Raw genomic sequence first — 230686 nt, forward strand, 5'->3', positions numbered from 1 at the left:
TGGATCCGCCGTTCGACGCGAATGTTGCCGCAGGCATCTGTGATGTGATCGCGGAACTGGCCGAGATCGCGGTGCTGCCGACGATCGAGTTCAACCGGACCCTCCCGGACCGCTCCACCTGGTGGCAGCCGGTCAGTGACGAGCTCAGCACCGTCATCGGGTACGACGATCGCACGCCGGCCTTGGTGCGGTTGCGCAGCGGCAACCCGGCGCTGCCGCACGTCCTGGTCGGTGGAGCGGTCGGTCAGGGCAAGTCGAATCTGCTGCTCGTGCTCATCCACGGTCTCGCCGCGCGGTATGCCCCGGCGGATCTGGAGATGTACCTGCTGGACTTCAAGCACGGTGTCGAGTTCTCCGCGCTCGGTCCGGCGGGGGAGCGGGAGCACTGGCTTCCGCATGTGCGCGTGCTCGGCATCCACAGCGACCGGGCGTTCGGCCTGGCCGTACTGCGGCATCTCTCCGACGAGTTGGCCCGGCGCAGCGAGATCTTCAAGTCGCACGGCAACGTCGCGGACATCGCCGAGTTGCCGGCCGGACCGGATCGCCCGCCGCGCATCCTCGCCGTACTCGACGAGTTCCAGGTGCTGCTCGAAGACGATGACGAACTGGCCGACGAGGCCGCGCGACTGCTGGAGCGACTGGTGCGCCTCGGCCGCGCGTACGGCGTACACGTGGTGCTCGCGACCCAGACGATCGAGGGGGTCAAGCGGTTGTCGACACGGCGCGACTCGATCTTCGGGCAGGTGCCGTACCGGATCGCGCTGAAGACGACTCCGGCCGACTCACAGGCGATCCTGCGGACGGGGAACACGGCGGCGGCCGAGTTGCAGTTCCGAGGCGAGGCCGTGCTGAACGCGAACTTCGGCTCGCCCGACGACAACCAGCACGTGCTGGTCAGCTTCGCCGACAAGGCGGTGCTCGACGACCTCCGCCGCGAACTTTGGCTGAGATCCGGTACCACGCATCCGCCGCGCGTCTTCCATCTGGCAGAGCCGGCCAGGTTGGCCGACACCGCTGCCTCGGTGAAACCCGAACTCGGCCGGCCCTGGACCGGTTTGCCGATCGCGGTGACCGAGGCCCCGGTGGCTGTCGAAGTGCGGCCCGAGCCGGGCGCCGGCGTACTGGTGCTGGGTGATGGTCCGGCGGATGCGCTCGGGGTGTTGTCGGGGCTGGCGGTGTCCGCGGCCGCGGCAGCCGTGGTACCGCCGCGGTTCATCTTCGTCGACGGGACCGACTCGTCGCCGGCTGTTGCCGAGGGCAAGGGTGCTTTGGTGCAGGCGCTGCGGCAGCTCGGGTCGGAGGTCGAGACCGTCGACAAGCACGAGGACATCGCGCCGCGGTTGTTCTCGCTGCGCAATGCCGTGCGGGACGGGCAGGTCGGCGGGGAGACCTACCTGCTCGGGTTCGGCTTCCACGGCGTACCGAAGATGCAGACCCACGCCGACGGGTACTTCGAGAGTCCGGCCAACGCGTTGCAGGACATCGTGCGGGACGGGCCGACTCAGGGGCTGGTCACCTTCGGCTGGTGGAACCGTCTGCACGTGTGCACCGAGCAATTGGGCTACGGGCGGGCCAATGTGGCGACCCACTTGTTCCTGCGGCACCCGCAGGACGGCGTACGCGCAGTGTGTGGGCCGCTCGTGCGATGGGCGTCGGAGCCACACCGCGGGCTGTTGTGGGACGGGCTGCACCCGGAGGCACAGGTCGTCGTACCGTTCGCGCCGCTGCGCGTGGACGAGGTCGACCGCTATGTAGAGCTGGTGCGCCGATGAAGACCGAAGAGCAGGTGTGGTCCGAGTACGCCCGGGCGGTGCGGCAGGTCGCTGGAGCGCGTGCTGACGCGCAGCAGGCGCAGGACCGGTTGACTGCGAACAGGTCGAAGGCGGAGGCCACAGCGATGGCCGAGGCCGACGCCATGGCCGAACGCGGGCGCAAGCTCGAGTTGCGGCTCAACGCACTGGCAGAGAAGGCCGCTGCTTCGCTGCAGCGAGCCGGGCTGCCTGCGGACGGCAAGCGGACCGCTGTGACGATGCCTGCGATCAGGGGACTCACCGACATCGAAGCGGCCGCGGCGAAGCTCACGAAGCAGCTGGCGGACACAGTGGACAAGCTGGAGGAGGTACGTGCGAAGGCCCGGGCAGAGCAGGAGCGCCGCAAGCGCCGTACCATCAGCGCCGCACTGGTCGTCGTCGGCTTCGTACTGATCTGGGTGATCTCCGGGTCCTTCCTGGCCGGACTGGAAGGCGCCGCGATCGAGGCCGTCACCATGCTGGCCGCATCCCGCGTCCTGGGCCTGCCACGCCTGCCCGGCGCGCGCTGGTGGGGCTGGGGCGGTGCAGTGCTGGTCGTCGTCGCGATGGCGGCCGGACTGCCGTGGTGGATCGCGATCGCCGTACCGGTGATCATCTCCGGAACGGCGATCGTGTTGCCGAAGAAGCGCAATCCCTAGGAAGAAGAGGCAGTCAGTGTCCGACGTACAGCGGCTCAAGGAACAGCTGCAACAGGTCTCGATGGAGGCCAAGCAGGCTGCTGGTGGCCTGGCCGGGTTCAAGCTCCGCTTCACCCAGCACAGCGCCCAGGTGGAGAGTCTGATCGCCGGTACGGCGACCGGCGTGGACCGCGACATCGCAGAGATCCTCGACGCGGCCGGCAAGGCGGTCGAACAAGCAGCCGAGGCACTGGAGATCGCGTCCGCCGGCTGCAAGAGCTACGCCGACCAGATCTGATCCGTCGATGCCGTCCGACCTGCAGCGAGTCGCGCAAGGTCTGGTCGAGTGCCTCGACGAGGTACCGCAGGTGGTCCTCCACCTGCAACGTACGGCGGAACGCTGCCGGGAGAACGCCGCGCTCGCCATCGCCGCGTCGCAAGGCCGGGCGACTGTGGCTGCTCAACAACTGGACGCAGCCGCCCGTGCCTGCGAGGAAGCCGCCCACTACCTGTCGATAGCTCCTCCGAAAGCCAAGGCTTGGGCCCAACGTCTTGTGGGCGGCGGCTCCGGTGCCCGCCCTGATGCGAGCTCGGCGGATCGCGACCGCACCACCGGCGGAACAGGCGACGTCGCCGAACGCGACCTCTTCGGCCGCACCAAACGCCTCTCCGTCCCTTTCAAACCGTCTTCGGACGCGCCGGAGACCCCCGAGCCACCCCTCATCAAGGTCGCCCGGAAGGCACTGGAGAAACTCCGCAAGAAACAACAGAAGGACGAAGAAGACCGCGAGGAGTTCGAAGAACTCGAGGTGGACTTGACGGTCACCCCCGACGGCCGCGCGGTTGTCGTCGAGGACCAGGACCCTTTCGAGGAACGCGACTACGAAATCGCCGTAGACCTCAACGAGGCCGCCACCGACCTCCTCCAGGCAATGTCCGCCACCTCCGACCAGACCTGGCAAGCCGCCACCATCACCATCACCCCCACCCACGTCTCCGCCACCTTCGACTACCCCGACCTCCCCTCCCAACCCCCACCACCGGTCATCGACGTCGAACTTCCAGCACCTACCGGATCGAACCCTGACGAACCGCCTCAAGCAGAACTGGAAGTGGGGGAGCTGAGTGTCGATCTCGAAGGTCGAAGACCACACCAGGAAGCACCAGAAGAACCCTGACGTCACGGGTCGTAGGAATGGATGGTTGCGGTGAGCCAGGCGCGTTCATCTCGGCGTAGAGGGAGCCACAGGTTCGCGTCAGCGGTGCGTCCGGCGTCAGCTGGCAGCCCGAGCTATCCGGTGCTGCCGGGCGGGGGCCTCTACGCAGCGCCAGCGGCAGGTCTGCGGTAGGGGGAGCCTCCGGAGTAAGCCGGTAGCCCGCGTAGGGGATGTAGGCCGCGCCAGCGGGCGGTTGAGGCGCGGTAGCGCCGGCTAGGCGTAAGGCGGGGTGGGTGGGAGCGGGCGACCGGGGAGCGCGCGTGGGCGGTCTCGGCGTACGAGGAGCGCGGGGTTCGGCGTACGAAAAAGAGTTCTGGATCTGCGTCATGACTCTGGGTGGCGGTCGTCTCTGAAGTGAACCCATCCCCACAGGGAAGTGGAAGTGATCGAAGTGAACCGATGGTCCTCGATGCCGCTGATGGGAACACCGACACGCGGCCGCAAGACGCCGATCAGGCCGACCGGGCGCAGGGTGCACTGATGTCCGGCGACGATGCCAGTACCGACCCCGTTCCCATAGCCGGGGCGGGAGTCCAGCGACGCCGCGTACGAGTGTGGTTCGGGGACCACGTCGTCGCGGACTACCAGGCGGAGGCCGAACTGGCCGACCGCTATGCAGCCGCCATGTCGCGCCGGTTCGCCGGGTTGCGCGTGACGAGCGAGCCGATCCTGCCGAGCGAGTCGTCGCCGGGGCGCAAGCTGCCGGGTGAGCGGCTGTGGGAGGTCGCACCGAAATGAGTTCTCGTCGTTTCCGGCTGATCCGCCATCACGACGTCTCCGGTGTCAGCGGCACCGGGCCGGTCGCCGAGGGCGTCCAGTTCACCGACGGGGCGGTCGCGCTCCGCTGGTACGGCGACTATCCGACCACGACCGTCTGGGACGCCATCGAGTCGGTGATCGCGATCCACGGTCACCAGGGGGCCACCGAGGTCGAGTGGCTCGACCCCGATCCCGGACCGGACCCGGCGCTCAAACTGAAGCCGCGCTCCGACCTGCCGCCCCGCCCGTGGCCCGACCTTCACCCGGCACCGGAGCCCGCACCCGAGCCCGAGTTCGAACCCAGGCACGAGTCCGACTCCCAACCCAGGCACGAGTCGGAGTTCGGCGCCGCAGCCGAGCCCGAGTTCGGACCGGAGCGCGCGCCGGGATCCGAGTTCAGACCCAGGCGCGAGCCCGAGTTCGGACTCAGGCACGAGTCCGAGTTCGGCGCCGCGGGCGAGCCCGGGTTCGAACCGGAGCGCGGGCCCGGGTCCGGGTTCAAGTCCGAGGGCTACTTCGACACCAGCGCCGATTTCGCCTCCGACCCCGGGCCGCAGGGACAAGCCGGGTTCGGGCGACGGCGTAGTACGGGCAGCACGCGGCTGCGGACCACGTAGTACCGGACCACGTAGTACCAAACCCACGTAGTACCAAACCCACGTAGTACCGAACCAGGACCATGACCGGGTCCGGCGCCGCGGATCCGGTCCGACCCCGAGCGGGCCGCTACCTTCTCCTCCCTCCGGTAGCGGTCCGCTCGAAATCCCTACATCTCCTGCAGCAGATCGAGGTTGTAGAACGTCGGCGGCCCGTCGCAGAGCTCCATCATCTTCGCGGCGAAATCGTTCGTGTCGGTCCGCGACGAGTTCTCCATCGCGGCTTCGGCCGAGTCGAACTCCACGATCGAGAAGTAGCGCCCCGGGTGGTCGCGGTCGGCACAGGCCATCACGCGGGCGGGCGCCGGGCTGCCGTCGTCCTCGGTCTCGCGCGCCTTGCGGTAGTCCTCGCTGAGCGCTTGCACCTCGTCCGGTTTCGAAGTCCGGTACTCGATGATCTGAACAAAACCGGTCATGTCGCCCCCTAAGTTTTCTTGCCTACTACAACCGACAGTGCGCCTCGCCCGGCCGTGTCGCAAGGGGCGGCGACCAGGGATGACGCCGCGCTGGCGGCGGGCCACGAAGCGTGTCCGTTCTGCTGTCCGCAGAGGTGATGGGTTTTGTCCCCGGCGCCTGCTTGGCTGTCCTGGTGGAGATTCTGATTCTCGGCGGGACAGCATTCCTGGGGCGCGAGCTCGCGACCCAGGCCCTGGCTCGCGGACATGCCGTCACCTGCCTCGCCCGCGGAGAGAGCGGGGCGGTGGCAGAGGGCGCGACCTTGATCGCGGCCGACCGCAGCAGCCCGGATGCGTACGCCGCGATCCCGGACCGGCAATGGGACGCGGTGTTCGAGGTGTCGTGGCAGCCAGGGTTCGTGAGGGGTGCGCTGGATGCCCTGGCAGACAAGGCGAAACACTGGACCTACGTCTCGACGGGCAACGTCTACGAGAAGTTCGATACGCCGGGCGCGGACGAGTCGGCGCCGCTGCGGGCTGCCACGGACCAGGACGTCGCCGACCGCGAGCTGTACGGCGAGGCGAAGGTGGCCTGTGAGCTCGCCTCGATCGACGCCGTCGGGGATCGGCTGGTGATCGCACGGGCCGGGCTGATCGGTGGGCCGGGGGATGCCAGCGACCGGGGTGGCGCCTGGGTTGCCCGGGCGGCGCGTGCGCCGGAGGAGCCGATGCTGGTGCCCGACACTCCCGACCTGGCGACCTCGATCATCGACGTACGGGATCTCGCTTCCTGGTTGCTGGACTGCGCGGAGCGCGGTCGCACGGGGACGTTCGACGCCGTTGGGCCGGTGGTGCCGTTCGGGGAGTGGATCGCGTTGGTGCGGGAAGTCGGTGGGCACACCGGGCCGGTCGTGCTCGCGCCACGGGAGTGGCTGGAGGCGCAGGAGGTCGGGCACTACATGGGTCCCGAGTCGCTCGCGATGTGGCTGACCGAGCCGGGGTACGAAGGCTGGTCGAGTCGCAGCGGGCAGGCGGCGCTGGCTGCGGGGCTGACCCATCGGCCGCGGGAGGAGTTCCTGCGCGACACGCTCGCCTGGGAGCGCGAGCTCGGCCTCGACCGTGACCGCAAGGCCGGCCTCAGCCCGGAGCGCGAGAGGGAGCTGATCGGACGGCGGACCGTGGGAGAGTAGCGGCATGCGTTTGGTACTGATCTCGGACACGCATCTGCCCGTTCGTGCGAAGCGGCTGCCGGATCGTGTCTGGGACGCGATCGACCAGGCCGATGTGGTGATCCACGCGGGCGACTGGGTGAGCGTCGAACTACTCGACGAACTCGAGTCCCGGTCGCGCCGGCTGATCGGCTGCTGGGGCAACAACGACGGCCCCGTACTACGAGCCAGGTTGCCCGAGGTCGCTCGGGCCTCGCTCGACGGGCTGGAAGTCGCCGTCGTGCACGAGACGGGCGCCAGCCGCGGTCGCGAAGAACGGTGTGAGAGCGCGTTCCCGGGAGTGGAGCTCCTGGTCTTCGGGCACAGTCACATTCCGTGGGACAGCACGACGCCGAAGGGGTTGCGGCTGCTCAATCCAGGGTCGCCGACGGATCGGCGACGGCAGCCGTTCTGCACCTACCAGACCGCCGAGATCAGCGCGGGCCGGCTGGAGAAGGTTGCCCTGCACAACCTTTGAGCCGACGGACCTGGGCCGCCGGCTTCGCAGTACGGGCTGATCTCCGGCGCCCTTGCGGGGCGCCGGGCTGGATCAAGCGGTGGCTGCTTCTTTGACGCGGGTCTTGAGCCGGTCCCGGACTTCCTCGGGGGTGTAGGCGCGACGCTTGCGCTCGCCCCTAGCGATCACCACTCCGGTTGCCGCGACGCCGACAATCCCCGCCAGTCCTACGACCTTCCATGCCTTCATGCGCATTAATCTAGCGACGTGGACACGCGGATTTCGCTGGATGACGCTACGGAACTGACACGAACAGGTGACATTTGGCTCTTCCGGGGTGACAGTGCGGCGGACCGGGCGATCCAGCTGACCACCAACAGCCCGGTCAATCATGTCGGCATGGCGATCGTGCTCGAGGACATGCCGCCACTGATGTGGCACGCCGAGCTCGGCCGGTCGCTGCCGGACGTATGGACCGGCAACCACCAGCGCGGCGTGCAGCTCCACGATCTCCGCGACGCTGTGGTCACCTGGGCGAACCGCTACGGGCAGCACGCGTGGCTGCGCCAGCTCGACCACACGGTCACCCGCGAGATGGAAGACGCCGTACTGCGTACTGTCGCGCGGCTCGACGGGACGCCGTTCCCCTCCACTGCGCGGCTGGCGTCGCGCTGGGTGCGGGGGAGGATCCCCAAGTTCCGGCGCGGCGAGCGCGAGCTGGAACTGGAGACCGCGTACTGCGCCGAGGTGGTCGCCATGACGTACGAGGAGATGGGGTTGCTCGCCAGTGGGCGACGGCTCAACTGGTACGACCCGGGACGCTTCTGGAGTGGCGACGACCTGGATCTTGCCGGTGGGGCGAAGCTGGGGGAGGAGATCGCCGTCGACGTACCGCCGGCCTGATCTCACGCCGCCGGCGCTCGGGCCGCGATCGGAAACTGTCGGTGGGGTCTGGTTGGCTTGAAGTAAGCCGGATCGGCTTGCCGGGGTGGGATTCCGGCTGTTCTCGTCTGCTGGGCTCGCGTTGGAGGAGGCGCTGGGGATGTATGCCGTCATCGACACCGAGACCACCGGCCTGCTGCCAGGACACCGGCACCGGGTGATCGAGATCGCCGTCGTCCTGCTCGATGAGCGAGGCAGGCTGGAGCACGAGTGGGTCACCTTGCTGAATCCACAGCGCGACCTGGGGCCACAGCACATCCACGGGATTCTGACCGCTGACGTGCTGGCGGCGCCGGAGTTCAGGGATGTCGCCGCGCACCTGGCGGGTTTGCTCGCGGGGCGGATGGTGGTGGGTCACAACGTGGAGTTCGATCTGGGCTTCCTGCGGGCCGAGTTCGCGCGGAGCGGTCACGCGGTGCCGCTGGTCACCGAGCGGGCGATGTGCACGATGGCGCTGGCCGGCTACTTGTATCCGGGGGCTAAGCGAACGCTGGGTGCCTGTTGCTCGGCGGCCGGAATTCCCTTGGAGGGTTGGCATTCGGCGCTGGCCGACACCCGGGCGACCGCCCTGCTCTTCGAGCGCTATCTGCAAGCGTTTCCCAGCCCACCGCCTTGGCAGTGGGCCTACGAGGAAGTGCGAAGGTTGCCTTGGCCAACGATTCCGGCCGGCGCCTTCACCCCGAGGGTCCGTCCTGTGCACGCGGGCGGCCGGCACGGCTGGATGAGCCGGTTGGTCGATCAGTTGCCGCGAGTGCCCGATCCGCCCCAGGCCAACTCGTATCTGGCCGTGCTGGACACCGTGCTCGCCGATCGCGAAATCACCCAGGCCGATGCCGATCAGCTGGTCCACGTGGCGACCGAGTTGGGCCTCACCCGACCACAGGTCGACGAGCTTCATGGGTACTACGTCGCCGGGCTGGCGTCGGCTTTGTGGGGCGACGGCTCCGGCGAGATGAGTGCCGAGCAGCGAAGTGACCTCGACAAGGTGGCGGTGATGCTCGGGCACCGTGCGTCGGATGTGGATGCGGCATTGGTCGCTGCCAGCCGAGGTGCGTACTCGGTGCCGCTGCGGCCGGGTGCGCGTGGGTTCCCGCCGGGCAGCACGATGGTGTTCACGGGAGACATGATCGACCCACGCGAGACCTGGTGGGACCGGGCCGTCGCGGCCGGCTTCGTGCCGCAGGAGGCGGTCCGGCCGGACACCGATTTCGTGGTGGCGGCCGACGTGGACAGCTTGTCGGTCAAAGCCCGGGCCGCCCGCGCGTACGGCGTACCGATCATCCCTGTCGAGGATTTCCGTCGCCTGTTGCCGGCCGACCCTGGCGCTCAGCGGGCGAGCTGAGGCTGGATAGGGTGCGGGCGTGGATCTCGCTGAGCTGGGTGAACGGATTTACCGGACGGCACATCTGACCGGAGAGTTCGTCCTCCGGTCGGGCGTGACGACCGATCACTACTTCGACAAGTACTCCTTCGAGGGCGATCCGGTGCTGCTCGACGCGATCGCCGAAGCCATGGCGCCACTGGTGCCTGCGGACACCGAGGTCCTGGCCGGGCTGGAGATGGGTGGGATCCCGGTCGTCACCGCGCTGAGCCGGCACACGGGGCTGCCGTGCGCCTTCGTCCGCAAGAAGGCCAAGCCGTACGGCACCCGCCGGCTGGCCGAAGGCGCCGACATCGTCGGACGGCGCGTCCTGGTCGTCGAAGACGTCGTCACCAGCGGCGGCCAGATCATCCTCTCCACCAACGAACTCCGCGGTCTAGGAGCCGACATCCACGAAGCCCTCTGCGTCATCGACCGCGAACAAGGCGGCGCCGAATCGCTGGCAGCCGCCGACATCACCTTGCACTCGCTGCTGACGGCCAGTGCCCTAACCCCGCAGGTCTGATCGACCGTTCCGCCAGTCCAGATAGGCAACCAGGGCGGCGTCGGCGCGCAGCCGGCGAAGGCTGCGTTCGTCCAGCTGGAGATCGCGGCGACTGAGTTCGGCGCCGACCCGCTCCGGACGGCCGTCCGCCGAGGAGTGCATCTCGGTCAGTGCGGCACGGATGATCGCCGTCGGGAAGTTGCCCTCGCGAAGGAGGCGCACGAGGTGAGCATCGCGGGCGGACGCGCGGTCGTAGACGCGGTAGCCGGTCGCTCGGTCGCGGGTCGGCCGGACAAGGCCGGCGCTTTCCCAGAAACGCAAGGTCGAGGTGCGAACGCCGAGGAGGTCAGCGAGTTGACCGACGCGTAGTGAGGCGCCCTGCCGATCCATCTGGTCGAGTGCGGCCTTCATCCGTGGATCGGCGTCGAGGGGGTGGGTGACGACCACCTCGAAGGCATGCAGCGCCTGCTGGATGCGCCGGCGTTCGCTGTCGAGTTCGGCATGAGCGTGATCGACGCGCGCCACGGCGGTCTTCAGATCATCGCGGTGCACGGCCGCCATGATCGTCACGGCGTCCTCCCAGCCGTACGCCGCGACCAGCGCGCGCGCCGCCACCAAGGCCTGACGGTGTTGCTCATCGAACTCGCGATAGCCCGCCGCGGAACGGGTAGTGGCCGGCAGCAATCCCGCCTGCTCGTAGTTGCGCACCTGCTGAACTGAGATCCCCGCTTCCCTGGCCAGCATGACGCCGCGGATCGTGCTTGAGGTGCCACTTGAGGGTTTTGCCACTGTCAATCCTCATCGTCCGCGAAGCGCTCCAGGAGAACTCTCAAACTGTAGTTCAAAGATACACTTTAATCATGCTGACCTCCGAACCAGCCGTTGCCGTGACCGACCTGTCGATGACGTACCGCGTACCGGTGCGCGACGCCGGGCTGGTCGCGGCGGCCCGCTCGCTGGTCCACCGGCGATTTCGTGATGTCCACGCCGTCCAGAACCTCAGCTTCGAGATCGCACCCGGGCAGATCGTCGGCTTCCTCGGGCGGAACGGTGCCGGAAAGACGACCACGATGAAGATCCTGGCGGGAATACTTCATCCCACCAGCGGGCGGGTCCGGGTGCTCGGGGAGGTGCCTTGGCGGCGGTCCAGTCCGTACCTGCGCAAGATCGCGCTGATCCGCGGAAGTCAGCCGATCGGGGACGCGCCCGAACTCACCGTGCTGGATTCGTTCCGGTACCAGCAGGTTCTCTACGACGTCGAGGAGCCGCAGTTCCGGCGGAATCTGGCAGAGCTCAGCTCGTTGCTCGACCTCGACAACATCCTGCAGCGCCAGATTCGGGCCCTCAGTCTCGGTGAGCGGATGCGCGCAGGTCTGGCTCTCGCGCTGCTGTACCGGCCGAAGGTGCTGTTCCTGGACGAGCCGACCATCGGCCTGGACGTGTCGGCGGCCAGGATGATCAGAACCTTCATCGCCCAGTACTCCGCGCAGACCGGCGCCACAGTGCTGCTCACCAGCCATTCGATGGTCGACGTCGAAACGCTGTGTCCACGGATGATCCTGGTCGACGAGGGATCGATCGCCTTTGACGGTGATCGCGACGAGCTCAGCTCGGCCTTCGTCCCGATGAAGCTGATCCGGGTGGCCATCACCGACGACGAGCCGGACCTGTCGGCGTACGGCGATGTTCTGCACCACAGCGGCAACCAGGTCTTGCTGCGGGTGCCGCGGCATGCGGTGCCGGCAACGACGGCCAGGCTGCTCTCCCACTTCGCCATCGCCGACCTCTCGGTCGAGGAGCCGTCGCTCGAGAACGTGATGGACCAGGTTTACCAGGGCCTGCGGGGCATCGAGGGCGCCGCGTGATGAGCAAGGTACGGCGATTGCTCCGCTTGCTACGGCTCGAGATCTGGCGGCAGTTCATCGGTTGGTCGGGTGCCTGGTGGTTCCTCGTCACCCTGGTCGTCGGGCAATCGGTGGCTCCGCTGCTCGGGCTTCTGATCTGGCTCGAAGTCCCCAGCGCAGGTCCTCGGATCGGTAGCTACTACCTCGCTGTGATCTGTGTCGGGCTGGTGACCGCGTCCTTCGAGAATCACACCTTCGCGCAATCGATCTACAGCGGTGGCCTGGCCACCGCGCTGCTCAGACCGCAGCCTCCCGTCCTCGGTCCACTCGGGGAGAACCTGGCGATCCGGCTCTGGATGCTGCTGCTCGGAATGCCGCTGATTGCGGCCGTCGGGTTGTCGGTCGGCGCCAGTTTCTCGGTGCCTGCGGTGCTGGCCGCAGTACCGGCTCTGGTTCTCGCAGCAGTCCTGCGGTTCCTGTGGGTCTGGACTCTCGCCATGGCGGCGTTCTGGACCGAGCGCGTTCATGGAGTGGTCGCTTTCGGCGGTGTCTTGATCCTCCTGATCGGAGGCTCGGCAGCCCCCATCGCGTTGCTCCCCGAGCCCCTCCGGAGCATCGCCCAGCTCCTGCCGTTCCGCTCGATGCTCGGATTTCCTGCCGAGTTGGCAACCGGCACGCTGACAGCCGCCGAGGCCGCAACCGGCTACCTGGTCGCGTTGTTCTGGGTCGGCGCGCTGGCGTGCAGCGCGGTGGGCGCCTGGCGGCTCGGCATCCGTCGCTACAGCACAGTGGGGGCCTGATGAGAACCGTTCGACTGTTCGGTACGGCGTTTTCGCTGGCGCTGCGGGGTGCCTTGGCCTATCGCACCAACCTGTTCTTCGACGCGCTGCTGGCCCTTGTGCAACTGGCTGCCTCGATCGCAACCATCGGCATCGTCTTCACCCGGACCGGGCTGCTAGCCGGCTGGTCCGCGGGTCAGATGCTCGTCCTGGTCGGCACGTACTCGCTGATCACCGGGCTCCGGGCGACCTTCCTCGATCCGAGTCTTGCCGACTTCTCCGAACAGATCAGGGACGGTCGGCTCGACGCCTACCTGTTGCGGCCGGCCAACAGCGTATTGCTCGCAACCACCACCAGACACGCACCCGTTGCTGTCGTGCAATGCATCCTCGGTGTCGGTGTCATCATCTCGGGGCTGCGCGAGCTGGAGACGATCCCGTCGCCGGCCGCGCTGGCTGCCTGGTTCCTCCTGACGTGTGCGGGGTTACTGATCGGCTGGGCGACTTCGGTGGGACTCGCATCGCTGGCCTTCTGGGCGCCTCGCCTCAACCTCGGCGTGCTCCATGGCGCTGCCTGGGAGTTCGGTCGCTACCCGATCGACATCTACGGCCGCTGCATCCGGCAGCTCCTCACGTTCGCCTTCCCGGTCGCCGTCGTCACGACCTGGCCGGCCCGAATCCTTGTTCACGGACCCGATCTCGGCACCCTGCTGATGGCTGTCCTGCTGGCGGCCGGATTCACGGCTGGGACGCTGCTTCTGTGGCGACTGGGACTACGGCGCTACACCGGGGCCACTTCTTAGGATGAATGGAGTGACGGGGGTGAGGATCGTGCCGGTGGCGGGGTCGCCGAAGGTGCGGGTTCGGGTGGGGTGCGTGGTGGCATACCAGGCGATGTAGGCACAGACGACTCCGTCGATGGCGTCTTCGAGGCGTTTGAGATCGACCTTGCGGGTCGCCGCATCGAGGTTCTTGCGGATCAACTGCCATTCGGCGTTGTCGACGAGGTGGAGCGGTGGCGAGGCGTCGGCGAGGGCCTCCAGATAGCCGGCCAGCCGGAGCATCTCGGCGTACAGGTGATCGAAGTCGCGTCCGGGCTTCGCCTTGTACTGCAGGATTCGCGGCAGGTCGAACAGTGCGACCAACGCGGGATGCGGGTAGACCTCGGCGGCTCGTCGTACGGAGGTGCTCGTCGGGTCGACCTCGAGCCCGAGCGCCTCGGTGAGCCGCAGCGCTCGCGATTCGTCGGCGAAGCTCGGGTTGGCGGTGTTGGCCGAATGGCAGTGCGCGCCGTACCGGCCGAAGTACTGACCGATCAGCCGCTCGCACAAGCGTTTGCCTGACGGGTTCACCACGATCAGCGGCGCGTCGAACGCGACGAAGCACGGCCCGTCGGTCCAAGGGCGCAACCAGGCGAGGATCTCCTCGTCGGTCTGCCGGGTCGCGACGTCACGCAGTACGCCGCTGTCGTCGATCACCGCCAGGCCGGTGCTGCCCCGCTGGCCCCAAGCGAGGTCGACGCCGACGAAGTACCTACTCGTCGTCGCCTTCTTCGTCACCATCGCGGCGCTCGATCTCGAAGCGCAGCGTCTTGCCGGAGCGGATCCGCTCGACTGCTGCCAGGCACGCCGCATCGCTCATGTGGACGCCGATCTCGCCGAGCTTGTGCCGCAGCACCAGCGCCGCGTCCTCGGCCGACCGTGAGCTGGACTCGTTGATCGCCTCGATCGTCGTCGCGGTGAGCTTCTCGCGGATGTCCGGGTGGACCTCGTGGATCTCGTGCGTGATTCTGAACTCCGTCATTCGCGTCTCACTCCCGGTTCGGCGGCCTGCCCCAGACCCTTGGCCAAGCGTAGTCATCGCCAGCGGTTATGCGAGTACCCGGCCGACGAAACTATCAAGCCTCTGACCTAACCGATCGACCCGCACCTCGGCGGCGACCGTCTCGCCTTGCGGCACCTCGGGGTCGCGCAAGCCGCGGACGTAGAGCGAACAGGCCAGGTCTGCGCAGATGTAGGTGCCGACGGTGTTCCCCGCGCGCCCGGCCGAACCGGCCCGCCGAGCCGCGAACAACGCGACGTCGGTGACCTGGTGAGCGGTATGGCAGAGGTCGCACAACCCCGTACCCCGCCTGGGCTTCCCGGACGCCGCAGTACCGAGCGCGATGGCGGCCACCCCACCATCCCGCGGTACGACGAGGTAGGCGCGCGCGGGTGCCTTCGGATCCCGCCAGCCGAGGTAGTCCAGTGACTCCCACGGCAACTCGTCGAAGTCGCGCGGCAGCGTCATCGCCTTCACCAGACTCTTCGTCGAGTTGACGAACGCACCCCGAATCTCCGCGGCACTCACCGGTTCCACAACCGTTCCTTTCCTAGATCAACCCCACTACCCAACCTGCCAGGCTTCGCCGGCCGCAACCGAATAAACCTTTGCCCTCAGCAACAAATACGCGCCGACGGGTGGTGGTCGGTCAAACGCCGTCGGCGTAGTGGGTGGTGCGGGTGTTGTCGTGGTTGCGGAGGTCGACGCCGAAGTCGACGGAGGCTTTGAGGCGGAGGAGAAGCGAGACCCAGGTGGCGGCGTCCGCCTCGATGGCCGCGGGGTCTTGAATGTCGGGTGCCTCGTAGGCCAGCGTCAGGTCGGTGCCGTTGGATTCCTCGTCGAGGGTGATGAAGAAGGTGAGCAGCCGGCCGAAGTACCGGACGGCGTACACCCGGTCCTTGACGGCCTTCTCGATCGGACTGTCGTCGGTGCGTTCTCCTGGCAGGACGAAGTGGATCACCCCGTCGGTCTCCTTCGCGGACTCCGCCCAGAACCGCGAGCGGCCGAGCGGCGTACTGAGCGCCCGGTACACCTCACTCGGTGCCGACTTGAAGTGGACCTTCCACTGCTTAGAACTCACAAGCCCTCCTCGACAAACGGCAGCCCCCATTGTCAGCCCCACCCGGTCCACCCCCGCCCCACCCGACCGCACCTGGTCCATCGCCGCCCCACCTGGTCACCCGGCGGCACCTGGTCCGCCCCGCGCCACTTGGTTCACTCGGCCAGCTGGCTGGGGCGTGCTGGTCGGCGGGCTTTCATCGGTTGGGCGGTGCGTGCTGCGGGTTTGTTGGGGGTTCGTCGCGGTGGGGTCACGATCTGGGGTGGCGTCAGCGCTGGAGTGGCTAGTCACCTTGGGTGCTGAGAGAATTTCGGTGAGTGCCGGGCTAGGTCCAGGGGGTCCGCCGATGATTGACACCAGGTTCCGCCGCTGGTTCCTGCCGCTGCTGGGACGCCGACGCCGAGGTCGGCGTGCGCCTGAGGAGCTTCGGCCTCGCGGGACGAGTTCGCGCGTGAGCCGGCTGTCGGCGCGGTACGACGCCGACGTCGATCTGGCGTTGAAACGGCTGTGGCCGAAGGCGCGGGTGTACCACGATCGCGAGTTCACGCGGGACCGCGCGGACTTTCTGCTCGTGGTGCGCGGGCGCGGGGTGATGATCGAGACGAAGGTGAAGAGCGATCCCGGGTTGTTCCACGGGTCGACGTTGCCGCCGCTGCTCGACCGTCTCCAGCGCGACGGCCGGCGCCTCGTCGTACTCCTCAATCAAGGCGATCCGACCCCCGCCCGCGAACTGGTCGCCGCCAAGCTCGGCGCGAAGGCCCGCGTGATCGTGTGGTCCGGCCCCGCCGACGACGCCGAACTCCACGCCGCAGTAGAAGCCCTGATCCGCATCGAAAGCCGCCACTCCTAGGTTGTCGGGCCGGAACCCTCCACGCCTAATTCGCCGGCCTCCGGAATCGCCATGGAGAAAGCTGGTCGATCGCCGTCCGCCCGATCGCTCGCCCACTCGCCCGTCCGTCCGCTCGCCCGCTCGCCTGTCCGCCTGTCCGCTCGCCCGCCCGTCCGTCCGCTCGCCTGTCCGTCCGCTCGCCGGCAGCGCACTTGTGACCAGCATCCTCGTCACGAGCGTCGTTGCTCTACGACCGCCCACGAGGTTGGGTTCGTGGAGCTGGAGTTGGCCTGTGGAGTGTGGCGGGAAACAGACAGCGCGGAGAGCGAGGGGTGTGCTCTCCGCGCTGCGAGTTGGCTCCGAGCCGCGAGGTGTGCCCTAGGTAGGCAGCGGACCGGAGTCGTCTGTAGCCCCGTCGCCGGGGTTGGTGGAGGGGACGGCGGTTGCGCTCGCCGGAGGGCAAGTGCGGTTGGTACCCGCCAAGGTCTGACGGTCGGTGAGCGTGTCGGCGCCCAGCCGTGCTGGCGGCCGACTGCGCGAGGTGGAGTCCACTGTGCGGAGGCGGTGGGTGATGAGAGTCAGCACTTCACGGGGGTGGTGCGACCGCCGTCGACGATCCATCGGCCCTGGACCTGTTCGACTCGCATCTCGTCCAGCCAGCGGGTCGGGGTCTTCGGGGGCAGCGCGCTCTTGCCCTTGGCGTCGACAGTGGTGGCCTTCTTCGTGTCGTAGCAGGCCCGGACGATCACGCCATCGGCCAGCAAGGTGCGCTTGGCCCAGACGACCGTGGTGACTCCGGTGTTGTGGAGGCGCTTGGTGCGGTAGTACTTCGCTTGCGCGCTGATCGCCCGGTACAGGCTGTTCGTCATCACCGGAACCAGTTGCTTGGTGGCCTTGCCGCCGCTGCGCATCATCACGTCCAAGGCGACGCGGTAGTCGTAGTACGCGTTGACGACCGGGTCGTCCGATACGGGCGAACCCTCGACCTGGGCGGAGCCGTCGGCGACCGTGTCCAGGCCGTGCTTGGCCGCCTTTTGTGCGCCGGGCGATTCCGCCGCGACGTCGGACGAACCGTTGCCACAACCTGCGAGCATCAGGACCGGGACTAGCGTGGCGGTCACTGCCAGGTTCCGAATGCGCATTTGTCCGAACCTCCCTGTCGGGCGCGGCATCGCCGCTGACGCCTACGGCGTGAGTTGGCCGCTGACACCAATCGGCACTGACCGTGTAACGCGTTGACACAGACCGTGGTCACTGTGACGTAGATCACAGATCGCCCGCTACCGGGGTAGGGGGTCCGAATTGGCTCCCTGGCCGGACGCCCGGAATCACGCTGATTCCTAGGCTCGATCTCGATAGCTGAGACCAAGGAGAAGCCATGACGGACACCGTTCAGCCCCGCCCAGGCAACGCCGACGGACCGCAATCCGGTCAGGACCACCAGAGTGCCGTCGACCAGGCAAGCGACGGAGCCGGAATCGCCGAACAGGCGAGATATGGAGCTGGAGGCGACCGACGTGCGAGCGATGAAGCTGAGGTGGACGGGTGGATGAGCGATGAAGTTGGGGAGGACGGGCGGATGAGCGATGAAGTTGGGGTGGACGGGCGGGTGGGCGACCGAGCTGGGGTGGACGGGGGGATGAGCGATGAAGTTGGGGTGGACCGGCGGGTCAGCGACCGAGCTGGGGTGGACGGGCGGGTCAGCAACGGAGCTGGAGTCGACGGGCGGGTGAGGTACGGAGCTGGGGTGGACGGGCGGGTGAGTGACCGAGCTCGAGTGGACGGGCGGGTGGGAGGCGGGGGTGGCGGTCGGATCGGTGGGGGGAACGGGATTGGTGCCGGGGGTGGTGCGGGGAGGGGTGGGGGAGTGCGGCGGGGCCGGGTGGGGCGGTTGGTGCGGGGTGGGGGCTACGGGGTGGTGCTGGTGGGAGTGGGCCTCGTGGTGATGGGGGAGTCGGTGGTGGGGCGGCTGGATTCGGTCTATCGGCGGTGGCGGGGGATGGCTGGGTATCTGGGGGCTCCGGAACTGGTGTGTCTGCGGCGTCCGGGAGCCGTGAAGTCCTTTGTTCATGGGGTTCTGAGCGTCGTGTTCGGGTTCCTGAGTCTGTTCCTGCTGATGCTTTTCGTACTGTCGGTCGTCCGAGGTCCGTTCTACGGGTTCGTGGAGGACGGGCCGTTCGGGCCGGGAACGTGGGGCGGGCCGACCAAGGCCGGCGCATGGCTGGTGCATGCCGGGGTCGCGGTACCGATCATCGTGCTGATTCCGTTCGTACTTCGTGGTCTGGCGCTCGTGCATGCCGCGGCGATCCGGCGGTTGTACGGGTCGGCGGTCGGGTGGTGGGTGCTCCCGGCAACCACTTTGATCGCTGTCGGTGGAATGCTGTTCTTCTACTCCTGGACCCGGCAGATCTGATCTCGATGCGCGCCGAACGCACCCTAGGCTCGCACTGTGACCAGTGATAGGCACTCCTCGGACGGCCCGGTCCAGCGGATCGATGCTGGGATCGGGCCGGTCGACGGGTGGCCTGAAGGACGTGGCGGTTGGTGGGCCGCGCTGGCGACTGTGGGGTTGCTGGTTCTGACGACGGCTGATCTCGGGCAGCACTACCGGATTCCGTTGGGGGCGGCGCTGGCATTGGGGGTTGCTCGAGGCGTCGGGCTGGCGCTGGCCTGGTTGCGGCCGGTGGCGAGTGTTCCGGTCTCCTTGCTCGTGGCGTCGCTGATCGCGGCCGTGAGTGTTCCGGTCTCGTCGGAGGAGGCGTGGCCGTGGCCGGTGACGAGCGTCTTCGGACATGCGGCCGTCTTGGCGATCGTCGGTGCCCGCAGTGCGTCGCGGCGGGAGATGGCCGGCTGGTGGGTCGTTACGCAGGCGGTCGGAGTCGTTGCCATGCTCGTAGCGCCGGATCGCGGTAGCTGGCCGGGGCTGGTGACCATGGCGGTCTTCTCCGCGGTCGCGGTGGTGGTGGGGGACCTGCTGCGATCGCGGTCCGAGACCAGACGGCAGTTGGCTGCGCAGGAAGGGATCAGTGCGGAGGAGCGGGCGGAGCGGGCACGATGGCAGGAACGGGCTCGGATTGCGCGGGAGCTTCATGATGTCGTTGCCCATCACCTTTCGGTTGTCGTGGTCCGTGCCGACAGTGCGCCGCATCGGCTTGCTGGGCTGCCGGATGACGCGCGCGAGGAGTTCGCCGGCATCGCGGAGGACGCTCGGTCCTCGCTGACAGAAATGCGACGAGTACTACGCCTGCTGCGCGAAGACCCGGCGAAACCCGCTCACCAAGGCCAGGTGCAGAGCAGCTCAGCTGACCCTCGCAACCCAACAGCTGCATCCGCCTCAACTGGAGCAGACAGCTCAGCGGGGGCAAGCAGGTCAGGGGAAGCGGGCAGGTCGGGGGGAGCAGGTAGGTCAGAAGGAGTGGCCAGGTCAGCCGGAGCGGGTGGGTCGGGGGAGTTGGCGCCTCAGCCTGGGTTGGGGGAGTTGGGGGAGTTGGTGGCGAGTACTCGGCGGGCTGGAGCTGATGTTCGGTTGGAGGCTGAGGTGCCGTCAGGGCTGGATCCGGCGGTGGAGTTGAACGCCTATCGGGTTGTGCAGGAGGCGGTCAGCAACGCGGTGAGGCATGCGCCGAAGGCCGTAGTACAGGTGGCTGTTCGGGTGATTGGTGCTGAGCTGCGGTTGACGGTGGTGAACGGGCCTGCTCGTGCCGAAGTACCGACGGCGCCCGGGAGTGGGCACGGGATGATCGGGATGCGTGAGCGGATGGCATTGGTGGACGGAACCCTGCACGCCGGGCCGACTGCTGATGGTGGCTACCTGGTCGAGGCAGCCATCCCCTTGAGCGAGGAGGCGGGCCGGTGACGGTCAGGGTGCTGGTGGTCGATGACCAGGAGATCGTCCGGGCCGGGTTCAGCGCGCTGCTGGATGGGCAGCCGGATCTCGAAGTGGTCGGCCAGGCGTCGAACGGAGCCGAGGCCGTCGAGTTGGCCGACCGGCTCGTGCCCGACGTGATCTTGATGGACGTCCGGATGCCCGTGCTCGACGGACTCGCCGCCACGCGGCAGATCCTCGCCGGCGTGGCACCCGGGGAAACGCCTCGGGTCATCATGCTCACCACCTTTGATCTGGACGAATACGTGTACGACGCGCTGCGGGCGGGCGCGAGCGGATTTCTGCTGAAGCACTCTTCTCCCGATGAATTGACTGCCGCGGTTCGGGTCGTGGCCGCCGGCGACGCATTGCTTGCTCCTTCGATCACGCGGCGGCTGGTCGAGGACTTCGCAAAGGTGCAGCCTGTTCTGCCGGCGACCGCGGGTGGACTGACTCCCCGCGAGACCGACGTACTGCGGTTGATCGCGCGTGGGCAGTCCAATCGGGAGATCGCAGCGACGCTGGTGCTCGCCGAGCAGACCGTGAAGACTCACGTCAGCCGGATCTTGACCAAGTTGGATCTGAGGGATCGGGCGCAGGCCGTGGTCTATGCGTACGAGGCAGGGGTGGTCGCCCCGGGGCCGCGTCGCTGAGACCGGAGCCGCCGTTGGTGGCGAGGGTCGGACTGGACGGTAGTGCGAGGGTCGGAATGGACGGTTAGAAGGAGTGAGGGAGGTCTGCGATGGATGGGCTGGAGCGGTTGCGGGAAATCTGCCTGCGGTTGCCGGAGACGACCGAGCGGTTGAGCCACGGCGAGCCGACCTGGTTCGTCCGGGACAAGAAGACGTTCGTGATGTTCGCCGATCAGCACCATGACGATCGGACCGGTTTCTGGTGTGCGGCACCCGAGGGTGCGCAGGAGGCATTGATCGCGGCGGATCCCGAGCACTTCTTCCGGCCGCCGTACGTCGGGCATCGCGGCTGGCTCGGGGTGTATCTCGACGTGGAGGGCGTGAACTGGGAGCAGCTCGAGGACATCGTCGAGGACGCGTACCGCCGGGTCGCACCGAAGACGCTGATCGCTCAGCTCGACCAGAACTGACCGGCCGCGAACTCGCCTGCTCATTCGGGCGGGCGTCTCAGGGCGAGTACGGCGTCCGGGAGGTCGTCTATCCAGACCTCCTCGAAGTCGTCCGAGGCTTCGCAGTCGTCGTCGGGTCTCTCCCCATCCTCGGTTTCGTTGGGATCCGCAGGCGGATTGAGGTAGGCGGCTTGGGCATCGTGGCGACAGGGCAACGCTGTCCGATAGGTCGCGGCCGACAACAGCAGCACGGTCAGCTCGCCGGTGGTGACGCCCAGGCGGTCGGCGTCGCGGCGTAGGGCTGCCACCAGTGCGCTCGGTACGTCGTCGAGCAGAACCCGCTGGCCGTCGGGAATGCCCTCGACGGATTCGACCGGCCAGTCTCTGGCCCAGCGCTCGTTGCCCAGCCGGAGGATCTCGTCCAGAGGTGGCAAGGGTTCCCGGAGCAGGTCCGGGACCTCCGCCAGGGCGCGGAGCATGACTTTGCCCAGCGTGTGATGGCTTTTCCAAGGATCCAGATCGTCCGAGGTCATCAGGAATCTTCTGAGCACGACGCGGAGGCGCTCCACCTCGGCGCTCTTGAAGGACGGCTCCTGGGCCACGGGCTCCACGGCGAGCCGTCCGTTGCGGAACCGGAAGGCCAGGAGGGAGTCGGCGGGCACGTCCGGCAGCCAGTCCGGTGGGCCGCACCAGCCACCGAACTCGCCGAGCGACGACGTGATGGCACCGCCCGAGGTCAGCGCCAGGGATCCTTCGTGCACGAGGATCTGATCGAGGACGGCCAGCTCGGGACCGGCGTACAGGACCTGTCTTCCCTTGGTGGCGAAGCGGACCCGGTGGGTGAGAGCGACGCCGTCGAGCATCCGGCGGGCGGAGTCGAAGCGGCCGTCGGGGAGTTGCACCATCACCGGTGACTGGCGCAGGGCAGTGCGGATGGCATTGGCCGGGTGCACCGATTTGGTCAGGCCGGCGGCGAGGACCTGCTGGCCGAGGTCGTCAGGAGTCAGTGGGCCGGCGGCGTTGATGAGGTCGGAACAGAAGATGACGATTCGTTTGCTCATGCCAGGGAAAGTACGAGTGTTCTGCCCTTCGATCGCCGTTGTCCACAAGGGAATTCGAGCAAACTGGCCCGGTCTGCCGATTCGGAGGAGGTGTGGGGAGCAGCTCCGAAGAGGTTGTCCACAGCAGGCGGCGAGGGCCGAGCGAGCAACGGTCTTGCCTGGATAGGGTGGCGCAATGAGTGAGACGACGGCAGCCGCGGCTGAGGGCGTGGCGAGAGGGATCGGCGACAGGCTGGCGATCGCCTTGTCGTTGCTCAGCTCTGCGTCGGTGATGGTGCTCGAACTGGTGTCGCTGCGACTGATCGCGCCCTACCTGGGGCTGACGCTGGAGACCAACACTGCCGTCATCGGGGTCGCGTTGGCCGCGATCGCGACGGGGGCGGCGTTCGGCGGGAAGTTCGCGGATGCCGTGCCGCCGACCCGATCGCTGGGTCCGCTGATTCTCTTCGGCGGCGCGATGGTGCTGCTGATCCTGCCGATCGTGCGCTGGACCGGCGAGGCCGTCCGCGGTGGCGACAGCAATGTGGTGTTCCTGGCGGTGACGGTCGCGCTGTTCATCCCGGCGGCGCTGCTGGCCGCCGTGACACCGATGGTGACCAAACTCAGGCTGCAGACGCTCACCCAGACCGGCACAGTGGTCGGCCGGCTGTCGGCGTACGCGACGGTCGGCGCGATCGCGGGCACTGTGTTGACCGGGTTCGTGTTCGTGGCGAAGGTGCCGACGAGCGTGATCGTGCTCTGCCTCGGCGGCTTCCTGGTTGCGGGCGGCGCGGCGCTCACGATCTACTTCCGCGGATTGAAGGCCGCCGCACGACCACTCGCGCTCGCGCTGATCGGCACCGGTCTGACCCTGGTCGCGCCGCGGCCGTGCGAGGTCGAGACGGCGTACCACTGCGCCCGCGTCGTCGCCGATCCGGATCGGGCCAGCGGACGCACGCTGTATCTGGACCAGTTGAGGCACTCGTACGTCGACCTCGCGGACCCGACGTACCTGGAGTTCCTCTACATCAAGAACTTCGCCGACGTCATCGAGAGCAAGTGGCCGGCCCGGCAACCGGTCGACGCGCTGCACGTCGGTGGCGGTGGTCTCACCATGCCGCGGTACCTGACGGCCACCCGGCCGGGCAGCCGGAACAAGGTGTACGAGATCGATCCGGGCGTGATCGAGGTCGACAAGTCGGAGCTGGGCGCCAGGACCGGCCCCGAACTCGACGTGCGGATCCGCGACGGCCGGCTCGGCGTACGGTCCGAGCCGGACAGCAGTCGCGACCTGGTGATCATGGACGCGTTCGGCGGGATCGCGGTGCCGTGGCATCTGACCACCCGCGAGATCGTGGCCGACATCCGCCGGGTGCTCAGGCCGGACGGGATCTACCTGGCGAACATCATCGACTTCGGTCCCCAGGCCTTTCTCAAGGCGGAGATCCGGACGGTGGCCGCCGAGTTCGCGCACGTCGCCGTGATCGCGGACCCGGACGAGTTCACGGGCCAGGCGGGCGGCAACTTCGTGCTGGTGGCATCCCAGCAGTCGTTGCCGTCGGCGGCGATCCGGTCGCGGCTGGGACAGCGGGCCGAGTTGCTGGACGATCCGGCCGCAGTACGGGCGTTCGTCGGTGACGCGCCGCTGCTGACCGACGACTATGCGCCGGTCGACCAGCTCCTCACGCCGTACCCGAGCTGAAAACGCGCGCCGAACCGCGGAGAAGTTGTGCACGCCACCCGGATGGAGTTGTGATCATGGCCGAAGGCTTGTTGCATGAGCACATGCACCCACGCGCAGGCCAGCCCGCTCAGCCCGAGGATCTCGTCGACGTCGACGCGCTGCTCGCCGCCTACGACGGGATCACGCCGGACGTCGAGAACCCCGCTCAGAAGGTCGTCTTCGGTACGTCGGGCCACCGCGGCTCGAGTCTCGACGGAGCCTTCAACGAGGCGCACATCCTGGCGATCACCCAGGCAGTCTGTGAGTACAGGGCCGGCGAGGGGACGTCCGGGCCGCTGCTGGTCGGCCGGGACAGCCATGGCTTGTCCGAGCCCGCCTGGCGGACCGTGCTCGAGGTGCTGGCAGGCAACAACGTCCAGACACTGGTGGACAGCGCCGACGGGCTGACCCCGACGCCCGCCGTGTCGCACGCGATCCTGCGGCTCAACCGCGGCGCAGGCGCCGGCGCGGACGGCATCGTCATCACGCCGAGCCACAACCCGCCGCGCGACGGCGGCATCAAGTACAACCCGCCGCACGGAGGTCCGGCCGATTCGGACGCGACCGGCTGGATCGCGAACCGGGCCAACGAGCTGATCGCGGGCGGCAACCGCGAAGTACGCCGTACGCCGTTCGAGACGGCCCGGGCGCAGGCAGGGGAGTACGACTTCCTCGGTCACTATGTCGATGATCTGCCATCCGTGCTCAACCTCGACGCGATCCGGAGCGCTGGAGTCCGGATCGGCGCCGACCCGCTGGGAGGCGCGAGTGTCGACTACTGGGCGGCGATCGCCGAGCGGCACCGCCTCGACCTGACCGTGGTGAACCCGCGGGTCGACCCGGCCTGGTCGTTCATGACGCTCGATCACGACGGCAAGATCCGGATGGACTGCTCGTCGCCGTACGCGATGGCGTCGCTGGTCGCGCAGAAGGACCGGTTCGACGTGGCCACGGGCAACGACGCCGACTCGGACCGGCACGGCATCGTGACGCCGGATGCGGGCCTGATGAACCCGAACCACTACCTGGCCGCCGCGATCTCCTACCTGTTCGGGAACCGGCAGTGGGGTCCGGAGGTGGCGGTCGGCAAGACGCTCGTGTCGTCCTCGCTGATCGACCGGGTCGTCGGCGATCTCGGCCGTCGGCTGTGGGAGGTGCCGGTCGGGTTCAAGTGGTTCGTGCCAGGGCTCATCGACGGGTCGGTCGGCTTCGGCGGCGAGGAGTCGGCCGGGGCGAGCTTCCTGCGCTTCGACGGCACGGTGTGGACCACGGACAAGGACGGCATCCTGCTCGCGCTGCTGGCCAGCGAGATCACCGCGGTGACCGGCGAGACCCCGTCGCAGGCGCACGCGAAACTGGTGGAGAAGTTCGGCGCCTCGGCGTACTCGCGGGTCGATGCGCCCGCCACGCGCGACCAGAAAGCCAAGCTTTCGGCGCTCTCCGCGGATACGGTCACGGCGACCGAACTGGCCGGCGAGCCGATCCTGGACCGGATGACGAGCGCTCCCGGCAACGGCGCGCCTATCGGTGGGCTGAAGGTGACGACCGAGTCGGCGTGGTTCGCCGCCCGGCCGTCCGGCACCGAGGATCTCTACAAGATCTACGGCGAGTCGTTCAAGGGTGAGGACCACCTCGCCGAGGTCTTCGCCGAAGCCCGCGAGGTCGTCTCCCAAGCACTGTCCTGACCCGTACGACGTAAGCCCCGGTCGGCCGAATCGCCAGCCGGCCGGTCCGGATCGCCAGCCGACCCGGCCGCGATGCGTCAGCCGACCCGGCCGCGATGCGTCAGGCGACCCGGCCGCGCTGCGTCAGCCGACCCGGCCGCGAGTCGTCAGCCGGTCGCGGGGGCGATCGAGTTCCGGTCAGCCGGCGCGGCCAGGGGTGATGCCGTCGAGGAGTTGGTTCAGGCCTTCGTCGAAGGCGCTGTCCGGTGTCTCCCGACTGGCGTCGTGGACGAACTTGGCGACGGTCGGGAAGTCGCCTGACGCCAGGGTGCGGGTCAGGTACGGCCCCGCCTTGCGTCGCCAGGAGTCCTTGTCGAGACCGGTCGACCGCTCCGCTCGCCGCTCGGCGACCTCGGCCCTGAGCGCTCCGATCAGATACGCGTTCAAAGTACGGACCGCGCGGCTGACGGCGTCGATGTTCTCGAATTCGTCAGCTCGGTCAAGCGCGGCCAAAGACGCTTCCAGGTACGCGAGAGCGTGCGGCCCCAGGTGCGGCCGGCGGCCCAGGAGATCGGCGAACCATTCGTGCCGCAGCGCGACCTGCCTGATGCCGTGCGCGAGTGCTCGCAAGGTCGAGCGCCAGTCCTGGCCGCTCGATTCCGGCAGCAAGATCTCGCCGTACGCCGTGTCGACCATCAGGTCGAGCAGGTCGTCCTTGGTCGACAGGTAGCCGTAGAGCCGCATCGGGCCGGCATCCAGTTCCGCGGCGACCTTGCGCACGGACACCGCTTCGAGTCCTTCGGCGTCGGCCAGCCGGATCGCCGCCTGCACGATCGACTCCCTGCTCAACGGGCTCGGCGCCGGCCGCTTGGCGGGCTCGGGCCGGTCCCAGATCACCGCGGACATGCTGCTCCTCACTCTCGATGCAGACATCGTATCGTCCGATACACTGTATCGAAACAGTACGCCGTACAGAATGAGGTGCACTCATGAAGATCGCCATCGTCGGTGGGGGAGTCGGCGGTTTGACGCTGGCCCGCGTCCTCGCCGTGCACGGGATCGAAGTAGTCGTCTACGAGCGTGAAGCCTCTCGCTCGGCCCGCGCCCAGGGAGGCATGCTCGATCTCCACGTCGAAACCGGCCAGCGGGCGCTGAGGATCGCCGGTTTGGAGAGCGAGTTCCTGGCGATCGCCCGCCGGGAAGGCCAGGACATGCGCCTGCTCGATCCGGCCGGCAAGATCCTGCACCAGGAAGACACTCCGGACGATGCGCCGATGGCTCGTCCCGAGCTGGATCGCAGTGATCTGCGAGCCATCCTCCTGGACTCGCTCCCCGAGGAGACCATCCAGTGGGGCCACGCCCTGAGCAACGCCGAGCCGGCCGAGCGCGCCGAGCGGGCCGAGCGGGCCGAGGCGGGTGAGCGGGGCGAGGCGGGTGAGCGGGGCGAGCGGGCCGAGCGGGGCGAGCAAGGCGGCTACCGACTGCGGTTCACCAATGGCGCCACTGCCGAGTGTGACCTGCTGGTTGGCGCTGACGGCGCGAATTCAGTCGTTCGGCCTCTTCTGACCGACGCCCGCCCCGCGCATATGGGCGTCAATTCCGTGGAGCTCGGCATCCCTGACGCCGACAACACGCATCCGGAACTGGCGGCCATGGTCGGCCGCGGTAACTACTGGGCGCTCGGCGACGGGCAGCATCTGGCGGCACAGCGCAACGGCGACGGGCGGATCCGGGTTTACCTGTCGTTCCACGGTCCAGAGGACTGGCTTGAGACCTGCGGGATCCCGTTCGGCGAGCCGGAAAAGGCTCGGGCGGCCCTCGCGGACCTCTTCCGCGACTGGCATCCGCAGTACAGGGAGCTGATCGAGGCCTGCGATGACACGGTTGTCCCGAGGGCGCTCAGCGCCTTGCCGATCGGCCTGAGCTGGTCGGCCGTGCCGGGCGTCACCCTGATCGGGGATGCCGCTCACCTGATGCCGCCGGCGGGAGAAGGCGCGAACCTGGCGATGCTCGACGCCGCCGAACTGGCCTTGGGGCTGGCGGCGGATCCGGCAAACGCCGTACGGACTTATGAGCTGGAGATGTTCGAGCGGAGTGCTGCCGCGGCGAAGCAGTCCGCTGAGGTTCACAAACTCGTGATGGCCGGCGCTGACGCTCTGCTGAAGTTCTTCACCCGGACTACCTGACGAAGGCGTCGACCAAGCGGTCGAGGTCGGCGGTGGGGTCGCTGGTGAGGCCGCTGTGGATGGGGCTGGGGTGCACGACCGTACTGCGGGGTGCCGCAAGCCAGCGGAATCGCTCGCCGATCCGCGTGGTCGCCGCCGGCCCGCCGTCGGGATCGCCGGCGCAGATCGCGCGGATGTGCTCCAGCGACGCGCACACCACGTCGACATCGACCGCGGGGTCCAACGCCTTCAGCCGTGCGGGTTCCACGTCCCAGGCGGCGCCGAGGAAGTCCAATGCCCGGCAGTAGAGCACCGCGCCGACGTTGACGAACTCGCCTCGCTGGATCCGCGGGGCGGCCCGGAGGATGACGTAGTCGAAGGGGACGAGGTTCATCGCGCACCACCCGGCAGCCACGCGGACCGGTCGGCCAGCCGCGCGGTCAGATGGTCGAGGTACCGCTCCCGGTCACCAGGTGCGATCCACTCGTCGGGCACGAGACCGATCACCTCGGTCAACAACTCCGGGGTGATCTCAGCGGCCAGTTGCGAGTCGATGTCCGGCACGGCCGGGGCGACGTCGCGGAAGACATGGTCGGTGGCGTCGTACGGAAGCCCGGTGAACTTCTCCGCGGACATCCAGGAGTGGTGGAAGTACAACGCGGCTCCGTGGTCGATCAGCCAGAGGTTCTTGTGCCAGACGAGCAGGTTCGTGTTGCGCCAGGACCGGTCGACGTTCGCCACGAACGCGTCCAGCCACAGGATCCGCGCCTGGGTGGCGTCGTCCGGCTTGCCACTGGAACCGTCGTACCCGAACGAGCCGGGCAGGAAGTCGACGGCGAGGTTGAGCCCGGCGCTGCGGATCAGCAGGTCCTGGATCTCCTCGTCGGGCTCGGACTTGCCGATCGCCGGGTCGAGTTCCATCAGCTTCAGCTCGGGCACCCGCAGGCCGAGCCGGCGGAACAATTCACCGACCACAACCTCGGCGACCAGCGCCTTCGGACCCTGGCCCGCGCCGTGGAACTTGAGTACGTACGTGCCGAGATCGTTGCCTTCGACAACACCAGGCAGTGAACCGCCTTCGCGCAGCGGCAACACGTACCGGGTGGCGGTGATGATCGGCAGACTCACGCCGCAGAGCATATGCGTCCGGCACACCCGGCCGGCGGCCCGGGGCACGGTTTCCGCGCGGATCGCGCCGGGTACCGGGGAGCCTCACCTGACCGAGGAGAAGAGTCACTTGAGCCTTCCGTCCATGGGCGTAGAGGAAGAGTTGCTGCTGGTGTCCGCCGACGGCGAGCCGCTGCCGCAGAGCAAGGCGGTCGCCGCCGAGGCCGGCGACATCGACGTGGAACTCGAACTGACCAGGGCCCAGGTCGAGATCAACGCTCCGGTCTGCGAGACCGCGGACGAGCTGCACGAGCAACTGGTGCGGATGCGCTCGAAGCTGGCGGCGGCCGCGGCTGAGCAGGGCGGTCGGCTGTGCGCCATCGCGGTGCCGCCGAGTGGCCGTGCCGCGCAGTTGGTGACGAAGAAGGCGCGGTACCAGCAGATGGAGGCGCGGTACGGGCTGCTCGCCAGGGAGCAAGCGGTCTGCGGCTGCCACGTGCACATCGACGTACCCGACAAGGAAGCCGCGATCCGGGTCAGCAACCACTTTCGCCCTTGGCTGCCCGTGCTGCTCGCGCTGACGGCCAACTCGCCGATCTACCTGGGGTCGGACACCGGGTTCTCGAGCTGGCGATCCATCATGTGGTCGCGCTGGCCCTGCTCCGGCCAACCGCCGTACTTCGAGTCAGCGGATCACTACGACGCGCTGGTCGCGATGCAGCTCGCCTCAGGCAGCATCATGGACGAGCGGATGGTCTATTGGGATGTCCGTCCTTCCACTCACCTCCCGACCGTGGAGGTGCGCGTCAGCGACGTACCGCTGTCTGTCGACGAGACAGTGCTGCTGGCGACTCTGATCCGCGCGCTGGTGATGACAGCGACAGCCGACGGTGGGCTGGGACCGAAGCTCGAGCCGGAGGTACTACGGGCCGCGTACTGGCTTGCTGCCCGCGACGGCCTCGAGGGCAACGGCCTTGACGTGCTGCACGCCGAGTCGCTCCCGATGTCGCAGCTCGTCGGCCTGCTGATCGACCACGTCGGCGACGCCCTGCAAGAGCTCGGCGAACTCGACCGGGTGCGGGAAACCGTCCAGCGACTGATCACCGAAGGCAATGGTGCAATCAGACAGCGCAAAGCCTTCCGTGAGGGCGACGACGTCGTCGCCCTCACGGAAATCAAGCCCTAGCCGCGCAGGAAGTCTTCCAGGCCGTGCAGGTCGTCGGTGTTGAGGTTGTCGACGCCTGCGGCGGTCAGCTCGGTCCAGACGGCATCTCGGGCGGCGCCGCGGACGTCTGGCGTCTCCCAGAACCGCACCTTGTAGCCGGCGTGATGAGCCGTCGTCACGATGTCCTGCAGCTTGGCGCGTTCGGCGGCCGGGAACTCGCCGATACCTCGCCAGGTGAAGTTCTTCGACCAGTTGTCGCTCACCAACGGCATCACCGACGCCGGCAACCCGGAGTTCAGGTCGGACAGTCGGCCGTCGTACCCGGCGTACCGGATCTTCTGTGCCTGCAGGATGTCCAGCGGGCGGTTGCCGCTGATCACCGACGTCACGGCGCCCCGGTGCACGCGGCCGTTCGCGTAGATTGTGCTGATGCCGCGGTACTTCTGCAGTGCCTTGTCGACCGCCGCGTACGTCGTGGGCCCGTCGCTCTTGATGTCGATGAGCAGCTGGAAGTCGCGACCGTGACGGTAGACCTGGCCGCCGTTCGCCCGGACCCGCTGGGCGAGCGGTTCGAGGTACAGGTTCTCCAGGTTCCGGCCAGGGACGGCATCCGTCAGCTCATGGGCGACGCGCAGCTCGCCGTCGACCAGCCAGACGTCGGCCTCGACGCTGTTGAAGCCGCGGTCGAGTGCGTCCAGTAGCGGTCGCCGGTGCTCGTAGTCGTTGTGTGCGTGAGCCGTAGGCAGCGCCTGGACCGCAGGAGCGTCGTACGCACGCGGTAGCCGGAAGCCCGCCTCTGCAGCGACCATACGGACCCGGTCCGGGTAGTCGGAGATGAGACCGTCGACGCCCAGGCCGATCAGCCACTGCATGGTCGCGGGGTCGTCCACCGTCCACGGCACGACCTTCATGCCGGCCTGGTGGGCCGAGCGCACCATGTCGGCGGTGACGTACGGCCGGTACCCCGGGTCGGTCACCTTGCCGCCCTGCGGGAATCCGTGCACCGGGGAGATCGCGGCAGCGCCGAACGACTTCGCCGCCTTCACCAGGTCGCCGCCGAAGTCGTCGATGTCGATCCCGCCGAGCCAGGGCGACCTGCCCGGCTTGCCGGTCTCCAGGAAGTCGTAGTTCGTCAGCGCGACCAGCGGCAGTTCCGGGGCGACCTGACGCATCCGCATCAGCGAACCCCAGTCGAAGCTCTGGATCGTCACCTGGCGGGCGATGTGCGCCTTGCGGATCTCGGCCGCCACGACCTGGACGAACTGTTCGCGCGGCGCGGTCTCGCTCGGCGCGCCGGCCTCGACCTTGGTCTCGACGTTGAGCTTCACACCGTTTGCGTGGAAGCGGTGGACGAGGTCGAACACGTCGCGCAGTTCCGGCATCCGGGCACCCGGGTCGGGGGTCTGGCCGGGGAACTCCGGTTGCGGCAGCGAGCCGCAGTCGAGTTGCCGCACCTGGGCGAGCGTGAGGGTGTTGATGAACTTACCGACGTACGGGTATTCGGGGTCGTCCGGCGTGTACGGCGCGGTGTCCTTGCACTTGGCGCCGCTGACCTTGCGGTCGTGGGTGACCACGGCCCGGCCGTCCTGGGTGATCTGGACGTCGAGCTCGAGCGTGCTCACGCCGAGTTCGAGGCCGCGGCTGAACGACGCGATCGTGCTCTCGACCGTCAGGCCGAGGCCGCCGCGATGTCCTTGGATGTCGAAGTCACGGCGACCGGCAGAGCCCGAGGCGGAGGCCGGCACGGCGACCAGACCCTGGGCGAACAGGCCGGCCGCGAGGGCGAGTGGAAGCAGCGCGCGGGGGAGGCGGCGCATGAGGATGGTCCCTTCGTCGGAGGCGGGGCGTGCGATCCGAGGCCGATCGTGACCCGTTCACGGGACACCCGGCAATCAAGAAGGTAACCAACATAAGGCCAACTGGTAAGCGCCAGGCGCCGACTCAGGGCATCGAAACCACCTGGCGGACCGACTGGGCCTCGGCGACGACCGTCCCGTTCTTGAACGCTCCGTCGAGCTTCCCCGTCGTACGCCGGGTCAGCGTGAGCGTCAAATGGCAGGTACCGCTGTCCCCGGATCGCGGGCTGGCCGAGGCCGTCGGGACAGCTCGGATCAGCCCGACGGCGATCGTCGCGAAGGACCGCCCTGACTCGATCTCCAGGTTGCCGGTCTGGACACACGGCCCTGACCAGGTGAGCAGTTGCGAAGGACCGCCGGCGACCCTGACCTGGACGGCCGTACGCCGGGACAGCTTGGCGCCGGCGACCGGCGCTGCGAGGTGCACCGGCTCAGGGAGCGCCACCGTCGAGCTGGGCGCGGACGTGTTGTCGCCGTCGCGTTCGAGGGTGAAGGTGAACTCTGTACCAGGCGCTGTTGCCTCCAGTTGCCCGGTGTACCTGGTAGCCCCCGCGAATTTGGCGCGGCGCAACTCCTCCGTCAGACCCTGCGCCGAGGCCGTGACCTTCTCCCCGCTGCTCAGCTCGACGTAGGTCAGCGTCCCGACACGGAAGGACGCGGTGAGCTCGGCGGCGTGACCGTTCTCGGGCAGTTGGACCAGCAGGTCGGCAGTCATGCCACTGGTCCGGATGTCAGCGGAGTCCACAGTGGAGCAGCCCGTCACGACCAGGGCAGTGACGAGCAGTACTGCGAGCAGGCGCATCGGACCTCCAACAACGGCAGGGCCGGAAAACTAGCACCGTGGCGGCTCACTCGTACTGCAGGGCCTCCAGGGGGTCGAGGCGGGCGGCGTGACGGGCCGGCCAGATGGCGGCGAAGATGCCGACGACGACCGAGACGACGGCGAAGAGAAGCAGTTGACCGGTCGGTACGGCGAAGCTGATCTCGTCCAGGCGGGCGGCGAGGAGCAGGGCAAGGCCGAGGCCGAGCAAGATCCCGATCACCGCGCCGATGAGTGCGGTGATCACGCTTTCGTGCCGGATCATCCGCTTCACCTGGCGCCGGGTCAGGCCGATCGCCCGCAGCATGCCGAGTTCGCGGGTCCGTTCGAACACGGTCAGGACCAAGGTGTTCACGATGCCGAACAGGCTCACCAGCACCGAGAGCGCGAGCAGCACGTACAAGACGTTGAGCAGGCTCTTGATGCTGTCGGACTGGACCTTCTTGAACTGCTCGCGGGTCAGTGCCTTCGCGTTCGGGAAGGTGCTCAACGCCTGTTGCAGCGCCGCAGTGTTCGCAGCGTTGACGCCGCCGCGGAGGCTGACGAAGGTGTAGAGGTCGAGCGGCTGCGGGTTGGTCGCGTCGAAGGCGCTGGTCGAGATCGTCACGCTGCCGAACGGCGAACCACCGGCCGGTGGCTTGAAGATCCCGCGCACCTGCAACGGAAGGGTCTTGCCGGCCACGGTCTCCAGCGGCAGCGTCGAGCCGACGGCCAGCCCGTGCTTGTCGGCATAGTCGGCGTCGACGACAGCGCCGTCGGCTCCGAGCTCACCGAGAGTCGCCTGCGAACCGGACTTCCAGTCGAATCTGAGCACGTCCGGCGCTTGCTTGTCGACACCGGTGATCTGGATCGTCTCGCCGAACGCCCGGCCCTGACCGCCGCGCACACTCGAGAGCGCGTCGACCCCGGGCACCGTCGCGACGGCCGCGGCCACGGTCGGCGGCAACGGGCTGAAGTTGTTCTGCGCGGTGATCGCGTAGTCCCCACTGAAGATCTTGTCGACAGCTTCCTCGAACGGCCTGATGATCCCGGCGCCGAGCGTTGCCACCAACGTGACCAACGCCAGCCCGATCATCAGCGCGGCCGCGGTCGAAGCGGTCCGATGCGGGTCGCGCCGGCTGTTCTGGCCGCCGATCCCGACGGCCGGCCGGTCACTCAGTACGCCGGGGAACTCCGCGGGCCACTCCGGCTGCCAGGAGGTGACCGCACGGCGTACGGCCATCAGGGCCACGATCACCAACAGGACGGGGTTCAGCAGAGCACCCAACAGCAACCCGCCGAGGCGGCTCGCCATCGATCCGGGACCCCAGAAACCTCGCCTGAGAAGCCAGTACGGCAGCGAGAACAGCGGCCAGGCAACGATCGACAAGATGAGCACCGACCACCGTGCGACCGGATCCGACGCCGCAGCGAGCGGACGCACCAACCTCGCCGAGAACAAGGCGATACCGATGAAGATCAGCAGTACGCCGATGGCCAGTAGCCCCAGCAACGCTCCGGTGGACAGACCGTCGACGAACAACCCGCTCACCACCAGCGCGACCCCGAGCACGGCGAGCAGCGCGGCACCCAACGGACGGAAGCGGTGGAACCTCCCCGGCGGCAGCTTGGCGCCCTCGCGGACGGCCGCGATCGGCGGGACCCGGGTCGCACGCCAGGCGGGCCGCAGGCTGGCCAGCAGCGTGACCAGGACACCGACCGCCAAGGCGACGACGACGGTCCTGGTGCGGAACACGAGTCCGTTGTTGGGCAGGGTCAACCCGGCGGCGTCGAAGATCTTGAACAATCCGGTGGCGATCCCGAGCCCGAGGAACAAGCCGGCCACCGCGGACACCAGTCCGGTCACCAGCGCCTCGAGGACCACCGAGTTGAGGACCTGGCGACGGGACGCGCCCAACGTCCGCAGCGTGGCGAACTCGCGGGTCCGCTGGGCGATCGTGATCGACAGCGAGTTCGCGATCACGAACGAGCCGACGAACAACGCGATCCCGCCGAACACGAGCAGGAACGTCCGGAAGAAGGTCAGGAAGCTCGAGGTGCCCTTGGCATCCTCGGCCGCCTGGTCGTCGGCGCTGCGCACCTGGGTACCGGCGGGCAGGATCTTCTGCACCGCGTCGACGAGTTGCTGGGTGGAGACGCCGTCCTTGGCCGCGAGCAGGATCTGGTCGAGCTTGCCGGGTTTGTCGAAGAGTTGCTGCGCGGTCGCCAGATCGAAGCCAGCCAGCGTCGCCCCGCCGATGGACGAGACCGCCCCGAACTCGACCAGCCCCGAGATCTGCATCCGCTGCACGGCGCCCCGAGCCTGTACGCCGATCGTGTCGCCGGTCGCGAACTTCTTCGCCTCCGCCGTCTTCGTGTCGATCACCACCTGGCCCGCGGTCGGCCAGGCACCTTTGACCAGCGTCAGCGTATTGAACTCGGGCCGGGCCGGGTCGACGCTGAAGCCGAGGTTGGGCGCGCCGCCGAAGACGACCGCCTTGCCGTCACGGCCGATCAGCTGCGCCTGTCCACCGACCGCCCCGCCGGCCGCACCGACCTCGGGAAGTTCGGCGACCTTGGCGAGCAGTCCCTGGTCGAACGGCGGGGCCGTGCCGGCGTTGTCCTGCGACAGTTCGAACGCGGCCTTGCCGGTGATCGCGGCGTCGGTGTTCTTGTAGTTCTCCGTGAAGATCGAGTCGAAGGCCGACGAGATCGAGTCGGTCAGCACGAAGGTGCCCGACACCAGTGCCACGCCGAGAATGACCCCGATCGCGGTCAGCGCGGTCCGCAGTTTCCGGCCGAGCAGCCCGCGCAACGCGAACCGGATCATTGCAGGTCCAGCGAGTCGATGATCTGCAGGATCTCGCCCTGGCTGGTCCGGCCGGTCTCCTTCACGATCTCCCCGTCGGCCAGGAAGAGCACCCGGTCGGCCATCGCGGCCGCGCGGGCGTCGTGGGTGACCATCACCGTGGTCTGGCCGTAGTCGTCGACCGAGCTGCGCATCAGGTGCAGGATCTCGCTACTGGTCCGGGAATCCAGGTTGCCGGTCGGCTCGTCCGCGAAGATCACCGTCGGCCGCGAGACCAGGGCGCGGGCGATCGCGACGCGTTGCTGCTGCCCGCCGGACAGCTCCGCCGGGCGGTGGGTGAGCCGGTCCGTGAGGCCGACCCGGGCGATCAGCTCGTCGAAGTACGCCGGGTCCGGCTTCTCGCCGGCGATGGTCAGCGGCAGGACGACGTTCTCGCGTGCGGTCAGCATCGGCAGCAGGTTGAAGAACTGGAAGATGAAGCCGATGTGCTTGCGGCGCAGCTTCGTCAACGCGTCGTCGCCGAGCGTGGTGATCTCGGTGCCGTCGATCCGCACCGATCCCGAGGTCGGCTTGTCCAGGCCGGCCAGGATGTGCATCAGGGTCGACTTGCCCGAACCCGACGGACCCATCACCGCGGTCAACCGGCCGGCCGCGACCTGCACGCTGACTCCCCGGAGTGCGTGAACCGCCGTGTCGCCCTCGCCGTACGTTCGCTCCAGGCCGGTCGCGACGACCACCGAAGCTTGTTCGTCCGTGTTCCCCACCATGCCGATCATCGCCCTCCCCGGCCGATCAGATGTGCTGAGTCTCCTCGGGTTCACGGGCCGGCGAAAGGGTATTTAGCCCTGACTGGACCCTGATCGGTTCGACCGGACCTCGGGCCCGATCCGGGCCGAGGTCTTGCACTCGTCAGACGGTGGCTTTACCTTCAGCTAATCGTTAGGAAAGTTTCCTAACAGCAAGAGGCAGCTGCAGCGCCTTTCCCGCCCCACCGCCCGGAGGATCCGCTGATGTCGTACCTACTTCGAGGGCTGACCGCTGCCGCGGTCGTCACCGCAGCCCTGTTCGCCCAACCCGTCCTGGCCCCTTCGGCCTCGCAGGCCGCCGACACCCTGCTCTCGCAGGGAAAGCCCGCCACGGCATCATCGATCGAGGGTAGCGTCTTCGAGGCCGGCAAGGCCGTCGACGGCAACTCCGCCACCCGCTGGGCCAGCGTCGAAGGCCATGACCCGGAGTGGATCAGGGTCGACCTCGGCGCCACCGCGAGCATCACCCGGGTCAAGCTCAACTGGGAGGCCGCTTACGCGAAGTCCTACAAGATCCAGACCTCCGCCGACGGATCGGTCTGGACCGACGCCTTCTCCACCACGACCGGCAACGGTGCGCTCGACGACCTGACTCTGTCGGGCAGCGGCCGCTACGTTCGCGTCTACGGCACCGCCCGCGGTACGGCGTACGGCTACTCGCTCTGGGATCTCGAGGTCTACGGCACGACCGGTGGCGGCACGGGCGACACCACACCGCCCAGTACGCCGGGGAACCTCGCGGCAACCGCCACTACCTCAAGCAGCGTGTCTCTGGCCTGGAACGCGTCCACGGACAACGTCGGGGTCACCGGATACGTCATCTCTCGCAACGGCACCGAGGTCGCGACTACGAGCGGCATTGGCACGACGTACACCGACACCGGCCGCACTGCCTCGACCAGCTACACCTACACGGTCAAGGCGCGCGACGCCGCCGGCAACGTGTCCGGCGCGAGCAATGCGGTCACTGCGACCACGCAGGCCGGCGGTAGCGGACCGGCCGTCCCCTTCGGTAGCCACCAGTTCCAGTACGCGGCCGGCATGCTCACGCCGTCGGGGAGCCAGGCAACGCTCGACCAGAAGGTGGTCGACTATTACCAGCAATGGAAGGCGGCGTTCGTCAAGCAGAGCTGCGGCAACGGCTGGTACCAGATCATCTCGCCGGACGCCGATCACCCGTACGTCGCTGAGGCTCAGGGCTACGGCATGGTCGTCACAGCGACCATGGCAGGCGCCGACCCCGCCGCCAAGACGATCTTCGACGGCTTGGTGAAGTACATGCTTGCCCACCCCTCGGTGAACAACGCCGACCTGCTGGCTGCCGAGCAGGACACCTCCTGCAAGAGCGTGAACGGCTCCGACAGCGCGACCGACGGCGACATGGACGTTGCCTACGGCCTCTTGCTGGCCGACAAGCAGTGGGGGAGCGCCGGCACCTACAACTACAAGCAGCTGGCGATCAAGCACATCAACGCGATCAAGGCGGGCGAGATCAACCCGAACACCAACCTGCTCACCTTCGGCGACTGGAGCACCTCCGGTGACGCCACCTACAACATGTCCCGTACGTCGGACTGGATGATCGACCACTTCCGGGCCTTCAAGGCGGCCACCGGCAACTCCGCCTGGGACACCATCCGTGCCAAGCACCAGACCGTGATCACCTCGCTGCAGGCGAACTACGCGTCCAGCACCGGCCTGCTGCCCGACTTCGTGATCAACACCAACACCGCCCCGAAGCCCGCGACCGGACAGGTCCTGGAGGACCCGAACGACGGCGCCTACTGGTGGAACGCCTGTCGCGACCCGTGGCGGATCGGAGCCGACGCGGTCACCAGCGGCGACAGCGCCTCACTCGCTGCGGCCCGCAAACTGAACAGCTGGATCAAGTCCAAGACCGGCGGCAACGCGAGCAGCATCGCCACCGGTTACAAGCTGAACGGAACGGCGATCGACTCCAGTAGCGACGCCGCCTTCTTCGCGCCGTTCGCCGTCACCGCCATGACGGACTCGGGCAGCCAGGCCTGGCTCGACGCGATCTGGACCAAGATGCTGAACACCCCGGTCGACACGAGCAGCTACTACGCCGCGAGCATCCAGCTCCAGGTGATGATCACCGCCACCCACAACCACTGGGTGCCCTAGTCGCCGATCCCGCGCGGCCGGCCTCGGTCGGCCGCGCGGGTGCGAGGTCAGCCCTCGCAGGAGTCGACGTGACTCTTCACGGTCGAGCTGAAGTGACTGCTGTAGACGTAGGTGTTGCTGTTCGTCTTGTACCAGAGGTTGTTGTAGTCGTTGTAGAGCCAGCAGGCGATGCCGACGGTCGTGCCGGCCGAATATGTCCGGGTCTTGGAGCAGGCCTCGTACGGCCCGGTGCGGGCCGGCGTCGAGTTCAGCGTCTTCGCGTTGTAGATGAAGCCACCGCCGGGCATCGCGCCGCAGGTCACCGAGACGGAATCGGCGCCGGCCTCCGCGGCCTGGGCGGTCTGGACGGCCGGGAGGAAGGCGAGGGCGGTCACGGCGCTGGCCGCGGCGAGAGTGACGAGGCGATTCATGGATTCCTGTCCTGTGACTGATGAGGCGGAAGGGACAGAAAGTAACTTACAAGTATCCCCCGGTCACGGGCACCGAAGTACCGGCCGGGGGAGAGGATTTGGGGCGTCGGACCGGGAAGCGCCTCACGGCGCGTGGCCGCTCGAAGCGGCTTAATTTGGGACCCGGGGCTACCGCGGCCCGACACCTCAGACAGTATAACGGGTCCGCAAACGCCTTGTCCTGTTGGGTTTTCTCCTCATAGCACCCTGGCTTGCCAGATGCAAGACAGCGCGCCCGATCACCAGAGCTGGCCCGCTCGTTCGGTCCGTGCGGCGGTCTGCAACTGGTCGGCCATCTCGAGCAGTTTCGACGCCGAGAGCACCTGCCCGTGGCCGTCGCCGGCGAGATGGGCCCGGCCGGTCGCCACGATCCGGGCGAACGCCGCGGCCCGGTCCAGGGTGGTCGCGAAATCGCCGGCCGCGACACCCCGCAGTACGGCGTCGACCATCTGCCGTACTTCGGTCGGGCCGGGCGGGTCGGCGACACCGGCGACCACCGCGTGCACTTCGGCGTACTCGCGACCCGTGGCGTACTCGCGGGACACCTCTTCGGCATGCGAGTGCACCCAGGAACGCAGCAAGTACAGGCGCCACAGTGCTCCTGGCAACGAGTCGGACGGGCTGTCGGACCACAGGTCGGCCAGTTCGTCGAGACCGTAGTCGTCGGCGAGCTTCACCACGCGTGCGATCACATCCGCGTCCTCGGAGGACCGCGCACCACGGACCAGCAGTTCCGCGGTGCGGTGCGCGACCTCGGCGACCGCCGCCGGGTCGGAGGCGCCCGGCAGCGAGTCGAACAGCTTGTTACCCGGCAGGATCGGCCGGCGCGGAGTAGGTACCGTCACCTGCTCAATGGTGCCCGACGCCTCGCGAGCCCGCATGCCGACCGCTGTGTTAGCCCATCGGCTCGGTCAGCTCAGCTGCGTTTCGCGGCCCGCCGCCCCGGTCGGTCAGTACAGTCGAGGTATGGCAGGTGGGCGGAGTCGGCTGGCGAAGAGCATGGTCAAGTACGGCGTGCGGTACGGGCCGATGGCGTTCGAGGCCGTCAAGCACGGCCGTGAACCTGCACAGCAGGCACTCCAGGCCGCGTTGGCGAAACGCTCCGCCCGGAAGAAGGCGCTCGAGCATGCTCTGACCGTTCGCGACGGCTCTCTGCTCAAGGTGATCAAGGAGGGGCAGGCGGTCTTCTTCGTCTTCAGTGGCGACGCGATCGTCACGACCTATCCGCCGGTGCCGCAGTCGTCGTACCCGGAACTGCTCCGCCATGCGGACCTGGACCGGCGCGAGAGCGCCGCCGAGCTGGCCGCCCGGCGGCCGAAACTCGCCGACCGGTTGCCCCGGGTTCCCGGCCGGGCGCGCAAGGGTTGACGCGGGCGTAACATCCCGGACCCGGTGAGGCAACACCTCCCGCGCACAGTGGACTGATCCCCGTCTCCGTTTCGGACGGGTGTTCCACGAGGGAGGGCGTACCCATGCTCTGGAAGATCAGGACCGAACTCGCCGACCGGCCGGGCGCACTGGCCGAACTCGCAGCACGGTGTGGTGCCGACGAGATCAACATCCTCAGCCTGGAGGTCTTCACCGCCGAGTCCGGCGCTGTGGACGAGCTAGTGGTGTCCACTGGTGTCGGCTGGACCGCAGAGACGCTCACTGCTCTGGTCGCAGAGGCAGGCTGCGTCCGTACGACGGTTCGCCCCTGCCAGGCCGATGTCCTGAACGACGCCCCGACCAGATACCTCCGTGCCGTACTGCGGCTGCTCGACGACCCCATGTCGGTCGACGAGGAACTGGAGAACCTGCAGGGCTTCGACGAGTACACCCCGGCCGAGTGGGCCAGGGCGGACGTACTGGTGGAGATCGCCGGCCGACTGGTCGAGCGTGACCAGGGCGTCGTACAGGAGGGCCCGCGACCAGGCACCGGCGTACCGGAGTTGCGTCGGGCCACTGTCGAGGACGCCGAGGCCGTAGTGGCGATGCACGAGCGCTGTTCGTACGAGAGCCGCACACGCCGCTACCACGTGCCCATGGCGAAGCTCACCACCCGTACTGCGCGGCACCTGTCCGCGCCCGCCGGTGGCATCTCCGTGGTCGCCTCTGTCGGTGACGCGATCGTAGGCATGGCCACTGCTGCTCCCTGGGACGAACTGGGCAGCACCGCGATGGAGATGGCCGTGCTGGTCGAGGACGGCTGGCAGAACCAGGGCCTGGGGAGTCAGCTGCTGCGGCGAGTGATCCAGGAGGCCCGGGAGCTGGGAGCGGACCGGGCCGTGTGCATGGTGCAACCCGAGAACGTCGCCATGCTGCGCACTGTCGAGGGACTGCGGATGCGGACCAGGGTGGTGCAGGATAGCGGTCATCTGATGGTGACCGTCGCACTGTCCGATCAGAGCCTGTCGCATGCGGTGGATCGGCCACCGGTGCCCTATCGTCAGACGCGTGCCATCCCTGCCCACCGGTCGCAATCCGCACGGTCTCTTGGTCAACCTGCCCGCGAGCACTCGCTCGCCGGTGGTGGAGCTGTCGCGGCGACTGCTGATCGCGCTGGGGCTGTTGATCCTGATGGTGCTCATCGTTCTGGTCGACCGTGACGGCTACAAGGACACCTACGACGGCCGCGTCGGCTTCATCGACAGCATCTACTACGCGACCGTCACGCTGACCACGACCGGGTACGGCGACATCACGCCGGTGACGCCCACTGCCCGGCTGGTCAACGCCTTCATCGTCACGCCACTGCGGATCTCCTTCCTGGTGGTACTGGTCGGCACCACCCTGGAAGTCTTGGCGAACGAAGGTCGCCGCGTCATGCGCGACACACGATGGAGGAAGCGCATGAAGGACCATGTGGTCGTCGTCGGCTACGGCACCAAGGGCCGTTCGGCCGTGCAGACCCTGCTCAGCAACGGCGTCAAGCGCGAGAAGATCGTGGTGATCGACCCGCGCGCCACCGCGATCGGTGACGCGGGCAACGATCAGATCGCCGCCTTCCACGGCGACGCGACCAACCGGACCGTACTGCGCCGGGCCGAGGTCGTCGCCGCCCGCGAGGTCATCGTCACAACGGATCGTGACGACTCCGCGGTGCTCGTCACCCTGGCCGTCCGACAGTTGAACCCGAAGGCGCACATCGTCGTCGCCGTCCGCGAAGAGGACAACGTCCCGCTACTCCGCCAGAGCGGCGCGGACGCCGTCGTCACCTCGTCGGAGGCCGTCGGCCGGCTCCTCGGTCTGTCGGCGGTCAGCCCGAACCTGGGTGAGGTGATGGAAGACCTCCTCACGTACGGCGAAGGCCTCGAGGTCGCCGAACGCCCGGTCCTCGGCCGCGAGGTCGGCAAGGCGCCGTCCTCGGTGCCGGACCGAGTCGTCTCCGTCGTCCGCGACGGCAAGGTCCACCGGTACTACGACTCGTCCGTCTCGGTGCTGGCCGCCGGCGACAAACTCATCGTCGTCCGGCCGGCCAAGGAAACGCCCTGGGCCGAACGCCCGGGCGCGGACGACCAGGAAGAGTAGTTCACCCCTCGCCGCCGCCTACGGCAGGTTGGCTCCCACCCACCCGAGACGCCGGCTCCTACGTCGCCTGCTGAAGCAGGTGCGTCGCTTGGGCCGCAGTGACGGCATCCGGGGTTGGTGGGATTGGAATGCGCTGAAAGCGCGCCACGATCTCGACCCTCCGCTGGAGGAGTTGGCTACCGTCGCTGAGCGGCACCCGAGGGTGCGGCCGGTGGAGGGCAGACGACGAGGGCAGCCCGGATTGCATCTGAGAGCCCGACTGCTCGGGTCGAGGGTGATCGCGCGGGACTCAGCTGATCGGGATGGCAGGTGCTGACCCGCAACTCGCCTTGACGGATCGGCAGAAGGCAACCCGCACCCAGCCGGGAGGCGCGACGGAGGAGCGCCGGATGGGGTGGGTGGGAGCCAGACGCCGGAGGACGCGACGAAGGAGCGCCCGTAGGTGGCGGCGTGGGTTGAACACGCTCGGCAACCTTCGGACCACACCGTTGACTGGTCTTGCGAGGGCGTCCTATGGTGTGATCTGTAAACGATTACAAGAACGATTACAGGAGGCCGCGTGAGTCGTCCGACGGTTGCCGGTGTGGCCCGGGCTGCTGGGGTTTCGGTGGCTTCGGTGTCGCGCGTGCTGAACGGGTTGCCGGCCACCGAGGAGATGGTCGGGCGGGTTCAGCGGGCCGTCGAGGAGCTCGGGTACGTGCCGGACGCACGGGCGCGGTCGCTGAAGGTGGGGCGGACGTTTCAGCTCACGCTCGCTGTCGCCGATGTCGGTAACCCGGTCTACGTGACGATGATGCGCGCCGTGGAGGAGGTCGTGTCAGCCGCCGGTTATCGGCTCGTCGTGACCACCACCGGGCCGGATGTCGCGGACGAGGTTGCGCTGGTGCGGGGGATGGCTCGCGGGTACGCCGACGGCCTGGTGATCAGCCCGCTGCGGGTCGACGACGACCTGATCAAGTCGATCCGCGAGTGCGACGTGCCGGTGGTTGTCGCAGGCAACGTGCCGGCCAGCGCCGGTGTCGACACGATCCGCGCGAACTCGCCGAAGGGGATGCTGCTCGCGGTCGAACACCTGCTGCAGAAGGGCCGCCGCCGGATCGCCTTCCTGAACGGACCGCGCGACACGGTTCCCGGTACGGCGCGCGCGAAGGGCTTCGCCGAGGCGATGAAGGCGAACGGGCTGCGACCGGTGGCCGAGGTCGAGGCGGCCGACTTCACCTTCGCCGCGGGCCGCGAGGCCGGCCGCGAGTTGCTGTCCGGGCTGGGTGCCGGCTCGAATCGCGCCGATGCTCGAGGCGTGGCCCCGGGCGACCGCGGCAGGGCTGGTGTCGCTGGTGGCCCCGCTGCCAAGCGCCGCAGATCGGCCCCCGACGCGGTGATCGCGGCGAACGATCTGCTCGCGGTCGGGTTGATGCACGAGCTCGCGGCCGTAGGGCTCGAAGTACCGAGGGATGTTGCTGTGGTCGGGATGGACGACAGCGAGCTGGCCGAGCAGTCGTTCCCCCCGCTGACGAGTGTGAACCTCGGTTCCGCCGAACGGGGGCGGCGGGCCGCTGAGTTGCTGCTGGCAAGGATCGACGACGACACCCGTACGCCGCGGCGCATCGTCGTGCAGCCGACCCTCAGTGTCCGGAGGTCGACCCCATGAGCGCCGTCACCACAGGCAGGCCGAAGCAGAACAGGGAAGCGATCTACCTGTTCCTGCCCGCGCTGCTTCCGATCCTGCTGTTCAGCGTCTACCCGTTGCTGCGCGGCCTCGCGCTCGGTTTCACCGACGCGAAGGCGGGCCTGCACGTTCAGACCAACTTCATCGGCTTCGGCAACTTCAGCAAGTTGCTGCACAACGATCTGTTCTGGTCGTCGTTCAAGATCGGCTTGATCTGGACGTTGTCCGTGACGATTCTTCAGTTCGTGGCGGCGCTCGGCCTCGCCTTGTTGCTGAACACGAACCTCCGCTTCCGTGGCGTCGCCCGTACGCTCGCGCTGATCCCGTGGGCGATGCCCCCGGTGGTGGTCGCGATCATGTGGCGGTTGCTGCTGCACCCGACCAACGGACCGGTCAACGAGATCCTGCAGAACCTGCATCTGACCGACCATCCGATCAACTTCCTCGGCAACTTCAGTACTGCGTTGCCGGCGGTGATCGTGGTCGGGATCTGGGTCGGCATGCCGATGACCACGGTGACCCTGCTCGCCGGTCTGCAAGGCATCGACAGGTCCCTGTACGAAGCGGCGGCCGTGGACGGCGCGGGCGGGTGGCACCAGTTCTGGAACATCACCCTGCCGCAACTGCGGACCGTGATCGTGGCGATCACCAGTCTGGACATGATCTGGAACTTCAATTCGTTCGGCCTGGTCTACGTGCTGACCGCGGGCGGTCCGGGTGGCAAGACGATGCTGCCGATGCTGTTCGCCTACAACGAGGCGTTCCGGTACGGGAACTTCGGGATGGCGGCCGCGATGGGTGACGTGATGGTCGTGATCATCATCGTGTTCCTGGCCTTCTATCTGCGCAACCGGCTGAGGAGCCAGGCATGAGCCGGCAACGTTTGGGGACGGCGCCCGCCACCCGCGCCGCGCAGTACGTCGCGGTCGTCTGCTACCTGATCTTCCTAGGGTTCCCGCTGCTCTGGCTGATCTCCACCTCGCTGAAGTCGCCGCAGGAGTTCGCGAGCATCGATCCCTCCTTTCTGCCCAAGCATCCGGACTTCTCGAACTTCACGGATGCGCTGGAGGAGCAAGGGCTGGTCCGGTCGATGCTGAACTCCTTGCAGGTCTCGGTCGCGTCGACCGTGCTCGTGCTGATCGTCTCGTTGCCGGTGGCGTACGCGCTGGCCAGGTTCCGCAGCCGGCTGCGGCCGATCACCAACGGGTGGATCCTGGTCAGCCAGGTGTTCCCGGTGATCCTGATCGTGATCCCGCTGTTCATGATCCTGCGGCCGCTGCACCTGACCAACACGATCCCGGGCGTGGTGATCGTCTACACGGTCTGGTCGATGCCGTTCGCCCTGTGGATGCTGCAGGGGTACGTCGCCGCCGTACCGCGAGAGCTCGAAGAGGCCGCGTCCGTCGACGGCGCCAGCCGGGTCCGCACCATCGTGTCGATCGTGATGCCACTGCTCAGGCCGGGGCTGATCGCGACCGCCATGTTCACCTTCATCTCGGCGTGGAACGAGTTCTTCTTCGCCCTGGTCCTGCTGCAGGACCCACAACTGAAGACGTTGCCGCTGGTACTCGCCCGCTTCGTCGGTGCGGAGGGCCAGGTCCAGTTCGGACCCCTCGCGGCGGCGTCCGTCCTTGCCACTGTTCCCAGCCTTGTTTTCTTCGCCTTCCTGCAGCGCCGGTTGACCTCCGGCTTGCTCAGTGGCGCTGTCAAGGGTTAGAGAATCCCCTGAGGAGATGCAATGAAAAAGGTACTGATCTCGTTGCTGGCGGCAAGCGCCTTGGTGACGCTCGCGGCCTGCGGCGACGACAAGGGGTCCGGTTCGGGCTCCGGTGACTCGAACGAGAAGGTGACGCTGAAGTTCCAGAGTCTCGCCTTCCAGAAGACCACGGTCGCCGCGACCAAGAAGATCGTCGCGGACTGGAACGCGGCCAACCCGAACACCCAGGTCGAATACGTCCAGGGCAGCTGGGACTCGGTGCACGACCAGTTGGTCACGCAGTTCCAGGGCGGCACCGCGCCCGACGTCATCCAGGACGAGTCGGCCGACATCACCGGCTTCGCGAACCAGGGGTACCTCGCCGACCTCTCGCCGTACCTGAGTCAGGAGACGAAGGACGCCGTGTCGAAGGGTGTCTGGGACACCGTGTCGAGCGACGGCAAGGTGTTCGCCGCGCCGACCCTGCTGCAGTCGTACGTCGTGTTCGGCAACACCAAGCTGCTCAAGCAGGCCGGGATCTCCACCACCGGCGATTCGCTCAGCTGGGACGACCTGCAGGCGAACGCCAAGAAGCTCACGGCCGGCGGCAAGTACGGACTCGGCTGGGGCCTGAAGAGCCCGACCGCGACCGTGCTGAACCTCGGGATGAACTTCGACGGCACGTTCTTCGAGGGCACCGGCCGCGACGCCAAGGCGAAGATCGGCGACCCGGAACTCGAGGTGCCGAAGCGGATCCACGCGATGGCCTACACCGACAAGTCGATCGACCCGACGTCGCTGACCCAGAGCGGTTCCGACGTACTGCCAGGGTTCTTCGGTGGCAAGTACGCGATGATTGTCGGCGGCAACTATGCGGCGCAGCAGATCGTCGAGCAGGGGCCGAAGGGCTTCGAGTGGGAGGTACTGCCGCCGCTGAAGGGGACGTCGGAGAAGCAGGCGGCGAACCCGCAGACCCTGTCGGTACCGGCCGAGGGCAAGCACGTGAAGCAGGCGGCGCAGTTCATCGACTACTTCATGAAGGCCGACAACCTCGCCGCGGTCGGCCAGGGCGACTGGCTGATCCCGACCACGCAGGCGGCGCGCGACGCGATCGCCAAGGCCACCGGTGGCAAGAACGGCTGGACCCAGACGCTGGCCAGTGGTGCCGAACTGACCAAGGCGCCGTTCCAGAGCGTGGAGAACTACCCGAAGTGGAAGGACCAGATCGCCACTCCGGCGCTGCAGGAGTTCCTGGCGAACAAGATCGATCTCGCCACGCTGGGCAAGAAGCTGAGCGACGGGTGGGGACAGGTCAACGGCTGATGCCTGAGAATGCCAGTACTTCCCTGCTCGAAGACAAGTCGGTGGGTGCCCTCGTCGGCTCGGCGGTCGGTGACGCGATCGGTGGTGCCGTCGAGGGCTGGAGCCCCGAGGCGATCCGGGAGCGGCACGGCGGCTGGGTGACCGGCATCGTCGGTCCGTGGTACGACGACTGGCGCAACGCGCGGCCGATCGCGCCGTACCACAAGGGCGACGGGCACATCACCGACGACACCTTGATGACACACGCGCTGGTCGAGGTGTACGACGAACGCCGCCAGCACCTCGATGCCTATGCGATCGCCGAGTCGCTGGTGCCGAAGCTGCTGATCGGGAAGCGCTGGGTTCCGGAGTTGGAGACCGACGCTCTCTTGTTGCAGCGGGTGTTTCTGGCCGAGAAGTGGTTGGTGGCGCGGTTGCACTACGGGCACAACGATCCGCGCGAGGCCGGCGTCGGCAACATCGTGAACTGTGGCGCGGCGATGTACGTGGCGCCGGTCGGGATCGCCAACGCCGGTGATCCCGCCGGGGCCTATGCCGAGGCGATCGATCTGGCCGGCGCGCATCAGTCGAGCTACGGACGAGAGGCGGCCGGAGTGTTTGCGGCCGCGGTCGCGGCGGCGATGATGCCTGAGGCAACGGCTTCGTCGGCGGTGGCGGAGGCGCTCTCCCTGGCGAAGGACGGGACGCGGGCGGCGGTCGAGGCCGTCGCGGCAGCCGCGGACGGGCTCGACGACTGGGAGCAGGCGATTCCTGTCCTGCGGCGCGCGGTCGAGCCGTTCGACACGGTCGGACCGGACTATCGCGACCAGTCGCTCGATGCCCGGCGACCGAGCCGGACGAAGGCGATCGAGGAGTTGCCGGTCGCGCTCGGGTTCGTGCTCGTGTCGGGTGGCGATGTGCGGCAGGCGGTGCTCGGCGGGACCAACTACGGGCGCGACGCCGACTCGATCGCGTCGATGGCGGGCGCGATCACGGGTGCGCTGAGCGGAGCCTCCGGCGTACCGGGGGACTGGGCGGCGGACATCGCTGAGGCGAGCCGGACGGATCTGGAGCTGCCGGGGCGGGTGATGGCGTCGGTCGCGGCGGAACTGCACGAGTCCGACGCGCGCCGCTGGTCGCGTCGGAGTGAATCGTTGGAGAGACTGAGGCGATGAGACTGACCTGGGTGCAGCCGGAGGATTTGCTGCCACACCAGCTGGTCCAATCCCGCGCGGAGGGCGTCGACGTCACCGACATCGAGTCCCGCTGGCGAGACGCAGGCGGTACGACGGAAGCCCCTGTCTCCGGCGCCTCGGACAAACCGGCCCCGCCCGTACTACGAACCCTCGCCCGAGAACTCCTCGACGAGCTCGACACCCGCACTCCCGAGTGGACCCCACCCCAGATCCCACAGCTACCACTGCTCGGCGACGCCGCCTCCGCTACGCGGGCCGGCTGGGCGGGGGGCAAAGCGCTGGGCCGCGGTGCGGACTCGCCGGGCTCGGCTTCGCTTCGCTCGCCTGGGTTGGACGGGCGGGTGTTGGGCGCCTGGGTGGGGCGGGCGGCGGGAAACCTGTTGGGGAAGCCGGTGGAGAAGATTCCTCGGGAGGGGATCAGGGAGATTCTTCAGAGTTCGGGGCAGTGGCCGTTGGGGCGGTATGTGACTGCGGTGGGGGTACCGGACGAGGTGCAGCAGAGGTGGCCGTGGAATCGGCGGTCGAAGCCGATCAGTTTGCGTGAGGTGATCGATGGGATGCCGGAGGATGACGATCTCAACTTCGCGATCCTTGCCTTGCAGTTGGTAGAGCGGCACGGGGACGGGCTGACCACGGAAGATGTCGCCACGGCTTGGTTGAACGATTTGCCGGCCGGGCGGGTGTTCACGGCTGAGCGGGTGGCCTACCGCAACCTGCTCGAGGGTGTGGAGCCGGAGCGAGCTGCCGTGATCAGGAACCCGTTCCGAGAGTGGATCGGTGCGCAGATCCGCACCGACGTCTACGGGTGGGTGCACCCCGGTGATCGGACCGCCGCGGCGCGGTTGGCGCTGACCGACGCGCGGTTGAGCCACACGGGCGCAGGGGTCGACGGCGCCATCTGGGTAGCCGCGATGTCAGCTGCCGCGCTGGTGCTCGACGATCCGCGCGAGGTGGCGCTTGCCGGGCTGGAGGCGATCGCTCCGGATGGTGAGATCGCCCGAGCGGTGCGCTTCGGCTTGGCCCTCGCCGATGATCCACTGGACGACGCGCTGGACCGGCTGCACGCGGAGTACGGGCACCTGCACTGGGTGCACTCGGTCAACAACAGTGCGCTCACGGCGTACGCGCTGACGGCCCCGGATTTCGCCACCGGGATCGGTCGCGCGGTGATGGGAGGGTGGGACACGGACTCGGCCGGTGCGACGACCGGTGCGGTGCTTGGCGCGGTGCTCGGGGTTCCGGCAGAGTGGGCCGGACCGTTGGACGACCGGCTGGCCACGAGCCTGCCGGGGATGAACCAGGTCGCGATCAGCGAACTGGCAGCACGGACTGTGGAGGCGGCATCGATGGTGGGCGAGCGTGGCTGACGTCGTCGTCGTGGGAAGCGCGAACGTGGACCTGGTGTTGCCGGTGCAGCGGATCCCGCGACCGGGCGAGACCGTTCTCGCGAGCGGCTTGTCCCGCGGCCCCGGCGGCAAGGGCGCGAACCAGGCCGTGGCCGCGGCCCGGGCCGGAGCGTCGACCGCTTTCGTCGCCTCGCTCGGAGCGGACGAGTCCGGCGAGTTGTTGCGGACGGCCCTGACCGAGTCGGGCGTCGACCTGTCGCTGGTGTCGACAACCAGTACGCCGACCGGTACGGCGATCATCACCGTCGCGGCCGATGGCGAGAACTCGATCGTCGTCGCGCCGTCCGCGAACGCCGAGCTCGCGCTCTCCGCCGAAGCTCTCAGCGCGATCCGGTCGGCGAAGGTCGTGCTCGCCCAGCTGGAGATCCCGTTCCCGACCGTCCAGGCCGCGGCCGAGGCGAGTTCGTACTTCGTCCTCAACGCGGCGCCGGCGGCCGAGCTGTCCGACGAGCTGCTCGCCCAGGTCGATCTGCTGGTGGTGAACGAGACCGAGGCGGAGGCGGTCGGCGGATTGTTGCTCGATCGCGTCCCCGCCGCGGTGATCACACTCGGGGCCGAGGGCGCGGTGATCCTGACCCGCGGTGCGGCGGAGGTCCGGGTGCCCGGCGTACCGGTCGAGGTGGTCGACACGACGGCTGCGGGAGACACCTTTTGCGGGGTTCTCGCGGCGACATTGGCTGCCGCGTCAACTAGTTCGGCAAATACCGGTTCAGTTACGGTGGGCGACCTGACGAATGCGGTCCGACGCGCTAACGTTGCTGCTTCATTGAGCGTTAAAACGGCGGGAGCGATCCCTTCGGTGCCACACGGGGAAAACATCGACGCGCGTGCTGCGGAGGTATACCTGTGAACCCCCTCGTGCCCCGGCCGATCGACCTGCCGGCCAAGGTCGATCTCGGCCTGCGAGCGGATCTCGCCCTACTCGACGATGCCAAGATCCTCGGCGCACCCGAGGACCCGACGGACCTGCCCCGCTGGCGCGGCAAGCTGGCCGAGTGGCTGATCGGGGCCTACGACCGGACCCCGTACGACGGGTCGCACTACGAGGTCCCCGGCCGGGAATGGACCCAGACGGCGTACTCCGTCGCGCTGGTCTGGCTCTGGGACGAGCAGTTGTACGACGTCCGCACGGGTCGGTTCACCCCGGAGAAGTTCGTGCAGTGCGGCGTCGACGACTTCGGCGGCTACGACGCGGTGGTGCTCTGGCACGCGTATCCGGTGATCGGGATCGACTCGCGCAACCAGTTCGACTTCTACCGGGATGCTCCGGGGCTGGCGGACCTGGTGGCCGACCTGCACCGGCTGGGGCTGAAGGTCTTCCTCGACTACAACCCGTGGGATGTCGGGACGCGGCGGATGACGAGGTCCGACGCGGACGAATTCGCTGCCCTGGTAGCCGAACTCGATGCCGACGGCGTCTTTCTGGACACCTTGAAGGAAGGCGATCCGGCCTTCACCCGGGCGCTGCAGAAGGTGAAGCCGGCGATCGCCTTCGAGGGCGAGTCACGGTTGCCGATGGCAAGGATCGGTGACCACGCGCTGTCCTGGGCGCAGTGGTTCGCCGACACCCGGGCGCCCGGCGTCCTGCGGGCGCACCTGTTCGAGCGCCGGCACATGATGCACCACACCCGCCGGTGGAACCGCGATCACAGTGACGAGTTGCAGTCGGCCTGGGTGAACGGCGTCGGCATGCTGGTCTGGGAGTCGGTGTTCTCGGCCTGGGTCGGCTGGAACGCGCGCGACCGGGCCACCCTGCGCCGGATGGTGGCCGCACAGAGAGCGTTCTCTCCGATCCTGATCAACGGCGACTGGATCCCGTTGACGCCGGAGATCCCGGACAAGGCCCGTGAGCACGGCGTGTTCGGCTCCCGGTTCGAACTGGCCGACGTCACCTTCTGGACCTTGATCAACCGCGACGAGGAGGACTTCGAGGGCATCGTCCTGCGGTCCGAGGATCAGGTCGGCGACTGGTACGACGTGACGTCGGGCGTGCCGATCACTGCTGACGACGACGGTGTACACCTCGTCGTACCCGGTCGCGGCGTGACCGGCATCGTCCGGATCGGTGCGACCGCCGGAGCCACCTGCCGCGCGACCGCCAGGCGGCTGGGCACGATGGAGCGGCCGCATGTCAAGGACTCGGCGTTCCCGATGGCTCCTGCGGTGCGGTCCGCCGTTCCGGAGGTGTCCGGCGAGGCCGAGATCGGTCCGGTCGTCGAGGTGCCGGCGGGGGAGCGCTCTCTGCCGATCCGGTACCGCCGCCGCGAGACGGGGATCTACGACCAGGCGCCGTACGTGGAGGAGTGGAAGCCGCTGCCGCCCAGACTGCACGACCAACGCACCGAGACGCGCGAGATCGCGCTCTCCGGGATCTCTGTGGCGATCCGGGAGGTGACCAACGCGCAGTACCGGGAATTCCTGGCTGCGACCGGGTATCGACCGTTGGTGGCCAACCGGTTCCTGGCGCATTGGGTGGACGGTGCGCCCGCGCCGGGGACCGAAGACCAGCCGGTGACGTACGTCGATCTGCCGGATGCGCGGGCGTACGCCGAGTGGCGCGGTGGGCGGTTGCCGACCGAGGACGAGTGGCAGGTGGCCGCCGGGCTGGACGGGTTCACCCGGGCGGAGCCGCTGGTCTGGAACCTGACCGAGAGCGAGCACAGTGACGGGCGCAGCCGGTTCTGCATCCTCAAGGGTGGTTCCTGGTTCGTTGCCGAGGGCTCCGACTGGTACGCCGACGGCGGGCCGCAGGAACCGGAAGTGAGCTTCAAGCTGGTACTCACCGGTGGCGGGCTGGACCGTTCGGAGACGATCGGCTTCCGCTGCGCCGGTTGAGCAGCCCGGACGGCAAGGCAGGAACGAGAAATCGGGGATGAGAAGACGGGGATGAGGATGTGCGGGATGAGCCGGTTGCGATGAGACCTGCGCCTTTGCAAGGGGTCAAGGTGCTGGAGGCCGCGACCCTGTTCGCGGGTCCGCTGGCGGCGACCTTCCTCGGCGACTTCGGTGCGGACGTGACGAAGATCGAGCACCCGGCCAAGCCGGACGCCGCGCGCGGTCACGGCACCAGCAAGAACGGGGTCGGCCTGTGGTTCAAGACGCTGGGCCGGAACAAGCGGCTGGCGACGCTGGACCTCTCCCAGGGCCGTGAGGTCTTCCTCGACCTGGTCCGCGCGAACGACGTGCTGGTGGAGAACTTCCGCCCCGGCACGCTCGAGCGCTGGGGCCTCGGTCCCGACGTCCTGCTCGAAGCCAACCCGCGGCTGGTGATCGCGCGCGTGACCGCGTTCGGTCAGGTCGGTCCTTGGTCGAGGCGGCCGGGCTTCGGTTCGCTGGCCGAGGCGATGAGCGGCTTCGCCGCCGTCACCGGTGAGCCCGACGGACCGCCGACGCTGCCACCGTTCGGCCTCGCCGACGGGATCACCGCCCTGGCCACCGCGTACGCCGTACTGGTGGCGCTCCGCGAGCGGGATCGGTCGGGGGCCGGTCAGGTGATCGACATGGCGATCATCGAGCCGATCCTGATGATGCTGGGCGGCGGCATCACGGCGTACCAGCAGACCGGGTACGTCCAGCCCCGGCTGGGGAACCGCTCGTCGAACAACGCACCCCGCAACGTCTACCGGACCGGCGACGGCCGGTGGGTCGCCGTCTCGACGAGTTCGCAGAGCATCGCCGAGCGGGTGGTCACGCTGGTCGGGCGGCCCGATCTGGTCGCCGAGCCGTGGTTCGGCACCGGCCGGGAACGCGCCGAGCATGCCGACGAGTTGGACGAGGCCGTCGGCTCCTGGATCGGGGAGCGCTCTCTGGACGAGGTCATGCTCGCGTTCGAGAAGGCGGAGGCGGCTGTTGGGCCGGTACACGACATCCGCGGGATCGTGACCGACCCGCAGTACGCCGCGCTGAACACGATCGTCGAGGTCGACGATCCCGAGCTGGGCGGTCCGGTGCAGATGCAGAACGTGCTCTTCCGGCTCTCCGAATCACCCGGCTCGATCCGCTGGGCCGGCCGCCCGCACGGCGCCGACACCGACGACGTCCTGGCCGAGATCGGCGTCACCCCGGACCAACTCGCGGCGCTGCGAGAACGCGGCGTGATCTGAATGCTCACCGCTCTCTACGTTCCCGCGAACAGGCCCGACCGGTTCGCGAAAGCTGTTGCCGCGGGCCCCGATCTCGTGGTGTTCGACCTGGAGGACGCCGTACCGGTCGACGACAAGGCCGATGCCCGGAGCTGGGCTGTCGCCTGGGTGGCGGCGCGTTCGGGCGGGTCGTTCGAAGTCCGGGTGAACGCGGCGGGGACGCCGTGGATCGAGGACGACCTGGCGGCGCTGGCCGCAGTACCGGCGGTGCGGATCCGATTGCCGAAGGTGGAGAGCGCGACCGACGTACGCCGGGTGCTGGATCAGGTGCCGACGGCAAGGATCACCGCGCTGATCGAGTCGCCGCTCGGGCTGGAACGCGCCTTCGAGATCGCGATGGCGGATCCACGCGTGGTCGCGGTCGCGCTGGGAGAGGCCGATCTGATGAGTTCGCTCGGCGTCGACGGCCCCGAAGGACTCGCCTGGGCCCGCGGCCGGCTGGTGTCGGCGTCGCGCGCCGCGGGGCTGGGCGCGCCGATGCTGTCGGTGTATCCGCACGTAAACGACGAGGACGGCCTTCGTCGGACCTGTCTCGAGGGCCGGGCGCTTGGCTTCGTCGGGCGGACGGCGATCCATCCGCGGCAGTTGGCGCCGATCATCGAGAGCTTCACCCCGTCGGCGACCCAGGTGGCCGACGCGGCCGCGTTACTGGCCGCGGTGGAGAAGGCAGGGGTCGCGGAGGGCGGCGTGATCGTGCTGCCCGACGGACGGATGGTCGATCCGGCGATGCTCGGCCGCGCGCGTGAGATCGTCGACCTGATGAACCAACTCGAACACTGATCACCTGCAGGCACGCAGTGTGATCAGCATCGGCGGTGGGGTGAAAGAGACGTAAATCAGACCGACCTCCGCGCCCACCGGGCGAGAAACCGTGAGCAGACCAGCTAGGGTCGATTTCATGCTGCCGCGTGTTGTTGATGCTGTGGTGATCGGCTCGGGCCCGAACGGGCTGGTGAGCGCGATCACGCTCGCCGACAGAGGCTGGGACGTGCTGGTGCTGGAGGCGGCCGACCGGTTCGGCGGCGCCGTGCGTTCGGTCGAGCAGGACGGCTGGATCAGCGACCGGTTCAGCTCCAGCTATCCACTCGGTGTGGCGTCACCGGTACTGCGAGCGCTCGAACTCGACAAGTTCGGGCTGCAGTGGGGACACGCGCCGTCGCCGTTGACCCACCTGCTGGATCCCGAGACGGCGGCCACGATCCACGAGGACCCGAACGACACGGCTTCGTCCCTCGCGGTGGAGCACCCGGCGGACGGAGAAGCCTGGCTTCGGCTCTACTCGCAGTACGTGAAGATCCGCGAGCCGTTCCTGGATGCCCTGCTGACGTCGTGGCCGCCGGTGACGGCCGGCCTGCGACTGACCCGGCGGCTCGGGTCGGCCGGCGAGCTGGCCAGGTTCGCGCGCTTCATGGCGATGCCGATGCACCGGATGGGCCAGGAGCTGTTCGCAGGTCCGCGAGGTCGCGCTCTCCTCGCCGGGAACGCGTTTCACGCGGACGCACCGTTGACCGGCAGCGTCAGTGGCACGATGGGCTGGTTGCTCGCGATGCTGGCCCAGGATGTCGGATTCCCTGTTGCCGTCGGCGGTTCCAGCTCGCTGTCGACCGCGCTGGTACGCCGTGGCGAGCGGGCCGGGGTGCTGCTGGCGTCCGGTTCGCCGGTCGAGGGTCTCGAGGTCTCGATGGGGAAGGTCACCGGCGTACGGACGGCCTCGGGCGAGCGCGTGGCCGTACGCCGTGCCGTGATCGCCGACGTGTCCGCACCGATGCTGTACGGCGAGTTGTTGCCGGAGGCAAGTGTTCCCGCGGGATTGCGGCGGGACCTGGAGAACTTCGAGTGGGACTACCCGACGGTGAAGCTGAACTACCGGCTGAGCGGGCCGATCCCGTGGCAGGCGGAGGCGGCGCGATCGGCCGGCGTCGTCCATCTCGGTGGCACCGCGGACGACCTGGTGCACACCTCGGCGGACCTCGAGACCGGTCGCGTGCCGACCGAGCCGTTCCTGCTCATCGGCCAGACGACCAAGGCGGATCCGTCGCGGTCTCCGGCCGGGAGCGAGGCGGTGTGGGCGTACTCGCATCTCCCGCGCGGTCTCGCCGACGACGCTGCGGCCGAGAAGCTCGCCGGACGGATGGATCGGGCGATCGAGCGGTACGCGCCGGGGTTCCTCGACCTGGTGGTGGATCGCGATCTGCAGCGGCCGAGCGATCTGGCGGCTGCCAACGCGTCGCTGGCGCTCGGCGCGCTCGGTGGCGGGACCACGCAGCTTCACCAGCAGCTCATCTTCCGCCCGACGATCGGGCTCGGCAGTCCACGAACGGTCGTCTCAGGCCTGTACCTCGGCAGTTCCGCCATCCATCCGGGTCCCGGCGTCCACGGCGCCTGCGGCCACTTGGCCGCCCGCACAGCCCTCCGCGACGCTTCTGCTTTAGGAGCCCTCACCCGTACGCCGGCTACCGCCGCCCTCCGGCATCTCCAGCGCTGACTCAGGTCGCGAGCCTGGAGGGAAGTAGGCTCGCGAGGGCTGGTGGTCAGTGGGAGGAGTGGGTGTGGGCGAGCGGGTAGAGGACCTCTTGCGGGAACTGGCACCGCAGGTGCTTGGTTTTCTGGCGCGACGGCACGGGCAGTTCGACCTCTGCGAGGACGCGGTCCAGGAGGCTTTGCTCGCGGCTGCGACGCAGTGGCCGGCCGACGGCGTACCGGCGAACCCGCGGGGCTGGCTGATCACGGTCGCGACCCGCAAGCTGACCGACCAGTTCCGCAGTGAGAGCGCTCGCCGCAAACGCGAGGACAATCTCGCGGCGATGGCCGGCCCGGAAGAGCTCGTTGCCCCGGGCGCCGATGCCGACCAGCCGCCGGAGTCCGACGACACCCTCACGCTGCTCTTCCTCTGCTGCCACCCAGCGGTGACGCCGGCGTCGCAGGTCGCGCTGACCCTGCGTGCGGTCGGCGGTCTCACCACGGCCGAGATCGCCAAGGCGTTCATGGTGCCGGAGGCAACGATGGCGCCGCGGATCAGCCGGGCGAAGAAGAGCATCAAACAAGCCGGCAGCCGATTCGTGCTGCCGCCGGCAGAGGAGCGCGCGGAGCGACTGCGCGTAGTACTGCAGGTGTTGTATCTGATCTTCAACGAGGGATACACGGCGAGTTCGGGGCCGGAGTTGCAACGGGTCGAGCTGACGGCCGAGGCGATCCGGTTGACCCGGCTGCTCTACCAGTTGCTGCCGGACGACGGTGAGGTCGCCGGCCTGCTGGCGTTGATGTTGCTGACCGACGCCCGTCGCGCGGCGCGTACCCGTGTCGACGGAAGTATGGTTCCGATCGACGAGCAGGACCGGAGCCTCTGGCTGCGGGAGCCGATCGACGAAGGCGCTGCGCTGATCCTGCGGACGCTCGCGCACGGCGAGGTCGGCCCGTACCAACTGCAGGCCGCGATCGCTGCTGTGCATGCCGAAGCGCCGAGTGCCGAAGAGACCGACTGGCCGCAGATCCTGGCCCTTTACCAGTTGCTGGAAAAGATCGCGCCGAATCCGATGGTCACCCTGAACCGCGCGATCGCGCTCTCCCAGGTGGAAGGCCCCGACGCCGGTCTCGCGCTGCTGACCACCATCGAGGACGACCGGCTCATCACCGAGAGCCATCGCCTCGACGCCGTTCGCGCGCATCTGCTCGAGCGAGCCGGCCGCCCAGTGGAGGCCCGAGAGCACTACCTCGCGGCAGCCCGCCGTACGACCAGCCTTCCGGAGCAGCGCTACCTGACCGCCAAGGCCACCGCCATCGCGGACGTGACCTGACGGTCAGGCGCTACTTGTCGAGATCGTCAGCTGACCGCCGCCAACTCCTCCGTGGCCGGTGCCGGTTCGGCCTTGGTGCGCAGGAGAACCGCGGTGATGAGCGCACAGATGAAGAATGCAGCCGCTCCGACACCAGCGACGACGTGCAGGCCGGCCGTGAACGCGCCGTTCGGACCGGCATCCACGTGGTGGCGGGCAACGATCGTGCCGAGACTGCCGAGCATCGCAACGCCGAGGGCGATGCCTGCCTCGGTACCGGTCTCGGACAGGGAGGCGACGGAACCGGCTCGTTCCGCCGGAGCGGCTGCCAGCAGCAGGTTCATTGCCAGCGCCATCGGTACTCCGAGTCCGAGGCAGGTCACGGTGAGCCCGGCCGCGAGTGACGCGACGCTGTCGGTCTGGGTCAACAGGGCCAGTCCGATGCCCCCGACGCCGAAGCCGATCGCCATCGCGGTGGAGGTTCCCAGCCGACGGGCCGCTCGCGGTGCGACGTTGAGGCCGATGATCATCGCGAGGTTCTGGGGAACCAGCCAGAACCCGGCATGCAATGGGTCCAGCCCTTCCACGACCTGCAGGTAGAGCGCGGCCTCGAAGGAGATCCCGGCCATCACGACGCCCGCCAGCAACTGGATGGTGAGGGCCGGAGTGAACCTCGGCAGCCGGAACAGACCCAGTTCCAGCAGCGGATGGGTCAGTCGCCGCTGCCTGCGGACGAACGCGACCCCGACGGCCAGTCCCACCACGACAGCGATGCCAGGGCCGAGCGCCCAGCCGGACCGCGCCAGTTCCTTCAGGCCCCAGACCACTGGCAGGATCGTTGCTAGCGACAACAAAACGCTGGCCAGGTCGACCCGGCCGGCGGAACTGTCGCGGTACTCCGGCAGCAGGATCGGTCCGACGACCAGCAGCAGGGCCATCACCGGTACGCCGACCAGGAAGACCGAGCCCCACCAGAAGTGGTCCAGCAGCAGGCCGCCGATCACCGGGCCGAGGAGCACGCCGCCGAGGAAACAGCTGAACCACACGCCGATCGCCCGGCCCAGCTCGGCGGGATCGGGGAACAAGTTGCGGATCAGCGCCATCGTCGAAGGCATCAAGGTCGCACCGGCGATGCCGAGGAGGGCGCGGCTCGCGATCAGCAGACCGGGTGAGGTCGAGAAGGCAGCGGCCACCGACGCAAGGCCGAAGGCTGCCGCTCCGATGAGCAGCAACCGGCGCCTGCCGATCCGGTCGCCGAGCGTGCCCATCGTGACCAGGAAACCGGCCAGCAGGAACGAATAGATGTCGACGATCCACAGCCGCTCGGTGCTGCTCGCGCCGAGATCGGCACTGAGCCGGGGCAGCGCCAGGTAGAGCACACCGACATCGAGGGAGAGCAGCAGAGTCGGCAAGGCGAGGACGCCGAGCGCGATCCACTCGCGGCGGGTCGCCTTCGCGGCGACCGGAGTCTCTGTCATCGGGGAGTTCCTTCCAGGAGGTCGTACAGGGTGAGGTCCGGCCAGCCCTCGTCTGCGGCCAGTCGGGCGATCTCGACGGCGACAGCAGCGGCCGTACCGCTACCTGCCAGGTAGAGCCGGGCCGGATCCGCTTCGAGTTCGCCTGCGTGGTCCGCTGCCCAGCCGACAACCGCCCTGGCCGCGGCCACTGCGCCGTCGTACGGCGGGACTGCCACGGTGACGTCGTACGGCGGGACTGCCACGGTGCCGTCGTACGGCGGGTCTGCCGGCGGCCTGTCCGGAGTCGGGGTTTCGGGGATCGGGGGAATCGGGCAGGTGAGGACTACCAGCCGACCGCGCAGGCAGAGCTGTTCGCAGCGACGGGCCAGTTCCTCGGGTTCGGAGTCGTCGGAGAGCACGACCAGCAGCGGTGGCTGAAGGTCTTCGCCGGGCGGCGGCCGGTACAACCGCGCCCAGATCGGACCGGACGGTCCGCGCAGTTGAACAGCCGCGGTTCTGGGGGTGGAGTTCATGACCGAAACGCTGGCAGCCGGACGGGGGTGAAGGGAAAGGCCGACTGGACATGGCCGTCGTACGCCCTTTGCATCACCATTGGGCCCCATCGGGAACCGGTCACGTCCACAATGGTCGGCATGAGCGACGACAGCGGTACCGCCGACATCCTGGCGCTGCGGCAGACGCCGGACGCGATCGAGTTGCGCCACCTGCGCGCGTTCATCGCCGTCGCTGAGGAGCTCAACTTCGGCCGCGCGGCCGGTCGGCTCTACCTGTCCCAGCCCGCTCTGAGCCGTCAGATCCGCGCGCTGGAACGACTGGTGGGTTGCGACCTGCTGCGCCGTTCTACTCACCGCGTGGAGCTGACACTTGCCGGCGAGGCGCTGCTGGACCGAGCCAGGGCCTTGCTCGCCGACCTCGACGCGGCCCTTGCCACCACCCGATCGGTCGGCGGCGAACTGATAGGCCGGGTCAATCGGCTGTGGGCGCCGCTGATCGAGGAGGTTCTGGAGGGGGCCGGCGAGCTGGGTGCGATGCGAGCGGCGTACGAGCGAATGCTCGCGCAGGCGGTGATACCCGACGAGTTGGCCGTGCTGCCCCTGACGGCTGGGGGCGTTCCTGCCTTGCAGGTGTCAGCTGACGCGAGTGCGGTGCCCAGCGTCCTGCATCTGCATGGTGGTGGGCTGGTGCTGGGGTCGGCGTACGGGTATCGAGCTCTGGCTGGAGCGGTGGCCGACAGTGTCGGCTCCGGCGTACTCGTGCCGGACTACCGCCTGGCGCCGGAGCATCCTTTCCCGGCGGCGCTCGACGATGCGCGAAATGCCTACCTCTGGCTGCTCGACCAGGGTGTTCCGCCGTCGGACCTGATCGTCAGCGGCGACTCCGGTGGTGGTGGCCTGGTCGTTTCACTGATGCTCCAGCTTCGTGAGCTCGGCATTCCACTGCCGGCGGGCGTGGCGCTGCTCTGTCCGGGTCTCGATCTCGCCGGCCTGCTCGACGGTTCGTCGCCACTTCTCGCGTCGGGCAACGGCGAGACCCTGGCGAAGGTCGCGGGGTGGTATGTCGGCGATCATCGGGTCGACGACCCGCTGATCAGTCCGCTCCAGGCCGACCTGCGTGGCCTGCCGCCGATCCTGATCCAGGCAGGGACCGGGGACCCGATCGCCCACGACGCCGGGCTGCTGGCCGCACGAGCCGAGGAGTACGGCGTCGAGGTGACGATGGAGCTGTACCCGGTCGACACGCACATCTTCCAGTTGTTCTGGTCGTTCCTGCCCGAAGCCCGGCAGGCGCTGGCCAAGGTCGGGGAGTTCACCGCTCGGGTGCGGGGCGACGAAGCACGTCGTACCGCCGGCAGCTGACTGGACATTTGCGGTTGCTTCGTCCGGTGTGAGCTGGGTCGCGTGACTTGGGTTGTAACTTCGGTTTACAGTTACTGCATGGTCAACTTGCGCACGGCACCCCGAAGGACGGCGCCTCATCCGGTCGGCCCCGCGCCGAGCCGGGTCAAGCGGGACCCGATCGGGGTCGGCGTTGCGCTGCTGAACCGGCTGGCGAAGTCGCGGGCGATCGACAAGCTGGGGTTGCGCAGGCAGACCGAGCGGGTGGTGTTCGAGGCGACCAAGACGGGTTTCCGGACAGCGGGAGCGCTCTCCCGGACCTTCACCGCGGCGACGAAGCTGGCGAAACCGTCCCGGCTGCCGAGCGCCAAGGCGACCGGCCGCTTCGACCTGACGCCGACCGAGGACCAGCAGATGGTGGTCGCGGTGGTCACCGAGTTCGCCGCCGAAGTGCTGCGTCCCGCCGCGCCCGACGCCGACGTGGCCGGTACGACGGATGCCAAGGTGCTCCAGCAGAGTTCCGAGCTCGGCCTGAGCCTGATCGAGGTGCCCGAGGAACTCGGCGGGATCGTCAGAGAGCGCTCTACGATGACCGGCGTTCTGGTCGCCGAGGCGATGGCCTACGGAGACATGGGTCATGCCGTCGCCTGTCTCGCGCCGGCCGCGGTGAGTACGGCGATCTCGCTCTGGGGCGACGAGGACCAGCAGGCGACGTACCTGCCGTCTTTCACCGGCGACTCCGTCCCGGCCGCCGCGCTCGCGATCGTCGAGCCGCGTCCGCTCTTCGACCCGTTCGCGCTGAAAACTCGCGCGACCAGGCAACGAACCGGGTATCTGCTCAACGGAGTGAAATCTTTGGTGCCGCGAGGTGCCGAGGCGGAGGTCTTCGTCATCGCGGCGCAGTTGGAGGATCACGGACCGGCGTTGTTCCTGATCGAGTCGGGTCACCCGGGCGTCACGATCGAGGCCGAGCCGTCGATGGGGCTGCGAGCCGCTTCGCTCAGCCGGGTGATCCTGCAGGACGTCCCTGCTGTGCAACTCGGCACGCTCGACGACTACGCCGACTGCGTGCGCCTGTCACGACTCGGCTGGTGCGCGCTGTCCCTCGGTACTGCGAAATCGGTGCTCGACTACGTCACGCCGTACGTGAACGAGCGGACCGCCTTCGGTGAGCCGATCAGCCACCGGCAGTCGGTCGCCTTCATGGTGGCCAACATCGGGATCGAACTGGAGGGCATGCGACTCGTGACGTACCGGGCCGGATCCCGTGCTGAACAAGGGCTTTCGTTCGCCCGAGAGGTGGCGCTGGCTCGTCGCCTTTGCACGGAGAAGGGCATGCAGATCGGCACCGACGGCGTGCAGTTGCTGGGTGGGCACGGCTTCGTCAAGGAACATCCGGTGGAGCGGTGGTACCGCGATCTGCGGGCTGTCGGCGTGATGGAAGGTGCGGTGCTGGTCTGATGATCAACCTCGAGACCCCGCGGAAGTTCCGCGCGTTCGTCAACCAGGCCCACCAGGTCGCGGCGGAGATGTTGCGGCCGAACTCCCGGCAGTACGACCTCGCCGAACACGCCTATCCGAAAGAACTCGACATGCTGGCGGCGATGGTCGACGGGCTCGGCGCGTCCGGGACCGGCTCGGGCGCCGGAGCGAGCGGCGTACGGCGTACTGAAGCCGCTGACGACGACGGCAAGGTGAAGAACGGGTCGAACCTGTCGTCGGTGCTGTCGATCATGGAGATGTGCTGGGGCGATGTCGGCCTGCTGTTGTCGATGCCGCGGCAGGGGCTGGGCAACTCGGCGATCGCCTCGGTGGCGTCCGACGAGCAGTTGAGGCGGTTCGAGGGATTCTGGGCCGGGATGGCGATCACCGAACCGGGTTGCGGTTCGGACTCGGCCGGCATCCGGACCACGGCGCGACTGGATGGTGACCACTACGTCATCGACGGGGAGAAGATCTTCGTGACGGCCGGTGGTCGCTGTGATGCCGTCGTGGTCTGGGCGACGCTGGACAGGTCGCTCGGCCGGGCCGCGATCAAGTCGTTCGTGGTCTTCAAGGACACGCCGGGGATGACGGTCGAGCGGCTCGAGCACAAGCTCGGGATCCGTTCGTCGGACACCGCGACGATCCGCTTCGAGAACTGCCGGGTACCCGCGGAGAATCTGCTCGGTTCGGCTGAGATCGACGCTGACAAAGGGTTTGCGGGGGTGATGCAGACCTTCGACAACACCCGGCCCCTGGTGGCCGCGATGGCCGTCGGCTGCGCCCGCGCCTCCCTGGAGGTCACCCGGGAACTGCTCGCCGACGCGGGTGTCGAGATCGACTACGACCGGCCGGTCCACCTGCAGACCGCGGCGGCTGCCTCCTACCTGCAGATGGAGGCGGACTGGGAGGCGGCGTACCTGCTGACCCTGCAGGCCGCCTGGCTGGCCGACAACTCCCAGCCCAATTCCCTGCAGGCCTCGATGGCCAAGGCCAAAGCCGGCCGCGTCGGCAACGACATCACCCTGCGCTGCGTAGAACTAGCCGGCAGCCTCGGCTACAGCGAACACCACCTCCTCGAAAAATGGGCCCGAGACTCCAAAATCCTCGACATCTTCGAAGGCACCCAACAAATCCAACAACTAATCGTCGCCCGCCGCCTCCTCGGAAAGACCTCAGCCGAGCTCAAATAACCTTGCCGACAAATTGGACTGCCGGGCCCGGCCTGCGTCCAGGTCTCAGCGTCTGACAGCTGTTCGCGACAGGTACTGGAATGGTTCCACCGACCGGGAGCCAGCACCAGCGTGTTGGTTGCCGTAAGCGCCCAATATCTCTTGTCAGCAAGGGACTCTGATCTCTCCGGCTGCTGCATAGGTGCTCAGAAGTCGCCATCCTCTTCGGTTGATTGAGGTGCGTCTCTGCGTGTCCGCGGGACTTGCCTTACCGTGTCCGGGGTGTGCGGGCCTCCTTGACCGTACGGCCACCGACGCGGCGCAGGCTTGTCGCGTCCGGACTCGCTGCGGCGGCTGGGCCGCCGACGAAGTAGTCGTAGTCGTAGTAGCCGACGATGTCTACGAAGAAGTGGGTCCTGGCGGTCGAGGCGGCCGAGTAGCAGGCGACCGACAGCCGGCCGAAGTTCGCACCTTCAGGGTCGCCCAGCTTGCTGGTGAAGGAGGTGACGCCGGAGAAGCCGGGCGCGCTCCACACCGTGGTGGAGTACCCGCTGGGCTGGATGTCACCCGACCCGAGCGCGAGGTAGCCGGTGTTGGTCTCCGTCGCGTACAGCTGGACCGTGCCGAGTACCGAGTCGGCCCACGGCGGTACGCCGGAGTCCGCACCTGTGGGCGTCCGGGTGGTGTCGATCTTCCGCAGTTGTCCGGCACGGATCTTCGCGTTACTGGAGGCGGGGTCGTTCGTCGAGGCGTAGACGCGGATCGGGTGCGGCAGCAGGTTGAGTACCGGCCCTGTGTTGGTCAGTCGTGACCAACGCGTGTTCGAGTTGGCCGCGCCGTCGCTCTCGATGCACTGGAACAACTGGCCCTGCCAGTTCACGATCGCCCCTGGGTAGTACTGACCGGTCGTCGGCGGAAACTCCGGCGCCTGGTTCACGCCCAGCAACAGCTGCGCTCCGATGGCGTTGTTCGCCTCGATCGCCGCCTGCTGACCGTTGAGCGTGACGCGGAACTGTGACCCGGTCAGTGACGTGAGGCCGCTGCCCTCGTTGGGCGCGTCGATCCGGACCGGATCGCCGGGCGCGGCCTGCGCCGGCGTCGCGACCGCTGCCGCAGCCGTCCCGGCGACGGTGGCTGCCGCCGCCGTCCGCATCATCCGCCGGCGGCTGACCCGGCGGTCCTCTTGGTCGTCGGTCGACTGGACGGGTGTCTCCTGTGACATGCCGCTGCACCTTTCGGGGCCGTGAAGGCGAACCTTCCGGATATTTTGACCAGTAAGCGCCGGACTGTTATGCGCTGAGCTCGGCGCGCTACAAACGGTGTCGATGCCCGTCGCCTGATCTTCGCGAGGGGTGGCGGTTTGCCTGTAGCAGAACGCGATTGAACCATGGTACGAGCCGTCCGTCGACACCGAGGCAAGAGCGCCAGCGCTCGAATGAACCTGGCACGTCGGGCGATCCAGTCAGCTCTTGAGTTCGTTCCCGAAGTCGATTCGCACCAGGGGAAGCCTGGTGGCGATGTCTTCGGGGAGCGGGCCGTCCTCGATGAGTTCGGGGATGTCCAGGGTTCGGCCGAGTGCCTTGGCCGCGCGCCGATGCCGGCCGCGGTAGCTCTCCAACAGCGACGGTGTCTCGGACGAGGGAACCGGCGTCGCGCGGGCGAGGACGTCCTTCGTGGCTCCGGTCCAGATCCGTACGTCCGGGGTGGCGAGGATGTTGCGGTACCACTGCGAGGAGGGACCGTAGCCGGACACGATGATCAGCGATTCCGGTTCGCGGTCGACCACCTCGAGGACGACGTACCGGCGCTGACCGGTCGTGCGGCCACGGTGCTCGAGCATCATCAGTCGGGAGCCGAACAACCGGCCGAATCCCCAGCGATACAGCGGGATAGGCGATCGTGCCAGCCATCGAGGCATCTGTCTGGTCACTTGGTGAGCCTCCACGCTGCCATCTCTGAGTTCCGGACGAATTGGCCGACTGCCGACTATAGGGAGTGGCCGAGCCAGGGAGCGTCGATCGGCCGTCGGGCGGGACAAAGTCATGAAGTCTCAAACTGCGCTCAAAGTGGCCGCAGCATCCGCCGTCGATGCCGCCCGGCTCACGGGCATCCGCGAGATCCCGGAGACGGTCGAGATGTCGCCTTGATGACAAGTGGGATCAAGCCGCGTGCGCGGCCTGCGAACTGGGCACCGAGGCAGTACGACGTCCGCGGCCCGGACCGCCGGGACGATCAGGGGAGTTCCGTGCGATTCGAAGGGAAGTCGTTGTGGTCATCGAGACATCGGAGCAGCGCGGTCGCACCTTCTTCGGGCAGCCGCCAGTGCTGGCGAACCTCTTCGGCGTCGAGCTGTGGGAGAGGTTCTCCTTCTACGGCATGCAGGGCATCCTGCTGATCTACCTGTACTACTCCGCGGGCGATGGCGGTCTGGGGATCAGCGAGGGGACCGCGACCAGCATCGTCGGCGCGTACGGCGGTTTGGTCTACCTGTCGACGATCGTCGGCGGATGGTTGGCCGATCGACTGCTCAGTGCAGAACGCACGCTGTTCTACAGTGCCGTCGTCGTGATGTTTGGACACATCGGACTCGCCTTGATCCCAGGACTGGCCGGTGTCGCGGTAGGACTCGTCTTGATCGGATTCGGCAGCGGTGGGGTGAAGGCCAACGCCACCTCCTTGGTAGGCACGCTGTACGCCGAAAACGACGAGCGCCGTGACGCAGGTTTCTCCCTGTTCTACCTGGGCATCAATCTGGGCGCGTTGGCCGGCCCGCTACTCACCGGCCTGCTGCAGAAGAACGTCGGCTTCCACTACGGCTTCGGACTCGCGGCCGTCGGTATGGCTCTCGGCTTGACGCAGTACAGCATCGGGCGTCGTCGACTCACCGGCTCTGCCCGGGAGGTGCCGGATCCGATTCCGGCCGCGGCTCTGCGGCGCGTCGGTGTCGGTGTGGCCGCCGGGATTCTCGTCATCGGCATCGTCTTGGCCACCGGCATCCTGCCGGCGTCCCGCTACGCGACCGCTGTCGTCGTACTGAGCGCCGTCGCAGCCGTGATCTACTTCGTGGTCATCCTGCGGAGTCCCCGAGTGACGGTCGTCGAGCGGCGCCGAGTGCTCGCGTTCATCCCGCTGTTCATCGCCAGCGCGGCGTTCTGGTCCCTGTACCAGCAACAGTTCACGGTGGTGACCATCTACTCCGATCAACGGCTGAACCGGACCGTCTTCGGCTGGGAGATGCCGGTGTCGTTCGTGCAGTCGATCAATCCGGTCATGATCATCGTGTTGTCCGGCCTGTTCGCGGCGCTGTGGACGAAGCTCGGTTCGCGCCAGCCCTCCACTCCGGTCAAGTTCAGCCTCGGGCTCGCCGTGATGGGAGTCGCGTTCCTCTTGTTCCTGCCGATGGCCGGGGGAGGCCCCAACAGTGCACCGCTGGCGGGACTGGCCGGAGTACTGCTGGTGTTCACGGTCGCGGAGCTGCTGCTGTCCCCGGTCGGTCTGTCGTTGGCGACCAAGCTCGCGCCGGAGGCATTCCGTACCCAGATGGTTGCCCTCTTCTTCCTCTCCATCGCCCTCGGTACGGCGATGTCGGGGGTCCTCGCCAAGTTCTACAGCGCCGATCACGAGTCGGTGTACTTCGGGGTGATCGGCGGGGTGGCACTCGCCCTCGCGGCCGCATTGGCTCTTGCCGTCCGTCCGATCCGTCGCTTGATGAGCGGTGTCCACTGATCCTGGCGCTGCGGAACGCCGGCCTCCGCGATGAGGGCCGCGCCGGCCAGCCGAGGCCCTCCGCTCGCCAGCTGTACTGACCTTCGTGGTCCAGTCGTCCCCGTCACCTTTTCCGCAGTACCGCGTGGATCGCGATCGCGAAAACCAGCGCGATCGCGATGAAGCTGATCGTCGCGGTGGTGTGGCTCATCCAGCCTCCGATCGTGGTGTGAATCAGCGGTTCACGAGATGAAAGAGCGGAAGGTCCAGTCGGGTTCGCGCCTGGGAGGCCAGGTCGCGGCGGAACATCTCCGCTACCCGGTGCCGATCGGTCACGACCACGGCTTCTTCACTGCTGGTCACCCCGACCAGGTCGGCCAGGGCCTCGATCGGCTCCTGGTCCGTGACAGTGCCCGTGACCTCGACCCCCAAGGACTCCAGCCGCTCGAGGCTTTTCTGCATCAGCTGGTCCGCTTCTGTCTCGGGTGTCGCGAGGCGCGACCGGACCAGGTTGTACCGCAATGGCGCGCTCTTCATCTGGTAGAGCTCGACCATCCGCCGTGCGGCCGTGCCTGTCACCTCGCGCTCGACCAGTACCGCGACATCGAACCAGCCGTTCTGATCGTCCTTCGTGTCGTTTCCACGCATCGTTGATCCTCCTTGGTTCTGTCCGTTGTTGCCCGGTTGTGGCTACTCCAGGTCCGCTTCCGGCCAGTGACGATCGACAGGGCCGCCTTGAACACCAGCCCGCTGCAGGCTCCGACGACGGTCGCTACCTTGCTCACCTGAAACCAGACCACCAGCGGTTCGTCGAACCAGCCGATGACCGAGACCGCCAGTCCCAGCCAGGCACCTACCGTGATGGCAGCGACCACGCTCCAGAGCGCAGTTCGCGTTCGCTTGGGCGAGGGCTCCCCGGGGCCGTCCTGCATGTGGCTCCTTTCCGTGTCACCAATACACACCCCAGGCTGCCCGCCGTCGGCCGAGAACCAAGTCATCTCATGAGATCGTCCGCAACCCTTCATGAAACCGACAACTGTGCACGGGTAGCTGGAGATCCGGCGTGAATTGGTGACAGCAACTATTGCGTCGCGCAACTCATGCCGTTACCGTCAGGGCGCTCGGTCCGGTCGTTACCCGTGGCGGCCGGACCGGGCTCGACATCCGCCTTGTCAGCTGTCTTGACCGGTACGGAGGAACTCGGGAGGTTCGCCGGTCAGGGCGGCCGGTGACGTCAGCCAGGTCCGGGTCTGAACCGGGTATCTGCGTTCGATCTCGGCGATGAGGAGTTGCCGTGCTTGGGCGACGGTGATCGGCCTCGGCCCTGCGGCGGCCCGGTAGCTGTCGGTTGTGGTGGCACGCCAGACCGCGTAGAGCTGGGAATCGCTCCAGGTCCGCAGGACGCTGCCGGCGAGCGAACCGTTCGGTGAAGCGGGCCGGAACCTGGTGAGCCAGTTGACGAGCAGGCGCTGGATTCCCACGGTCAGATCCAGTTCTCGCGTTCCGCCGCGAGCTCTTCGACCCGGACGGGCATGCCGCCCCAGATCATCGATGGCAGACGGGAAGTGGGCGCGGACGGGCGCTCGGGCACAACTCTCCTCTCGCTCACGGTGTTGCAAGGTCTTGTCTAGCCCGTCGCTGGGCCGGATGCGGAGTCCGGCGACGGAACGACATGCGATCTCAAACTCTCCTCAGCGCGCTCGTCATACTGCCGGACGGTGAGACAGCACTGAATTGGCGAGACCAAATATTGCATAATGCAACTCATGTCCGCCGAGATCCTGACGCCTCCCGCTGAAGCGCCGTACCGAGCAAGGGTGCGGCGGCTGCTGCGCGGGTCGGACGGCGGGCTGTTGGCGTTGGCTTTGCTGGTGGGTGCGGGTTCGGCGGGGTTCGCGGTCTTGTTCCGGTGGTTGATCGCGACCTTTTCGCAGTTGGCGACCGGGCATGCCGACTACGCGGCCACCCCGGGGGCGTCCCATCCGTGGCTACCCGGGTTGGGGAAGTGGTTCGTGGTCGGTGTGCCGGTGGTCGCCGGTCTGTTGTACGGGCCGTTGTTGCATTTCTTCGCCCGGGAGGCGCGGGGGCACGGCGTACCGGAGGTGATGTACGCCGTACGGCATCGTGGTGCCCGTATCGCGCCTCAGGTCGCCGGTGTGAAGGCGCTGGCGTCCGCGCTGTGTATCGGCGGTGGTGGTTCGGTCGGGCGGGAGGGCCCGATCGTCCAGATCGGCTCGGCGCTGGGATCCACAGCGGGGCGCCTGGCTCGCGTGGCGGAGCCGCGGCTGCGGGTCTTGGTCGCGTGCGGGGCGGCCGGTGGGATCGCGGCGACGTTCAACGCGCCGCTGGCCGGCGTCTTCTTCGCGATGGAGCTGATCTTGGCGGACTTCACGGCCCAGGCGTTCGGCATGGTGGTGGTCTCCGCGGTCACGTCCGCCGCGATCGGCCGGGCCGTCCTGGGGGACGCGCCGTTCCTGACGCTGCCGGCCTTCACTGTCGACCATGTCGGTCAGTACGCACTGTTCGCTGTTCTGGGACTGCTGGCTGGTACGGCTGGTGTTGTTTTCACCCGGGTGCTTTACCTGATCGAAGATGCGTGCGACTGGTTGTGGCGTGGTCCGGAGTGGTTGCGTCCGGCGGTCGGTGGCGTCTTTCTCGGTGGACTGCTGCTCGTCGTGCCAGAGATGTACGGGGTCGGCTATCCGGTGCTGGGGCACGCGGTCTTCGGCTTGTACGGCGTCGGATTCCTGCTGTTCCTGGCGGGGGCGAAGATGGTCGCCACCAGTCTGACCATCGGGATCGGCGGGTCCGGTGGTGTGTTCGCGCCGAGCCTGTTCATCGGGGCGATGCTCGGGTCTGCCTTCGGTGAGCTGGTCCATCAGGTACTGCCCGGAACCGCGGGCCCGGCCGGTGCGTACGGGTTGATCGGCATGGGTGCTGTTTTCGCCGGTGCGGCGCGGGCGCCGATCACCGCGGTGGTGATCATGTTCGAGTTGACGGGGGAGTACTCGATCATCTTGCCCTTGATGACGGCGATCGTGCTGGCGGCAGGGATCAGCCACGCCTTGTCTCCGGACACCATCTACACGCTCAAGCTTCGCCGGCGCGGTGTCGATCTCGGGCGACGCGAGACGATCAGTACGGCCGCGCGGACCAGGGTCGGCGACATCATGACCGCCGTGCCCGGACCGATCAACGCGGAGCGTCCGCTGCGGGAGGTAGCAGTGTCACTCGCCCGGTCGGCGTCCGGCGTACTGCCGGTCCTCGATGCCGAAGGTGAGTACGTCGGTGTCGTGACCGCACGGGTGGTGGCCGAGGCGCTGGCTGACGGGCGGCACGATGCGGACCCGGCGTCGCTGGCGCTGGAGTTGCCGGTCGAAGTGGGGGAGGACGATCACCTCGACCAGGCGATCGAAGCGCTCGACCGCAGTGGCTGCGCTGCTGTCCCGGTCCTGACCGCAGGACGGATCGCCGGCTGGATCAGCTACCGCACCGCACTGAACGCACTCCCGGCCGGGCCCGGTGGAGTGGGCTCCTGAGTCCCGTTGGGATGGTCGATTAGTCTCGGCAAGGATCAGTCAGAAAAGTATTCCGGAGGTGGAGCCGTGGCCGGCTCACGTGCCCGAACCACAGGCGTCCCGACGGACGAGACCGTCGACGATCTGGTCGCCGCCGTCCTGACGGCCTCGCGGGTGCTGGTCGGGATCTCCGCCCGGTCGTTGGCCGGGGTCGAGGAGTCGGTCACGCTGACCCAGTTCCGGACGCTGGTCGTGCTCGACAGTCACGGGCCGAGCCGGCTCAACCAGTTGGCCGAGCGTTTGGAGGTGACGGCTTCGACAGCGCTGCGGATGGTCGACCGGTTGATCGCTGCCGGTCTGGTCGATCGGCGGGAGAACGCCCAGGACCGGCGCGAGGTCGTCATCGATCTGACGGCGGCCGGCCGATCCCTGGTACGCCGGGTCACGCGCGCACGGCGTACCGAAATCGAGCGGGTGGTGCGGGCGATGCCGGTCACCCGGCGGCGTGAACTGGTTCGCGCTCTGGAGGCGTTCGCGACCGCTGCCGATGAGCCCGCGGTGGTGGCGGAAGCAGCGGGCCGTCTCGGCTGGTGACCCGCTGCGGAGTCAGCGGGACTTGAGTTGGGCATAGTCGGCCGCGGTGAGCGGTTCGGCGGTCAGTGCGCCGTCGGCGAGCAGCGCTTCGACGGGTTGACCGTCGCGGGAGAACGTGACCTCGTCGATGGTGGGTACGGCCGTCATGGACAAGACGATCTGTCCGACGGCCAGGATGTTCTCGGTCGCCGATCGGCCGTCGGTCTCACCGGACAGTTCGAGGACGACGCGGTTTCCCTCGACCTGGACGATGGAAAGGGCAAGGTCCGGGGGCAACGCGGAGGTGAGGCCGGTGGACTGTTCGGCCGCGGTGGGTCCGGCGAGCAGTGCCTGGATGACCGTGGTGAGGCGGTCGGTGACAGCTGCGTCCGGTGCTTCGCGGACCAGGCTGACCAACTTGTCCTTGCGCACGAAGTTCACTTGGACTGTCGGCTTGCCGCGGGTCGCTGTGGGTTGACCGGTGGTCGGTTCAGCGGAGCCTGTCAGTCGCGACGGGACGGGGGCGGGCTCGATCGGCGCGGGTTCGTGCTGGAGAGGAACCCCGCATCCCACCAGGAGAGCCGACAAGACGATGGCGGCGGCGAGTGCTTTCATGCCTCGGCCTCCGGCAGCCGTACGACGAATCGCGCGCCGCCGGCGGGTGACGTCGTACACCAGACCGTCCCTCCGTGCACCGTCGCGGTTTCCGCGACGAGGGCCAGGCCGAGCCCGGTTCCGGACGAGGAGCCGCGCTTGTTCCGTCCGGTCGCGAAGCGTTCGAACAGGCGCTCGCGGTCCTCGGGCTGAATACCGGGCCCGGCGTCGTCGACGAAGACCAGGACATTCGGACCGGACCGGGTGATCTCTACCGCTGTGAGGCCGCCGCCATGTGTCTCGGCGTTCTCGAACAGGTTGCGGAACAGCCGTCCGAGGCGCGGTTTGTCGGCCAGTACGACGGCGTCGTCGACCCCGCTCAGCACACCCTGGTCGCGACCGACCTCGTCGAGCACCTGCCTCAGCAGAGGCTTGAGGCCGATCACACTGCTCAGCCGACGGTCGAGTCCGCCGTCGGAGCGGGCCAGTTCCAGCAGGTCCTCCAGGAGGCGCCGGAAGCGCTGCAGGTCGGCGGTGACCAGGTCGAGGGCGCGCTGGGAACGTTCCGACAACTCGTCGCGCCGGGAGTTCAGCAGATCGACGCTGCCGACGAGGGTGGTCAAGGGGGAGCGGAGTTCGTGGCTGACGTCGGCGGCGAGCCTTGCGTCGCGGTTGATCCGTTGCTGCAGGGTGTCGACCATGCTGTTGAACGACGCGACGATGGTGGCCAGCTCCGGGTCGAGCGTCGCCGGCAGCCGCGTGTCCAGGTCACCTCCCGCGATGGACGCCGCCGTCGCGGCGACCCGGTTCAGCGGTGTGACGACGGATCGGCTGGCCCAACGTCCCAGAGCCGCGCCGGCGGCGGCGGCCAGCAACGCGCCGCCGATGAGGATTCCGCTGAGCAGACGCAGGATGCCGTCGAGCTCGGTGAGCGGCGCGATCTCGTAGAAGGTCGCACCCACCGACGGCACCGGTACGCCGACCACGAGCGCAGGGCCGTCGTCAGCGCGGAAGCGCTGGCTGGTCGGTTCCCCCTCGGAGACCGCCTGCCGGACGGCCGCCGGTACCGCATCGCGGCCTTGGTCGAGGGCGGAGGCGTACCACTGGCCTTGCCATTCGAGGATGATCGTGTGCCCGGCCGGAGTACCGGCAGCTGTCAGTACTGCGGAAACATCGGCGCCCGCGCTCTCCAGCCGTCGCTGCACGAACGAGGCGTCTTCGAACGACTGGTGCTGAACGACCCGCTCCCGCTGGGCCAGCAGGTAGCCGCGGGCGAGCAGATAGGTGCTGACCGCGAACACCGCCGAGACCCCGAGGGCGACCAGTGCGAACGCGAGCACGAGCCGGTGCCGCAGTCCGACGGTGGGACGGACGATTCTCATTGCGGGTCCAGCCGGTAGCCCATCCCTCGCATCGTGATCACGAGTTGCGGCTTGCCCGGGTCGCGCTCGATCTTCGTTCGCAGCCGTCTGATGTGGACGTCGACGATGCGTTCGTCGCCGTAGTACCCGTGTTCCCACACCGAGGCAAGCAGCGCCGACCGGCTGAGCACGCGGCCCGGAGGCTGAGCGAGCTCGACCAGCAGCCGGTACTCCGTGACGGTCAGATGGACATCCTTGCCATCGAGCATCACCGCACCACGAGACGTCGACAACACCAGGCTCCGGCCGGGATCCGAATCCAGGACGATGTCGGCCGCGGCCGCCTCCGCGCCGGTCCGCAGCCGCCGGCGCAGCGCTCGCAGCCGCGCGGTGATCTCCTTGATCTGAAAGGGTTTGGTGACGTAGTCGTCCGCGCCCGCCTCGAGTCCGGCGACGATGTCGTGGGTGTCCGAACGCGCGCTGACGATCACGATCGGCAGGTCGCTCATCCGGCGTACCTCCCGGATGCAGGTGTAGCCGTCGACCTCGCCGAGCATCAGGTCCACCATCATCAGATCCGGCATCGCGGCCCTGGCCTGCTCCAGGGCCGACTGGGTGTCAGCGGCCTCGGCGACCTGGTAGCCCTCGTCCTCGAGCGCCAGACGCAGCAGCGCCCGGATCCGGTCGTCGTCCTCGACGATCAATACCTGCATCGGCATGGCCACATCGTTGCATCTCTTCGAACCCATCCGGGGCCCGTGCCCTCGTCGTCATCTGATCGTCAAGTAGCACCCCGACCGATCTCAACCTCGACCGTTCAGGCTGGGAGCAGTCTCACTTCACCTTGGAAGGCAGCCGACGATGACAGAGTCGCTTCACACCCCGCTACCGCAGAAAGCCATCGTCACTTTGTCCGACACGGATCTGGCCGGTGGATTGACCTCGTTGCGCTGGCACCTGCAGGGGCTCGTGATGGACGGTGCCTGCCTGGTGGTCATCGACGTCTCGGATCTCGACGAGATGTCGTCGACGCTGCTGGCCGCCATGCTCGACACCCACCGGGTGTGCCGCCGCCGCGGCGGTGGTGTGGTGGTCCGGCACGCAAGCCGCAAGATGGCCGACGTACTACGCCGTACCGGCCTCGACCGCGTCTTCGAGGTCGAGGCTGCGTGAGGTACCAGCACCCGTGAAGCACTTCGATCCGGACCACCCCGCCTTCGTCGACGTCACCGTCGTCGAATTCGCCGCCCACACCGCCTATCTCGATCCGCGCACCGGAACCGGTTACCTCATCACGCCGAGACCGGAATCCGATGTCGCCGACCCGCTGACGGAAAGCGGCGGACAGTCGCTGTACGACGCCGACCGGCAGGCCGCGTTCGACCACCTCGCGATCGAAGGCTGGGAACCACTGCTCGACGAACACGGAGACATCGAACGAGCGGGCTGGACGACCGACGACCGCCTCGGCCTGTGCCTGTACTGCGTGCCGACCGCCGGCGAGCCAAGCCTCGAAGCCCTGAGCAGGGCCTTGATGGCGCTCGACATCGCAGCCCACCTCAGCACCCGCTCACGCCACGAGACCAACGACCAGAGCCGGACCGACTGATCGGTGGGTTCAGCCCGCCACGCTGGGCGTGTCTGTGCGCGGATCGCGCGCACCAGCGACGGTAAACAAAGTGCAGAGAAGCGCGAGACCGCCGTATCCGAGTGCGATGTGCGATACCGAATGCGTGTTGGAGAGTCGGGCGGAGATCAGGCTGGGAATAGTCGCGCTGCTGTAGCTGAGGAGATAGATCACGGAGAAGATCGGCGCGCGGTCGACCGGGGCGCTACCGAACAGCAGGCCACGGGTTGCGGCGCTGATGGCAATGCCTTGAGCGGCTCCCGCGATGATGGATGCGGCGATGAACAACGGCAATGCACCGTTCGCGATCGCGGTGAGTAGTCCGATCCATCCAGCAAGAAAGGCGATCATGCCGATCCGCTGAGCTGCCGCCGGTGAAAATCGTCCGCCGAGGGGAGCGCCCAGAGCGCTGGGACCCATGTACGCGGCGAAGACCAGCCCGAGCACGAGTGAGTTGTTGGTGTGAAGTTGATCTGCGACCAGGGCGGGAACGAAGGCCTGATAGAAGGCACCGGTGGACCAGGTGGCCAGAAACACCGCGGCGGCGATGGGGAGCAGGCGCCTGAGCCGGGCCGGCACACGAACGCTCGGCCGCAATGATCGCCAACCGCCCCCCGCTGGGGTCACGGTCTCCGGGCTGATGACGACGAGCGCGACCGACAGCACGAGTACGCCGACCAGAATCAGGTAGATGAGGTCACGTGGCCACGGGCCGAACTGAACCAAGGCACCGGACGCAATGGCGCCGATGGCGAGACCGAGCATGACTGTCTGGCTTGACGCGACGGAAGCCAGCCAGGCCGGCCTGGTGGGCGCGGCGTCGACGATGTACGCGGTGAGGGCGCTGCTGGCCAGGCCGGCACCGAGGCCCATCAGGAATCGACCGGCGATCAGAATGCCGATGTCGTGCACCCTCAAGAGCAGTAGACAACCCAGTATCAGCAACGCGAGGCTTGCTACCGCAGTCGGTCGTCGACCCACAGAGGTGGAGAGCCGGCCCGCCATCAGGAGCGTACTGAGGGTGGCGGCGGAGTAAGCGACGACTGTCAACGAGATGCCGGCATTGGTGAACCCTTCCGCGGCCCGATAGACGTTGAAAAGGGGAATGGTCGAGCCCACCGCCGCAAACACCGCCGCCAATGAGACGACGGCTGAGAGGAAGGCCAGCATCGTGTCCCGGCGACCATGGGCGGTCGCCAACATCACCTGTCGCACCTAGCTGTACCAATCTCTAGTTCCCATGAACCGTCCCGGACGGGCTCGGCGCTAGCTGCAGGTGCGGCGGGCTCCCGCGTCGTGGCCCGACCGCACCTGCGAGTGTTCCTCAGGGCCTGACGCGGATGACGGTCTTTCCCTTGGATCGATCGGTCGTGGTGAAAGCGGCGACGGCATCGTTGAGCGTTGTGGTCGTTCCGATGTTCGTGCGCAGTCTTCCGTCCTGGACCCGCCGCGCGATCTCGCTGAGCTGGGCTCGGTCGGCCTCGACAACGAAGTCCACCGCGAGGCCGTCAGCGGGCCTGGCCTCCGCAGGACCGACGATCGTCACCAGCGATCCGCCGGCCTTGATCATGGCCGCGGACCTCTTCTGAATGTCGCCGCCGATGACGTCGAAAACCAGATCGACTGCACCGACGTCTTCGAGCGCATCGCGCTCGAGGTCGACGAACTCGTGGGCGCCGAAATCGAGCGCCTTCTCACGGTCAGCAGCTCGCCCCGTACCGATGACGTAAGCGCCCGCCTCGCGCGCCAGCTGCGTCACCATCGCTCCGACTGCGCCCGCCGCGCCGTGCGCGAGGATGCTCTGTCCGGCCTGAAGACGGCCGTGCTGGAACAGTCCTTGCCACGCGGTCAGCCCCGAGATCGGAAGGCTCGCGCCGACCGTGAAGTCGACGTCGCCGGGCAGCGGCGCAACGTTGCGGGCTTCGATCGCCACGGACTCGGCCAGGGAGCCGTTGCGATGCCAGTCAGCGAGACCGAACACCCGCTGTCCTACCGACAGTCCCGTCGTGCCGTAGCCGAGGGCGCTGACCACTCCGGCCAGCTCGTGGCCGGGGATCGATGGGGCCCGGTCACGGCCGGCCCGGTCGGTCCACGTCGATGGCCACTCCAGCTCGGTCGAGACCCATCCCGCGGCATGAACTTCAACGATCACATCGTTGATGGCTGCTGTGGGCTCAGGACAATCGGCCAGCGTCATGCCGGCCGTTCCGGCAGCCTGGTCCTTCACAACAATCGCCTTCATCAGGCAGCTCCTTCGTGTCGACGCTGGTCGGCGAATCCGGCCTTCCAGTGGTTGGCGTCGAGCTGAAGCTGCTTCTTACCGCGGCAGGCCGATCCCGTCGTGCCCGACCCAGGTCAGGTCTGGCGCGAGGTGGAGGACGGTGCGCCGTGCGGCCGTGCGGCGATTGTTCGGGCTGGCGGCGAAAGGTCCGGCGCGGGTCGTGACACGGACAGGTATGCCTATGGACACAGTTGCGAATTCGGTTCAGTTGCCGCCGCTCGACAATCCGAACGAGCGGGCGGCTGTTGGTGCGGAGCTGCAGGCTGCGCTGCTGGATCTGATCGATCTGTCGCTGATCGGAAAGCAGTTGCACTGGAGCGTTGTCGGCGCGGCCGCTCATGGGGTGCACCTGTTCCTCGACGAGCTGGTCGAGCAGTGGCGTGAGCTCGCGGATGTTGTGGCCGAGCGTGCGGTGACGCTGGGATTCATTCCGGACGGACAGAGCCCGACCGTCGCGAGCGGGTCACACGTCGAACCTGTCGAGGTGCGGTCGCTACACGACCACCTGGTTGTCTGGGAGCTGGGCCGTCGAGTAGCAGCGGTGGCTGAGCGCATCCGGCAGCGGCTCGCGCCAATCGGTGCGGCGGATCTGGTGACGCAAGAAGTGCTGACCAGAGTGGTCGGAGCGTTGGAGAAGCAGCAGTGGCTGCTGCGCGTCCAGGTCGGGGAGAAGGCCTGATGGCCGTCACCAGAGGGTTTCTTGGCCGGCGCCCCTCGGACTCTTCGAGAGTGCCGCCGGGGCAGTACGTGACTCGAGACTTCCCGGTGCTGTCCGCCGGACCAACCCCGTCTACGCGACTGGACGACTGGGATTTCACTCTTCGTGGATCGGTGGAAAGCCCGGTGTCATGGTCCTGGGCCGAGTTCCAGGCTCTGCCTCGCGAGAAGTTCACCGTCGACATCCACTGCGTGACGAAGTGGACCAAGCTGGACATGCCGTGGTCGGGAGTGTCTCTCGACACCCTGTTGAGTGCGGTGCCGACTCCGGCATCGCATGCATTGGCCTTCTCCGACGGTGGCTACACCACCAACATTCCGCTGGCGGACCTGCGCGGTGGAAAGGCCTGGATCGTGGACGAGTACGACGGTCGGCCGCTCGATCCGGAGCACGGTGGGCCGGCCCGGCTCTTGGTGCCTCACTTGTACTTCTGGAAGAGCGCGAAGTGGATCCGCGGGTTGAACCTGCTGACCGAGGACCAGCCCGGCTTCTGGGAGAGGTACGGCTATCACAACTATGGAGATCCGTGGAAAGAACAGCGCTACTACGGCGACTGACCTGGCAGACCGGCACAGTGATCGCGACGACCTTCGAGACGCCACGGGTAAGGACCATCACGTTCGCCGTACCGGATTGGCACGGACATCGCGCCGGTCAGCACCTTGACGTGCGGTTGACCGCGCCTGACGGCTATCAGACCCAGCGAAGCTACTCGATCGCCTCAGGGCCGGAGGACGACCACTTGTCGATCACGGTCGAGCGACTCGACGACGGCGAAGTCTCGTCGTACCTGGTCGACGAGTTGCGAGCAGGTGACGAGCTCGAGTTCCGTGGCCCCATCGGCGGACACTTCGTGTGGGAGAACGCAACGGGCGGTCCGTTGTTCCTGGTGGCCGGCGGATCAGGACTGGTGCCTCTGCGGTCGATGCTTCGGCATCACCGTGCGACCAGCAGCCAAGTGCCTGTCCGTGTGCTGTGCTCAGCCCGCTCACTCGAACTCCTGATCTATCGTCAGGAGCTGATGGAACTGGCAGCGAGCCCGCTCGTCGACGTCTCGATCACCCTGACGCGCGAGGCGCCGGAGGACTGGGCCGGTTACCGCGGCCGGATCGACTCGATGCTCTTGTCCGAGGCTGGATGGCCGATCAGTGCAGAGCCGCTCACCTATGTCTGCGGACCGACGGCGTTCGTCGAGACCGCGGCGGCCGGCTTGGTGAGCATGGGACATGATCCCGGACGGATTCGTACCGAACGCTTCGGCGGGACAGGAATGTGACCACGATGGGACCAGTCGACGGCAACGCGATCGCAGGCGTCATGCACGACCTCTTCGCGCGAGACATGACGACCATGGGATACCAGTGCGCGGGCTGTGGCGGGGCCGGGGTGATGGCAGAGCTGGTCGTCTACATGTCGGGACCCGGCGCCGTGGGCCGTTGCCGGGACTGTGACGCGATCCTGCTGGTGCTCACCGAACGACGCGGAATGTACTGCGTCGACATGCCTGGAGCGACACAGCCACTGTTCCTTGCGGACTGACTCCAGGCCGTCCGCTCAACACTCACCTCGAAAGGCGCCCGATGACCATTCAGACCCCACCCGACCCGACCGCGGCCGAGCAGGCCACGCACTTGCCGGCGGCGATCACGAGGTTCCTGCGTGAGGCCGATCCCCAGCACAAGGCGAACGCGCACGACCTGCTGTCAGCCTTCACGATCGACGCCACAGTGATCGATGACGACGGCAAGACCTACGTCGGTCACGACGAGATCCACCATTGGCGGAGCGCGGAGATGAATGGGTTTACGTACACAGTCGAGATCAGCCGCGTAGAGAAGTTCGACGACAACCGGTACGTCGTCACCACTCGTCTCGAGGGCGATTTCCCCGGCGGAGTTGTCGACATCATCTACCGGTTCACGCTCGCCGGCGATCTGATCCAGCGTCTGGAGATAGCTCCCTGACGCTCGGTCCGCGCACGAAGCGATGCGCACCGTAAGATCCGTGACTTGGTGACCACTAACTGGTAGCGAAAGAGCAGCCGGGCGGGAAGCCAGCCAACTGATCAACGGGTAGAGGTGAACATCATGAGCGGGTGGAGGGAGACGCTCGAGCGATTCCTGGCCACTGATCCGCGTGACGTCGGCTGTGATGAGGCGATGGCTGTGCTGCATCTCTACGCCGAACTGCAGGCGGCCGGTGTCGACGCGGCCGGGCAGTATCCCGGGGTGGCGGCGCACCTTGCCGGCTGTGAAGCCTGTGCGGAGGATGCCCGCGGGCTACTGGCTGCTGTCCAGGAGGACGACCGCTAGCCAAACCAACGGCACGAAGAGAACGAGGAGTTGGTCGCCATGACTGAGAAGTTGCGGGGGATCCAAGCCGAGGACGGCGGAGCCGTCTCCGCCGCCGACATTCCGAAGGCAGTGACTGCCGGCCGCCTGCTGTACGCCGACGGCGCGAGTCAGGTCTTCACGATCGACGGACGAACCACCTATTCCGAGCGAGGCGGCGACAGCGCGGGGGAGTGGTCCGTCGATGACGACGGGCGGTTCTGTTCGTTCTGGCCGCCGTCGTACCGGGCGTGCTACGCGCTCCGCTGGATGGTCGAGGGGACGCGGATCGTCGGACTCAGATTCACCGGCTTCATGGATGGTGTGACGTTCGAAGGCCGCTACGAGTAGCGTCCTTGACGGCGGGCTCCGAGATGGCTGCTGCGACCAGGGATTGCAGCGCCGGGATCACGTCGGCCTCGAACCACGGGTTCTTCGCCTGCCACCTGAAGTTGAGCGGTGACGGGTGGACCAGCGGAATCCGGTCGGGAGCGTAGTCGTCGTACGCGCGCACGGTCTCGGTCAGGTTCTTCTTGGCGGCGGACCCGAGATAGTGCTTCTGGGCGTAGTTGCCGACAAGAACCGTGAGACGGAGTTCAGGCATCAACCGCAGGATTCTCGGGTGCCACAGTGACGCGAATTCGCGGCGCGGCGGCAGATCGCCGTGTGTGCCCTTGCCCGGGTAGTAGAAGTCCATCGGCAGCAGGGCGATCGTGTCCGGGTCGTAGAACTGGGCGTCGGTGAGGGCCAGCCACTCCCGCAGTTTGATGCCGCTGGCGTCGTTCCACGGGATCTGGCTCTCCTGAGCCTGCTTGCCGGGCGCCTGGCCGATGACGACGATCTTCGACCTCGGTGATGCGGTGTAGATCGGCTCGTATCCGCGGTCGGTAGCCCACGCGTTCGAGGCATGGTTCCTGATCTCGGCACGCAGCCCGGCGAGTTCGCGCATGAGGTTCCTCATTTCGTCGATGAGACCTATTCGTACCAGAAGTGGACTGAATCGACCAGTTGAAGCACAGTCTCACGAGTGGACGGGAGCAGAAAAGGACGGTATCGTCCATCATGTTGTTGCACGGATCCGGCTCGGGCCGGACCCGTGATCACTACACTGCGTTGATCGCCGGAGATCCATGAAGAGCGAAGTTTCCGAGTCCTTGCCTCAGGTGCGGGTCGTCTCTGCGGAGTCGGCGGCCGAGAACCGCGCCTGGGTTCGCGATTTGAGCAGTCGTGGTGACCGCCGTGAGCTGGCGAGCCGGCGGCTGTACGAGGTACTTCTCCGGGCGGCCCGGTCAGAGGCGGGGCGACGAGCTGGGAGGCTGCGACTTGCCGGCCCTGAGCTGGACGACATCGCCCACCAGGCGGCCGCGGACGCCCTGCTGGCGATCTGCGGCAAGGTCGAGACGTTCCGTGGTGACTGCAAGTTCACCACCTGGGCGTACAAGTTCGTGATCTTCGACGTGGCGGCCAAGGTCAACCGGCACTTCTGGCAGCGGGCCGGTGTTGCCTTCGACGACGAGGACTGGGATCGCCTTCCCGCCCGCTTGGGAATCGAGCCGGAGGCGCACGCGGAGAGCCGGGATCTGCTGCAAGCCGTACATCGTGCCGTCGACGAAGAACTGACGGCAAAGCAACGGACCGTGTTTGTCGCGTTGGTGCTGAACGGGATGCCCACCGATGTGCTGGCGGATCAGCTCGGCGCGACCCACAACGCGATCTACAAGATGATGTTCGATGCCCGCCGGAAGTTGCGGACGGCACTGGTCGACGCCGGGTACCTGCCGGAGCAGCGGCTCGCGTGGGAGCATCGCGAGGACACAGGCACGAGCGAACCGGTCCGCCTGGAGGTTCAGATGGCAGTCGTCAACCGCGGGTTCGAAGGCCGAGGCACATCCGGCGATCGGAGACTTCCGCCGGGTCAGCATCTGACCGACGACTTCCCGGTGCTGTCGGCGAGCGTCACGCCGCTGATTCCCAAGGACAAGTGGGAGTTGACGATCACCTCGGAGAGCGGGGCACAGCGACGCTGGAACTGGGACGACTTGGCGGCTCTCCCGGTCGAACAGGTGGTCGCCGACATCCATTGCGTCACCAGGTGGTCGAAGCTCGGCACTCGCTGGGAAGGCGTCTCCGTCGATACTTTGCTCGCTGACGTGACCACCGAGGCGACCCACGTCCTGGTCAGCTCCTACGGCGGCTACACGTCCAACCTGCCGCTCGCCGATCTTCGCGGCGGGAAGGCCTGGATCGTCTACCGGTACGACGGGCAGGAACTCGGAGCGCTGCACGGTGGTCCGGTCCGTCTGCTCGTCCCGCACCTGTACTTCTGGAAGTCAGCCAAGTGGCTGAACGGTCTGCGGTTGCTACTGCGCGACGAGCCCGGCTTCTGGGAGCAGGCCGGCTACCACAACCACGGTGATCCGTGGCGCGAGCAACGCTACGAGTTCGACTGACGGGATGCGCCGGCCGCCACCATCTACTCGACGATCACTCGCGTGGTGTCGAACGCGACGTACCCGGTGAAGTTGTGCCCGACCGTCTCGATCGCTGTCTGCCTGGGATGCGGGTAGCACCAGGCGGCGTCGATGTACTCGTCGTGCGAGGTCTTCACGCTGTAGTAGCGAGCTCGTCCCTTCCACGGGCACACAGAAGGCGTCGAGCTGTCCTTCAAGGTGCCGATGGTGAGCGACTCGGGAGGGAAGTAGCGGTTCCCTTCGATCGAGATGATGTGCTGGGGGTCCGCGTCGGCGAGGAGAACGCCGTCGATCGTCGCGCGCACTGTCGTCCTTCCGGTAGAGGCCTGCACAGACTTTGTGTCCGTCCGGGTGCCCTTCTTACCCGCGACGCCGCTACTTGACGGTGTCGTCGTAAAAGCTGTTGATCTCGTCAACGATCTCTTGCAGGCAGTCCTCCAGCGCGAAGTGGCCGGAATCGAGGCGAATGAGCTTCGCGTCGGGAAGGTCACGCAGATACGCCTCTCCGCCGGCCGGGGTGAAGAAGAAGTCACCCTGGCCCCAGAGGATCAGCGTCTTGGGCTGGTCGCGGCGTAGTCGGCGCTGCCAGTCCGGGTACTTCGCGGCGTTCGTGCGGTAGTCGTACAAGAGGTCCAGTTGCACCGCGTGTGCTCGCGGTCGGGTCAGGAAGTGCAGATCGAGGTTCCAGTTGTCCGGGCTGATCTTCGCCGGGTCGGGATGACCCGTGAGGTAGATCGCCTTCACCGTTTCCGGTTCGAGCAACGCCTCGAGCGGCGCTTCGGTCCGGGCATTGCGATCGCTCCAGAAGGCCCGGCGCATCGTGTCCCAGACAGGCGTAAAGCCTTCCTCGTAGCTGTTGGCGTTCTGGATGACCTGCCACTGCAGCCAGTCGGGATGAAGTGAGATCAGCCGGTTCCCGATCGGGCCGCCGTGGGCCTGGAGGTACAAACCCATCGGCCCGGTGAAGCCGATCGCGAGCAGTGTCTCGTCGACGATCTCCGCGAGACTGTCGAAGGTGTAGTCCCAGCCGGCCGGATCCGGAATCTCGGAATTCCCGAAACCGGGGTAGTCGAGCGCGAGCAGATGGAACCTGTCGGCAAGCGCCGGCAACAGGTTCCGGAACTGGTGCGACGACGAAACCGATCCGCCGAGCAGCAGGAGCTTCGGTGCTCCGGGCTTCCCCGCTTCACGGTAGAAGATCTCCAATCCGCCGGCGGACACGATCCGAAAACTCGTCATGGACACTCCATACTCATTCCGCAGGGCTGTGACCGAGCGCCGTACGACGGCGGTGTCGTAGCGACCAGCTGATCGATCAGGCGTTCGCGCTCTCGGAGGTTGGCCTCGGCAACTGAAGGCGGCCTCACCCGTCACTTCGGTCCTGTGGCTCAGTCGGCCTCGTCCAGCCCGAACGGCTCGTCGTCCACGACATGAATCGCGGCTTCCTCGGCGCTCGCCGCACCCCCGTCGACCCCGACGTCGGTCGCGATGAGCTCTTCGTCGAGATCGAGAGATGATCCTTCGTCGGGAGCGACGAGGCGGCCGGCGCGGCTGCGGCCGACCTGCGGACCATCGACGTACTCCGGCGGTACGGCGTACGGATCGATGTCCGGCTCCTCCTGTGCCAGGCGCTGTTCGAAGGTCTCACCCTGCAATGCCTCCGTCGCGGTGGTACCGAAGCCTTCGCCGGCCGACCACCTCTCCGGCGGTGAGTAGCCTTCGTCGAGAAGGTCGGCGACCCCTCGCTCATCGAGCGTGTCGGAGAACTGAAGCTGGTCCTCGTCGTCCACGCTGTAGGTGCCGTAGTACTCGCGGCTGACCTCGCTCACGCGCCCTCCTGTCAACGGGCCGGCTGCGTGCCGGCTTCTCAGGAGAGTTGGTGTCGGCTCAGCACGGAGGCTTACTTTTCGCAGACGATCAACGTGAGCCCGCCCGATCTCGGCTCCGAGGTACGCTACTCGAATGGCGGACTGCTCGCCGACGTTCGTCGGACGGCTCTGGGAAGTCGGTTGCCGCAGGCCCATGACCTGGCCGGCTGACTGCACTCCGCCGAGCGTGTCCACGAACCGGCAGCAATCGTCGCGCCGCCCCGATAGGCTCTTTGCGTGCCCGAGACAGTGAACGACGTCGACCGCCGCTTGACCGCGCGCGGCGCGGCCACGAGAGCGCGGATCGTCGCGTCCGCCGATGAGCTGATGTCGCTCAAGGGCACCGCCGCGACCACGCTCGACGAGGTGATAGCGGCCAGTGGGACCAGCAAGTCACAGCTCTACCGGCATTTCGCCGACAAGAGCGCCTTGGTCCAGGCAGTGATCGAACTGCGGGGCAGCCGAGTGCTCGAGCGGGAGGAGCAGTACCTGCGCAGGGTCGACTCGTTCAGCGGTCTCGAGCGCTGGTGCAGAGCGATTCTCCAACGCGTGACAGTACGCCGCGGCGCGCTGGGCTGCGAGTTGGGAGCCCTGTCGACCGAACTCTCCGATCACGACGAAGCCGCGCGCATCGATCTCGACGCGCACCTGACCAACTGGATCTCCCTGCTGGCCGCTGCGCTCGAGCGGATGAAGGCCAACAACACGCTGTCTCGGGAGGCTGATTCCCAGCGGCTGGCAACCGGGATCATGGCCGCGATTCAGGGCGGTTACGTTCTCGCCCAAGCGGCCCGGGATCCCGGCCCGATGCAGATCGCGCTCGAGCTGGCGATGGACTCGGTCCGCGCGCATGCGAAGTCGCCTGGTGAGTAGGTAAGAAGCGGGTCCGGTACGCGCTCCAACAATCATGTGGTCAGGGGCGAATCCGGGAAGACCGTTCGATGGCCGAGTCGCCTTGGTGACCGGAGCGGGTGGTCAGCTCGAGCGGGCGATTGCCGAGCAGTTGGCTGCCGCCGGTGCCGCGGTCGCGGTCGTCGCCAGGTCGGCGGCTCGGGTGGACGCCACGGTGGCAGCCATTCGCGCAGCCGGTGGTGAGGCCGACGGGTTCACCGCCGACCTGGCTGACCTCGAGGCCGTTCCAGAAGTCGTGCAGGGTGTCGAGCGGGTGTTCGGCGAGGTCGATGTCCTGGTCAGCCACGCTGTCACAGTGGCGCCGCTGGGCGGCGTCAGCACACTGGAGCCGGCGGCTGTACTTCGTTCGCTGACCGTCAATGTCGCCAGCGTGGTGGTTCTCGCCGGTGCGGTCATCCCGCCGATGCTTCATCAGCGGTGGGGCCGGATCGTCAACGTGTGCGCGGCGGTCGGCAACCTGGTTTCCTGGCCCGGCGGCAACATCTACGCGGCGTGCGTGGCTGCGTCGGAAGCGCACACCGTCAACCTGGCCGAGGAACTCTCCGGCACCGGGATCACGGTCAATGCTCTCCGAGCGCACAGAGCGGGTACGGCTCTGCAGACCTGGCTCGCCGGCGTGGATCCCGAGGCAGTCGACGATCCCTTGATCCGGCGATTCGTTCTCGACGTCACCGGCCTCGGGGTGGCCGGCCCGGACCGGTCTGCCGTAGGTCTCGTCGATCGTCTGATCTCGACACAGACGGGTCGTATCTGGGCCGACCTGAGCTGATGAACCCAGCGCTGCGGGTCGGTGGAGCTAGAGCCAGCCGGAGCGCCGGAAGGTCGCGTAGAGGGCAGCGCATCCGGCGACGATGAGGCCGAGGATCATGAAGTAGCCGTAGCGCCAATGGAGCTCGGGCATGTTGTCGAAGTTCATCCCGTAGATCGCGCACACCACGGTCGGGCCGGCGGCGATTGCGATCCAGGCGGAGATCCGGCGCATGTCGTCGTTCTGCTGAACCGAAACCCGCGCAACATGCGCATCCAGCGCGGAGCCCAGGAGCTTGTCGAGAGTGTCGGTCTGTTCACACACTCTGGCGACGTGGCCGGCGACGTTGCGGAAGTACACCGCGGCTTCCGAGTCGACGTGCAGGAGGTCGGCGCGTGCGAACTGCTCGATCGGTTCGCGCAAAGGGACTACGGCCCGGCGCATCTCCAGCACCTCCCGCTTCAGCATGTAGATGCGTTCGGCCTCGCTCGTGCACCTGACGCCGAAGACCGCCGCCTCGATCGCGTCGACGTCAGCCTCGATGGACGTGCTCGCAGATGCGTAGGTGTCCACGACCGCATCGCAGATGGCCCAAAGAACGGCCGCTGGTCCGTGTGACAGCGCCAGTGGCATCTCGTCGAGCGTCGCGAGCGTCCGCTCCAGGTCGCTTCGGTCGCCGTGCCAAACGGTCACCACGTAGTCATGGCCGAGAAAGACGCTGACCTGCCCGGTGCTGACCGCCTGAACATCGTCGAGGTAGTGCACCGTGCACAACACGACGGCCAGGGCGTCGCCGTACCGTTCGACCTTGGGTCGTTGATGCGATGCCTGCGCGTCTTCGACCGCCAGATCGTGCAAGCCGAACAGCCGCTGGGCGTTGCACAACTCCGCGTCAGACGGCTCGTGAAGATCGATCCAGGCGAACGCGGCATCTGATGTCGTCCGGTCTCTGGCAACGGCTTCGAGCTCATCGGGTTGCCGTTGGCCGTCGGCGTACAGCTCGCTGTGCACGATCATCGCTTGGTCCACGCCTGCATCGCAGTCGCCATGTCAGCCCCCTCGTTTGGCGAACGACTGCGGCGGGCCGAAGAGAACGCCGTACTCGGGATTCCTCTTGACGAAGTGGCGCACGACGGCGCAGTAGTTCGACACAGTGAGCGATTTCGTGCGCAGGTCGTCGAGGGCGTGCCGGATGAGCACCCAGGAGAATCCCTGTCCGCGGTAGGTCTGGTCGATGACGGTGTGCGTGATCGACAGGTGCGAGCCGATCAAGTGATAGACGAGGATGCCGGCTCGCTGTCCGTCGACGAGGAGTTCGTAGTACTCGTCGTCCGCGTGGTGGGTCACTGTGACTGCGGGCTTCTCAGATGCGCCGGCGCCGACCGCTTGAACAGCTGCGTGTGAGGCCGCCTTGTCAGCAACCGCGGAGTCTGTGCCGTCGATGGTCAGGAGGTCGGCCAACGGAGCCGTCCAGCCTGCGCCGAAGGCCTCAGTGGGAAGACTGGCGTGCCAGGTGAGGCCCGACCCGGCCTGATTGCGAAAATGGAGAGTGACGTGCCAGATGCCTTCGGTGTCGTCGAACCCGCCGGCTGTCCGTAGCTGCACACGCACACTGGCTGGAAGCGAGTTGAGCATCAGTGGGTGTGTTCGCAGCGGCAGGATCACCTGGTTGTCCACTGGCCGCATGCCCTCCAAATCGTCCGTCTCTGTACTGCTCCAGGCGACGACCACGACTTCCGTGTCGGTGTCGCCGAAGAGGCCCGCGGTGATGCTGAAGTCGATCGGCTGATCGAACGCGGCGGCCTGCCCGGCGGAACCGGCCGCTGTCAGCTCGCCGCCGACGAGGTAGAAGCCAGTACCGTCGGGCCGACGGGCGTGTTCAGTCATTGCCATCTCCTGTTGCCGGTCACTTGTTGCCGGTCTCCCAATCCACCGTGACACCGGGGGCGGCGGTGCCTGATCACGATCCGAGAGTGGACTATATCGTCCATTAAAGAGCATAATCTATCGGCGGGTGGTGCGGCAGCTGCAGCCGAGTGGACCAGATCGACCTCTTCGGCCAGCTGATTTCGATCGACAGGATGGTGACAATGGCGGTGATCACCGACAGCGACCGGCTGGTCGTCCGGGAGTGGACCGAGGCCGACGCAGGCGACGCCTTGGGGATCTTCGGGTCCATCGAAGTGGCGCGCTGGCTGGCGCCCGCGATGGGCCAGGTACCGAACAAGGCGACCATGCGCCTGGTGCTGCGCGCCTGGATCGACGCAGGCAAGAGCCTCGTACCGCCAGCCGGGCGCTGGGCTGTGGTGAACAAGGCGGACGGCGAGGTGATTGGCGGTCTGGTACTCAGCTTGCTGCCGCCGTACGAGGAAGACTTCGAGATCGGCTGGCAACTCAAACCCGCGGCGTGGGGACACGGATTCGCGACGGAGGCGAGCCACGCCCTGATGCGATGGGCCTTCGCGACCGGCACGATCGACGAGTTGTACGCGGTCGCTCGACCTCAGAACCTTCGCGCCTGCGCCACCGCGCGCCGACTCGGCATGGAGTGGGTCGGCGAGACCGAGAAGTACTACGGCCTGGCCATGCAGGTCTATCGCATCCGAGCAGCCGAACTCGACGCTGCTCCGCTCTCGAGAGTGAGCAATTCGTGAACGTCAGCATGCGCGAGCGTCCGGGTGTTCAGGTCGTCTGGTGAGCACGGCCCCGGCAGCCTCAGTCGGTCGACTGCTGCTGTGCCGCCTCGGCGGTGGCGCGATCGGGGTAGCCGGGGTGCCGCGTGTCGATCAGATCGGCGTACGTCGACGTACGCGAGAGAAACTCCGCCACAAAGGGACAGATAGCGGTGATCGTGCCCTCGCGGGTGCGGATCTCGTCGAGTACTCGCCGCACCATCGCGCCTGCGACGCCCTGGTGTTGATGACTCGGCTCGACTTCGGTGTGTCGTAGGGCGTACCGGTTGGGTCTCAGGCGCGTGTAGTAGAGCCAGCCGACAAGGTCTTCGTCGCGATGGAGTTCGAAGCGACCTTGATCGGTGTTGTCGACCAGCTCCTCGGCTGCCGACCCGTGTTCTTCCTTGCTCATCGAATCTCCTCCAGTGGGTGAGTGTCGATCCGTTCGCGGCGTCTTACCGACGGCGTGATCAGGGACTGGTACGCCGGCGGAGAATCTCGTTGCCCTGCGCATCGATCCGACCCAGTGTGCGGGGCCCGCCGGACAAGTTCACCGGCCTCGGTAAGACCGCGCGGCCTGTCGACACTGACTATTCGGGCGATGACGCCGGGCACCGTCCGACCCGTCGGCGATCTCGTTGGTCAGAAGCGTAACGGCATCTGGGGCTGCGTAGCAGCCGGTGCGATCGCTGCGGGCACCTGAGCCCCGCGCGCGGCTTCTGGTCGCGACACCACAGACAAGCTCGATTTGAAGGGAAGTACGTGATGACCGGGAACTTCGACGGACGCAAACTTGTAGTGATCGGCGGAAGCAGCGGCATGGGCCGTCAGACTGCCGCGGACATCGTCGGGCTGGGCGCCAGCGCCGTGATCGTCGGCCGCAACCAGGCCAAGGTGGACGAGACTGTCGCTGAGCTCGGTGAAGGCAGGGCGTGGGGAATCACCGCGGACCTGGCCGACCGGAACCAGGTCGAAGAGGTCCAGAAGCGTCTCGCGGCGGATCATTCGGACGCGACCCTGCTGGTGAACGCGGCCGGGTTCTTCATCCCGAGGGGATTTCTCGACTACCAAGGCGCGGACTACGACGCCTACCTCGAACTCAGCCGCGCGATCTTCTTCCTGACCCAGACCGTGGTCCGGGGCATGAAGGAGGCAGGACACGGTGGTGCGATCGTCAACATCGGCTCGATGTGGGCGCACCAGGCAATCGCGGCAACTCCCGCGACTGGATACTCGATGGCGAAGGCGGGGCTGCACGCCTTGACGCACAACCTGGCGATGGAGCTCGCAGGCGACGGCATCCGGGTGAACGCAGTTGCGCCCGCGGTGGTGGCCACGCCGCTCTACGAGGGCTTCATCCCGAAGGACCAGCTCGAGCAAGCGATCCAGGAGTTCAACCCGTTCCATCCGCTGGGCCGGGTGGGCACCGCCGGCGACATCGCGTCGGCGATCACCTTCCTGCTGTCCGAGCAAGCGAGCTGGATCACCGGCGCGATCCTGAACGTGGACGGCGGAGTGATGGCCGGGCGCAGCTGATCAGGAACCGTCCGGACCGAGTCGCCGCGGGCGCAAGGTAAGAGTCGCGCGCCGCGGCGACACCAGGAAAGTGCGCTGCGAAATCCCGAACCCGTAAGGGGGCCTGCGCTGTGAAGATCCTCCTGGACGACCAGGCAGCACGGATCAGAATCGTCGAGAACCCTGAGCTCGGCTACTACGAGCTGCGGCTCGATCAGGAGATTGCCGGCACTCTCGACTATCGAGATGTGGACGATCGACGGGTCTTCGGACTCACTGAGATTCGATCGGACCTTCGCGGTCGGGGACTCGCAACGCTCCTGATCCGGACCGTATTCGATGACCTGGACACACGCGGCGCGCAGGTCACCAACTACTGCCCGGCCATCGACCGCTACCTCAGGAAGCATCCGGAGCATCGTCGCCTGATCGACTCCGTACAACCAGGGATGTCCGACCGGAACGCGTTGGCGCGAGCCGGGACCTCGGACTCACGTCTCGACGCGGCGCTGCGCTCCGAACATGCGCGGCTGCACGACCTGGCCGCGGTGCCGCGGAGCAACCTGTCTGCTCCGCATCACCGTCGGCACGGCGCGGACATGTTCACGGCGTACGCCGCTCAGCACCTCGCCGCATCGGCCGAGGTGCTGTTGCACCAGGCAAGGAACTGGCCGTCGGACGAGGTCTCAGGGTATCTGGGCAACCTGAGAAGGCTCGAGCAGTCACTGCGTGTCCTGAAAGGCCGTCAGTACGGCGACAAGCGCTATCTGGACCTAGGACACGACGAGGTGTGGGCCGTGATCGATCGGCTGCTCGCGGAACACGAGCAACTCGAGAGCATGGTCGCCGTCCGAATCGCGGCGGACTCCGATCGGGATGCACTCGCCGTCCTCGCCGAGGACCTGCTGACCTCACAGGACAACTCACCGACGCGTACGCATCCCAACTCGCCACACGTCGGCGTTCCGGGCCGAATCGCCCGCCGAATGTGGCGCTTCGCCGACAGCACCGCGGACGACCTCGAAGGCCGGGTCGTTCCGGCACGCTATCGGCGGCACCCCAAGCACGACTCTGCGTTCTCCCACTACCTGCGCGGCAGCCAGATCGATGACGAGGCGGCAGATGAGCGGCTGTAGGCCTATGACGGCGTCGGTGCGCAGCTAGCCGCGATCAGCGATCGTCACGTTTGCCACGAGGCCATGCCAAATGTTTGCTCTCCGCGGCAGAGCGAGAGACAACGCACTCTCGCTGGCAGTGGTGCAAGGCAGAAGGTGGCGATCACATACCGGGCCGGCTTCATCGATCTTGCCGATATCGCCGTCAGTCGCGGCGATCTTGTAACCGACCAGGTCGGCACCCTCGACATATCCGGTGTCCTCCCGATACCTCCACGCGTCGAACGACTCATATGGCGTAGTGGCGATAGCTTTTACTGGCGGTGCGTTGCTATTGGATGCCGTTGTCAGTGAAGTGCTCCCAAGGTCGGGGCCTCGGCGGCAGCGAGTAGATCGGGGGCGTGCCGACTGCTTGGGAAGACTTCAGGCGAGTTCGAATAGCCTTGTTGGCAAGGCGTTTGCGGAATTCTTGCTGTGAGGATGGTGGAGTGCTCGGCGACGGGGGGGGCGAGTGCCTTCTCTAGTCGAGGGTGGCGTTGGGGGTGACGAAGACGATCTTGCCGTTGATCGGGGCGGTGGCGGCTTCGGTGTGCACCTGTGCCAGTCCGGCCAGCGGCACTCGCCGGGTCGGGCCGAGGTGCAGCTTGCCGGCGTCGAGGAGGGTCACCAGTTGGGCGAGCTGTTCGGCATCGGGGCGGAAGAAAAGATTGATTCCCCGTACGCCGCGGGCCTCGTCGGACGCAGCGGGCATCCACACGGTGGTGTTGACCAGAACGCCGCCGTCGCGGATCACGGCGGCCAGGGCGGCCATCTGCTCCGGGGCGAGCGGGGCGAAATTGAGCACGACGTCGACCGGCTCGGACAGCTCCGGGATCCCGGGACCGTGGATCTCGTCGGCGCCGGCCAGCTTCGCCTGCTCGGAGCTGTGCGGGCCGGTGGTGGCGATCACGTATGCGCCGGTGTTCTTGGCCAGCTGCACCGCGTAGCCACCGACGACGCCGCCCGCGCCGTTGACCAGCACCCGCTGGCCGGTGGTCAGCTTCGCGTGGTCGAACAGCGCCTGCCACGCGGTGAGGCCGACGAGCGGTAGTCCGGCGGCGTCCACCAGCGGGACGCTCGTGGGGGCCGCCGTCAGAAGCTGGGCGGGAGCGACGACGTACTCCGCGGCCGCGCCGGTGCTGGTCAGCGGCAGGGCGCCGATCACCCGGTCCCCGATGTCGAAGCCGGTCACGTCCTCGCCGAGCGCGTCGACCGTGCCCGCGATGTCGAGGCCGGGGGTGTGCGGCAGCCGGATCGGGATGGGGCCCTGCATGACACCGGCGCGGATGTTGCCCTCGACCGGGTTGAACGACGTCGCCGCCACCCGGATCCGGATCTCGCCGACGTCGGGCGCCGGCTGGTCCACGTCTTCGTAGCGCAGGACCTCGGGGGTGCCGTACTCGTGGAAACGTACTGCCTTCATGACGGGCCTCGTCTTTCTGATGTCGTCGTGCTTCGATTCCGAAGCATTTTTGGCATGGCAAGCTCCGAAACCGAAGCAAGTGGGGTTTGGCGGTGACAGCCGGCTCAGCCGGGATTGCTGCCGGCCGGTAGCTGCTCAACGATGAATTCGAGGACCGGGCTTGCTCGGTGAACGGGTCGGCCGGGTGCCACTCCGTCATGGCGCTGCTGGAGAGAGTGCGCCACTGTTTCCCGATCCACGGTGCTCACCGCCTTCCCGGTTCGACCACTCAAGCGTGGCGCAGAACGGGAAGCGGGTGAATGCTCTCGTCATCCACGGTATGACAGACCATGGATAAGGGAGTCACGCCTCGTCCCCGGCCAGGGTGACCAGTCGCCGGAGCTTCGCCTCACTCGGTGATCCGGGTTCGGCCATGAAGACCAGCAGATCCTGGCCCTCGTCGGGATCCACCAGCCGCCGGCTGTACAACTCCAACTCGCCCAGTTCCGGGTGCCGGTAGCGTTTGAGCTCGTGGTGATGGGTGACGTCCACCTCGTGCCGTCGCCAGACCTCGGCGAACTCGGGGCTGATCGCCAGCAGGGCATCGACGATCTCTCCTGCGGTGCCCGCCGGATCGGTCGTGTACGCCGCCCGCAGGTCCACGGTGAAGACCCGGCCGCGTACGACATGGTCCTCGGGTGGATAGATGGCTCGCTGGGCCGGGTCGGTGAACCAGCGATAGGCCAGGTAGCGCGACAGGCCGTCGAAACGGGTGTAGTCACCGAACAGGGCCACCGCCGCAGGGTTCTGCAGCAATGCCTCGCCGAACCGGGAGAACACGATCGCGGGCGTGTCCGAGAGCTGCTCTGCGATGGTCCTGATGGCCAGGCTGACCCGGTCGTCCGGCGGGGTACGCCGTGGAGCCGCGTGCCCGCCGAGGGCGAACAGGTGCTCCCGCTCACTCGGGCTGAGCCGCAAGGCCCGGGCCACTGCGGCCAGCATCTGCTCGGACGGCATCGGTCCACGCTTCTGCTCGAGTCGGCTGTAGTAGTCGGCCGACATGCCGGCCAGCACCGCGACCTCCTCGCGCCGCAGCCCACCGGTACGACGCCGGGCGCCTCGCGGCAGTCCCACCTCCTCCGGCTGCAGTGCTTCCCGGCGAGCTCGGAGAAAGTCCGCCAGCAACGCACGATCCATCGCTCCGGCCCGCCTCAGCCGGTCCGGTTGCGCCGCGCGCGAGGCTTGGCGGAACGAGGGGGAGCGGCGCGCATGTGGTCACGGGCCCGGCCCAGAACCTTGTGGAGGACGATGACGTCGTCGCTGGTCAACTGTTCGAACAACAGCTGCCGGACGCGGTCGACATGGCCCGGGAGCACCTGGGCGACCAGGTCACGGCCGGCGTCCGTGACCGCCACCATGACACTGCGCTCGTCGTCCGGGGACGGCGAACGGGTGATCAGGCCACGCTGGTCCAGCAAGCGCGCCTGATAGGTCAGCCCGCTCCGGCTGTACACGACGCCGTCGGCCAGATCGGTCATCCGCAGCTTGCCCCCGGGCGCGTCGACGAGCCGGGCGAGGACCTGAAACTGCACGTAGCTGAGGTCTCCGTCGATGCGCAGGTGCTCCGCCACGGCGTACTGAAGAAGGCTGCTGACCTCCGCCAGAGCGAAGTACGCACCAAGCTGCTTCTCGCTCAGGCCTGGCGAGGCTTTCCTCATCCCGCGATCGTACCTGCTTTGAATTCGAAGTTATCCACACGAAAGCGTCCCGCCCACCGCCGGCCGCACCTTTATGCCTCCGCAGGATTCTGATCTTGCGTCTGCGCCCAGGTGTTCGCCCATTCGTTGAGCGGTTGGAGGGCGTGACTGAGCGCTTCCCCCAGGGGAGTGAGCTCGTAGCCGTCGGTTGAGGGGGCGATGATCCCGCCGGCCGTGAGTTCGCGAAGCCGCTGGTAGAGGACGCTGGACGACATTCCTTCACACTGGGCCAGCAGCGCGCGGGCGCCGAGCGGCCCTGTCCGCAGCTCCCAGAGAATGCGCAGCGCCCACCGGCGGCCGAAGAGGTCCATCGCGGCCATGATCGGAAGGCCGGTCGTCGAGCCACGAACCGGTCTTCCTGGGCGCGGTGTCGGCATGACCCTCCTTGCGTTTCGTTATTCGAAACACTAGCATCTCTACGTGTTTCGAATTCCGAAACAACCTCGACGGGAGGCGCCGATGACGCGAATCGCCCTGCTGGAACCGCCGTACGCCGACCAGGCGGGCGCGCTGCTCGGGCGCATGATGCCCGGCGACGTACCGCCGATCGGGCTGTTCCGGATGTTCGCCAGAAACCTCCCGATGGCCGGCGCCATGCACGGATGGGGGCGCTATGAGCTGGGCCGACAGCTGACCCTGACCATGCGGGAGCGCGAGATCGCCATCGACCGGACGTGCGCGCTGTGCGGCTGCGAGTACGAGTGGGGCGTGCATATGCTGACGTACGCCGAACGCGTCGGGCTCGACCGCGAGCAGGCGGCATCCCTGGTGCACGGCGGACCCGCTGACGAGTGCTGGACGTCCGAGCGGGAACGGCTGCTCATCCTCGCCGTCGACGCGCTGCACGAGCGTTCCGACATCGACGACGCGCTGTGGACACGGCTCGTGCCGGTCTTCGACGAGCTTCAGTTGCTCGATCTGCTTCTGCTGTGCGGGTGGTACCACGCCATCAGCTTCGCCGCGCGTGCGGCTCGTCTGCCGCCCGAGCCCGGCGCGCCTCGCTTCGACGACTTCCTTCCCGCCGCCACCACCACCAATCGGTGAGAACCGAGACCAACCCGTAAGTCAGATGCACTCATTCCAACACTGGAGGTTCCATGCCCAAGGGCTACTGGGTCAGCGTCTACCGCACCATTTCAGACCCTGACAAGCTGGCTGCTTACAACGAGTTGGCCCGTCCGGCCGTCCAGGCCTTCGGCGGGCGGACCATCGTCCGTGGCGGTCGGGTCGTGGCACATGACGCCGGAATCGCCGAGCGCACCATCGTGGTCGAGTTCGACAGCTTCGACCAGGCCGTCGCGGCCCGCGAGAGTGCGGCCTACCACGAGGCGCTGGTCGCCCTCTCGGACGGCGTCGAGCGCGACTTCCGCATCGTCGAAGGCATCGACTGACCAAGGCCCAGCCGAGTGCTTGCGGTGTCCGCGGTTGCTGCCCTGGCGTTGATCGTCTGGTGGCGGCAGCGGGAAGCGGACGGCAGTACGCCGTCGAAGCGTTCGTATCTCAGGATCGGCGATTCCGGGGCAAAGGCCGGCTGGAGCGGCTGGGCGCGGAGATGACCGTGTGATCGCAGCGTGAAGGTCCGCTGCGGCGGATGACAGAAAGATGACAGTGCCTTTAGGAAACTCCTCTGACCCTCCTACCAGCCGCAGTGTTGCGCTCGACAACCGTCGCGTGGGGTGACGCACGCGAGTCGGGGTAAGAGGGGGAGGGGTCGTGACACATCAGTTGACATCCATGGGGCGTTCACTGCGGGCGCTGGTCGTCGTGAGCTTGCTGGCAGCAGTCCTGTCCGCAGCACAGCTGGCCGGTACTGCGAGACCCGCTGCGGCGGCCGGTCCGGGCAGCCTCACGCTGCACGTGGCCAGCGCGCGTTCGGTGAACTCAGGACCGGGCTTCGTTCACGAGAACGACCCGGTCACGCAGTACAAGTGGCTGATCAACGTCGATGACACGGGCAATCCCGGCACGGCGGCGAACCAGCTCACCGACCGCTGTCTGCCGAGCACCGCGCCCGGCGGATCCAGCGATCCGGACTACGCCGACACCTGTCCCTGGCCGTCCACCCGGAACACCTCCGGCTTCGCGCCGATCGTTGCCCAGGGCACCGAGGCGGATCTGAACGACACCAAGGCGCTGGACAACCTGCCGGCCGGCAAGTACCTGATCTCGGTGACCGCCGACGGCTTCAAGATCGACGGCCAGCACTTCACCGTCAGCTCGGGCGCGACCACCCACACCGTGGTCCGGATGAACCCGACCCCGCTGCCTCTCACCACGCTGCGGATCCAGGTCTTCAACGACAATCTGCCGGTCGACGGAACCTACGAGATGGACGCCGAGCAAGGGCTCGCCGGGTTCAGTGCGAACCTTACCGACGTGCTCGGTCTGGTCAGCACGGACTACTACGGCAACGCGCTCTGCACGGTCTACCGGCACCAGAACGCCAATGGCACCGGGCCGATGCTGTTCGACGCGAACAACAGGCCGATCGTCGACACGACGCGTTCGACCGGTAAGTGCACCAGCGACTCGACCGGCCAGATCGTGATCCCGAACATGGGTCCGAACCGGTACGCCGCGACGGTCACGCCACCGGCGCCGGCCCCCGGCCAGACCTACCAGTGGGTGCAGACCACCACCCTCGAAGGCGGCCACGACCACGACATCTGGCAGCAGGAAGGTGAGACCGGCTACGACACCGAGCAGGTTCGCGGCCGCGAACTGGTGCCCGCGGTCCAGTTCGGTTTCGTCCGCACCCGGGGGCTCCCGCCCCACCGCGCTCCGCTGCCGACCGGCGAGATCAAGGGCGTAGTGATCGCCGGACTGCCCTACATCGGCGGTCAGAACGGTCAGGTCGTGCCGGAGACAGGGTTCGCCGGCGCCAAGTCCGACGGGCCGATCGTCAATCCGTGGGTCGCGTTGTCCGATCTCGACGCCGGCGATGCCGCCGTGTACGTCGGACGGGGCGCGGCGGACGGCAGCTTCGACATCAAGAACGTGCCGGACGGCACCTACCAGCTGACCCTGTGGGACGACGACCAGGACTACATCCTGTGGAGCTTCAACGTCGAGGTGCACAACGGAGATGTGACGGATGTCGGCAACGAGATGCTGGTCGGCTGGTTCAGTCACGTGCACGGCAAGGTCTTCATCGATGCCAACGGCAACGGTAAGCAGGACACCGGCGAGCGGGCCGTGCCCAGCTTCGCCCTGACCGTCCGTGAACGCGACAACTCGCTGATGGACCAGTACACGAACACGGCCACAACCGATGTCAACGGCAACTACGACATCAGGGAGACCTATCCGCTCGGCAAGTGGCTGGTACTGGAAGCCTTCAACACCCGCTACAAGACCACCGGCATCACCTACAAGGGCGCGAACGAGACCAAGGCGACCACCCAGCTGGGCAGCCTGGTCGACCTCAACTTCCTGCCGATCATCGGCCTCAGCGGCCAGATCGACTGGGGTGTGCAGCCCTACGATCCCGGTACCAACGGCGGCATCGTCGGTACGGTCACCTACGACGTCACCCGCAACGAACTCGACCCGGCGATGGCGGCGACCGAGCCGTACCAGCCCGGCATCCCCGACGTACCGGTGAAGCTCTACGTGCCGCTGGCCTGTACCGACACCACGCCGGCAGAGCTCTGCCGGCAGGGGTACCAGACCGAGCCGAAGCAGGTCTCGGACGGCAACGGCGGGATGACGGACAACCCGCGGTACGGGGCGTTCGTCAAGGGACCGGAGGTGCAGGACTCCTACACCTCGGAGAAGTGGCAACCGCCACGAGGATGCACCGCGCGCCAGTACAACAACACGCCGCTCACCGACCAGCAGGCGTTGCCCGCTTTCGGCACCGCCGCGAACGCGATGTGCGTCGAGGCGCCGATGATGGGGCTCGCCGTCGGAGCCAGTGACAGCCAGGGCGGCAGCCAGACGGTGAACGGCAACTACGGGTTCGCGACCTCGAAGATCAACCTCTATCCGCCCACCGACACGGTGCACAACCCGGACGGGCTGGCGATGTACGCGCCGTTGCCGGCCGGGACCGAGCAGGATCTGCCGGCCCGCGACTACATCGTGTCGGTCGACATTCCGAACGACCCGGTCGACGGCAAGCCGATGTACCAGGTCACCAAGGAAGAGGATGTCAACGTCTTCGACGGTGACACCTACCTGCCGCAGGAGAACTACCCGCCGGCCACTCCGGCCGCGGCGAACGACCCTGCCGGACCGCCCGACGCCACGCCCACTCCGCCGACCCAACCGCCGTCGCAGCAGGCAGGCATCGTCTCGCCGTGTGCCGGTCCGTTGCACACCGTCGACGTCACCAACGAGAACTTCAACGCCGGCGGCGGCAGCCCGTACCAGGGCTACGAGCGGCCCTCCTGTGCCGACAAGCTGGTGGGGTTGCGCGCCAACCAGGCGACGGCGCCGAACTTCAGCCTGTTCACCGACGTGCCGATCCCGACGCACTTCTGGGGTCTGACACTGAACGACCTCGGGCTCACGCTCGACAAGCGCAGCGTCAACTACGGCGAGGCGCAGGGACTGCCCTTCGTCCCCGTCGGGCTGTACGACTGGTCCGGCCGGCTGATGGACACCGTCCACACCGACTTCAACGGCATGTACGAAGGGCTGGAGCCGTCGACCGGGACCTACAACTGTCCGGTACCGGCCGGACCCTGCCCGAACATGTACCGCTTCGTCGGCAACGATCCAGGTCAGCCAGGAGCTCTCAATCCCGACTACAACCCACGGTTCCGCACGATCGCGACCAACTTCCAGGGCTGGCCGGGCCTCTACACCGTGACGGACGAGGCACCGACCCAGGTCGCGTCGACCGTCCTGGCACCGGACACGACGACGGTCAACCCGACCTTCTGCGACCTGGGCGCCAGTACGCCGCAACTGCTGGCGGTCAGCCGTCCCTACATCCGGCGCGGTGACCCGAACCGGTCGATCACGGTCAACGGCCTGGGCTTCGGCGACCCCGGTGCTCCGGACAAGATCACGCTGAACGGCACCACCGTGGCGGTGACCAGTTGGACCGACAAGAGCATGACCTTCACCGTGCCTGCCCTGTTCCCGCTCGGGGCCGCGGAACTGGCCATCACCGGTCACAACGGTCAGCGCAGTGTCAACGGCATCACCATCCAGGTGCTGTCGGCAACCAACGCGTCGATCCCCGGCACCGATCCGAACAATCCACAGCTGACCGAGGTCGGTCCGGCCAAGACGTACAAGACGGTGCAGGCAGGTCTCGAGGCGGCCCGGCCGACCAGGGCCGTGCGCAACAATGCCGGCCAGGTGATCGTGCCGGCCAAGCCCTACCACCTGGTCGTCGTCTGGCCGAACGCGCAGACGGCCGCCAACCCGCGCGGTGACTACAACGAGAACGTCATCGTTCATCACCAGGTGAAGATCCAGGGCGTCGGCCCCGGTGGCTTCGACGCGGCGAACACCTGGGTCCCGGGCTCGATCCTGGACGGCTCGGGCTTCAACCTCGACAACCAGAACGGGATCGACTGGATCACCCGGATCAGCGGCCTGACGTACTCCGGTGACCCTGCGGTTCCCGACTCCGCGGTCGTCACGGCCCTCGACGATCCGGCACTGGCAGGCGTCACCCCGGCCAGCTGGCCGGTCACGCTCGACGGCTTCACGATCACCGGTGGCGCCCAGGCCGACATCCCCGGCAACGTCAACGTGCTCACCGGCGGCATCAAGACGCCGTATGGCGCGGCAGGTGCCCTGGTGACCCAGGGCGGCGGGGTCTACGCCCACGCGAATGTCCGCAACCTGCGGGTGACCGACAACGTGATCGTCGGCAACGGGGGCTCGTACGGCGGCGGCATCCGGATCGGTACTCCGTACGTCGGTGACAACCGCAACTACGACCCGGTCATCGCCAGGAACCAGCTCCGCGACAACGGCGGTACCAACCTGGCCGGCGGGATCGGGTTGTTCACCGGCAGCGACGGCTACCAGATCGACGCCAACGCGATCTGCGGCAACTTCTCCGCGGAGTACGGCGGCGGGATCTCCGCCTTCGGCTACATGGCGAACGCCGGCGGCAGCAACGGTGGAAGCATCACCGGCAACCGGATCTGGTTCAACTCCTCCTACGACGAGGGCGGCGGCATCATGGTCGCCGGTGAACTCCCGGCGACGCCGACGGCGCTGTCCCCCGGCAGCGGCCCGGTCAAGATCGACCGGAACACGATCCAGACCAACCTGGCCAACGACGACGGTGGCGGCATCCGGCTGCTGCAGGTCGGCGGCTCGCACATCACCCGGAACGACCCGCAACCGATCGACATCACCGACAACACCATCGCCGACAACGTCTCCGCGCACGAAGGTGGCGGCCTGGCGATGGATGACGCACCGTTCGTCAACGTGGTCAACAACACGGTGACGAAGAACCTCACCACGGCCACGGCGGTGACCAGCAACGGCGATCCGGCTCCGGCCGGCCTGTCCACCGCGGCGAACAGCGATCCGTTGCAGGCAAGGCTGCGGAACACGACGTTGTTCCCCGGCTCCCAGGCGCTCGGCAACACGACGTACAGCAAGCCGACGTTGCTCAACGACGTCTTCTGGGACAACCGGGCCGGCTCCTTCGGTGGCGGCTGGGTCTACGGCATCGGTGGTCAGCTACCCGACGGCACGGCCAACTCCGTGAACAACTGGGACATGGGTGTCGCCGACGTGCCCGGCGCGCTGTTGACGCCCACCCACTCGGTGCTGCAGGACGAGACGGGCTCCGCCCCGGATCCGTCGAACTCCACGGCCGACCCGCGGTTCGTCTCGCCGTACGAGGTGACGGTGAACGTGCTTGCGGTCCGGTCCTACCCGGCCTTCCGGCAGGCGGCGATCGTGGCGCAACTGCTGCCACCCTCGCTGATGGGTGACTTCCATGTCGCGACCGGTACGCCGACCACCCCGGCACGAGGGCTCGGCGCGGCCAGTGCGGTCGTCCGCTGGGGTACGCCGACCACGGGCTTCAGCTACACGGTTCCCGCGCCCTCGCCTGATATCGACGGTCAACCCCGGCCGACCGTCACCGGTGTCTTCCCGCTCCAGCAACGCCGGTACGACGCCGGCTCGGACCAGATGACGCCGTGATGGAGGTGGCCTGCCCGGCCCTCCGACGGGCAGGCCACACCTTCGCCGCCAGTTGACCAGTTCCACCGACTTCAGGAGATCCCAGTGACCGATATTCCCGTACGACGCGGCGTCTCGCGGCGTTCCTTCCTCAGCGGCGCGGGTGTCGTCGGCGGCGTGCTGCTCAGCGGCCGGCTGCTGACCGCGAGCGCGGCACCCGGCCTGGCCACTTCCGCAACCGCGGTCCACCCGATGAAGCAGGTCCACCTGGCCGGCACCGACGGCTGGGTGGCGATGCCGGGCGACGCGCCGCCGGATCCGCCCTTCTTCCCCGACCCGCTGGCACCGAGCCCGTTCAACACCTACGTGTTCGGCTTCCGCGACGTGACCGGGATGGCCTCCAACCAGGTGGCCGCCCAACGGGGCAAGGCGCAGATCAGCGCGCCGATGATGGCCTTCGACGAAGAGGACGACATCTATCTCACGTTGACGAACCTCGGCCTGGCACAGCGGCCGGACCTGTTCGACGGGCACACGTTGCACTGGCACGGTTTCGTCAACGCGATCCCGTTGTTCGACGGCGTCCCGGAGTTGTCGCTGGCGGTGCCGATCGGCCGCGACCTGACCTACTTCTACCGGCCGCACGACGCCGGGACCTACATGTACCACTGCCATTTCGAGGACGTGGAACACGTTCAGATGGGGATGACCGGGATGGTGTTCGTCCGGCCGAAGCAGAACCGGACGCCGTTGCACCCCGGTGAGCGCTATGCCTACAACGACGGCGACGGCTCGACGGCGTACGACCGGGAGTTCGCCTTCATGCTGACCGAGCTCTGGTCGGCCGCGCACTACCGGGACGCACACATCCAGGTGAACGACTGGACCGACTACGACCCGAGCTTCTGGTTGCTGAACGGCCGGGCCTACCCGGACACGACCGCGGCCAACGGCGATCCGCTCAGTACGGCGGCAGGACGCCTGCAGTACCAGCCGATCTCGTCGCTGATCAGGTGCAACTCCGGCGACCGGGTGCTGCTGCGGATGTCGAACCTGGGTTACCAGAACCACGCGATGACCGTGGACAACCTGGACCTCACGGTGATCGCCAAGGACGCCAGCCTGCTGAAGGGGCGCGACGGCACCACGAACTACCTGACCACCAACATGGTCGAGGTCGGCCCCGGGGAGAGCCGCGACGCGATCTTCGTCGCGCCGGCACCGGGGGAGTACCTGCTCTACGACCGCAAGTACTCCTACCTCGACAACGGCGGCGGTCCCGGCTACGGCGGCATGATGACGAAGATCGTCGTCGGCGCCCCGGGCACCTATCCGGCACAGACCGCGGCGAACGCGTGACTGGGGTGATGATCCGATGAAACGACTCACGATCCGACGCCCGCTGGCACTCCTGTCGGCCGCGGCGGTGATCGGTGCCTCGGCGCTGGTCTGGTCGCAGGCAGCCGCCTCGGTGGCGATGTCGGAAGGGCTGCTGTGCGACACCGATTCGAACCAGACCTTCTCACTGACGGCCGAGGACGGCTACGTCTCCACGCCGGACGGCAACTCGATCTACATGTGGAGCTACGGCAACAGCAAGCGGAGCTTCCAGCTTCCCGGTGCCACGCTCTGCGTGGAGTCCGGGAAGCCGGTCACCGTGGTACTGCACAACAAGTTGCCAGAGGCAACCTCCATCGTGTTCCCCGGCCAGAAGTCGGTGAAGGCGAACGGCAACCCGGCGCAGCCGCAGTTCGATTCCGGCGGCTCGCTGACCTCCCTGGTCCAGCCGGCGGCCGCGAACGACGGCTCGGTCACCTACACCTTCACCGCCGGCAGCCCCGGCACCTACCTGTACGAGACCGGCACCGACGTCGACAAGCAGCTCCAGATGGGCTTGTACGGCGCGTTGGTGGTCCGGCCCGCCGGTCATCCCAACCAGGTTAACGACCGGGCCGACTCGGCCTTCACCGCCGGCAAGGAATACGTGTACCTGCTGTCCGAGATCGACCCCGACGTCCATCTCGCGGTGGAGCGCAACCAGCCGGTCAACTGGGCGGCCTCGACGGCGCGCTACTTCATGATCAACGGCCGCAGCATGCCGGACACCCTGGCGCCGAACAACGCCCCGTGGCTGCCTTCGCAGCCGTACGGCGCACTGGTCCACATCAAGCCGTACGACGCGGCGACGAACCCGCTGCCGGCGACCATCCGGTACCTCAACGCCGGCAGCGTGAACTATCCGTTCCATCCGCACGGAAGTGACGAGCGCGTCGTCAACAGGGACGGTCATTCCCTCCAGGGACCGGCCGGACAGGACCTGTCGTACCAGAAGTACGACCTCGACGTCGGCCCCGGCCAGACCGTCGACGTGCTGATGGACTGGCGTGACACCGAACACTGGAACGCGACCACCAACCCGATCCCGACCCAGATCCCGGCGATCACCGACCAGTTGCTGGTCGGTTCGGACACCTGGTTCTCCGAGAGCGGCTACCTGGGCACGAAGAACAGCGTGCCGGCGAACCTGACGCAGAACAACGAATGTGGCGAGTACTACCACATCGCGCACAGCCACGCGCTGGAACAAGCGACCAACTACGGGGCAGCCTTCGGCGGCATGATGACGGTCTTCCGCATCGACCCGCCCGCCGGTTGCGCGAGCCAGTGAGGGGCCCGACGATGACGATGCCGAAGAGATTCCGTGGCACGGCCACGGTCGTCGCGGTCGCCGCGCTCACCTGGGCGATGACCGGGCCGGCCGCGGGAACGACGCAGGTACAGCAGGCTGCCCGGCCCCAGCTCCGGCCGGCCGCCGCTTCTGTTGCCGTAGGCAAGCTCACTCCGAGCGGCTGCGCCTTCGCCGCCGGTACGGCCGCCTGCGACCTGTACGCGATGGCCGGTACGACGACCGTGCTGGGCAACCCGGTGCCGATCTGGGGATTCTCCCCGACCGGTGCCGCCGGCACAGCCAAGGCTCCTGGGCCGGTCCTGGTGGTTCATCAGGGCGACCAGGTCAGCGTGACCCTGCACAATCAGCTGGCGGGACAGAACGTGTCGCTGGCTTTCCCCGGCCAGCCGCTTCCCTCCGGTGGTGAGGACACCACCGGCATCGGCTCCGGCGACCGGACGTACACCTTCACGGCCGGTCGCGCCGGTACTTTCCTCTACGAGGCCGGGCACACGGCCAACGGAGCCCGCCAGGTCGCCATGGGCCTGGCCGGCGCGTTCATCGTGCTGCCGTCCGACGGCACCGCGTACGGCAGTCAGCCGGCCGGGTTCCCCGCGACGGCGTACGACGACGACGCCGTGCTCGTCCTGAGCGAGATCGACCCCGCGTTCAACGCGAACCCGAATGCCTTCGACCTGCGCGACTTCGCTCCGAAGTACCGGCTGATCAACGGCAAACCGTTCCCGGCGACCGATCCGGTGGCCACGGACCAGGGCCACAAGGTTCTGGTGCGCTACGTCAACGTGGGTGCGCAGACGCATCCGATGAACGTGCTGGGCGGCGAGCAGGTCGAGATCGCCCAGGGCGGTCATCCCGCGCACTACGCCACCACCGTCGCCGCGGAGAGCATCGACCCGGGGCAGACGCTGGACGCACTGGTCACCATGCCGACCGGTCCCGAGGCGAAGCTGGCGGTCTACGACTCGTCACGGCACCTGAACAACAACGGGCAGCACACGGCCGATCCGCTGCAGTCGGCGTTCGGTGGCATGCTGACCTTCCTGGACACGAGCGCGCCGCCGCCCAGCACAGACGGCGTCGGTCCCGTCTCGACGCACCTCAAGGTGACGCCCAACCCGTCCGACGGGAAGGCCGACGTGACGGTGACCGCCGATGTCAGCGACGCGACCACCGGGGGATCGACCGTCACCCAGGCGGAGTTCGTGATCGACGACGCCGTGGCGACCGGAGTGGGCTTCGGTACGCCGATGAGCCTGCCCGGCAGCGGTGTGAGCATCACCGGCGCCAGCGGCACGATCACCACGGCCGTGCTCGATGCGCTCGATGCCGGCCGGCACACCGTCTTCGTCCGGGCGCTGGACGCGGCCGGCAACTGGGGCGTCGTGGGCTCGGTCATCCTGAACCTGCCGAAGACCGGACCGCAGACGACGAACGGCTCGATCGCCGACGTCCCGTCGAACGGCGGCACCACGGTCAGCGTCTCTGCGACCGGCGACGACACCGATGCTGGTGGCGTGATCACCAACGCCGAATACTTCCTCGACACGGTGACCGCGGACGGATCCGGTACGCCGATGACGCTGAACCGCAGCGCCACGGTCGTGTCGGAGGACGCCGACCTTGCTCCCGCCGTGCTGGCGGGCCTGCCCGAAGGACTGCACCACGTCTTCGTGCACAGCAAGGACTCGCTGGGGCTGTGGGGTCCGCCGCTGGACATCGAGTTGCCGATCGACCTCACCGGTCCTGCCGTCGACGCGGCCGGCGTCGGACCCAACCCGACCAACGCGGTGCTCGCCGACAAGAGCCACCCGGGCAACCTGCTGATCTCGGCGCAGATCACCGACAAGGACGCGGGCGGCGCGGCACAGAGCCTGCTCACCGACGCCGAGGCGTTCCTCGATCCGGCACCGAACCCGGCCGGTGGCACCGGGCTGCAGTTGCTGCCGGTCGACGGCAAGCTGGACTCCAACGGCGAGGCCTTCTACGGGCTGATCCCCTTGACCCAGGTGAAAGCACTTGCCGACGGCACGCATCACGTCTACGTCCGTGGCCAGGACGCGGCCGGGAACTGGGGTCCGCTGTTCGCAGTGAACCTCGTCGTCGACAAGACGGCTCCGGTTCTGGGCGCCCTGACGGCGACGCCGAACCCGACCAACGGGGCGGACACGCTGACCCTGTCCGCGCCGGTCACCGACGCGTCGCTGATCGCGAAGGCGGAGTACTGGCTCGGTACGACGGATCCCGGCGTCGGCAAGGGCACCTCGGTGCCGGTGAGTGTGGTGGCCGGCAAGGTCCAGGTGACGATCCCGCTGGCGACAGTGCCGCCGGGCAACCAGGTCTTCAACCTGCGGGTGCAGGATCTGGCGGGCAACTGGAGCAAGCCGGTCGCTACGACGGTGTCGGTGCAACGGCCGAACCGGATCTTCTCCGATACGTTCGAGTCGGGCGGCTTCGGGTTCTGGAGCTCGAGCACGGGCGGAGTGGCCAACACCACCACCGCGGCGCTGCCGACCGCCATCGAGCCGGGCAGTGTCCGGGGCCTGCAGGTCACCCTGCCGGGCAACGGCTATCTGACCGACACGACACCGACGGCCGAGACGACGTACCACGCGAGGTTCGTGTTCAACCGGAACACGCTCACCTCGGGGACCAACGCGAACACGGCGCTGGCCTTGTTGCAGGGCCGGACCGCGGCAAGCGGTCAGGTCTACGCGTTGGAGTACCGGTTCAACGCCGGCTCCGCGCAGGTCCGGACGGTGTTCGACAGGAGTGGGGCGGGTGCCCTTACCGGCGCCTGGGTCACGTTGACAGCAGGGACGCACACCCTGCAGGTCGACTGGGTCTCCGGTCCGGCGACCGGAACCAACGCGGGATCGCTGCGGCTCCTGGTCGACGGGGTGAGCCGGTCGCTGCAGACCGGTAACACCAGCACGCTGCGGATCGAGACGGCCTGGCTGGGGGTGTCCGCCGGCCTGAGCAGCAGTTCGACCGGCCGGGCGTACTTCGACAGTTTCGCCTCGACCCGGTTCACGATGCCGTAGTCGACGAACAGCCGGGACCCTGGGCGCTCAGGGTCCCGGCGCTGTCCCTTGGGAGGGGGAGGACATGTTCGCTTCAGCAATCAGCAAGATCCGGAAGGTTCCCGGCCGATGGGCCCGGCGGATCGTCATCGTGGCGACCGTGCTGGTCGTCGGGCTGGCGGCCGGCGGTTATGCCATCGCCAAGGGCTCGTCGGGGAGTACCGAATTCCCGCAGAGCTCGGCCATCGAAGCGCAGTACGGCGTGCGGTTCAGCCGGATCGCCGTGGTCGGCGACGGCGGCCTGATCACGCTCACCTATGTCGTGCTGGACAGTGAGAAGGCCACCCGGTTCCAGTCCGACGTCCAGCATCCGCCGGAGCTTCGGAGTGAGAAGCGCGACGGCGGGACCAAGCGGGTGTCGGTGATGAAGCAAGGGCACACGTTGCGCGCGGGCCAGACCTACTACCTGGTCTACCAGAACACCAAGGGCGCCTTGCAGCACTCGGAGAAGGCGACCGTCCTGGTCGGGTCGCTGAGCCTGCAGCACGCGCCGGTGTTGTGATGCACAGGCGCCGGATCGCGCTGGTGGCCTTCCTGATCGCGTTGCTGGCGATCTGTTCGCCACAGACTGCCAGCGCGCATGCGTTCCTCACCTCGAGCAGTCCGGCGGACGGCAGCTCCCTGGCGGCCGCGCCTCGTCAGCTGCGGCTGGACTTCAGCGAGACGGTGGTCCTGGCCGCGACGCAACTCGACCTCGTGAGCGAGGACGGGCGGCGTTATCCGGTGTCCGGGCTGCGGATCGAGGGTGAAGGTGGCGAGGAACCGGCGCGGTTGCTGGCCACCCTGCCGGTCCTGCCGAAGGGCGCTTACCGGCTGTCCTGGCAGACGTTGTCGGCGGACGACCTGCATCGGACCGCCGGCGTACTCGTCTTCGGTGTCGGCCGTCAGGTCGACTCGGCCGGCCTCATCGAACCGAAGCCGGCCGCAGGTGAGTCCGGGCTGCGCTGGCTGGTCTTCCTCTCCTTGGCTTTCAGCTTGGGTGGTGCGCTGCTGAGCCGGTTGCTCACCAGACCGGCCGGACCGACAGCCCCCGACTGGCTGCACCTGGCGCGCCGCAGCCAGCTGGCCGGTGCGGTCGGAGGACTGCTGGGAAGCCTTCTCCTGCTGGAATTCCAGCTCCGTGGTGGCGCGAGCACGAGCCTTCTGGCCGGCCAGTACGGCGTTCGGTGGGGACTGCGGGAGGCAGGATTCGGCCTGCTGCTGGCGGCCTCCGTGCTGGGTGTGTCGCGGATCCGGACGTCGGCTCTGGTCCTGGGCGCAGTCCTGGTCGGTTGCGGTGCAGCTCTGCTCGGTCACTCCGGTGCGAGTTCGCCGCCGTCGTACACCAGAGTCGTTGCCGATACCCTTCACCTGCTGGCGGCCTCGGCCTGGGCCGGCGCGCTGGTGATCGTCCTCGTCTACGTCACGGCCGCCACCCGGCACCGGCACAAGTTGCCAGCAGCAATGACCGTACTGCGTGCCTTCGGGCTACCGGCCGCGCTCTGCATCAGTGTGGTGATCAGTACCGGCATCTACTTGAGCAGCGGCGTGATCGGTTCGGTGGACGCAGCCCTGGCCACCTGGTACGGCCGGACGCTCCTGCTCAAGGTCGGCGTGGTCGCGGTGATCGGAGTACTCGGTGTGGTCAACCACCGGCGGCTGCGGCGTACGGCGTCGCTTCGGCGCGGAACCATCCTGGCAGAGGCAGCCCTGGCCGTCGCGGTACTGGGGCTGTCCGGGCTGATCACCAGCGGCCAGCCTGCACTGGAGCCACAGCTGGTCCGGGACCCGGCGGCCGTGGCAGTGCCGCTGCAGGATGCACGCGTCGCAGATCTGCAGCAGACGTTGGCGGTCCGCCCGAACGCACCGGGCCGCAATCTGGTGATGGTCGAGGTCTTCGACACCAGGCGCCCGGCACCGGCGCCCGTCCGCACCGTGACGATAGGGCTGGTCGATGCGGACGGCACCACCCAGCCGCCGGTGGCTGCGCAACGACTCCCGGACGGCCGATGGTCGGCTCCCGTCGTCCTGGCCGGCAGCGGTTCGGCGCACGTCGTGGTCTCGGTCCAGCGGACCGGTCTGCCGGCAGCCGTCCACACCTACCGGTGGGTGGTGTCAGGGGACCCAGCGACCGCCCGGACCGAGCTCGTGTCCACCAGACCACTACGCAACTGGCTGTTGCTGCTGTGGTTGGCGGTCACGATCGTGATCGGTGCCGGCTGGTGGATCTTCGGGGTGTCCAGGATCGGCGCCGGTTCCGAGACGGCACGCGAACTGGTGGAAGCGCCCGGAGGAGCTGAGGACGAAGCGGTGTTGCAACGGGCCGGAACGGTCAGTCGATGACCAGTTGGTCGCCGGACGGCAGCGTGATCTCGAACAGGGCGCCGCCCAGCGGGCTGACGCCCGCGGTGACCTGACCGCCGTGCGCCTGGGCGACTGCCTGGGCCATCGGGAGGCCGAGTCCGCTGCCCATCGATCCGCTCGGTGGACGTCGGTGCCAGAACCGTTCGAACACATGCGGCAGGTCCTCGGCCGCGATCCCTGGTCCGGAGTCCCCGATCCCGATCACGAACCGCCCCGGTTCGGCCCGGCAGGACAGCTGGATCCGGTCGCCCGGACCGGTGAAGTGGGCCGCGTTCTCGATGACCGCGTCGATCGCCAGCTCGAGCCACTCGGGGTCGATCGCGGCGGGCATCACCGGGAGCGGATCGAGCTCGAGGACCCGATCGGCACTGCTGCGCCAGTTCCGGACGATTTCTTCCAGGAAGTGGGCGAGGTCGAGCCGCTGCGGCCGGACAGCGCTGCCGGAGTCCAGTCTGGCCAGCGCGAGCAACCGGTTGGACAAGGCGGTCATCCGATCCAGCTGGCGCAGGGCGATCGCCAGGTCCTCGCGGGCGACCGGATCGGTGCGGCCCGCGTCGAGCAGTTCGAGATGACCGCGCGCGATCGTCACCGGCGTACGGATCGCGTGCGAGGCGTCCCGGAAGAATTCACGTTCGCGGAGCAGCGCGGCCCGTCGCTGCTCGGCCATCACCTCCACCTCGCGCTGGGCGGCGACCCGTCGGCGGGCGTGCCAGACCATCGCCAGGAACAGCAACGGCATCAGCGGGATCTCTGCCCACTCCGCTCGGTTGCTCCCGTCGGCGAGCTGATGAGCGACCAGGATCCAGCCGGTCAGCCCGGTGATCAGCAAGGTGACGATCAGGGTCTGCCCGAGCGGCCAGACGCGGAAGCCGTAGACCAGGGTCAGGCCGAGGAACAGCAGGTGGTACGGCACGACCTCGCGCTCGACCATCGCGTTCATCGCCAGGAGCATGGCGATCGCGAAGATCGCCAGCACCACGTCCGTCAGCCGGTTGTCCCGCAATCCCTGGCGTAGCCGCTCCCACCGGCCGAACGGCCCGGTGAGCCCGCGGTCAGGCGCTCTGAAGCTGATAGCCGACATTGCGCACTGTCTGGATCACGTCCCGGCGAAGCTTGGCACGCAGCCGGCCGACGTACACATCGACCACGTTGGTCGCCGGGTCGAAGTCGTAGCCCCACACCGCCGACAGCAGTTCGCTGCGTGAGCAGACGGCGTCCGGATTGCGCATGAAATGCTGCATCAGCAGGAACTCCCGCTCGGACAAGGTCGTCTCGCGTCCGTCGACCCGCAGGCGGCGGGCCCGGATGTCCAGCGCGATCCGGCCGACCTGCAGGACGAAACCACCGGTGCTGTCGCCGGGGTTCTGCAGTCGCGACCGCACCCGGGCGAGCAGTTCGCGGATCGCGAACGGTTTGGCCAGGAAGTCGACCGCACCCCGTTCGAGGCAGTCGATCCGGGCCTCGATGTCGGCGGCGGCCGAGAGCACCAGCACCCGGGCGCCGGGTCTGGTCGCCAGTACGCCGGCCAGCACGGCCTGACCGTCCACGCCCGGCATCCGCAGGTCGAGCACCGTCATGTCCGGCTCCTCGGTGAGCGCCAGCAGCAAGCCCTGCGCTCCTTCGGTTGCCGTCAGCACCTGATAGCCGTCGGCCTCCAGCGCCCGACGGACGAAACGGACCAGATCCGGCTCGTCGTCGACAACAAGAATCTTCGTCATCCAGCCCCCTCAGAACCGGCTTCCGCCGGATCCGCCCGCCCCGATCCCCATTTTTCCAACCCCTAGGTCATTGTGGCTCTCCGTGACTCCAGGCGGAAGGGGGGTCGGCTCACTTTCCTTTCAGATGTGCAGCGTCGATAGCCGCCTGTAACGATCCCCGATAGCCGTCCGATGTGTACGTCGCGCCGGAGACCGTGTCGACGTGCGCGCTCTGGGCCGCGACGGTTTCGCGCTGCAGCAGCGGGATGGCGTAGCTGTTGATCGCCCGGTCCCGGCCGCCGGAGGAGGGGTAGTCGATCGCGGTCGCGGTGACGATCCGTCCGTTGCGGATCGTCAGCCGCACCTGCACAGGGCCGTATCTGGTCGGCACCGAGGTGCCGTTCACCACGGTGCTCCCCGTGGCCGTTCCGGGCGCCGTACGGACAACGCCTGGTGGTACCGCCGACGAGGTTGTCCCGCTCTTGGAGTTCGTGCTGGTCGGATAGAGGAACAGCAGGCCCAGCACAGCCGCGCTACCGCCCAGAACCACAAGGTTCCGGCGGGTGCGGCTGATCGGTGCGGGTCTCACAGCGCCCCCGCTTGGTGTGCCGAGTCGAGTGCCGCCTGGAGCGAGGTCTTGTATCCCGCGGAGGTGTACGTCGCGCCGGACACCGTGTCGATCCGCCCGTTCTGGGCCTGCATCACTTCCTGGTTCAGTTGCGGAACCGCCTGGCGGTTGATGCTGTCGGTCTGGCTGTCGCCTTGCGGTCTGACCGGAGCCTTGGCAGTCACGATTCGGCCGGCCCTGATCCGCAACTCCACCTGCACCGGCCCGTACGGCGTATCGACCAGCGTGCCGGTGAACGTCAACCGGGCCGGCGTCGCCGGTGACGTGGTTCGCGGAGCAGCCGGCGGGTGGCTGGTCCGCGAACCAGTGGGTGGCCGGCTGGTTCGCGAACCAGTGGGTGGCCGGCTGGTTCGCGAGCCAGTGGGTGTTCTGCCGGGAACCGGCGTGGTCCGGCTGGGCAGTACCGAGGCGGTGTTCTGGTCCTCGGCCGGCTTCGCGCTCGCCCGTAGTCCGAGGCCGACGACCGCCAGGCTGATCGCCGACATCGCAAGGGTGGCGCCGCGTCTCATCCGATCCTCCGCTTGATCACCAGGTGAACCGTTCTTGATGGAGCTGGTCCGGCGGCAGGCCCGCCTGCAGAGCCGCGTCTGCCACTGCGTCCATCCACGGATCAGGCCCGCAGACGAAGACGTCGTACGACGAAAGGTTCGGGACCAGGGCCTCCAGGGCGGCGCTGTCGTCCCACTCGGCTGCTTCCTGCGGCAACCACGAGTTCCGGTCGGCGATGCGACGTCCGAGCAGGTAGTGGACGGTGATGCCGCGTTGCCGGGCAAGGTCCTCGAGTTCCTCGCGGAACACCAGATCGGGCGCACTGCGGGCCCGGTAGACCAAGACGGCGTCGCCAGGGGAGTAGGGCAGATCCTCCAGCAGCGCTCGCAGTGGCGTGATACCGATGCCGCAGGCAAGCATCGCGACGCGGCGGCCGATCCGGCGTTCACCCGTGAGCCGTCCGTACGGGCCTTCGATCAGGACCTTGGTCCCCGGCCGGAGCCCGGCCAGCCGGCTGCTGCCGTCGCCGGCGTCCTTGGCGGTGATGCGCAGCCGGTTGTGCCGCGGCTGGGCCGACAGCGAGTAGGGGTTGCCGCGGGACCAACCGGGTCCGTCGAGGAAGCGGAAGACGAGGAATTGACCAGCCTGCACGCCGAGGCGGTGCAGACCGCGGCCGGCCAGTTCGACGCTGACGACATCAGCGCTCTCCCGGACGACCGAGATCACGGTGATCCCGTGCCGCAGGGTGCGCCAGATCGGCAGACCGACCCGGTAGAAGACGATCGCACCGGCAGCGACGGCGTACGCGGACCACCAGTAGACCTGCGCGAGCCGCGAGGTGGAGAAGTCCTGGCCGGTCCAGATCTCGTGCGGGATCGACAACGCGACACCGACGTAGGCATAGAGATGCAGCAGGTGCCACGACTCGTACCGCAGCGCTCGCCGCGCCAGCCGCACCGAGGTGACAACCACCAGCGTCAGCGCGATCGTGGCTGCCACGGCCAGCAGCATCCCGCCGTACGTCGTGACGACGGTCCAGGTCTCCCGGAGCAGGCTGCTGTGATCGCGGAGGGTGTAGCCGACCGTGATGAGGACGATGTGGGCCAGCAGCAGGTTGAAGGAGTAGAAACCGACGAGCCGGTGTCGCCGGGCCAACTCGTCCTGCCCGTAGCTGCGTTCGATCATCGGCACCCGGGCCATCAGGAACACCTGGACGAGCAGGAGATCCGCCGCGACGAGTCCGGTCAGCCGGCCCGTCGAGATGAGCAGATCGGCCGGGCCGGCGGCGAGCAGTTGCAGGCCGCGACCGGACAACCACAGCAGGACGACGACCAGGGCGCTGCCCCAGCAGCTGATGGCCACCGCGTCGCGCCACCAGGCCGGCGTACGGCGTGGACGCAGTCTGACGTGCGAGGACCAGGTCGGTCGGGTGGTCCTCAGGGTGGTCATCGAGCGGCTCCGGCGTCTTGGTGACTGGTGATGACGACGATGCCCCGGGAATCTTAGGGGTTCCTTGGAGGCGGCTGCCCTTCGTCGCCCGGCAACGGCAGGGAGAGTTCGAAGGTCGCGCCGACTGCGCTGTCCACGAGGCGCAGTTGGCCGCCATGGCGATTCGCGACGTCATGGCTGAGCGCAAGTCCCAGACCGTAGTGGGTGCGACCGGCCCGTTGGCCGCCGGAGTGGAACCGCCGCAGTACGTGCTGGGCTGCTTCCGGCGCGATGCCGGGGCCGGTGTCGCTGACCGCGATCACCGCGGTTCGCCGGTCCCTGCGCAGGTTGATCCGCACCTGGCCACCGGGTGGCGTGTGATCGACAGCGTTGTCCACGAGGGACAACACGGCTCGGCGCAAAGCCGCTGAAGATCCCGAGACCCACGAGGGCGGAGCGTCGGTGTCGAAGGTCAACTCGACGCCACGGTCCGCGGCATGAGCGCGCGCACTCTCGGTCACTCCCTGCACGAGCATGCCGAGGTCGACCGGTTCGCGTTCCTGTTCGCCCCGTGGATCGGCAGCTGCCAGGAGATCCTCGACCACCTCGCCGAGGCGCTGCGTGTCGAGCACGACCCCGCGGGAGTCGTCCTTGGTCTGCGCGCCGAGATCCCCGGCCTGAACAGCCTGGTCGAGCAATTGGGCCCGTGTGCTCAGCAACGTCAGCGGCGTCCGGAGCTCATGACCGGCATCCGCGATGAAAGCCCGCTGCAGGGTCAGAGCCTGCGCCAGCGGGCGCACCGCGCGCCGCCCCAGCGACACACCCAGCAGTACGGCGAACAGCAGTCCGATCGCCGACGCCAGGCCCATCGCCTTCAGCAGTCTGGCGCGCTCCTGGTGGGCCGAGGTGAGGTCGAGCACGACCTGGATGATCCGGTTGCCACGGCGCAGGGTAGCGACCCGGAAGCTGTCGTCGTCGCTGCTCTCGTGCAGATTCGTCAGTACTGCTTGAGGTTTCGCCCTGGCCCGAAGCTTGGTCAGCTCAGGACCGAGTTCCTCGGGGAGGCCGGGGGAGGAGCTGACGACCCCGCGCTCGACCATCACCAGCCAGGCGCCCGGCGGCGGATCGCCGACATCGTCCGCTGTGCGTGCAGTGGAGCGCAACAGATTGTCCGCCGACGCGGACTGGCCGCGGACGACCACGACGGTCACCAGCAGCACCAGCAGCAGCATCGCCGCCGCGACGAGCCCGGCAGCCTGTGCCGCCAGCCGGCGGGAGGCTGCACGGACCAAGACCTCGTCGCCGATCGGCCTGCTGCGGTTCACGAGATCCGGCCCAGCCGATAGCCGAGTCCACGCACGGTACTGATGACACCGTGGCCGAGCTTCTTGCGGCAGTAGTGCACATAGGTGTCGACGACGGTCTCGGATTCGGCGTCGTCGAACACCCGGTCGAGCAGGTCCGACCGGCTGAAGACCACTTCCGGCCGGGCCGCGAGCAGACCGAGCAGGGCCGCTTCGCGTTCGGACAACTCGACCTCGTCGCCGCGGGTTCGCCGTACGGTCCGGCTCGCCAGGTCGAGCGAGCCGCCAGGCACCGGCAACGTATGGGCCCGGTCCGGATGCCGGCGCAGCAGGGCGCGGAGACGGGCGAGCAACTCGCTGATCTCGAAGGGTTTGGCGAGGTAGTCCTCGGCTCCCGCGTCCAGGCCGTCCACGCGGTCCTGCGTCGTACCTCGTGCGGACAGCACCAGCATCGGGGTCGTCACGCCCTGGCCGCGCAGCCGGGAGATCAGGTCGAGTCCGTCGATCGCCGGCAGGCCGCGATCCAGGACCATCACCTCGAACGACCGGGTCAGCGCGAGATGCAGGCCCCGCTGACCATCGGAGGCGATGCTGACCTGGTAGCCCTCGCCGGCCAGAACCCGCTGGAGCAAGGCCGCCAGGTCCTGGTCGTCCTCGACGAGCAGCAGCCGGGTCATCGGGGCCATCCTTCGGTCGTCAGCAAGCTCGAGTCCGCGGCCACAGCCAGCCCGTGGTACCGGTCGGTGTGTTCAACGACCTCGAGACTGCCGGCGACGAAGGCCGCGGTGGCCAGCACATCGGCAGTCTCCAGCGAGGGTCCGATCACGCTGACCGACAGCCAGTCACTCGCCGTCGGCCGGCCTGTTCTCGGGTCGTACAGATGGGCGCCACGTGCGGCCGTTCCGCTGGTCGCGACGGCTCCGGACAGGCAGCGCACCGACGTACTCAGTCCCGCCGGGTCCAGTGGGTCCTGGATGCCTACGACGAACGGTTCCCCGCTCGGACAGCTGACCACCACGTCGCCGCCGGCGTTGAGACACCAGTCGAGGTCACCGACCGCGCTGAGCAGCCGGGCCGCACGCTCGGTGGCCCACCCCTTGACCAGGCCGGACGGATCCCAGGTGCCGTCCGGTCTGGTGGCATCGAAGAGGCCGCCGGTCAGCTCGGCGGCGCGCAGACAGCGAGTGGCCACTTCGCGAACCAGCGGCGTTGCCTCACTCCAGGCGAGCTCACCGCGGCCGAGCCTGCTGACCTCACTGTCGTCGCGGTACGGCGAGAAGACGCGGTCGACCTCACGGAGTTCGGCATACACCGCATGCACCGCGTCGTCGGCAGCCGCCGAACCTGCCGTCACACCACGAGCGAGCACGCTGACGGGCAATCCCATCACCTGCTCGACCCAGCTCCGCCTACCCACTACGGGAACCCCACGCGCCCAGTCTGACTCATTGTTGCTGAAGACAAGCTGAGACGGGTCCGAAGCAGGCCACGGCAAGAACTGAGACCTCGGCGAAGGGGGCCGATGGCCCGCTCTGGTCGTCCTCTGACAGGCGCGGGCGTTCGCCGCCCGCCCAGTGGCCGACCGTCCCTCCAGGAGGGGCCGTTCGGGAGCGTCTTCAGGGTCTCTTGGCACTGCAGCTGCTGCACGTACCGCCGCGACGATTGAGGCAACAACCAGTCACACTCGGAGAAGGAAGCCATCATGTCGACCACCGGCCATCGGCCCACCACCACTCGCGACGACTCGGTTGTCGCCCGTACCAGCACCCGGCCGTCGTGGAGTGGTACCGCGGCGAGCCGTGCGCTCGCAGTACTGCGGATCGTCTACGGCCTCACGTTCTTGTGGGCCTTCGTGGACAAGGTTTTCGGGTTCGGCTACGCCACCAAGTCCGGCAAGGGCTGGATCGACGGCGGCGACCCGACCGCGGGATTCCTCGGCAAAGGCGCCAAAGGCCCGTTCGAGAGCTTCTACCACTCGCTGGTCGGAGACTTCTGGGTCAGCCCGCTGTTCATGATCGCCCTGGCCGGTATCGGCCTGGCCCTCACCCTCGGCATCGGCATGCGCATCGCCGCCGTGTCCGGAACCATCCTCTACGTGATGATGTGGAGCGCCGTCCTGCCTCCGGAGAACAACCCGGTCCTCGACGACCACATCGTCGGCGCCATCACGCTGATCGCTCTCGCGCTGGTTGCCGCTGGCAACGTGTGGGGCTTCGGCAAGCAGTGGGCGCGGCTCCCGATCGTCGAGCGCTACCCCTGGCTGCGGTAATCAACCGCGAACCGTCCGGCCGCGGTCACCTGAAGAGGGTGACCGCGGCCGACTGCCGTCTGCCCGGACAAGCCGGGTTGTGCCATCAGTCCCTTCGATATGGGCCGGGTGGCCCTGCGGGGTCTGGGGGGTCGCCGAGCATGCTGGACACAGCCAAGAGGAGGCAGTGGGATGAGTAGCTGGACACGGACGGGGCCGGTTGTGGTGGAGGTCGACGGCAGCGCTGATGGGCTGCGGGTTGTCGGGTATGCCGGTGAGGTGGCTGTTCGTGCTGGAGTTGAGTTGGTGCTGGTCGCGGCGTATCACGGCTATTCGTCGTACTCGGCGATGGTGCCGGTCTATGCCCCGCAGGTCCCGGCGGTAGCGGCGGAGGAGATGTTGGCGGAGGCGGTCGGGTTCGTGCGGCGGCAGTTCGGTGAGGAGTTGAAGGTCAGCACGGTGGCGCGGGAGGGTTCGCGGTTGAAGGTGCTGCAGCGGGCGGCGCGTGATGCGCGGGTTGTGGTGGTTGCGCGTGAGCACGCCAGTGGCCCGGCCGGCATCGTGTCCGCGCAGGGCAACCTGGCGGTGGCCGGACGTGCCGGGTGTCCGGTGATCGTGGTGGCGCCTGGCTGGCGGCCGGCCACGGCGGAATACGGCGTGGTGGTCGGTATCGACGGTACGCCGTTGTCGCTGGAGGCGGTCGAGTTCGCGTTCCGGACTGCCGCGGATCGGGGCCGTGAGCTGACGGTGGTGCACTCCCATCATGTTCCGTACCGCCGGCTTGCTGCGGATGACGGTACGTGGCAGGAGCGGGCCGCGTTGACGGTTTCGGAGACGCTGGCGGGCTGGGATGAGGAGTATCCGCAGGTCAAGGTGACCAGGCTGCTGACCACGCGTCCTGTTGTCGCCACGCTGGCGCGGGAAAGTCAGCACGCTGATCTGGTCGTGGTCGGCGCTCACACCGGTCCGTTGCCGATCGGGGACCCGGTCGCCCGCCGCACGATCGCGGAAATGACCTGCCCGGTCGCCATCGTCGCCCACCACGTCACATCGGCCGAACGCGACCGTCGACGCCGCGAAATCCCTGCCCCCTCCGACATCATCGCCACTACCTACTGAGAGCCCGCCCGATCGCCGGCGGAAGGCTTGAGTCCGTCCATCAGAAGGTTGAGCAGCCGAGTCGCCATCGCTTTGTGCTCGGATGTGCCGGCCACGGTGAAGATGCCGATGAGAGCGGCGGCGATGTCTTCGGCGGGGACGTCGGCGCGCAGTTCGCCGCTCGTCCGGCCGGCTTCGAGGATGTCCTCAATGGCTCCGAGCAACTCGGTCCGGGTGTGGTCATGGGCCCACTGCGGCCATGGACCTGCACGGGACCGACACGGCGCAAGCGGCGCGCGAACTCGCGTGCCTGACGAGCGCATCACCACCATTGCCGCCCAGGTCGACGGGATCACGCCGGCGAACGGCGCCAACGCAGCCCCGGGCGCCATCGAGGAGATCGCCGCCCTGGTTGCCGCGGGCCGACTCCGGGTGCCGATCGCGGCACGCTTCCCGGTCGAGCAGATCCGTACTGCGGTCGAGCTCCAGGCGGCTCGGCACGTTCAGGGGAAGGTCGTCGTCGATCTCCAGAAATCTCAGCAATCCCAGGCGCTGCGGTCGGTTGGGTCTGTTCACCGGCCGGTCAGCTTGGCTACGGCCGGCGCGAGTGTGTCGGCGAAGTCGGCGCCGATGACGAAGTAGGAGAAGCCGATCTCCTCGCGACGTCGCTCGATTTCTTCGGCGGCTGCCACCGGGTCACTCGGCAGGATGATCAGCGAGTCGGCCGCGCGAAGCGCCGCGGTGTCGAGACCGGGCCCGGCCATGAACGGAGCAACACCGTCACCGACGGCGGCGACATGCTGGGCGAGTTCGATGTCCCGGTCGCCAGGAAAGTCCCGGACCCGCTTCGTGGTTTCGGCCCGGTCATCGTCCGACTGGAGGACGAACGTGACCGCGTCGGCGACTTCCAGTGCCAGCGCCTGCGACTTCGGCCCGCTCACCGCCATCACCACCGGGGTGTGCAGATCGGGGCCGTCGAACTCGCGCAGGGCGGTCACGGTGTCGCGCATCCTGGCACGACGCTCGGCGTGGGAGACGGCAGGCAGCCCCAGTTCGACCTCGATCCCGGGCCGGCCGGCGCCGATGCCCATCTCGAAGCGGCCTTCGGTGAGGATCGACAGCGAGTGAGCCTCCCACGCTGTACTCCGTGGGTCGCGCAGCGCGGCGGCATAGACCCACGAGCCGACCCGCAGGTCAGTGAGCGCGGCCGCGGTCGCCAAGGTGGGAGCAAGTGCCGGCTGCCAAGTAGGAACGTCGGGCATCAGCAATGTCGAGTAGCCGCTGTCGGCGATGCGGCGCACGCGGTCTCGCCACGTCCGCAGGTCAGAAGTGATCGGCGCGACGACGCCGAATCGGAAGGGCCTGGTCACTCGCTCGGCCTGGTCGTTCATCGTGGTTCTCCTCGAGTCTGAGAGCTTGTTCGATCCTGTTGCTCTCTCCACGAACTTGCCACCCACAATCCGACAAATCCCGTCAGAGAACGGGCGAGGTCGAGGCGTTCGCGCCTGGCGGGCAGTCGCCCTCAGGGGGCGATGATGGTCGGGTGGGAGTCGGGATGCTCTGACCACCAGGGCCGGAGTTCGGCGTTTTCGGCGATGGTGGTGCGGTAGGTGTCGATGAAAGCGCGGTGAATGAGGTCGAGCTCGGCCTGGGTGATGTTCTCGGGCCGGTAGCGCAGCACCCGGCGCCACGAGATGGGCTGACCGACGAGCGGGCGGATGACTGACCCGGGGATGTCGCGGACGGTCGGGGCGCACAGGCTGATGCCGCGACCCGCAGCGATCAGTTGCTCGATCTCGGTGCCGTCGAGGTTGTAGTAGCGGAACTGCGGCGTGAACCCGAGCCGCTCGCACGCATCGCGGAGCGAGGCGAGATCGCCGTCCTCCTTGCCGGCCGGCGGGCAGATCCAGACGTCGCCGGCGAGGTCGGCCAAGGTGATGTCGGTACGGCTCGCCAGGGGGTGGTTGAGCGGGAGTGCCAGCGCGACGGGTTCGGGGTGGACCATCGTCTGTTCCCGGACGCCTGGCGGACAAGGCGGTGCATGGTCGTCGTCGCAGCGCCCGATCATCGCGACGTCGAGTACGTCGGCGGCGAGCAGGTCGGTGAGGGTCGCGCAGGAGACGTCGACCTGGGTGCTGAACTCCCGCTCGGGTAACACGTCCTCCAGGCGCGCCAGCCACGCGCCGAACATCACCGTCCGCAGCGAACCGAGCCGCAGCGTCCTCGGCGCATCGGTGTAGCGCCGGCTGCTGCCGAGCAGATCGTCCATGTCCGCGAGCATGGCCCGCGCCCGACCCAGGACATGCCGACCGAGCGGAGTCGCCATCACGCCGTACGGGCCTCGCTCGAACAGCGGACCGCCGATCGCCTCCTCGATCCGATGCAACTGAGCCGTCAACGACGGCTGCGACACCCCCAACGCGGCAGCCGCCTTCGACACGCTCCCGGTGTCCGAGACCCGGCAGACGATCCGCAAGTGGCGCAGTTCCAACTCCATAGTCACGAGGCTATGCCTGGTTGGTATGTGCTCGCTAGTGCACAATCCACGCCAGTTATTGACATCAGCAAGCATTCCGCGTCTAGTGACTGCACTGTTCCCGGACGACCGGAAGGACGCCACCATGCCGAATCATCGGTCGCGCGCACGCCTGTGGACGGCAGCCGCCGCGGCAGCGCTGATTGTGCTGCCTCTCCTCGCGACGGTCGGTCCTGCCGAGGCGGCCTCGTCCCAAGCCGGCGCCGTCGAGCAGACCAGCGCGCTGGCGCCGACTCCGCCGATGGGCTGGAACAACTGGGCCCACTACGGCTGCAAGCCGAACAACCCGTACCAAGGCCAGACCGGCATCGACGAGAATCTCTTCAAGACCGTCGCGAACAACCTGGTCAGCAGCGGCCTGGCAGCCAAGGGCTACCGGACCGTCACCGTGGACGACTGCTGGATGAACGGCCGCGACGCCACCGGCGTACTCAAGGCCGATCCCACCACCTTCCCGGGCGGCATGAAGGCGCTGGGCGATTACTTCCACCAGCGCGGACTGAAGTTCGGCATCTACCAGGACGCCGGCTTCGCGACCTGTACCGGGCAAACGGGCAGCGGTGCGTCGAGCGGTCAGGCCGACCACTTCGTCCAGGACGCGGCCACCTTCGCGTCCTGGGGCGTCGACTACATCAAGCTCGACGGCTGCAACGTCTACATCCCACCGGGTGCGTCCAAGCTGAAGGTCTACCAGGACGCGTACCAGAAGTTCAGCGATGCCATCGCGGCGACCGGGCGGCCGATGGTGTTCTCGGTCTCGGAGCCGGCGTACTTCTACATCGGTGTCGCCGACAAGGCCGAGTGGTACGACTCGCTGGCCTCCTCCCAGCGCGCAGGCCAACTGTGGCGTGAGGGGTACCGACATCTCGATGTGGACGCCGACGACGGCAACGGGTGCCGCGCGCGGTTCGATGTTCGGCAACTACGACTACAACTGGCCGCTGGCGCGCTACTCCGGTCCGGGCTCCTGGAACGATCCCGACTTCCTGCTGACCGGTGACAACTCCCTCACCGTGGACCAGCAGAAGTCCCAGGTCGCGCTGTGGTCGATGATGGCCTCGCCGCTGATCGTCAGCAGCGACGCCGGCAAACTGCTCGACCAGACGACCAAGGACATCCTGGGCAACGCTGCGATCGTGGCTGTCGACCAGGACAAGCTCGGCGTCGCCGCGACGGTGGTGTCCCGGAGCGCAAGTACCGACGTACTGGCGCGTCCCTTGGCCAACGGCGACCGCGCGTTCGCGCTGCTCAACCGGACCTCTTCGACGCAGACCCTGTCCACCACGCTGGCGAAGATCGGCTACACCACCGCCCCGGCGTGCTCGTACGCCGTCACCGACCTGTGGAACGGAACCACCTCGACCGCGACCGGCACCTCACCGATCAGTACGACGGTCGCCGCCTACGGCACCGCGATCTACCGCGTGAGCAGCCCTTATGGCTGCGGCACAGTCCAACCGGCGACCCGTGTGAGCGGCCCGCTCAACAGCAAGGCCGGTTGTGTGTCCGTCGCTGCCACAGCGGGCAGCACGGCGAGCCCGGCGCCCTGCGACGGGACCGACGCCCAACGCTTCACCTTCATCGGTGATGGCACCATCCGCACTGGCGGCAACTGTCTCGCCTCCACCGGCAGCAACGGAGCCTCCGTCGTAGCCGCCGCCTGCGACGCCACCACCAGCCAGCAGTGGAGCTCCACGACCACAGGCAATCTGAAGAACGCCGCGAACAACCTATGTCTGGATCTGTACGGCGGCCTGACCGGCACGCGCTTCGACACCTGGCCGTGCGGCAGTTCGCAGGCCAATCAGGTCTTCCAGTTGCCCGTGTCGCAGGCAACCGGCGCTGTCCACGTGTTCACCACTTCTGCCGGGCAGGGCACCTGCCTGACTACACATGGCGGCGGCACGGCGAGCGGCACTGCTGTGGTCAGCTCAGCCTGCGACGGCAGTGATACCCAGAACTGGACCCTTCCCGGCGACGGAACCGTCCGACTGGCCGGCCGATGCCTGGACGACTCCAACTCCGGCGGCACGGGATCGAATCTGATCCTGTTCGACTGCACCGGCAACAGCAACCAGCAGTGGTCCTACGCCCTCAACGGCAACCTCGTCACCGGCCTCCCCAGCAAACTCTGCGCCGGAGTCCGCGGAGCCACCACCGCCAACGACACCGCCGCCGAGCTACAAACCTGCGGCCACAACCTACCCAGCCAGGTCTGGACCCTTCCGACATAACGATCCAGTGCAGGGCGGGCCGCTCTGGTTCAGCTGTCGGTCGGTAGCCAGGTTCGAGCTGCACGGGTCAGTGCGGCCTCGCCTATTCGCAGTGTGGGTTCGATGACGGGAGCGAACAGCGGCGAGTGGTTCGACGGCAGGCCGTGCAGGACCCGGTGCATCGCGGCGATGTCGGTGGCGCCGGCGAACGCCGCCGGGTCCGCCCCGCCCAGGAGCCAGAACACGCAGGGCGCCCCGGCCGCGGAGGCGAGGATGCCGACGTCTTCGCTTCCGGTGACCGGACCGGGATCCAGCAGCTGGTGGGCGCCGAACTCGTCTTCGAACGCCGACCGGGTGCGCGCAACGCCGTCGGGATCGTTCACGACCGCCGGGAACGACATCGTCTGGATGATCTGCGGCGCTTTCGGTGCACCCGCAGCGCTGGCTTCGCCGTTGACGATGCGTTCCACAGCAGACCTGACGGTCGCGAGCACGTGCGGTTCGAAGGTGCGGATGCTGATCAGCAGTTCGGCGTCGTCGGGAATGATGTTCTCCTTGGTGCCCGCCCGCAGCGCGCCGACGGTCAGTACTGCGGTGTCGGCAGCGGCCACCTCTCTCGACACCACCGTCTGGAGCCGCATCACCGTGGCGGCGGCCATCACGACCGGGTCGACCGACACCTCTGGCCGCGAACCGTGCGCACCACGTCCGTACATGATCACCTGTAGCGCGTCGGACCCGGCGAACGAAGGGCCCGCGCGCAGGCCGATCACACCCGCTGGAAGCGGTGCGACGTGCTGGCCGAGCACGACGTCCGGCGTACCGAACCGGTCGTACATGCCGTCGTCGACCATTGCCTGTGCGCCCTGGCCGAGCTCCTCGGCCGGCTGGAACACCAGTAGCAAGGTGCCGCGCCAGCTGCTCGGATCCGAGGCAAGGGTCCGAGCCGCACCCAGCAGGCAGGTGACGTGGACGTCGTGACCGCACGCGTGCATGACAGGGACATCGTGACCAAGGTGGTCGACCGCACGGACCGTGCTGGCGTAGGGCAAGCCGGTCTGCTCTTCCACCGGCAAGGCATCCATGTCAGCGCGCAGCAGTGCGGTCGGGCCGTCTCCGTTGCGCAGTACGCCGACGACGCCGGTGCCACCGACTTCCGTGGTCACTTCATAACCCCACGAGCCGAGGTATTCGGCGGCGATTCCCGCGGTTCGGGTCTCCTGCAGCGAAAGCTCGGGGTGAGCGTGCAGGTCACGGTAGACCGCGTCCAGATCGAGCGAACCGGTCATGTCGCGAGTGCTTTCGCCTTCAGCAGATCGAACTCGGACGGCGAGATGGTGCCGTCGTCGAGCATGGCCTTCGCCCGGCTGATCTGATCCGCGGGGGTGGCCGAGCCGGCGACGCCGCGGATGTAGTCCTCCTCCTGTTTGCGCGCCGCCCTGGCACTGGCCATCGACCGCTTCGCCATGGCGTCACCGCGCAGGATCACGTAGACGAGCGCGGTCAGGAAGGGCAGGAAGAACAGGCACAGCAGCCACAGTGCCTTGGCGGCACCCGAAGTCTCCGGATCGCGGAAGATATCCGCCAGGATCGAGACCAACATCATCAGGTAGGCGATGAACGCGAAGCTGATGACGATGAACCAGACGACGTCCCAAAATGACATCTCAGTTCCCTTCTCCGGTCATCGCCGAGGACGGTGCCCGCCGCGGCAGCAGCGCCGATGCGATGAACACCAGTCCCCAGGCGATGGCGATGGTTCCGAGCAGTACGGCGATTCCGACCGCGGCGCGACCCGGGTTGGCCATGAAGAACACCCCCAGCAGGACCGACAGGGCAGCACCCGGTAGGAAGAGCCAGCGTGGTGTGACGAGCTCGTGAGTGAAGGTCGCGACGGCCTCGAGGATCCCCCGCACGACCAGCCACAGCCCCAGGACCCAGGTCAGGCTGGTCGCGGTCAGCTTGGGACTGAAGATCGCGAGGAAGGCGGCGACGAGGCCGGTGAGACCGAGCAACAGGTAGTCGAAGCGGGGACGGCCCGCACTCGCCCGGAACGCCTGCGCCAGTGCGCCGATGCCCTCGAACAGTGCCCAGAAGCCCCAGAGCATGACCAGGGCGATTGCGGTGCTGACCGGCTGGACGACGGCGAGAATCCCGAAGAGGACCCCGACCACGCCGCGGATGAGCACCACCGTCCGTTCGGCGGCGAGCAGGTTGCGGTCCATGGTCCTCGCGGTCCCCTCTGCTGTGCGGGAAGGCCGGAGTACGCGTGGCCCACCGCGTCGGCCTTCTTGACCACTGTCCGAATCCTCCTGTCGGCCGTCGGCCGGTGGATCACCCGGATCAGGTGAGCTGTGGCCCACCAGGAGGAGCCGGCCGGTCGGACGAGTCGCCGCGCCTGTTCGGGTCACCCGGCGTGGTGGATGAATCGGCGGTCCGGCGAGACCAGGCTCGACGGAGCACGGGTCGCAGTACCTCGGGCGTCGGCGACCCGTCACCGGACATCGCCCGGCGCTCAGCACCTAAGGAGTCGCGGACATGACTGTGCATCCTGCCGAAGGCGGTGCAGGCACCATCGACGCCGGGCGATTGTGGGCGGGCGGTTTGGCCACGGCAATCGTCGCCGCCCTGGTAGGCCTCGCCGGAATTCTGCTTGCCCGCGGCGTCTTCAGCGTCCCGGTCCTCGCACCGGCTGGACAAGGAACCTGGGGCGACGCGGACACGACCGTGTACGCGCTGTCCTGCGCGGCGACCGCCGTACTGGCCACCGCCCTGCTGCACCTCTTGCTGGTGTCGACGCCTCAGCCGCTGCTGTTCTTCGGCTGGATCATCACCTTGGCGACCGTGGTCGCCGCGATCGCACCCTTCGTGACGAAAGGCTCGACCTCCGCGAAGATCGCGACGGGAGCGATCAACCTCGCGGTGGGTATCGCGATCGGAGTGCTGTTGTCAGGAGCAGGCCGATCGGCGGTCCGGCGGCCGCCGATCACCGCCCGGCCCGGCCGGTGAAGTGAGGAGAGCGTGATGAATCAAGGCTTGCTGAACTCCTTGACGGAGGCCGAGCGGCTGCTGGTGGCCGAGACCGAACGCGACGTGCTGAAGGGGTTGGACGAAGACGACCTCCTGGATCTGCACCAGCGGATCCGGCGGACGCGGACGAAGTACGTGAAGAACTACCGCCGTACGGCCAGTGCCGCCGTCGCGGAGGTCGGCGGCCGGGGGAAGTCCTACCCCAGGAACCAGCGGGATCGCGACAAGGCGGAGCTGTTCGAGTCGGTACTGGCCAGGGTCAGCCGGGAAGTGGCGGTGGCCGCCAACCGCGCGTCGGTGCAACTGCGTAGGGAGCGGATCGAAGCGGCCCGCACGGCGAAAGCCGGGGTCGGCGCCGCTACGACGCGGGCCGCCGAGCTGCCGGAAAGACAATCGGGCACCAGGCCGCGGACGACCAAGACGACCGGCGGGCTGAAGAAGGACGCGTCTTCGCGGGCGGCCGGCGCCCGCCGGCAGGCGAAGCGGGACGCTCGCTGAGTTTGCATGCCTCGAGCGACGTACGGCGTTCTCACCCGAATCGGGGGACCACACCCGCGATGCGGTCGTGTTGGCTTGTCCCGCGTCAGCCGGGAGGTGCGGACATGCGCGATGCGGACAGCGTGGCTGCCCGGCCGTTGCGGCGGGGACGGGTCGCCAGAGCTCTGGTGATCGGCGCCGCCCTGGTGACGGTCGGCCTGGCGTACGCCGCAGTACAGCCGAACGGCGCAGCGGGCGCCGATGGACCGCAGTCGCAGCAGATCGAGGAGGGACGGCGGTTGTTCGCCGTCGGCTGCGCGAGCTGCCATGGACTGCACGCCGAAGGCGGAACCAACGGTGAAGGGCGCCTGGCAGGCCCGTCGCTCATCGGCGTCGGTGCGGCCGCGGTCGACTTCCAGGTCAGCACGGGACGGATGCCGGCCGTGCAGCCCGGTGCACAGGTGCCACAGAAGCCTCCGGTGTATTCCGACCAGGAGATCGCCGCGCTGGCGGCGTACATCGCCTCGCTGGCTCCAGGCCCGGCGGTCCCCGCGGAGGAGTCGTACGACGTCCGGAACGCGACGCAGGAGGAAGTCGTCCGCGGGGGAGAGCTGTTCCGGACGAACTGCACCGCATGCCACAACTTCGCCGGCCGGGGCGGTGCGCTCCCGAACGGTCGCTATGCGCCCTCGCTGATGTCGACGACGCCGAGGAACATCTATCAGGCGATGCTCACCGGGCCGCAGCAGATGCCGGTCTTCTCCGACTCCGTCATGCTCCCCGAGGACAAGCGGGCCATCATCGCCTACATCGTCAGCCTGCAGCAGCAGAAGGATCAGGGCGGGCTCGGGCTCGGGCGGCTCGGGCCGGTCTCCGAAGGGTTGTGGGGATGGCTGCTCGGCATGGGCCTGCTGGTCACGGTGGCGGTGTGGATCGGGGCCAAGGTACCCCGCGTACGCCGGCGGCCGGGCCGAACCAGCGGTCAGTGAAACGAACCGTGCACCGGTCCGGTCGCCTTGGGTGCGCCGAACATTCCGTGGCCGTGGCCCCTGCCGCATCTGTGGCGAACCGACTAGTCTCGCAAATTGAGGACGCAGGGACAGGAGACCATTCACCGACAAGGGCACGCCCACCCAAGGGAGGGGTGACGCGCGTGACTGCCCGAGGGCCGGAACGAGCAGGCGGTCCGACCCATGATCCGGCCGCCGGAAACATCCCACGGCCACCGCTCACGCTGGTGACCCGTGAGCGGCTCCACGCGGCCCTCGACCTCGGCGTCCGGTCCTCCTTGACGGTCCTCGTCGCACCGGCCGGTACCGGCAAGACGGTTCTGCTGTCGGACTGGGTGGCGCGTCGGCAGCGGTCCGGGCAGCCGGTCGTCTGGGTCCCCGGACAGACGCCGGGCGCGCTGAGCGAGGTCCTCGAGCGAGTGGCCGACGCGGGCGACTCGGCCGTTCCGGACCCTGTCGTCGTCGACGACGCGCACCTGCTCCCGCCGTCGGCCGTCGCCGAGGTGGCGCGCGTTCTGCAGCAGTCGCCGGACGCGGTCCGGCTGCTCCTGGCGACCCGGTACGACCTTCCGCTGCCGGTGTCCGAGTTCGAGCTCCGGGGGATGGCGTTGACCTTGCGCTCGCGGGACCTGCGGTTCAACGATGCCGAGGCGACGGAACTCGTGCAGGCACACGCCCAGAACGCGACAGTCGAGGACATCAAGGTCTTCCAGGAGAAGACGGCCGGCTGGGCAGCCGCGCTGGTTCTCGCCGCCCGGACGCTCCAGGCCTCCGGCGACGCCGTGTGGCCGCTGGTCAACCAGCGGCCGGTGCTCGATCTCCTGCTCGGTGAGACGCTGGGGACCCTGGAGCAGGGAGTCCAGGCGATGCTGGTGAGCACCTTCGGCGCCACCTCGTTGACCGGGCACCTGGCCACAATCCTGAGCGGCGACCCCGGGGCGGGCTCGATGCTGGCGGATCTGGCCGGCAACGGACTCCTGGTGACGGAGTACGCCGATGGCGAGGGCGGCGACCCGCTGTATCGGTACCACCCGCTCCTGGTGGAGCTTCTCCGGCGGCGGATCGCGGCCAGCGCGGTGGACCGGGCTCTGGTCGTCGATGCGCAGCACCGCTCGGCCTTGTACTACGAGAACCGCGGCGACACCGAGGCTGCGTTGCGCAGCGCGCTGGGAGCCGGCGACGGGCCGCTCATCGGCCGGATCCTGCTCCGGCACGGTCCGGCTCTCGTGTCCGCCGGTGAGTCCGACCTGGTAGCGGCCGGCTTCGAAGCCCTGCCGAGCGGGTACGTCGACCAGCATCCGCAGATGATCGGTGTCCGGGGGCTGCTGCGGCGAGTCACCGGTGATGTGGCCGGTGCGGTTCTGGACGCGGGCTCGGCCGATCGGGCGGCCGGGACGGATGCGGTGACGCCGGACGACGAGGCGCTGGCAGCGGACGCAGTACTGCTGCGGCTGTGGGAATCGCGGTACGGCTGGTACGACGCCGATTCGGCGATCGGTCGGGCGCGATCCCTGCTTGCGCCGGCGGGCGGCGGTGGGCGGACCCATGCCGTGCTCGGTCCGGAGCGATTGGCCCTCCTGCTGATCGAACTCGCGGCAGCCGAGATCTGGGCCGACGACCTCGACGCGGCACTCGGCCATCTTGACGAGGCACTCGTCACCGCCCGGATGGCGGGTCACTCGCGACTGATCGCCGGGGGGCTCGCACACCGGGCCGTGGTGCAGTACGCGCGTGGCCAGGTGCAGAACGCGTCCCGGTCGGCGCGGGGCGCACTGGACGCGGGAGGAGATCAAGGACTACCAGAGGAGTACGCCGTCCGCGCCCAGGTCGTCCTGGGGTTCGCCGCGCTGTGCGAGCTCGATCTGGACACCGCATGGCAGTGCCACCAACTCGTGGCCGCGACCGGCGTGGCCGGATCCGACGCGGTGGTGGGGTCATTGCGCGCGATGTTGCGAGCTGTGCTGCTGGTCGAGGGCGGGCGGCTCGACGAGGCACTGACCGAGCTCACCACCGATCCCGCCTCGGCCGGTCCGCTGCCGTCCTTCCTGTCGCGAGACCTTGCCCTGCTGCGGTTCCGGCTGGCGATTCTGGTCGGCGATCAGGCTGGGGTCGAGACCCAGGTGAAAGTGCTCGAGCGCACCGGCAATGCGGCGGAGGCCGAGCTGATCCGGGCCATGACGTCGATCGTTCAGGAGGACATTCAGACCACCGTGAAGCTGATCGACGGCGTGCTCGACCGGCCGGCTGTCTATCCGCCGCTTGCTGCCGCGGCAGCGTCGTTCCGAACCGTGCTCCTCGCGAGGACCGGCGACGAGGCGGCCGCGGATGCCGCTTTGGTGGACACGCTGAATCGCGTGATGCCGCAGCGCCTGTTGCACGCGCTCGTCCCGGCCGGTCACGAACCTGCTTTCCTGGACCGGTTGCGCAGGCAGACCACGAGTCCGAACCCGCATCCGTTCGCCGCGGTCGCACTCGAGAAGCTGGCCGGTGATCAGGCTGCCGAACTGCAGGCCGGCGGGATGACCTTGCTGGCCCGGACCCGACCGCACACGCGCGCCCCGGTGCCTCGTCGTCTCGAAGCCGTGATCAACGGCGCCCGGATCCAGCTGACCGCGCGCGAAGCGGATGTGCTCGACGAACTCGCTCTGGGCAGCTCCTACACCGAGATCGCCCAGGCGTTGTTCATCACCGAGAACACCGTCAAGACCCACCTGATGTCGCTGTATCGCAAGCTCGGGGTCGAAAAGCGATCTGCGGCTCTGCGAGTCGCGCGCTCCGCCGGGCTGTTGTAGCCAGGCCTGCTGGTCATCCCCCGTACCGGGTGATCCCGGGTGTCAGCCGTCCGGCGATGGTGGCGGAAGCTGCGAACCGCTCGGGACAGTCGAGCCGGAGCTCGGCCGTCGAGACGACGGTCCCGCCGGCAGTTCACCTTAATCGGAGGAGGCCGCCGACGCGCTCGGTTGATGGTATGAGGCACCGACGGGTGCCGGCGGCCGCGCCCCGGCCGGAGGAGGTTCGAGTGAACACGACCCAGGACGACTTCGATCCGATCCCATCCGTCCGGCGCCGGGCACGAGTCGGTGTCGGTTCGCTGAAGCAGGCGGAGAACGAGGCCGACGCGTTCGCCGTACCGGTCGCCGCCGATGCTGAACCTCCGACAGAACTGGGCGCCGACCTGGCCGGGCTGGCGTCGGCAGGCTTCAGCGGGCAGCGCGGCCAGACACTCGTTCAGCCTCGCGCCGAGGGTCCGGTGCGGGTCGCCGTCGGGATCGGCGGCCGCGGCGAGACCGACCTGGCACTGGTGCGTGATCTGGCGGCGGAGTTCGCCCGAGCCATTCCCTGGCACCACCGGCTGGCGATCGAGGTTCCCTCGGACGGCCTCGGCATGTCCGTCGCCGACTTCGCGCAGGCCGTCACCGAAGGGGTGCTGCTGGCTCGCTGGCGGTACTTCGTCGGCCGGGGCGCCGACCAGCCTTTGCTCGATTCCCTGCTCGTGGTGGCCTCCGACAAGGATCTCGCCGAGGCTGAGGCCGGAGTCGAACGCGGCCGCATCGTGGCCGAAGCGTGCGGTCTGGGCCGGGATCTGTCCAACTGCCCGGCGACGACCCTGACGGCGGTCCGGATGGCCGAGGTCGCCCTCGAGGTGGGTACGGCGGCCGGCCTGCAGGTCGAGGTCTTCGACAAGGACCAGTTGGCCGAGCTGGGATGTGGCGGACTGCTCGGCGTCAACCGGGGGAGTGTGGAACCGCCGAGGATGATCCGGCTCCGCTACCAACCGGACGAGCCGACGGGCCGGATCGCCCTGGTCGGCAAGGGCATCATGTACGACTCGGGCGGGATCAGCCTCAAGCCGAGCGACGAGTCGCACGCGCAGATGAAGAACGACATGACCGGCGCTGCCGCCGTACTCGCCTCGATGACGGCCCTGCGGGCGTTGGGTTGCACCGCGGCTGTCACCGGCTACTTGATGTGCACCGACAACATGCCGTCGGGATCCGCCCTGAAGCTCGGCGACGTCTTGAGGATGCGCAACGGTACGACGGTCGAGGTCCTGAACACCGATGCGGAAGGCCGCCTCGTGATGGCCGACGCGCTGGCGCTGGCGACCGAGGAGCCGGTCGACGCGATCGTCGACATCGCGACGCTGACCGGCGCCTGTCTGCGGACGTTCGGCGTCGAGATCGCCGGTGTGATGGGGAACAACCCAGCCCTGGTGGAGCAGCTGCGGCGGGCCGGTGAGGTCGTGGACGAGCCCGTCTGGGAGCTTCCGCTGCACCGGCCGTACCGGTCGCAGCTCGATTCGCCGATCGCCGATCTCACCAACATGGGCGGCGCCAACGCCGGATCCATCACCGCGGGCCTGTTCCTGGAGGAGTTCGTCGACGGCCACCCCTGGGCCCATCTCGACATCGCCGGCACGGCGCAACTGCCGGCGCCGAGGACCTGGCGGAACAAGGGCGCGACGGGTGCCGGGACCAAGTTGCTGATCGAGTTCGCGCTGCGGTTCGCCCGTCCGTCCGAGGCCGGAGCTCCTGGAGCGCGGTCGTGAACGCCAAGGTGGTCGGGGACAAACCCGTCAAGAAGGGCGGGATGCAACGGCTTCTGGACGGTATCGAGCGGGTCGGCAACAAGGTTCCGCACCCGGCTCTGATCTTCCTCGGGCTCATCGTCATCGTCATCGTCGCGTCCCAGGTGCTGTCCTGGGCGGGGACCAGTGTGACCATCGACATCGCCGAGCCCGCGACCGTCGCGGTCTCTCCGGAGTACCCGCAGGGAACGAGCGTCCCCGGCACGGACACGCCACCTCCGCCGGCCGTGCCGGACTACGAGTTGCACAAGGAGACGATCAAGGCCGAGAGCCTGCTGACCGGCGACGGCATCCGCTTCATCTTCACCACGGCCGTCCAGAACTTCAACGACTTCGGGGTCGTGGCCGTCATCCTGGTCGCGATGATCGGCGTCGGGGTCGCCGAGGAAGCGGGTCTGATCGCCGCGCTGATCCGCAAGATGGTGAAGGTGGCACCCAAGGGCGCGATCACCTTCATCATCGTGCTGCTCGGCGGCATCTCCAGCGTCGCCTCCGACGCCGGCTATCTGGTCCTGATCCCGTTGGGTGCGGCCGCTTTCGCCTCGCTCGGGCGACATCCGCTGGCCGGCATCGCGGCGGCGTACGCCGGGGTCAGCGCGGCCTTCTTCGTCAACATCCTGATCACCCCGGCGGACGGCATCATCACCGAGGTCACGAACGAGACGGTCGCGCTGGTCGCCCCGGACGTCCACCTCAACGTCACCCACAACTTCTACTTCAGCATCGCCGCGACGCTGTTCTGCGCACTCGTCATGACGCTGATCACCGAGCGCGTGCTCGAACCGCGACTGGGCAAGTACGACGCGGCCGAGGCTCCGGCCGATGCTCCGATCGATCACCAGACGTCCGACGAGGAGCTGGCGCTGGAATCGCGAGGGCTGCGGTTCTCGGTCTACTACCTGCTCGTGGCCGCCGCCATCGTCTCCGCCCTGACCTTCATTCCCGGGGCTCCGCTGCGCAACCCCGACACCGGCGAGATCTTCGGATCCTCACCGTTCATGAGCAGTCTGCTCTTCATCATCTCGATGCTGTTCCTGGCGGCCGGGCTGGGGTACGGCCGGGGGGCGAAGTCCCTGACCGGCAGCACCAACGTCATCAACGCGATCGTCAAGACCTTCAACGGTCTGGGCGGTCTGATCTTCCTGATGCTGTTGATCGCGCAGTTCATTGCCTACTTCAACTACACGAACATGTCCACCCTGGCCGCGACCGGTCTGGCGGATCTGCTCGAGCGAGCCGACATCGGCGCCTTGCCGTTGCTGGTCGGCTTCATCCTGCTGGTCGTGATCATCGACCTGATCATGCCCGGAGTGATCCCCAAGTGGGCGATCCTGGCACCCATCTTCGTCCCGTTGTTCTACCGGCTCGGCATCGCGCCGCAGACCGTCGTGGCGGCGTACCGGGTCGGCGACGGTCCGGTCAACGTGATCACGCCGCTGATGGTCTATCTGCCGTTCATCGTGCTCGTCTGCCAGCGGTACCGGAAGAAGGCCGGTCTGGGCACCGTGGTGTCGATGATGTTGCCCTACACCATCATCCTGCTGGTGGCCTGGACGCTCTTCTACGTCGCCTGGTATCTGGTCGGAATTCCGTGGGGTCCGTCCTCCCCGGTCCATCTCGGCTAGGCCGGCGCCATGGATGACGGCACGGTGAGCCTGATCATCCTCGGGTTCACCGTCGTGCTGTTCGTGTGGAATCGGCTGCCCGTGGAGGTTGTCGCGGTGCTCACCGCCCTGGCGTTGTGGGCGACGGGGGTGCTGGACTTCACCGCCGTACTCGCGGGCTTCGGCGACCCGGTCGTGATCTTCATCGCGACGTTGTTCGTCGTGAGCGAAGGCGTCGACTCCACAGGTGTCACCGTTTGGCTGGGCCAGTTGATCGTCAGGTACGCCGGAACCACTCGCAGCCGGCTGCTGATCGCCGTGACCGCTTTGTGTGCGGTGCTGTCGGCCCTGATCACCTTGAACGGCGCGGTCGCGGCGCTGCTTCCACTCGTCGTCATGCTTGCCCTGCGGATCGGGCAACCTCCGTCGCGGATGCTGATGCCGCTCACTTTCGCGGGGAGTGCCGGATCCCTGCTGATGTTGACCGGCACACCCGTCAACATCATCGTGTCCGACGCGGCCGCCGATGCCGGTGCTGGTCCTTTCCCCTTCTTCTCCTTCGCCGTGGTCGGTGTGCCGCTGGTCATCGGCACGATCGCGATCTCGGTGATACTCGGCCCGAAGCTCCTGCCCGCGGCCCGGCCTGCTCATCCGGCCGCGGACCTTGCCGTACACGCTCATACGCTCGACGCCCACTACGCTCTGCCAGACGACCTCTACCGGCTGCAGGTGCGTGAGCTCTCACCGCTGCTCGGCCGAGTGGCTCGCGACCTCGACCTCACGCCGTACCCGGACGTGGTGGTCGTCGGGGTGCAGGACGGACAGGGACGAACCCGGGCGGACACGGCTCTCGATGTCGGCGACGTCCTGGTGGTGACCGGGCCTTCGGAGCAGGTCAGGAGCCTGACCGCCGACTCGTTGCTCGCGGTGAGCACGACACCGACGCCTGCCGACGACCTGATGACCCGCGAGACCGGCGTGGTCGAGGTCGTGATCCCGCCGAGGTCGTCACTCGTCGGCGAGATCGTCTTCCCGGGAATGCACCGTGGACGTGACATCGTCATCATCGCGGTCCAGCGGATGGGGAGGGACCGAGGCAAGAAGCCCACCCAGTTGGCAGAAGGCGATGCGCTGCTCGTCCATGGCCCCTGGCCGGCGCTCGACGAGCTGACCAGGGACCGGGATGTCCTGCTGGTCGACTCACCTGAACTCGTACGCCGGCAGGCCGTGCCGTGGGGCCCGAAAGCGTCCGTCGCCGTGGCCGTCGTCGCTGCGATGGTCGTCCTGCTGGCGACCGGTGCTGTCCCGCCGGCGATGGCTGGTCTGCTCGCCGCGACGGCGATGGCGCTGACGAAGGTCGTCGGGCCACGACAGGCCTACCGCGCCATTTCGTGGCAGATCGTCGTACTGATCGGCGCTCTGATTCCGCTGTCCGCGGCGATCCAGTCCAGCGGTGGAGCGGACCGGATCGCCGACCTGATCATCGACGCGGTGGGGCCGGGGCGGCCGTACTTGTTGCTATTGGCAATCTTCTTGCTCACGGCCGCGCTGGGCCAGATGATCAGCAACACCGCCACGGTACTGATCGTCGCGCCGGTCGCCGTGGCCGCGGCCCAGGGGACCGGGACCTCGGTCCGGCCGGTCCTGATGCTCGTCGCCGTCGCCGGCGCGGCGTCACTGCTGACTCCCATCTCCACACCCGCGAACATGATGATCATGAGCCCCGCGGGTTATCGCTTCGGGGACTACTGGAAGCTCGGCCTCGTCGTGCTGGCGTGGTGGTTGCTCGCGGCACTGATCATCGTGCCCCTGGTCTGGCCGTTCTGACATGGCGAACCCCGACAGGTACGTTTCGACCGGCGGACTGCCCGAGGTGACAACCGTCGCCGAGCTGGTGCAGACCGCCTACAAGACCTTCCGCGACGTCGGAGAGGGCGCCGTGTCGGACGTCTACCCCGCGTTGTCCCGCGTCGACCCGGATCGCTTCGGCGTCTGTATCGGGGCGATCGACGGCCGCATGATCGAGGCGGGGGACTGCCGACGGCCGTTCACCATCATGAGCGTCGCCAAACCGTTCGTGTTCGCACTGGTCTGCCAGGCGGTCGGCATCGACGCCGTCCGCGAGCTGGTCGGCGTGAATGCGACCGGGCTGTCCTTCAACTCGGTGCGGGCGGTCGAGCAGTCGCGGGCGGGCCGGACCAATCCGATGGTGAATCCCGGCGCGATCGCGGTGACCAGCCTGACTCCCGGCCGTTCGCTGGAGGATCGCTGGCGATTCCTGCTCGATGGTCTGTCCCGCTTCGCTGGACACGACCTCCTGCTGGACGCCGAGGTTCTCGCCTCGGCCCTGGCGACGAATCACCGCAACCGTGCGCTGGCCGCTCTGCTCAAGAGTGTCGGCGCCCTCGCGGGTGATCCCGAGCAAGCGACCGAGCTCTACACCAGGCAGAGCTGTCTGAAGGTCGCTGCGACGGACCTGGCCGTGATGGGCGCGACGCTGGCGGACGGCGGGGTCTGCCCTGCCACGCAGGAGCGGGTCGTCGATCCGGACGTCGCGCGGGTGACGCTGGCGGTCATGACGATCGCCGGTCTGTACGAGACGTCGGGGGACTGGCTGCTCGACGTCGGGGTGCCGGGGAAGAGCGGCATCGGCGGTGGCATCGTGGCGGTCTCGCCGGGCAAGGGTGCGATAGGCCTCTTCGCGCCGCGGCTCGATCAGGCCGGCAACAGCGTCCAAGGCCAACTGGCGGCCCGGTTCCTCTCGCGCCGGCTGGGCCTCGATCTGCTTGCTTCCCAGCCGGTCCCGCCTGCCGCCGGCCAGTCCTAGGCCGCGGCGAGCGTGAGCTTGGTCGTGGCGGACGTTCCTGCCCGTATGTAGGTCAGTTCGAGGGTGTCTCCGGCCTTCCGGGTCAAGGTCGCGACGACGATCTGCTCACTGCTGACTGCCGCTTCGTTGTCCACCTTGGTGATGATGTCGCCGGCCCTCAGTCCGGCCTTGGCGGCAGGTCCGGCAGCGTCGACGGCGAGCACGAAGAGCCCGGTCGGTGTGCCCGACGCCTTGGCCGCGGCGGGCGGTATCTCCTGGACCTGCAGGCCGGTCGTCGGGTGCCCCGGCCGCCCGGTCCGGACCAGTTCGTCGGCGATCGGTTTCGCCAGGTCGATCGGGATGGCGAAGCCCAGGCCGACGCTTCCCCCACCACTGACACCGGCGGCGTTCGGCACGGTGGCGATGGCGGCGTTGACCCCCACCAGCCGACCGGCGCAGTCCACCAGGGCGCCTCCGCTGTTGCCGGGGTTGATGGCGGCATCGGTCTGGATGGCGCCGATCAGGTGATGGGTCACACCGTCACCCGGGACCGGCACGTACCGGTCGAGGGCGCTGACAATGCCGGAGGTGACCGTGCTGGCAAGGCCCAGTGGAGCGCCGAGGGCGACGACGGGCTGGCCGATCTGCAGTGCACCCGACGATCCGAAGCCGATCACCGGGTAGTCCTTCGCGCCATCGGACGCCTTGAGCACGGCCAGATCGGTACTCGGGTCACGACCGATGATGGCGGCGTCCGAGCTGTGACCGTCGCTGTACTGGACGGAGACGCTGCCGCCATTCGCGGCGACCGAGATCACGTGGTCGTTGGTGAGGATGTAGCCGCCTTCCCTGAAGACCTGTCCGGACCCGGTGCCTGCCTGGGCGCCGCCGCGGGCGGAGATCGTGACGATCGAGGGCAGGACCTGGTTCGCCACCGGGATCGCAGCGCACATCGCGGTCCCGGAATCCGCTCGGGTTGTCGATGACGACGTACCGGCAGCAGTTCCGTCGTGCCGCACCGCCACGAAGATCAGCGCGGTGACGAGCGCTCCGACGACCACGCCTGCCGTGATCGCGATCGGCAGCAGGCGGGAGGGGCCGAGATGAGCCGGCCCGGGAGACGATGCCGGCTCCGGTGCCGGGGGTCCGCCGTCAGCCTGGACCATGTCGGTCTCCTCCGATCCGATCAGGAGTCGGAGCGCACCGGTGGCAGGTCGTGCTCGACGCTCCCCTCGCCATCCCGAGAGTAGGTTCCGGATACGTCCGGCGACTCACCTGATCCAGGTGAATCCGGCCGGAAGGCAGCCCGGTCGAAGTACAGGTAGACGACGGCTGCGGACGCGACCGGCATCGCCAGCGCGAAGAGGATCGACGACGCGAGATTGATCAGGGCGGGTGGCATGTTCGTCCCGAGCAGCAAGCTGATGCCGGCCACCGGCCCGACCGCCAGGCCGAGCCCGACGATGATCGCGAGCGGGACCGCGGTTCGCCACCAGCGTCCCCTGATCAGCATCCGGCTGCGCCGCAGTGCCGTCCGCCCGGAGCATCGCTCAGCCGCCACGGCCGGTACGGCGAACGCACGGCTGACCGCGTAGTAGACGGCCAACGGGATCGTCGCGACGAAGATCGTGAGGCAAGTGATCACGACGAAGTACTGCACTGCGGCGCGGGTCAGCGGCTTCCATATCGTCACCAAACGGCGGAAGGTGAGCTGGGCCGTCATCGCCCTACCGCGGTCCAACTGGTCGAGCGTCGTCGTGACGGCCGCCAGCAGCGCGACATAGGTCGCCATGGTGAGGATCGTGACCACCAGTGCGATCAGCGAGGCCCAGAAACCGGTCGCGGTCTCGGTCGGAGCGCCAAGGTCTGTCGGAGCATCGCGTCTGGCCACCTGCAGTTCGGTCAGCACCAGCGTCACCAGGCTCAGGACGGCGAAGGCCGCAGCGAAGACTGCGAAGAGACCCGGCCGGTGCCGGAACAGCCGGAGCGCGGCAACCACTGTTTGCCCCCAGGCGCGTCGCTTGCGGGCCGGCAGTGGATCCGCGCCGCTCCATCGCGTCCGGCTGGCGGCGAACCAGATGAGTACGACGAGCGCGGCGAGGAGCAGGCCGAGTAACCACGTCCGGTCGAGCGTCTCGCGGACGAGGTTCGATCCGGTGGACACCGCCGTACAGAAGGCGTTGGTGCTGTTCGGGCCCAGCAAAGTACCGGCCGGCACGGTACTGCTGTCGTCGCGCCAGGTGGTCTCGGCTTCTTGGATGGGCGCGGTCCAGGAGGACTTCATGTTCGGCCCGGTCGGTCCGTCGAAGAACGATCGCTGGCGTTCGCCCCACCGTCCCTCGAAAGCCAGCCAGGGGAACTGCTGCACATAGTCGGCGCTCGCCATCGGCACATAGGCGACGTGCGGTGTCAGGCCGGCTCCTGGACTGGTGGTGTCGTCGCAACCCAACCCCTCCGACCCGCGCCCGAGGTACAAGCGCCGGCCGAACTTGTTGGCGTGGGAGCCCGCCGCGGGATAGACGACCGGATGGGTTCCGTCGACGATCTCGAGCTTGGTGTCGCCCCAGCGTGCTCGCTCGGACCCTCCGTGCTGGCTGTATCCCACGGCGGTCGGGCTCGTCGTCAGCGCCGCCGCCGGAGTCGCTGCCTGGAAGACCAGCTGGATCGATTCCCAGTCGCCTTCGTGGGTGTTGTTGTAGTCGTTGAACACGTAGAAGAACCAGTACTGCAAGGAAAGCTGGCCGGGGAACGCGGGGTCGGCGGCGAGGTGGGCGTAGACGGTTGCCGGATGCTTCGCGTTGATACGCGCCGACCAATCGGCGTAGTCACAGCCAGGTCGCAGCGGATCACCGGGGAAGTCCAGGAAATGGCCGGGGAACCCGAGGCCGAGGTCCTTGCCTTCCGGCTGGGCCTTGACGAGGTCGGGCGGTCGCCACGGCCCGCGGAGCGCGACCTGCTGGTCGCCCAGCACCGCTTCGACATCGGTGGGCTGGAACTGCTCGCCGTCCGCGCACCTCGACGAATCCTGCTGCAGTCTGACGACGGGGGAGTAGCGCTCGGCCAGCTCCTGCCCGGCAGTGTCCTCCGGCGAACCCGCGGCCGCCGCCTGGTCCGACGTTCCCAGCAGTACGACGGTCAGCCAGGCACAGGCCACCACCGGCAGAACTCGTCGCCAAGTGCAGTGGGTCATGCCCACAGGATCCGTACGACGGCACCGTTCCGCACCCTCCGGCCCCGACCTCACCGAGGCCGATCCGCTCACCTGATTCAGGTGATCCAGCACCGCCGGCTGTTTGGGACGATTCCGGCGGGCGTCGCGTGACGATGCCGCCGTACTTCGTACCGCGTCAGTGGAGGCCCTCGATGCCGGACCAGGCTGCCGAGCAGGTACTCGGCCCGATCGACCTGCTGGTGGTCGAGATTCCCGCGACCGGCCCGGGACCGCGGGGCCTCGGAGCGTTGCTGAGTCTGGCCGAGCGGGATCTGGTCCGCATCCTCGATCTCGAGGTGGTCGGCAAGGCCGCCGACGGCACGATCTCACTCATCGAGCCGGACACCGAGGCGATGCCTGAACTGGCGCCGTTCATCGGTTCGTCGTCCGGGCTGCTGGACGAGGACGATCTGCGCGAGGCGGGCGCGTTCCTCGAGGCCGGCGCCAACGGAATCGTCGTCATCTACGAGAACGAGTGGATCGCGTCGATGGAGGTCGTACTCCGTCAGGAGGGCGCCCGGCTGGTTGCCGCGGGACGGATCCCGGCCGCGGACTTCGAAGCGGCTCTCGGTGGCGATGGGGAGGACCTGGGATGAGGCTGCTCAGGAGTGCGGCGCGCACGGCTGTCGTGGCAGGGGCTGCTGCCCGCATCCACGACCGCGTTGCTGCCAGGCAGCAGGGAGCGTGGGCCGCCTCGACCGCGGCACCGCCGCCGCCGGCCGCCGTACCGGTTCAGGACCGATCGGCCGTGCTCACGCAGCTCAGGGAGCTCGGCGAGCTGCGGGACGCAGGCATTCTCACAGCTGCCGAGTTCGAGGCCGAGAAGGCGAAGATCCTGCAGAGCGCCTGACCAGCCAGAGTGCCCGCCGAGCCAGAAGGCCGGCTGGGCAGAGAGTCGGCTAGGCAGAGGGTCGGCTGGGCAGAGGGTCGGCTAGGCAGAGGGCTGGCTGGGCAGAGGGCCGGCTAGGCGGAGGGTGCGGCCTCCTCAGGGGAGGGGGGCGCCATGGCGCTGGAGTGCCGCCACCAAACGACCGTCAGCAGGCCGATGATGACCGGCACCAGCTGGACGGCGACCCTCCAGACGAGCAGCCCCGCCACGAGATCCGTCGCCTCCACCGCGGTGTGGTCCGAGACGAAGGCCGCGTAGGTCGCGTCCAGGACGCCCGCACCCATCAGCGGCAGACCACTCAGCGGATAGACGACCATGAAGCTGCAGAGCATGACGAGGACGACAGGCCCGTCCAGACGGACGCCGACGAAACCCAGGCACAGCACCAGCAGACCTGCCTCCACGGCGACCAGGAGCAGTTGGCTGAGGACGGCCGCCCACCCCCGATGGTGCATCCTCTCGGCGCTGTGCGATTGGAACGAGACCAGTCGATGCTCCCAGACCGCCGGTGCCTGAGTCGCCGGCCGCAAACGGTGAAGCAAACGGCCCAGTAAGCGTCCGATCGTGGCGGCGGTGCGCTCGGCGCGCAGGGCGTAGAGCAAGCCACCCAGTAGCGCCGCTGCGCCAGCGCCGAACAGGAGCGCGGACCAGGCGAACGGGGCATAGAAGGTCCGTGCCCCCCAGAAGATCGCGAAACCCAGCGCTGGTGCGGCCAGCCGGGCGACGTAGAACAAGGTGGTGCTGAGAGCGAGACCGGACGTCGCATCCGTGGTGTCGACGCCCCAGGACCGGAGCATGGCGAGCCGCAGTACGACATCGCCTGGGGACGGGGCCAGCGTGGCGACCGCTGCTGCCGCGACATCGCTGACCATCGCTCGGACGAAACTCAGGCCGGCCACCAGCAGGGCGAGCGGAGCGGCGAGCAACGAGCGACGGATCAGCATGGCAACCAGCAACACCGCGATCTGCCAGAGACTCAGATGGGTGAGCGCATGGCCGACTTCGCTCCAGTCCACACCCCGAAGCAACCGCAACAGCAACCACGCCACGATCGCGACGAGAAGGATCCGACCCAGCCGCAACACGGGCTTCGGTACCTTCCGCCGGTGGGTTGGCGTCGCCGGCGGGGGCGACGAACGGTCGGCCACATCACCAGCCTGCTGATCAGAACTGAAACCACCATCCCCCGATCCGGGGGAGCCGATCGGCGTCCGCGCGCCGGCTGCCCGTTCGTCCGTCGACGCGTCGGGCCACTTCGTCGCCCAGGAAGGGTGATGCTTCGGGGTGCGGGGAGCAGCAGAGTCGTGGCGACGGGCTGTGGAAGGGGCGTCGCATGGGCCACTACGTGATCCGAGTGAAAGGGACCTTGTCGCGCGACCTGACAGCGGCCTTCCCGTCACTGGCGGTCGATGCCGAGCCCGCGCAAACCGTCCTGCACGGGTATCTCGCCGATCAAGCCGCGCTGGCCGGCATCCTGAACCACCTCGACATGCTGGGCATCAACATCCTCGAAGTCACCCAGGTTCCGCCGACCTCGCCTCCAGAAGGCGCGGGAAGCTAGTCGGGGGCCGGCTGCTGGGAATCGTCGGCTGCCTTGGCGAAGGAGGCCATGCCGCGGATGAGCGCCGTACGGTCGGCGGGTGGCATGGCGGCCAGTACGTCGGTGATCCCGCGGAGCCGGTTGGCGCGCAGCCGGTTCAGGAGTTTGCGACCCTTCGCGGACACCACCAACTGGACCTGGCGTCGATCGTGACTGGGAGTGCTGCGCAGCAGCAGTCCGTCATCGGCCAACCGGGTGACCAACCGGCTCGCCGACGGCAGTGACATGTCCAGCAACCGGGCGACATCACCCAACTTCAAGGGCCCGTGCTGCTGGATCACCAGCAGGACCCGGACCTGCAGCACCGACAGCTGTCCCGAGGCCGAAAGGGCCCGCAACGTGAGCTCCACCAGCGCCAGCGACGCCTCCTCGACCGCCGCCGCATCACCGGCCCGGTCCGATCCCGCGCTCGTGTCAGCCGAACCGTCAGGCGAAACCTTTGCGTGTGTCACAACGTCATGGTAGTTGTTGAATGACAACAGTTACAGCACGCTAACTGAATTTCGCGGAGCCGTTCGCGTCGCCGGAGCCCTGGTGGAGAAGGGGTGATGCAGTGATGAGGAGATACCGCCGGGCGTGGAAGGCGGCCGGTGGGCTGCTGGCTGCGATCGGGGTTGCCGCCGCGCTGATGATGCTGCCTGTCTCGATCGACGCGGTCGTGTTCGGGATGACCGCCGCGATCGCCGGATCCATCAAGTTCAGTCTGGACCTGGCTGCCGATCACCCGGCTCGACGAGCCGCCTACATCGCAGTACCGGTTGCCGTCGGTGCGGGGGTAATCGGAGTAGCTGTCTGCGGGTACGCCGCCACCGCGGGGGTCGGGACGGTCGCACTGATCGCGGTGGTTGTCGCCACCAGCCCGAGTGTCGTTTCCGCGCTGTCCGCCCGCGAATGTGGCGTCGGACCCATGAGCGCTGCCAAGGACGCAGTGGACAGCCCTGCACCTGCGAGGCCCCAGAGCGGACCAGTTGCGCAGCAGCCGCTGGGCGACCTCAGTGATCTCGAACTGTGCTCCGCCTGGCGGCGCAGCTACCTGGCGCTTCAGCGAGCCACCTCACCCACCGATCGGCTACGGATCGTCCAGCAACGGCAGGGCTTCCTCGACGAGCTGGAACGGCGCGGACCGCATCAGCTGGCCGAGTGGCTGCACGCCGGAGCCAGAGCGGCCGGCGATCCGGCCAAGCACTTCCGCCGCGACCCGCACCGAACCTCGTAGCACCCTGGTGCGTAGCCTGCGGAGGGGCTCGGCAAGGTCTCCGGCCCGGCCAGGGGAAAGGTGAATGGATGGCGACTTGGCTGCAGGCAGGGCTGTGGGGGCTGCTGGCAGGAGGTGCACTGGTCGTCGGTGCGGCGATCGCCTGGTTCGCGCGGGTCCCGCGGCAGATCGTGGCCAGCATCATGGCGTTCGGTGCCGGCGTGCTCATCTCGGCCTTGGCCTTCGACCTGGTCGACGAGGCCGAATCGACCGGCGGTCTGCGCCCGACCGTCATCGGGTTCCTCGGGGGCGCGACGGTGTACGTGGCGGCCAACGTCGTACTCGCCCGTCGTGGCGCCCGGCACCGCAAGCGGTCGGAGGACCAGCAGCCGTCGGAGGCCGAGCAGCAGGGCAGCGGCACCGCCATCGCGATCGGGGCACTGCTCGACGGCATTCCGGAGTCGGTGGTGCTGGGATTGTCCCTGCTCAGCGGGCACGGTATCGGCGTAGCGGTCCTGGTCGCCATCTTCATCTCGAACCTTCCCGAAGGTCTGTCCAGTGCTGCCGGGATGAAGCACAGCGGACGCAGCGCGCGGTACGTCTTCGGTGTCTGGGGAGGCATCGCCGTGATCAGCGGAGCGGCAGGCCTCCTCGGCGTCGTCTTCCTGGAAGGAGCCGCACCGGCGACGATCGCCGTCATCACCGCCGTGGCGGCCGGCGCCATCTTGGCGATGGTGGCCGACACGATGATTCCCGAGGCGTTCGAGCGCACCCATCTGTACACGGGCCTGATCGCGACCGTCGGCTTCATGGTGTCGTTCGCGGCCGAGCGCCTCTGATCAGAGGGCCGGAATTGGTCCTGGATCGGGTCGGGGAACTGGACCTTATCCGAGGACCGCTTCGCTGCCAGGGTGGTGGACACCACCACTTCCGGCAAGGAGCACCCCGATGACCACCACCACTGTCACCTTGGAATTACTGCACCCGGGCGAGCCCGGTTACGACGAGGCCCGGACGGTCTGGAACGCGATGGTCGATCGCCGCCCCGCCGTGATCGCCCGCTGCCACAGCACCACCGACGTCGCCGCCGCGGTCCGGTTCGCCGCGGCCCGGGGCCTGGAGATCGGGGTGCGGTGCGGCGGCCACAACATCGCCGGACTCGCCGTCCCCGAGGCCGGTCTGATGATCGACCTGACTCCGATGAACGAGGTCCGCATCGACCCCGACCAACGTCTCGCCCAGGTCCAGGGCGGCGCACTCCTGGGCGAACTGGACCGCGCTGCCCAGCAGCACGGCCTGGCCACCACCGCCGGGAACGTGTCCCACACCGGCGTCGGCGGTCTCACCCTCGGCGGTGGGATGGGCTGGCTCGCCCGCCAGTACGGCCTGGCCTGCGACAACGTCGTGTCCTACGAAATGGTCACCGCGACCGGCGACATCGTCACCGCGTCCGCCACCCACAACGCCGACCTGTTCTGGGGCCTGCGCGGTGGCGGCGGCAACTTCGGCATCGTCACCGCCTTCGAGTTCCGCCTGCACCACATCGGCACCCGCACCCTGGTCGCCGACTTCACGTACTCCACCGACCAGGCCTTCGCCGTACTACGTGCTTGGCGCGACCTGAACGCCACCGCATCCCGACAGGCCACCTTCACCGCCGGCATTCGCGGCAGCGAGCTCACCGCAGGTTTCGTCTGGATCGGCGACCCCGCCGACTGTGCCGACCTCATCGCGGTCTTCCGCTCCCTCGGCCCAGTCGTTGCCGAAAGCATCGAAGAGATGCCCTACCTGACCCTGCAGAGCCGAGACGACAGCGTCCAGGGCCACCGGTTCCGCCGCTACTGGAAGGGCCACTACTTCAAGTCCCTGCCTGACGAGGCCATCCACGCACTGCTGCGCAACCCCGGCATCGGCGCCAGCCTGCAAGCCTACGGCGGTGCCATCGCAGACGTCCCCGACGAAGACGCCGCCTTCAGCCACCGCGACACCCAGTTCGAGTTCGTCACCGCCACCCGCTGGCAGGACCCCGCCGACGACGCCGACCGGATCGCGACGGTGCGCGCCTACGCCGCAACCCTCGACCCGTACGCCGGCGGCGCCTACCTCAACACCCTCAACGGCGAAAGCATCAACCGCGCCTTCCCGCCGGCCAAACTCGCCCGGCTGACCGAGCTCAAGAACACCTACGACCCGGCGAACGTCTTCCACCTCAACCAGAACATCCGTCCCACGGCCTGACACTCCTTGCGCGCAAGAGCTGAGCTCGGTGTCGATTGCTGGTCACTCCGCTCGACGCACTCAGTGAAGACACTCCAGTGGAAGGACCAGATCGATGACACTCGTCTCCGAGGTGGACTCCGTGACGACCGGCAAGCGGCAATGGATCGCACTCGGCGTGCTGTGCCTGGCCACCCTGCTCGTTTCGCTGGACCTGTTCGTGATGCTGCTGGCGGTCCCAGCGGTGACCGAGGCGCTCGGTGCGACCAGCACGCAGCAGTTGTGGATCCTCGATGTCTACGGGTTCATGGTGGCCGGCCTGATGATCACCATGGGCAACCTGGGTGACCGGCTCGGCCGCCGGCGGCTGCTGCTGATCGCGGCCGCCGTGTTCGGTGTCGCCTCGATCGTGGCGGCGTACTCCGTGAACCCCGGCATGCTGATCGGCGCCCGCGCGGTGCTCGGCATCGCCGGTGCCGCCCTCACGCCGTGCTCGCTCTCGCTGATCTCGACCCTCTTCCCCGACGCGCGACAGCGCGCCACGGCCCTCGGCGTCTGGGCCGGTTGCTTCACCGTCGGCGCGATTGTCGGTCCGATCGTCGGCGGGGTCCTGCTGAACCACTTCTGGTGGGGATCGGCGTTCCTGATCGGCGTACCGGCGATGGTGGTGCTGCTGATCGTCGGGCCGATCCTGCTGCCGGAGTACCGCAACGAGCAGGCCGGGCGGATCGACGGACGGAGTGTGCTGCTGTCGCTGGCCGCGATCCTGCCTGCGATCCACGGTCTGAAGCACCTTGCGTCGCACGGTGCCGATGCGCAGGCCGTCGTCTCGCTCGTCGCCGGTGGAGTGTTCGGATGGGTCTTCGTACGGCGCCAGCAGCGGTTGGCCGAGCCGCTGGTCGACGTACGGCTGTTCACGCGTCGCACCTTCAGCGTGGTGCTGGGCAGCATGATGACGTACTCGATGCTGTCCGGCGGCGTGATGGTGTTCGTCGCGCAGTACTTCCAACTGGTGAAGGGACTGACGCCGTTGGAGGCCGGTCTCGCGTTGGTACCCGGCATGGTGACGTCGACGATCGGCTTCCAGTTGGCGCCGCGGCTGGCGCAGCGGATCCGTCCGGGCATCCTGATTCCCGCGGGTGTCGCGTTCACGGTTGCCGGGATGGTCGTGATGAGCGTGGCGACGTCGACGACCGTGCTGGTGGTCGCGTTCGCAGTGGAGGCGTTCGGGCCGGGCGCGCTGGTCATCCTGGGGACGAACCTGGTGATCGGTTCGGTGCCGCCGGAAAAGGCCGGGATGGCCGGTGGGCTGACTCAGACGAGCAACGAGTTCGGGTACTCGCTGGGCATCGCAGTCCTCGGCAGTGTGGTGACAGCGGCGTACCGGAGTCACATGGAGGGCCGCGGCGGCAACTCACTGGGGGAGGCGGTCACCAAGGGCCTGCCGGCCGACGTACTGGAGCAGGCTCGCCACGCCTTCACCAGCGGCCTGCACCTGGCCGCGGCGATCACCGCCCTGACCCTGGCCGGCATGGCGACCCTGCTTGCCGTCACCCTGCGGAAGCAGCCCACGCTGGACCACTGACTCGTGAACCCTCAGCCGTATCACGGAGCGTCGGTGATGCGGAAGTTGAGTTCTACGATCCATTTGGTTTTGCGAGGTTCGGTGCGGGGGTCGGTGCGGAATGCCTCGTACCTGCAGGCGAAGGCGTCGCCTTCGGCGGTGTCGCGGCGGTCGAAGGTGAGGTTCTGCGCGGCGGACCACTCGATCAGGGCGCGGTTCGCGCGGAGGGAGTGGTTGCGGTACGTCAGGGTCGCGTAGCGGCCGGCCGGGAGTACGGCCGGCCGCACGCGATCGTCCCCGGCCAGCGGGCCTGGCGTGACCACGCCCACCTCGAGATCCATCGGACCGCTCATGTCGATCACATGTAGGCGCAGGAAGAACGGGCCGCCGTCCTCGATGCTGTGACGGACAAGCCAGGCACTCAGCTCGCTGAGCAGCTCGTTCCGGACGCTCAACATGCCGCGGAAGGGCGTGACGACACGGATGCCGACATAGTCCTGCTCCGCCCGCTCGACAACGCGAGGCGGTTCGAGCAACTCCATCTGGCCCTCCCTCGGTCCGCGACCAGTATCAGGCCTGCCCCAGGGGCAGACTCAAACAGTCAACTCAGGAGCTCGACGTAGCCGTCGGTGCCGTGCACGCGGATGCGCTGGCCGTCGCGGATGAGGCGGGTGGCCTGGTTCACGCCCACGACAGCCGGCAGGCCGTACTCGCGGGCGATCACCGCGCCGTGCGTCATCGTGCCGCCGACCTCGGTCACCAGGCCCGTGATCCCGACGAACAGCGGCGACCAACTCGGGTCCGTGTACGCCGTGACCAGGATGTCGCCGGCGTCGAGATCGGCCTTCGCCATGTCGAGGATGACGCGGGCGCGGCCTTCGATGGTTCCGGCGGACACCGGCAGACCGACCAGCGCACCGTCTGGTACGTCGTCGCGCCGGTACGCCCCGGAGATGGCCTCACCGTCGGAAGTGAGCACGCGAGGTGGCGTCAGCGTCTCGTAGATCGCGAACGCGTCCTTGCGTTCCTGGATGAGCTGTCCGTCCAGGTGCTCGCTGCGCGCGAGGTCGTGGAACTCCTCGAACGTGAGGTAGAAGACGTCCTCCTTCTCCGGCAGCACCCCGGCCCGTACGAGACGCTCGGCCTCTCGCAGCAGGGCCTGCTTGTACACGAAGTACCGGCTGATGATGTTGTACTTCGGGTACTCGCGGTAGCCGATGAACGTCCGGACCCGGTCGATCATCCGCTGGGTCTCCTCGGCCTTCTGCTCCCCGTCGGGCAGGGAGCGCAGACGTTCCAGGAGTTCACGCTGCTTGTCCTCCGCCTGCTGCCGACCCTGCTCGAAGCGGCGTGCGGCGGCACCCGGCTCGAAGAGCTTCACGTTGTCGAGGATCAGCGGCACGAGTGTGGTGGGGCGTTCGCTCCACCGTGGCCTGGTGATGTCGATCTCGCCCGCGCAGCGCATGCCGTACCGGTCGAGGTAGGCCTCGATCGCGTCGCGCGCGGCGGTCCCGCCGTCGTACTTCGGCAGCTCCGCCAGGAAGTCGTCGCTCTCGACGCGCTGAAGGAACGCCACCACCTCCGGGTAGGGGCGGATCACGTCGGCGACGTCGAGCAGCGCCAGTCCCATCTCCGAGGTGATGTTGTTCGGGGCGGACAGCGTGAGGGTGTCGGCCGCGTTCTTCTCGCCCAGCCACTCCTGCAGCTTGTCGTTGAGCCACCAGGTGGCCTCCATGCCGGCCATGATCGCCTGCATGCTCAGCGGATCGGTGAGTACGCGCTTGTGCTCCTCGAAGGCCGTGAGCAGAGAGTCGAACAGCGCCGGTCCGGTCACCGTCGCGATGTCGCGTCGCAGGGCGGCGATGGAGGTCTCGCTGCGCCCGATCAATGCGGCGACGATCGCCGGATCGCTCTCGATCGGGGCCGGTGCCGCGCCAGGGCCTGCCGTGGTTCCGCCGCCCGCCGGCCCGCTGGGAGCGGCGTCGGGAAGGGTCGGGATGAAGTCGCCGCGGTCGAGCACGGTCTCCAGCGCATCCCGGACCAGCGGATCACCTCTGCCGACGAGATCCAGGAAAGCGGCGCGGCCGGCCGGCGAGGTCAGTCGAGGGGTGGCGTCGACGAAGAGCCTGCCGCCGGCCTCGAGCATCCGCGCCATCGCCGTCAGGTGCCACACCGAGAGACCCAGTGGCTTCATCGCGTCGGTCATCATCTGCTGGTGACCGACGGAGAGGAACACGTGGTTCGCCTCGTCGCCGGTCTCCGGGATCGGGAACAAGGTGGTGATCGGCCGGCTCTGGACGATCTGGAAACCGTCGTCGACCAGGCACCACTCGATGTCCTGCGGACGGCCGAAGTGTGCTTCGATCCGACGCCCGAGCTGCACGAGGCGTACGACCTGCTCGTCGGTCAGCGCCGGCTGCTGCTGGCGGTGCGGGTCGATCGCCTGGACCTGCGTCCCGCCGTCCGGCGCGGGCTGAACGGCCAGTTGCTTGGCGGCGATCGTCTTTTCGACGACTTCGCCGTCGCGCACTTTGTACACGTCCGGGTTCACCAGGCCGGACACCAAGGCCTCGCCGAGGCCGAAGCCGGCGTCGACGGCAGCGATCTTCCGGTTGCCGGTGACGGGATCGGCCGTGAAGAGGATGCCGGACGCCTGCGGGAAGACCATCTGCTGCACGACGACGGCCATGTGGATCTTGTGGTGGTCGAAGCCGTTCCGGAGGCGGTACGTCACGGCGCGCTCGGTGAACAGCGATGCCCAGCACCGGCGTACATGCTGCACGATCGCCTTTGCGCCGACGACGTTCAGGTAGGTGTCCTGCTGGCCTGCGAAGGACGCGGTCGGTAGGTCCTCTGCGGTCGCACTCGAGCGGACGGCGTACGGCGAATGCTCGCCGGCCCGGGTGAGCGCGCGGGTCACCTCCGCCGCCACCTCGTCGGGCACGGCGAACTCTTCGATCGTCTGCCGGATCTCCGCACTCAGCGCGCGAATCACCTCGAAGTTGTCCACGGCAACCAATGCCAGCTCGGCGAGTCGATCGTCGATCGACGGTGCCTGCGCGAGAAACCGCTCGAAGGCGGCCGTCGTCACGCAGAACCCGGCCGGCACGCGGATACCGTCGATGCGCGACAACTCACCGAGGTGCGCACCTTTGCCACCGGCAACCATCACCTGCGTCGCGTCGAGCGCCTGAAGATCCAGCACGTACTGCGGGTTCACCGGCTCACCTCCGAGCCGAGCCCCACCACAGGTCCGGCATCTTCGGGCGATCCCCAGGTCGACAACAACACTCGCATACAGTTCCCCATCTTTGTGCGGGTTCAGGTGTTCGGTCGGCCATCATGAAGCATCACCCCGCCCTTGCCGCAAGCCCACCAGTACGCTATAACCTGTAAATGCAAGGAGATCCCTCTCCTTGCTTTTTTGTTGCCCGCCGACCCACGGCTCACAGGGTTGGGCGGTCGGACGTTGTAGCGGTATGAAGCGAGTAGTGGATCTCAAAGTCCTGTACTTCGGTACGCCGGTGGTGCTGGTGAGTTCTCGTAATCCCGATGGGAGTACGAATCTCGGGCCGATGTCGTCGGCGTGGTGGCTGGATCGCAGTGCGATGCTCGGGATGAGCAGTAGCTCGCAGACGGTCAGGAATCTGGTCGAGCGACCCGAGTGCGTTCTCAATCTGGTCGAGCCCGCGATGGTCGCAGCGCTCGACCGGATCGCGTTGCTGACCGGGTCGGAGACGATGTCGGCGGCGAAACGAGGTCGCGGCTACCGGTACGAGCCCGACAAGTTCGCCGCCGGGGGACTGACCAGGGAGCCGGGTGGTGCTGTCGGGCTCGACGCGGTGGCGGAGAGTCCGATCACGCTGGAGGGCCGGATCGTGGCGATCCACGGCATCGGCGGCAGCGACTCGAATCTGCGGGCGCTGGAGATGGCGGTCGAGCGGGTCAATGTCCGGGAGGACCTGCTGCTGGAGCAGCACGAGAACCACATCGACCCGCTGCGCTGGGACCCGCTGATCATGAAGTTCACGGAGTACTTCGGCGGCGGTCGGCCGGCGTACCCGTCGTCACTGGCCCGCGGCTGGGACATGCCGCCGCTGCAGGTGCTCGCGGACTGAGCTCAGGGTTGGTGGCGGTGGCTGATCGGGCCTTTGGTGGTCAAGGCGGACAGTTCGGCGAGGACGGTGCGGCGTCGTAGTACCGGCGTTGCACCGGCGGTTGCGTGACTCATCCCGTCGACGATGTCTCGCAGTACGCCCAGTGCGTCGACAGTCGGTGACCAGCCGAGCTCGCGCGCTGCCCGGGAGCTGTCCAGGGCGGGCGCGGCGCAGCCCAGGTCGAGCCAGCCTGGCGACACCGGCTGCAGCCGCAGTTGCCAGGCGGCCGCCATTGCTGCACGGAGTACGCGGGCAGGCGTCGGGATCCAGCGCGCTCCAAGTGCTTCAGCGATCGTCGCTGCCGAGGCCGGCTCCGCCGCGGCCAGGTTGAACGCTCCGGCCGCCCGCCGGTCCAGGACGCGCACGATGGCGTCGGCGACGTCGTCGGCGTGCACCATCGCGATCGTCATCCCGTCGGGGAACGGCAGCACCGGTACGGCACCGATGGTCTTGGCCGGCACCAGGACGGGGACGCCGTACCGAAGTAGCGCGCTGCCGACCAGGCGCTGGCCGATGATGCCTGGGCGCAACCGCGTCAGCACAGGCGCATCGGCCGACCGCTCGAACGAGTCGAGCAGCTTCTCGGCGGCTGCTTTGTGGCGGCTGTACGACGACGTCGGTACGCCGTCGACCGGCCAGTCCTCCGTGACCGGAGCAGTGTCCCGCTTGGGTGAGTAGGCCCCCACCGAAGACATGTGTACGACGTGGCTGACCGCGGCCGCCGTACAAGCGTCGAGCACCCGTTCGGTCCCGCCGACACCCACAGCCTCCAGATAGTCGACCTGGTGGGACGGCTGGAACGCCCATGCCAGATGCACCACGGCGTCCGCGCCGCGAAACGCCTGCCGAAGGGCCGATCCGCTGTCCGGATCGGTCAGGTCGATCGAGATCCATCGGGGTCCGTCGATCGACGCGTAGTCGGGAATCCGCCGAGCCACCCCGACGACCTCGTGCTCACCGTCCGCGCGCAGCCGGCGGATCAAGGCACTGCCGACGTTGCCGCTGGCACCGGTGATCACAATTCGCATCGCCATCCAGCGCCAGTTCCCCGCGATCGACGGTTCAACGCGGTTTCCGGCGAGTTTCCGTGGGTACCCGCGTCGTGGGCGCGGCGTGGTGCGACAAGCCGCGAACAAGCTGGGCGAGCCGGTCGACGAACCGGCGCCGGTGATCGGACGGTAGCGGTCGGTACGGGGAGCGACCATCGCTGCCACACCTCGGGCGGCGCGCGGAGGTCGCAGCCTCGCTCCACCGAAGCAGCCGACGGGGAACGGCGCGGTCGCCCTCCGCAGCCGCTGGGCGGCGCGGACGCTCGACGCCCGCAACAGATGCCGGCAGGAGATGCGCGCGAGGGATGCCGGCAGGAGATGCGCGCGAGAGATGTCGGCAAAGAAGGCTCGAAGGGAGGCGGCGTGGAGGGACCGGATCGGCGCGTCTCGGTGGTGGTGATCACGTACAACAGGCGCGATGAGCTCGACGCGGCGCTTCAGCGGCTGGAGCGGCTGCCGGAACGGCCCTGTGTCGTCGTGGTCGACAACGGATCCGCGGACGGGACGGCCGACATGGTCCTCAGCCGGCACCCGCGGGTCAGGCTGGTCGGGCTGCAGCGCAACCTCGGAGCTGTCGGTCGCAACGTCGGGGTCGCGACGGTGGATACGCCTTATGTGGCGTTCTGTGACGACGACACGTACTACGACCCGGGCGCGCTCTCGTTGGCGGCGGACCTGCTGGACGAGCACCCGGCGCTGGCAGTGGTCACGGCGTCGATCCTGGTCGAGCCCGGCGGCGCTCTGGATCCGATCTGCAGCGAGATGGCACAGAGCCCGCTGAAGCGGCCCGCCGGCATCCCTGGCCATCCGTTGCTGAGCTTCCTGGCGGGGGTTTCCGTCGTACGGCGGGAGGCGTTCCTGGCGGCGGGTGGCTTCTCGGAACGCCTCTGGCTCGGTGGTGAAGAGGAACTGCTCGCCTCCGACCTCGCCCGGGCGGGCTGGTCGATGTCCTACGTGCCCGAGGTGGTCGCCCACCACCAGGCGTCGAAGCTTCGCGATCCCCACCTGCGCCGACAGCACGGAATCCGCAACACACTGTGGTTCACCTGGCTCCGCAGGCCGCTCCGCAGCGCGCTCCTGCGAACCGTCCGGCATCTGGCTCGCGTACCGCGCGACCGGATCAGCCTGTACGCCGTTGCCGAGGCGCTCCGGGGTCTGCCGTGGGTCATCCGCGAGCGCAACGTGGTGCCCGCCGAGGTCGAGCGGGGCTACCGGTTGCTCGATCACATGCAACTCACCAGCAAGGCACGCAAATACGTGTCGTGACGATGCTCGGAGAAAGGAGTGCCGATGGACGACGGCGAGGGCCTCGTGACTGTCGTGGTGGTGAGCCGCAACCGGAAGTCCGAGCTGTTGCAGACGCTCGGTCGCCATCCCGCACCGGTCATCCTGATCGACAACGGATCGACCGACGGGACCGCCGATGCGGTCGAGCGCGTCCATCCGGCCGTCCGGGTGGTCCGGCTGGGGAGCAACCATGGCGCCACGGCACGAAACCTGGGGGTCGCGCTCGCGACCACGCCGTACGTCGCGTTCGCCGACGACGACTCCTGGTGGGAACCCGGCGCCCTCGACACGGCCGCCCGCATCCTCGACAAGCAACCGGAGGTCGGCCTGCTGGCGGCCCGGATCCTGCTCGGTCCGGAGAACAGACCGGATCCGGTCTGCGACCTGATGGCGCATTCGCCCCTGCGGCCGGAGCCGGACGGGTACGCCAAACCGATTCTGGGCTTCGTCGCCTGTGCCGCGGTGGTCCGGCGGGATGCCTTCCTCGTCTCGCAGGGCTACGATCCCGTCGTCTTCTTCGGCGGGGAGGAAGAGCGGCTCGCACTCGACCTGGCGGCCGGTGGGTGGGAGCTGTGCTACGAGCCGGACCTCGTCGTCCACCACCATCCGTCCCCGTCGCGCGGCAAAGCCGGCGACCGCGACGTACTGATCATCAGAAATCGGTTGCTCACGGCAACGATGCGGCGACCCTGGCCGGTCGTCCTACGGCAGGCGCTGCGTGCGTCGCGCTGCGGCACCGCCGGGGTACGTGCCGTTCTGACCGCCGTACCGCGGCTCCCGGCCGCCTTGGCCGTCCGTCGCCCGATCCCGGCCGATCTCGAGCATCGACTCACCCTGCTGGAGACCTGGCAGTCCGCCGGCGCCTTCCAGCGCTGAGAGGCGATCCGGCGGAACGGACAGGTGAGCGGAACGGGCTGACCGTCATCGGGCGCGTTGGACTACGCGGCGCACACGGCGGACGAGGCGGTAAGTGCCGACGGCCGCCGCTAGCCAGGAACCGCCGACGATGACCAGGTCGAGCGGCTGGTGTACGAGGTCCGCGCGTTGCTGTCCTCGGCGGGAGCGCAACCCGTGATATTTGAACTCCGCGAGCATTCCCGTCTCGGCGATCGGGTTGGCCGGGTGGCGGGAGGCGAAGCTCCGGAGTGTGCCGGTGGTGGCATCGATCCGGTCGGCTGCCAGCAGCAGCAGCCAATGAGCCGCACGGCCTTCGCTGTAGCGGCGGTAGGCGAGTTTGCGGATCGCACCGGCGGGTCCGTGGGGCGGGCAGGACGTGCCGAACACCGGAGTGAGGAAGGCGTGCTCGTTCGACCGCTCCCGCGGCCAGTGCTCCGGTTGGCGCTCGGGGAAGTCCCAGACCGCGCCGTACGGGTGTGGATCCAGCCGCTCCATCGGTACTGCGGGGCGATGGCGCGGGTTCAGGTCCGCTCCCCAGCCGGGGATGCGGGCGCGGAGCTCGGCACTGCTCTCGGCCATCGGCGGCCGTTGCTGGGTGTAGGTCATGCGCGGGGCTCCGATCGGATCACGCGGCGGACGGGACGATGAGTGGTTTGATGCAGCCGTCGAGCTTGGCGGAGAACAGGTGGTACCCCTCGGCGATGTGTTCGAGCGGGATGCGATGGGTGACCAGGTCGCGGGGCTTGAGGTAGCCGTTGCGGACGTGCTCGAACAGCCGCGGCCACTGCCGTTTGACCGGGCACTGGTTCATTCGCAGCGTGAGGCCCTTGTTCATCGCGTCGCCGAACTTGACCGCACTGAACATCGGCCCGTAGGCGCCCATCACGGACACCGCGCCGCCCTTGCGGACCGAGTCGATCGCCCAGTTCAGCGCGATGGGGGAGCCGCCCTGCAGTTTCAGCTTCGCGGACGTGATGTGCTGCAGCAGGTTGCCGTCGGCCTCGGCGCCGACCGCGTCGATGGCGACGTCGGCGCCCAGGTGGTCGGTGAGCTTCTTCAGCAGGACGACGATGTCCGCGTGCTCGGTGAAGTTGTAGGTCTCCGCGTGGGCGAACGAGCGCGCCTTGGCCAGCCGGTAGTCCAGGTGATCGATGACGATGACGCGGCCGGCGCCCATCAGCCAGGCCGACGCCGCGGCCGACAGGCCGACCGGCCCCGCGCCGAAGACGACCACCACGTCGCCCTCGACGATGTCGCCCAGCTGGGCGCCGAAGTAGCCGGTGGCCACCGCGTCGGTGAGCAGCACGGCGTCCTCGTCGTCCATCCACTCGGGGATCAGCTCAGGGCCGACATCGGCGAAGGGCACGCGGACGTACTCCGCCTGGCCGCCGTCGTAACCCCCGCAGGTGTGGGAGTAGCCGTAGATGCCGCCGACCGCGGTCGCGTTCGGATTGACGTTGTGGCAGTTCGCGTACAGGCCGCGGGCACAGAAGTAGCAGGTGCCGCAGAAGATGTTGAACGGCACCATCACCCGGTCACCTGCCTGGAGGGTGCGCACCGACGGGCCGACCTCGTCCACCACCCCGATGAACTCGTGCCCGAACGTCATCCCGACCCGGGTGTCGGGCATCATCCCGTGGTACAGGTGCAGGTCCGAGCCGCAGATGGCGGCCCTGGTCACCTTGACGATCGCGTCGTTCGGATGCTCGAGCACCGGCCGCGGCTTGTCCTCGACCCGGATCCGGTAAGGCCCTCGATAGACCATCGCGCGCATCGCCCACTCCCTTCGGGAAAAGGCCTAGGTGCCCACCCCGCGCCCAGCGAAACGGCACCGCTGCCACGTTCTTGTCACTGCACGGGTTTCGTGGACCGCAGCGGGGGAACCGACGCCGTGCCCCGGCCTTCGTGGGCGGACCGAGCCGGCTAGGAGGGTGGCATGCCTGGTGTGCGGAAGGTGGATGCAGCTGGTTTCTGGGACAACGGCTGGACGATCGTTCGGGGGGTCTACACCGCCGAGGACGTGAAGAGATTGCGCGACGCGGCGTACTGGTCCCGGAAGCACTTCGGTGGTGACCTGCTGGCCAATCCGCGGCTGCGCGAGGTACTCACGGACGGGAACTTCGTCCAGATCGCCCGCCGGATCCTGGGCGACGACAAGATCGTGTACTGCGGCGACAGCGCCTTCACGGTGAACGGTGTGCAGCGCGGATTCCACAAGGACAACGCGGACCGGGTCGATCCGCAGGCACCGGACTGGAACGGGCGCTACACGATTCTGCGGTTCGGCGTCTATCTGCAGGATCACTACCGTCATACCGGCGGATTGAACCTGCGGCACCAGTCGCACAACACTCCGGACCTGAGCGTCGGTAAGAATGTCTATGTGCGGACCCGGCCGGGCGACGTCGCCGTCTGGAGTTTGCGGACGACCCACAGTGGCAACGCCACGTTGCTCAGATTCCCCAAGTCCTATGCGCCTTTGCCGCATCAGCACGACAAGTTCCCCAGCTGGCTGGTCGCACCCAGGGATGGCGACCGGATCGCCTTGTTCGCGGCACTCGGTCTCGACGACGCGCACATGAGCCGATATGTCGACTACCTCAAAACACGCAAATACATGTGCGACATCTGGCGTCGCAGCCGGTACGACGAATCCGCTGTGTCCGCTGCCGAACAAGCGGGCCTGATCGTGCGAAATGTCCCGGCGGAAATCGAGAACGACGCGAACGCGGGCCGGAACGTCGACTACGTCGCTCTTCCGTACTGATGAGCCGAGAACCGACTGCCGGCCGGGAGTGGTTCTTGCTCTAGGGTCAGGACTGTCTGATGTGAAGGCAGTTGGGGGGAGCGGGCATGGCGAGTCCGCTGGTGGGGACCAAGTTGTACGTGCCTCAGGCACGGCAGGTCGTCGTGGCGCGGCCGCGGCTGGACGAGCGGCTGGGTGGAAGCGCGAAGCCGCGGCTGACGCTGATCTCCGGGCCGGCAGGGTTCGGCAAGACGACTCTGCTGGCGGCATGGGCAAGGGGCGCGGCAGCAGCGGGCCGCCGGATCGCGTGGGTGTCGCTGGAGGACACCGAGCAGGAGCCCGCGGCTTTCTGGACCTACGTCGTCGCTGCGCTCGACAACGCGGCGCCGGGCGTCGGCCTCGGCGTACTGCCCCTCCTGCGAGCTCCGCAGCCACAGCTGAAGTCGATCCTCGCCACTTTGCTCAACGAGCTCGCGGCCCTGGCCGACGGCGTCGACCTGGTCCTGGACGACTATCACCTCGCCGACAGTCCACAGATCGCCACCGACGTCGCCTTCCTGCTCGAACACCTTCCTCCGCACGTGCATCTGGTGATCAGCACCCGCGCCGACCCTGCGCTGCCGCTAGCCCGGCTGCGAGCGCGAGGTGAGCTGGTGGAGATCCGCGCGGCCGACCTGCGCTTCACGGTGGACGAGATCACGGCGTACCTGAACGGTGTCTTCGGCCTTGACCTCGACCCCGCCGAGATCGCCACGCTGGAAGGCCGGACCGAGGGCTGGATCGCGGCGCTGCAGTTGGCTGCCCTGTCACTGCAGGGCCGCGCCGACGCCGCCGGGTTCATCGCGGGTTTCGCGGGGGACGACCGGTACGTCGTCGACTATCTCGTCGAGGAGGTGCTGAGCCGCCAGCCGGACGCCGTACGAACCTTCCTCCTGAAGACCTCGATCCTCGACCGGCTCACCGGTTCCCTCTGCGACGCCGTCATCGGCGGCAACGACGGCAAGGCCGTGCTCGAATCGCTGGAGCGCTCGAACCTGTTCGTCGTCCGTCTCGACGACAGCCGCCACTGGTATCGCTACCACCACCTGTTCGCCGATGTCCTGCGAGTGCACCTGGCCGAGGAGCGACCGGACGAGATCGCCGGCCTCCACCAAAGCGCCGCCCAGTGGTACGGCGCGACCGGCGAGCCGGTGCCCGCCGTCCGGCACGCACTGGCAGCCGGGGACATCGAGCAGGCAGCCGACCTCGTGGAGCGCTCGGCCATCGAACTGCTGCGGCAGCGGCAAGAGGCGACGGTCCGAGGCTGGCTGGACGACATCCCGTACGACGTGGTGCGCCGCCGTCCCGTTCTCGCGCTGGGTCTCATCGGCGCACTGATGTCGAGAGGCGACTTCGAGACCGTCGAGGACCGCCTGGACGATCTCGAACGACTACTGGCCGCTCCGCCGGCGGACCTGGTGGTGCTCGAAGAGAGCGAGTTGGCGCGGGTGCCAGGCGCGATGGAGACGTATCGGGCAGCCCTCGCGCTGGTCGCGAACAACCCGGCCGGCACCGTTGCCCACGCCGACCTGGCGATCGCCAAAGCCGCGCCCGGCGACGATCTCACCGTCGCGGCCGCCTCGGCACTCGCAGGCCTTGCCTCGTGGGGAAGCGGCGATCTCGAAGCGGCTCACCGCGGCTACTCGGTGGCCGTGAAAGGCCTGGAACGAGCCGGGAACATCGCCGACGTCCTCGGCTGCTCGATCACCTTGGGCGACCTCCGGATCACCCAAGGCCGGCTCGGTGACGCCCTGCGCACCTATCAGGACGCGCTCCGCCTCGCCGCCGCCCACGAGGTCGACGGGCCGCTGCGGGGAACGGCCGACATGCTCGTCGGTTTGAGCCAGATCGCCTTCGAGCACAACGATCTCGCGGCCTCGGCGGGGTACCTGAAACGCGTCGACGCGCTGGGAGAGCGCCTCGGTCTGCCCCAGTTCCCGTACCGATGGCGGGTCGCGCGCGCCCGGCTACGGATGGCCGAGGGAGACCTGTCCGGGGCAGTGGCCCTGCTCGACGAGGCTGAGCAGGTGTACGTCGGTGACTACTCGCCGAACGTGCAACCCATCGCGGCCCAGCGTGCGCGAGTGTTTCTGGCGCAAGGCCACATCGACGAGGCTCTCCACTGGGCCCAGCACCTCGACCCGGATGACGAGTTGGCCTACGTCCGCGAGTACGAACACCTCACCCTCGCCCGGATCCTGCTGCACCAGCAGTCCACCGCCCGTACTGCGTACGGCCTACTCGATCGCCTCCGGATCGCCGCCGAGCAGGGAGGACGATTCGGCACACTGATCGAGATCCTCACTGTGCAAGCGCTCGCGCACCAGGCGACGGCACCGCTGGAGCAGGCACTCCGATTGGCCGAACCGGAAGACTACGTTCGCGTCTTCATCGGCGAGGGGCGACCAATGGCGACCCTCCTGGAAGCTCTGATCCGGCAGCACCCGTCGTGGGCCTACCCGCAACGCCTGCGCGCGGCGCTCGACCCTGGGCACCGACCTGTCGGCCAGGGCCTCACCGGCCAGTTGAGCGAGCGCGAGTACGACGTACTCCGGCTGCTGGCCACCGACCTCGACGGGCCCGAGATCTCGCACCGGCTCTACATCTCACTCAACACTTTCCGGACGCACACGAAGAACATCTACGCCAAGCTCGGCGTCAACAACCGGCGTACGGCGATCACGAAGGCCACCGAGCTCGGGCTGCTCTGACAACGGATCACCACCCGGCTCACCAGATGATGTGATCCGCCCTCACCACCTCGGCTCCTAGCGTGCAGGACATGGACACCGCAGGCAGCACGCCGGAGGGATCCGGCTGGTACGAGATCCGCATTCAGGGTCGCCTCGACTCCCGATGGTCGGCCCGCTTCGCAGGCATGACCTTGACCACCGGCGACGGCTACACCCTGCTCGCCGGTCCCATCGTCGACCAGGCAGCCCTGCACGGACTGCTGCATCAACTCCGCGACCTCGGCCTGCCGCTGGTCTCGGTCCGCCAGGTCCACACCGACGACGTCCCGCACGCACCTCATCACCGCGACACCACAGGAGCCTGACATGACCATCACCGCACCGGCCGTCACCACTACCACCGCCGTACGACGTGATCCCACCCGCAACAACGCCCGTGCCGCGGGCATCTTCTACCTGCTCACCTTCGCCTCGTCGATCCCGGCACTCATCCTGCTCGGACCGGTGCTGAACGACGCCGCCTACGTCACCGGCGCGGGCCATGACACCCGCATCCTGTGGGGCTGCCTGCTCGACTGCGTGAACGGCCTGACCGCGGTCGGTTCCGCGGTCGCGGTGTACGCGGTGGTGAAACGGCAGAACGGATCGATGGCCCTCGGCTTCGTGACGTCGCGCCTGGTCGAGGCGGCCGTGGTCATGATCGGCGTGGTCAACCTGCTCGCGGTGGTCACGATGCGCCAGCACCCCGCCGGTGCCGACCCCGCCTCTTTGACGGTGACGGCCAACGCCCTCGTCGACGTCCGGAACTGGACGTTCCTGTTCGGCCCCGGCCTGATGCCGGTCTTCAACGCCCTGCTGTTCGGCACCCTGCTCTACAAGTCCCGCCTGGTTCCCCGGATCATCCCGGCTGTCGGTCTGATCGGCGCACCCCTGCTGTTCGCCGCTTTCATCGCCGCTCTCTTCGGCGCCACCGACCAGGTCTCGGCCTCCTCCTTGTTCCTGACCCTGCCGATCGCCGCCTGGGAATTCACCATCGGCCTCTGGATGACCTTCAAGGGCTTCCGCCCGCAGGCAGTCGCAGCTCTCGGGATCCGCAACGACGGCTGAAATCTGGTGCCGACCGCACCGATCGAACCACAAGGTGGCCCCGCTCCCGCGGGGCCGCCTTTGTCTTGTGCAGTGTGTGATTCAGGTCGGCAGAGTGCCGCGGATGATGCTGTCGTGGGAGTGTTCGGGGTTGCCGTCGTCGGGCTCCAGCGAGATGTCGACGATCCGGTAACCCTGCCCGGTGGCGTCCGCCGGGATCTGGTAGGTGCCGACGGTGCCGGGGGACAGGACACCGAGCGAGACCATCCTCTTGCCGTCCTGGTTGATCAGCCATACCTCGTAGAACCCGCGGGGGGCCGGCAGACCTGAGGCGGTGACGCGGAGCTCGGCGCCGGTTCCGATCCGGACCAGGTCCGCGGTGCCGTCGCCGGACTTGCCTTCGAGTGGCTCGAGCTTGATCGCGGCCTGCGTCGTCGCGACGTCCTTCGAGTTGTCGATCAGCCGGGTGCCCAGTACGCCGGCCCCGAGACCGAGGATCGCCGCGATGCTCGCCGCGAGCACCAGCGCGCGTCGGTTGGTCCGTACTACGACTGCGCTCGGCTGCTGAGCGAGAGGTTCCGCAGTACGCGTGGCGCCGTCCTCGTGGCCGAGCTCCGCTGCGATGCGTTCCCACACCTCTGGCGGCGGAACTTCGAGGTGAGGGAGGTCGTGGCTGAGGTCGGCAAGGTGGCGGAGCTCGTCCAACCTGCCCCGGCAGTCCGCGCATGTGGTCAGGTGGCCGGTCGCTTCCGGGCTCGGTTCGAGGTCGTCCAGCGCCCATTGCGCCAGCGTCTCGTCGTCAAGATGCGTCACCGGTCACCTCCTTCAGTCGGGTTCGCAGGTAGAGCAGACCTCGCCGTACGTGGCTCTTCACCGTTCCCAACGGTAGATCGAGCTGCTCCGCGATCTGCGAGTACGTCTGGTCTTCGTAGAAGGCGAGCTTGAGGATCGTCCTGCGCGGGTCGTCCAACCGGTCCAGCTCGTCGGCCAGGACGACGCGGTCCACCAGCCGGTCCTCGTCGCCGCTCGAGACGGCCGCCGCGGGGATGACCGCCTCGACGTTGCGTCGATGCCGCGTCCGGGCGGCGTGATGGTCGGCGATCCGGTGCCGGGCCACACCGACCAGCCAGGAGCCGAGCGTCCCGGTCTCCGGGTCGAAGCCGGCCCGGCCCCGCCAGGCCGAGACGAACACCTGCTGGGTGATCTCCTCGGCGTCGCCGCGATCGTTCACCGACCGCAGCGCCAGGGTGTACACCAGACCCGACCACCGGCGATAGGCCTCCGCCAGGCTCTCCTCACGGCCGTCCGCGAAACCTTTCGCGATATCGGCCGCCGAGGGATCACCCGCGTCGGTGGTGCTCACAGGGCGCACTGTAGTCGGCCGCCGCGTGGGCAGATCAAGAGGACGCAACAGCGGTAACCACCAGATTGTCTCGGTATCCGCCGGCGTCGGCGTCATACGGTCCTCCGCACGTCACGATCCGCAGGCGGCGTGATCCCTCGCGGTCGAACAGGTCGTCGACGGCCAGCTTCTGTTTGGGGATGTCCTTGACCGTGGTCACCCGATAGCCGGCGACGGTCCCGTCGGTCATCGTGATCTCGATCAGGTCGCCGGGGCGGACCTTGCGCAGCCTCGCCAGTGGACCGACACCGAACTCGCGGCTGTCCAGGTGGCCGCCCAGGACGACGGAGCCGGCCCGATCGGCCGGACCAGGGCCGAACCGGTACCAGCCGATGGTGCTGGGGTCGGCAGGCAGGGCCATCTGGCCGTCGGCACCGACGCCGACCGATTTCACCGGCATGGTGAGTGCCGCCCCGGCCACCACCAGCCGGATCGGCACTGGCGACGGAGCCGCGACTGTCGGCAGGTCCGCGGCGTGGGTCCCCAGCGAACTCGGTGGTGCTGGTGGTGTTGCGGATCGCGGACCGGTCGGTCGGCTGACAGAGGTGGACGGCCGGTCGCCGGGGACTTCCGGGTCGCCGCAGGCGGTGAGGCCTGCCAACGCAGTACAGGTGAGTGCGGCCACCACGAGGGTGGCCGCACCGCGACGAGAAAGCGTCACGACCGGACGCGTGCCCGGACAACCGTCGTCCCGACGACCGCCAGGCCGAACACGGCCAGCAGGGCGACCAGGCCCAGGGCCGGCGAGCCGTTGTCGAGCTGCGCCGCTTGACCTCCCGTACCGCCGGGGATGCCGCTCGGGTTGTGGTGGAGGCCGGAGATGGTCTGGACGGCGAGCTTCAGGTTCTTGTCCGCCGCGCTGCCCCACGCGTAGACGATCGTGTTGGTGCCTTCCTTGAGATTCACGTCGGCGGGGCCGATCGCGACGGTCGACGTGCCGGCCAGGACGACGTCGGCGCTGACCGTGCCGGCGGGAAGGTCGGCCTTGGCCTCCTTGGGGTTGGTCAGGCTCTTGAACGCGGGCTTTCCACCCGCGCGGACGTCGACCGCCGGGGCGGCCGCGTCGTGGCGGACCGTCAGCCGGGCCTTGCCTGCGGCGAGCTTCGACACGTCGTTCACGTAGGGAGTCAGGACCGGTTTGCCGGCCGCGTCGAGGTGCGCGACGACGGTCACGTTGGCGCCGCCCGGGACCGTGACGTCATCGGCCTGGATGACGGCCTTTCCTTTCGCGCCGGCACCCGCGGCGGTGACCTTCAGGTCGTAGCTGCCGGCGGGCAGCTTGAGCGGGTCGGTCAGCGTCCCCGGTTTGAAGTTCGTCAACAGGGCCTTGCCGTTGGCGTACACGTCGACGGTGGCACCGGGAACCGCGTGCAGGACGGAGACGGTGGCGTCGGCCGTCGGCGCCGCCTGTGCGGTCGCGGCTACGCCTGCCGGCAGCCCGGCGAGCAGCAGCCCGGCAGCAGTCAGTGCGGTGATTCGGCGAAGAGACATGAAACCCTCCAAGAGATGGTCACTTGCCTCTACTTCCGCCCGAGTGCGCCGAACGGATGCACCCGACCGCGAATTCGCACCCGATCAGCGGTTGAGATACCAGATGGCGGCGTTCAGGGCGGTGGCGAAAGTCGTCCAGGCCCAGTAGGGGAGCAGTAGACCAGCGGCAATCGGCCGGATCCGCCGGAACACCTGGACGGTCCAGGCGATGCTGAACCAGAGCAGCACGATCTCGATCAGTGCCGGACCACGCAGACCGGACCCGAAGAAGAGCGGGGTCCAGATGGCGTTGAGGATCAGCTGGATCCAGTACGGAACGAGCTCGCGCGACCAACCGACCTTGCGCCAGACCAGCCAGCCGCTGACCGCGATCGCGACGTACAGGACCGTCCAGACCGGACCGAACAGCCAGCTCGGTGGCGCCCAGCCCGGCTGTTCCAGCTGTCGATAGGTATCACTCGTCCCCTGGACGCCGACGGCGCCCAGGAGTGCCGCGACCGCAACGATCGCCAGGAAGCCGGCCAGTACTGCGTACCTGCGCGCAGGCCGCTCCTCAACCGTTGCCGTCATCCGGTCACACCTCTCCACCACCGTCGCCTGCGAGTCTCTCCAGCGGTACCCAGGTACTCCGGAAGGCATACCTGTGGCCTATCTACTGCGGGTCTGGGAGCGGAGGAGAGCGATGTCGGCGGCGCGGAGAGCGTCGTCGGCATCCTTGTAGCGCTGGATGGTGGGGAGTACGCCGACGGCGAGGTCGGTTTCCGGGTCGGACAGGATCGTGGCGAGCAGTTCGCGGACGGGGTCGCCGGTCGCGCCGATGTCGTCGAGCAGGACGGCGAACTCGTCCTGGCGCAGCCGGGCGGCCGAGTCGCCGTCGCGGAGGGCGAGGCGAAGGCGGCGGACCACCTCACGGCGTACGCCGGCGTCGTCGCCCGAGCGGTCGACGACGCGCAGCAGGACGAGCGCGCAGTCGTAGTCGCGGGCGCGGCGGCGGGTGCGCTTGATGGCGGCGCCGAGCCGGTCGAGAAAGAGAGGCCGGTTGACCAGCCCGGTCTCGGGATCGCGCAGGGCGTTCTCGCGCAGGGAGAGTTCCTGCTCCTTGCGTTCGGTCATGTCGAAGAGCGCGCCGACGAGCCGGGCCGGGCAGCCGGCGTCGTCGAGGATCGTGACCGCGCGGCACAGCATCCACCGGTAGTCGCCCGAAGCCGTTCGCACCCGGTGCTCGATCTCCAGCGGCGTGCGGGCTCCGCCGAGCTGCGCCGCGATCGAGGCCGACAGATCCTGGTGGTCGTCGGGATGGACGCGGTCGAGCCACTCCGACGGCGAGGTGCCGATCGCCTGGTCGGCGTACCCGAGGATCTGTTTCCAGCGGGGCGAGTAGTAGACGGTGCCGGCCGAGACGTCCCAGTCCCAGGTGCCGTCCTGGGCCGCGAGGGAGGCCAGGGCGTAGCGTTCCTCGCTGGCGCGGATGGTGCCTGCGAGCGCTCGCTCGCGTTCGGCGGCCTCCTCCAACGCCTGGCGCTGATCGCGCAGGGAAGCCAGCAGACGTTCGTGGTCCAGCGCGACGGCCAGCAGCGCGGCCCAGTGGTTGTACTTGTCCCGGCCGCTGGTCGCCCGGGTGTCGACGTTGCCGTCGATGGCGAGCAGTCCCCAGTCGCTGCCGCCGAACGTGACCGGCAGCACCAGCGTGAGACGGCTGCTGCCCGGTGTCGCGCCGCGAGTCAGCGCTGCCGGCGGGAACTGGCTCGCCGGTGAACGCAGACCGATCAACCGGGACAGCGCCCCCGAGTTGTCGTCGACGCCGACGATCTCGATCTCGCGGTCGCCCGGCGAATGGCCGACCCACAACCCGAGGCAGGCGGCGCCGCGTCCGCTCCTCGGCAACCAGGTCAGCGTGCGCGGGCTCGGGCCGTTGCCGCGCAGCAGGTCCATGTCGAGCTCGTACTGATCGGCGATCGTCCGTTCCAGGTAGCCGCTGCGCGCGAGCATCGGCCGGGTGCAGCCTTTCGTCAACGCCAGCAGGAGTTCGGTACCCGCGTGAGACACCGCGGCCGGCCGGGTGGCGGCGAGTTCGCGCTCGAGGTCGCGGACGGCGGCGATCAACTGCTCCAGGGTTTCCGGGTGCGGTCGCCGGGCCGCGGTGAGATCGGCGAGCAGGCCGAGCGATCTCGCGGTCGGCGCCGTTCCCCGTTCGGCGGCGGCGGTCAGCGGGTCGACGATCGCCCGCAGCCAGTTCGCCCGGTCCTCGTCATCGCCGGTCCGATGCGCCGTCCCGACCGAAGGCGCACCGAAGCCGGTATCGGCCAGCCGCTCCAGCAAAGTCACAGCGGCCGGCCGGCCGGAAGCAACCGGAGAATCGCCCACAGTGGCTGTCGATCCGGGGCAGCCGCAGGACTCACGGAGTACGAGCGTTGCTGCCGCACGGTGTACGCCGTCGGCCACCGATGCGCCTCGTAACCGGGCGAGCAGGAGCTCCACCGCGAGGCTGCCCACCCGGTCGTAGTGCGGGTCGACGGTCGAGAGCCGCGGCATCAACCGGGCCCCGCTCTCGATGTGGTCGAACCCGATCACCGCGTGATCCCGCGGCAGCACCAGACCGCTGGACCGCAACGCCCGGAGGAAACCGATGGCGTTGCGATCGGTGGCGGCGATCGTCGCGGTCGTCGGTGCGCCGGCCGCGAGAAAGCGTGCCGCTGCGTCCTCGCCTGCCTGCTCGTGATTGTCCGCGGTCTCGTGAAACCACTCGGGCCGGGCTTCGATCCCTTGCTCGGCGAGCGTCGAGCGGTAGGCCTCGTAGCGTTCGCGGATATCGCGCTGCGAAGGACTACCGGCGAACCCGATCCGCGTGTGGCCGTGGTCGAGCAGGTGCCGGACAGCGGCCCGTACGCCGCCCGCGTTGTCCGGTACGACGACGGGCGCCTGCAGCTCGGTCTGCTCCTCGCTGATCAGGACGACCGGACGTCCCCATTCCTGCGCGGCCGCAAGCCGGTCGTGCCGAACGGCCTTCACGACCACGATGATGCCGTCCACGGCGTCGAGTGCGACCGGAACCTCGAGCAACGGCTCGTCGGGATAGCGCTCCCGATCGAGCCCCGACGGATAGGTCTGTACCGCGACGACGCGGTGACCGGCATCGCGCGCGGCCCGCGACGCGCCGGCGATCAGGGCACCGAAGTAGAAGCCGCCCACGACCGGCGAGAGGATGCCGATCGTGTGGCGTCCACCCGCGTTCGCCGATCGTTGCCGCATGCCACTCCTCACACGTCATCGGTGCCGAGCCGATGCGCATTCGGGCAGCGGGCGACACACTAGGTCATTGTGCGCACACCGTCCGCTGACAGTCCCGGGTCGCCCGCGCGCCGTGCCACGATCACCGATGTCGCGCGGGCGGCGGGTGTCTCGATCGCCGTTGTGTCGTACGCGTTCAACGGACGGCCGGGGGTTTCGGCGGCGACCCGCGAACGGGTGTTGCGCATCGCCGCGGAGTACCGCTGGCGGCCGAGTGCGGCGGCGCGTTCGATGCACACCGGGCCGCGCGCGGTCGGGCTGGTCGTCAGCAGCGACGGCGGCGGGACGCATGCCACCTCGTTCTTCGACTTCGTCACCGCCACCCAGAATGTCCTTGCCGATCACGACTATGCGCTGCTGTTGCAAGTCGTGGACTCCACCGAGGCGGCCGTCGCGACGTACCAGAAGTGGTGGGCCGAGCGCCGGGCCGACGTGATGATCGTGACCGACGTACTGACGTCGGATCCCCGGGTCGAAGCGCTGCGGCAGTTACGCGTCCCGGCCGTCGTACTCGGGCCGCCCGAGGTGGCGCGCGGACTGACGTCGGTCGCGCTCGACGAGGCGGAAGCGTTCGCCCGGGTCGCGAATTACCTTGTGGGGTTGGGACATCGCGAGGTCGCCGCGGTGACGGCCTCGGCCACCCTGCATCGCACCAAGCTGCGGACGGACGTCTTGGCGCGGGCCCTGGCGGACGTTCGTGGAACGGTGACGCACGTCGAGACGAACGCCGGCGCCGAGGAGGCGGCCGCGGCGACCCGGCGGCTGCTCACCGGCCCGCGGCCGCCGTCCTTCATCGTGTACGACTCGGACCAGATGGCGACCGCGGCGCTCGATGTGGCCCGGCGGCTCGAGCTCGAAGTCCCTTGGGACGTGTCGATTCTCGCCGCCGGTGACTCGGCGCTCTGCCGACTCGCCACCCCGTCGATCACCGCGCTGCCGCTCCCGCTCCCGGCGTTGGGCACCGCTGTCGGTGAAACCGTGCTGGCTTTGCTCGACGGGGGAGCGGCAGCCGATCGCGTCGTCTCCTTCGGTGGCATCGCGGTCCGCGGCAGCACCGGGCCGCGCGCCCGCTGAGCCGCGAAAACTGCGGATCACGATGGCGTAACGCGCCACCGGCTTAAACGTTTCGCCCCATCCCGGCGGCGGCCGGGCGCATGTGAGGTTCGGCTCAGCCGCCGGTGTCCGCAGCGGCTCGTACCGCTTCACGCCCGGACCGGTACGCCGGACTGATCCCTGGAGGACCGCGTGTCCAAAATCCCCAAGCGGCTGTTGGCCGCAAGCACGGCAGTGGCCACCGCCCTCGTCGCCCTGCCGCTCATCGCCCCGAGTGCCAGTGCGGCCGAGGCGCATGTCGACAACCCGTACGCCGGCGCCACGCAGTACGTGAACCCGACCTGGGCCGCTACCGTCGAAGGCGCCGCCACGCGTGCCTCCGACCCGGCGCTCGCGGCCAAGATGCGCCAGGTCGAGACGCAGCCGACCGCGGTCTGGATGGACCGGATCAGCGCCATCACCGGTAACGCCGACGGCAACGGACTGCGCTTCCACCTGGACCGGGCCCTGCTGCAGAAGCAATCCGGTACGCCGCTCGTCGTCAACCTCGTCATCTACGACCTGCCCGGCCGCGACTGCTACGCGCTCGCCTCGAACGGCGAACTGCCCGCGACCGCCGCCGGACTGGCCCGCTACAAGAGCGAGTACATCGACGCGATCGCGAGCATTCTGGCGGACTCGAAGTACGCCGGCCTGCGGATCGCGGCGACGATCGAGCCCGACTCGCTACCGAACCTGATCACGAACAGTTCGCAGCCCGAATGCCAGACGGCCGCGCCGTTCTACCGCGACGGCGTCAAGTACGCCCTCGACAAGCTGCACGCGATTCCGAACGTCTACAACTACATCGACGCGGCCCACTCGGGCTGGCTGGGCTGGGACAGCAACGCCGGTCCCGCGGCCAAGCTGTTCGCCGATGTCGCCCGGACGACACAAGCCGGCTTCGCGTCGATCGACGGCTTCGTCACCAACACGGCGAACACCACGCCGCTGGAGGAGCCGTACCTGCCCAACTCGTCGCTGACCCTGAACGGCAACCCGATCCGGTCGGCCAAGTTCTACGAGTGGAACTTCGACTTCGACGAGATCGACTGGACCGCGCATCTGTACAACCTGTTGATCGCGGAGGGCTTCCCGGCCAGTACCGGCATGCTGATCGACACCTCCCGCAACGGCTGGGGTGGTGCCGCGCGGCCGACGGCCACGTCGACCAGCACGGACCTCAACACCTATGTCGACCAGTCGCGGGTGGACCGGCGCAACCACCGGGGCGCCTGGTGCAACCCGCTCGGCGCCGGGATCGGCGAACGCCCGCGGTCGACGCCGTCCGGCTATCCCGGCTCGCACCTGGACGCCTTCGTCTGGATCAAGCCGCCGGGTGAGTCCGACGGTGCGTCGACCGACATCCCGAACGACGAGGGCAAGCGGTTCGACCGGATGTGCGACCCGACCTTCGTCTCGCCCAAGCTCGGCAACCAGCTCACCGGCGCCTCGCCGGGCGCCCCGCTGGCCGGCCGCTGGTTCGAGTCGCAGTTCAACGAACTGGTCCGCAACGCCTACCCGGCCATCGGTGGCGGCAGTTCGTCGGACCAGACCGCACCTTCCGTCCCGACCGGCCTGCGGACGACGACGGTCGGCGACACGTCCGTCGCGCTCGCCTGGACCGCCTCGACCGACAACGTCGGCGTGGCGGGGTACGACATCTATCGCGGCACCACCCTGGCGGGCAGTTCGGCCACGACGAGCTTCACCGCGACCGGGCTCACCGCGAGTACGGCGTACTCGTTCACCGTCCGGGCGAAAGATGCCGCAGGCAACGTTTCTGCCGCGTCGACCACGCTGGCCGTCACCACGACGACCGGGTCGACGACCCCGCCGGGCGCCTGCCGGGTGAACTACTCCGCGAACACCTGGAACACGGGCTTCACCGGAACGGTCAAGCTGACCAACACCGGGTCGGCGCCGCTGGCCAACTGGCGGCTGGTGTTCGACTTCGCCAACGGCCAGACCCTGCAGCAGGGCTGGAACGCCACCTGGAGCCAGTCCGGTACGACGGTCACCGCGGCCCCCGTCGTCGGGTCGTGGAACGCGACGATCGCGCCGGGTGCTTCGGTCGACATCGGGTTCAACGCTGCGCACACGGGCACCAACAACGCTCCGACGGCCTTCGCGGTCAACGGGCAGTCCTGCTCGATCGGCTGATCCTTCGAACGGACCGGGTAGGCGGTGGAGTGGCCTGGTGAGACACCCACCGCCTACCCAGGTCTTGACATGACGACGTGCTCTCGGCCAAAGTACGGCGCACTGTTAGCGTTAACACAAGGGTGAGGCCTCCATGCAGCTCCGCACGCGCTCGTCACTCTGGGTTGCCACCGCAGCCTTCGCCCTGCTCGGCGGGCAACTCCTGCCGCCCGCGACCGCGCTCGGCGCGGCGGCGGAGGATGTGACTGCCGGCCTAGTACTGCGCTACGACCTCACCCAGACCTCCGGCACCGCCGTGACCGACAGCTCCGGCAACGGTCGCGACGGAACCCTTGTCGGCGGTGGCACCTGGAGTGGCTCGGATCTCGCCCTCAACGGCAGGGACGGCTACGTGAAACTGCCGGACAACCTGATGAGCGGGCTGAACTCGATCACTGTGTCGACGGATGTCTTCGTCGCGACCGATCAGGCCACGCCGTTCTTCCTCTGGGGCCTCGGCAATACCGCGTCGTCGAGTTCCGGCAACGGCTATCTCTTTGCCAGCGGCAGCAGCTTCCGGGCCGGGATCACGACGACCAACTGGTCGGCGGAGAAGGTCACCGCCAAGACACCGGCCGGCGACCTCACGCGCGGTATCTGGAAGACGGTGACCTATACCCAGACCGGGACCACCGGCACGCTGTACGAGGACGGCGTCGAGGTCGGCCGGAACACCGCGGTCAGCGTGCTGCCGAGTCAGATCGGCGGAGGCGCGACCACGAACAACCTGCTGGGCAAGTCGAACTACGCCGCCGATCACACCCTGAAGGGCAAGGTCCGCAACTTCCGTGTCTACAACCGCGCGCTCGACGCCGACGAGGTCGCGATGATCTCCCTGACCGACCAGTCGAAGGCCGACGGCGCAGCCGCAGCACTCTCCGTCGTCCACGCCGATGACGTTCGCGGCAATCTGACGCTGCCGACGACCGGCGAGTACGGCGCCTCGGTCACCTGGGCCTCCTCGGCTCCCGCCGTGGCCGGTGGCGATGGTGTCGTCCACCGGCCGGCGAACGGAGCCGGTGACGCGCAGGTCACGCTGACGGCGACAATCACAGTCGGAACGGCCACCGCCACGCGGCAGATCGTCCTCACGGTCCGCGAGCTGAAAGCGGCCGCACCGTACGCCGGGTACGCGTTCAGCTATTTCACCGGCAACTCCATCGCGGGGGAGAAGATCTACTTCGCCGCCAGCCGCGGCAACACCGCGCTCAAGTGGGACGAACTGAACAACGGCCGGCCCGTGCTCGAGTCCACCAAAGGCACTCTCGGTCTGCGCGATCCTTTCTTGATCCGCTCGCCCGAGGGCGACCGGTTCTTCCTGATCGCGACCGACCTGTCCATCGGCCGCAACGGTGACTGGGATACCGCGCAGCGCCAGGGCAGCCGCTATCTGGAGGTCTGGGAGTCCACCGACCTGGTGACCTGGTCGGAGCAGCGACACGTCCTGGTCTCACCCGAGACGGCCGGCAACACCTGGGCGCCGGAGGCCTACTGGGATCAGGAACTCCAGTCGTACGTCGTCTTCTGGGCGTCGAAGCTGTACGCCGCGGACGATCCCGGGCACACGGGTTCGACGTACAACCGGATGCTCTACGCAACGACCCGCGACTTCCGGACCTTCAGCGCACCGAAGATCTGGCAGGACCGCGGCGAGTCCCGCATCGACTCGACGGTGATCAGGGACAACGGCGCGTACTACCGGTTCACCAAGGACGAGGGTGGTGGCGGCACCGGCTGCTCGGACATCATCCAGGAGAAGTCGCTGTCGCTGACCGCCGTCGACCTGCCCGGCAACCCGTCGTGGGCCATGCAGGACTCGTGCATCGGCCGGGACGCGGGGACGTCGGCGGTCGAAGGGCCGACCGTCTTCAAGGCCAACCCGGGCGACACCTCGGGCTCCAAGTACTACCTGTTCGTGGACGAGTACGGCGGCCGCGGGTACATCCCGCTCGGCACCGACGAGCTGGAGGCGCCGAACTGGAAGGTGCCACCGGCGTACTCGCTGCCGGCCAGCCCACGCCACGGCACCGTGCTTCCGGTGACGCAAGCCGAACTCGACCGGCTGCGCGACGGCCTGGTGCTCCCCGACCCGGTGAAGGCCGACGCGAACGGCCTGGTCGCGCACTACCCGTTGAACCAGACCAGCGGCACCACGGCGACTGACGTGACCGGCCACGGGTACGACGGTGTGGTCGCGGGGGACACGTCCTGGGCCGACGGCGCGCTCACGCTCGGCGGTACCAACGGTCACGTGAAGCTGCCCGACAACCTGATGGCCGGTCTCGACGCGATCACCGTCTCGACCAAGGTCTGGATCGACGCCGGCCAGCAGACGCCGTACTTCATCTGGGGACTGGGCAACACCGCGAGCGATGTCGGCAACGGCTATCTCTTCACGACCGGGGACGGCTACCGTACGTCGATTGCCACCGGCAACTGGTCGACCGAGCAGACCGCGTCGGCGGCGAACGCCGTACTGCGTGGTGCCTGGAAGGCGCTCACCTACACGCTCACCCCTGACGGCGTCGCCACGATCTATCTCGACGGTGTCCAGGTCGGGCAGAAGACCGGTGTCACCATCGCTCCCGGCGACATCGGCGGCGGCCGGACGACGGCCAACTACCTCGGGCGCTCGGTCTACACCTCGGACAAGTATCTCAAGGGCAAGGTGCGCGACTTCCGCCTCTACAACCGGGCCTTGTCGGCCGCTGAGGTCAGCGACCAGGACGCGGATCCGCGCGCCGTCATCGGTGTCGACCTGGCTGGTCTGAAGGTGCCGGCGATCATCGACGACGCCTCGTCGACCGTCACGCTACCTGTTGCCCCCGGCACCGATCTCACCACCCTGGCGCCGGTCCTGAAGGTGGTGTCCACCTCGACGATCTCGCCGACCGGTCCGGTCGACCTGTCGACGCCGAAGACCTTCACCGTGACAGCCCAGGACGGAACCACGCGGGCCTGGACGGTCAAGGCCGTCGTGATGCGCTCACCGGTGTTGCCCGGCTACAACGCGGACCCGAACATCGCCCGCTTCGGCGACACCTACTACCTCTACGTGACGACCGACGGGTACGCTGGCTGGGGCGGCAAGGACTTCTACGTCTGGAAGTCGAAGAACCTGGTGGACTGGCAGCGGTCGGAGAAACCGATCCTGACTCTCGACGGCGCGAACGGGAACGTGCCGTGGGCGAGCGGCAACGCGTGGGCGCCGACCGTCATCGAGCGCGGCGGCAAGTACTACTTCTACTTCTCCGGGCACAACCCGACGTACAACCGCAAGACGATCGGCGTCGCGATGGCCGACAGTCCGGAGGGCCCGTTCACCGCGCAGCCGACGGCGATGATCCTCAACAACGAAGCGGTCACCTCCGGTCAGGCGATCGACCCGGCCACGTTCCAGGATCCGGTGACCGGGCGGTACTACCTCTTCTGGGGCAACGGATCGCCGGTGTACGCCGAGCTGACCGACGACATGCTGGCCATCAAGCCGGAGACCCTGAAGCCGATCAGCGGCCTGACCGGTTTCCGCGAGGGGTCTTTCGTCAACTACCGCAACGGGACGTACCACCTGACGTACTCGATCGACGACACCGGTTCGCCGAACTACCGAGTGGGCTACGCCACGGCCAAGAGCGTCGACGGACCGTGGACCTACCGCGGCGTCATCCTGGAGAAGGATCCTGCCCAAGGCATCCTCGCGACCGGGCACCACTCGATCATCCAGGTCCCGGGCACGGACGACTGGTACATCGCCTATCACCGCTTCGGGATGCCGGGCGGCGACGGTCAGCATCGCGAGACCACGATCGACCGGCTCTACTTCGCCGCCGATGGAACGATCCCGAAGGTGGTGCCGACGCTCACCAGTGTGAATCCTGTGGTCCCGCTGACGCCGGCGCCGAAGGTGGTGAAGGCGCCCGCAGTACAAGGCAAAACGGTCGCCGGGTATGCCCTCACGGGCACACCCGGCGCGTGGAACCAGACCGGTCTGTCCTTCGAGTACCAGTGGCTCCGGGACGGCAAGTGGGTGCCGGGGGCAACCACCAAGCAGTACCAGCTCAGCCAGGCCGACGTCGGTCACCGGCTCGCAGTCCAGGTGACCGCCGTACGCCGGGGTGCCGCGCCCGCGACTGCTCTCTCGGCAGCCACTGCCGTGATCCGTTAGTTGCCCTAGGCATCAGTTGGTCAGGCCGACCACCTTCAGGACATCGGGCCATGCTCGCAGGGCAGCGTTCAGGGTGGGGTCCTGGACGCCGGCCACGGCCTCGGCATGGGCAGCGGAGATGACGTCGGCGATGGCCACCGGCGTACCGAGGGTTGCGGACCGCACGGCCGCTTCCACCATCGCGATGCTGACGACGTTGGAGTGCGCCTCGGTCTGGGGGATCGCCGACTCCCGGACCGCGGCCACGAACTCGACCAGCGACCCGTTGATCTCCTCGGGTTCGTCGCCGACGTCAGCGGCCAGTGCCTGCCCCGACGCGAGTTCGGCCACCGGTACGCCGTCGCCGTCCCAGCTCGCCGTACCGCCGGCGGCGCTCGCCCGCCAGCGGCCGTTCCACGAGGTCTCCAGGCCGGGAGCGCACCAGCTTCCCGTGTAGGAGAAGCGGGTGCCGTCGGCGAACCGGAAGATCGCCGACGCCGCCGCGTTGCCGTCGAACCAGCTCCAGTCCGGGTTGTACGACTCGCAGTACACCGAGACCGGCTCGGAGCCGATCAGCTTGCGGGCCAGGTCGAACTGGTGGATCGCCATGTCGACCAGCAGCGGCTCGGCCATCCGCTCGCGGAAGCCGCCGAAATGCGGTGCCTTGAAGAACTCGCAGAACAGCGAGCCGATCCGGCCGAGCTCGGCGAGCTGCCGGCCGAACGCGGAACCGGCCCGGAAGTAGCGACGTGACTGCGACACCATCAGCAGCTTCCCGCTGACCTCCGAGGCCGCCACCATCGCCAGTCCCTCGCGAACCGTCTCGGCCAACGGCTTCTCGCAGAGCACCGGCAATCCCCGCAGCAGCGCATCCACACTGACGGTGGGATGCGCACCCGGCACGGTCACGTCGATGACTGCCTCGGCACCCGTCTGCGGTGCCAACTCCGCCAGCGACGCGGCCACCGGTACCTCGCCGTACCCGTGCTCGTCGGCGGCCGCCCGCGCCAGCGGTACGTCGAGGTCGATCAGCCCGACCAGGACCACGTCCGGGTTCGCCGCGATCGCGCCCAGCCAGGCGCGGCCCATGCCGCCGGCACCGACCTGGAGCAGGCGCAGCGGTTCAGGCATCGGCAGGCTCCTCGATCGGGCCGTTGTAGCCGTGGCCGTTGAAGAAGTCGCCGGTCTCGTATCGCAGCAGGGTCGGCAGCGCCCGCTCGGGCCGGTCGCTGTTGGCCCAGGCGACCCCGTTGGCGATCACCTTGCGGATGTCCTTGTGGTGGTAGACCGGGTAGTCCTGATCGCCGGGGGAGAAGTAGAAGATCCGGCCGTGGCCGCGCCGGAAGGTGCAGCCGGAGCGGAACACCTCGCCGCCGCTGAACGAGGAGACGAAGACGAGTTCGTCCGGCACCGGGATGTCGAAGAACTCGCCGTACATCTCCTGCTGCTCGATCACGATCGGGTGCGGCACGCCCTGCGCGATCGGGTGGGTGGGATCGACCGTCCAGACCAGCTCACGGTCCTGCTCACTGCGCCAGCGCAGCGTGCAACTGGTGCCCATCAGCTTGCCGAAGATCTTCGACCAGTGGCCGGAGTGCAGCACGACCAGGCCCATCCCGGACAGCACGTGCTGGTAGACCCGGTCGACGACCGCGTCGTCGACCTCGCCGTGCGCGGCGTGGCCCCACCAGACCAGTACGTCGGTCCTGGCCAGCACCTCCTCGGTCAGGCCGTGCTCGGGTTCGTCGAGCGTCGTCGTACTGACCGACGCATCGGCGCCGAGGTTGTCGCTGATCCCGGCGGCGATGGTCGCGTGCATACCGTCGGGGTAGATCTCGGCGACGTGCGGCTCGACCTGCTCGTGCCGGTTCTCGCCCCATACGAGTACCCGAATCGTCATCAGTGTTCGTCCTTGGTTGTCGAGGGTCATTTGACGGCGCCACCGAGGGCGCCGGCGGCGATGTATTTCTGGGCGGCGATCAGCAGCACGATGGCCGGGATCGCCGACAGCACAGCGGTCGCCATCACCGCGTTCCAGTTCTGGACCTGGGTGCCGAGGTACTGGTAGATCCCCAGCGTGACGGGCCGCACGCCACCCTTGGTGGTCAGCGTGAGGGCGAAGAGGAAGTCACTCCAGGAGAACAGGAAGGTGAAGAGTCCCGCGGTGATGAGCGAGTTCTTGCTGATCGGCAGCACGATCGCGACGAACGCCCGGACCAGTCCGGCGCCGTCCACCCGCGCCGCCTCTACCAGCGACGCCGGCAGCGACAGCATGAACGATCGCAGGATCAGGATCGCGAACGGGATGCCGCTGCTGCAGTTGGCCAGGATCAGCCCGGGAATCGAGTTCAGCAACCCGATCTTCTCGTACGCCGTGTAGAGCGCGTTGGCGATCACGATGCCCGGGATCATCTGCGAGACCAGGATCGCCAGCAGCCCGATGCTCACCCAGCGGGACCGGAACTGCGACAGCGCATACGCGCACGGCGCGGAGATCAGCAGGCACAGCACGACCGTGCCGGTCGCGATGATCACGCTGGTGACCAGGTTGTGCCCTTGCTCGCTGAGTGCCCGCCGGTAGCCGGCGAACGTCGGGTCGAGCGGCAGGAAGCCCGCGGTGAGGGTGTTCCCGGACGGCTGCAGCGAGGCGTTCACCATCCAGTAGACCGGGAACAGCATCATGGCCAGGATCAGCACGCCGATCGCCGTGTAGACGGCACGACGGGCAACGGAATCGGACATCGGCGTACTCCTCCCGGCGGTCATTCGTCCACCGCGCGCCGGGTCGTGCGCAGGTAGAGGATCGCGAACGCCAGCGAGATCGCGATCAGGATGTTGCTCAGCGCCGCGCCCTGGCCGAACTTGAAGTCGACGAACGACCGTTGGTACGACTGCGTCGCCAGCGTCTGGGTGGCATTGGCCGGTCCACCACCGGTCAGGCCGAGGATGATGTCCAGCACCTTGATCGTGTAGACCACCCCGAGCACGAGCAGCACACTCGCCACCGCGCGCAGGTTCGGCCAGGTGATGTAGCGGAACCCGCGCCAGCCGGTGGCCCCGTCCAGTTGCCCGGCCTCGTACAACTCCACCGGGATCTCGGCCAGGCCGGAGTACAGCAGGGTGACGTTGAACGGGATGCCGATCCAGATGTTCACGCCGATCACCGCGATCAGCGCAACCGACGGCGAGTTGAGCCACGGCACCGGATCGTTGACGATCCCCAGCCCCATCAGCGTGCGGTTCAGGATGCCGCTGTCCTGTTCGAGGATCGACCGCCAGGTCGCACTGGACACGATCAGCGGCAGCAGCCACGGCAGCAGGAGCAGCGACCGCAGCACGCCACCGAGCGGGAACCGCCGCCGGAAGAACAGGGCCAGCGCCAGCCCGATGCCGAACTGGAAGGCGATGGACCCGATGGTGAACAGCGCGGTGTTCACCATCGCCTGCGAGAACAGGTGGTCCTTCACGACGGTCGTGTAGTTCCGCAGCCCGACCCAGGGGGCCTGCCCGGTGAAGAAGGTCCGCAGGGTGTAGTCCTGCACGCTCATCAGCAGGTTCTTCACCACCGGGTAGCCGAACAGCGCGAGCATCGCCAGCGCCGCCGGGGCGACGAACAGGACCTTGGTCAGCTCCTCACCCCGACGACGCCGCAGCCGGGCCCTGCGCACCGGCTGCGGGCCGGATTCCTCGGTGGTGGGAGTGAGCGTCGGTGCGTGCACCATGGTTCTTCTCCCTGTCGCCCGGCTCAGCCGGAGGCCTGCTTGAAGGCGTCCTGGGCCGAGGCCTTACCGGTCAGCGCCAACTGGATGGCCTGGTAGATCACCTTCGCCGCGTCCGGCCACTTGTCGCCGAGTTTGCCGGTCCGGGCGCGGGCGGTCTTGACCTGCTCGGCGAACGCCTTCATCGACGGCACCTCCTGGGCGTACTGGTCGAGCAGCGCCGTCTTGGTCGGGAGGGTGAACCGGGCCTTCGCCCAGGCGAGTTCGTTCTCGTCCGAGTTCAGGCACTTCACGAAATCGGCGGCCTTCTGCTGCTTGGCCTGGTCCTTGTTCAGCGGGACCGTCCAGGCCTCACCGCCGAGCGGCGCGACCGGGGTCTGGTCCGGCTTGTTCAGCGGGAACGTGACCACGTCCCACTTCACGTTCGGCGCCTTCGCCAGGGCCGGGATCTGCCACGGACCGTTCACCATCATCGCGGCCTTGCCGGCGACGAACTGGTCCTTCACGTCGCCCTGCGTCCAGTTGATGACGCTCTTCGACGCCGACCCCGACTTCACCAGGTCGACCCACAGTTGCAGCGCCTCGGCCACCTGCGGGCTCTTCAGGTCCGTCTCGTCGCCGCCGTTGGTCCACATCGCCGGCAGGAACTGCCAGGACCCCTCGTAGGTGGCGTTCGCGTTGAAGGCCATCCCGTACCGGCCGGGCTTGGTGAGCTTCTTGGCCGCGGCCTTCAGTTCGTCCCAGGTCTTCGGCGGCTGGACGCCGGCGTCGGCCAGCATCGTCTTGTTGTAGAACAGCGCGATCGTGTTCGTCACCGGCGCCAGTCCGTACAGCTTGCCCTGGTACGACGTCGCGTCGACCATGCCCTGGATGACGCCGTCCGCGTTCAGACCCAGGTCGTTCAGGGGCGCCAGCGCGCCGGTGGCCGCGATCTGCTGGACGTCGGGGTTGTCCAGCATCAGGACGTCGGGCAGCGTCTTCGACGACGCCTGCTGCAGCACCTTGGCGATCAAGGTGTCACCAGGCACCGTCTCGCGCTTGATCGTGATGCTCAGCTTGCTCGCGCAGGAGTCGAGCCCCTTCTGGACCAGCGCCTTGTCGGGGTCGTTGTTGTAGTAGTCCAGGATCGAGAGGCTGGTGACGCTCTGGCCCGACGAAGACGACTTGTTGCCGCTGTCGCCGCAGCCGGCCAGCGCGAGCGACAGTGCTGTCACACCCGCCAGCGCCGCGGCGATCCGGTTGCCGATCATGACATTGCTCTCCTTCGGATGAATGGTGACGGCGGCAGCGGGGAGCGCGATCTAAGCGCTTAACCGCTGGCCGGCGGAGAAGGGATGGCTACCTTGTGGATAGGCCGGTAAACCGCTTAACTGAGGTGTCACAGGACTATGTTCCTTGCGTCACACTGCTGTCAAGAGGTCAGGGAGGGCCGATTCCGATGGTGACCATGCGAGACGTCGCGCAGCGGGCCGGGGTCTCGATCGCGACCGTGTCCTTCGTCCTCAACGACACCAAGCCGGTGACGCCGGCGACCCGGGCGAAGATCGAGCGGGCGATGACCGAGCTCGGGTTCCGGCGCAACATGGTCGCCCGGGCGCTGGCCAGCCGGCGGACGCGGATCATCGCGATGGCGTACCCCGCCCTGGACCACCGGTTCGGGTTCTCGGCCGCGGAGTTCTTCACCAGCGCGGCCGACGCCGCCCGCAAACAGGACTACCACCTGGTGCTGTGGCCGGTCGGCAACGACGGCGCCGAGCTCACCGAGCTGGTCGGGCAGAGCCTGGTCGACGGCGTGGTCCTGATGGAGGTCCAGCTCGACGACGCCCGGGTGGGCATCCTGCAGTCGATCGGTACGCCGTTCGCCCTGATCGGCCGGACCACCACCCCGGACGGACTCCCGCACGTCGACATCGACTTCGAGACCACGGTCGAGAACGCGGTGGAGGAGCTGTACGGACTGGGCCACCGGCAGATCGTCCTGGTCGCCGGGGATCTGAGCCACCCGAGCTTCCGCAACTACGGCCCGTACGTCCGCACCGAGGCGGCCTATCGCCGGGTCGCGGCGGAGTACGGCGTCCAGATCGTCATCCTGGAGAGCTCGGACACCACCCGGTCGGGCCAGGAGGTCGCTGCCAGGGTGATGGCCGAGCATCCCGGCACGACGGCGGTCCTGGTGGTCAACGAGTACGCCGCACTCGGCGTGGTGTCGGGGCTCAAGAAGCTGGGACACGACGTCCCCCGGGAGATCTCGGTGCTGGCGCTGCTGATGTCACCCGAGACCGCGCGCCTGGCCGACCCGGAACTCACCATCATGCGAACCCCCGGTCCCGAGCTCGGCCAGCTCGGCACCGAGGCCCTGATCCGCCAACTCGAAGGCGCCGAGCCGCTGCCGCCGCAGCTCGTCCCCGCTAGCTACCAGCCCGGCGGGACCACCGCACGGCCGCGCTCCGGCTGAGCCGATCCAAGGGCCGCGCTGGTCGCCGGCAGGGTCGTCCGGCGGCCCGGCCCGGGACCTTCGACCCTCCCACCGCCCTGCTCGAACCAGTGGGATGGAGGTAGGCGAGGAGACCGGCAGACGCACCCGGAACGGACCCTGAGCCGTTCGGGCTGCATCCTCCGTCCCCATGTCAGGCGGTCGAGCGCCGGTCTCCTCGCCCGATCGGAAGGCGCTGCCGCCGGGCCGGCGGCCGCTCGAGCCGGAGGAGCTGACCATGTCCGAGAACGACGTTCGCGCGCTGGTGGTCTACGAGTCGATGTTCGGCAACACCGAGCGGGTCGCCGCCGCCGTCCGGGACGGCCTGGAACGAGTCGTCGACACGGAGCTGATCCGGGTGGATCGCTGCCCGGCGGATCTGCCGGCCGACGTCCGGCTGCTCGTCGTGGGTGGTCCGACGCACGCGCTCAGCATGAGTCGTGCCTCGACACGCGCCGATGCCACGTCGCAGGGCGACGTGGTGATGCCGGCGGCGACCGGCATCCGGGAGTGGATCGAAGCCCTCGAGGCCGGCAAGGAGCGGACCGTGGTGGCGACCTTCGACACCCGGATCACCAAGGTCCGGCGGCTGCCGGGTTCGGCGGCCAAGGCAGCGGCCAAAGCCCTGCGCAAGCAGGGATTCAAGGCGATCACGGACCCGAGCAGCTTCTACGTCGACGAATCCGTCGGGCCGGTGTCCGACGCCGAGCTGGCCCGGGCCCGCGAGTGGGGCGAACTCGTCGGCCACGAACTCCAGCGCTTCATCAACCCGATCAGGCGGCACCCGCTGCGCTCGGGACGCTAGCTCACCGCAGCGAAGCCGAGAGTCTCCAGGCCGAGGCCGCGGGCCGAGAACACGACGTACAGGGTGCTGGGTGGCTGGCTCGCGGTGAGTTCGAAATCCGCCTCGGCCCAGCTGTGCCGCGGACCGGTCGGTACGACGTCGCACTGACCGAGCAGTTCGCCGTGCAGGGGATCGTCGGCCCGGAGCTCGAGGCGTCCGGTGGCGGTGCCCTCGTTGGAAACCCTTGCGGTGCACGTGAATCGGCCGATCGGCAGTTCGATGTCGTCGAAGGCGAGCCAGGCGCCCGGATCCAGGGACTGGGTCGCCTCGCCCTGGTCCGGTGCGACGGAGATCAGCGTCATCGCGCAGTACTGGTCGAAGGTGATCGACGCCAGCGGCCGGGAGGTGAGCTGCCGGACCGGGATGCGCTCGCCCAGGACGTCGACGGTCGCCGTCAGCCGGGTGTCGGTGCAGGACCGGCCGATCAGGATGCTGTGCCGAGCGGTCTCGACGCACGGCCGATCCCTGGTGACGTCCCAGAACGCCAGCTCGGCCGCCGACAGCGCCAGCTCGACCCGCTCGCTCTCGCCGGGCGCCAGGGCGACGCGCCGGAAGTCACGCAGTTGCCGCAGGGGTTGTTTGACGCGTGAGCGCTGCTGATGTGTGTAGAGCTGAACGACCTCGCGCCCGGCGCGGGTGCCTGTGTTGGTGACCGTGCAGCTGATCCGGAGCTCGCCGTCGGCCGGCATCGACGTGGCGCTGACCTCGAGGTCGGAGTAGGCGTAGGTGGTGTAGCTGAGCCCGTGGCCGAACGGGTAGAGGGGAGTGCCGCGGTAGTAGAGGTAGGTCGCGTCGGTGGCGACGATGTCGTAGTCGAGGAGGTCGGGCAGATCCGCGGCCGAGCGGTACCACGTCTGCGGCAGCCGGCCGCTGGGATCGCAGTCCCCGAACAGGACGTCGGCCAGCGCCCGGCCGTACTCCTGGCCGCCATGGGCCGACCAGAGCACGGCCGGCAGGTTCTGCTGCGCCCAGCACGTCGAGAACGGATAGCTGCTGCTCATCACGAGGACTGTGCGCGAATTGGCGGCGTGGACCGCCTTGACCAACCGCTCCTGTGCCGCCGGCAGGTCGAGCTCGGCGCGGTCCTCGGTCTCCCGGCCGTTGACCAGCGGATGGTTGCCGACGACAACCACTGCGACCTCCGCCCGGGCGGCCAGCTCCGCGCTCCGGGCCGTGCCGTCGACGACGACCTCGACGAGGAAAGCCGTCGCCTGGGCCCGATCGGTCAACGTGACGGTCTCGCCGGCCCGGAGGAAGCGGCCACTGTTCAGGTGCTGGACGAGGGTCGTCGACTCGCTGGTCCGGATCAGCCGGAAGGTCTGCTTGACCTCCCAGCCGTTCGGACCGGGCTGATCCGCGACCAGCCTGTCGTCGTCGGTGACGGTCAGATGCCGGCCGGTGCGCACCGAGCGCAGAGCCCACGCCTCACCGCCCCAGTCGAAGAGATCGAACAGCGCTGCCTCGTCAGCCTCGCCTGCCGAAACGCACAGCTCGTCCTCGGCGCCGACGGCCAGCCGCAGGTCGGCTTCGGCCACCCGCAGCGTGATCCGGTCCACGCCCTCGCAGAACTCGACCCGGTCGGCGCCCAGGCGCTCGATCAGCCCGTCCACCGCAGTGACCTGGTACGGCAACGTCCCGGCGTACCAATCCTCGTAGAGCTTGTCGCCCAGTGGGCCGATGACGGCGACCAGGCCGGTGGAGGCGTCGTCCAGCGGGAGCACGTGGCACTCGTTCTTGAGCAGTACGACGGACTGCCGCGCCGCATCCTGCGCGAGCAGGCGGTGCTCGGGGCAGTTCACCAGGTCCGGATCGAGACTGCGGTAGGGATCGAGCTCCGGCGGATCGAACTCGCCCAGCCGGAACCGGATCGCGAGCGCGTGCCGGGCGGCGGTGTCGATGTCGGACTCCTGGAGCAGGCCGCGCGCGATCGCCTGCTCGAGATGCCGGACGGACGGACCCGCATCGGCGTCGTCCTGGGTGAAGCTGTCGACACCGGCCAGCAACGCAGCGGCGTACGCCGACGGTCCGTCCGGGTAGTACTGCTGGGGCTCGATCAGGTTCGCGGGGGCGCCGGCGTCGCTGACGACCAGCAGTTCATCGGTGGTCCATTCGCGCACCACCTGGTTGATCAGCGGGCTGAGGTGCGCCGGCCGGCCGTTGACCAGGTTGTACGACGGCATCATCGCGACGGCGGCACCGGCCTCGATGGGGGCGCGGAACGCGGGCAACTCGTAGTCGTACAGGACCCGGGGCGGCAGGTTGCTGGAGGTCTCGCAGCGATCCGTCTCGTTGTTGTAGGCAAGGAAGTGCTTCAGGGTGGGCGCGGTCTTCAGGTAGTCCGGCCGGTCACCGGTCAGGCCACGGCCGTAGGCGGTCGCCATCGTGCCGGTCAGCCAGGGATCCTCGGAGAACCCTTCCTCGTTGCGTCCCCAGCGCGGATCGCGGAGCGGATTCACCACCGGCGCCCAGACGTTGAGCCCGACGTCACCCGGATCCTTCTGATGGAACACCCGGATCTCGTCGCCGACCGCGCTGCCGACCGCCCGGACGAGCTCGGGGTTCCAGGTCGCGGCCAGGCCGACCGCCTGTGGGAAGACGGTCGCCGGGCCGAGCCAGGCCACGCCGTGCAGCGCTTCGGTGCCGGTCCGGAACGAGGCCAGCCCGAGCCGCGGTACGGGCGTCTGATGCTGGTGGAGCAGGCCGAGTTTCTCCGCCAGGGTCAGCCGGCCGAGCAGGTCGGTGATCCGTTCGTCGAGCAGGCGCGCCGGGTCGCGGTACGGAACAAGGGCGGTGGTGTTCATCGAATCGGACTCCGATGGGCTCGACGGGGGAACTATTCGAAGCGCTTCGATCAGAGATCGAAGGGGCGGATCGATCAGCGATCGAAGCGCTTCGACGACAGGGGCCAAAAAATCCGCCGCGGCTCGTGACGGCCGTGTTACGACGGAGTGACTCAGAGGTTCGCATCCTCTGAGCGACCGGTCAAGACCTGAGCGCTACCAGGAGCGAGCGGCCGGCAGCCGGCCGGAGTCGAGCCGGTCGAGCGACCGGGCGACCGCTCCGATCGAGGTTCCGTCGTGGCCGAAGGTGGAGGCGATCACCGCGCAGCCGCCGGCGTCGGGGGCCAGCGCCCGGTCCTGGAGTTCCTTCTCGGCGGACGGAATCAGCCACTGCGCGAGCAGTGCGTACGAGCCGCCCAGCACCACCGTGCCCGGATTCAGCACGTTCACCAGCACCGAGATGCCCTGGCCGATGCGGCCACCGACCTCGGTCAGGATCCCGATCACCTCCGCGTCGCCCGCCTCGGCCCGGCGCACCACCTGCTCCAGCTGGACCTGGGGATCGGGGTCCACGGCGCTGTCCGGTGCGACCCGGGCGAGGATCGCCGGGATGCCGGCCATGGCTTCCAGGCAGCCTCGCCGGCCGCAGCCGCACAGCGGGCCGCCGGGCTCGATCTCGAGGTGCCCGATCTCGCCGACGTAGCCGAGGGTGCCGCGCAGCGGTCGACCGTCGCAGATCACGCCCGCGCCCATGCCGGTGTCGCCGGTGAGCAGGATCAGGTTCTCTGCACCGGCCTGCGGTCCGTAGCGAAGCTCGGCCAGCGCCGCGAGGTTGGCGTCGTTGTCGACGATCACCGGAATGTCCGGCCGGCCGAGCGCCTGGGTCAGGTCCGCGCGCAGCCGGACGTCGCGCCAGCCCAGGCCGGCGGCGAGGATCACCGAACCGTCCCGGTTCACCAGACCGGGCACGCCGACGGTCAGGCCGAGCACCTGGCGGCCGGACGACTGCACGGTCGCGATGGCCCGCCGGGCCAGTGTCACCAGCGCGGCCGTGGTCTTGGCGGGGCCGGCATCCACCCCGGGCCCGGCGCGGTGCCAGCGCAGCAACTGGTTGCCGGCGATGTCGTAGGCGGACGCGCTCAGTCCCCGGGCGCTCACCTCCAGCCCGATCGCGGCGTACGCCGATCCGTCGAGCACCAGCAGGGTCGCCGGACGGCCGACGTGGTTCTGGGTCTGCTGGGTCTCGCGGACCAGCCGACGGTCGATCAGGTCGCCGACGATGCTGGTCACGGTCGCCTTGTTCAGCCCCGTCCCGGTCGCGATCGCGGCCCGGGAACAGGGCGCCTCGCGGCGGAGGAAGGCCAGCACCGCGGCCAGGTTGGTGGCGCGCACATCGGTGTGGTCCGCGGTCTGTGTGGTCAAGGTCCGTCCTGTCGACTCGTTCGCCGGGCGCCGGCTGGCTGGTTCAGTTCTACACCTTGTGGTGCCATCGGGCGTGAGCTAATTTGTTTGGCTACTAGCCCAACTAATTCTACGCGGGCCGGGCTCTCGTTCACAGTGCGAAAGGGAATTCATCGTGACCGGATCACCAGGCGGCTCCACCAGCCGCCGCACCTTCATCTCTTTGCTCGGCGCCGGCGCGGCCGTGGCCGCCGGCGGCACGACGCTGGCCGGGTGCTCCGGAGACGGCAAGAAGTCCTCCACCGGTGGGCACGCCGAGACCGAGGACAAGCTGACCGGCCTGCTCCCCAAGTACGTCGCCTACGAGTCGGTCAAGCCGGACCTGCCGGGGGAGAACGGCGCGTCGCCCGGGTTCACCAAGTACCCGTCGGAGCTGAAGCGCGGCGTGCCGGACAAGGCGGTGCGCAGCGGCAAGGAGGTCTCGGCGATGACCCCGCTGTGGGCCCCGCTGCCGCCCGGACTCGGCAACAACTCCTACTTCGACGCGAACAACGAGCGGATCGGCGCGCCGGTCCGGTTCAACATCCTGAGCGGCAACGACTACGGCGACAAGCTCGGCCCGCTGCTTGCCTCGGGCAACGTTCCGGAGCTGCTCTGCGTGCCCGGCTGGAACATCTCCGGCCTGACCCGGTTCGGCCAGGCGGTCGACAAGCTGTTCGAGGACCTGACCCCCTACCTGGCCGGCGACAAGGCCTCGGCGTACCCGATGCTGGCGAACCTGCCGACCCGGGCCTGGGCGTACGGCGTGTGGAACTCCCAGCTCAAGGCGGTGCCGTTCCCCTCCGACGGATTCCCCTGGGCGCTGTTCTACCGCAAGGACATCTTCGACCAGGTCGGCGCCGCTCCGCCCAAGACCGCCGACGAGCTGTTCGCGCTGGGCAAGCAGCTGACCGACGCCAAGCGCAACCGGTGGGCCTTCGGCGGCATCTCCGACGAGGTACAGCGTGCCTTCGGCGTACCGTCGGGCTGGCGCAAGGACGCCGACGGCAAGCTGGTGAACAAGATCGAGACGCCCGAGTTCGAGGAGGCGACCGCCTTCGTCCGCCGGGTGTTCCAGTCCGGCTACGTGCACCCCACCGTGGTCGGCAACAACGCCGTCGACCAGAAGCCGCTGTTCGAGGGCGGCCAGATCGTGGTCCGCCAGGACGGCCTCGGCGCGTGGACCGAGTCGCTGCAGCGCCAGATGGCGATCAACCCCAAGTTCGACATGCAGATCGTCTCGCCGTTCGCCCACGACGGTGGCACGCCGATCGTCTGGAGCGGTGACCCGGCCGGCATCTTCACCTTCGTGAAGAAGGGCCTCGGCAAGGACCGGATCGCGGAACTGCTGGGCGTCCTCAACTACACGGCCGCGCCGTTCGGTACCGAGGAGAACCAGCTCTACAACTACGGGGTCGAGGGCAAGCACTACACCCGGCAGCCGTCCGGCGCGCCGAAGCTGACCGCGCTGGGCCAGAAGGAGGTCGCCAGCACCTACATCTTCCTCGGCGGCCGGCCGCTGGCCATCACCCAGAGCGAGTACCCGGGCTACGTCCAGGCGATGAGCAAGTGGCAGAACGATGCCGTCAAGGTGCGGGAGAAGAACCTGTTCGAGGGCATCCGGGTCGAGCAGCCGGCCAAGATGGCGGCGCTGGCACAGCCCTTCGACGACAAACTGCAGGACATCTTCCGTGGCCGGCGGCCGGTGAGCGACCTCAAGGTGGCTGTCCAGGAGTGGCGCAAGAACGGCGGCGACGAAGGCCGTGACTTCTACGCCAAGGTTCTCAGTGACAACGGTCGCTAGCGGTCGGCGGAGCGTCCGGCGCCGGACCGGCGGGGCCGGCTGGCGGCACCGGCTGCGACGGGACTGGCCGCTGCTGGTGATGGTGGCGCCGGTGATCGTGCTGCTCGGGGTCTTCCACTACTTCCCGACGCTCGGCAACGTGATCGCCTTCCAGGACTATTCGCCGTACGTCGGCATCCGCGGCAGCGACTTCGTCGGGTTCGCCAACTTCAGCCGGCTGTTCTCCGAGGTGGCGTTCTGGAAGGCGCTGGCCAACACGCTGTCCATCACTGCCTTCCAACTGGTCTTCTTCTTCCCGATCCCGATCGGTCTGGCCCTGCTGCTGAACAGCGTGCTGTCGACCCGGCTGCGCACCTTCATCCAGGGTGTCGTCTACCTGCCGCACTTCTTCTCCTGGGTGCTGGTGGTGTCGCTGTTCCAGCAGATGATCGGCGGCGCCGGCCTGCTGGCGCAGACCCTGCGCGAACACGGGCACAGCGCGGTCGACCTGATGACCAAGCCCGACACGTTCATCGTGCTGGTCACGGCGCAGGCGGTCTGGAAAGACGCAGGGTGGGGGATGATCGTGTTTCTCGCTGCCCTGAGCACGATCAACCCCGCCCTGTACGAAGCGGCCGCGGCCGACGGCGCGAACCGCTGGCGACGGTTGTGGCACATCACGCTTCCCGGTCTGCGGCCGGTCATCGTGCTGCTGCTGATCCTGCGGCTCGGAGACGCGCTGACGGTCGGCTTCGAGCAGTTCATCCTGCAGCGCAGCGCGGTCGGTGGTGGCGCGGCCGAAGTGCTCGACACCTACGTCTACTACCAGGGCCTGCTGGCCGGCGACTTCGGCTACGGCGCGGCCGCGGGCCTGTTCAAGGGGCTGGTCGGGCTCGTCCTGGTGCTGGTGGCCAACAAGTTCGCTCACCTGATCGGAGAGCAAGGGGTGTATTCGCGATCATGACCACACAGACCTTGAGTACGCCACGCCGGCTCGCGCGGCAGCGGGCCGGGATCGAGGCGGGCCGGCCCGTCTGGGAGGAGCAACCGTCCTGGTTCGGCCGGCTCAGCAAGCCTGTGGTGCTTGCACTGGTCGCTCTGCTGGTGACGTTCCCTCTGTACGTCGTCGTGGTGACCAGCCTGTCCACGACAGAAGCCGTCACCCGGGCAGGCGGCCTGGTCGTCGTACCACGCGAGCTGACCATCGCCGCCTATGTGCAACTGCTGTCCGGCGGTGTGGTCACCCGGGCCCTGTTGATCAGTACGGCGATCACCTTCGTCGGCACGGCCTTCAGCCTCGGGCTCACCGTGCTCGCTGCGTACGGACTGTCCCGGCCCGGGTCGTTGCTGCATCGGCCGCTGTTGTTCATCGTGCTGCTGACCTTCCTGTTCGGGCCGGGCATCATCCCGAGCTACCTCGTCGTCAACGCACTCGGGCTGATCGACAGCTACGGCTCGCTGATCCTGCCGACCGCGATCTCGGCGTTCAACCTGATCGTGATGCGGTCGTTCTTCATGGGCATTCCGGGCGAGCTGATCGACAGCGCCAGGATCGACGGCGCGGGCGAGTTCGCGGTGCTGAGCCGGATCGTCCTGCCGCTGTCGAAAGCGGTCGTCGCGGTCGTCGGCCTGTTCTATGCCGTCGGCTACTGGAACGCCTTCTTCAACGCGATGCTCTACATCAACGACAACAACAAGTGGCCGCTGCAGATGGTGCTGCGGACGTACATCGTGCAGGCCCAGGTGCTGCCGACCGGCGCCGGCGGGGTGACGAGTGGGTCCGGGATGGGCCTGGCACCCGCGCCGAGCCTGGCGATCAAGATGGCGATCGTCGTGATCGCGGTCGTCCCCGTGCTGGTGATCTATCCGTTCATCCAGCGGCACTTCACCAAGGGCGTCATCATCGGCGCGGTCAAAGGCTGACCGGTCCCGAACTGAGGAGAGACATGTCCCTTCCGCGCAGACACTTTCTGGCGCTGGGTACGGGCGCGGCGCTGGCCACCACGGTCGCCGGACCGGCCGTCGCCGACACCGCCCGGACCGCCGCCGGTTCCGGCGGGCACTACCGATGGCGCAACGTCGAGATCGTCGGCGGCGGCTTCGTCACCGGCATCATCCATCACCCCAAGCAGCGCGGCCTCGTCTACGTCCGCACGGACATCGGCGGCGCGGCCCGGCTGGACGTCCGCACCCAGCGCTGGGTCCAGTTGCTCGAATGGGTCGGCTGGGACGACTGGAGTCTGACCGGCGTCGAGAGCCTGGCCCTCGACCCGTGCGATCCGTCCCGGCTCTATCTTGCCGCCGGCACCTATACCAACGAGTGGTCGCCGATCAACGGAGCGATCCTGCGCTCGACCGACCAGGGCCGCACGTTCCAGCGCACCGACCTGCCGTTCAAGCTCGGTGGCAACGAGCCGGGCCGCTCGATGGGGGAGCGGCTCGTGGTGGATCCGCTGGACGGGCGAGTGCTCTATTTCGGCACTCGGAACCAGGGCCTGTGGCGCAGTACCGACCGTGGCGTGACTTGGGCCCGCGTCGACAGCTTCCCCGTCTTGGGCACGGCCGGTATCGGGATCGGTTTCGTTTTCATGGATCCGCGGGGTGCCCGCCGGGGCCGCCCGACACCGGTCATCTATGCGGGCGTCACCGATCCGGCCGGCTCGCTGTACCGTAGTACGGATGCCGGCCGCACCTGGGCGCTGGTGCCGAACCAGCCGACCGGGTTGCTGCCACACCACGGCGAACTCGGCGCGGACGGCTTCATCTACCTGACGTACGGCGATCGCCCAGGGCCGTACGAGATGTACGACGGTGCCGTGCACAAGGTCGACACCGCAACGGGCGAGTGGACCGACATCACGCCACTGCGCCCGAACACCGGCGGCGAGGCAGGATTCGGGTACGCCGGCCTGTCCACCGATCCGCGCAAGCCGGGCACGGTGATGGTCTCCACGATGAGCAGGTGGGGTCCGGTCGACGACGTGTTCCGGTCCGTCGATGGCGGCGCGACCTGGCACTCCATCGGCGAGCGGATCGTGCTCGACACGTCGGGAGCGCCGTACCTCACGTTCCACGGTCCGTCCGCCAAGTTGGGGTGGATGATCGGTGACATCTCCATCGATCCCTTCAACTCCGACAAGGTCATGTACGTGACCGGTGCGACGATCTTCGGCACGGACGACGTCACCGGCGCCGAGGCAGGCCGTAGCACGCACTGGTCCGTTCGGGCGCAGGGACTCGAGGAGACGGCTGTGCTGGATCTGATCAGCCCGCCGTGGGGCCCTCCGTTGATCAGCGCGCTCGGTGACATCGGCGTCTACCGGCACGAGCGGCTGGACGTGGTCCCACCCGATGGGCAGGCGTCCAATCCCGTTTCGGGGAGCTCGCCCAGCTTGGACTACGCAGCCACCGCACCGGGGTTCGTCGTGCGGGTCGCGTACGGCGGCTCCTTGCAGCGTGGTGCCTACTCGACCGACGCCGGAGTGAGTTGGCAACCGTTCGCCGGTGAGCCGGCCGGTTCGTCGCAGCCGGGGAAGATCGTTGTCAGCACCGATGCCCGGACGATCGTCTGGGTGCCGGGTGACGTCGTACCGCACTACTCCCGCGACCGTGGTGCCACGTGGACCGCTGTTACCGGTCTGCCTGCGCGGGCCGTGGTCGTCGGCGACAGGGTCGACGCGAGCTTGTTCTACGCGTTCGATCCGTCCACTGGTACGGCGTACTGCAGCACCAACGGTGGCGCGACCTTCTTGCCCTCAGCAACGGGTCTGCCTACTGGGAACGGCAAGCTGGAAACGGTGCTGGACAGGGTGGGTCACTGCTGGCTCGCGGCCGGCGCGGGTGGACTGTTCCGATCGGTCGACCGCGGCGCGACGTACCAGCGGGTGACGTCGATCGAAGAGGCGTACACCGTCGGGTTCGGTAAGGCAGCGCGCGGACGGACGGAGATGGCGGTCTACAGCTCGGGCAAGGTCGCCGGTCAGCGCGGGATCTTCCGTTCCGACGACAGCGGCCGGAGCTGGCTGCGGATCAACGACGACAAGCACCAGTTCGCGTCCACCGGCGACGCGATCGCCGGTGACCCGCGGGTCTACGGACGGGTCTACTTGTCCACCAACGGCCTGGGAATCCCTTACGGCGAACCGGTCTGAGGGCTTCAGTGCCTGGCGGGAGCCGGGCAGGTGCTCGCGCGCGGAGTCAGCTGCGGTCGCAGCAGGGTCATCGCGGGCACCTGCCCACCCTCGAGCTTGGTGATCAGCGACTCCACCGCCTGCAGGCCGATCTCGTCGGCCGGGATGGCGACCGAGGAGAGTTGCGGCACCTGCCGTTCGGCGACGTCGTCGGCGCAGATCGCCATCAGCGACATGTCTTCGGGCACGCGCCGGCCGAGCCGGCGCAGGACGTCGAGCAGCGGGCCGATGATCGGCTCGTTCTGCACGACCAGGCCGGTGATGTCGGGGTGGTCGCGCAGCAGTTGCTCGACCGTGCCGAGGACGGCGTCGAAGGTGTGCTCGCAGGGCGTCTCGACGCCGAGCACGCCACGCCGGTCGGCGGCCGCGGTGAAGCCCGCCAGGGTCCGCTGGGCGAAGCCGGTCTGGCGCTCGTAGACGGCGGACGGCGTACCGAGCAAGGCGATCGTGCGGTGGCCGAGGTCGGCCAGATGGTCGACGCAGCGCTCACCGGCCGCGACGAAGTCCAGGTCGATACAGGTCAGTCCGTCGGTGTCGGCGGGGAAGCCGATCAGGACCGAGGGCATGGACAACTCCCGCAGCACGGGGACTCGTTCGTCGTGCAACTCGACGTCCATCACCACCAGGGCGTCGACCAGGGAACTCTGCGCGACCCGTTCGAGTCCTTCGCGGCCTTCGTCGGCCGTCAGCAGCAAGACGTCGTGGTCGAACCTGCGGGCGGTCGTGACGACCGCGGTCGCGAACTGCATCATCACCGGGACGTGCATCCCGGTCCGCAGCGGGATCACCAGGGCCAGCACGTTCGAGCGCTGACTGGCCAGGGCCCGGGCGCTGGCGTTCGGGCGGTAGCCGAGCACGCGCACGGCTTCCTGGACGCGGTCGCGGGTGTCGGAGGAGATCGAGCGCTTACCGCTGAGGACGTACGACACTGTGCTGGCCGCCACCCCCGCGTGGCGGGCGACATCGGCGATGGTCACCATCGGCGTCTCCTCTTCATCAGAATTCGAAGCGCTTCGAAATCTGTTCGGTCAGGGAACAGCGTCGAGTGCGGGCCGCTCACTGTCAAGTGCGGCTGTGAGGTCGCCAGAGCTCACAGCCGCACCCGGGCGGATCAGGAGGACGTGACGGAGTAACTGTTGGTGTTGAAATTCATGCCGCCGCTGGACGAAGTGATCTCGAATCCGAATTGCACTTCATTCATGGTGGCGTCGCCGATCCAGCCGCGCGACTTGATCCAGTTCATCACCGCTTTGATGTCGACGGTGCCGGAATTGGTGTTCGAGGTGCGCACGAACGAGTAGACCGCATTGGACCCGTTACTGCCCTTGTAGACATTCCAGCTGTGCCCGCCGACGGACGCCGACGTCTGGAAAGAGCCGATCGGCCCGACGGCGCCCTGCTTGTTCATCCAGAGCATGATCTCGTAGGCGTTGCCGCCGGCCCAGATGTCGTAGGCGGTGGTGTAGGCGCCGCCGCCGGGCGGGCTGACGTTGAAGCTGCTGCGCAGGGTGCCGAGCGAGCTGATGCTGCGCCCGATGTTGCGGGCCGAGTGCGGGTAGGCCTTCACCCCGCCGGTGTTCGGGTGGTTGGCCCAGACACCGAAGTTGCTGTAGGAGTTGGCCCAGATGGACTGGGGGCCGGCGCCACCGCCCCAGACGTCGTTGCGGACCGTGTAGCCGCCGTTGGACCAGGACGCGAACTTGTCCGACGACGACCAGGTGGCGGCACTGGCGGGTAGTACGGCGGTGACGGACGCGGCGAGCGCCGCGACCAGGGCTGTTGCCAATTTCCAGGATCTCGACATGCTGATCTCCCTCTTCGGGGGCGGAACCACAGGGCACGGTGGGCTGCTCGCCCACCGTCAGCAGGGGAATGCGGGTCGCGCGCCGAGCGGTGGCGCGCGACCCTGTCGAAGCGCTTCGAAAAGTTCTCGAAGCTCGAAACCGGAATGCGGTGCGGGCATTGGGTTCTCCGTGATCCTTGATCTGTCGAATTCGATTCGAATCGACGGATGAGGTCAACCAGTTCAGCTGGCGGATTAGGAGAACTATTGCAGCCGTGTTAATCGGGAGTCAACAGCCGGTAATGCTCTGATTGCGCTTGGCAACAGATTCGCCCGGCGGCTGCTCCGCGGGCTTCGTGCGCAGTGCCGTCCAGCCGCCGGCCGCGACGGTCACCTCACCGTCGGTCTGTTCGCCGGTGATCAGATCGATCCCGTCGTACGGCAGCCGGACGTCCCCGGCCGTGTGGTTCAGGATGTACCTGTACCGCGCGTCCGCCGACCGCCGAGTGATCACCTCGATCCCGGCGGGCAACTCGGCCGGCGTGATCCCGGCGGCGTGAACGACCTGCGTCATCAACGACCGGTACGCCGGATCGGTGAGCCAGGTGGAGCTGTACCAGACGTTGTCGCGGCGCGTGATCGCCGGCCAGCCGTCCAGAACGCCGCCCTGGTAGCGAGCGATCGCCTCCGCACCTTCGAGCAGTACGCGTTCGCTCCAGCCTTCGGCCAGCTCACCGGTGTCGAGTTCGATCGTGCCGTCCACCGGCAGGAACTCCTCGACGCGGATCCCGAGCAGTTCCCGGAACGCGCCGGGGTAGCCGCCGAGCCGGATCTGCGTCGTCTCGTCGGCGATCCCGCTCAGCGCGGTGATCAGCAGTTGACCACCGCTCGCGGCGTACTGGTTGATCGAGGCAATCACTTCGGCACCGGCCAGATACAGCGAGGGGACAACGACCACCCGGTACGCCGTCAGGTCCGCGGTGGGATGCGCGAAGTCCGTGCCGATGCCCAGCTGCCACAGTTGCCGGTGGGCGGCCTGGACCGCCGCCAGGTAGTCGATCGCGGGTGACGGCAGAGCCGGGCCGTCGGTCGCCCACCAGGATTCGGCGTCCCACAGGATCGCCACCTCGGCCTCGACCTCGGCGCTGTCGGCCTCGGCCAGCCTCGGCAACAGCTCGCCGAGCTCGGTGATCTCGCGGAAGGCCCGGCTGTCGGCGCCGGCGTGCGGGACCATCCCACTGTGGAATCGTTCCGCGCCACCCTGGGAGGCCCGCCACTGGAAGAAGAGCGCCCCGCTCGAACCGCGAGCGATGTGAGACACACTGTTGCGCGCCATCCGGCCGGGTTCCTTGCTGTGCAGGCGGCCGCCGACGTTGAACGAGCCGGCTGCCTGCTCCATCAGCAGCCACCGGCCGCCACCCCACGACCGGGCCAGATCGGCGCCGAAGGCGGTCTGCTGCTCCGCCTCGATGCCCGCGCTGCCCGGATAGTGGTCAATGGCCACCAGATCGACCTCGCGGGACCAGCGCCAGTGATCGACGGGGACCCAGGCGCCGAACACGAAGTTGGTCGTGATCGGGATGTCCGGGGTGAGTGCACGGAGTACGGACTTCTGTTCTTGGTACGCGGTGAGCAACTCGTCGGACAGGAAGCGCCGGAAGTCCAGCATTTGCGAGGGATTCGGCAGGTACTGCGTCCGTCGCGGCGGGAACACCTGCTCCCAGGCCGAGTACCCCTGACTCCAGAAGGCCGTCGTCCAGGCGGCGTTCAGGGCACCCAGCTCGCCGTACCGGCGCTGTAGCCAGGTCCGGAAGGATGCGGCGACATGATCGCAGTGGCAGGTGGATCCGTACTCGTTGTGAACGTGCCACATCGCGAGCGCGGGATGATCGCGATACCGCTCACCCAGCACCCGGGCGATGCCGACAGCCGCCTCCCGGTACGCCGGTGCGCTGACGCAGTAGGTGTCCCTACTGCCGTGCATCAGCCGTACGCCGTCGGCCGTGACCGGCAGCGCGTCGGGATGAGCAAGGCTGAACCATGGCGGCGGTGAAGCGGTCGGTGTCGCCAGGTTCACCTTGATGCCGTTGCCGTGCAGCAGATCGAGGACCTGGTCGAGCCAGCCGAACTCGTACCGGCCGGGCTCCGGCTCGAGACTCGACCAGGAGAAGACTCCGACCGTGGCCAGGTTCACCCCGGCGCGGCGCATGAGCTCCATGTCCTCGGCCCAGACCTCTGGCGACCACTGCTCGGGGTTGTAGTCACCGCCGTAGTAGAGCTCAGGCATCGGCGACCACAGTCACCGTGAACTGACCGCAGCTGCCTTCCAGCACCCGGGACTCCGCCCGGCCCGCGGTCAGGGTCAGCTCGATGACCGCGCTCGTCTCCCCGTTCGGCCCGGGGAGACGGACGCGAGTCACCTCACCCTCGGCGGGTGCGTACCAGCGCAGCTCGACACCGTCGGTCCAGTCGTACTCCGGACGGTCGTCCACTGCGCCGAAGGGGATCACCGCGCCTTGCCTGGCCAGCAAGGGCAGTTCGTCGAAGCCGTAGCTGCGGGTGACCCAGCGGCTGCCGTCGAACTGTTCGCCGGTGAGCAGATGGGTCCACGTTCCTTCGGGCAGGTAGAACCGGACCTCGCCGTCCTTGCTCATCACGGGTGCGACCAGCACGTTCGGGCCGAGCATGTACTGGCGATCGAGGTAGGCGACGCCCGGGTCGGTGGGGAACTCCAGCACCATCGGCCGCATCATCGGCGTACCGTCGGTGTGCGCCTCCTCGGCGACGACGGCCAGGTAGGGCATCAGCGACATCTTCAGCTTGGTGAAGCGACGCAGTACCTGAACGGCTTCCTCGTCGAAAGCCCACGGCACCCGGTACGACCCGGATCCGTGCAGCCGGGAGTGCGACGAGAGCAGGCCGAAGGGCACCCAGCGCTTGAAGACGGCCGCGTCCGGCGTGCCCTCGAAGCCGCCGATGTCGTGACTCCAGTAGCCGAAGCCGGACGACGCGAGCGACAGGCCGCCGCGTAGCGACTCGGCCATCGCCTCGAAGGTGGACTCGCAGTCGCCGCCCCAGTGCACCGGGAACTGCTGGCCGCCGACGGTCGCCGAGCGTGCGAACAGTACTGCGTCGCCCTCGCCGCGGTTCTCCTTCAGCAGGTCGAAGACGGCCTTGTTGTAGAGGTGCGGGTAGTAGTTGTGCATGCGTTGCGGGTCCGAGCCGTCGTGCCAGACGACGTCGTCGGCCGGGATGCGCTCGCCGAAGTCGGTCTTGAAACAGTCCACGCCGAGATCGATCAGCGCCTGCAGCTTGGACCGGAACCAGGCGGTCGCGTCCGGGTTGGTGAAGTCGACGATCGCCATCCCGGCCTGCCACAGGTCCCACTGCCAGACCGAGCCGTCGGTCCGCTTCAGGAGGTAGCCGAGCCTGCGGCCCTCTTCGAACAGCACCGAGCGCTGCGCGATATAGGGGTTGATCCAGAGGCTGATCCGCAGCCCGCGCTCCTTCAGTCGTTGCAGCATCCCGGCGGGGTCCGGGAACGCCACCGGGTCCCAGAGGAAGTCGCACCAGTGGAACTGCCGCATCCAGAAGCAGTCGAAGTGGAAGACGCTCAGCGGCAGGTCCCGGCTGGCCATCCCGTCGACGAAGCTGGTCACCGTCGGCTCGTTGTAGTCCGTGGTGAACGAGGTGGACAGCCACAACCCCATCGACCAGGCAGGCACTCGCGCCGGCCGGCCGGTGAGACCGGTGTACCGGCGCAGTACGTCCTTAGGCGTGGGACCCGCGATCACGTAGTACGAGAGTGCCTGTCCTTCGACGCTGAACTGGTTGCGGGACACGACCTCCGAGCCGACCTCGAAGGAGACCTTGGCCGGCGTGTCGACCAGTACGCCGTACCCGGAGCTGCTCAGGTAGAAGGGCACGTTCTTGTACGCCTGCTCGCTGGACGTGCCGCCGTCGGCGTTCCAGATGTCGACGACCTGGCCGTTCTTCACCAGTGGGCCGAACCGTTCGCCGAGCCCGTAGATGGTCTCGCCGACGCCGAGCGCGAGCTGTTCGTGCAGGTACTGGCGGCCTTGCTGGTCGGTGATCAGGCCGATGCTGCGCGCGGAGGAGCCGGTCAGCACGCGGCCGTCCCGCTCGAACCGCAGATCCCACGGGCCGTCGAGCCGGACCACCGCGGTGAGATCGCCGCTGGTCAGCCGGGCGGTGTCCTCGTCGACCTCGACCTTGACCGGATGGTCGTCGTCGCCTGCCAGCTCGAAGGCCGGCCGGGGCGGGAGACCGCCGCTGTGGTGCTCGATCCGGACGCCGATGATGCCGGCCGCCGGCGAGCTGAGGGTGACGGTGAAGAGGGGCTGGTTGAGCGTGTCGCCGCGGCCGATGATCTGCTTGGCCGGCGCGTAGACGACCAGCGTGCGTTCGGCGGCTTCGACACTCTCGACCGCGGCCGGCCGCAACCGGGCCAGCCCCGGCCGCAGCTGCCAGTAGCCGTCTGTGAACTTCATCGACTGCCTTTCTACTTGACCGCGCCGACGGTGACGCCGCGGGTCAGTGTGCGCTGGAAGATCAGGAAGAACACGACGGTCGGGAGCAGGCTGATCAGTGCCCCGGCGTTCGTGGTGGTGGCGTCCATCAGCCGATCGCCTTGCAGGGAGGCAAGGGCGAGCGGCACGGTCTGGGTGCTGTTGTCGATCAGCATCACCAGCGGAATGAAGAACTCGTTCCAGGTCCAGATGAAGAAGAAGATCAACAACACCGACAGCGTCGGCCGGACGGTCGGTACGACGACGCGCCACAACGTGGTCCACCGGCCGGCGCCGTCGAGCGCCGCGGCTTCCAGCAACGCTTTCGGGAAGGTACCGAGCACCGAGGCGAGCAGGTAGGTGCCGAACGCGCTCTGGATGACGGTGAAGATGATGATCACGCTGAGCCGGCTGTTGTAGAGGCCGAGCGACTTCGCCATCGAGTACAGCGGGTAGACCAGCGCCTCCTGCGGGATCATGTTCGCCAGCAGGAAGAGGGCGACGATCCACATCCGGCCGCGGACCCGGCCGATGCCGAGCGCGTAGGCGTTCAGCAGGGACAGCACGACGCCGAGCACCGCGACCGATCCGGAGATGACGATCGAGTTGACCAGCTTGCCGCCGAAGTGGACCTGCTGCCAGTACGTCTTCAACCCGTCCAGCTGGAACGACTTCGGCCACGCCAACGGCCCGTTGCCGGAGTAGTCGGCCGGCGACTTGAAGGCGTTCATCAGCATCACCGCGAACGGCACCAGGACCAGCAGCGCGGTGAGGACGACGAGAGCCAGGACGACCCAGCGGGCCGCACCTTGTTTGTAGCGATCGGGGTCCTTGCGGGCCACCCGGCTGCGGGTCAGGGTCAGTGTGGTCATGATTCGGTCCTGCCTTGGAGCTTCAGGAAACCGATGCTGACGGCAACGATCACCAGGGTGAGCGCGGTCGCCACGGCAGCGCCGTACCCGACCTGGAGCTTGTTGAAGAAGGCGTTGTAGGCGAAGTACGACGGCACCGTGGTCGCGTGGTTCGGGCCGCCGCGGGTGAGTGCCCAGATCGGGCCGAACACCTTCAGCGCCGCGATCGTGCAGGTCAGCGTGATCACGAACGTCTCCGGCCGGATCTGCGGCAGCGTGATCGCCTGGAACCGACGGAACCAGCCGGCCCCGTCGATCTCCGCCGCCTCGTACAGATCCGGGTCGACGCGTTGCAGGGCGGCCATGAAGATCACCACCGGGTAGCCGATCTGGACCCAGATCATCACCAGCATCACCATCGGCAAGGCCGTCTTGGGATCACCCAGCCAGTCGTGCTCGCCGAGGCCGATCGCCTTGCCGACGGCGTTCACCGCACCGTCGGGACGCAACAGCCAGCCCCACAGGATGCCGGCCACGACGACCGGCAGGACCTGGGGGAGGTAGAAGGTGGCCCGCAGGAATGAGGCCGTCTTCGGCCCGAACCGCCGCCCGATCACGTCGAACAAGGTGGCCGACAGCACCAACCCGATCAGCGTCGGCACCACCACCATGGCGATCACCATCGCCGCGGTGTTGCGGAACGACGTCCAGAAGACGTCGTCGTGCAGCAGCCGGGTGTAGTTGTCGAAGCCGATCCAGCGGGGGTCGCCGATCCCGGACCACTTGGTCAGCGAGAGGTAGAGGTTGGTGCCGAAGGGAACGGCGACGACAGCGGTGAAAGCGACAGCCCCGGGCAGCAGGTACCACCAGTAGCCTGCCTTGCCCCGGGTCATCCGTTCTTGATTTCTTTGACGCCCTGGTCGTAGGCCTTGCCGAGGTCGGCGAGTACCTGGTCAGGGTTCTTGGAGCCGTTGATCAGCGACTGACCGCCGGCCACCAGTACGTCGTAGTACCCCGGGACCGGCCAGTCGGGGTAGAAGGCGAGGCCGTCGGCCTTGGTGATCGCGTCGAAGTTGGCGATCAGTTCCTTGTTCTTGGGATCCGTCACCTTGGCCAGGTCGGCCTTGACCGGTACGCCGCCGTTGTTGGCCATGATGGTCTGGATCTCGGGCCGCATGGTGATGTCGATGAAGTCGTAGGCGAGCTTCTTGTTCTTCGACTGCTCGGGGACGACCCACAGGTTGCCGGACGAGCCCGCGTTCAGCTTGTTGCCGGGGAACAGGAACGTGCCCCAGTCGAACTTCTTGATCTCGGTCGCGAACCGGCCGTACCACCACGAGCCGCTGACGATCATCGGCGTCTTGCCGGCGATGAAGGCGGTGCCCATGTCCTCGGCCTTCAGGCTGGCCGACTGCTTGGAGATGTAGCCCTTCTGGACCCAGTCGCGGAAGGTGTCCGCGCCGTACTTGAGCGGGTCGGCCTTGAAGTCGACGCTGCCCTTGTAGAGCTGGTAGTTGTCGACGAACGAGCGGTCGGCCTTGGACAGCGCGAGTTGGTAGTACAGCTGACCGGCCGGGTACTCCGCGCCCGCCATCCCGAGCGGCGTGACCTTCTTCGCGACGAAGGTGTCCATCGCGGCGGTCATCTCGTCGAGCGTCTTCGGTACGGCGACGCCGTACTGCTTGAAGAGGGCCTTGTTGTAGTAGACCATCACGTACTCGCCGTAGTTCGGGACGCCGAACCAGTTGCCGGAGCCCATCACGCCCTTGTCGTCGTACCGGGCGGTGGTCTGCAGGCTCGGGCTGAGCACCTTGTCCCAGCCGCGCTTGGCGACCTCGTCGCTCAGATCGGTGAGCAGCCCCTTGGAGCTGAGCAGGCCGGCGGTGGCGTTGCCCTTGTTGTACTCCATCAGGTCCGGTGCCTGGTCGGAGGCGAGGATCATCGACGCGTTCTGCTGGATCTGCTCGAACGCCTTGCGCTCGAACTGGACCGTGACTCCCGGGTGCTCGGTCTTGAACACCTCGATCGCCTTGTCCCAGGCCTTGCCCATCGCGCCGTTCGCGCTTTCGTAGTGCCACAGCTTCAGCGTGCCGGTCCCGGTGTCGCCGCTGCTGTCGTTGTCGTCGCCACCGCTGCTGCCGCAGCCGGCCAGGACGAGGGCCAGCGAGACGATCGCCGCTCCCGCTGAGATCATGGTGCGGGGAAACCGCATGGGTGTACTCCTTTGAACGGGTGTGTGTCCGGTGCTTCCTCGGTCCGTCGTCGCGTTGCAGCGCGGCGGCGGACCCTTGTCAGTGCTTGCGCGCCTCGGCGCTGGTACCGCGGACCTCCAGGACGCAGGGCAACAGCTCCTGGTACGTCGATGTGTCGTGCTCGCCCAGTCTTTTCAGCAGCACCCGCGTCGCCGCGGCCCCCAGTGCCGCGCCCGGCGAGGTCATCGCGGTGAGCGCCGGACTGGCCAGATCGGCGACCACCTCGGAGGTCACCATCGACACCACCGAGATGTCACCCGGTACGTCGAGTCCGCTCTCGCGTAGTTCGGTCAGGATGCCGAGCGCCGCGTTCTCGTTCATCACCAGCACGCCGGTCAGCTCGGGGGACTGCTCGCGTGCCCTCCGGATCGCCTGCCGTCCGCTGGTGGCGGTGTCGTCGCTCGGCACCATCAGGCCTTCGACACCGTGCCTGCGCACGGCCGCCTCGAACGCCGCCGCTGTGCGTCTCGCCGGGCCGTACCCGCTGGCCAGACTGGCTTCCGAATGGTTGACGTAGGCAAGCGTCCGGTGACCGAGCCCGACCAGATGCGCGACGGCGTCGTCGACCGTCTGCTCGAAGTCGATGTCGACGCAGGCCAGGCCGGCCGCGTCCTCGGTCCGGCCGATCAGCACGAACGGCGCCTGGAGTCTGCGGAGCAGGTCGACCCGGCGGTCGGTCAGCTGGACCTCCATCACCAGGAAGCCGTCGAGCAGCCGCTGGGTCGCGAGGGTCTGCAGCTCGTCGGAGTCGTCGGTGCCGACCGAGCACAGCATCAGGTGATAGCCGGCCTGTCTGGCTGCCTCGGTGGCGCCGGTGACGAACGCGGTCTCGGTCGCACCGAGTCCACGACCGGTCAACGGCAGCAGCAGTCCGACGATGTTGCTGCGCCGGCTGGCGAGCCCCCGGGCCATCGCATTGGGCTGGTAGTCGAGCTCGGCCATCGCCGCCAGCACCCGCTCGCGGGTCGCCTCGGAGATGGGCCGGGTCCCGGTCAGCACGTACGAAACCGTGCTCACGGACACCCCGGCACGCCGGGCGACATCGGTCATCGTCGCCACCGGCCCACCTCCTGTCGAAACGCTTCGTCGAAACGCTTCGACAAAAGCTAGGCCACCGACCAGAACCCGTCAAGAGGCAATCCGCCGCGGTCGCCGGGCGACCGGCCAGGCGGTGGCTCCCCGGGGTGGAATCCTGGCGAGATGGCTGCTGTCCGCCCTGCCCGGTGTCTCGATGCTCTTCGGCGTCAAACGCCAAGCCGTGGCCGCCCAGCTCGCGGAGGGGTGATCTGCACAGAACCTTCACGAGTTGTGCTCCGTTCCTGAGCAAAGGTGCTTCTAGGGTCGGAGCATGGGAAGCGAAGCGGGCCGGCGGATCCTCGTCGTCGAGGACGAACCGGTCATCAACCAGGCCGTCACCGACCGCCTGCGCGGCTCCGGCTACGACGTGGTGCAGGCCTGGGACGGCCCCGGCGCGGTCACCGTGTTCTCCGACACCGCGCCGGATCTGGTGCTGCTGGACGTGATGCTTCCCGGGTTCGACGGGCACGAGGTGTGCCGGCGGATCCAGGCCCGGCGGCCGGTCCCCGTGCTGATGCTGACTGCCCGCGACGACGAGGCGGACATCCTGGTGGGACTGGGCGTCGGAGCCGACGACTACCTGACCAAACCGTTTCGGATGCGGGAGTTGGTCGCGCGGGTCGGTGCCCTGTTGCGACGGGTCGACCGTGCCATGGAGCTTGCCACCCAGTCGAGCAGTGATCTGGGTGACTTGCGGATCGACGCTGCCGCCCGCCGGGTGTGGGTGGCCGACGCCGAGGTGCACCTGACCCCGACCGAGTTCGACCTGCTGCTCTGCCTCGCGGCCAGCCCTGGCGTCGTCCTCACCAGAGAGAACCTGTACGCCGAGGTCTGGGGCTGGCCGGGTGCCTCCGGGACACGGACGGTCGACAGCCACGTGAAGGCGCTGCGGGCCAAGATCGGCGCGGACCGCGTGCGCACGGTCCACGGCGTCGGGTACGCGCTCGAAACGGTGCCGCCCGGTGAGTAAGCCGCTGGACCTGGTCCGCTCGATCAAGGTGAAGTTGGGACTCCTGGTCGCGGTCAGCGTCACCCTTGCCTCGGTCGGCGCCGCGGTCGGTGCCGTCGGCAGCGTCCCGGTCTGGCTGAGCATCCCGGTCACCGTGGCCTTGGCTCTCGGCGTGACGCAACTGCTGGCGGCGGGCATGACGTCGCCGCTGCGGGAGATGACCGCCGCCGCCCGGGTGATGGCCCGGGGCAACTACTCCGGCCGGGTCACCGCCACGTCGAGCGACGAGGTGGGCGAACTGGCCCGGGCCTTCAACCGGATGGCCGAGGACCTGGCCGCGGTCGATCGCCAGCGCCGCGAACTCGTGGCGAACGTGAGCCACGAACTCCGTACTCCGCTGGCCGCCCTCTGTGCCGTCCTCGAGAACCTCGTCGACGGAGTCGCCGAACCGGATCCCGCCACCCTCCGGACAGCGCTCGACCAGGCCGAGCGACTCGCTGCCCTCGCCTCCGACCTGCTCGACCTGGCCAGGGTCGACGCGGGCAAGGCAGAACTGTCCGCCCAGCAGGTGCCCGTCGCCGAGTTGCTGGAGCGCGCCGTCGCCGAGGCCGAGGTCATCGGCCGCGAGGTCCGGTACGACGTGTGCGTCACACCGCCGGAACTCACAGCACAGGCCGACCCGGCGCGGCTCCACCAGTTGGTCGCCAACCTGCTCGACAACGCGTCCCGGCACAGCCCGGCCGGTGAGACCGTCCGGATCACCGCCGCGAGGACGGCGACCGGCTGGCGGCTCGAGGTGGCCGACGAGGGGCCGGGCATCCCGGTCGCCGACCGGGACCGGGTCTTCGAGCGGTTCGGGACGCTCGGCGAGGCCGAGGGTGGCGGCGGTACCGGGCTCGGTCTCGCGATCGCCCGCTGGGTGACCGACCTGCACGGCGGCACCATCCACTTCGTCGAGCCCGAGCCGCGCAGTACCGGAGCGCGGGTGCGCGTCGACCTCCCGAACCAAGCCGTCCACCAGAAAGCTGAGGAGCAAGTCATGACCAAGCCGGTCGACAGTCCCGTCCCCAAGGCGACCAGCACACCCACCCCTCCACCCCCGGCCGCCCGGGTGCCGGAGTCGGGAATGGACCTGTTGTTCGGCGCCTTCTGGCCGGACGCCCGCGTGCCGGGCAAGCTGCGCGCGGTGCTCTACAGCCTCGCGGTCGGTCTGCTGGCGGGCATCATCCTGCCGTTCCGCGACCTCGGGCTCGGCACCTTCGTCGTACTCGCGGCCGCCGGTGGCGTGATCCTGCGCTTCAGCGTCAACCGCCGGTCCCGGTTCACCCAGGCGTGTGCCGCGCTGTGTTTCCTGCTGGCGTCGACCGCCGTCTTCCGGGACGCGGGCTGGATCGTGATCCTGTGTTTCTTCGCCGGTGGTGCGGTCTGTGTGGCCGCACTGGTGAACGGACGGACGCTGCCGGCCTTCGTGCTGGCGGGTATCGCCTGGCCGCTCGCCGGTCTCCGCGGGCTTCCGTGGCTGGGCCGATCGCTGCAGGCGGTGACGGGGCTGCGGGCGAGTGCGGCCGCGTTGCGGACCGTTGTGTGGTCGGTGCTCGGTGTTCTCGTCTTCGGGCTGCTGTTCGCCTCCGCGGATGCGATCTTCGCCAAGTGGGTCGGTGCACTCGTCCCGGACCTGAAGTTCGATTCGTTCGTACTGCGTGCGTTCATCACCGTTGCGGTCGGGGGAGTGGTGCTGGCGGCAACCTACCTGGCCCTCAACCCGCCGAACGTCGAGCCGGCCGTCGGGAGCGCCCGGCCGGTCGCCCGCCGGTACGAGTGGCTGGCGCCCGTCCTGCTGGTCGACGCGGTCTTCCTCGTGTTCCTGGCCGCGCAGGCCACTGCGAGCTTCGGTGGGCACGCCTACCTCGAGCGGATCACCGGGCTGACGTACGCGGAGTACGTCCATCAGGGCTTCGGCCAACTCACGGTCGCTACTGCGCTCACACTCCTGGTGGTGTGGGCGGCTGCCCGGAAGGCACCTCGTACTACGGCCGCGGACGTGGCCTGGTTGCGCGGATCACTCGGACTGCTGTGCGTCCTGACCCTGGTAGTGGTTGCTTCAGCGCTCTATCGGATGCACGTCTACCAGCAGGCGTACGGCTTCACCCAGCTCCGCTTGCTGGTCGACGTCTTCGAAGGCTGGCTGGGACTGCTGGTGGTCGGTGTGCTGGTGGCGGGTCTGACGTTGCGGGCGAACTGGCTTCCCCGCGCGGCTTTGCTGAGTGGCGCCGGGCTGCTCCTTCTGCTGGCCGCCATCAACCCGGATGCCTGGATCGCGCAGCACAACGTGGACCGCTACGCCCAGACCGGCAAGGTGGATTGGCCTTTCCTGCAAGAGCTTTCGGATGACGCCGTGCCGGTCCTGGCGACCCTGCCGCCGGACGTCGCCGGCTGTGCCCTGCAAGGCTACAGAGTCAGCGACGACGACTGGCTGGAGTGGAACCTCGGCCGCCATCGCGCCCAGTCCACGCTGCGAGCCGCCCACAACGCCCCGGCCGCGGTCTGCCCAGCCGTCCGCTGATCGTCGATCGGTTGCTGAGGGCCCCGATGATTTCGGGGCCCTCGGCAATCATGCTTGCGTGGCCAGGACCCGCACGTCCCACGGACCGAGCGTGAGTTTGCCTTCCACCGAGGCGTCTGCCAGTACGTCGTACAGAGGCTCCTGCAGGTCGATGCCGACCGTGTCCCAGGACCAGTTGTGCACGAACTTGAGACGCCGCCCGTCGGCCGCGGTCGCTGACGTGATGCTGACGCTGGACGGCAGGTCGGTCTGCGGAGTCGGCGCGATCCAGCGGAACAACGCGACCGCGAGCGGTCCGTTGGGAACCGTGCCCACGTAGGTGATCCGGCCCTGACCATGAGCGCGGGTGGTGATCGCAGGCCAGCGCCCGAAGTGCGGATGGTCATAACTCGCCAGCACCTCTGCGCCCTCGACCTGGAGACCGTCCGCCCAGCGGGTAGCTGCGGCGTCGCCTCCGAGTCGTAGGGCGTCTCCGTGGACCCGAACATCGTGACTGAGATTGCTGAACTCGTCGTATGTCACCCCCGCTGCCGCTGCGAGTCGACCAGGTTGCGCGTCGGTTCGAGCTCGTGCTTCTTGATCGGCGTAGCCGGTGCGTGGTCCGACGACGAGGTGACCGCCGGCTTCGGCGTACGCGACCAGTTGGTCCAGCAGGGTGTTGTCGGCCAGATACAGTCCCGGTACGACGAGCACGGGGTTCTCTGCGACCAGTTCGGTGCCGGTGAACTGACTGGTGTGCAGGACACGCACCTGCAAGCCCGCCTCGAAAGCCCCACGGTAGAAGGGATCGAAGAGACCGTGGTACGAGCGTTCGTCCGGGCTGCCGTCCTGGTGGGAGAGCGCCGGGTACTTCTGCATCAGCCACTTGCTCGGCACGGAATACAGCATCGTCACGTCGCTGTCGGGTGTCAGGTCGACCACCAGCGAGCCGGCCGCCTCGAACTCCGCACCCAGTCGGGCGATCTCCTTGTACGTACGGCCGGGAATGCCGTTGTGGGGGAGTACTCCACCCCAGTACGTCTCCGCACCGAAGTGCAAGGTGTGCCAGTGCCAGTACTCGATCATCTTCGCGCCGCGCGAGACGAGGGCCCACGCCGCTTGCCGCCATTGGCCGTCGTACGCCGGCCGGTTGTCCCACGGGAAGCCGATGGACTGCGCGTTCGTCTCGGTGACGAGGTACGGGCGCTGCTGTGACGAGTACATCCGGTCCGCGCTGAGGTAGAGCGCCCACGTGCCGGTCGTGGTCCAGTTCTGTTGGACGTCAACTGGTGGTGGCTGCTGGAGCCCATCCTGCATCGCGTAGTACGGATTGCCGGCCGTCACGTCGAGCCGGCGAACCAACTCGTCGTCGGCGATCCCCGGGCGCTCGTAGGAGATGCAGGTGGTGACGAACTGGTCGGGGCGGGCGTACTCGCGGACGATGTCGGCCTGCCAGCCGATGAAGTCGGTGGTCAGGTCGGCCTGGAACTGCCGCCAGGCAACGTCGTACTGCGGTTGCACGTTGCCGTCCGGTGTCCACAGGTCGGCCCAGTCGGACAGGCGGTGGGACCAGTAGACGAGCCCCCACTCGTCGTTGAGCGTCTGCACATCGCCGTACTTGTGCCGCAGGCTGTCCACGAACCGCTGGAACACCCCGTGGTTGTGCAGAAGCTCGTTCCCCGGCTCGTTGTCGACCTGGAAACCGATCACCGCCGGGTGGTCGGCATAGCGGGCGACGATCTTCCGGATCACCCGCTCCGCGTGGAAGAGGAATCCCGGGTGGGTGTAGTCGACCTCCTGGCGGGCACCCCAGCCGATCCGTTGACCGGTCTTCCGTTCGCCCGCGATCTCGGGGTAGAGCCTGACCAGCCAGGGCGGTACGGCGTACGTCGGGGTGCCCAGCAGGACGGCGATGCCGCGGGCGTGCGCGCCGTCGAGGACGGGCTGCAGCCAGTCGAGGTCGAACCCGCCGTTCTCTGGCTCCCAGGTCGACCAGACCGACTCGCCGACCCGGATCACCGAGAAGCGAGCCGCGGCCATCAGGTCGAGATCCTGCTCGAGCCGCTCGTGCGGCTGGTATTCGTGGTAGTACGCAGCGCCGAAGAGTACACGTTCTTGCACAGCGTTTCTCCAATGATAGAAGGTGATTCAGCCCTTGACCCCGCCGGTGGACAGCCCGGACTGCCAGTACCGCTGCAGCAGCAGGAACGCGGTGATCAGCGGGATGACGGACAAGAGCGATCCGGTGACGACCGAGGACAGCAGCGCGCCGGTCGAGCCGCCACCGCCGGCGGACTGCGACGACCAGGCCGCCAGGCCGACCGTCACCGGGTAGAGCTTGGGATTGTTGAGCATGATCAGCGGCAGGAAGTAGTTGTTCCAGGTGGCCACCAGCGTGAACAGCAAGACAGTGACGAGTCCGGGGGAGAGCATCCGCAGCGCGACCTGGAAGAAGATCCGGAACTCGCTCGCGCCGTCGATCCGGGCGGCCTCGATGATGCCGTCCGGGATCGCGTCCTGAGCGTAGATGCGCATCAGGTACAGGCCGAACGGGCTGACGAGCGACGGCAGGATGATCGCCCATGGGCTGTTCACCAGCCCCACCTTGCTGAACAGCAGGTACGTCGGGATCGCCAGCGCGGTGGTCGGCACCATGATCGAGCCGAGCACCAGCGCGAACATCGCCCCGTTGCCGCGGAACCGGTACTTCGCGAAGCCGTAACCGCCGAGAGCGCACAGGAACGCCGCGCCGCCGGCACTCACGACCGAGTAGAAGACTGTGTTGAGCATCCACCGGGCGTAGACGCCACCGTCGTACGTGACGGTCTGGCGGATGTTCGACAGCAGTGAGAAGTCCTTGCTGAACCAGAGGCCGAAGCTGGAGAACAGATCCCCGGTGGTCTTCGTGGACGCCACGAACAGCCAGAACAACGGCAGCAGGAAGTACACGAACAGCGCGATCATGCCGATCATCAGGAGCTTGCTGCGACGTTCAGTCATCGCTTGCTCCTTCGATTGGTCACGAACAGGACCGTGTACGAGGCGACCACGATGACCGCGCCGAGCAGGAACGAGACCGCGGCGGCATAGTTCACCTGCTGACCGGTGAAGGCGAGCGTGTAGGCGTACAGGTTGGGGGTGTAACCGCTGTCGATGACACTCGGGGCCAACCGTTGCAGAAGGTTCGGTTCTGCGAACAGCTGGAAGCTGCCGATGACGGAGAAGATCAAGCACAGCAGGAGAGCCGGCCGGATCGCGGGGATCTTGATGCTCCACGCGGTCCGCCACGCGCCCGCGCCGTCGACGGCCGCCGCCTCGTAGAGCTCGTGCGGTACGGCGCGCAGGGCGGCGTACAGGATGATCATGTTGTAGCCGGTGAACTCCCAGGTGACGATGTTCGCCATCGAGCCGAGCATCCAGCCGTCGGAGAGGAACTTCGGCGCCGCGAGACCGAACTTGTCCGCCAGTTGCGCGACCGGGCCGAAGTCCGGCCCGTACAGGTAGCCCCACATCAGGGTGGCGACCACACTCGGTACGGCGTACGGCAGGAAGATCCCGAGCCGGAACGCCTTCGCGAACCGCAGCAGGCCGCTGTCGACAGCCAGTGCCGCGAGCAACGAAATCGCCAGCATGATCGGCACCTGGAAGGCGAAGAACTTCGCGACTCGCAGCACGCCCTGCAACAACCGCTCGTCGTGGAGCGCGGTGACGTAGTTGTCCAGGCCGGCGAAGACGGTGCCGCCGATGAGCCGGTCCTGGAACAGGCTCAGGTACGCCGCATACGCCAGCGGCAGCACCAGCAAGGCGGCGAACACCAGCATGAACGGCGCGACGAACAGGTAGCCGCTTGCGGCGGGGTCGACACCCCGCCGCGTACGGCTGGAGGCGAGCCGACTCATGGATTGACCTTGAAGCCCTGGTTCTTGGCGTACGTCGTGGTCCTCGACTGCCACTGGTCGAGGGCGGCGCCGCTGTCGGACTTGTCCGCGAACGACTTGCCGACCGTCTCGTCCCAGTCTTTCGAGGCCTGGTCGAGGAACGGCGGCCACTGGAACTTCGCGTCGACCGTGTCGCTGATAGCGGAGAACACCTGGTTGACCTGCTGTCCTCCGTAGAACGCGGGCTTCTGCTGGACGAACGAAGGATCTGCGAGGAGGGCCTTGGTCGCGGGGAACAAGAACTGCTGGGTGGCGAACATCTTGGTCGATGCCGCATCGGTGTTGAGGAACTCGGCCAGCTTGGCGGCGGCGATCGGGTTCTTCGTGCCGGACACGACCGCCGTGGTCGAACCACCCCAGTTGCCGGAGGTCTGCTTGCTCGCGTCCCACTGCGGCAGCGGGGCGGCGCGCCACTTACCACTGGTGGACTTGGCCGAACCGGACAGGAAGACCGGTCCCCAGGCAGCGGTGAGCCAGGTGGCGTACTGGCCGCGGTTGAGGGCCTGGTACCACTGGTCGGTGAAGTCGGGATCGGTCGACACCGAGCCGTCCTTGATCAGACCGTCCCAGTACGTCGCGAGCTTCTTCGACTGGTCGTTGTTCAGGTCGACCTTCACCGAGTCGGCGCCGGTGACCTCGAACGGTTTGAGCCCGGCCTGCCAGAGCAGGCCCATCCAGACGCCGCTCTGGTTCGCGGCCAGGTTCGTCATGCTGATCTTCGGATCGGCGGCGTGCAGTTTGCGGGCCGCGGTGGCGAACTCGTCCCATGTCTTCGGGACGGCGATGCCGTACTTGTCGAAGATGTCCTTGCGGTACAGCATCCCCATCGGGCCGGTGTCCTGCGGGATCGCCCAGACCTCGCCGCCGGAGCCGGTCACCTGGTTCCAGGTCCAGTCGACGAACTGCGACTTCAGCGCGTCCGCGCCGTACGGACGAAGATCCACCAGGCTCTTCGTGATCGAGAAGGTCGGCACGTACTGGAACTCGATCTGCGCCGCGTCGGGGGCACCGGTACCGGCCTTCAGTGCGGTCCGGAGCTTGGTGTACTGCGGTCCGCCCTGGCCTGCGTTGACGACGGTGACCTTGATCGCGGGGTACTTCTGCTCGAACAGCGCCACCTCCTTCTTGATGTCCGGCACCCAGGTCCAGAACGTGAGCTCGGTCGGGGTGGACATCGCCTTGTCGATGTCGGCCTGGCTGACCGCCTGGGCCTGACTCGAACTGGCGGCCGGCGAGCCGCCACCGCCACAGGCAGCGAGAGTGAGCACGGCGGCGAGAGTGACTGCGATACCGGCGCGTCGCCGGGCTTGCGGAAGACGGATCACTGCGAACAACTCCTCGGAAAGTGGCAAGGCGGTGCCTGGGCAAGGGGCATCTGCCCAGTGCCTGGGTGGCTCAGGGATGGACTGCGGTCAGTGCGAAGAGGTCAGGACGCCGTACGAGCGGTGCCGGTGGACTGACGGACGATCAGCCGGAGCGAATGTGGCTCCGAGGCGGAAGAGCGGTCGCCGGTGGGCGACTCGATCTCCGTGATGAGGTTCTGAATGCCGCGTTCGACGTGCACGTCGAAGTCCTGCGGGATGGTGGTGAGCGGCGGCGTCAGGAACGCCGCGGTCGGGATGTCGTCGAAACCGACGATGCTGACGTCGCCGGGGACCGTGCGGCCGGCCTCGGTGAGCGCGCGCAGCACACCGATGGCCATGTCGTCGTTGGCGACGAAGATCGCGGTGACCTCGTCGTTGGCCGCCAGCTCCTGACCGGCCGCGTAGCCAGAGGCGGGGAGCCAATCGCCTTGCAGGACAGGCGGTTCGGGCGCGCCGGCATCGGCCAGAGCCTGCCGCCAGCCCGCCAGCCGGTCCCGGGCGGCCCACCAGCGCTGTGGGCCGGCGACATGCCAGACGGTCCGGTGACCGAGGCCGAGCAGGTGCTCGGTCGCGGCTCGCCCGGCGCCGACCCCGTCGCCGCCGACGACGATCATCGGCCGGGCGCTCAGGCCGGGGTAGTGTCCGAAGCTGAGCACCGGGATGTCGAGTGCGATCGGCCGGCCGTCGCCCTCGTCGATCGGCTCGGACAAGATGATGCCGTCCACCCCCTGCTCGAGCAGGACGTCGACGGCGCCGGACACGCCCCCGGCGTCGCCTTCGAACGTGTTGACCATGCTGAGCGAATAGCCCGTACTGCGGAGGGCACGCTCGATCGCCACGAGTTGGGTCGAGGGACCGAACAGCGCCGTACCGAGGCAGACCACGCCGATCCGGCGGGTCCGGCCCGAGTTGAGCGCACGGGCGGCGTCGTTGCGGCGGTAGCCGAGTTCGCGCATGGCGGCCTGCACCCGGAGCCGGACCTCCTCCTTGACGTACGGCTCGTCGTTGAGCACCCGGGAGACGGTCTTCTGGGAGACACCCGCCAGCCGGGCCACATCCGTACTCCCGGGACGGCGCGCGGGCCTGCCCTCGGATGCCGGTCGCGCCTGGTCCATGGGTCCTCACCTTATGCCGGAACTGCGTCCTGACTGCGTAGTCAGAATGTGTCTACGTAGTCAGAACGTCAAGCCACGGTAATCACACTGTGACCTAAGCCACGCCGGCTATTCGGTGCGGAGGACAGGCTCCTGCGGCTCGGACAGCAGCGCGATACGGGCGCGCAGCTGCTTGGGGGTGCGGGCCAGCGAGATGGCCATCGGCACCACCAGAACGGCGGGGATGAGCAGATACCAGTGCGAGTAAACGAAGACGCCGATGAGGTCGGCTGCCGCGTAGACGGCACCAGCGATCGCCAGCAGGGGATACCGGCGCCGTACCTCTTGGAGCTGTCGCTGAGCCAGCCGCAGGGCGGCCGCCCGTACTTCGGGATCTGCTGGAGCCGGTCCCTTACGCGCTGCCCGCATCGCTGTCCGCCGATCCTCCGCAGGGATCGGCCCGAGTGCGTGCTGTTCCGTCCGCCACCTGTATTTCAGGGCCATCGCGGTGCCGAGGCCCACGATCACACCGACCGTCGCTGCCGGAAGGAGTGCCTCACGCCAACTGCCGCCGTCGATCAAGCCGACTGCGAACAGCACGGCTGTCCATGGAACCGCGGTGACGGGGAACAAGGCCCAGGTCGGCAGCGAGATCAGGCGGTTGCGCATGGGCTGAGTATCAGCCCGGGAAGGATCAGCGGGCTGGTTCTTGGGTGGGTGGGGTGGTGATCAGACGGACGGCTTCGGTGATGTGGTGGCGGAGGGTTTGGGTGTCGCTGGTGGCCTCGGGGTCGAGGGGGGTGCCGAAGGGGTTGGCTGCGGTGTAGGCCGTGGCCAGGGTCATCACGACGGTGTAGAGGAAGTCCGGCGGGAAGGCGGAGCTGGTTTTTCCATCAGCCTGGGCGGCCGTGATGCCGGCGACCTTCGAGTCGCGCGCCTGAGCGCGGGCGGCCGGCTCGGCGGCCTGTGCCTCGAGGTTCGACCAGGCGAGCAGGCGCATCACGTCCGGGTTCTGCATCGCGAAGTCGAAGACGCGGCCGGCCTGGGCGGGCAGGTCGTCGGGGGTGGGCAGCACCGCTCCCGAGTACACCCGGGAGAGGTGATTGTCGAGGACGGTGGTGAACAGCGTCTCCTTGTTCTCGAAGTAGACGTAGATCAGGTTCTTGTTGCACCCGGCCGTCTTCGCGATGCGGTCGACCCGGGCACCCGCCACGCCGTACGCGGAGAACTCCGCCATCGCCGCCTCGAGGATCCGCTCCTTGGTCGCCTCGGCCTTGCCCATCGGTGCACCCCTTCTCTCGATGCCTCAGCCTAACCATTGACTAACCGGTTAGCTGGTCCTAGGCTGCTTTTGGGTAACCAGTTAGTCAATTATCAGAAGGTGTGACATGACCTCGACTCTTCCCGGCGGCGCGCTGCGGCTCGCCGACGACCTGACCCTCGGCCGGATGGGGTACGGCGCGATGCAGTTGGCCGGCCCCGGTGTGTTCGGCCCGCCGAAGAACCACGACGAGGCGATCGCCGTACTGCGAACCGCCGTCGAGCTGGGCATCAACCACATCGACACCAGCGACTTCTACGGGCCGGTCGTCACCAACGAGCTGATCAAAGAGGCCCTGCATCCGTATCCCGACGACCTGCACATCGTCACCAAGGTCGGTGCCCGGCGCGGCGACGACGCCACCTGGATCCCGTCCCTGGAGCCCGAAGACCTGAAGGCGCAGGTCCGCGCGAACCTCGACCACCTCGGTCTGGACGTTCTCGACGTCGTCAACCTGCGCGCGCCCGGGCATGAGCAGACCACGGATGTCTCGCTGGCCAAGGAATTCACCGCACTCGCCGAATTGCAGCAGGAAGGACTGATCAGGCACCTCGGCCTGAGCGGCGTCTCCGATGTCCAGCTCACCGAGGCACAGGCGATCGCCCCGGTCGTCACTGTGCAGAACCTCTACAACGTCGCCAATCGCTCCGACGACGCTTTGGTCGACCGCTGTGCGGTCGAGGGCATCGCGTACGCGCCCTTCTTTCCGCTGGGCGGCTTCACGCCACTGCAGTCGGACACCCTCGCCAAAGTCGCCACCCGCCTCGGCGCCAGCCCGCAACAGGTAGCCCTCGCCTGGCTCCTGCACCGCTCACCGACCATCGTCCTCATCCCCGGCACCTCGTCGGTCACCCACCTCCACGAAAACTTCGCTGCCGCCTCCCTCACTCTCCCCGAAGACGCCATCACCGAACTAGATGCCATCGGCAAGTAACTGGCCACAGTTGCAACAACCTGCAAAACAAGGCGTTTGCAGCAATGTGCAATGCGGTTGGGCTATCGCGGCAGGCGCTCCGTTCATAGCTTCGAGCTGTCAACTTTCCAGCTCGAGGAGATGGCATGAAGAGTTTTCGCAAGGTCGCATCGGCGCTGGCAGTGCTGCCGCTGGCTATCGGAGGACTGGTCGCTTCGTCCGGAGCGGCTTCGGCGTCGGTAGTCGTGGGTCCGGGCCAGCGAGGGCACACGTGCAGCGGCTACAAGTACGCGGATTCCACCCACACCCGCTACTGGCAGACCTGTGCCTGGGTTGATCTCGGGCATGTGTTCTTCACGGTCGACTTCGGCAATTCCAGCAACTTCGAATGGGATCCCTGGTCGACCTACGAGGACTACATCTCGTCCGGCGTCCCCAAGACCTGCGTCGACGGGCACGAGACGAACTTCACGGTCCCCGCTCATTCGACGTCGCACACCTTGCCGGACCATTGCTGGATCCCGCGGGCGAAAGGCGCCTACGCCTCTGTCGGCAAGGTTTGGTACAACAGCTCCCAGACCAGCCCTGTGGAGCAGCACAGCCCGACCCTTCAGGTCCTGGGCTAGACGGTGAGGCCGCCACCCCGGAACATCTGGGCCGGGGTGGCGGTTGGGACGGGTGTGCATGGTGAATACAAGGTGCCCGGTGGGAAGTTGGTTGTCGCGGATCTCGACGTGGTCGGGGAGGTGGTGCGGCGGGGGCGGATCAGCGGGGACTTCTTTCTCGAGCCGGATGATGCGCTGGAGCGGATCAACGCGGCGCTGGCCGGCGTACCGGTGGGGGCTCCGGTGGCGCAGATCGCTGCCAGGGTGCGCGGTGTGCTCGGCGACGGGGTCGAGATGGTCGGGTTCTCGCCCGAGGCGGTGGCGGTCGCCGTACGGCGTGCTTTGACCGGTGCCTCGGCGTGGACCGATCACGCGTGGGAGTTCGTCCACGACGTACCACGGGAGCCGGCGCTGCAGATGGCGCTGGACGAAGTGCTGGCCGAGCAGGTCGGATCGGGGGAGCGGGCGCCGACGTTGCGGATCTGGGAGTGGGCCTCGAACGCGGTGATCATCGGCAGCTTCCAGTCGCTGGCCAACGAGGTCGACCTGGCCGGCGCCGCCAAGCACGACGTGACGGTGGTACGCCGGATCAGCGGCGGCGGCGCGATGTTCGTCGAACCCGGCAACACGATCACCTACTCGCTCTACGTGCCCGAGTCGCTGGTGTCCGGGCTGTCGTTCATCGACTCGTACGCCTTTCTCGACGACTGGGTCGTCGGCGCGCTGAACGAACTGGGCATCGCCGCGACGTACCAGCCGATCAACGACATCACCTCGCCCGCCGGCAAGATCGCGGGTGCCGCGCAGAAGCGGTTCGCGGGCGGCGCCGTCCTGCACCACGTGACGATGGCGTACGACATGGATGCCACCAAGATGCTCGAGGTACTGCGGATCGGCCGCGAGAAGATGTCCGACAAGGGCACCAAGAGCGCCAACAAGCGGGTCGATCCCTTGCGCAGCCAGACCGGTCTGGAGCGTGCCGAGGTGATCAAGCGTCTGGTCGGCACCTTCGCCAACCGCTACGGCCTCGACGACGCCACGATCGACGACGAGACGGTCGCCGAAGCGCAGCGCCGGGTCGAGTCGAAGTTCGGCACCGAGGAGTGGCTCACCAGAGTCCCCTGACCCGTACGCCGGTACGCCGGTTACCGGGAACGGGCAGCGTTCGTTGCCCGTTCGGGCAAGACCTGGTGGGTGCGGCGCGGCTACCGTTCGAGGTATGGCTGACCGGCCGCGCCGTGTCCAGGACGCCCGTGCGACCAAGCCGGTGGCCGGGCGGCACCAGCCTGCGCCCGCACCGCCGGAACACGAGCTGGCCCGGCTCCAGCGGCAGGTCGGCAACCGGGTGGTGGCCGACTTCGTCACCTCGCTGGCCGTGCAGCGGCTCAAGGAGGGTGACGGACCCTCGCACGACGTCGGTGTGATCCAGCAGCAGCTGAACCTCGTCAGTGGCGTGGCCCGGCTCGCGATCACGGGCCGGTTCGATCCGGAGACGACCGCGGCCGCGAAGGCGTTCCAGCGCAAGCTGATCGCCGAGAAGGTGGCCGGTGTCGTCGAGGACGGCATCGTCGACGGGGTCACCCACGCTCAGCTGAAGTCGCGGGCTCCGTCGGTCACGATCAGCGGGACCGACACGGTCGTCGTCGGGCCGGGCAACACCCAGGTTCCGCTCAATCCCGCGCTCGGAACGCACAAGCAGCTGCAGGCCGGTGCGAAGGGGGTGGCGGTCAAGGAGCTGCAGGACCGGCTCAACCACAGTGGCGCCACGACCGGCAAGAAGCTCGTCATCGACGGCATCTTCGGGACCAAGACCGACGCGGCGCTGAAGGAGTTCCAGACCAGCGTCAAGGTGGCCGCGAACGGCGTTGCGGACCCGGGGACCTGGGCGAAGCTGGAGACCGCGGGTGCCGCGGGCCAGGGGCACGTCGAGTTCGACTGGCGCGAGGAGGTGGAGGGGGTGAAGAACGTGGGGCTGCGCGCGGCGTACGACTGGAAGCTGTCCAAGACCGCGCTGTCGATCAGCGTCGGCATCACCTTCACCAAGAAGCAGGCCGGGGTCGACGCGAAGATCAGCCAGTGGCTGAGCGACATCAAGGAGATCTGGAGCACGTTCAAGGCCGTCAACCACAGCGACCCGAAGAAGAAGAGCATGAACCTCGACTTCAAGGCTGTTCGCGGTGGGGGCGACCATGCCGTCGACGTGTTCAGGTTCGATCCGGCGCTGCCGAAGAAGCAGCGCGGAGACAGCCGGTCGAACTCGGGCACCTGGTACACGATCGATCCGCGGCGCTCGATGGCGCCGCACGAGTTCGGTCACCTGATCGGGCTGGCCGACGAGTACAACCGGACCGAGGACCACTACGTGGCGACCACCGGTGAGGAGCCCGACGTGGCCGACCCGGCCGGCGTGGCCGCGGACGGCACGAAGCTCGCCACGAACATCAAGGCCAACCTGCCGCTGACCGACGTACTGGCTGCCCCGATCGCGGCCAGCGACGACAAGCGCTGGGGCGCGAAGCTGGCTGCCGTCGTGAACGGCGCGCTGGGGGAGAAGCAGGGTGGATTCTCCCGGTTCGTGGCGCAGCAGTACGCGAAGGCGAACGCGGGCGCGTCGGTCTACAACGACATCCAGGCGGCGTTCAACGCGAAGGCGGTCACCGGGTTCCAGGAGAACTTCCGGCTCGCGGTCACGCCGTTCCTCTATTCCAACAAGAGCCTGATGGGGACCATGGAAACCACACCGGCCAAGGGCGGCGGCGGTCTGAAGGCCGCCGACCACGAGCACCCGATCGAACCGCGGCACGTGCAGCCGTACGTGAACCTGCTGGCGCGGGAATGGACCCTGCAGACCGGTGCCGCGGACGTCTGGAAGCCGGAACGCCGATGACCGTGCGACTGACGCTCAGCAACTACGGCTCGTCGACGCTGGAGATCGGGCTGGTCGTCGACGACGACGGCCATGTCACCGGCTGGCAGACCTCAGGGTGGCGGGTCGGCCGGTTCGCCCGCGACCTGACGGCAAAGGAACGTACTGCGCTCGCGCACGCCCTGGAATCGGCCCGAGCCACCGCCGCCTCCGCAGCAGCCGCGACTGCTGAACCTGGGCCGCCGGCGGCACGGGCCTCCAGCGGATCGACCGAGCAGTTGGTTGCCGACGGTCTGCCCGACGCCACCTTCGCCTCGAACGCGAACCCGCCAACCGGGTACGAAGACCTGATCCGCGTACTACGTGCCATCCGCGAAGATCTCGCTGATTTCCCGTCGGCAGCGATCGAACTGACCGTCGCCGGTACGCCGGTCCGCGTCGCGCTCCGGCACGTCGGCGACGAGCCGATCGGCGTACGCACGGCAGGCGAGCTCCGGATCGAGGCGCTCGTCTATGACAAGGACTACCTGATCGTCGACCGGAAGCTGCAGACGGTCGAGCCGCCTGAACTGGACGGTGCTGTGTCTGCCGGGTGGGAGTTCGCGCTCGTCGGTCGGTGGTCGTTGCCCAAGGCACCCAAGGGTGGGTTCTCGAACATCACGGTGGGTCCGCTGCGGGTCGACTCCGTCGGTGACGGGGTCTTCCGGAAGACCGAGTTCAGTTGGGGGACCGAATGACCGGTGCAGGGAAGTCGATCGAGTCGGTGCTGGACGCAGTACAGGCTCCCGGCCGTACTGCGCTGCGGCTGTCCGCGTCGCCGTTGTGGGACCGGCAGCGGGCCTTCTACGACCGGGGCGCACCGGAGATCTGGGGCGGCGGCGACGTACCGCACGGCATCACCGGCAACCCGCGGATCGCGAACACCTATGCCCGGATCGCACTGGAGTTCCTCCGCACCTCAGCGGTTCCCGACACCGCCGATGCGGAGGACGTGCCGCACCTGGTCGAGTTCGGTGGTGGGACGGGGCGGTTCGCCTATCTGTTCGTCCGGCAGTTGCGGGCGCTCGCTCCCGGTCTGCGGTTCACCTACGTGGTGACCGACTTCGCGGCCGAGCGGGTGAGCGCCTGGGCCGCCCACCCGTCGTACGGGCCTCTCATCGAGGAGGGTCTGATCGATTTCGCCGTCCTCGACGCCGATCGGCCCGGTCCGCTGGAGTTGCTCGTCTCCGGCCGGACCATCGGTCCCGGATCGCTGCGCGCACCGGTGATCGGGATCGCCAACTACGTCTTCGACACCTTGCGCCACGACTGCTTCGCCATCCACGGCGGCGACCTGCTGGAGCTCAAGGTGGCAGCCGAGGAAGAGTCGATCGAGTGGGAGACCGGCCCGTGTGAGCCGATCGGTGCGGACCTCGCCGCCGTCCTCGACCACTACCGGGAGTGGCTCGACGACACCGCGGTACTCGCGCCGGTCGGCGGGATGCGCTGCCTCGAGTTCCTCGCCGGGCTGACCGCGGGATCGAGCCTCGCGATCGTGGCCGACAAGGGTCACCGCACCCGGGCGGAGCTGTGCTCCTCGGCGACTCCGGCGGTGGTGTTCCACGGCAGCGCGTTCTCGCTGATGGTCAACTTCGACCTGCTGGCCCGCTGGGTACGACGGCGTGGCGGCGTCGGCATCCTGCCCGCCGAGCCGGCGAACAGCCTGGTGGTCGGAGCCTTCGTCCAAGGCCCGATGGCCGAACCGGAGCGGTTCACCGCCTGGGTTCAGGACCAACTGGTCGATACCGGTCCGGACAACACGTTCAGCCTGCGCCCCCTCCTCGGTACGGCGGCTTCGCTCTCGCTCGAGGCGATGCTGGCGAGCCTGCGGCTGTCGCGCTGCGATCCCACCTTGCTGATCGAGTTCCTGCCGGCGTTACTGGACGTGCTCCCGGGTGCGCCTGAGGTGACCAAGCTGGAGCTGCAGCGGATCCTCGGCCAGGTCTGGGACAACTACTTCCCGATCGGCGAACCGATCGACCTGGCGCTGTGCCTGGGGTTGCTGCTGTCGGCGATCCAGCGCTTCGCCGAGGCGATCGAGTTCCTCGAGCTCTCGGTCAAGGAGCATCCCGACAGCGCACCGGCGGCGTTCTCGATGGCGATCGCGCGGCGCGGGATGCGCGATCTGCGGGCGGCCCGGGAGTCCGTGGAGCGAGCGCTCCAGCTCGAGCCCGGGTTCTCGGAGGCGCGCTCGTTGCGAGCCATGCTCGCCGAAGAGCTCGCCGGGGCGTGCTGATGTTCCGCGAGGTGCTCGGCTTCCTGGCGGCCGACGGCTGGCCGGTCGCACCGGACAGCTTCGACGGCGTTCCGTGCATCCGGACCCGGTTCATCGGCACCGACGACGCCTGGGACTGCCGGGCCCGCCCGTACGACCCGTTCGGACAGCTCGCGTTCGAGTCGGTCCTGCCGCTGACCGTCGGCCCTGAGCAACTGGACGCCGTCACCCAACTCGCCGTACGGGCGAACTGGCGGCTGCTGACCGGCGCGTTCCAGCTCGACCTCGACAGCGGCGAGCTCGTCTTCCGGACGATGGTCTTCCTGTCCGACGGGGTCGAACTGCCCGAGCCGCTGTGCCGTGGGCTTGTCTACAGCAACGTTCTGACCGTCGATCGTTGCCTGACCGAGTTCAAGGCGGCCGCCGCGGGCGACGACCCGCTCCAGGCGTACGAGCGGCTCGCGCTCTGAGCCGATTGCGCCGGCGACGACGGGGTACCTGGGCGGCAGGTGGAAAGGAGAAAGGACATGCCTGCTGGTTCGAACAAGAAGCGCGAACGGCAGTACGAGCACATCAAGGCCGGACTGAAGGAGCGTGGCCGCAGCGAGGACGTGGCTGAAGAAATCGCCGCCCGCACGGTCAACAAGGAACGCGCCCGCGCCGGCGAGGCGAAGGAGTCGAGCCGGAGCTCGACCCACGACATCTCCTCCAGCCGCCGCGGCGGCCTGCGGTCGCACAGCGGCTCGAAGGGCCGGACCAAGGCGCAGCTCTACAACGAGGCCAAGCAGAAGAACATCAAGGGCCGCTCGACCATGAACAAGGCCGAACTGGCCAAGGCGGTCGGCAGGTAGCTCGACCCCCCAGTACGCCGTACCGCCGGCCACGGCCGGCGGTACGTGCACGTTCTGCTACCTCACCACTACGCATTCACGCCTGGCGGGTGGGGACGTTCTTGACGAACGTTTTGCGCGGGTGGTGAAACACTTGCGGGTCTCCCGGCGATAGAGCCAGTGGGGAGAGGAGCTCTGACAGTGCTGGGGACCGACGTCGCACGACGGCTGATCGCGCTGCTCCGGATCGTGGAGCGGACGGCTGGTGACCACGCGGACGTGGTCACCGACGACGCGCTGCTCGACGCATGGTTCGGGCGCCGGGCGCCCGGGATCCAGCCGGAAATCCCCTGACCCGGCCGGCGCCGAACAGTAACACCGAAGTTATGCATGGAGTGCTGCGGGAGCGGCCCCGAGCATGCATCATATGAGCGTGGATCGCTCCAGCGACGTGGGCTCCCCTGGTATCGAGACCTGCCTGGAGACCGACGTGCTCAACCCCGCAGAGTTTCCGACAGCCGACGCCTTCGCGCGGCTGGCGACGGAACTGCACGACTCCGACGGCGTCACCGAGACGGTGGACGCGGTCGTGGAATTCGCCCTGCGGGCGCTGAACTGCAGTCACGCCGGCGTGATGTTCGTGGTCCGCGGTGGCCGGCCGGAGATCGCGGCGGTCAGCGATCCGGTCATCACGACCGTCTACGAGTTCCAGATCGAGGCCGGCGAGGGCCCGATGATCGATGCCCTCAGCAACGGAGTGGTCGTGCACGTGCCGGACGCGAAGCGCGATCCGCGCTGGCCGCGCTGGTCCGAACTGCTCAGCGGACTGGGGATCCACTCCGTGCTGCACCTTCCGCTGGTGGTCTCCGACCGGACCGGTGGCGTCCTCAGTGTGTACAGCACGATGCCGGACGCGTTCAGCACCGACGACGAGGCGGTCGCGCACATCCTGGCCCGGCACGCGGCGGTGGCGGTGGCCTCGGCGCGCGAAGAGGCGAACCTGGCCCAGGCGGTCGACGCCCGCAAGCTGATCGGGCAGGCGATGGGCATCTTGATGGAGCGCTTCGACCTGGACGCCGACCGGGCCTTCGAGGTGCTCCGGCGCTACTCGCAACACGGCAACATCAAGCTCCGCGAGGTCGCCCAGCAACTCGTCGACACCCGGAAACTCCCGCGCTCCTAGCACCTCGTACCGCGGTCAGGCTGGGTCAGCCGGGGCTCTTCGAGTTGTCCTTCTCGGGTTCGTTGCCCCAGCGGCCGCCGCCCTCGCCGCGCATCTCCATCGACAGCGCCATCACCGTCGCCCGCGCGATGCTGCTGATGCCGAAGTAGCCGAGGCTGTACGGCTCGATGAGCGCGCCCGCTTCCCAGTACGGAACGCGCTGGGCGCCGTACTTGACGTAACGGACCGCGGGCTCGTCACCGGCCTTCACCCGGGCGGCGCACTGGGTGCAGGACGGCACCCTGCGCGTTCCACCGCTCGACGGCGTCCATTGGATGTCGAGGACCGACGGGCCGTGCTGCGGATTGAAGAAACAAGGCGACCGGCGCTCCGGTACCGGCTGCCCCGCGACGCGGGCCCGGACGCAGGAGAGCGCGTACCGGCCTTCCGCCAGCGCGTCGACGACCGCACTGATCGCGTCGGGGGTCTGCAGGTGCGCGACCCGGCGGCCGGCGGACTCGTAGGAGTCGAGCGCGCGCTGGTAGTCGTGCCTGGTGTCCACATCGAGTTCGCGGCCGGCGACGACGAGATCGAGGCGGCCGAGTTCCTCACCGAACTCGGTGACGTCCTCGTCGGCGACCTTGCGGATCTCCGCCAGTTCAGCCGCGTCCGACCGGCGAACTGCTCGTCGGTCCCACAGATAACGCCCCGCCAAAGCGGCACCGCCGCCCCCCAGCAGGAACACCAGCCACTCCATCCACCGATGGTATCGGCGGCCTTCCCCGCGAGCACGAGGTCAGCGTGCCGCCCAGCGTGGATCGCAGGCCGCGCGGACCAGTGGCCGATCGTGATGTCGTCGAGGTACAGGAAGTTCGCCCGGGCTGCCGGAACCGACCAGATAAGCGGTGACGCTGGTGCTGCCAATTGGTGCGGTGACCTGAGCGGTCGCCTGTTGCCACGTCGACGTGAGCTCGGGCAACGCCACCTCATCGGCCTGGAGAAGGTTGCCGTTGGCATCGAGCCACTTCATCTGGACCCCGCAGAAGGTGCCGGCGCACGGGTCGTGCACCCAGTTGGCCGTCACCCGGGCCCAGAGCACGTCCCAGAACTTCTCGGAGCCTGGCCCGGGAGCGGTACGGTCACAATGAATTCGATCGGCGTCGCAGGGTGGGTCACACCGACGGCCGGCGTTCGTGGGTACCCTTGCGGGCGCCGCTTGCCGGCCGGCCGACTGGATAGGAGACGATGTCCACCGTGACCTCACGACGTACCCAGGACTCTCAGCCGCGGTCGGCGCCGACAGAGGTCGATCCGGCCGTCGCGAGCCTGAGTGTGGGCCTCGGTGGTGTGGCCGGCCGGTTCGCCCGGCTCGGTGGCTCGTGGTGGACGCCGCTGCGGATCGCGCTCGCGGTCTGCACGATCACCTTCGCGCTCGGCGTACTGCAGAAGGCGCCCTGTATGGCGAACGGCTGGGACCGGCAGGACTGGCGGCCGTTCAAGGCGCTGTGCTACTCGGACATCGGCTACCTCTACCAGGAGCGCGGCTTCGCCGAGGGCAACCGGCCGTTCCTCGACACCGGCAACTACCCGGTCCTGGAGTACCCGGTGCTCACCGGTGGGTTCATGGAGGTCGCCGCGAAGATCACCTGGCAGATCACCGGTGATCCGAAGAAGGACCTCACCCCGGAGCAGAAGCGCGACACAGCAGGCGTCTTCTTCGTCGTGAACGTCGTGCTGCTGTTTCTCTGCACGCTGCTGCTGGTCGGCCTGACCGTCGGGACCGCGCGTGGCGTCGCCTCCCGCCCCGGCGCGGCGCGCGGGCAGCCGCTCGACGCCCTGTACGTCGCGGCCGCCCCGGTGCTGGCCTTCACCTCGACGATCAACTGGGACCTGTTCGCCGTCGTTCTCACGGCCGGCGCGATGTACGCGTGGTCGCGGGGCAAACCGATCTGGTTCGGCATCCTGCTCGGGCTCGGGACGGCGGCCAAGTTCTACCCGTTCCTGCTGCTCGGCCCGCTGCTGATCGTCTGCCTCCGGGGCCGGAAGCTGTGGCCGTGGTTCCAGGCGACGGTGGCGGCGATCTTCGCGTGGGGTGTGGTGAACGCGCCGATCTACCTGCTGGCCAAGAACGAGTGGATGTCGTTCTGGGTCTTCAACGACGAACGCGAGAGCGACTACGGCTCGATCTGGTACGTGCTGAAGCTGGCCAAGCACGAGGTCACCGACGTCAACCAGCTGAACATCGTCGTCTTCGCCGGTCTGTGCCTGTCGATCGCGATCCTCGGGATGATGGCGCCGCGACCGCCCCGCTTCGCGCAACTCGCGTTTCTGGTGGTCGCCGCGTTCCTGCTGGTCAACAAGGTGTACTCACCGCAGTACGTGCTGTGGTTGTTGCCGCTGGTCGCGCTGGCCCGGCCGAGGTTGCGCGACTGGCTGATCTGGCAGGCCTGCGAGTCGTTCTACTGGATGATGGTCTGGCTGCATCTGGCGCAGTTCCTGGCGCCCGGGCAGCCGGAGGCGCCGGACAAGATCTACTGGTTCGCGGTGATCCTGCGGATGGCCGGCACACTGTGGCTGATGCTCGTGGTCAGCCGCGACATCCTGCTGCCCGAGAAGGACCCGGTCCGCCAGGGCGACCTGGTCGACGACCCCAGCGACGGCGTCGTCTCCGATCTTCCACCGCGTCAACTGGATCCTGCGCACGCCTGAGAGAAAGAGAGGCGGGGGAGGGGCCGGCAGCTGGATCCGGCCCCATGCCTGACCTGGCGACGCCGCTACAGGTTGAGTTTGGTTACGTCGAGGTTGCCGCCGCTGATCACGGCGGCGGTCAGGCCGGGCAGCTCGACCTTGCCTTCGAGGAGGGCGGCGAAGGAGGCGGCGGCGGCCGGTTCGAGGGCGAGTTTGGTGCGGGACATCACCAGCCGGGTCGCCTCGATCAGCGCGGCTTCGCCGACGCGGACCACCTGATCGACGTACCGCTGGATGATCGGGAAGTTGTGCGTCCCGCAGACCGGCGCCGCGAGTCCGTCCGCGACCGACTTCGCCGTGGCGAGCTTCTGCGGTGCGCCCGCTTCGAGGCTGCGGCTGACCACATCGGCGGTCTCCGGCTCGATGCCGATCACCCGGACGGTGGGCTCGAGCAGCTTGATTCCCAGCGCGATGCCGGAGATCAGACCGCCACCGCCGACCGGCACGAGCACCGTGTCGAGGCCGGGGGAGTCGGCGAGCAGTTCGAGGGCGAGGCTGGCATGCCCGGTGATCACGTCGAGATCGTCGAACGGATGAACGCCGGTCAGCCCCCGCTCGTCCCGGATCGACTCGTACGCCGCGATCAGGTCGCCCTCGACGAGTTCCACCCGCGCGCCGTACGCCCGGGCCGCGTCGATCTTGGCCGGTACGGCGGTCTTCGCCATCACCACGGTCGCCGGTACGCCGGCGTCGCGGGCCGCCCAGGCGAGCGCGCCGGCGGCATTCCCGGCGGACACGGTGACGACGCCGCGCTCGCGTTCGCCGGCCGTCAGCTGGAGGGTCTTGTGGAGCAGCCCACGCACCTTGAAGCTGCCGGTCTTCTGGAACAGCTCGGCCTTCAAGCTCAGCCGGGCGCCGAACAACTCGTCGAGCGCGGACGAGGTAACCATCGGCGTACGGTGGATCCGCCCGTGCAGTCCGGAGGCTGCGCGGCGAATGTCCTCTAGGGTCGGCATACTCCGACCCTAGTGGCCCCCATTCGTCGGCCGGCCGTTGGTCAGCTCAGGCGGCCGGCGACGGCGGTGGCGAGGTGGGTTGCGGCAGCCGGGTGCTGGGGGAAGAAGAGGTAGGGCTCGATGAGTTCGAGTTCCATCAGCAGGAAGCGGCCGGCCGCGACGACGCCGTCGACCCGGGCGTAGACCGGCGGGGTCCGGCTGTCGACCGCAGCCAGTACGGCGTCAGCAGCAGCCCGTACTGCGGGCGCCGGGTCGGCCGGGGTCGCAGTACCGCCGAAGTCGTCCTGCACCCGGTAGTCACCGTCGGCAGGCCGCTTGAGGACCGCGTGGCTGAACTCGCCGTCGAGGTAGATCAGCGACCACTCGCCCTCGGACTGGATCTCCGGCAGGAACGGCTGCACCAGGTAGACGTCGTCCGGCAGTTCGCCCATCGCGGCGTCCAACTCGCCCGAACCGGCCAGACCGCGGACGGTGTTGCGCGCGCTGGCGCTCACCGTCGGCTTGATCACGATCTCCTGGCCGTTGAGCCCGGCGACCACCTCGCGCAGGCACGCACCGGCAGCCACCTGTGACGGCACGATCGCGACGCCGCGCTCGCGGAGCTCCAGCAGGTACCGCTTGTCGCCGTTCCAGCGGACCAGGTCGCTGTCGTTGAGCACCGGTACGCCGGCCTTGTCGAGCTGGCCCAGCCACTCGGTGAACTCCAGGTAGCGGGTCTGGTAGTCCCAGACCGACCGGAGCAGCACACCGTCGTACGCCGACCAGTCCACCGACGGATCGGCCCACACCTGAACGACCGGGTCGAGTCCCGCGGTCCGGAGCGCTGCCAGCAGCGGCAGATCGTCGGCGTGCAGGTCCGCGTGGTCGGCGGAGGTGGCCAGAGCAATGCGTGTAGTCACGCCGATCAGTGTCGGAGCGCTTCGACCGGGACGTCAAACTCTCTTCCGGCGTTCGGACGGTGACGCAGTGCGACCGTGGTGACCACGACAGCGGCCGCGGCGAGATGAATCAGCCCTTGCCGCACGTCGTGCCCGAAGCTTGCGTAGGCCAGGTAGGCGGCGACAGGAACGACCAGCCATTCGAGTCGCCCGGCGAGTACGGCGAGCGCGATCAGGGGCAGCCCGTACCACGGGTAGGTGGGCGTGGTGATCAGCAGCGCGGCGCCGTACAGCCAGCAGCAGGTGACCGCGATCGGCTCGCGGCCGTGCCGGTGGATCGCCAGCACGGCCAGGCTCACGGCCAGCACACCGGCGGCGAGCTGGCGAGCCTCAGGAGGCAGCACCAGCGCGAGAATCGCCGATCTCGAGCTGCCGTCGGAGAACCCTTCCTGGGTCAGGTAACCGGGCAGGAAGCCGACCACCAGAGTGCCGGCGGCCAGCAGATGAGGGAGGTACGACGCCACGAAGGTGCCCACGGCAACCAAGGGTGTGTGCAGTCGGCGAGAGGTGAAAGCGGGGAGCAGGAGGAGCGGCAGCAGCTTGACGCCGGCAGCCGCGCCGAGCAGTAGTCCGGCAACGACCGGTTTGCGCCTGGCTGCTGCGATGACGGCGGCCACGATGAGCAGGGCGGCCAGGACGTCTATGTGGGCAGCACTTCCAGCTTCCAGAGCGACTATCGGTGACCAACCCCACATGGCCGCCCAGCGCGGATCGCGCCCGCGACGCCGTAGTTCCACGGCGAGTAGCGCTGTGAGTACTACGGCGAGCAGCGCGGCGGCCAACTGGAGCCCTAGGGTCCCTGCGGACCAGGGGGTGACCAACGCGACTGCGGTGAAGAAGGCTTGCGCGACAGGCGGGTAGATGGTCGGCACGCGCGGGCGGTTGATTCTCGTACGTGGGTCGTCGGTGGAGAGTGCAGTCACCGCAGCGGCGTCGTGGGGCACGCGCGGTGGACCGACTACGCCTGACTTGTCGGTGGGGGAGAGGCCGGGGAAGAGCACCGGATCGCGTAGCCGAGCGAGGGCGTCGTCCAGCGGGACGTGTGAGTACGGCGAGCTGCCGGAGAGCTGGACGCGGCCGTCCCAGGCATAGCGGTACGCATCGGTGCTGGTGATGGGTGCGGTGGTGAGGCCGGGTAGCTGGCAGAGCGCCGCAACGGCGACGACGTACAGGATCGGGTGCTTGCCTGGCGGCTGTCTGGTGATCAGCCAGACGATTGCTGCGACTACTGCGAAGGCTGTGCAGAGGACAAGGTTGGGCCACCAGTTGGCCGACTCAGCGGCGATCACGCCGGCACTGATGCCTGCTGCGAGTAGGCCGCCTGTGACGAGTTTGGCGGTCATCGGCGGGCGGCTCTCAGTGGAGTCGAGGCGACAGCGGTGCTGCAGCGACGGAAGGTGAGGAAGGCGCGGTCGTCGGCACGCCAGTCCTCGGTGGCGAGGAGATCCGCGGCCAGCGCGTACCGCAGTACGGCACGGCTGCCTACCCTTGCCCAGGGCAACGGATGCGAGCGGCGGCTCGCGCTGCGCAGCACGATGGGTGCGGTGTCGTCCAGGTCGTCGTCGGGATCGACCTCGACGAGTACCAGTCCGTCCGGCCGGACCAGTTCGGCACAGCGACGGAGCAGCGCCTCCGGCGCGCCGCCGATGCCGATGTTGCCGTCCATCAGCAGCACGGTGCCCCACCGGCCTTCACCGGGTAGCGGTTCCTGCACGGGTCGCCGCAGGGCCGGTGCACCTCGTTCGTTCGTCAGCATGACCGCCTGGGCGGAGATGTCGACGCCGAGCGCCGGGACACCCCGCTCTGCCAGGGCGGTGACGATCCGGCCGGGACCGCAGCCGATGTCCAGTACCGGTCCCTCGCAGCGGCTCAGGGCCAAGCGGTCCACCGCATCGGCGGGCGCCTGCCAGCGGTCCACCGCTGACAGCGACGCGACTGTGCGTCCGTCGCTGCCGGTGGCAACGACCGGTGCGCCCTCCAGCGCCTTGTCGAAAAGCAACGAGGGGTGCGCCGTGTGCTGCAGTCGCCGGTGCAAGCGGGACGTCCGCAGCTCGGGGTAAGCCATCGCCAGTGCGGCGGCGTCGGCAGGCGTATCCATGTCCCGCAGTGTCGGCAGCAGCAGGACGCTGTAACCCAGTGACTGCAGTCGGGCCAGCTGATCGGCGCCGGTGTGGTCGGTGGACATCGGTACGCCGAGCAGCGCACGGGAGTCAGGGCGGTGAAGCCCGAGGCACCAGTAGCCGCCGTCCTCGGTCAAGCCGAGCACCGCGTCGTACTCGGTCCAGTCGGCGCGTAGCAACGCCGGTGTCACCTGCGGGGTGTCCATGCCGATCAGCAGCATCGGCGTACCGGCGTACGCGTCCTCGAAGGCGGCAGCGAGTCGTTCGTCGAGGCCGTCACCGCGCTGCGGTACTACGGTGAACCCGGGCGGCGTCGTCGCGGAGGCCCCGTCCAGCGCGAGTACCTTCCGGCGTACGCCGGTGGCGCGTACCGCGGCCAGCGTGTCGGCCAGGGAGGCCCTGGCGAGCGCGGCCGCCTCCGCGGGAGTGAATTCGGTCTGCAAGCGCGTCTTGACCCGCCCTGGCACCGGTTCCTTCGCGATGACGATCAGTGTCCCGGCCGTCATCGACCGAGCACCTTGGTCATGTCCACGACCGCGCGGGCGGCACCCAGCGGCGTACCGGTCACCTTGGAGCGGCCCGAGCGGGGCAGGTAGTCGACGTCCACCTCGGCGATCCGCCAGCCCGCGTCGGCTGCACGGACCACTGTCTCCAACGGGTAGCCCGATCGGCGGTCCACCAGCGCCAGACCGAGCAGTGCCTCGCGCCGGGCGGCCCGCATCGGCCCGAGATCGTGCAGCCGTACGCCGGTACGCCGCCTGATCCGGCGGGACAGCTCCGCGTTGGCGAGACGCAGGTGCCACGGCCAGGCGTCGCGCGAGACCGGTCGGCGACGACCGAGCATCAGGTCGATCCGCTTGGCCAGTACAGGTGCGGTGACGCGCACGAGCTGGTGGGGATCGAGCGACGCGTCCGCGTCGAGGAAGGCGACCACTGG

At 68.1% G+C, this 230686-nt stretch carries 215 protein-coding genes (2 of these 215 cut by a window edge); 117 read left to right on the forward strand and 98 right to left on the reverse strand.

Going from position 1 to position 230686, the window contains the following annotated elements; all coding sequences use genetic code 11:
• The 6 genes from EV138_RS27935 to EV138_RS38265 form a co-directional block, all read left to right on the forward strand.
• On the forward strand, positions 1-1772 hold the 3' portion of the coding sequence (locus EV138_RS27935) for an FtsK/SpoIIIE domain-containing protein (RefSeq protein ID WP_238158468.1). Its footprint begins 979 nt before the window's first position; 1772 of the gene's 2751 nt are visible here — the last part of the coding sequence; the start codon falls outside the window, past its left edge; its stop codon occupies positions 1770-1772.
• Complete coding sequence (locus EV138_RS27940; protein WP_133982285.1) at positions 1769-2449, forward strand: hypothetical protein; 681 nt, start codon at positions 1769-1771, stop codon at positions 2447-2449. The genes EV138_RS27935 and EV138_RS27940 overlap by 4 nt, the downstream gene beginning before the upstream one ends.
• 16 nt (positions 2450-2465) lie before the next feature.
• The gene (locus EV138_RS27945) at positions 2466-2726 is read left to right on the forward strand and encodes a hypothetical protein (protein ID WP_112237432.1); all 261 of its coding nucleotides are present in this window, start codon (positions 2466-2468) and stop codon (positions 2724-2726) included.
• 7 nt (positions 2727-2733) lie between these two features.
• On the forward strand, positions 2734-3606 hold the full coding sequence (locus EV138_RS27950) for a hypothetical protein (protein ID WP_202866976.1): 873 nt from the start codon (positions 2734-2736) through the stop codon (positions 3604-3606).
• Between the two features lie 438 nt (positions 3607-4044).
• A complete protein-coding gene (locus tag EV138_RS27955) occupies positions 4045-4383 on the forward strand; it encodes a hypothetical protein (RefSeq protein WP_238158469.1) in 339 nt (112 codons plus the stop codon).
• A complete protein-coding gene (locus EV138_RS38265) occupies positions 4380-5021 on the forward strand; it encodes a hypothetical protein (protein WP_238158470.1) in 642 nt (213 codons plus the stop codon). Before EV138_RS27955 ends, EV138_RS38265 begins: the two co-directional genes overlap by 4 nt.
• Positions 5022-5170: 149 nt before the next feature.
• Here EV138_RS38265 and EV138_RS27965 read toward each other — a convergent pair whose 3' ends face one another.
• Complete coding sequence (locus EV138_RS27965; RefSeq protein WP_133982287.1) at positions 5171-5476, reverse strand: hypothetical protein; 306 nt, start codon at positions 5474-5476, stop codon at positions 5171-5173.
• Between the two features lie 173 nt (positions 5477-5649).
• Here EV138_RS27965 and EV138_RS27970 point away from each other — a divergent pair, with 173 nt between their 5' ends.
• Both EV138_RS27970 and EV138_RS27975 read left to right on the forward strand, forming a co-directional pair.
• The gene (locus EV138_RS27970; protein ID WP_133982289.1) at positions 5650-6645 is read left to right on the forward strand and encodes an NAD-dependent epimerase/dehydratase family protein; all 996 of its coding nucleotides are present in this window, start codon (positions 5650-5652) and stop codon (positions 6643-6645) included.
• A 4-nt stretch (positions 6646-6649) separates the two neighbouring features.
• On the forward strand, positions 6650-7141 hold the full coding sequence (locus tag EV138_RS27975) for a metallophosphoesterase family protein (protein WP_133982291.1): 492 nt from the start codon (positions 6650-6652) through the stop codon (positions 7139-7141).
• A 72-nt stretch (positions 7142-7213) separates the two neighbouring features.
• Here EV138_RS27975 and EV138_RS37420 read toward each other — a convergent pair whose 3' ends face one another.
• A complete protein-coding gene (locus EV138_RS37420) occupies positions 7214-7369 on the reverse strand; it encodes a hypothetical protein (protein ID WP_166678770.1) in 156 nt (51 codons plus the stop codon).
• Positions 7370-7387: 18 nt separating this feature from the next.
• On the opposite strand from EV138_RS37420, the gene EV138_RS27980 reads away from it, so the two are divergent.
• The 3 genes from EV138_RS27980 to pyrE all read left to right on the forward strand — a co-directional run bounded on the left by EV138_RS27980 (position 7388) and on the right by pyrE (position 9948).
• Positions 7388-8023: a hypothetical protein gene (locus EV138_RS27980; protein ID WP_133982293.1), complete on the forward strand. Its 636-nt coding sequence runs from the start codon at positions 7388-7390 to the stop codon at positions 8021-8023.
• An 85-nt stretch (positions 8024-8108) separates the two neighbouring features.
• The gene (locus tag EV138_RS27985) at positions 8109-9404 is read left to right on the forward strand and encodes an exonuclease domain-containing protein (RefSeq protein WP_238158471.1); all 1296 of its coding nucleotides are present in this window, start codon (positions 8109-8111) and stop codon (positions 9402-9404) included.
• Between the two features lie 19 nt (positions 9405-9423).
• Positions 9424-9948 carry an orotate phosphoribosyltransferase gene (gene pyrE, locus EV138_RS27990; RefSeq protein WP_133982295.1) on the forward strand — a complete coding sequence of 175 codons (525 nt, stop codon included), beginning with the start codon at positions 9424-9426 and terminating at the stop codon, positions 9946-9948.
• On the opposite strand, the gene EV138_RS27995 is transcribed toward pyrE, so the two are convergent.
• Entirely contained in the window at positions 9931-10716 is a 786-nt protein-coding gene (locus tag EV138_RS27995) for a MerR family DNA-binding transcriptional regulator (protein ID WP_133982297.1), read from the reverse strand. The genes pyrE and EV138_RS27995 overlap by 18 nt on opposite strands.
• Before the next feature lie 71 nt (positions 10717-10787).
• Between EV138_RS27995 and EV138_RS28000 the strand changes: the two genes are divergently transcribed.
• Genes EV138_RS28000 through EV138_RS28010 form a run of 3 tightly spaced genes read left to right on the forward strand, consistent with a single transcriptional unit; the run spans position 10788 to position 13353 of the window.
• The gene (locus tag EV138_RS28000; RefSeq protein ID WP_133982299.1) at positions 10788-11792 is read left to right on the forward strand and encodes an ABC transporter ATP-binding protein; all 1005 of its coding nucleotides are present in this window, start codon (positions 10788-10790) and stop codon (positions 11790-11792) included.
• Positions 11792-12571 (forward strand): ABC-2 family transporter protein, encoded by a 780-nt coding sequence (locus EV138_RS28005; RefSeq protein ID WP_133982301.1) that lies wholly within the window; start codon positions 11792-11794, stop codon positions 12569-12571. Before EV138_RS28000 ends, EV138_RS28005 begins: the two co-directional genes overlap by 1 nt.
• Entirely contained in the window at positions 12571-13353 is a 783-nt protein-coding gene (locus EV138_RS28010) for an ABC transporter permease (RefSeq protein ID WP_133982303.1), read from the forward strand. Before EV138_RS28005 ends, EV138_RS28010 begins: the two co-directional genes overlap by 1 nt.
• On the opposite strand, the gene EV138_RS28015 is transcribed toward EV138_RS28010, so the two are convergent.
• The 4 genes from EV138_RS28015 to EV138_RS28030 all read right to left on the reverse strand — a co-directional run bounded on the left by EV138_RS28015 (position 13324) and on the right by EV138_RS28030 (position 15452).
• Positions 13324-14112: a DUF429 domain-containing protein gene (locus EV138_RS28015; protein ID WP_166678771.1), complete on the reverse strand. Its 789-nt coding sequence runs from the start codon at positions 14110-14112 to the stop codon at positions 13324-13326. The genes EV138_RS28010 and EV138_RS28015 overlap by 30 nt on opposite strands.
• Positions 14084-14353, reverse strand: a complete 270-nt coding sequence (locus tag EV138_RS28020; RefSeq protein ID WP_133982307.1) for a hypothetical protein — start codon at positions 14351-14353, stop codon at positions 14084-14086. Before EV138_RS28020 ends, EV138_RS28015 begins: the two co-directional genes overlap by 29 nt.
• Before the next feature lie 66 nt (positions 14354-14419).
• Positions 14420-14908, reverse strand: coding sequence for an FBP domain-containing protein (locus EV138_RS28025; protein ID WP_133982309.1), 489 nt, complete (start codon positions 14906-14908; stop codon positions 14420-14422).
• A gap of 112 nt (positions 14909-15020) precedes the next feature.
• The gene (locus EV138_RS28030) at positions 15021-15452 is read right to left on the reverse strand and encodes a hypothetical protein (RefSeq protein ID WP_133982311.1); all 432 of its coding nucleotides are present in this window, start codon (positions 15450-15452) and stop codon (positions 15021-15023) included.
• Positions 15453-15777: 325 nt separating this feature from the next.
• On the opposite strand from EV138_RS28030, the gene EV138_RS28035 reads away from it, so the two are divergent.
• A complete protein-coding gene (locus EV138_RS28035; RefSeq protein ID WP_112237401.1) occupies positions 15778-16281 on the forward strand; it encodes a hypothetical protein in 504 nt (167 codons plus the stop codon).
• A gap of 557 nt (positions 16282-16838) precedes the next feature.
• On the opposite strand, the gene EV138_RS28040 is transcribed toward EV138_RS28035, so the two are convergent.
• Positions 16839-17402 carry a hypothetical protein gene (locus tag EV138_RS28040; RefSeq protein ID WP_133982313.1) on the reverse strand — a complete coding sequence of 188 codons (564 nt, stop codon included), beginning with the start codon at positions 17400-17402 and terminating at the stop codon, positions 16839-16841.
• Positions 17403-18184: 782 nt separating this feature from the next.
• Here EV138_RS28040 and EV138_RS28045 point away from each other — a divergent pair.
• The 4 genes from EV138_RS28045 to EV138_RS28060 all read left to right on the forward strand — a co-directional run bounded on the left by EV138_RS28045 (position 18185) and on the right by EV138_RS28060 (position 21227).
• A complete protein-coding gene (locus EV138_RS28045; protein WP_133982315.1) occupies positions 18185-18673 on the forward strand; it encodes a hypothetical protein in 489 nt (162 codons plus the stop codon).
• Positions 18674-18709: 36 nt separating this feature from the next.
• The gene (locus EV138_RS38525; RefSeq protein WP_133982317.1) at positions 18710-20116 is read left to right on the forward strand and encodes a sensor histidine kinase; all 1407 of its coding nucleotides are present in this window, start codon (positions 18710-18712) and stop codon (positions 20114-20116) included.
• Positions 20113-20778 carry a response regulator gene (locus EV138_RS28055; protein ID WP_133982319.1) on the forward strand — a complete coding sequence of 222 codons (666 nt, stop codon included), beginning with the start codon at positions 20113-20115 and terminating at the stop codon, positions 20776-20778. The genes EV138_RS38525 and EV138_RS28055 overlap by 4 nt, the downstream gene beginning before the upstream one ends.
• Before the next feature lie 89 nt (positions 20779-20867).
• Positions 20868-21227, forward strand: a complete 360-nt coding sequence (locus tag EV138_RS28060) for an MmcQ/YjbR family DNA-binding protein (RefSeq protein WP_133982322.1) — start codon at positions 20868-20870, stop codon at positions 21225-21227.
• A gap of 20 nt (positions 21228-21247) precedes the next feature.
• On the opposite strand, the gene EV138_RS28065 is transcribed toward EV138_RS28060, so the two are convergent.
• On the reverse strand, positions 21248-22267 hold the full coding sequence (locus tag EV138_RS28065; RefSeq protein WP_133982324.1) for a hypothetical protein: 1020 nt from the start codon (positions 22265-22267) through the stop codon (positions 21248-21250).
• Positions 22268-22442: 175 nt separating this feature from the next.
• Between EV138_RS28065 and EV138_RS28070 the strand changes: the two genes are divergently transcribed.
• Complete coding sequence (locus EV138_RS28070; RefSeq protein ID WP_133982326.1) at positions 22443-23948, forward strand: fused MFS/spermidine synthase; 1506 nt, start codon at positions 22443-22445, stop codon at positions 23946-23948.
• A gap of 83 nt (positions 23949-24031) precedes the next feature.
• The gene (gene pgm / locus EV138_RS28075) at positions 24032-25654 is read left to right on the forward strand and encodes a phosphoglucomutase (alpha-D-glucose-1,6-bisphosphate-dependent) (RefSeq protein ID WP_133984459.1); all 1623 of its coding nucleotides are present in this window, start codon (positions 24032-24034) and stop codon (positions 25652-25654) included.
• Positions 25655-25831: 177 nt separating this feature from the next.
• Here pgm and EV138_RS28080 read toward each other — a convergent pair whose 3' ends face one another.
• Entirely contained in the window at positions 25832-26539 is a 708-nt protein-coding gene (locus EV138_RS28080; RefSeq protein WP_133982328.1) for a TetR/AcrR family transcriptional regulator C-terminal domain-containing protein, read from the reverse strand.
• 83 nt (positions 26540-26622) lie between these two features.
• On the opposite strand from EV138_RS28080, the gene EV138_RS28085 reads away from it, so the two are divergent.
• Positions 26623-27819 (forward strand): FAD-dependent oxidoreductase, encoded by a 1197-nt coding sequence (locus tag EV138_RS28085; RefSeq protein WP_133982330.1) that lies wholly within the window; start codon positions 26623-26625, stop codon positions 27817-27819.
• Here the strand turns inward: EV138_RS28085 and EV138_RS28090 are convergent.
• Complete coding sequence (locus EV138_RS28090) at positions 27812-28192, reverse strand: DUF3037 domain-containing protein (RefSeq protein ID WP_133982332.1); 381 nt, start codon at positions 28190-28192, stop codon at positions 27812-27814. The two genes, EV138_RS28085 and EV138_RS28090, sit on opposite strands and share 8 nt — an antisense overlap.
• On the reverse strand, positions 28189-28926 hold the full coding sequence (locus tag EV138_RS28095; RefSeq protein WP_133982334.1) for a HipA family kinase: 738 nt from the start codon (positions 28924-28926) through the stop codon (positions 28189-28191). The genes EV138_RS28090 and EV138_RS28095 overlap by 4 nt, the downstream gene beginning before the upstream one ends.
• Before the next feature lie 124 nt (positions 28927-29050).
• Here EV138_RS28095 and EV138_RS28100 point away from each other — a divergent pair, with 124 nt between their 5' ends.
• Positions 29051-30091 (forward strand): carboxylate-amine ligase, encoded by a 1041-nt coding sequence (locus EV138_RS28100; protein WP_133982336.1) that lies wholly within the window; start codon positions 29051-29053, stop codon positions 30089-30091.
• On the opposite strand, the gene EV138_RS28105 is transcribed toward EV138_RS28100, so the two are convergent.
• The 4 genes from EV138_RS28105 to EV138_RS28120 form a co-directional block, all read right to left on the reverse strand.
• A complete protein-coding gene (locus tag EV138_RS28105; RefSeq protein ID WP_133982338.1) occupies positions 30088-31887 on the reverse strand; it encodes a glycerophosphodiester phosphodiesterase family protein in 1800 nt (599 codons plus the stop codon). The two genes, EV138_RS28100 and EV138_RS28105, sit on opposite strands and share 4 nt — an antisense overlap.
• Before the next feature lie 124 nt (positions 31888-32011).
• Complete coding sequence (locus tag EV138_RS28110; RefSeq protein ID WP_133982340.1) at positions 32012-32728, reverse strand: hypothetical protein; 717 nt, start codon at positions 32726-32728, stop codon at positions 32012-32014.
• A gap of 46 nt (positions 32729-32774) precedes the next feature.
• Positions 32775-35555, reverse strand: coding sequence for an ABC transporter permease (locus tag EV138_RS28115; protein WP_133982342.1), 2781 nt, complete (start codon positions 35553-35555; stop codon positions 32775-32777).
• Complete coding sequence (locus EV138_RS28120; RefSeq protein WP_369410836.1) at positions 35552-36310, reverse strand: ABC transporter ATP-binding protein; 759 nt, start codon at positions 36308-36310, stop codon at positions 35552-35554. Before EV138_RS28120 ends, EV138_RS28115 begins: the two co-directional genes overlap by 4 nt.
• Positions 36311-36544: 234 nt before the next feature.
• Here EV138_RS28120 and EV138_RS38275 point away from each other — a divergent pair, with 234 nt between their 5' ends.
• A complete protein-coding gene (locus tag EV138_RS38275) occupies positions 36545-38485 on the forward strand; it encodes a glycosyl hydrolase family 8 (protein WP_133982344.1) in 1941 nt (646 codons plus the stop codon).
• Between the two features lie 47 nt (positions 38486-38532).
• On the opposite strand, the gene EV138_RS28130 is transcribed toward EV138_RS38275, so the two are convergent.
• Together EV138_RS28130 and EV138_RS28135 are read right to left on the reverse strand one after the other, a co-directional pair.
• Positions 38533-38895, reverse strand: a complete 363-nt coding sequence (locus tag EV138_RS28130; protein ID WP_133982346.1) for a hypothetical protein — start codon at positions 38893-38895, stop codon at positions 38533-38535.
• A gap of 278 nt (positions 38896-39173) precedes the next feature.
• Positions 39174-39779, reverse strand: coding sequence for a hypothetical protein (locus tag EV138_RS28135; protein WP_133982348.1), 606 nt, complete (start codon positions 39777-39779; stop codon positions 39174-39176).
• Positions 39780-39900: 121 nt separating this feature from the next.
• On the opposite strand from EV138_RS28135, the gene EV138_RS28140 reads away from it, so the two are divergent.
• The 15 genes from EV138_RS28140 (at position 39901) to EV138_RS28210 (ending at position 57646) form a co-directional block, all read left to right on the forward strand.
• Positions 39901-40302, forward strand: a complete 402-nt coding sequence (locus EV138_RS28140; protein WP_238158472.1) for a hypothetical protein — start codon at positions 39901-39903, stop codon at positions 40300-40302.
• A 104-nt stretch (positions 40303-40406) separates the two neighbouring features.
• Positions 40407-41522 carry a GNAT family N-acetyltransferase gene (locus EV138_RS28145; protein WP_238158473.1) on the forward strand — a complete coding sequence of 372 codons (1116 nt, stop codon included), beginning with the start codon at positions 40407-40409 and terminating at the stop codon, positions 41520-41522.
• Positions 41494-42444: a potassium channel family protein gene (locus tag EV138_RS28150; RefSeq protein WP_232828105.1), complete on the forward strand. Its 951-nt coding sequence runs from the start codon at positions 41494-41496 to the stop codon at positions 42442-42444. The genes EV138_RS28145 and EV138_RS28150 overlap by 29 nt, the downstream gene beginning before the upstream one ends.
• Positions 42445-43003: 559 nt before the next feature.
• Positions 43004-44092, forward strand: a complete 1089-nt coding sequence (locus EV138_RS28155; protein WP_133982350.1) for a LacI family DNA-binding transcriptional regulator — start codon at positions 43004-43006, stop codon at positions 44090-44092.
• Positions 44089-44982 carry a carbohydrate ABC transporter permease gene (locus EV138_RS28160; RefSeq protein WP_133982352.1) on the forward strand — a complete coding sequence of 298 codons (894 nt, stop codon included), beginning with the start codon at positions 44089-44091 and terminating at the stop codon, positions 44980-44982. Before EV138_RS28155 ends, EV138_RS28160 begins: the two co-directional genes overlap by 4 nt.
• Positions 44979-45827: a carbohydrate ABC transporter permease gene (locus EV138_RS28165; protein ID WP_238158474.1), complete on the forward strand. Its 849-nt coding sequence runs from the start codon at positions 44979-44981 to the stop codon at positions 45825-45827. The genes EV138_RS28160 and EV138_RS28165 overlap by 4 nt, the downstream gene beginning before the upstream one ends.
• Before the next feature lie 21 nt (positions 45828-45848).
• Positions 45849-47129, forward strand: a complete 1281-nt coding sequence (locus EV138_RS28170; protein WP_133982354.1) for an ABC transporter substrate-binding protein — start codon at positions 45849-45851, stop codon at positions 47127-47129.
• Complete coding sequence (locus tag EV138_RS28175) at positions 47129-48283, forward strand: ADP-ribosylglycohydrolase family protein (protein WP_133982356.1); 1155 nt, start codon at positions 47129-47131, stop codon at positions 48281-48283. The genes EV138_RS28170 and EV138_RS28175 overlap by 1 nt, the downstream gene beginning before the upstream one ends.
• Entirely contained in the window at positions 48280-49671 is a 1392-nt protein-coding gene (locus EV138_RS28180; protein WP_133982358.1) for an ADP-ribosylglycohydrolase family protein, read from the forward strand. The genes EV138_RS28175 and EV138_RS28180 overlap by 4 nt, the downstream gene beginning before the upstream one ends.
• Positions 49664-50560 (forward strand): ribokinase, encoded by an 897-nt coding sequence (locus EV138_RS28185; protein ID WP_133982360.1) that lies wholly within the window; start codon positions 49664-49666, stop codon positions 50558-50560. The genes EV138_RS28180 and EV138_RS28185 overlap by 8 nt, the downstream gene beginning before the upstream one ends.
• The gene (locus EV138_RS28190; RefSeq protein ID WP_133982362.1) at positions 50557-52545 is read left to right on the forward strand and encodes an SUMF1/EgtB/PvdO family nonheme iron enzyme; all 1989 of its coding nucleotides are present in this window, start codon (positions 50557-50559) and stop codon (positions 52543-52545) included. The genes EV138_RS28185 and EV138_RS28190 overlap by 4 nt, the downstream gene beginning before the upstream one ends.
• A gap of 80 nt (positions 52546-52625) precedes the next feature.
• Positions 52626-53813 (forward strand): CaiB/BaiF CoA transferase family protein, encoded by a 1188-nt coding sequence (locus tag EV138_RS28195; RefSeq protein ID WP_133982364.1) that lies wholly within the window; start codon positions 52626-52628, stop codon positions 53811-53813.
• A complete protein-coding gene (locus EV138_RS28200; RefSeq protein ID WP_133982366.1) occupies positions 53814-54632 on the forward strand; it encodes an HpcH/HpaI aldolase/citrate lyase family protein in 819 nt (272 codons plus the stop codon).
• A gap of 118 nt (positions 54633-54750) precedes the next feature.
• Positions 54751-56337 carry a phytoene desaturase family protein gene (locus tag EV138_RS28205; RefSeq protein WP_133982368.1) on the forward strand — a complete coding sequence of 529 codons (1587 nt, stop codon included), beginning with the start codon at positions 54751-54753 and terminating at the stop codon, positions 56335-56337.
• A gap of 58 nt (positions 56338-56395) precedes the next feature.
• Positions 56396-57646 carry an RNA polymerase sigma factor gene (locus EV138_RS28210; protein ID WP_133982370.1) on the forward strand — a complete coding sequence of 417 codons (1251 nt, stop codon included), beginning with the start codon at positions 56396-56398 and terminating at the stop codon, positions 57644-57646.
• A gap of 26 nt (positions 57647-57672) precedes the next feature.
• Here the strand turns inward: EV138_RS28210 and EV138_RS28215 are convergent, their stop codons facing one another.
• Entirely contained in the window at positions 57673-59103 is a 1431-nt protein-coding gene (locus EV138_RS28215; protein ID WP_133982372.1) for an MFS transporter, read from the reverse strand.
• Complete coding sequence (locus EV138_RS28220) at positions 59100-59615, reverse strand: hypothetical protein (RefSeq protein WP_133982374.1); 516 nt, start codon at positions 59613-59615, stop codon at positions 59100-59102. The genes EV138_RS28215 and EV138_RS28220 overlap by 4 nt, the downstream gene beginning before the upstream one ends.
• Before the next feature lie 120 nt (positions 59616-59735).
• On the opposite strand from EV138_RS28220, the gene EV138_RS28225 reads away from it, so the two are divergent.
• From EV138_RS28225 to EV138_RS28235, 3 genes are all read left to right on the forward strand, one after another.
• A complete protein-coding gene (locus EV138_RS28225; protein ID WP_133982376.1) occupies positions 59736-60959 on the forward strand; it encodes an alpha/beta hydrolase fold domain-containing protein in 1224 nt (407 codons plus the stop codon).
• 78 nt (positions 60960-61037) lie between these two features.
• Positions 61038-62399 carry an acyl-CoA dehydrogenase family protein gene (locus EV138_RS28230; protein ID WP_202866978.1) on the forward strand — a complete coding sequence of 454 codons (1362 nt, stop codon included), beginning with the start codon at positions 61038-61040 and terminating at the stop codon, positions 62397-62399.
• Positions 62399-63613, forward strand: coding sequence for an acyl-CoA dehydrogenase family protein (locus EV138_RS28235; RefSeq protein ID WP_133982378.1), 1215 nt, complete (start codon positions 62399-62401; stop codon positions 63611-63613). Before EV138_RS28230 ends, EV138_RS28235 begins: the two co-directional genes overlap by 1 nt.
• A 247-nt stretch (positions 63614-63860) precedes the next feature.
• Here EV138_RS28235 and EV138_RS28240 read toward each other — a convergent pair whose 3' ends face one another.
• Together EV138_RS28240 and EV138_RS28245 are read right to left on the reverse strand one after the other, a co-directional pair.
• The gene (locus EV138_RS28240; RefSeq protein WP_133982381.1) at positions 63861-64814 is read right to left on the reverse strand and encodes a hypothetical protein; all 954 of its coding nucleotides are present in this window, start codon (positions 64812-64814) and stop codon (positions 63861-63863) included.
• A 240-nt stretch (positions 64815-65054) separates the two neighbouring features.
• Positions 65055-65522, reverse strand: a complete 468-nt coding sequence (locus tag EV138_RS28245; RefSeq protein WP_166678772.1) for a nitroreductase family deazaflavin-dependent oxidoreductase — start codon at positions 65520-65522, stop codon at positions 65055-65057.
• A 338-nt stretch (positions 65523-65860) separates the two neighbouring features.
• Between EV138_RS28245 and EV138_RS28250 the strand changes: the two genes are divergently transcribed.
• Positions 65861-67318 (forward strand): peptide MFS transporter, encoded by a 1458-nt coding sequence (locus EV138_RS28250; RefSeq protein ID WP_238158475.1) that lies wholly within the window; start codon positions 65861-65863, stop codon positions 67316-67318.
• Between the two features lie 213 nt (positions 67319-67531).
• On the opposite strand, the gene EV138_RS28255 is transcribed toward EV138_RS28250, so the two are convergent.
• Entirely contained in the window at positions 67532-67945 is a 414-nt protein-coding gene (locus EV138_RS28255) for a hypothetical protein (RefSeq protein ID WP_133982387.1), read from the reverse strand.
• 524 nt (positions 67946-68469) lie between these two features.
• On the reverse strand, positions 68470-68778 hold the full coding sequence (locus EV138_RS28260) for a hypothetical protein (RefSeq protein ID WP_133982389.1): 309 nt from the start codon (positions 68776-68778) through the stop codon (positions 68470-68472).
• A 285-nt stretch (positions 68779-69063) separates the two neighbouring features.
• Here EV138_RS28260 and EV138_RS28265 point away from each other — a divergent pair, with 285 nt between their 5' ends.
• Together EV138_RS28265 and EV138_RS28270 are read left to right on the forward strand one after the other, a co-directional pair.
• The gene (locus EV138_RS28265) at positions 69064-70836 is read left to right on the forward strand and encodes a chloride channel protein (RefSeq protein ID WP_133982391.1); all 1773 of its coding nucleotides are present in this window, start codon (positions 69064-69066) and stop codon (positions 70834-70836) included.
• A gap of 66 nt (positions 70837-70902) precedes the next feature.
• Complete coding sequence (locus EV138_RS28270) at positions 70903-71409, forward strand: MarR family winged helix-turn-helix transcriptional regulator (RefSeq protein ID WP_133982393.1); 507 nt, start codon at positions 70903-70905, stop codon at positions 71407-71409.
• 12 nt (positions 71410-71421) lie between these two features.
• Here the strand turns inward: EV138_RS28270 and EV138_RS28275 are convergent, their stop codons facing one another.
• Genes EV138_RS28275 through EV138_RS28285 form a run of 3 tightly spaced genes read right to left on the reverse strand, consistent with a single transcriptional unit; the run spans position 71422 to position 74062 of the window.
• Positions 71422-72003 (reverse strand): GerMN domain-containing protein, encoded by a 582-nt coding sequence (locus tag EV138_RS28275; RefSeq protein ID WP_133982395.1) that lies wholly within the window; start codon positions 72001-72003, stop codon positions 71422-71424.
• A complete protein-coding gene (locus tag EV138_RS28280) occupies positions 72000-73364 on the reverse strand; it encodes a HAMP domain-containing sensor histidine kinase (protein WP_133982397.1) in 1365 nt (454 codons plus the stop codon). The genes EV138_RS28275 and EV138_RS28280 overlap by 4 nt, the downstream gene beginning before the upstream one ends.
• On the reverse strand, positions 73361-74062 hold the full coding sequence (locus tag EV138_RS28285; protein WP_133982399.1) for a response regulator: 702 nt from the start codon (positions 74060-74062) through the stop codon (positions 73361-73363). Before EV138_RS28285 ends, EV138_RS28280 begins: the two co-directional genes overlap by 4 nt.
• A gap of 142 nt (positions 74063-74204) precedes the next feature.
• Here EV138_RS28285 and EV138_RS28290 point away from each other — a divergent pair, with 142 nt between their 5' ends.
• Both EV138_RS28290 and EV138_RS28295 read left to right on the forward strand, forming a co-directional pair.
• Positions 74205-74516, forward strand: coding sequence for an STAS domain-containing protein (locus EV138_RS28290; RefSeq protein ID WP_133982401.1), 312 nt, complete (start codon positions 74205-74207; stop codon positions 74514-74516).
• A 13-nt stretch (positions 74517-74529) separates the two neighbouring features.
• Entirely contained in the window at positions 74530-74952 is a 423-nt protein-coding gene (locus tag EV138_RS28295) for a hypothetical protein (RefSeq protein ID WP_133982403.1), read from the forward strand.
• Positions 74953-74961: 9 nt separating this feature from the next.
• On the opposite strand, the gene EV138_RS28300 is transcribed toward EV138_RS28295, so the two are convergent.
• Together EV138_RS28300 and EV138_RS28305 are read right to left on the reverse strand one after the other, a co-directional pair.
• A complete protein-coding gene (locus tag EV138_RS28300; protein ID WP_133984470.1) occupies positions 74962-76173 on the reverse strand; it encodes an MFS transporter in 1212 nt (403 codons plus the stop codon).
• A gap of 121 nt (positions 76174-76294) precedes the next feature.
• On the reverse strand, positions 76295-77212 hold the full coding sequence (locus EV138_RS28305) for an NADP-dependent oxidoreductase (protein ID WP_133982405.1): 918 nt from the start codon (positions 77210-77212) through the stop codon (positions 76295-76297).
• A 139-nt stretch (positions 77213-77351) separates the two neighbouring features.
• Here EV138_RS28305 and EV138_RS28310 point away from each other — a divergent pair, with 139 nt between their 5' ends.
• From EV138_RS28310 to EV138_RS28340, 7 genes are all read left to right on the forward strand, one after another.
• Positions 77352-77930: a ferritin-like domain-containing protein gene (locus EV138_RS28310; RefSeq protein ID WP_166678774.1), complete on the forward strand. Its 579-nt coding sequence runs from the start codon at positions 77352-77354 to the stop codon at positions 77928-77930.
• A complete protein-coding gene (locus EV138_RS28315) occupies positions 77930-78526 on the forward strand; it encodes a sulfite oxidase-like oxidoreductase (protein ID WP_238158476.1) in 597 nt (198 codons plus the stop codon). Before EV138_RS28310 ends, EV138_RS28315 begins: the two co-directional genes overlap by 1 nt.
• Positions 78496-79245 carry a ferredoxin reductase gene (locus EV138_RS28320; protein ID WP_133982409.1) on the forward strand — a complete coding sequence of 250 codons (750 nt, stop codon included), beginning with the start codon at positions 78496-78498 and terminating at the stop codon, positions 79243-79245. The genes EV138_RS28315 and EV138_RS28320 overlap by 31 nt, the downstream gene beginning before the upstream one ends.
• Before the next feature lie 5 nt (positions 79246-79250).
• Positions 79251-79508, forward strand: coding sequence for a DUF6510 family protein (locus EV138_RS28325; RefSeq protein WP_133982411.1), 258 nt, complete (start codon positions 79251-79253; stop codon positions 79506-79508).
• A 41-nt stretch (positions 79509-79549) separates the two neighbouring features.
• On the forward strand, positions 79550-79933 hold the full coding sequence (locus tag EV138_RS28330) for a nuclear transport factor 2 family protein (protein ID WP_133982413.1): 384 nt from the start codon (positions 79550-79552) through the stop codon (positions 79931-79933).
• A 123-nt stretch (positions 79934-80056) separates the two neighbouring features.
• Complete coding sequence (locus EV138_RS28335) at positions 80057-80281, forward strand: hypothetical protein (RefSeq protein WP_133982415.1); 225 nt, start codon at positions 80057-80059, stop codon at positions 80279-80281.
• Between the two features lie 39 nt (positions 80282-80320).
• Entirely contained in the window at positions 80321-80650 is a 330-nt protein-coding gene (locus tag EV138_RS28340; RefSeq protein ID WP_133982417.1) for a hypothetical protein, read from the forward strand.
• On the opposite strand, the gene EV138_RS28345 is transcribed toward EV138_RS28340, so the two are convergent.
• Positions 80613-81260 carry a uracil-DNA glycosylase family protein gene (locus EV138_RS28345; RefSeq protein ID WP_238158477.1) on the reverse strand — a complete coding sequence of 216 codons (648 nt, stop codon included), beginning with the start codon at positions 81258-81260 and terminating at the stop codon, positions 80613-80615. The two genes, EV138_RS28340 and EV138_RS28345, sit on opposite strands and share 38 nt — an antisense overlap.
• A gap of 169 nt (positions 81261-81429) precedes the next feature.
• Between EV138_RS28345 and EV138_RS37740 the strand changes: the two genes are divergently transcribed.
• On the forward strand, positions 81430-82749 hold the full coding sequence (locus tag EV138_RS37740; RefSeq protein ID WP_133982419.1) for a sigma-70 family RNA polymerase sigma factor: 1320 nt from the start codon (positions 81430-81432) through the stop codon (positions 82747-82749).
• Positions 82750-82772: 23 nt separating this feature from the next.
• On the opposite strand, the gene EV138_RS28355 is transcribed toward EV138_RS37740, so the two are convergent.
• From EV138_RS28355 to EV138_RS28365, 3 genes are all read right to left on the reverse strand, one after another.
• Positions 82773-83075, reverse strand: coding sequence for a DUF427 domain-containing protein (locus tag EV138_RS28355; protein ID WP_133982421.1), 303 nt, complete (start codon positions 83073-83075; stop codon positions 82773-82775).
• 70 nt (positions 83076-83145) lie between these two features.
• Positions 83146-84009 carry an alpha/beta fold hydrolase gene (locus EV138_RS28360; protein ID WP_133982423.1) on the reverse strand — a complete coding sequence of 288 codons (864 nt, stop codon included), beginning with the start codon at positions 84007-84009 and terminating at the stop codon, positions 83146-83148.
• Positions 84010-84158: 149 nt separating this feature from the next.
• The gene (locus EV138_RS28365) at positions 84159-84599 is read right to left on the reverse strand and encodes a DUF5709 domain-containing protein (RefSeq protein ID WP_133982425.1); all 441 of its coding nucleotides are present in this window, start codon (positions 84597-84599) and stop codon (positions 84159-84161) included.
• Positions 84600-84875: 276 nt separating this feature from the next.
• Here EV138_RS28365 and EV138_RS28370 point away from each other — a divergent pair, with 276 nt between their 5' ends.
• Both EV138_RS28370 and EV138_RS28375 read left to right on the forward strand, forming a co-directional pair.
• On the forward strand, positions 84876-85511 hold the full coding sequence (locus EV138_RS28370) for a TetR/AcrR family transcriptional regulator (RefSeq protein ID WP_202866980.1): 636 nt from the start codon (positions 84876-84878) through the stop codon (positions 85509-85511).
• A gap of 85 nt (positions 85512-85596) precedes the next feature.
• Positions 85597-86319, forward strand: coding sequence for an SDR family NAD(P)-dependent oxidoreductase (locus tag EV138_RS28375; protein ID WP_166678775.1), 723 nt, complete (start codon positions 85597-85599; stop codon positions 86317-86319).
• A 27-nt stretch (positions 86320-86346) separates the two neighbouring features.
• Here the strand turns inward: EV138_RS28375 and EV138_RS28380 are convergent, their stop codons facing one another.
• Together EV138_RS28380 and EV138_RS28385 are read right to left on the reverse strand one after the other, a co-directional pair.
• The gene (locus EV138_RS28380; RefSeq protein ID WP_238158478.1) at positions 86347-87327 is read right to left on the reverse strand and encodes a magnesium and cobalt transport protein CorA; all 981 of its coding nucleotides are present in this window, start codon (positions 87325-87327) and stop codon (positions 86347-86349) included.
• Positions 87328-87348: 21 nt separating this feature from the next.
• On the reverse strand, positions 87349-88185 hold the full coding sequence (locus tag EV138_RS28385; protein WP_166678776.1) for a GNAT family N-acetyltransferase: 837 nt from the start codon (positions 88183-88185) through the stop codon (positions 87349-87351).
• A gap of 149 nt (positions 88186-88334) precedes the next feature.
• Here EV138_RS28385 and EV138_RS28390 point away from each other — a divergent pair, with 149 nt between their 5' ends.
• Positions 88335-88952: a GNAT family N-acetyltransferase gene (locus tag EV138_RS28390; protein ID WP_238158479.1), complete on the forward strand. Its 618-nt coding sequence runs from the start codon at positions 88335-88337 to the stop codon at positions 88950-88952.
• A 61-nt stretch (positions 88953-89013) separates the two neighbouring features.
• Here the strand turns inward: EV138_RS28390 and EV138_RS28395 are convergent, their stop codons facing one another.
• Entirely contained in the window at positions 89014-89382 is a 369-nt protein-coding gene (locus EV138_RS28395) for a GNAT family N-acetyltransferase (RefSeq protein ID WP_166678777.1), read from the reverse strand.
• A 353-nt stretch (positions 89383-89735) separates the two neighbouring features.
• Between EV138_RS28395 and EV138_RS28400 the strand changes: the two genes are divergently transcribed.
• Both EV138_RS28400 and EV138_RS28405 read left to right on the forward strand, forming a co-directional pair.
• Positions 89736-90506, forward strand: coding sequence for an SDR family NAD(P)-dependent oxidoreductase (locus EV138_RS28400; RefSeq protein WP_133982434.1), 771 nt, complete (start codon positions 89736-89738; stop codon positions 90504-90506).
• A gap of 110 nt (positions 90507-90616) precedes the next feature.
• Positions 90617-91621: a GNAT family N-acetyltransferase gene (locus EV138_RS28405; protein WP_133982436.1), complete on the forward strand. Its 1005-nt coding sequence runs from the start codon at positions 90617-90619 to the stop codon at positions 91619-91621.
• Positions 91622-92120: 499 nt separating this feature from the next.
• Here EV138_RS28405 and EV138_RS28410 read toward each other — a convergent pair whose 3' ends face one another.
• The 4 genes from EV138_RS28410 to EV138_RS28425 all read right to left on the reverse strand — a co-directional run bounded on the left by EV138_RS28410 (position 92121) and on the right by EV138_RS28425 (position 95175).
• Entirely contained in the window at positions 92121-93062 is a 942-nt protein-coding gene (locus EV138_RS28410; RefSeq protein WP_133982438.1) for an NADP-dependent oxidoreductase, read from the reverse strand.
• A gap of 342 nt (positions 93063-93404) precedes the next feature.
• Positions 93405-94238: a helix-turn-helix transcriptional regulator gene (locus EV138_RS28415; RefSeq protein WP_133982440.1), complete on the reverse strand. Its 834-nt coding sequence runs from the start codon at positions 94236-94238 to the stop codon at positions 93405-93407.
• Between the two features lie 14 nt (positions 94239-94252).
• Positions 94253-94759: a MarR family winged helix-turn-helix transcriptional regulator gene (locus EV138_RS28420; RefSeq protein ID WP_133982442.1), complete on the reverse strand. Its 507-nt coding sequence runs from the start codon at positions 94757-94759 to the stop codon at positions 94253-94255.
• A gap of 71 nt (positions 94760-94830) precedes the next feature.
• Positions 94831-95175, reverse strand: coding sequence for a winged helix-turn-helix transcriptional regulator (locus tag EV138_RS28425; RefSeq protein WP_202866981.1), 345 nt, complete (start codon positions 95173-95175; stop codon positions 94831-94833).
• 82 nt (positions 95176-95257) lie between these two features.
• Between EV138_RS28425 and EV138_RS28430 the strand changes: the two genes are divergently transcribed.
• The 8 genes from EV138_RS28430 to EV138_RS28465 all read left to right on the forward strand — a co-directional run bounded on the left by EV138_RS28430 (position 95258) and on the right by EV138_RS28465 (position 110002).
• Complete coding sequence (locus EV138_RS28430) at positions 95258-95842, forward strand: carboxymuconolactone decarboxylase family protein (protein WP_166678778.1); 585 nt, start codon at positions 95258-95260, stop codon at positions 95840-95842.
• A 53-nt stretch (positions 95843-95895) separates the two neighbouring features.
• A complete protein-coding gene (locus EV138_RS28435) occupies positions 95896-96189 on the forward strand; it encodes a DUF1330 domain-containing protein (protein ID WP_133982445.1) in 294 nt (97 codons plus the stop codon).
• A 343-nt stretch (positions 96190-96532) separates the two neighbouring features.
• Entirely contained in the window at positions 96533-101932 is a 5400-nt protein-coding gene (locus EV138_RS28440; RefSeq protein ID WP_133982447.1) for a hypothetical protein, read from the forward strand.
• Positions 101933-102016: 84 nt separating this feature from the next.
• Positions 102017-103270, forward strand: coding sequence for a multicopper oxidase domain-containing protein (locus EV138_RS28445; protein ID WP_133982449.1), 1254 nt, complete (start codon positions 102017-102019; stop codon positions 103268-103270).
• Between the two features lie 16 nt (positions 103271-103286).
• Positions 103287-104579: a multicopper oxidase domain-containing protein gene (locus EV138_RS28450; RefSeq protein WP_133982451.1), complete on the forward strand. Its 1293-nt coding sequence runs from the start codon at positions 103287-103289 to the stop codon at positions 104577-104579.
• An 11-nt stretch (positions 104580-104590) separates the two neighbouring features.
• Complete coding sequence (locus EV138_RS28455; protein ID WP_166678779.1) at positions 104591-107641, forward strand: multicopper oxidase domain-containing protein; 3051 nt, start codon at positions 104591-104593, stop codon at positions 107639-107641.
• 64 nt (positions 107642-107705) lie between these two features.
• Positions 107706-108182: a hypothetical protein gene (locus EV138_RS28460; protein ID WP_133982455.1), complete on the forward strand. Its 477-nt coding sequence runs from the start codon at positions 107706-107708 to the stop codon at positions 108180-108182.
• The gene (locus EV138_RS28465) at positions 108182-110002 is read left to right on the forward strand and encodes a copper resistance CopC/CopD family protein (protein ID WP_133982457.1); all 1821 of its coding nucleotides are present in this window, start codon (positions 108182-108184) and stop codon (positions 110000-110002) included. The genes EV138_RS28460 and EV138_RS28465 overlap by 1 nt, the downstream gene beginning before the upstream one ends.
• Here EV138_RS28465 and EV138_RS28470 read toward each other — a convergent pair.
• The 8 genes from EV138_RS28470 to EV138_RS28505 all read right to left on the reverse strand — a co-directional run bounded on the left by EV138_RS28470 (position 109992) and on the right by EV138_RS28505 (position 116986).
• Complete coding sequence (locus EV138_RS28470; RefSeq protein ID WP_133982459.1) at positions 109992-111104, reverse strand: sensor histidine kinase; 1113 nt, start codon at positions 111102-111104, stop codon at positions 109992-109994. The two genes, EV138_RS28465 and EV138_RS28470, sit on opposite strands and share 11 nt — an antisense overlap.
• Complete coding sequence (locus tag EV138_RS28475) at positions 111076-111741, reverse strand: response regulator transcription factor (protein ID WP_133982462.1); 666 nt, start codon at positions 111739-111741, stop codon at positions 111076-111078. Before EV138_RS28475 ends, EV138_RS28470 begins: the two co-directional genes overlap by 29 nt.
• A 109-nt stretch (positions 111742-111850) precedes the next feature.
• On the reverse strand, positions 111851-112309 hold the full coding sequence (locus EV138_RS38285; protein WP_238158480.1) for an FMN-binding protein: 459 nt from the start codon (positions 112307-112309) through the stop codon (positions 111851-111853).
• Positions 112306-112857 (reverse strand): FMN-binding protein, encoded by a 552-nt coding sequence (locus EV138_RS28485; protein WP_133982464.1) that lies wholly within the window; start codon positions 112855-112857, stop codon positions 112306-112308. Before EV138_RS28485 ends, EV138_RS38285 begins: the two co-directional genes overlap by 4 nt.
• Positions 112858-112873: 16 nt before the next feature.
• Positions 112874-114286: a ferredoxin reductase family protein gene (locus tag EV138_RS28490; RefSeq protein ID WP_133982466.1), complete on the reverse strand. Its 1413-nt coding sequence runs from the start codon at positions 114284-114286 to the stop codon at positions 112874-112876.
• Between the two features lie 53 nt (positions 114287-114339).
• On the reverse strand, positions 114340-115590 hold the full coding sequence (locus EV138_RS28495) for a sensor histidine kinase (protein ID WP_133982467.1): 1251 nt from the start codon (positions 115588-115590) through the stop codon (positions 114340-114342).
• Entirely contained in the window at positions 115587-116246 is a 660-nt protein-coding gene (locus EV138_RS28500) for a response regulator transcription factor (RefSeq protein WP_238158481.1), read from the reverse strand. Before EV138_RS28500 ends, EV138_RS28495 begins: the two co-directional genes overlap by 4 nt.
• Positions 116243-116986, reverse strand: coding sequence for an FAD:protein FMN transferase (locus tag EV138_RS28505; protein WP_202866982.1), 744 nt, complete (start codon positions 116984-116986; stop codon positions 116243-116245). Before EV138_RS28505 ends, EV138_RS28500 begins: the two co-directional genes overlap by 4 nt.
• Positions 116987-117271: 285 nt before the next feature.
• Here EV138_RS28505 and EV138_RS28510 point away from each other — a divergent pair, with 285 nt between their 5' ends.
• Complete coding sequence (locus EV138_RS28510; RefSeq protein ID WP_133982469.1) at positions 117272-117838, forward strand: hypothetical protein; 567 nt, start codon at positions 117272-117274, stop codon at positions 117836-117838.
• 171 nt (positions 117839-118009) lie between these two features.
• On the forward strand, positions 118010-118936 hold the full coding sequence (locus tag EV138_RS28515; RefSeq protein WP_166678780.1) for a universal stress protein: 927 nt from the start codon (positions 118010-118012) through the stop codon (positions 118934-118936).
• Here the strand turns inward: EV138_RS28515 and EV138_RS38705 are convergent.
• Positions 118930-119307, reverse strand: a complete 378-nt coding sequence (locus EV138_RS38705) for an SbtR family transcriptional regulator (RefSeq protein WP_439649017.1) — start codon at positions 119305-119307, stop codon at positions 118930-118932. The two genes, EV138_RS28515 and EV138_RS38705, sit on opposite strands and share 7 nt — an antisense overlap.
• Here EV138_RS38705 and EV138_RS28525 point away from each other — a divergent pair.
• A complete protein-coding gene (locus EV138_RS28525; protein ID WP_238158482.1) occupies positions 119222-119557 on the forward strand; it encodes a zinc-binding dehydrogenase in 336 nt (111 codons plus the stop codon). The two genes, EV138_RS38705 and EV138_RS28525, sit on opposite strands and share 86 nt — an antisense overlap.
• Here EV138_RS28525 and EV138_RS28530 read toward each other — a convergent pair.
• On the reverse strand, positions 119488-120306 hold the full coding sequence (locus EV138_RS28530; RefSeq protein ID WP_133982472.1) for an LLM class flavin-dependent oxidoreductase: 819 nt from the start codon (positions 120304-120306) through the stop codon (positions 119488-119490). The genes EV138_RS28525 and EV138_RS28530 overlap by 70 nt on opposite strands.
• 131 nt (positions 120307-120437) lie before the next feature.
• Positions 120438-121412 carry a LysR family transcriptional regulator gene (locus EV138_RS28535; RefSeq protein ID WP_238158483.1) on the reverse strand — a complete coding sequence of 325 codons (975 nt, stop codon included), beginning with the start codon at positions 121410-121412 and terminating at the stop codon, positions 120438-120440.
• Between the two features lie 124 nt (positions 121413-121536).
• Here EV138_RS28535 and EV138_RS38420 point away from each other — a divergent pair, with 124 nt between their 5' ends.
• Together EV138_RS38420 and EV138_RS38425 are read left to right on the forward strand one after the other, a co-directional pair.
• Positions 121537-122451 (forward strand): glycoside hydrolase family 27 protein, encoded by a 915-nt coding sequence (locus EV138_RS38420; protein ID WP_255513767.1) that lies wholly within the window; start codon positions 121537-121539, stop codon positions 122449-122451.
• On the forward strand, positions 122363-123685 hold the full coding sequence (locus EV138_RS38425) for a ricin-type beta-trefoil lectin domain protein (protein WP_255513785.1): 1323 nt from the start codon (positions 122363-122365) through the stop codon (positions 123683-123685). The genes EV138_RS38420 and EV138_RS38425 overlap by 89 nt, the downstream gene beginning before the upstream one ends.
• Before the next feature lie 29 nt (positions 123686-123714).
• Here EV138_RS38425 and EV138_RS28550 read toward each other — a convergent pair whose 3' ends face one another.
• From EV138_RS28550 to EV138_RS28560, 3 genes are read right to left on the reverse strand one after another with little or no spacing between them, the layout of a single operon-like run.
• Complete coding sequence (locus EV138_RS28550; protein ID WP_133982478.1) at positions 123715-124953, reverse strand: amidohydrolase; 1239 nt, start codon at positions 124951-124953, stop codon at positions 123715-123717.
• A complete protein-coding gene (locus EV138_RS28555; protein WP_133982480.1) occupies positions 124950-125330 on the reverse strand; it encodes a PLDc N-terminal domain-containing protein in 381 nt (126 codons plus the stop codon). The genes EV138_RS28550 and EV138_RS28555 overlap by 4 nt, the downstream gene beginning before the upstream one ends.
• A gap of 1 nt (position 125331) precedes the next feature.
• On the reverse strand, positions 125332-125889 hold the full coding sequence (locus tag EV138_RS28560) for an HdeD family acid-resistance protein (protein WP_133982482.1): 558 nt from the start codon (positions 125887-125889) through the stop codon (positions 125332-125334).
• Between the two features lie 313 nt (positions 125890-126202).
• On the opposite strand from EV138_RS28560, the gene EV138_RS28565 reads away from it, so the two are divergent.
• The 8 genes from EV138_RS28565 (at position 126203) to glsA (ending at position 137200) form a co-directional block, all read left to right on the forward strand.
• Positions 126203-126673, forward strand: coding sequence for a DUF6069 family protein (locus tag EV138_RS28565; protein WP_133982484.1), 471 nt, complete (start codon positions 126203-126205; stop codon positions 126671-126673).
• Between the two features lie 15 nt (positions 126674-126688).
• Positions 126689-127192, forward strand: a complete 504-nt coding sequence (locus tag EV138_RS28570) for a hypothetical protein (protein WP_133982486.1) — start codon at positions 126689-126691, stop codon at positions 127190-127192.
• A gap of 104 nt (positions 127193-127296) precedes the next feature.
• On the forward strand, positions 127297-128160 hold the full coding sequence (qcrC, locus tag EV138_RS28575; RefSeq protein ID WP_133982488.1) for a cytochrome bc1 complex diheme cytochrome c subunit: 864 nt from the start codon (positions 127297-127299) through the stop codon (positions 128158-128160).
• Positions 128161-128324: 164 nt separating this feature from the next.
• A complete protein-coding gene (locus EV138_RS28580) occupies positions 128325-130973 on the forward strand; it encodes a LuxR C-terminal-related transcriptional regulator (protein ID WP_133982490.1) in 2649 nt (882 codons plus the stop codon).
• Positions 130974-131200: 227 nt separating this feature from the next.
• Positions 131201-132730 carry a leucyl aminopeptidase family protein gene (locus EV138_RS28585; RefSeq protein WP_202866984.1) on the forward strand — a complete coding sequence of 510 codons (1530 nt, stop codon included), beginning with the start codon at positions 131201-131203 and terminating at the stop codon, positions 132728-132730.
• A complete protein-coding gene (locus tag EV138_RS28590; RefSeq protein WP_202866985.1) occupies positions 132727-134394 on the forward strand; it encodes an AbgT family transporter in 1668 nt (555 codons plus the stop codon). Before EV138_RS28585 ends, EV138_RS28590 begins: the two co-directional genes overlap by 4 nt.
• 9 nt (positions 134395-134403) lie before the next feature.
• A complete protein-coding gene (locus EV138_RS28595) occupies positions 134404-136200 on the forward strand; it encodes an SLC13 family permease (protein WP_133982494.1) in 1797 nt (598 codons plus the stop codon).
• A gap of 1 nt (position 136201) precedes the next feature.
• A complete protein-coding gene (gene glsA / locus EV138_RS28600) occupies positions 136202-137200 on the forward strand; it encodes a glutaminase A (RefSeq protein WP_133982496.1) in 999 nt (332 codons plus the stop codon).
• Here glsA and EV138_RS28605 read toward each other — a convergent pair.
• On the reverse strand, positions 137197-138345 hold the full coding sequence (locus EV138_RS28605) for a S1C family serine protease (protein WP_133982498.1): 1149 nt from the start codon (positions 138343-138345) through the stop codon (positions 137197-137199). The two genes, glsA and EV138_RS28605, sit on opposite strands and share 4 nt — an antisense overlap.
• A gap of 20 nt (positions 138346-138365) precedes the next feature.
• Positions 138366-140369 (reverse strand): hypothetical protein, encoded by a 2004-nt coding sequence (locus EV138_RS28610; RefSeq protein ID WP_133982500.1) that lies wholly within the window; start codon positions 140367-140369, stop codon positions 138366-138368.
• A 173-nt stretch (positions 140370-140542) separates the two neighbouring features.
• On the opposite strand from EV138_RS28610, the gene EV138_RS28615 reads away from it, so the two are divergent.
• Positions 140543-140986, forward strand: a complete 444-nt coding sequence (locus EV138_RS28615) for a DUF6325 family protein (RefSeq protein ID WP_133982502.1) — start codon at positions 140543-140545, stop codon at positions 140984-140986.
• Complete coding sequence (locus EV138_RS28620) at positions 140983-141240, forward strand: SHOCT domain-containing protein (protein WP_133982504.1); 258 nt, start codon at positions 140983-140985, stop codon at positions 141238-141240. The genes EV138_RS28615 and EV138_RS28620 overlap by 4 nt, the downstream gene beginning before the upstream one ends.
• A 113-nt stretch (positions 141241-141353) precedes the next feature.
• On the opposite strand, the gene EV138_RS28625 is transcribed toward EV138_RS28620, so the two are convergent.
• Positions 141354-142364 carry a lysylphosphatidylglycerol synthase domain-containing protein gene (locus EV138_RS28625; RefSeq protein ID WP_166678782.1) on the reverse strand — a complete coding sequence of 337 codons (1011 nt, stop codon included), beginning with the start codon at positions 142362-142364 and terminating at the stop codon, positions 141354-141356.
• A 248-nt stretch (positions 142365-142612) separates the two neighbouring features.
• On the opposite strand from EV138_RS28625, the gene EV138_RS28630 reads away from it, so the two are divergent.
• The gene (locus EV138_RS28630; RefSeq protein WP_166678783.1) at positions 142613-142840 is read left to right on the forward strand and encodes a DUF8691 family protein; all 228 of its coding nucleotides are present in this window, start codon (positions 142613-142615) and stop codon (positions 142838-142840) included.
• Here EV138_RS28630 and EV138_RS28635 read toward each other — a convergent pair.
• Positions 142837-143331, reverse strand: coding sequence for a MarR family winged helix-turn-helix transcriptional regulator (locus EV138_RS28635; protein WP_166678784.1), 495 nt, complete (start codon positions 143329-143331; stop codon positions 142837-142839). The two genes, EV138_RS28630 and EV138_RS28635, sit on opposite strands and share 4 nt — an antisense overlap.
• A 104-nt stretch (positions 143332-143435) precedes the next feature.
• On the opposite strand from EV138_RS28635, the gene EV138_RS28640 reads away from it, so the two are divergent.
• The 4 genes from EV138_RS28640 (at position 143436) to EV138_RS28655 (ending at position 147876) form a co-directional block, all read left to right on the forward strand.
• Positions 143436-144095: a hypothetical protein gene (locus tag EV138_RS28640; protein WP_133982513.1), complete on the forward strand. Its 660-nt coding sequence runs from the start codon at positions 143436-143438 to the stop codon at positions 144093-144095.
• A 68-nt stretch (positions 144096-144163) separates the two neighbouring features.
• A complete protein-coding gene (locus EV138_RS28645; RefSeq protein ID WP_133982516.1) occupies positions 144164-144913 on the forward strand; it encodes a ZIP family metal transporter in 750 nt (249 codons plus the stop codon).
• Positions 144914-145022: 109 nt separating this feature from the next.
• Entirely contained in the window at positions 145023-146312 is a 1290-nt protein-coding gene (locus EV138_RS28650; protein WP_133982518.1) for an FAD-binding oxidoreductase, read from the forward strand.
• Between the two features lie 94 nt (positions 146313-146406).
• Positions 146407-147876, forward strand: a complete 1470-nt coding sequence (locus EV138_RS28655) for an MFS transporter (protein WP_133982520.1) — start codon at positions 146407-146409, stop codon at positions 147874-147876.
• Between the two features lie 20 nt (positions 147877-147896).
• Here the strand turns inward: EV138_RS28655 and EV138_RS28660 are convergent, their stop codons facing one another.
• Together EV138_RS28660 and rph are read right to left on the reverse strand one after the other, a co-directional pair.
• A complete protein-coding gene (locus tag EV138_RS28660) occupies positions 147897-148397 on the reverse strand; it encodes a GyrI-like domain-containing protein (protein ID WP_133982522.1) in 501 nt (166 codons plus the stop codon).
• Positions 148398-148456: 59 nt separating this feature from the next.
• Entirely contained in the window at positions 148457-151075 is a 2619-nt protein-coding gene (gene rph, locus EV138_RS28665; protein ID WP_133982524.1) for a rifamycin-inactivating phosphotransferase, read from the reverse strand.
• A 259-nt stretch (positions 151076-151334) separates the two neighbouring features.
• Between rph and EV138_RS28670 the strand changes: the two genes are divergently transcribed.
• Positions 151335-151973 (forward strand): flavin reductase family protein, encoded by a 639-nt coding sequence (locus EV138_RS28670; protein WP_133982526.1) that lies wholly within the window; start codon positions 151335-151337, stop codon positions 151971-151973.
• Between the two features lie 2 nt (positions 151974-151975).
• Here the strand turns inward: EV138_RS28670 and EV138_RS28675 are convergent, their stop codons facing one another.
• Positions 151976-153046: an NAD-dependent epimerase/dehydratase family protein gene (locus tag EV138_RS28675; protein WP_238158484.1), complete on the reverse strand. Its 1071-nt coding sequence runs from the start codon at positions 153044-153046 to the stop codon at positions 151976-151978.
• 378 nt (positions 153047-153424) lie between these two features.
• Between EV138_RS28675 and EV138_RS28680 the strand changes: the two genes are divergently transcribed.
• Positions 153425-154327: a glycosyltransferase family 2 protein gene (locus tag EV138_RS28680; RefSeq protein ID WP_202866986.1), complete on the forward strand. Its 903-nt coding sequence runs from the start codon at positions 153425-153427 to the stop codon at positions 154325-154327.
• A gap of 24 nt (positions 154328-154351) precedes the next feature.
• Positions 154352-155224 (forward strand): glycosyltransferase family 2 protein, encoded by an 873-nt coding sequence (locus tag EV138_RS28685; RefSeq protein WP_133982530.1) that lies wholly within the window; start codon positions 154352-154354, stop codon positions 155222-155224.
• Positions 155225-155269: 45 nt separating this feature from the next.
• Here the strand turns inward: EV138_RS28685 and EV138_RS28690 are convergent, their stop codons facing one another.
• Entirely contained in the window at positions 155270-155851 is a 582-nt protein-coding gene (locus tag EV138_RS28690; protein WP_133982532.1) for a hypothetical protein, read from the reverse strand.
• A gap of 19 nt (positions 155852-155870) precedes the next feature.
• Positions 155871-157019: a zinc-dependent alcohol dehydrogenase gene (locus tag EV138_RS28695; protein WP_133982534.1), complete on the reverse strand. Its 1149-nt coding sequence runs from the start codon at positions 157017-157019 to the stop codon at positions 155871-155873.
• 162 nt (positions 157020-157181) lie between these two features.
• Here EV138_RS28695 and EV138_RS28700 point away from each other — a divergent pair, with 162 nt between their 5' ends.
• The 4 genes from EV138_RS28700 (at position 157182) to EV138_RS28715 (ending at position 161830) form a co-directional block, all read left to right on the forward strand.
• Complete coding sequence (locus EV138_RS28700; RefSeq protein ID WP_133982536.1) at positions 157182-158012, forward strand: phytanoyl-CoA dioxygenase family protein; 831 nt, start codon at positions 157182-157184, stop codon at positions 158010-158012.
• Between the two features lie 86 nt (positions 158013-158098).
• The gene (locus EV138_RS28705) at positions 158099-160741 is read left to right on the forward strand and encodes a winged helix-turn-helix domain-containing protein (protein WP_133982538.1); all 2643 of its coding nucleotides are present in this window, start codon (positions 158099-158101) and stop codon (positions 160739-160741) included.
• Between the two features lie 71 nt (positions 160742-160812).
• A complete protein-coding gene (locus EV138_RS28710; protein WP_133982540.1) occupies positions 160813-161088 on the forward strand; it encodes a DUF8691 family protein in 276 nt (91 codons plus the stop codon).
• Position 161089: 1 nt separating this feature from the next.
• The gene (locus EV138_RS28715) at positions 161090-161830 is read left to right on the forward strand and encodes a DUF4386 domain-containing protein (RefSeq protein ID WP_133982542.1); all 741 of its coding nucleotides are present in this window, start codon (positions 161090-161092) and stop codon (positions 161828-161830) included.
• Positions 161831-161911: 81 nt separating this feature from the next.
• Here EV138_RS28715 and EV138_RS28720 read toward each other — a convergent pair whose 3' ends face one another.
• The 6 genes from EV138_RS28720 to EV138_RS28745 form a co-directional block, all read right to left on the reverse strand.
• The gene (locus EV138_RS28720; RefSeq protein ID WP_133982544.1) at positions 161912-162622 is read right to left on the reverse strand and encodes an anti-sigma factor; all 711 of its coding nucleotides are present in this window, start codon (positions 162620-162622) and stop codon (positions 161912-161914) included.
• Positions 162609-163172, reverse strand: a complete 564-nt coding sequence (locus EV138_RS28725) for an RNA polymerase sigma factor (protein ID WP_238158485.1) — start codon at positions 163170-163172, stop codon at positions 162609-162611. The genes EV138_RS28720 and EV138_RS28725 overlap by 14 nt, the downstream gene beginning before the upstream one ends.
• Positions 163173-163206: 34 nt before the next feature.
• Entirely contained in the window at positions 163207-163872 is a 666-nt protein-coding gene (locus EV138_RS28730) for a class F sortase (protein ID WP_133982546.1), read from the reverse strand.
• Entirely contained in the window at positions 163869-164702 is an 834-nt protein-coding gene (locus EV138_RS28735; protein WP_133982548.1) for a DUF4397 domain-containing protein, read from the reverse strand. The genes EV138_RS28730 and EV138_RS28735 overlap by 4 nt, the downstream gene beginning before the upstream one ends.
• An 84-nt stretch (positions 164703-164786) precedes the next feature.
• Positions 164787-165272 (reverse strand): TspO/MBR family protein, encoded by a 486-nt coding sequence (locus EV138_RS28740; RefSeq protein WP_133982551.1) that lies wholly within the window; start codon positions 165270-165272, stop codon positions 164787-164789.
• Between the two features lie 78 nt (positions 165273-165350).
• The gene (locus EV138_RS28745; protein ID WP_133982553.1) at positions 165351-167951 is read right to left on the reverse strand and encodes a substrate-binding domain-containing protein; all 2601 of its coding nucleotides are present in this window, start codon (positions 167949-167951) and stop codon (positions 165351-165353) included.
• Positions 167952-168020: 69 nt separating this feature from the next.
• Here EV138_RS28745 and EV138_RS28750 point away from each other — a divergent pair, with 69 nt between their 5' ends.
• From EV138_RS28750 to EV138_RS28760, 3 genes are all read left to right on the forward strand, one after another.
• Positions 168021-169064, forward strand: coding sequence for a LacI family DNA-binding transcriptional regulator (locus EV138_RS28750; RefSeq protein WP_133982555.1), 1044 nt, complete (start codon positions 168021-168023; stop codon positions 169062-169064).
• A 171-nt stretch (positions 169065-169235) separates the two neighbouring features.
• On the forward strand, positions 169236-171245 hold the full coding sequence (locus tag EV138_RS28755) for a glycoside hydrolase family 6 protein (RefSeq protein ID WP_133982557.1): 2010 nt from the start codon (positions 169236-169238) through the stop codon (positions 171243-171245).
• Positions 171246-171378: 133 nt separating this feature from the next.
• Positions 171379-175449: a family 43 glycosylhydrolase gene (locus tag EV138_RS28760; RefSeq protein WP_133982559.1), complete on the forward strand. Its 4071-nt coding sequence runs from the start codon at positions 171379-171381 to the stop codon at positions 175447-175449.
• Between the two features lie 12 nt (positions 175450-175461).
• Here the strand turns inward: EV138_RS28760 and EV138_RS28765 are convergent, their stop codons facing one another.
• Genes EV138_RS28765 through EV138_RS28785 form a run of 5 tightly spaced genes read right to left on the reverse strand, consistent with a single transcriptional unit; the run spans position 175462 to position 180397 of the window.
• Positions 175462-176559, reverse strand: coding sequence for a Gfo/Idh/MocA family protein (locus tag EV138_RS28765; protein WP_133982561.1), 1098 nt, complete (start codon positions 176557-176559; stop codon positions 175462-175464).
• Positions 176552-177328 carry a ThuA domain-containing protein gene (locus EV138_RS28770; RefSeq protein WP_133982563.1) on the reverse strand — a complete coding sequence of 259 codons (777 nt, stop codon included), beginning with the start codon at positions 177326-177328 and terminating at the stop codon, positions 176552-176554. Before EV138_RS28770 ends, EV138_RS28765 begins: the two co-directional genes overlap by 8 nt.
• Before the next feature lie 26 nt (positions 177329-177354).
• Positions 177355-178170, reverse strand: coding sequence for a carbohydrate ABC transporter permease (locus EV138_RS28775; protein WP_112237870.1), 816 nt, complete (start codon positions 178168-178170; stop codon positions 177355-177357).
• A gap of 20 nt (positions 178171-178190) precedes the next feature.
• A complete protein-coding gene (locus EV138_RS28780) occupies positions 178191-179150 on the reverse strand; it encodes a carbohydrate ABC transporter permease (RefSeq protein ID WP_133982565.1) in 960 nt (319 codons plus the stop codon).
• A gap of 23 nt (positions 179151-179173) precedes the next feature.
• Positions 179174-180397: a sugar ABC transporter substrate-binding protein gene (locus tag EV138_RS28785; protein WP_133982567.1), complete on the reverse strand. Its 1224-nt coding sequence runs from the start codon at positions 180395-180397 to the stop codon at positions 179174-179176.
• A 188-nt stretch (positions 180398-180585) separates the two neighbouring features.
• Here EV138_RS28785 and EV138_RS28790 point away from each other — a divergent pair, with 188 nt between their 5' ends.
• Both EV138_RS28790 and EV138_RS28795 read left to right on the forward strand, forming a co-directional pair.
• The gene (locus EV138_RS28790) at positions 180586-181602 is read left to right on the forward strand and encodes a LacI family DNA-binding transcriptional regulator (RefSeq protein WP_133982569.1); all 1017 of its coding nucleotides are present in this window, start codon (positions 180586-180588) and stop codon (positions 181600-181602) included.
• A 256-nt stretch (positions 181603-181858) separates the two neighbouring features.
• Entirely contained in the window at positions 181859-182425 is a 567-nt protein-coding gene (locus EV138_RS28795; RefSeq protein WP_202866988.1) for a flavodoxin family protein, read from the forward strand.
• On the opposite strand, the gene EV138_RS28800 is transcribed toward EV138_RS28795, so the two are convergent.
• Complete coding sequence (locus EV138_RS28800; protein ID WP_133982571.1) at positions 182422-185265, reverse strand: glycoside hydrolase family 3 protein; 2844 nt, start codon at positions 185263-185265, stop codon at positions 182422-182424. The genes EV138_RS28795 and EV138_RS28800 overlap by 4 nt on opposite strands.
• Positions 185266-185460: 195 nt before the next feature.
• On the reverse strand, positions 185461-186666 hold the full coding sequence (locus tag EV138_RS28805) for an ROK family transcriptional regulator (protein ID WP_133982573.1): 1206 nt from the start codon (positions 186664-186666) through the stop codon (positions 185461-185463).
• 154 nt (positions 186667-186820) lie between these two features.
• On the opposite strand from EV138_RS28805, the gene EV138_RS28810 reads away from it, so the two are divergent.
• The 4 genes from EV138_RS28810 to EV138_RS28825 are packed head-to-tail and all read left to right on the forward strand — an operon-like array spanning position 186821 to position 192618.
• Positions 186821-188488, forward strand: a complete 1668-nt coding sequence (locus EV138_RS28810) for an extracellular solute-binding protein (protein ID WP_133982576.1) — start codon at positions 186821-186823, stop codon at positions 188486-188488.
• The gene (locus EV138_RS28815; protein WP_238158486.1) at positions 188472-189431 is read left to right on the forward strand and encodes an ABC transporter permease; all 960 of its coding nucleotides are present in this window, start codon (positions 188472-188474) and stop codon (positions 189429-189431) included. Before EV138_RS28810 ends, EV138_RS28815 begins: the two co-directional genes overlap by 17 nt.
• Positions 189428-190390, forward strand: a complete 963-nt coding sequence (locus EV138_RS28820; protein ID WP_133982578.1) for a carbohydrate ABC transporter permease — start codon at positions 189428-189430, stop codon at positions 190388-190390. The genes EV138_RS28815 and EV138_RS28820 overlap by 4 nt, the downstream gene beginning before the upstream one ends.
• A gap of 23 nt (positions 190391-190413) precedes the next feature.
• A complete protein-coding gene (locus tag EV138_RS28825) occupies positions 190414-192618 on the forward strand; it encodes a WD40/YVTN/BNR-like repeat-containing protein (protein WP_133982580.1) in 2205 nt (734 codons plus the stop codon).
• 5 nt (positions 192619-192623) lie between these two features.
• On the opposite strand, the gene EV138_RS28830 is transcribed toward EV138_RS28825, so the two are convergent.
• The 8 genes from EV138_RS28830 to EV138_RS28865 all read right to left on the reverse strand — a co-directional run bounded on the left by EV138_RS28830 (position 192624) and on the right by EV138_RS28865 (position 203122).
• A complete protein-coding gene (locus EV138_RS28830; RefSeq protein WP_133982583.1) occupies positions 192624-193637 on the reverse strand; it encodes a LacI family DNA-binding transcriptional regulator in 1014 nt (337 codons plus the stop codon).
• A gap of 131 nt (positions 193638-193768) precedes the next feature.
• On the reverse strand, positions 193769-194461 hold the full coding sequence (locus EV138_RS28835) for a glycoside hydrolase family 12 protein (RefSeq protein WP_133982585.1): 693 nt from the start codon (positions 194459-194461) through the stop codon (positions 193769-193771).
• Positions 194462-194729: 268 nt separating this feature from the next.
• Positions 194730-196727 (reverse strand): beta-galactosidase, encoded by a 1998-nt coding sequence (locus tag EV138_RS28840; protein ID WP_133982587.1) that lies wholly within the window; start codon positions 196725-196727, stop codon positions 194730-194732.
• Positions 196720-198951 carry an alpha-xylosidase gene (gene yicI, locus EV138_RS28845; RefSeq protein WP_133982589.1) on the reverse strand — a complete coding sequence of 744 codons (2232 nt, stop codon included), beginning with the start codon at positions 198949-198951 and terminating at the stop codon, positions 196720-196722. Before yicI ends, EV138_RS28840 begins: the two co-directional genes overlap by 8 nt.
• An 11-nt stretch (positions 198952-198962) precedes the next feature.
• Entirely contained in the window at positions 198963-199841 is an 879-nt protein-coding gene (locus tag EV138_RS28850; protein WP_133982591.1) for a carbohydrate ABC transporter permease, read from the reverse strand.
• Positions 199838-200713, reverse strand: coding sequence for a carbohydrate ABC transporter permease (locus tag EV138_RS28855; protein ID WP_133982593.1), 876 nt, complete (start codon positions 200711-200713; stop codon positions 199838-199840). The genes EV138_RS28850 and EV138_RS28855 overlap by 4 nt, the downstream gene beginning before the upstream one ends.
• A complete protein-coding gene (locus EV138_RS28860; protein ID WP_133982595.1) occupies positions 200710-202032 on the reverse strand; it encodes an ABC transporter substrate-binding protein in 1323 nt (440 codons plus the stop codon). The genes EV138_RS28855 and EV138_RS28860 overlap by 4 nt, the downstream gene beginning before the upstream one ends.
• Positions 202033-202111: 79 nt before the next feature.
• Positions 202112-203122: a LacI family DNA-binding transcriptional regulator gene (locus EV138_RS28865; RefSeq protein WP_133984499.1), complete on the reverse strand. Its 1011-nt coding sequence runs from the start codon at positions 203120-203122 to the stop codon at positions 202112-202114.
• 298 nt (positions 203123-203420) lie between these two features.
• Here EV138_RS28865 and EV138_RS28870 point away from each other — a divergent pair, with 298 nt between their 5' ends.
• Entirely contained in the window at positions 203421-204119 is a 699-nt protein-coding gene (locus tag EV138_RS28870; protein ID WP_133982597.1) for a response regulator transcription factor, read from the forward strand.
• Entirely contained in the window at positions 204112-206661 is a 2550-nt protein-coding gene (locus EV138_RS28875) for a DUF4153 domain-containing protein (RefSeq protein ID WP_133982599.1), read from the forward strand. Before EV138_RS28870 ends, EV138_RS28875 begins: the two co-directional genes overlap by 8 nt.
• Before the next feature lie 48 nt (positions 206662-206709).
• On the opposite strand, the gene EV138_RS28880 is transcribed toward EV138_RS28875, so the two are convergent.
• The 7 genes from EV138_RS28880 to EV138_RS28910 form a co-directional block, all read right to left on the reverse strand.
• Positions 206710-208761 (reverse strand): beta-galactosidase, encoded by a 2052-nt coding sequence (locus EV138_RS28880; protein WP_133982601.1) that lies wholly within the window; start codon positions 208759-208761, stop codon positions 206710-206712.
• Between the two features lie 27 nt (positions 208762-208788).
• Positions 208789-209640 carry a carbohydrate ABC transporter permease gene (locus EV138_RS28885; RefSeq protein ID WP_202866989.1) on the reverse strand — a complete coding sequence of 284 codons (852 nt, stop codon included), beginning with the start codon at positions 209638-209640 and terminating at the stop codon, positions 208789-208791.
• Positions 209637-210539, reverse strand: a complete 903-nt coding sequence (locus EV138_RS28890) for a carbohydrate ABC transporter permease (RefSeq protein WP_133982603.1) — start codon at positions 210537-210539, stop codon at positions 209637-209639. The genes EV138_RS28885 and EV138_RS28890 overlap by 4 nt, the downstream gene beginning before the upstream one ends.
• On the reverse strand, positions 210536-211903 hold the full coding sequence (locus tag EV138_RS28895; protein ID WP_202866990.1) for an ABC transporter substrate-binding protein: 1368 nt from the start codon (positions 211901-211903) through the stop codon (positions 210536-210538). Before EV138_RS28895 ends, EV138_RS28890 begins: the two co-directional genes overlap by 4 nt.
• 101 nt (positions 211904-212004) lie before the next feature.
• Complete coding sequence (locus EV138_RS28900) at positions 212005-213057, reverse strand: LacI family DNA-binding transcriptional regulator (RefSeq protein WP_133982605.1); 1053 nt, start codon at positions 213055-213057, stop codon at positions 212005-212007.
• A 108-nt stretch (positions 213058-213165) separates the two neighbouring features.
• Positions 213166-213705 carry a hypothetical protein gene (locus EV138_RS28905; protein WP_133982607.1) on the reverse strand — a complete coding sequence of 180 codons (540 nt, stop codon included), beginning with the start codon at positions 213703-213705 and terminating at the stop codon, positions 213166-213168.
• 25 nt (positions 213706-213730) lie between these two features.
• The gene (locus EV138_RS28910) at positions 213731-214318 is read right to left on the reverse strand and encodes a TetR family transcriptional regulator (RefSeq protein ID WP_133982609.1); all 588 of its coding nucleotides are present in this window, start codon (positions 214316-214318) and stop codon (positions 213731-213733) included.
• Positions 214319-214424: 106 nt separating this feature from the next.
• Between EV138_RS28910 and EV138_RS28915 the strand changes: the two genes are divergently transcribed.
• From EV138_RS28915 to EV138_RS28955, 10 genes are all read left to right on the forward strand, one after another.
• Positions 214425-215291 (forward strand): oxidoreductase, encoded by an 867-nt coding sequence (locus EV138_RS28915; protein ID WP_202866991.1) that lies wholly within the window; start codon positions 214425-214427, stop codon positions 215289-215291.
• A gap of 125 nt (positions 215292-215416) precedes the next feature.
• Positions 215417-215896 carry a hypothetical protein gene (locus EV138_RS28920; RefSeq protein WP_133982613.1) on the forward strand — a complete coding sequence of 160 codons (480 nt, stop codon included), beginning with the start codon at positions 215417-215419 and terminating at the stop codon, positions 215894-215896.
• Positions 215897-215950: 54 nt separating this feature from the next.
• Complete coding sequence (gene lplAB / locus EV138_RS28925; protein WP_133982615.1) at positions 215951-217000, forward strand: lipoate-protein ligase LplAB; 1050 nt, start codon at positions 215951-215953, stop codon at positions 216998-217000.
• Between the two features lie 94 nt (positions 217001-217094).
• Positions 217095-218762, forward strand: coding sequence for a peptidoglycan-binding domain-containing protein (locus EV138_RS28930; RefSeq protein WP_133982617.1), 1668 nt, complete (start codon positions 217095-217097; stop codon positions 218760-218762).
• Positions 218759-219478: a hypothetical protein gene (locus EV138_RS28935; RefSeq protein ID WP_133982619.1), complete on the forward strand. Its 720-nt coding sequence runs from the start codon at positions 218759-218761 to the stop codon at positions 219476-219478. The genes EV138_RS28930 and EV138_RS28935 overlap by 4 nt, the downstream gene beginning before the upstream one ends.
• Entirely contained in the window at positions 219475-221016 is a 1542-nt protein-coding gene (locus EV138_RS28940; RefSeq protein ID WP_133982621.1) for a hypothetical protein, read from the forward strand. Before EV138_RS28935 ends, EV138_RS28940 begins: the two co-directional genes overlap by 4 nt.
• The gene (locus EV138_RS28945; protein WP_238158567.1) at positions 221016-221465 is read left to right on the forward strand and encodes a YbjN domain-containing protein; all 450 of its coding nucleotides are present in this window, start codon (positions 221016-221018) and stop codon (positions 221463-221465) included. The genes EV138_RS28940 and EV138_RS28945 overlap by 1 nt, the downstream gene beginning before the upstream one ends.
• Before the next feature lie 57 nt (positions 221466-221522).
• Positions 221523-221846, forward strand: a complete 324-nt coding sequence (locus EV138_RS28950) for a plasmid stabilization protein (RefSeq protein WP_133982625.1) — start codon at positions 221523-221525, stop codon at positions 221844-221846.
• A 180-nt stretch (positions 221847-222026) separates the two neighbouring features.
• Entirely contained in the window at positions 222027-222179 is a 153-nt protein-coding gene (locus EV138_RS37435) for a hypothetical protein (protein WP_157979576.1), read from the forward strand.
• A gap of 73 nt (positions 222180-222252) precedes the next feature.
• Positions 222253-223008, forward strand: a complete 756-nt coding sequence (locus EV138_RS28955; RefSeq protein ID WP_133982627.1) for a GAF and ANTAR domain-containing protein — start codon at positions 222253-222255, stop codon at positions 223006-223008.
• Between the two features lie 25 nt (positions 223009-223033).
• On the opposite strand, the gene EV138_RS28960 is transcribed toward EV138_RS28955, so the two are convergent.
• Both EV138_RS28960 and EV138_RS28965 read right to left on the reverse strand, forming a co-directional pair.
• On the reverse strand, positions 223034-223744 hold the full coding sequence (locus EV138_RS28960; protein WP_133982629.1) for a hypothetical protein: 711 nt from the start codon (positions 223742-223744) through the stop codon (positions 223034-223036).
• Positions 223745-223783: 39 nt separating this feature from the next.
• Entirely contained in the window at positions 223784-224086 is a 303-nt protein-coding gene (locus tag EV138_RS28965; RefSeq protein WP_133982631.1) for a hypothetical protein, read from the reverse strand.
• A 146-nt stretch (positions 224087-224232) separates the two neighbouring features.
• Between EV138_RS28965 and EV138_RS28970 the strand changes: the two genes are divergently transcribed.
• The gene (locus tag EV138_RS28970; protein WP_133982632.1) at positions 224233-225696 is read left to right on the forward strand and encodes a glycosyltransferase family 87 protein; all 1464 of its coding nucleotides are present in this window, start codon (positions 224233-224235) and stop codon (positions 225694-225696) included.
• A 65-nt stretch (positions 225697-225761) separates the two neighbouring features.
• Here EV138_RS28970 and EV138_RS28975 read toward each other — a convergent pair whose 3' ends face one another.
• The 5 genes in view from EV138_RS28975 to EV138_RS28995 are tightly spaced (at most 41 nt apart) and all read right to left on the reverse strand, a layout consistent with a single transcriptional unit that may run on beyond the window.
• Positions 225762-226691 (reverse strand): threonine ammonia-lyase, encoded by a 930-nt coding sequence (locus EV138_RS28975; protein WP_133982634.1) that lies wholly within the window; start codon positions 226689-226691, stop codon positions 225762-225764.
• A gap of 41 nt (positions 226692-226732) precedes the next feature.
• Complete coding sequence (locus EV138_RS28980) at positions 226733-227590, reverse strand: ATP-grasp domain-containing protein (protein ID WP_133982636.1); 858 nt, start codon at positions 227588-227590, stop codon at positions 226733-226735.
• A gap of 5 nt (positions 227591-227595) precedes the next feature.
• The gene (locus EV138_RS28985) at positions 227596-228972 is read right to left on the reverse strand and encodes an MptA/MptB family glycosyltransferase (RefSeq protein WP_133982638.1); all 1377 of its coding nucleotides are present in this window, start codon (positions 228970-228972) and stop codon (positions 227596-227598) included.
• Positions 228969-230255, reverse strand: coding sequence for a DUF2064 domain-containing protein (locus EV138_RS28990; protein WP_133982640.1), 1287 nt, complete (start codon positions 230253-230255; stop codon positions 228969-228971). The genes EV138_RS28985 and EV138_RS28990 overlap by 4 nt, the downstream gene beginning before the upstream one ends.
• Positions 230252-230686 carry the 3' portion of a glycosyltransferase family 2 protein gene (locus EV138_RS28995; protein WP_133982642.1) on the reverse strand. It continues 225 nt past the right edge of the window, so 435 of the gene's 660 nt are visible here — the last part of the coding sequence; its start codon lies off the right edge, out of view; the stop codon is at positions 230252-230254. Before EV138_RS28995 ends, EV138_RS28990 begins: the two co-directional genes overlap by 4 nt.

This window comes from Kribbella voronezhensis (genome assembly GCF_004365175.1).
Classification (GTDB): domain Bacteria; phylum Actinomycetota; class Actinomycetes; order Propionibacteriales; family Kribbellaceae; genus Kribbella; species Kribbella voronezhensis.

Coding starts and splice junctions, on each gene's coding strand:
- EV138_RS27940 (WP_133982285.1), top strand. CDS start 1,769: ATGAAGACCGAAGAGCAGGTGTGGTCCGAGTACGCCCGGGCGGTGCGG.
- EV138_RS27950 (WP_202866976.1), top strand. CDS start 2,734: ATGCCGTCCGACCTGCAGCGAGTCGCGCAAGGTCTGGTCGAGTGCCTC.
- EV138_RS27955 (WP_238158469.1), top strand. CDS start 4,045: ATGGTCCTCGATGCCGCTGATGGGAACACCGACACGCGGCCGCAAGAC.
- EV138_RS38265 (WP_238158470.1), top strand. CDS start 4,380: ATGAGTTCTCGTCGTTTCCGGCTGATCCGCCATCACGACGTCTCCGGT.
- EV138_RS27965 (WP_133982287.1), bottom strand. CDS start 5,476: ATGACCGGTTTTGTTCAGATCATCGAGTACCGGACTTCGAAACCGGAC.
- EV138_RS27975 (WP_133982291.1), top strand. CDS start 6,650: ATGCGTTTGGTACTGATCTCGGACACGCATCTGCCCGTTCGTGCGAAG.
- EV138_RS37420 (WP_166678770.1), bottom strand. CDS start 7,369: ATGAAGGCATGGAAGGTCGTAGGACTGGCGGGGATTGTCGGCGTCGCG.
- EV138_RS28000 (WP_133982299.1), top strand. CDS start 10,788: ATGCTGACCTCCGAACCAGCCGTTGCCGTGACCGACCTGTCGATGACG.
- EV138_RS28005 (WP_133982301.1), top strand. CDS start 11,792: ATGAGCAAGGTACGGCGATTGCTCCGCTTGCTACGGCTCGAGATCTGG.
- EV138_RS28010 (WP_133982303.1), top strand. CDS start 12,571: ATGAGAACCGTTCGACTGTTCGGTACGGCGTTTTCGCTGGCGCTGCGG.
- EV138_RS28015 (WP_166678771.1), bottom strand. CDS start 14,112: ATGGTGACGAAGAAGGCGACGACGAGTAGGTACTTCGTCGGCGTCGAC.
- EV138_RS28020 (WP_133982307.1), bottom strand. CDS start 14,353: ATGACGGAGTTCAGAATCACGCACGAGATCCACGAGGTCCACCCGGAC.
- EV138_RS28035 (WP_112237401.1), top strand. CDS start 15,778: ATGATTGACACCAGGTTCCGCCGCTGGTTCCTGCCGCTGCTGGGACGC.
- EV138_RS28040 (WP_133982313.1), bottom strand. CDS start 17,402: ATGCGCATTCGGAACCTGGCAGTGACCGCCACGCTAGTCCCGGTCCTG.
- EV138_RS28060 (WP_133982322.1), top strand. CDS start 20,868: ATGGATGGGCTGGAGCGGTTGCGGGAAATCTGCCTGCGGTTGCCGGAG.
- EV138_RS28065 (WP_133982324.1), bottom strand. CDS start 22,267: ATGAGCAAACGAATCGTCATCTTCTGTTCCGACCTCATCAACGCCGCC.
- EV138_RS28070 (WP_133982326.1), top strand. CDS start 22,443: ATGAGTGAGACGACGGCAGCCGCGGCTGAGGGCGTGGCGAGAGGGATC.
- pgm (WP_133984459.1), top strand. CDS start 24,032: ATGCACCCACGCGCAGGCCAGCCCGCTCAGCCCGAGGATCTCGTCGAC.
- EV138_RS28080 (WP_133982328.1), bottom strand. CDS start 26,539: ATGTCCGCGGTGATCTGGGACCGGCCCGAGCCCGCCAAGCGGCCGGCG.
- EV138_RS28085 (WP_133982330.1), top strand. CDS start 26,623: ATGAAGATCGCCATCGTCGGTGGGGGAGTCGGCGGTTTGACGCTGGCC.
- EV138_RS28090 (WP_133982332.1), bottom strand. CDS start 28,192: ATGAACCTCGTCCCCTTCGACTACGTCATCCTCCGGGCCGCCCCGCGG.
- EV138_RS28100 (WP_133982336.1), top strand. CDS start 29,051: ATGGGCGTAGAGGAAGAGTTGCTGCTGGTGTCCGCCGACGGCGAGCCG.
- EV138_RS28105 (WP_133982338.1), bottom strand. CDS start 31,887: ATGCGCCGCCTCCCCCGCGCGCTGCTTCCACTCGCCCTCGCGGCCGGC.
- EV138_RS28110 (WP_133982340.1), bottom strand. CDS start 32,728: ATGCGCCTGCTCGCAGTACTGCTCGTCACTGCCCTGGTCGTGACGGGC.
- EV138_RS28115 (WP_133982342.1), bottom strand. CDS start 35,555: ATGATCCGGTTCGCGTTGCGCGGGCTGCTCGGCCGGAAACTGCGGACC.
- EV138_RS28120 (WP_369410836.1), bottom strand. CDS start 36,310: ATGATCGGCATGGTGGGGAACACGGACGAACAAGCTTCGGTGGTCGTC.
- EV138_RS38275 (WP_133982344.1), top strand. CDS start 36,545: ATGTCGTACCTACTTCGAGGGCTGACCGCTGCCGCGGTCGTCACCGCA.
- EV138_RS28130 (WP_133982346.1), bottom strand. CDS start 38,895: ATGAATCGCCTCGTCACTCTCGCCGCGGCCAGCGCCGTGACCGCCCTC.
- EV138_RS28140 (WP_238158472.1), top strand. CDS start 39,901: ATGGCAGGTGGGCGGAGTCGGCTGGCGAAGAGCATGGTCAAGTACGGC.
- EV138_RS28145 (WP_238158473.1), top strand. CDS start 40,407: ATGCTCTGGAAGATCAGGACCGAACTCGCCGACCGGCCGGGCGCACTG.
- EV138_RS28150 (WP_232828105.1), top strand. CDS start 41,494: ATGGTGCTCATCGTTCTGGTCGACCGTGACGGCTACAAGGACACCTAC.
- EV138_RS28160 (WP_133982352.1), top strand. CDS start 44,089: ATGAGCGCCGTCACCACAGGCAGGCCGAAGCAGAACAGGGAAGCGATC.
- EV138_RS28165 (WP_238158474.1), top strand. CDS start 44,979: ATGAGCCGGCAACGTTTGGGGACGGCGCCCGCCACCCGCGCCGCGCAG.
- EV138_RS28170 (WP_133982354.1), top strand. CDS start 45,849: ATGAAAAAGGTACTGATCTCGTTGCTGGCGGCAAGCGCCTTGGTGACG.
- EV138_RS28175 (WP_133982356.1), top strand. CDS start 47,129: ATGCCTGAGAATGCCAGTACTTCCCTGCTCGAAGACAAGTCGGTGGGT.
- EV138_RS28180 (WP_133982358.1), top strand. CDS start 48,280: ATGAGACTGACCTGGGTGCAGCCGGAGGATTTGCTGCCACACCAGCTG.
- EV138_RS28195 (WP_133982364.1), top strand. CDS start 52,626: ATGAGACCTGCGCCTTTGCAAGGGGTCAAGGTGCTGGAGGCCGCGACC.
- EV138_RS28200 (WP_133982366.1), top strand. CDS start 53,814: ATGCTCACCGCTCTCTACGTTCCCGCGAACAGGCCCGACCGGTTCGCG.
- EV138_RS28205 (WP_133982368.1), top strand. CDS start 54,751: ATGCTGCCGCGTGTTGTTGATGCTGTGGTGATCGGCTCGGGCCCGAAC.
- EV138_RS28215 (WP_133982372.1), bottom strand. CDS start 59,103: ATGACAGAGACTCCGGTCGCCGCGAAGGCGACCCGCCGCGAGTGGATC.
- EV138_RS28220 (WP_133982374.1), bottom strand. CDS start 59,615: ATGAACTCCACCCCCAGAACCGCGGCTGTTCAACTGCGCGGACCGTCC.
- EV138_RS28225 (WP_133982376.1), top strand. CDS start 59,736: ATGAGCGACGACAGCGGTACCGCCGACATCCTGGCGCTGCGGCAGACG.
- EV138_RS28230 (WP_202866978.1), top strand. CDS start 61,038: ATGGTCAACTTGCGCACGGCACCCCGAAGGACGGCGCCTCATCCGGTC.
- EV138_RS28235 (WP_133982378.1), top strand. CDS start 62,399: ATGATCAACCTCGAGACCCCGCGGAAGTTCCGCGCGTTCGTCAACCAG.
- EV138_RS28240 (WP_133982381.1), bottom strand. CDS start 64,814: ATGTCACAGGAGACACCCGTCCAGTCGACCGACGACCAAGAGGACCGC.
- EV138_RS28255 (WP_133982387.1), bottom strand. CDS start 67,945: ATGCGTGGAAACGACACGAAGGACGATCAGAACGGCTGGTTCGATGTC.
- EV138_RS28265 (WP_133982391.1), top strand. CDS start 69,064: ATGTCCGCCGAGATCCTGACGCCTCCCGCTGAAGCGCCGTACCGAGCA.
- EV138_RS28275 (WP_133982395.1), bottom strand. CDS start 72,003: ATGAAAGCACTCGCCGCCGCCATCGTCTTGTCGGCTCTCCTGGTGGGA.
- EV138_RS28280 (WP_133982397.1), bottom strand. CDS start 73,364: ATGAGAATCGTCCGTCCCACCGTCGGACTGCGGCACCGGCTCGTGCTC.
- EV138_RS28285 (WP_133982399.1), bottom strand. CDS start 74,062: ATGCCGATGCAGGTATTGATCGTCGAGGACGACGACCGGATCCGGGCG.
- EV138_RS28290 (WP_133982401.1), top strand. CDS start 74,205: ATGACAGAGTCGCTTCACACCCCGCTACCGCAGAAAGCCATCGTCACT.
- EV138_RS28300 (WP_133984470.1), bottom strand. CDS start 76,173: ATGTTGGCGACCGCCCATGGTCGCCGGGACACGATGCTGGCCTTCCTC.
- EV138_RS28305 (WP_133982405.1), bottom strand. CDS start 77,212: ATGAAGGCGATTGTTGTGAAGGACCAGGCTGCCGGAACGGCCGGCATG.
- EV138_RS28315 (WP_238158476.1), top strand. CDS start 77,930: ATGGCCGTCACCAGAGGGTTTCTTGGCCGGCGCCCCTCGGACTCTTCG.
- EV138_RS28325 (WP_133982411.1), top strand. CDS start 79,251: ATGGGACCAGTCGACGGCAACGCGATCGCAGGCGTCATGCACGACCTC.
- EV138_RS28330 (WP_133982413.1), top strand. CDS start 79,550: ATGACCATTCAGACCCCACCCGACCCGACCGCGGCCGAGCAGGCCACG.
- EV138_RS28335 (WP_133982415.1), top strand. CDS start 80,057: ATGAGCGGGTGGAGGGAGACGCTCGAGCGATTCCTGGCCACTGATCCG.
- EV138_RS28340 (WP_133982417.1), top strand. CDS start 80,321: ATGACTGAGAAGTTGCGGGGGATCCAAGCCGAGGACGGCGGAGCCGTC.
- EV138_RS28345 (WP_238158477.1), bottom strand. CDS start 81,260: ATGAGGAACCTCATGCGCGAACTCGCCGGGCTGCGTGCCGAGATCAGG.
- EV138_RS37740 (WP_133982419.1), top strand. CDS start 81,430: ATGAAGAGCGAAGTTTCCGAGTCCTTGCCTCAGGTGCGGGTCGTCTCT.
- EV138_RS28360 (WP_133982423.1), bottom strand. CDS start 84,009: ATGACGAGTTTTCGGATCGTGTCCGCCGGCGGATTGGAGATCTTCTAC.
- EV138_RS28385 (WP_166678776.1), bottom strand. CDS start 88,185: ATGACTGAACACGCCCGTCGGCCCGACGGTACTGGCTTCTACCTCGTC.
- EV138_RS28395 (WP_166678777.1), bottom strand. CDS start 89,382: ATGAGCAAGGAAGAACACGGGTCGGCAGCCGAGGAGCTGGTCGACAAC.
- EV138_RS28400 (WP_133982434.1), top strand. CDS start 89,736: ATGACCGGGAACTTCGACGGACGCAAACTTGTAGTGATCGGCGGAAGC.
- EV138_RS28410 (WP_133982438.1), bottom strand. CDS start 93,062: ATGAAGGCAGTACGTTTCCACGAGTACGGCACCCCCGAGGTCCTGCGC.
- EV138_RS28415 (WP_133982440.1), bottom strand. CDS start 94,238: ATGGATCGTGCGTTGCTGGCGGACTTTCTCCGAGCTCGCCGGGAAGCA.
- EV138_RS28420 (WP_133982442.1), bottom strand. CDS start 94,759: ATGAGGAAAGCCTCGCCAGGCCTGAGCGAGAAGCAGCTTGGTGCGTAC.
- EV138_RS28425 (WP_202866981.1), bottom strand. CDS start 95,175: ATGCCGACACCGCGCCCAGGAAGACCGGTTCGTGGCTCGACGACCGGC.
- EV138_RS28430 (WP_166678778.1), top strand. CDS start 95,258: ATGACGCGAATCGCCCTGCTGGAACCGCCGTACGCCGACCAGGCGGGC.
- EV138_RS28435 (WP_133982445.1), top strand. CDS start 95,896: ATGCCCAAGGGCTACTGGGTCAGCGTCTACCGCACCATTTCAGACCCT.
- EV138_RS28440 (WP_133982447.1), top strand. CDS start 96,533: ATGGGGCGTTCACTGCGGGCGCTGGTCGTCGTGAGCTTGCTGGCAGCA.
- EV138_RS28450 (WP_133982451.1), top strand. CDS start 103,287: ATGAAACGACTCACGATCCGACGCCCGCTGGCACTCCTGTCGGCCGCG.
- EV138_RS28455 (WP_166678779.1), top strand. CDS start 104,591: ATGACGATGCCGAAGAGATTCCGTGGCACGGCCACGGTCGTCGCGGTC.
- EV138_RS28460 (WP_133982455.1), top strand. CDS start 107,706: ATGTTCGCTTCAGCAATCAGCAAGATCCGGAAGGTTCCCGGCCGATGG.
- EV138_RS28465 (WP_133982457.1), top strand. CDS start 108,182: ATGCACAGGCGCCGGATCGCGCTGGTGGCCTTCCTGATCGCGTTGCTG.
- EV138_RS28470 (WP_133982459.1), bottom strand. CDS start 111,104: ATGTCGGCTATCAGCTTCAGAGCGCCTGACCGCGGGCTCACCGGGCCG.
- EV138_RS28475 (WP_133982462.1), bottom strand. CDS start 111,741: ATGACGAAGATTCTTGTTGTCGACGACGAGCCGGATCTGGTCCGTTTC.
- EV138_RS28485 (WP_133982464.1), bottom strand. CDS start 112,857: ATGAGACGCGGCGCCACCCTTGCGATGTCGGCGATCAGCCTGGCGGTC.
- EV138_RS28490 (WP_133982466.1), bottom strand. CDS start 114,286: ATGACCACCCTGAGGACCACCCGACCGACCTGGTCCTCGCACGTCAGA.
- EV138_RS28500 (WP_238158481.1), bottom strand. CDS start 116,246: ATGACCCGGCTGCTGCTCGTCGAGGACGACCAGGACCTGGCGGCCTTG.
- EV138_RS28510 (WP_133982469.1), top strand. CDS start 117,272: ATGTCGACCACCGGCCATCGGCCCACCACCACTCGCGACGACTCGGTT.
- EV138_RS28515 (WP_166678780.1), top strand. CDS start 118,010: ATGAGTAGCTGGACACGGACGGGGCCGGTTGTGGTGGAGGTCGACGGC.
- EV138_RS38705 (WP_439649017.1), bottom strand. CDS start 119,307: ATGGCGCCCGGGGCTGCGTTGGCGCCGTTCGCCGGCGTGATCCCGTCG.
- EV138_RS28530 (WP_133982472.1), bottom strand. CDS start 120,306: ATGAACGACCAGGCCGAGCGAGTGACCAGGCCCTTCCGATTCGGCGTC.
- EV138_RS28535 (WP_238158483.1), bottom strand. CDS start 121,412: ATGGAGTTGGAACTGCGCCACTTGCGGATCGTCTGCCGGGTCTCGGAC.
- EV138_RS38420 (WP_255513767.1), top strand. CDS start 121,537: ATGCCGAATCATCGGTCGCGCGCACGCCTGTGGACGGCAGCCGCCGCG.
- EV138_RS38425 (WP_255513785.1), top strand. CDS start 122,363: ATGTTCGGCAACTACGACTACAACTGGCCGCTGGCGCGCTACTCCGGT.
- EV138_RS28550 (WP_133982478.1), bottom strand. CDS start 124,953: ATGACCGGTTCGCTCGATCTGGACGCGGTCTACCGTGACCTGCACGCT.
- EV138_RS28555 (WP_133982480.1), bottom strand. CDS start 125,330: ATGTCATTTTGGGACGTCGTCTGGTTCATCGTCATCAGCTTCGCGTTC.
- EV138_RS28560 (WP_133982482.1), bottom strand. CDS start 125,889: ATGGACCGCAACCTGCTCGCCGCCGAACGGACGGTGGTGCTCATCCGC.
- EV138_RS28565 (WP_133982484.1), top strand. CDS start 126,203: ATGACTGTGCATCCTGCCGAAGGCGGTGCAGGCACCATCGACGCCGGG.
- EV138_RS28570 (WP_133982486.1), top strand. CDS start 126,689: ATGAATCAAGGCTTGCTGAACTCCTTGACGGAGGCCGAGCGGCTGCTG.
- qcrC (WP_133982488.1), top strand. CDS start 127,297: ATGCGCGATGCGGACAGCGTGGCTGCCCGGCCGTTGCGGCGGGGACGG.
- EV138_RS28595 (WP_133982494.1), top strand. CDS start 134,404: ATGGATGACGGCACGGTGAGCCTGATCATCCTCGGGTTCACCGTCGTG.
- glsA (WP_133982496.1), top strand. CDS start 136,202: ATGGCGAACCCCGACAGGTACGTTTCGACCGGCGGACTGCCCGAGGTG.
- EV138_RS28605 (WP_133982498.1), bottom strand. CDS start 138,345: ATGGTCCAGGCTGACGGCGGACCCCCGGCACCGGAGCCGGCATCGTCT.
- EV138_RS28610 (WP_133982500.1), bottom strand. CDS start 140,369: ATGACCCACTGCACTTGGCGACGAGTTCTGCCGGTGGTGGCCTGTGCC.
- EV138_RS28615 (WP_133982502.1), top strand. CDS start 140,543: ATGCCGGACCAGGCTGCCGAGCAGGTACTCGGCCCGATCGACCTGCTG.
- EV138_RS28620 (WP_133982504.1), top strand. CDS start 140,983: ATGAGGCTGCTCAGGAGTGCGGCGCGCACGGCTGTCGTGGCAGGGGCT.
- EV138_RS28630 (WP_166678783.1), top strand. CDS start 142,613: ATGGGCCACTACGTGATCCGAGTGAAAGGGACCTTGTCGCGCGACCTG.
- EV138_RS28640 (WP_133982513.1), top strand. CDS start 143,436: ATGAGGAGATACCGCCGGGCGTGGAAGGCGGCCGGTGGGCTGCTGGCT.
- EV138_RS28645 (WP_133982516.1), top strand. CDS start 144,164: ATGGCGACTTGGCTGCAGGCAGGGCTGTGGGGGCTGCTGGCAGGAGGT.
- EV138_RS28650 (WP_133982518.1), top strand. CDS start 145,023: ATGACCACCACCACTGTCACCTTGGAATTACTGCACCCGGGCGAGCCC.
- EV138_RS28655 (WP_133982520.1), top strand. CDS start 146,407: ATGACACTCGTCTCCGAGGTGGACTCCGTGACGACCGGCAAGCGGCAA.
- EV138_RS28660 (WP_133982522.1), bottom strand. CDS start 148,397: ATGGAGTTGCTCGAACCGCCTCGCGTTGTCGAGCGGGCGGAGCAGGAC.
- EV138_RS28670 (WP_133982526.1), top strand. CDS start 151,335: ATGAAGCGAGTAGTGGATCTCAAAGTCCTGTACTTCGGTACGCCGGTG.
- EV138_RS28675 (WP_238158484.1), bottom strand. CDS start 153,046: ATGGCGATGCGAATTGTGATCACCGGTGCCAGCGGCAACGTCGGCAGT.
- EV138_RS28685 (WP_133982530.1), top strand. CDS start 154,352: ATGGACGACGGCGAGGGCCTCGTGACTGTCGTGGTGGTGAGCCGCAAC.
- EV138_RS28690 (WP_133982532.1), bottom strand. CDS start 155,851: ATGACCTACACCCAGCAACGGCCGCCGATGGCCGAGAGCAGTGCCGAG.
- EV138_RS28695 (WP_133982534.1), bottom strand. CDS start 157,019: ATGCGCGCGATGGTCTATCGAGGGCCTTACCGGATCCGGGTCGAGGAC.
- EV138_RS28700 (WP_133982536.1), top strand. CDS start 157,182: ATGCCTGGTGTGCGGAAGGTGGATGCAGCTGGTTTCTGGGACAACGGC.
- EV138_RS28705 (WP_133982538.1), top strand. CDS start 158,099: ATGGCGAGTCCGCTGGTGGGGACCAAGTTGTACGTGCCTCAGGCACGG.
- EV138_RS28710 (WP_133982540.1), top strand. CDS start 160,813: ATGGACACCGCAGGCAGCACGCCGGAGGGATCCGGCTGGTACGAGATC.
- EV138_RS28715 (WP_133982542.1), top strand. CDS start 161,090: ATGACCATCACCGCACCGGCCGTCACCACTACCACCGCCGTACGACGT.
- EV138_RS28735 (WP_133982548.1), bottom strand. CDS start 164,702: ATGTCTCTTCGCCGAATCACCGCACTGACTGCTGCCGGGCTGCTGCTC.
- EV138_RS28740 (WP_133982551.1), bottom strand. CDS start 165,272: ATGACGGCAACGGTTGAGGAGCGGCCTGCGCGCAGGTACGCAGTACTG.
- EV138_RS28745 (WP_133982553.1), bottom strand. CDS start 167,951: ATGCGGCAACGATCGGCGAACGCGGGTGGACGCCACACGATCGGCATC.
- EV138_RS28760 (WP_133982559.1), top strand. CDS start 171,379: ATGCAGCTCCGCACGCGCTCGTCACTCTGGGTTGCCACCGCAGCCTTC.
- EV138_RS28765 (WP_133982561.1), bottom strand. CDS start 176,559: ATGCCTGAACCGCTGCGCCTGCTCCAGGTCGGTGCCGGCGGCATGGGC.
- EV138_RS28770 (WP_133982563.1), bottom strand. CDS start 177,328: ATGACGATTCGGGTACTCGTATGGGGCGAGAACCGGCACGAGCAGGTC.
- EV138_RS28775 (WP_112237870.1), bottom strand. CDS start 178,170: ATGTCCGATTCCGTTGCCCGTCGTGCCGTCTACACGGCGATCGGCGTG.
- EV138_RS28780 (WP_133982565.1), bottom strand. CDS start 179,150: ATGGTGCACGCACCGACGCTCACTCCCACCACCGAGGAATCCGGCCCG.
- EV138_RS28785 (WP_133982567.1), bottom strand. CDS start 180,397: ATGATCGGCAACCGGATCGCCGCGGCGCTGGCGGGTGTGACAGCACTG.
- EV138_RS28790 (WP_133982569.1), top strand. CDS start 180,586: ATGGTGACCATGCGAGACGTCGCGCAGCGGGCCGGGGTCTCGATCGCG.
- EV138_RS28795 (WP_202866988.1), top strand. CDS start 181,859: ATGTCCGAGAACGACGTTCGCGCGCTGGTGGTCTACGAGTCGATGTTC.
- EV138_RS28800 (WP_133982571.1), bottom strand. CDS start 185,265: ATGAACACCACCGCCCTTGTTCCGTACCGCGACCCGGCGCGCCTGCTC.
- EV138_RS28820 (WP_133982578.1), top strand. CDS start 189,428: ATGACCACACAGACCTTGAGTACGCCACGCCGGCTCGCGCGGCAGCGG.
- EV138_RS28825 (WP_133982580.1), top strand. CDS start 190,414: ATGTCCCTTCCGCGCAGACACTTTCTGGCGCTGGGTACGGGCGCGGCG.
- EV138_RS28830 (WP_133982583.1), bottom strand. CDS start 193,637: ATGGTGACCATCGCCGATGTCGCCCGCCACGCGGGGGTGGCGGCCAGC.
- EV138_RS28835 (WP_133982585.1), bottom strand. CDS start 194,461: ATGTCGAGATCCTGGAAATTGGCAACAGCCCTGGTCGCGGCGCTCGCC.
- EV138_RS28840 (WP_133982587.1), bottom strand. CDS start 196,727: ATGCCTGAGCTCTACTACGGCGGTGACTACAACCCCGAGCAGTGGTCG.
- yicI (WP_133982589.1), bottom strand. CDS start 198,951: ATGAAGTTCACAGACGGCTACTGGCAGCTGCGGCCGGGGCTGGCCCGG.
- EV138_RS28850 (WP_133982591.1), bottom strand. CDS start 199,841: ATGACCACACTGACCCTGACCCGCAGCCGGGTGGCCCGCAAGGACCCC.
- EV138_RS28855 (WP_133982593.1), bottom strand. CDS start 200,713: ATGACCCGGGGCAAGGCAGGCTACTGGTGGTACCTGCTGCCCGGGGCT.
- EV138_RS28860 (WP_133982595.1), bottom strand. CDS start 202,032: ATGCGGTTTCCCCGCACCATGATCTCAGCGGGAGCGGCGATCGTCTCG.
- EV138_RS28865 (WP_133984499.1), bottom strand. CDS start 203,122: ATGACCGATGTCGCCCGGCGTGCCGGGGTGTCCGTGAGCACGGTTTCG.
- EV138_RS28870 (WP_133982597.1), top strand. CDS start 203,421: ATGGGAAGCGAAGCGGGCCGGCGGATCCTCGTCGTCGAGGACGAACCG.
- EV138_RS28885 (WP_202866989.1), bottom strand. CDS start 209,640: ATGACTGAACGTCGCAGCAAGCTCCTGATGATCGGCATGATCGCGCTG.
- EV138_RS28890 (WP_133982603.1), bottom strand. CDS start 210,539: ATGAGTCGGCTCGCCTCCAGCCGTACGCGGCGGGGTGTCGACCCCGCC.
- EV138_RS28900 (WP_133982605.1), bottom strand. CDS start 213,057: ATGGACCAGGCGCGACCGGCATCCGAGGGCAGGCCCGCGCGCCGTCCC.
- EV138_RS28905 (WP_133982607.1), bottom strand. CDS start 213,705: ATGCGCAACCGCCTGATCTCGCTGCCGACCTGGGCCTTGTTCCCCGTC.
- EV138_RS28910 (WP_133982609.1), bottom strand. CDS start 214,318: ATGGGCAAGGCCGAGGCGACCAAGGAGCGGATCCTCGAGGCGGCGATG.
- EV138_RS28915 (WP_202866991.1), top strand. CDS start 214,425: ATGACCTCGACTCTTCCCGGCGGCGCGCTGCGGCTCGCCGACGACCTG.
- EV138_RS28920 (WP_133982613.1), top strand. CDS start 215,417: ATGAAGAGTTTTCGCAAGGTCGCATCGGCGCTGGCAGTGCTGCCGCTG.
- EV138_RS28930 (WP_133982617.1), top strand. CDS start 217,095: ATGGCTGACCGGCCGCGCCGTGTCCAGGACGCCCGTGCGACCAAGCCG.
- EV138_RS28935 (WP_133982619.1), top strand. CDS start 218,759: ATGACCGTGCGACTGACGCTCAGCAACTACGGCTCGTCGACGCTGGAG.
- EV138_RS28940 (WP_133982621.1), top strand. CDS start 219,475: ATGACCGGTGCAGGGAAGTCGATCGAGTCGGTGCTGGACGCAGTACAG.
- EV138_RS28945 (WP_238158567.1), top strand. CDS start 221,016: ATGTTCCGCGAGGTGCTCGGCTTCCTGGCGGCCGACGGCTGGCCGGTC.
- EV138_RS28950 (WP_133982625.1), top strand. CDS start 221,523: ATGCCTGCTGGTTCGAACAAGAAGCGCGAACGGCAGTACGAGCACATC.
- EV138_RS28955 (WP_133982627.1), top strand. CDS start 222,253: ATGAGCGTGGATCGCTCCAGCGACGTGGGCTCCCCTGGTATCGAGACC.
- EV138_RS28960 (WP_133982629.1), bottom strand. CDS start 223,744: ATGGAGTGGCTGGTGTTCCTGCTGGGGGGCGGCGGTGCCGCTTTGGCG.
- EV138_RS28970 (WP_133982632.1), top strand. CDS start 224,233: ATGTCCACCGTGACCTCACGACGTACCCAGGACTCTCAGCCGCGGTCG.
- EV138_RS28975 (WP_133982634.1), bottom strand. CDS start 226,691: ATGCCGACCCTAGAGGACATTCGCCGCGCAGCCTCCGGACTGCACGGG.
- EV138_RS28985 (WP_133982638.1), bottom strand. CDS start 228,972: ATGACCGCCAAACTCGTCACAGGCGGCCTACTCGCAGCAGGCATCAGT.
- EV138_RS28990 (WP_133982640.1), bottom strand. CDS start 230,255: ATGACGGCCGGGACACTGATCGTCATCGCGAAGGAACCGGTGCCAGGG.